Annotated in this window: 211 protein-coding genes, 4 pseudogenes and 1 riboswitch (1 of these 216 only partly in view); of the genes and pseudogenes, 105 read left to right on the top strand and 110 right to left on the bottom strand. The window is 72.5% G+C overall.

What is annotated here, in order from left to right; all coding sequences use genetic code 11:
• The 3 genes from ACZ514_RS07040 to ACZ514_RS07030 all read left to right on the top strand — a co-directional run.
• On the top strand, nt 1-1,012 hold the 3' portion of the coding sequence (locus ACZ514_RS07040) for a pyridoxal-phosphate dependent enzyme (protein ID WP_468701490.1). 128 nt of this gene lie to the left of the window's left edge; only the last 1,012 of its 1,140 coding nucleotides appear in the window; its start codon lies beyond the left edge, outside the window; it ends in the stop codon at nt 1,010-1,012.
• 106 nt (nt 1,013-1,118) lie between these two features.
• Complete coding sequence (locus tag ACZ514_RS07035) at nt 1,119-1,937, top strand: isocitrate lyase/PEP mutase family protein (protein ID WP_468169588.1); 819 nt, start codon at nt 1,119-1,121, stop codon at nt 1,935-1,937.
• A gap of 44 nt (nt 1,938-1,981) precedes the next feature.
• Nucleotides 1,982-2,926 carry an EamA family transporter gene (locus ACZ514_RS07030; protein ID WP_469124297.1) on the top strand — a complete coding sequence of 315 codons (945 nt, stop codon included), beginning with the start codon at nt 1,982-1,984 and terminating at the stop codon, nt 2,924-2,926.
• Between the two features lie 18 nt (nt 2,927-2,944).
• Here the strand turns inward: ACZ514_RS07030 and ACZ514_RS07025 are convergent, their stop codons facing one another.
• The 4 genes from ACZ514_RS07025 to ACZ514_RS07010 form a co-directional block, all read right to left on the bottom strand.
• Entirely contained in the window at nt 2,945-3,736 is a 792-nt protein-coding gene (locus ACZ514_RS07025; protein ID WP_468169594.1) for a trypsin-like serine peptidase, read from the bottom strand.
• Entirely contained in the window at nt 3,733-4,818 is a 1,086-nt protein-coding gene (locus ACZ514_RS07020) for an alpha/beta hydrolase (protein ID WP_469124296.1), read from the bottom strand. The genes ACZ514_RS07025 and ACZ514_RS07020 overlap by 4 nt, the downstream gene beginning before the upstream one ends.
• Nucleotides 4,819-5,135: 317 nt before the next feature.
• Nucleotides 5,136-6,263 (bottom strand): alpha/beta hydrolase, encoded by a 1,128-nt coding sequence (locus tag ACZ514_RS07015; protein WP_469124295.1) that lies wholly within the window; start codon nt 6,261-6,263, stop codon nt 5,136-5,138.
• Between the two features lie 137 nt (nt 6,264-6,400).
• Nucleotides 6,401-6,838, bottom strand: a complete 438-nt coding sequence (locus ACZ514_RS07010; protein ID WP_468169603.1) for a MarR family winged helix-turn-helix transcriptional regulator — start codon at nt 6,836-6,838, stop codon at nt 6,401-6,403.
• A 98-nt stretch (nt 6,839-6,936) separates the two neighbouring features.
• On the opposite strand from ACZ514_RS07010, the gene ACZ514_RS07005 reads away from it, so the two are divergent.
• The 6 genes from ACZ514_RS07005 (at nt 6,937) to ACZ514_RS06980 (ending at nt 15,146) form a co-directional block, all read left to right on the top strand.
• Entirely contained in the window at nt 6,937-7,887 is a 951-nt protein-coding gene (locus tag ACZ514_RS07005; protein ID WP_469124294.1) for an SMP-30/gluconolactonase/LRE family protein, read from the top strand.
• Between the two features lie 169 nt (nt 7,888-8,056).
• Nucleotides 8,057-9,010: an SMP-30/gluconolactonase/LRE family protein gene (locus ACZ514_RS07000; RefSeq protein WP_469124293.1), complete on the top strand. Its 954-nt coding sequence runs from the start codon at nt 8,057-8,059 to the stop codon at nt 9,008-9,010.
• A gap of 447 nt (nt 9,011-9,457) precedes the next feature.
• Nucleotides 9,458-10,711 (top strand): helix-turn-helix domain-containing protein, encoded by a 1,254-nt coding sequence (locus ACZ514_RS06995; RefSeq protein WP_469124292.1) that lies wholly within the window; start codon nt 9,458-9,460, stop codon nt 10,709-10,711.
• A 306-nt stretch (nt 10,712-11,017) separates the two neighbouring features.
• Nucleotides 11,018-11,812, top strand: coding sequence for a toll/interleukin-1 receptor domain-containing protein (locus ACZ514_RS06990; protein ID WP_469124291.1), 795 nt, complete (start codon nt 11,018-11,020; stop codon nt 11,810-11,812).
• Complete coding sequence (locus tag ACZ514_RS06985; RefSeq protein WP_469124290.1) at nt 11,809-13,809, top strand: hypothetical protein; 2,001 nt, start codon at nt 11,809-11,811, stop codon at nt 13,807-13,809. The genes ACZ514_RS06990 and ACZ514_RS06985 overlap by 4 nt, the downstream gene beginning before the upstream one ends.
• Nucleotides 13,810-13,862: 53 nt before the next feature.
• Nucleotides 13,863-15,146 carry a hypothetical protein gene (locus tag ACZ514_RS06980; RefSeq protein WP_469124289.1) on the top strand — a complete coding sequence of 428 codons (1,284 nt, stop codon included), beginning with the start codon at nt 13,863-13,865 and terminating at the stop codon, nt 15,144-15,146.
• A gap of 87 nt (nt 15,147-15,233) precedes the next feature.
• Here ACZ514_RS06980 and ACZ514_RS06975 read toward each other — a convergent pair whose 3' ends face one another.
• Nucleotides 15,234-15,836: a hypothetical protein gene (locus tag ACZ514_RS06975; protein ID WP_469124288.1), complete on the bottom strand. Its 603-nt coding sequence runs from the start codon at nt 15,834-15,836 to the stop codon at nt 15,234-15,236.
• A gap of 6 nt (nt 15,837-15,842) precedes the next feature.
• On the opposite strand from ACZ514_RS06975, the pseudogene ACZ514_RS06970 reads away from it, so the two are divergent.
• Both ACZ514_RS06970 and ACZ514_RS06965 read left to right on the top strand, forming a co-directional pair.
• Nucleotides 15,843-16,166 (top strand): annotated as a pseudogene (locus ACZ514_RS06970) (Uma2 family endonuclease); the annotation flags it as partial.
• A gap of 144 nt (nt 16,167-16,310) precedes the next feature.
• Entirely contained in the window at nt 16,311-17,216 is a 906-nt protein-coding gene (locus ACZ514_RS06965; RefSeq protein WP_469124287.1) for an AAA family ATPase, read from the top strand.
• A gap of 723 nt (nt 17,217-17,939) precedes the next feature.
• Here the strand turns inward: ACZ514_RS06965 and ACZ514_RS06960 are convergent.
• The 7 genes and pseudogenes from ACZ514_RS06960 to ychF all read right to left on the bottom strand — a co-directional run bounded on the left by ACZ514_RS06960 (nt 17,940) and on the right by ychF (nt 25,311).
• A complete protein-coding gene (locus tag ACZ514_RS06960) occupies nt 17,940-20,366 on the bottom strand; it encodes a DEAD/DEAH box helicase family protein (protein WP_469124478.1) in 2,427 nt (808 codons plus the stop codon).
• 47 nt (nt 20,367-20,413) lie between these two features.
• Nucleotides 20,414-22,387, bottom strand: coding sequence for a site-specific DNA-methyltransferase (locus ACZ514_RS06955; RefSeq protein WP_469124286.1), 1,974 nt, complete (start codon nt 22,385-22,387; stop codon nt 20,414-20,416).
• Nucleotides 22,384-22,509, bottom strand: a complete 126-nt coding sequence (locus tag ACZ514_RS06950) for a hypothetical protein (protein ID WP_469124488.1) — start codon at nt 22,507-22,509, stop codon at nt 22,384-22,386. The genes ACZ514_RS06955 and ACZ514_RS06950 overlap by 4 nt, the downstream gene beginning before the upstream one ends.
• Nucleotides 22,510-22,564: 55 nt before the next feature.
• Nucleotides 22,565-22,972 (bottom strand): annotated as a pseudogene (locus ACZ514_RS06945) (DUF5753 domain-containing protein); the annotation flags it as partial.
• Nucleotides 22,973-23,063: 91 nt separating this feature from the next.
• Nucleotides 23,064-23,186, bottom strand: a pseudogene (locus tag ACZ514_RS06940) (helix-turn-helix domain-containing protein); the annotation flags it as partial.
• Nucleotides 23,183-23,724, bottom strand: a pseudogene (locus tag ACZ514_RS06935) (DUF6879 family protein). The pseudogenes ACZ514_RS06940 and ACZ514_RS06935, both read right to left, overlap by 4 nt.
• A gap of 498 nt (nt 23,725-24,222) precedes the next feature.
• Nucleotides 24,223-25,311, bottom strand: a complete 1,089-nt coding sequence (ychF, locus tag ACZ514_RS06930; protein ID WP_468169661.1) for a redox-regulated ATPase YchF — start codon at nt 25,309-25,311, stop codon at nt 24,223-24,225.
• Nucleotides 25,312-25,461: 150 nt separating this feature from the next.
• Between ychF and ACZ514_RS06925 the strand changes: the two genes are divergently transcribed.
• Nucleotides 25,462-25,947, top strand: a complete 486-nt coding sequence (locus tag ACZ514_RS06925; protein WP_468701449.1) for a DUF6542 domain-containing protein — start codon at nt 25,462-25,464, stop codon at nt 25,945-25,947.
• A gap of 19 nt (nt 25,948-25,966) precedes the next feature.
• On the opposite strand, the gene ppgK is transcribed toward ACZ514_RS06925, so the two are convergent.
• Nucleotides 25,967-26,716, bottom strand: coding sequence for a polyphosphate--glucose phosphotransferase (ppgK, locus tag ACZ514_RS06920; RefSeq protein ID WP_468701447.1), 750 nt, complete (start codon nt 26,714-26,716; stop codon nt 25,967-25,969).
• Between the two features lie 21 nt (nt 26,717-26,737).
• Entirely contained in the window at nt 26,738-27,742 is a 1,005-nt protein-coding gene (locus tag ACZ514_RS06915; protein WP_468169669.1) for a 4-hydroxy-3-methylbut-2-enyl diphosphate reductase, read from the bottom strand.
• Between the two features lie 86 nt (nt 27,743-27,828).
• Between ACZ514_RS06915 and ACZ514_RS06910 the strand changes: the two genes are divergently transcribed.
• The 4 genes from ACZ514_RS06910 (at nt 27,829) to ACZ514_RS06895 (ending at nt 31,593) form a co-directional block, all read left to right on the top strand.
• Nucleotides 27,829-29,208: an APC family permease gene (locus tag ACZ514_RS06910; protein ID WP_468169671.1), complete on the top strand. Its 1,380-nt coding sequence runs from the start codon at nt 27,829-27,831 to the stop codon at nt 29,206-29,208.
• A gap of 33 nt (nt 29,209-29,241) precedes the next feature.
• Entirely contained in the window at nt 29,242-30,612 is a 1,371-nt protein-coding gene (gene xseA / locus ACZ514_RS06905) for an exodeoxyribonuclease VII large subunit (RefSeq protein WP_469124285.1), read from the top strand.
• Nucleotides 30,613-30,664: 52 nt separating this feature from the next.
• A complete protein-coding gene (locus ACZ514_RS06900) occupies nt 30,665-30,904 on the top strand; it encodes an exodeoxyribonuclease VII small subunit (RefSeq protein ID WP_468169676.1) in 240 nt (79 codons plus the stop codon).
• Nucleotides 30,905-31,002: 98 nt separating this feature from the next.
• Nucleotides 31,003-31,593: a malonic semialdehyde reductase gene (locus tag ACZ514_RS06895; RefSeq protein ID WP_468169679.1), complete on the top strand. Its 591-nt coding sequence runs from the start codon at nt 31,003-31,005 to the stop codon at nt 31,591-31,593.
• 154 nt (nt 31,594-31,747) lie between these two features.
• Here ACZ514_RS06895 and ACZ514_RS06890 read toward each other — a convergent pair whose 3' ends face one another.
• Nucleotides 31,748-32,275 carry a DUF4245 domain-containing protein gene (locus ACZ514_RS06890; RefSeq protein ID WP_468701502.1) on the bottom strand — a complete coding sequence of 176 codons (528 nt, stop codon included), beginning with the start codon at nt 32,273-32,275 and terminating at the stop codon, nt 31,748-31,750.
• Between the two features lie 225 nt (nt 32,276-32,500).
• Between ACZ514_RS06890 and glpX the strand changes: the two genes are divergently transcribed.
• Nucleotides 32,501-33,532 (top strand): class II fructose-bisphosphatase, encoded by a 1,032-nt coding sequence (gene glpX, locus ACZ514_RS06885; protein WP_468169682.1) that lies wholly within the window; start codon nt 32,501-32,503, stop codon nt 33,530-33,532.
• 142 nt (nt 33,533-33,674) lie between these two features.
• Here glpX and ACZ514_RS06880 read toward each other — a convergent pair whose 3' ends face one another.
• Nucleotides 33,675-34,076 carry a WhiB family transcriptional regulator gene (locus tag ACZ514_RS06880; RefSeq protein ID WP_388934188.1) on the bottom strand — a complete coding sequence of 134 codons (402 nt, stop codon included), beginning with the start codon at nt 34,074-34,076 and terminating at the stop codon, nt 33,675-33,677.
• Between the two features lie 131 nt (nt 34,077-34,207).
• The gene (locus ACZ514_RS06875) at nt 34,208-34,867 is read right to left on the bottom strand and encodes a DUF1707 SHOCT-like domain-containing protein (protein WP_469124284.1); all 660 of its coding nucleotides are present in this window, start codon (nt 34,865-34,867) and stop codon (nt 34,208-34,210) included.
• 149 nt (nt 34,868-35,016) lie between these two features.
• On the opposite strand from ACZ514_RS06875, the gene ACZ514_RS06870 reads away from it, so the two are divergent.
• The gene (locus ACZ514_RS06870) at nt 35,017-36,687 is read left to right on the top strand and encodes a fumarate hydratase (protein ID WP_468169688.1); all 1,671 of its coding nucleotides are present in this window, start codon (nt 35,017-35,019) and stop codon (nt 36,685-36,687) included.
• Between the two features lie 205 nt (nt 36,688-36,892).
• Nucleotides 36,893-37,666 carry a glycerophosphodiester phosphodiesterase gene (locus ACZ514_RS06865; RefSeq protein ID WP_469124283.1) on the top strand — a complete coding sequence of 258 codons (774 nt, stop codon included), beginning with the start codon at nt 36,893-36,895 and terminating at the stop codon, nt 37,664-37,666.
• 91 nt (nt 37,667-37,757) lie between these two features.
• On the opposite strand, the gene ACZ514_RS06860 is transcribed toward ACZ514_RS06865, so the two are convergent.
• Nucleotides 37,758-39,287, bottom strand: a complete 1,530-nt coding sequence (locus ACZ514_RS06860) for a ricin-type beta-trefoil lectin domain protein (RefSeq protein WP_469124282.1) — start codon at nt 39,285-39,287, stop codon at nt 37,758-37,760.
• 107 nt (nt 39,288-39,394) lie between these two features.
• On the opposite strand from ACZ514_RS06860, the gene ACZ514_RS06855 reads away from it, so the two are divergent.
• The 3 genes from ACZ514_RS06855 to ACZ514_RS06845 all read left to right on the top strand — a co-directional run bounded on the left by ACZ514_RS06855 (nt 39,395) and on the right by ACZ514_RS06845 (nt 43,996).
• Nucleotides 39,395-40,798 carry a class II fumarate hydratase gene (locus ACZ514_RS06855; RefSeq protein ID WP_468169697.1) on the top strand — a complete coding sequence of 468 codons (1,404 nt, stop codon included), beginning with the start codon at nt 39,395-39,397 and terminating at the stop codon, nt 40,796-40,798.
• A gap of 103 nt (nt 40,799-40,901) precedes the next feature.
• Nucleotides 40,902-41,621 carry a cytidylyl-2-hydroxypropylphosphonate hydrolase gene (gene fomD, locus ACZ514_RS06850; RefSeq protein ID WP_468169700.1) on the top strand — a complete coding sequence of 240 codons (720 nt, stop codon included), beginning with the start codon at nt 40,902-40,904 and terminating at the stop codon, nt 41,619-41,621.
• A 251-nt stretch (nt 41,622-41,872) separates the two neighbouring features.
• A complete protein-coding gene (locus tag ACZ514_RS06845) occupies nt 41,873-43,996 on the top strand; it encodes a SpoIIE family protein phosphatase (protein ID WP_468169702.1) in 2,124 nt (707 codons plus the stop codon).
• Between the two features lie 87 nt (nt 43,997-44,083).
• Here ACZ514_RS06845 and ACZ514_RS06840 read toward each other — a convergent pair whose 3' ends face one another.
• Complete coding sequence (locus tag ACZ514_RS06840; RefSeq protein ID WP_468169705.1) at nt 44,084-46,357, bottom strand: transglycosylase domain-containing protein; 2,274 nt, start codon at nt 46,355-46,357, stop codon at nt 44,084-44,086.
• A 244-nt stretch (nt 46,358-46,601) separates the two neighbouring features.
• On the opposite strand from ACZ514_RS06840, the gene ACZ514_RS06835 reads away from it, so the two are divergent.
• From ACZ514_RS06835 to ACZ514_RS06815, 5 genes are all read left to right on the top strand, one after another.
• Complete coding sequence (locus tag ACZ514_RS06835; protein ID WP_468169707.1) at nt 46,602-47,513, top strand: SPFH domain-containing protein; 912 nt, start codon at nt 46,602-46,604, stop codon at nt 47,511-47,513.
• Nucleotides 47,510-47,821, top strand: coding sequence for a type II toxin-antitoxin system antitoxin (locus ACZ514_RS06830; RefSeq protein WP_468169709.1), 312 nt, complete (start codon nt 47,510-47,512; stop codon nt 47,819-47,821). Before ACZ514_RS06835 ends, ACZ514_RS06830 begins: the two co-directional genes overlap by 4 nt.
• Before the next feature lie 192 nt (nt 47,822-48,013).
• Nucleotides 48,014-48,538 carry a PadR family transcriptional regulator gene (locus ACZ514_RS06825; RefSeq protein ID WP_468169712.1) on the top strand — a complete coding sequence of 175 codons (525 nt, stop codon included), beginning with the start codon at nt 48,014-48,016 and terminating at the stop codon, nt 48,536-48,538.
• Complete coding sequence (locus ACZ514_RS06820) at nt 48,535-49,221, top strand: ABC transporter ATP-binding protein (protein ID WP_468169715.1); 687 nt, start codon at nt 48,535-48,537, stop codon at nt 49,219-49,221. Before ACZ514_RS06825 ends, ACZ514_RS06820 begins: the two co-directional genes overlap by 4 nt.
• Nucleotides 49,218-51,572, top strand: coding sequence for an FtsX-like permease family protein (locus tag ACZ514_RS06815; RefSeq protein ID WP_469124281.1), 2,355 nt, complete (start codon nt 49,218-49,220; stop codon nt 51,570-51,572). The genes ACZ514_RS06820 and ACZ514_RS06815 overlap by 4 nt, the downstream gene beginning before the upstream one ends.
• 31 nt (nt 51,573-51,603) lie before the next feature.
• Here ACZ514_RS06815 and ACZ514_RS06810 read toward each other — a convergent pair whose 3' ends face one another.
• A complete protein-coding gene (locus ACZ514_RS06810) occupies nt 51,604-52,551 on the bottom strand; it encodes a hydrogen peroxide-inducible genes activator (RefSeq protein ID WP_468169721.1) in 948 nt (315 codons plus the stop codon).
• Between the two features lie 135 nt (nt 52,552-52,686).
• Between ACZ514_RS06810 and ACZ514_RS06805 the strand changes: the two genes are divergently transcribed.
• Entirely contained in the window at nt 52,687-53,241 is a 555-nt protein-coding gene (locus ACZ514_RS06805; protein ID WP_388934231.1) for a peroxiredoxin, read from the top strand.
• 3 nt (nt 53,242-53,244) lie between these two features.
• Nucleotides 53,245-53,784 carry an alkyl hydroperoxide reductase gene (locus ACZ514_RS06800; protein ID WP_388934233.1) on the top strand — a complete coding sequence of 180 codons (540 nt, stop codon included), beginning with the start codon at nt 53,245-53,247 and terminating at the stop codon, nt 53,782-53,784.
• 150 nt (nt 53,785-53,934) lie between these two features.
• On the opposite strand, the gene ACZ514_RS06795 is transcribed toward ACZ514_RS06800, so the two are convergent.
• The 4 genes from ACZ514_RS06795 to ACZ514_RS06780 all read right to left on the bottom strand — a co-directional run bounded on the left by ACZ514_RS06795 (nt 53,935) and on the right by ACZ514_RS06780 (nt 58,917).
• Nucleotides 53,935-55,275, bottom strand: a complete 1,341-nt coding sequence (locus ACZ514_RS06795) for an AI-2E family transporter (protein WP_468169724.1) — start codon at nt 55,273-55,275, stop codon at nt 53,935-53,937.
• Nucleotides 55,276-55,393: 118 nt separating this feature from the next.
• Entirely contained in the window at nt 55,394-56,113 is a 720-nt protein-coding gene (locus tag ACZ514_RS06790; protein ID WP_468169726.1) for an aggregation-promoting factor C-terminal-like domain-containing protein, read from the bottom strand.
• Nucleotides 56,114-56,521: 408 nt separating this feature from the next.
• Nucleotides 56,522-57,838: a PhoH family protein gene (locus ACZ514_RS06785; RefSeq protein WP_468169729.1), complete on the bottom strand. Its 1,317-nt coding sequence runs from the start codon at nt 57,836-57,838 to the stop codon at nt 56,522-56,524.
• Between the two features lie 317 nt (nt 57,839-58,155).
• Nucleotides 58,156-58,917, bottom strand: a complete 762-nt coding sequence (locus ACZ514_RS06780) for an isoprenyl transferase (RefSeq protein WP_388934243.1) — start codon at nt 58,915-58,917, stop codon at nt 58,156-58,158.
• A 127-nt stretch (nt 58,918-59,044) separates the two neighbouring features.
• On the opposite strand from ACZ514_RS06780, the gene mgrA reads away from it, so the two are divergent.
• Nucleotides 59,045-60,082: an L-glyceraldehyde 3-phosphate reductase gene (mgrA, locus tag ACZ514_RS06775; RefSeq protein WP_468169732.1), complete on the top strand. Its 1,038-nt coding sequence runs from the start codon at nt 59,045-59,047 to the stop codon at nt 60,080-60,082.
• A 131-nt stretch (nt 60,083-60,213) separates the two neighbouring features.
• Here the strand turns inward: mgrA and ACZ514_RS06770 are convergent, their stop codons facing one another.
• On the bottom strand, nt 60,214-60,918 hold the full coding sequence (locus ACZ514_RS06770; RefSeq protein ID WP_468701736.1) for a prepilin peptidase: 705 nt from the start codon (nt 60,916-60,918) through the stop codon (nt 60,214-60,216).
• Between the two features lie 80 nt (nt 60,919-60,998).
• Here ACZ514_RS06770 and ACZ514_RS06765 point away from each other — a divergent pair, with 80 nt between their 5' ends.
• From ACZ514_RS06765 to ACZ514_RS06755, 3 genes are all read left to right on the top strand, one after another.
• Nucleotides 60,999-61,355 (top strand): DUF192 domain-containing protein, encoded by a 357-nt coding sequence (locus ACZ514_RS06765; RefSeq protein WP_468701734.1) that lies wholly within the window; start codon nt 60,999-61,001, stop codon nt 61,353-61,355.
• A 55-nt stretch (nt 61,356-61,410) separates the two neighbouring features.
• Nucleotides 61,411-62,028 (top strand): SMI1/KNR4 family protein, encoded by a 618-nt coding sequence (locus tag ACZ514_RS06760; protein ID WP_468169741.1) that lies wholly within the window; start codon nt 61,411-61,413, stop codon nt 62,026-62,028.
• Between the two features lie 336 nt (nt 62,029-62,364).
• Entirely contained in the window at nt 62,365-63,663 is a 1,299-nt protein-coding gene (locus tag ACZ514_RS06755; protein ID WP_468170150.1) for an extracellular solute-binding protein, read from the top strand.
• A 157-nt stretch (nt 63,664-63,820) separates the two neighbouring features.
• On the opposite strand, the gene ACZ514_RS06750 is transcribed toward ACZ514_RS06755, so the two are convergent.
• Entirely contained in the window at nt 63,821-64,444 is a 624-nt protein-coding gene (locus ACZ514_RS06750) for a hypothetical protein (protein ID WP_468169744.1), read from the bottom strand.
• Nucleotides 64,445-64,628: 184 nt separating this feature from the next.
• Between ACZ514_RS06750 and ACZ514_RS06745 the strand changes: the two genes are divergently transcribed.
• Entirely contained in the window at nt 64,629-65,759 is a 1,131-nt protein-coding gene (locus ACZ514_RS06745; protein ID WP_469124280.1) for a serine hydrolase domain-containing protein, read from the top strand.
• 18 nt (nt 65,760-65,777) lie between these two features.
• On the opposite strand, the gene ACZ514_RS06740 is transcribed toward ACZ514_RS06745, so the two are convergent.
• Entirely contained in the window at nt 65,778-66,599 is an 822-nt protein-coding gene (locus ACZ514_RS06740) for a polysaccharide deacetylase family protein (protein ID WP_469124279.1), read from the bottom strand.
• A gap of 228 nt (nt 66,600-66,827) precedes the next feature.
• Nucleotides 66,828-68,408 (bottom strand): MDR family MFS transporter, encoded by a 1,581-nt coding sequence (locus tag ACZ514_RS06735; protein WP_468169753.1) that lies wholly within the window; start codon nt 68,406-68,408, stop codon nt 66,828-66,830.
• A gap of 120 nt (nt 68,409-68,528) precedes the next feature.
• Here ACZ514_RS06735 and ACZ514_RS06730 point away from each other — a divergent pair, with 120 nt between their 5' ends.
• Complete coding sequence (locus tag ACZ514_RS06730) at nt 68,529-69,113, top strand: TetR/AcrR family transcriptional regulator (RefSeq protein ID WP_468701724.1); 585 nt, start codon at nt 68,529-68,531, stop codon at nt 69,111-69,113.
• A gap of 24 nt (nt 69,114-69,137) precedes the next feature.
• Here ACZ514_RS06730 and ACZ514_RS06725 read toward each other — a convergent pair whose 3' ends face one another.
• Nucleotides 69,138-69,542 (bottom strand): nuclear transport factor 2 family protein, encoded by a 405-nt coding sequence (locus tag ACZ514_RS06725; RefSeq protein WP_469124278.1) that lies wholly within the window; start codon nt 69,540-69,542, stop codon nt 69,138-69,140.
• Nucleotides 69,543-69,639: 97 nt separating this feature from the next.
• On the opposite strand from ACZ514_RS06725, the gene ACZ514_RS06720 reads away from it, so the two are divergent.
• Both ACZ514_RS06720 and ACZ514_RS06715 read left to right on the top strand, forming a co-directional pair.
• Nucleotides 69,640-70,203 carry a TetR/AcrR family transcriptional regulator gene (locus ACZ514_RS06720; protein WP_469124277.1) on the top strand — a complete coding sequence of 188 codons (564 nt, stop codon included), beginning with the start codon at nt 69,640-69,642 and terminating at the stop codon, nt 70,201-70,203.
• Nucleotides 70,204-70,299: 96 nt separating this feature from the next.
• Nucleotides 70,300-71,427 carry a DNA polymerase III subunit beta family protein gene (locus tag ACZ514_RS06715; RefSeq protein WP_469124276.1) on the top strand — a complete coding sequence of 376 codons (1,128 nt, stop codon included), beginning with the start codon at nt 70,300-70,302 and terminating at the stop codon, nt 71,425-71,427.
• 65 nt (nt 71,428-71,492) lie between these two features.
• Here the strand turns inward: ACZ514_RS06715 and ACZ514_RS06710 are convergent, their stop codons facing one another.
• The 15 genes from ACZ514_RS06710 to ACZ514_RS06640 all read right to left on the bottom strand — a co-directional run bounded on the left by ACZ514_RS06710 (nt 71,493) and on the right by ACZ514_RS06640 (nt 83,111).
• Complete coding sequence (locus ACZ514_RS06710) at nt 71,493-72,062, bottom strand: hypothetical protein (RefSeq protein WP_469124275.1); 570 nt, start codon at nt 72,060-72,062, stop codon at nt 71,493-71,495.
• Nucleotides 72,063-72,227: 165 nt separating this feature from the next.
• Complete coding sequence (locus ACZ514_RS06705) at nt 72,228-72,875, bottom strand: OmpA family protein (protein ID WP_469124274.1); 648 nt, start codon at nt 72,873-72,875, stop codon at nt 72,228-72,230.
• Between the two features lie 4 nt (nt 72,876-72,879).
• Nucleotides 72,880-73,422, bottom strand: a complete 543-nt coding sequence (locus ACZ514_RS06700; RefSeq protein WP_468169774.1) for a hypothetical protein — start codon at nt 73,420-73,422, stop codon at nt 72,880-72,882.
• Nucleotides 73,423-73,496: 74 nt separating this feature from the next.
• The gene (locus ACZ514_RS06695) at nt 73,497-74,141 is read right to left on the bottom strand and encodes a pilus assembly protein TadG-related protein (RefSeq protein ID WP_468169776.1); all 645 of its coding nucleotides are present in this window, start codon (nt 74,139-74,141) and stop codon (nt 73,497-73,499) included.
• Nucleotides 74,138-74,386 (bottom strand): hypothetical protein, encoded by a 249-nt coding sequence (locus tag ACZ514_RS06690; RefSeq protein ID WP_468169779.1) that lies wholly within the window; start codon nt 74,384-74,386, stop codon nt 74,138-74,140. The genes ACZ514_RS06695 and ACZ514_RS06690 overlap by 4 nt, the downstream gene beginning before the upstream one ends.
• 110 nt (nt 74,387-74,496) lie before the next feature.
• Nucleotides 74,497-75,183, bottom strand: a complete 687-nt coding sequence (locus tag ACZ514_RS06685) for a response regulator (protein WP_468169782.1) — start codon at nt 75,181-75,183, stop codon at nt 74,497-74,499.
• Complete coding sequence (locus tag ACZ514_RS06680) at nt 75,180-76,274, bottom strand: sensor histidine kinase (protein ID WP_469124273.1); 1,095 nt, start codon at nt 76,272-76,274, stop codon at nt 75,180-75,182. The genes ACZ514_RS06685 and ACZ514_RS06680 overlap by 4 nt, the downstream gene beginning before the upstream one ends.
• 3 nt (nt 76,275-76,277) lie before the next feature.
• Complete coding sequence (locus ACZ514_RS06675) at nt 76,278-77,180, bottom strand: DUF5936 domain-containing protein (RefSeq protein ID WP_468169788.1); 903 nt, start codon at nt 77,178-77,180, stop codon at nt 76,278-76,280.
• 15 nt (nt 77,181-77,195) lie between these two features.
• Nucleotides 77,196-78,134, bottom strand: a complete 939-nt coding sequence (locus ACZ514_RS06670; RefSeq protein ID WP_469124272.1) for a type II secretion system F family protein — start codon at nt 78,132-78,134, stop codon at nt 77,196-77,198.
• A complete protein-coding gene (locus ACZ514_RS06665) occupies nt 78,131-79,474 on the bottom strand; it encodes a CpaF family protein (RefSeq protein WP_468169794.1) in 1,344 nt (447 codons plus the stop codon). The genes ACZ514_RS06670 and ACZ514_RS06665 overlap by 4 nt, the downstream gene beginning before the upstream one ends.
• Before the next feature lie 2 nt (nt 79,475-79,476).
• Nucleotides 79,477-79,842, bottom strand: coding sequence for a TadE/TadG family type IV pilus assembly protein (locus ACZ514_RS06660; RefSeq protein ID WP_468169797.1), 366 nt, complete (start codon nt 79,840-79,842; stop codon nt 79,477-79,479).
• A 1-nt stretch (nt 79,843) separates the two neighbouring features.
• Nucleotides 79,844-80,218, bottom strand: coding sequence for a TadE family protein (locus ACZ514_RS06655; protein ID WP_468701698.1), 375 nt, complete (start codon nt 80,216-80,218; stop codon nt 79,844-79,846).
• A 3-nt stretch (nt 80,219-80,221) separates the two neighbouring features.
• Entirely contained in the window at nt 80,222-81,493 is a 1,272-nt protein-coding gene (locus ACZ514_RS06650) for an AAA family ATPase (protein ID WP_469124271.1), read from the bottom strand.
• A gap of 7 nt (nt 81,494-81,500) precedes the next feature.
• Nucleotides 81,501-82,202, bottom strand: a complete 702-nt coding sequence (gene cpaB, locus ACZ514_RS06645) for a Flp pilus assembly protein CpaB (RefSeq protein ID WP_469124270.1) — start codon at nt 82,200-82,202, stop codon at nt 81,501-81,503.
• A gap of 39 nt (nt 82,203-82,241) precedes the next feature.
• Nucleotides 82,242-83,111, bottom strand: a complete 870-nt coding sequence (locus tag ACZ514_RS06640) for a hypothetical protein (protein WP_469124269.1) — start codon at nt 83,109-83,111, stop codon at nt 82,242-82,244.
• 371 nt (nt 83,112-83,482) lie between these two features.
• Here ACZ514_RS06640 and ACZ514_RS06635 point away from each other — a divergent pair, with 371 nt between their 5' ends.
• Both ACZ514_RS06635 and ACZ514_RS06630 read left to right on the top strand, forming a co-directional pair.
• The gene (locus ACZ514_RS06635) at nt 83,483-85,177 is read left to right on the top strand and encodes a chitinase (RefSeq protein WP_469124268.1); all 1,695 of its coding nucleotides are present in this window, start codon (nt 83,483-83,485) and stop codon (nt 85,175-85,177) included.
• A gap of 125 nt (nt 85,178-85,302) precedes the next feature.
• On the top strand, nt 85,303-86,637 hold the full coding sequence (locus ACZ514_RS06630) for a M14 family metallopeptidase (protein WP_468169815.1): 1,335 nt from the start codon (nt 85,303-85,305) through the stop codon (nt 86,635-86,637).
• Between the two features lie 55 nt (nt 86,638-86,692).
• Here ACZ514_RS06630 and ACZ514_RS06625 read toward each other — a convergent pair whose 3' ends face one another.
• Nucleotides 86,693-87,103, bottom strand: a complete 411-nt coding sequence (locus ACZ514_RS06625; protein ID WP_388934325.1) for a RidA family protein — start codon at nt 87,101-87,103, stop codon at nt 86,693-86,695.
• 249 nt (nt 87,104-87,352) lie between these two features.
• Between ACZ514_RS06625 and ACZ514_RS06620 the strand changes: the two genes are divergently transcribed.
• From ACZ514_RS06620 to ACZ514_RS06595, 6 genes are all read left to right on the top strand, one after another.
• Nucleotides 87,353-88,633: an alanine racemase gene (locus ACZ514_RS06620; protein WP_468701690.1), complete on the top strand. Its 1,281-nt coding sequence runs from the start codon at nt 87,353-87,355 to the stop codon at nt 88,631-88,633.
• Between the two features lie 2 nt (nt 88,634-88,635).
• Nucleotides 88,636-90,216: an N-acyl-D-amino-acid deacylase family protein gene (locus ACZ514_RS06615; RefSeq protein WP_469124267.1), complete on the top strand. Its 1,581-nt coding sequence runs from the start codon at nt 88,636-88,638 to the stop codon at nt 90,214-90,216.
• A 48-nt stretch (nt 90,217-90,264) separates the two neighbouring features.
• Nucleotides 90,265-91,287 (top strand): YdcF family protein, encoded by a 1,023-nt coding sequence (locus ACZ514_RS06610; RefSeq protein WP_468169823.1) that lies wholly within the window; start codon nt 90,265-90,267, stop codon nt 91,285-91,287.
• A gap of 114 nt (nt 91,288-91,401) precedes the next feature.
• The gene (locus ACZ514_RS06605; RefSeq protein WP_468169826.1) at nt 91,402-91,587 is read left to right on the top strand and encodes a hypothetical protein; all 186 of its coding nucleotides are present in this window, start codon (nt 91,402-91,404) and stop codon (nt 91,585-91,587) included.
• A 125-nt stretch (nt 91,588-91,712) separates the two neighbouring features.
• Nucleotides 91,713-92,213, top strand: a complete 501-nt coding sequence (locus tag ACZ514_RS06600; RefSeq protein WP_468169829.1) for a peptidylprolyl isomerase — start codon at nt 91,713-91,715, stop codon at nt 92,211-92,213.
• Nucleotides 92,214-92,343: 130 nt separating this feature from the next.
• On the top strand, nt 92,344-92,832 hold the full coding sequence (locus ACZ514_RS06595; protein ID WP_468169832.1) for a nitroreductase family deazaflavin-dependent oxidoreductase: 489 nt from the start codon (nt 92,344-92,346) through the stop codon (nt 92,830-92,832).
• Nucleotides 92,833-92,910: 78 nt separating this feature from the next.
• On the opposite strand, the gene ACZ514_RS06590 is transcribed toward ACZ514_RS06595, so the two are convergent.
• Nucleotides 92,911-93,594 carry a DUF4386 domain-containing protein gene (locus ACZ514_RS06590; RefSeq protein WP_469124266.1) on the bottom strand — a complete coding sequence of 228 codons (684 nt, stop codon included), beginning with the start codon at nt 93,592-93,594 and terminating at the stop codon, nt 92,911-92,913.
• 115 nt (nt 93,595-93,709) lie between these two features.
• Here ACZ514_RS06590 and ACZ514_RS06585 point away from each other — a divergent pair, with 115 nt between their 5' ends.
• The 3 genes from ACZ514_RS06585 to ACZ514_RS06575 all read left to right on the top strand — a co-directional run bounded on the left by ACZ514_RS06585 (nt 93,710) and on the right by ACZ514_RS06575 (nt 96,539).
• A complete protein-coding gene (locus tag ACZ514_RS06585; RefSeq protein ID WP_469124265.1) occupies nt 93,710-94,357 on the top strand; it encodes a TetR/AcrR family transcriptional regulator C-terminal domain-containing protein in 648 nt (215 codons plus the stop codon).
• 456 nt (nt 94,358-94,813) lie between these two features.
• Nucleotides 94,814-96,025, top strand: coding sequence for a pyridoxal phosphate-dependent aminotransferase (locus ACZ514_RS06580; RefSeq protein ID WP_468169842.1), 1,212 nt, complete (start codon nt 94,814-94,816; stop codon nt 96,023-96,025).
• A 103-nt stretch (nt 96,026-96,128) separates the two neighbouring features.
• A complete protein-coding gene (locus ACZ514_RS06575; RefSeq protein ID WP_468169845.1) occupies nt 96,129-96,539 on the top strand; it encodes an SCO4983 family protein in 411 nt (136 codons plus the stop codon).
• A 90-nt stretch (nt 96,540-96,629) separates the two neighbouring features.
• On the opposite strand, the gene ACZ514_RS06570 is transcribed toward ACZ514_RS06575, so the two are convergent.
• Nucleotides 96,630-97,061, bottom strand: coding sequence for a hypothetical protein (locus ACZ514_RS06570; protein ID WP_469124264.1), 432 nt, complete (start codon nt 97,059-97,061; stop codon nt 96,630-96,632).
• A 137-nt stretch (nt 97,062-97,198) separates the two neighbouring features.
• Here ACZ514_RS06570 and ACZ514_RS06565 point away from each other — a divergent pair, with 137 nt between their 5' ends.
• The 4 genes from ACZ514_RS06565 to ACZ514_RS06550 all read left to right on the top strand — a co-directional run bounded on the left by ACZ514_RS06565 (nt 97,199) and on the right by ACZ514_RS06550 (nt 101,763).
• Nucleotides 97,199-98,302 (top strand): hypothetical protein, encoded by a 1,104-nt coding sequence (locus ACZ514_RS06565; protein ID WP_468699033.1) that lies wholly within the window; start codon nt 97,199-97,201, stop codon nt 98,300-98,302.
• A 2-nt stretch (nt 98,303-98,304) separates the two neighbouring features.
• Nucleotides 98,305-99,486: a toxic anion resistance protein gene (locus ACZ514_RS06560; protein ID WP_469124477.1), complete on the top strand. Its 1,182-nt coding sequence runs from the start codon at nt 98,305-98,307 to the stop codon at nt 99,484-99,486.
• Nucleotides 99,487-99,578: 92 nt separating this feature from the next.
• Entirely contained in the window at nt 99,579-101,171 is a 1,593-nt protein-coding gene (locus ACZ514_RS06555; protein WP_469124476.1) for a substrate-binding and vWA domain-containing protein, read from the top strand.
• Complete coding sequence (locus tag ACZ514_RS06550; protein ID WP_469124263.1) at nt 101,158-101,763, top strand: hypothetical protein; 606 nt, start codon at nt 101,158-101,160, stop codon at nt 101,761-101,763. The genes ACZ514_RS06555 and ACZ514_RS06550 overlap by 14 nt, the downstream gene beginning before the upstream one ends.
• A gap of 199 nt (nt 101,764-101,962) precedes the next feature.
• Here ACZ514_RS06550 and ACZ514_RS06545 read toward each other — a convergent pair whose 3' ends face one another.
• Nucleotides 101,963-103,792: a phosphoenolpyruvate carboxykinase (GTP) gene (locus ACZ514_RS06545; protein WP_469124262.1), complete on the bottom strand. Its 1,830-nt coding sequence runs from the start codon at nt 103,790-103,792 to the stop codon at nt 101,963-101,965.
• Nucleotides 103,793-104,011: 219 nt separating this feature from the next.
• On the opposite strand from ACZ514_RS06545, the gene trhA reads away from it, so the two are divergent.
• Nucleotides 104,012-104,728 (top strand): PAQR family membrane homeostasis protein TrhA, encoded by a 717-nt coding sequence (gene trhA / locus ACZ514_RS06540; protein WP_468169860.1) that lies wholly within the window; start codon nt 104,012-104,014, stop codon nt 104,726-104,728.
• 120 nt (nt 104,729-104,848) lie between these two features.
• Here trhA and ACZ514_RS06535 read toward each other — a convergent pair whose 3' ends face one another.
• The 5 genes from ACZ514_RS06535 to ACZ514_RS06515 all read right to left on the bottom strand — a co-directional run bounded on the left by ACZ514_RS06535 (nt 104,849) and on the right by ACZ514_RS06515 (nt 113,808).
• The gene (locus ACZ514_RS06535) at nt 104,849-107,278 is read right to left on the bottom strand and encodes a galactose oxidase-like domain-containing protein (protein WP_469124261.1); all 2,430 of its coding nucleotides are present in this window, start codon (nt 107,276-107,278) and stop codon (nt 104,849-104,851) included.
• Between the two features lie 22 nt (nt 107,279-107,300).
• The gene (locus tag ACZ514_RS06530; RefSeq protein WP_468169866.1) at nt 107,301-108,485 is read right to left on the bottom strand and encodes a glycosyltransferase; all 1,185 of its coding nucleotides are present in this window, start codon (nt 108,483-108,485) and stop codon (nt 107,301-107,303) included.
• Between the two features lie 6 nt (nt 108,486-108,491).
• Entirely contained in the window at nt 108,492-110,042 is a 1,551-nt protein-coding gene (locus tag ACZ514_RS06525; RefSeq protein WP_469124475.1) for an ArnT family glycosyltransferase, read from the bottom strand.
• A 206-nt stretch (nt 110,043-110,248) separates the two neighbouring features.
• Nucleotides 110,249-111,520, bottom strand: a complete 1,272-nt coding sequence (locus tag ACZ514_RS06520) for a glycosyltransferase (RefSeq protein ID WP_469124260.1) — start codon at nt 111,518-111,520, stop codon at nt 110,249-110,251.
• 236 nt (nt 111,521-111,756) lie between these two features.
• Nucleotides 111,757-113,808, bottom strand: a complete 2,052-nt coding sequence (locus tag ACZ514_RS06515) for a thioredoxin domain-containing protein (protein WP_469124259.1) — start codon at nt 113,806-113,808, stop codon at nt 111,757-111,759.
• Between the two features lie 228 nt (nt 113,809-114,036).
• On the opposite strand from ACZ514_RS06515, the gene ACZ514_RS06510 reads away from it, so the two are divergent.
• Nucleotides 114,037-114,603, top strand: coding sequence for a Uma2 family endonuclease (locus ACZ514_RS06510; protein WP_469124258.1), 567 nt, complete (start codon nt 114,037-114,039; stop codon nt 114,601-114,603).
• A 54-nt stretch (nt 114,604-114,657) separates the two neighbouring features.
• Here the strand turns inward: ACZ514_RS06510 and ACZ514_RS06505 are convergent, their stop codons facing one another.
• Complete coding sequence (locus ACZ514_RS06505; RefSeq protein WP_469124257.1) at nt 114,658-115,377, bottom strand: DUF4344 domain-containing metallopeptidase; 720 nt, start codon at nt 115,375-115,377, stop codon at nt 114,658-114,660.
• A gap of 143 nt (nt 115,378-115,520) precedes the next feature.
• Between ACZ514_RS06505 and ACZ514_RS06500 the strand changes: the two genes are divergently transcribed.
• The gene (locus ACZ514_RS06500) at nt 115,521-118,760 is read left to right on the top strand and encodes a tetratricopeptide repeat protein (RefSeq protein WP_469124256.1); all 3,240 of its coding nucleotides are present in this window, start codon (nt 115,521-115,523) and stop codon (nt 118,758-118,760) included.
• A 165-nt stretch (nt 118,761-118,925) separates the two neighbouring features.
• Here the strand turns inward: ACZ514_RS06500 and ACZ514_RS06495 are convergent, their stop codons facing one another.
• Both ACZ514_RS06495 and mca read right to left on the bottom strand, forming a co-directional pair.
• Nucleotides 118,926-119,153, bottom strand: a complete 228-nt coding sequence (locus tag ACZ514_RS06495) for a hypothetical protein (protein ID WP_388934380.1) — start codon at nt 119,151-119,153, stop codon at nt 118,926-118,928.
• Nucleotides 119,150-120,037, bottom strand: a complete 888-nt coding sequence (mca, locus tag ACZ514_RS06490; RefSeq protein ID WP_468169882.1) for a mycothiol conjugate amidase Mca — start codon at nt 120,035-120,037, stop codon at nt 119,150-119,152. Before mca ends, ACZ514_RS06495 begins: the two co-directional genes overlap by 4 nt.
• 107 nt (nt 120,038-120,144) lie before the next feature.
• Between mca and ACZ514_RS06485 the strand changes: the two genes are divergently transcribed.
• The 4 genes from ACZ514_RS06485 to greA all read left to right on the top strand — a co-directional run bounded on the left by ACZ514_RS06485 (nt 120,145) and on the right by greA (nt 123,111).
• Nucleotides 120,145-120,549 carry a DUF4307 domain-containing protein gene (locus ACZ514_RS06485; RefSeq protein ID WP_469124255.1) on the top strand — a complete coding sequence of 135 codons (405 nt, stop codon included), beginning with the start codon at nt 120,145-120,147 and terminating at the stop codon, nt 120,547-120,549.
• Between the two features lie 134 nt (nt 120,550-120,683).
• Nucleotides 120,684-121,889 carry a hypothetical protein gene (locus tag ACZ514_RS06480; protein ID WP_469124254.1) on the top strand — a complete coding sequence of 402 codons (1,206 nt, stop codon included), beginning with the start codon at nt 120,684-120,686 and terminating at the stop codon, nt 121,887-121,889.
• Between the two features lie 105 nt (nt 121,890-121,994).
• Nucleotides 121,995-122,504, top strand: a complete 510-nt coding sequence (locus ACZ514_RS06475; protein WP_468169891.1) for a cupin domain-containing protein — start codon at nt 121,995-121,997, stop codon at nt 122,502-122,504.
• 109 nt (nt 122,505-122,613) lie between these two features.
• A complete protein-coding gene (gene greA / locus ACZ514_RS06470) occupies nt 122,614-123,111 on the top strand; it encodes a transcription elongation factor GreA (RefSeq protein WP_468169894.1) in 498 nt (165 codons plus the stop codon).
• Nucleotides 123,112-123,296: 185 nt separating this feature from the next.
• Here greA and ilvA read toward each other — a convergent pair whose 3' ends face one another.
• Nucleotides 123,297-124,529, bottom strand: coding sequence for a threonine ammonia-lyase (ilvA, locus tag ACZ514_RS06465; protein WP_468169898.1), 1,233 nt, complete (start codon nt 124,527-124,529; stop codon nt 123,297-123,299).
• 267 nt (nt 124,530-124,796) lie between these two features.
• Between ilvA and ACZ514_RS06460 the strand changes: the two genes are divergently transcribed.
• The 3 genes from ACZ514_RS06460 (at nt 124,797) to ACZ514_RS06450 (ending at nt 126,100) form a co-directional block, all read left to right on the top strand.
• Nucleotides 124,797-125,318 carry a MarR family winged helix-turn-helix transcriptional regulator gene (locus ACZ514_RS06460; RefSeq protein WP_388934404.1) on the top strand — a complete coding sequence of 174 codons (522 nt, stop codon included), beginning with the start codon at nt 124,797-124,799 and terminating at the stop codon, nt 125,316-125,318.
• Between the two features lie 78 nt (nt 125,319-125,396).
• Complete coding sequence (locus tag ACZ514_RS06455) at nt 125,397-125,852, top strand: RNA polymerase (protein ID WP_468169904.1); 456 nt, start codon at nt 125,397-125,399, stop codon at nt 125,850-125,852.
• The gene (locus ACZ514_RS06450; protein ID WP_469124253.1) at nt 125,849-126,100 is read left to right on the top strand and encodes a hypothetical protein; all 252 of its coding nucleotides are present in this window, start codon (nt 125,849-125,851) and stop codon (nt 126,098-126,100) included. The genes ACZ514_RS06455 and ACZ514_RS06450 overlap by 4 nt, the downstream gene beginning before the upstream one ends.
• Nucleotides 126,101-126,167: 67 nt before the next feature.
• Here ACZ514_RS06450 and ACZ514_RS06445 read toward each other — a convergent pair whose 3' ends face one another.
• A complete protein-coding gene (locus ACZ514_RS06445; RefSeq protein WP_468169910.1) occupies nt 126,168-127,325 on the bottom strand; it encodes a cystathionine gamma-synthase in 1,158 nt (385 codons plus the stop codon).
• Between the two features lie 118 nt (nt 127,326-127,443).
• On the opposite strand from ACZ514_RS06445, the gene ACZ514_RS06440 reads away from it, so the two are divergent.
• The 4 genes from ACZ514_RS06440 to msrA all read left to right on the top strand — a co-directional run bounded on the left by ACZ514_RS06440 (nt 127,444) and on the right by msrA (nt 132,245).
• Nucleotides 127,444-128,553, top strand: a complete 1,110-nt coding sequence (locus ACZ514_RS06440; RefSeq protein ID WP_468169913.1) for a hypothetical protein — start codon at nt 127,444-127,446, stop codon at nt 128,551-128,553.
• 175 nt (nt 128,554-128,728) lie between these two features.
• Entirely contained in the window at nt 128,729-130,327 is a 1,599-nt protein-coding gene (locus ACZ514_RS06435; protein ID WP_469124252.1) for a M48 family metalloprotease, read from the top strand.
• The gene (locus ACZ514_RS06430; RefSeq protein ID WP_469124251.1) at nt 130,324-131,466 is read left to right on the top strand and encodes a hypothetical protein; all 1,143 of its coding nucleotides are present in this window, start codon (nt 130,324-130,326) and stop codon (nt 131,464-131,466) included. The genes ACZ514_RS06435 and ACZ514_RS06430 overlap by 4 nt, the downstream gene beginning before the upstream one ends.
• A gap of 116 nt (nt 131,467-131,582) precedes the next feature.
• Nucleotides 131,583-132,245, top strand: coding sequence for a peptide-methionine (S)-S-oxide reductase MsrA (msrA, locus tag ACZ514_RS06425; RefSeq protein WP_468169922.1), 663 nt, complete (start codon nt 131,583-131,585; stop codon nt 132,243-132,245).
• A 27-nt stretch (nt 132,246-132,272) separates the two neighbouring features.
• On the opposite strand, the gene ACZ514_RS06420 is transcribed toward msrA, so the two are convergent.
• Entirely contained in the window at nt 132,273-133,319 is a 1,047-nt protein-coding gene (locus ACZ514_RS06420; RefSeq protein ID WP_468169925.1) for an NAD(P)-dependent alcohol dehydrogenase, read from the bottom strand.
• A 207-nt stretch (nt 133,320-133,526) separates the two neighbouring features.
• Here ACZ514_RS06420 and ACZ514_RS06415 point away from each other — a divergent pair, with 207 nt between their 5' ends.
• Nucleotides 133,527-134,411, top strand: a complete 885-nt coding sequence (locus ACZ514_RS06415; protein WP_468169928.1) for an MmyB family transcriptional regulator — start codon at nt 133,527-133,529, stop codon at nt 134,409-134,411.
• A gap of 54 nt (nt 134,412-134,465) precedes the next feature.
• Here ACZ514_RS06415 and ACZ514_RS06410 read toward each other — a convergent pair whose 3' ends face one another.
• The 3 genes from ACZ514_RS06410 to ACZ514_RS06400 all read right to left on the bottom strand — a co-directional run bounded on the left by ACZ514_RS06410 (nt 134,466) and on the right by ACZ514_RS06400 (nt 137,283).
• Nucleotides 134,466-135,437: a GNAT family N-acetyltransferase gene (locus ACZ514_RS06410; protein ID WP_468699002.1), complete on the bottom strand. Its 972-nt coding sequence runs from the start codon at nt 135,435-135,437 to the stop codon at nt 134,466-134,468.
• 149 nt (nt 135,438-135,586) lie between these two features.
• The gene (locus tag ACZ514_RS06405) at nt 135,587-136,831 is read right to left on the bottom strand and encodes a L,D-transpeptidase (protein ID WP_468169934.1); all 1,245 of its coding nucleotides are present in this window, start codon (nt 136,829-136,831) and stop codon (nt 135,587-135,589) included.
• A 158-nt stretch (nt 136,832-136,989) separates the two neighbouring features.
• On the bottom strand, nt 136,990-137,283 hold the full coding sequence (locus ACZ514_RS06400) for a hypothetical protein (protein ID WP_468169937.1): 294 nt from the start codon (nt 137,281-137,283) through the stop codon (nt 136,990-136,992).
• Nucleotides 137,284-137,438: 155 nt separating this feature from the next.
• Here ACZ514_RS06400 and ACZ514_RS06395 point away from each other — a divergent pair, with 155 nt between their 5' ends.
• On the top strand, nt 137,439-137,828 hold the full coding sequence (locus ACZ514_RS06395) for a hypothetical protein (protein ID WP_469124250.1): 390 nt from the start codon (nt 137,439-137,441) through the stop codon (nt 137,826-137,828).
• Between the two features lie 59 nt (nt 137,829-137,887).
• Here the strand turns inward: ACZ514_RS06395 and hutH are convergent, their stop codons facing one another.
• The 5 genes from hutH to ACZ514_RS06370 all read right to left on the bottom strand — a co-directional run bounded on the left by hutH (nt 137,888) and on the right by ACZ514_RS06370 (nt 144,010).
• Nucleotides 137,888-139,429: a histidine ammonia-lyase gene (hutH, locus tag ACZ514_RS06390; RefSeq protein WP_468699048.1), complete on the bottom strand. Its 1,542-nt coding sequence runs from the start codon at nt 139,427-139,429 to the stop codon at nt 137,888-137,890.
• A 263-nt stretch (nt 139,430-139,692) separates the two neighbouring features.
• The gene (locus tag ACZ514_RS06385) at nt 139,693-140,811 is read right to left on the bottom strand and encodes a GGDEF domain-containing protein (protein WP_468169943.1); all 1,119 of its coding nucleotides are present in this window, start codon (nt 140,809-140,811) and stop codon (nt 139,693-139,695) included.
• Nucleotides 140,812-140,927: 116 nt separating this feature from the next.
• Nucleotides 140,928-141,731, bottom strand: a complete 804-nt coding sequence (locus ACZ514_RS06380) for an enoyl-CoA hydratase/isomerase family protein (RefSeq protein ID WP_469124249.1) — start codon at nt 141,729-141,731, stop codon at nt 140,928-140,930.
• A 38-nt stretch (nt 141,732-141,769) separates the two neighbouring features.
• Nucleotides 141,770-142,927, bottom strand: coding sequence for an adenylate/guanylate cyclase domain-containing protein (locus ACZ514_RS06375; protein ID WP_388934448.1), 1,158 nt, complete (start codon nt 142,925-142,927; stop codon nt 141,770-141,772).
• 216 nt (nt 142,928-143,143) lie between these two features.
• A complete protein-coding gene (locus tag ACZ514_RS06370; RefSeq protein WP_468169949.1) occupies nt 143,144-144,010 on the bottom strand; it encodes a biotin--[acetyl-CoA-carboxylase] ligase in 867 nt (288 codons plus the stop codon).
• Nucleotides 144,011-144,141: 131 nt separating this feature from the next.
• On the opposite strand from ACZ514_RS06370, the gene ACZ514_RS06365 reads away from it, so the two are divergent.
• The 4 genes from ACZ514_RS06365 (at nt 144,142) to ACZ514_RS06350 (ending at nt 146,848) form a co-directional block, all read left to right on the top strand.
• Nucleotides 144,142-145,734 (top strand): acyl-CoA carboxylase subunit beta, encoded by a 1,593-nt coding sequence (locus ACZ514_RS06365; RefSeq protein ID WP_468698994.1) that lies wholly within the window; start codon nt 144,142-144,144, stop codon nt 145,732-145,734.
• Between the two features lie 21 nt (nt 145,735-145,755).
• A complete protein-coding gene (locus ACZ514_RS06360; protein WP_468170165.1) occupies nt 145,756-145,968 on the top strand; it encodes an acyl-CoA carboxylase epsilon subunit in 213 nt (70 codons plus the stop codon).
• A gap of 92 nt (nt 145,969-146,060) precedes the next feature.
• Entirely contained in the window at nt 146,061-146,195 is a 135-nt protein-coding gene (gene mmpB / locus ACZ514_RS06355) for a morphogenic membrane protein MmpB (protein ID WP_468169954.1), read from the top strand.
• Nucleotides 146,196-146,248: 53 nt separating this feature from the next.
• Entirely contained in the window at nt 146,249-146,848 is a 600-nt protein-coding gene (locus ACZ514_RS06350) for a Maf family protein (RefSeq protein WP_469124248.1), read from the top strand.
• Here ACZ514_RS06350 and ACZ514_RS06345 read toward each other — a convergent pair.
• Nucleotides 146,829-147,272 (bottom strand): hypothetical protein, encoded by a 444-nt coding sequence (locus ACZ514_RS06345; RefSeq protein ID WP_468169959.1) that lies wholly within the window; start codon nt 147,270-147,272, stop codon nt 146,829-146,831. The two genes, ACZ514_RS06350 and ACZ514_RS06345, sit on opposite strands and share 20 nt — an antisense overlap.
• Nucleotides 147,273-147,660: 388 nt before the next feature.
• Between ACZ514_RS06345 and ACZ514_RS06340 the strand changes: the two genes are divergently transcribed.
• Nucleotides 147,661-149,424 carry an acetyl/propionyl/methylcrotonyl-CoA carboxylase subunit alpha gene (locus ACZ514_RS06340; protein ID WP_467891529.1) on the top strand — a complete coding sequence of 588 codons (1,764 nt, stop codon included), beginning with the start codon at nt 147,661-147,663 and terminating at the stop codon, nt 149,422-149,424.
• 146 nt (nt 149,425-149,570) lie between these two features.
• Here ACZ514_RS06340 and ACZ514_RS06335 read toward each other — a convergent pair whose 3' ends face one another.
• Nucleotides 149,571-150,536 (bottom strand): DeoR/GlpR family DNA-binding transcription regulator, encoded by a 966-nt coding sequence (locus ACZ514_RS06335; RefSeq protein ID WP_388934466.1) that lies wholly within the window; start codon nt 150,534-150,536, stop codon nt 149,571-149,573.
• A gap of 199 nt (nt 150,537-150,735) precedes the next feature.
• A complete protein-coding gene (locus ACZ514_RS06330) occupies nt 150,736-152,175 on the bottom strand; it encodes an NAD(P)H-quinone dehydrogenase (protein WP_388934469.1) in 1,440 nt (479 codons plus the stop codon).
• Between the two features lie 162 nt (nt 152,176-152,337).
• Between ACZ514_RS06330 and ACZ514_RS06325 the strand changes: the two genes are divergently transcribed.
• From ACZ514_RS06325 to ACZ514_RS06315, 3 genes are all read left to right on the top strand, one after another.
• Complete coding sequence (locus ACZ514_RS06325; protein ID WP_125603982.1) at nt 152,338-152,775, top strand: gamma-glutamylcyclotransferase family protein; 438 nt, start codon at nt 152,338-152,340, stop codon at nt 152,773-152,775.
• A gap of 134 nt (nt 152,776-152,909) precedes the next feature.
• Nucleotides 152,910-153,716 carry a purine-nucleoside phosphorylase gene (locus ACZ514_RS06320; RefSeq protein WP_469124247.1) on the top strand — a complete coding sequence of 269 codons (807 nt, stop codon included), beginning with the start codon at nt 152,910-152,912 and terminating at the stop codon, nt 153,714-153,716.
• 50 nt (nt 153,717-153,766) lie between these two features.
• Nucleotides 153,767-155,413, top strand: a complete 1,647-nt coding sequence (locus tag ACZ514_RS06315; protein ID WP_468169962.1) for a phospho-sugar mutase — start codon at nt 153,767-153,769, stop codon at nt 155,411-155,413.
• Between the two features lie 1,375 nt (nt 155,414-156,788).
• On the opposite strand, the gene ACZ514_RS06310 is transcribed toward ACZ514_RS06315, so the two are convergent.
• Genes ACZ514_RS06310 through afsQ1 form a run of 3 tightly spaced genes read right to left on the bottom strand, consistent with a single transcriptional unit; the run spans nt 156,789 to nt 159,593 of the window.
• On the bottom strand, nt 156,789-157,448 hold the full coding sequence (locus ACZ514_RS06310) for a hypothetical protein (RefSeq protein ID WP_469124246.1): 660 nt from the start codon (nt 157,446-157,448) through the stop codon (nt 156,789-156,791).
• Entirely contained in the window at nt 157,429-158,919 is a 1,491-nt protein-coding gene (locus ACZ514_RS06305) for a sensor histidine kinase (RefSeq protein ID WP_469124245.1), read from the bottom strand. Before ACZ514_RS06305 ends, ACZ514_RS06310 begins: the two co-directional genes overlap by 20 nt.
• Nucleotides 158,916-159,593, bottom strand: coding sequence for a two-component system response regulator AfsQ1 (gene afsQ1, locus ACZ514_RS06300; protein WP_180291024.1), 678 nt, complete (start codon nt 159,591-159,593; stop codon nt 158,916-158,918). Before afsQ1 ends, ACZ514_RS06305 begins: the two co-directional genes overlap by 4 nt.
• A 188-nt stretch (nt 159,594-159,781) precedes the next feature.
• Between afsQ1 and ACZ514_RS06295 the strand changes: the two genes are divergently transcribed.
• Nucleotides 159,782-160,480 carry a SigE family RNA polymerase sigma factor gene (locus ACZ514_RS06295; RefSeq protein WP_469124244.1) on the top strand — a complete coding sequence of 233 codons (699 nt, stop codon included), beginning with the start codon at nt 159,782-159,784 and terminating at the stop codon, nt 160,478-160,480.
• Between the two features lie 136 nt (nt 160,481-160,616).
• Here ACZ514_RS06295 and ACZ514_RS06290 read toward each other — a convergent pair whose 3' ends face one another.
• A complete protein-coding gene (locus tag ACZ514_RS06290) occupies nt 160,617-161,249 on the bottom strand; it encodes a uridine kinase family protein (RefSeq protein ID WP_388934492.1) in 633 nt (210 codons plus the stop codon).
• A 143-nt stretch (nt 161,250-161,392) separates the two neighbouring features.
• Here ACZ514_RS06290 and ACZ514_RS06285 point away from each other — a divergent pair, with 143 nt between their 5' ends.
• The gene (locus tag ACZ514_RS06285; protein ID WP_469124243.1) at nt 161,393-161,764 is read left to right on the top strand and encodes a hypothetical protein; all 372 of its coding nucleotides are present in this window, start codon (nt 161,393-161,395) and stop codon (nt 161,762-161,764) included.
• Between the two features lie 63 nt (nt 161,765-161,827).
• Here the strand turns inward: ACZ514_RS06285 and ACZ514_RS06280 are convergent, their stop codons facing one another.
• The 3 genes from ACZ514_RS06280 to deoC are packed head-to-tail and all read right to left on the bottom strand — an operon-like array spanning nt 161,828 to nt 165,155.
• Nucleotides 161,828-162,730, bottom strand: a complete 903-nt coding sequence (locus ACZ514_RS06280; RefSeq protein ID WP_469124242.1) for an aldehyde dehydrogenase family protein — start codon at nt 162,728-162,730, stop codon at nt 161,828-161,830.
• Nucleotides 162,730-164,187, bottom strand: coding sequence for an aldehyde dehydrogenase family protein (locus tag ACZ514_RS06275; RefSeq protein ID WP_468169978.1), 1,458 nt, complete (start codon nt 164,185-164,187; stop codon nt 162,730-162,732). The genes ACZ514_RS06280 and ACZ514_RS06275 overlap by 1 nt, the downstream gene beginning before the upstream one ends.
• Before the next feature lie 5 nt (nt 164,188-164,192).
• Complete coding sequence (gene deoC / locus ACZ514_RS06270) at nt 164,193-165,155, bottom strand: deoxyribose-phosphate aldolase (protein ID WP_468170168.1); 963 nt, start codon at nt 165,153-165,155, stop codon at nt 164,193-164,195.
• Nucleotides 165,156-165,290: 135 nt separating this feature from the next.
• Between deoC and ACZ514_RS06265 the strand changes: the two genes are divergently transcribed.
• From ACZ514_RS06265 to ACZ514_RS06255, 3 genes are all read left to right on the top strand, one after another.
• Nucleotides 165,291-165,920 (top strand): PH domain-containing protein, encoded by a 630-nt coding sequence (locus ACZ514_RS06265; protein WP_468169981.1) that lies wholly within the window; start codon nt 165,291-165,293, stop codon nt 165,918-165,920.
• A gap of 86 nt (nt 165,921-166,006) precedes the next feature.
• Entirely contained in the window at nt 166,007-166,582 is a 576-nt protein-coding gene (locus ACZ514_RS06260) for a VanZ family protein (protein ID WP_468169984.1), read from the top strand.
• A gap of 52 nt (nt 166,583-166,634) precedes the next feature.
• On the top strand, nt 166,635-166,847 hold the full coding sequence (locus ACZ514_RS06255) for a PspC domain-containing protein (RefSeq protein ID WP_469124241.1): 213 nt from the start codon (nt 166,635-166,637) through the stop codon (nt 166,845-166,847).
• Between the two features lie 81 nt (nt 166,848-166,928).
• On the opposite strand, the gene ACZ514_RS06250 is transcribed toward ACZ514_RS06255, so the two are convergent.
• The 3 genes from ACZ514_RS06250 to ACZ514_RS06240 all read right to left on the bottom strand — a co-directional run bounded on the left by ACZ514_RS06250 (nt 166,929) and on the right by ACZ514_RS06240 (nt 169,375).
• Nucleotides 166,929-167,696: a hypothetical protein gene (locus ACZ514_RS06250; protein ID WP_469124240.1), complete on the bottom strand. Its 768-nt coding sequence runs from the start codon at nt 167,694-167,696 to the stop codon at nt 166,929-166,931.
• 129 nt (nt 167,697-167,825) lie between these two features.
• Nucleotides 167,826-168,086: a hypothetical protein gene (locus ACZ514_RS06245; RefSeq protein ID WP_388934510.1), complete on the bottom strand. Its 261-nt coding sequence runs from the start codon at nt 168,084-168,086 to the stop codon at nt 167,826-167,828.
• Between the two features lie 140 nt (nt 168,087-168,226).
• Nucleotides 168,227-169,375: an adenosine deaminase gene (locus ACZ514_RS06240; protein ID WP_388934513.1), complete on the bottom strand. Its 1,149-nt coding sequence runs from the start codon at nt 169,373-169,375 to the stop codon at nt 168,227-168,229.
• Nucleotides 169,376-169,487: 112 nt separating this feature from the next.
• On the opposite strand from ACZ514_RS06240, the gene ACZ514_RS06235 reads away from it, so the two are divergent.
• The 3 genes from ACZ514_RS06235 (at nt 169,488) to ACZ514_RS06225 (ending at nt 171,905) form a co-directional block, all read left to right on the top strand.
• On the top strand, nt 169,488-170,207 hold the full coding sequence (locus ACZ514_RS06235; protein ID WP_469124239.1) for an alpha/beta hydrolase: 720 nt from the start codon (nt 169,488-169,490) through the stop codon (nt 170,205-170,207).
• Nucleotides 170,208-170,258: 51 nt separating this feature from the next.
• Complete coding sequence (locus ACZ514_RS06230) at nt 170,259-170,624, top strand: cupin domain-containing protein (RefSeq protein WP_467895934.1); 366 nt, start codon at nt 170,259-170,261, stop codon at nt 170,622-170,624.
• 243 nt (nt 170,625-170,867) lie between these two features.
• Complete coding sequence (locus ACZ514_RS06225; protein WP_468169997.1) at nt 170,868-171,905, top strand: helix-turn-helix transcriptional regulator; 1,038 nt, start codon at nt 170,868-170,870, stop codon at nt 171,903-171,905.
• A 75-nt stretch (nt 171,906-171,980) separates the two neighbouring features.
• Here the strand turns inward: ACZ514_RS06225 and ACZ514_RS06220 are convergent, their stop codons facing one another.
• Complete coding sequence (locus ACZ514_RS06220; protein ID WP_468170000.1) at nt 171,981-172,919, bottom strand: LysR family transcriptional regulator; 939 nt, start codon at nt 172,917-172,919, stop codon at nt 171,981-171,983.
• Between the two features lie 98 nt (nt 172,920-173,017).
• Here ACZ514_RS06220 and ACZ514_RS06215 point away from each other — a divergent pair, with 98 nt between their 5' ends.
• From ACZ514_RS06215 to ACZ514_RS06205, 3 genes are all read left to right on the top strand, one after another.
• Nucleotides 173,018-174,328, top strand: a complete 1,311-nt coding sequence (locus ACZ514_RS06215) for an MFS transporter (RefSeq protein ID WP_468698959.1) — start codon at nt 173,018-173,020, stop codon at nt 174,326-174,328.
• Between the two features lie 183 nt (nt 174,329-174,511).
• On the top strand, nt 174,512-175,219 hold the full coding sequence (locus tag ACZ514_RS06210; protein WP_468170006.1) for a L,D-transpeptidase family protein: 708 nt from the start codon (nt 174,512-174,514) through the stop codon (nt 175,217-175,219).
• Between the two features lie 97 nt (nt 175,220-175,316).
• The gene (locus tag ACZ514_RS06205; protein WP_468170009.1) at nt 175,317-176,318 is read left to right on the top strand and encodes a sigma-70 family RNA polymerase sigma factor; all 1,002 of its coding nucleotides are present in this window, start codon (nt 175,317-175,319) and stop codon (nt 176,316-176,318) included.
• Here the strand turns inward: ACZ514_RS06205 and ACZ514_RS06200 are convergent.
• The 10 genes from ACZ514_RS06200 to ACZ514_RS06155 all read right to left on the bottom strand — a co-directional run bounded on the left by ACZ514_RS06200 (nt 176,214) and on the right by ACZ514_RS06155 (nt 187,811).
• Nucleotides 176,214-176,552, bottom strand: coding sequence for an STAS domain-containing protein (locus tag ACZ514_RS06200; RefSeq protein WP_468170012.1), 339 nt, complete (start codon nt 176,550-176,552; stop codon nt 176,214-176,216). The genes ACZ514_RS06205 and ACZ514_RS06200 overlap by 105 nt on opposite strands.
• A 148-nt stretch (nt 176,553-176,700) precedes the next feature.
• Nucleotides 176,701-177,978, bottom strand: coding sequence for a thymidine phosphorylase (locus ACZ514_RS06195; RefSeq protein WP_468170015.1), 1,278 nt, complete (start codon nt 177,976-177,978; stop codon nt 176,701-176,703).
• A gap of 117 nt (nt 177,979-178,095) precedes the next feature.
• Nucleotides 178,096-178,494, bottom strand: a complete 399-nt coding sequence (locus ACZ514_RS06190) for a cytidine deaminase (protein WP_468170018.1) — start codon at nt 178,492-178,494, stop codon at nt 178,096-178,098.
• Nucleotides 178,491-179,753, bottom strand: coding sequence for an ABC transporter permease (locus tag ACZ514_RS06185; protein ID WP_468170021.1), 1,263 nt, complete (start codon nt 179,751-179,753; stop codon nt 178,491-178,493). Before ACZ514_RS06185 ends, ACZ514_RS06190 begins: the two co-directional genes overlap by 4 nt.
• A complete protein-coding gene (locus ACZ514_RS06180; RefSeq protein WP_468170024.1) occupies nt 179,750-180,865 on the bottom strand; it encodes an ABC transporter permease in 1,116 nt (371 codons plus the stop codon). Before ACZ514_RS06180 ends, ACZ514_RS06185 begins: the two co-directional genes overlap by 4 nt.
• A complete protein-coding gene (locus tag ACZ514_RS06175) occupies nt 180,862-182,520 on the bottom strand; it encodes an ABC transporter ATP-binding protein (protein WP_468699044.1) in 1,659 nt (552 codons plus the stop codon). Before ACZ514_RS06175 ends, ACZ514_RS06180 begins: the two co-directional genes overlap by 4 nt.
• Before the next feature lie 264 nt (nt 182,521-182,784).
• A complete protein-coding gene (locus ACZ514_RS06170) occupies nt 182,785-183,846 on the bottom strand; it encodes a BMP family lipoprotein (protein ID WP_468170027.1) in 1,062 nt (353 codons plus the stop codon).
• 230 nt (nt 183,847-184,076) lie between these two features.
• Nucleotides 184,077-185,321: an amidohydrolase gene (locus ACZ514_RS06165; protein WP_468170175.1), complete on the bottom strand. Its 1,245-nt coding sequence runs from the start codon at nt 185,319-185,321 to the stop codon at nt 184,077-184,079.
• Nucleotides 185,322-185,531: 210 nt separating this feature from the next.
• On the bottom strand, nt 185,532-186,182 hold the full coding sequence (gene leuE, locus ACZ514_RS06160) for a leucine efflux protein LeuE (protein ID WP_468170030.1): 651 nt from the start codon (nt 186,180-186,182) through the stop codon (nt 185,532-185,534).
• Between the two features lie 45 nt (nt 186,183-186,227).
• The gene (locus ACZ514_RS06155; RefSeq protein ID WP_468170033.1) at nt 186,228-187,811 is read right to left on the bottom strand and encodes an acyl-CoA mutase large subunit family protein; all 1,584 of its coding nucleotides are present in this window, start codon (nt 187,809-187,811) and stop codon (nt 186,228-186,230) included.
• A gap of 389 nt (nt 187,812-188,200) precedes the next feature.
• On the opposite strand from ACZ514_RS06155, the gene ACZ514_RS06150 reads away from it, so the two are divergent.
• A complete protein-coding gene (locus tag ACZ514_RS06150) occupies nt 188,201-189,085 on the top strand; it encodes a L,D-transpeptidase family protein (protein ID WP_468170036.1) in 885 nt (294 codons plus the stop codon).
• A gap of 273 nt (nt 189,086-189,358) precedes the next feature.
• Here ACZ514_RS06150 and ACZ514_RS06145 read toward each other — a convergent pair whose 3' ends face one another.
• Complete coding sequence (locus ACZ514_RS06145) at nt 189,359-190,360, bottom strand: hypothetical protein (protein ID WP_468170039.1); 1,002 nt, start codon at nt 190,358-190,360, stop codon at nt 189,359-189,361.
• Entirely contained in the window at nt 190,360-191,100 is a 741-nt protein-coding gene (locus ACZ514_RS06140; RefSeq protein ID WP_468170178.1) for an RNA polymerase sigma factor, read from the bottom strand. Before ACZ514_RS06140 ends, ACZ514_RS06145 begins: the two co-directional genes overlap by 1 nt.
• 280 nt (nt 191,101-191,380) lie before the next feature.
• On the opposite strand from ACZ514_RS06140, the gene ACZ514_RS06135 reads away from it, so the two are divergent.
• From ACZ514_RS06135 to ACZ514_RS06095, 9 genes are all read left to right on the top strand, one after another.
• Nucleotides 191,381-192,046 carry a 2-oxo-4-hydroxy-4-carboxy-5-ureidoimidazoline decarboxylase gene (locus ACZ514_RS06135; RefSeq protein WP_468698942.1) on the top strand — a complete coding sequence of 222 codons (666 nt, stop codon included), beginning with the start codon at nt 191,381-191,383 and terminating at the stop codon, nt 192,044-192,046.
• A 152-nt stretch (nt 192,047-192,198) separates the two neighbouring features.
• The gene (sdhC, locus tag ACZ514_RS06130) at nt 192,199-192,579 is read left to right on the top strand and encodes a succinate dehydrogenase, cytochrome b556 subunit (protein ID WP_468698940.1); all 381 of its coding nucleotides are present in this window, start codon (nt 192,199-192,201) and stop codon (nt 192,577-192,579) included.
• Between the two features lie 5 nt (nt 192,580-192,584).
• Nucleotides 192,585-193,067, top strand: coding sequence for a succinate dehydrogenase hydrophobic membrane anchor subunit (locus tag ACZ514_RS06125; RefSeq protein WP_267033120.1), 483 nt, complete (start codon nt 192,585-192,587; stop codon nt 193,065-193,067).
• 24 nt (nt 193,068-193,091) lie between these two features.
• On the top strand, nt 193,092-194,846 hold the full coding sequence (sdhA, locus tag ACZ514_RS06120; protein ID WP_468170047.1) for a succinate dehydrogenase flavoprotein subunit: 1,755 nt from the start codon (nt 193,092-193,094) through the stop codon (nt 194,844-194,846).
• On the top strand, nt 194,846-195,604 hold the full coding sequence (locus tag ACZ514_RS06115; RefSeq protein ID WP_388934568.1) for a succinate dehydrogenase iron-sulfur subunit: 759 nt from the start codon (nt 194,846-194,848) through the stop codon (nt 195,602-195,604). Before sdhA ends, ACZ514_RS06115 begins: the two co-directional genes overlap by 1 nt.
• 172 nt (nt 195,605-195,776) lie before the next feature.
• Complete coding sequence (locus ACZ514_RS06110; protein WP_469124474.1) at nt 195,777-196,730, top strand: serine hydrolase domain-containing protein; 954 nt, start codon at nt 195,777-195,779, stop codon at nt 196,728-196,730.
• Nucleotides 196,731-196,820: 90 nt separating this feature from the next.
• Nucleotides 196,821-197,240, top strand: coding sequence for a hypothetical protein (locus ACZ514_RS06105; protein ID WP_469124238.1), 420 nt, complete (start codon nt 196,821-196,823; stop codon nt 197,238-197,240).
• Between the two features lie 3 nt (nt 197,241-197,243).
• Nucleotides 197,244-197,675, top strand: coding sequence for a thiol-disulfide oxidoreductase DCC family protein (locus ACZ514_RS06100; RefSeq protein ID WP_469124237.1), 432 nt, complete (start codon nt 197,244-197,246; stop codon nt 197,673-197,675).
• 11 nt (nt 197,676-197,686) lie between these two features.
• Nucleotides 197,687-198,430 carry a TetR/AcrR family transcriptional regulator gene (locus tag ACZ514_RS06095; protein ID WP_469124236.1) on the top strand — a complete coding sequence of 248 codons (744 nt, stop codon included), beginning with the start codon at nt 197,687-197,689 and terminating at the stop codon, nt 198,428-198,430.
• Between the two features lie 33 nt (nt 198,431-198,463).
• Here the strand turns inward: ACZ514_RS06095 and ACZ514_RS06090 are convergent, their stop codons facing one another.
• Both ACZ514_RS06090 and ACZ514_RS06085 read right to left on the bottom strand, forming a co-directional pair.
• Nucleotides 198,464-199,831 carry a metallophosphoesterase gene (locus tag ACZ514_RS06090; RefSeq protein WP_469124235.1) on the bottom strand — a complete coding sequence of 456 codons (1,368 nt, stop codon included), beginning with the start codon at nt 199,829-199,831 and terminating at the stop codon, nt 198,464-198,466.
• On the bottom strand, nt 199,828-200,070 hold the full coding sequence (locus ACZ514_RS06085) for an SCO4848 family membrane protein (RefSeq protein WP_468170062.1): 243 nt from the start codon (nt 200,068-200,070) through the stop codon (nt 199,828-199,830). Before ACZ514_RS06085 ends, ACZ514_RS06090 begins: the two co-directional genes overlap by 4 nt.
• Before the next feature lie 121 nt (nt 200,071-200,191).
• Between ACZ514_RS06085 and ACZ514_RS06080 the strand changes: the two genes are divergently transcribed.
• Nucleotides 200,192-201,469, top strand: a complete 1,278-nt coding sequence (locus ACZ514_RS06080; protein ID WP_469124234.1) for a D-alanyl-D-alanine carboxypeptidase family protein — start codon at nt 200,192-200,194, stop codon at nt 201,467-201,469.
• Here ACZ514_RS06080 and ACZ514_RS06075 read toward each other — a convergent pair.
• The 4 genes from ACZ514_RS06075 to ACZ514_RS06060 all read right to left on the bottom strand — a co-directional run bounded on the left by ACZ514_RS06075 (nt 201,466) and on the right by ACZ514_RS06060 (nt 205,708).
• Nucleotides 201,466-202,371: a YhjD/YihY/BrkB family envelope integrity protein gene (locus ACZ514_RS06075; protein ID WP_468170068.1), complete on the bottom strand. Its 906-nt coding sequence runs from the start codon at nt 202,369-202,371 to the stop codon at nt 201,466-201,468. The two genes, ACZ514_RS06080 and ACZ514_RS06075, sit on opposite strands and share 4 nt — an antisense overlap.
• A gap of 169 nt (nt 202,372-202,540) precedes the next feature.
• On the bottom strand, nt 202,541-203,125 hold the full coding sequence (locus tag ACZ514_RS06070) for a 2'-5' RNA ligase family protein (protein WP_468170071.1): 585 nt from the start codon (nt 203,123-203,125) through the stop codon (nt 202,541-202,543).
• Nucleotides 203,126-203,207: 82 nt separating this feature from the next.
• Complete coding sequence (trpS, locus tag ACZ514_RS06065) at nt 203,208-204,221, bottom strand: tryptophan--tRNA ligase (RefSeq protein ID WP_468698919.1); 1,014 nt, start codon at nt 204,219-204,221, stop codon at nt 203,208-203,210.
• A 218-nt stretch (nt 204,222-204,439) separates the two neighbouring features.
• Nucleotides 204,440-205,708 carry a serine hydroxymethyltransferase gene (locus ACZ514_RS06060; RefSeq protein ID WP_469124233.1) on the bottom strand — a complete coding sequence of 423 codons (1,269 nt, stop codon included), beginning with the start codon at nt 205,706-205,708 and terminating at the stop codon, nt 204,440-204,442.
• Between the two features lie 33 nt (nt 205,709-205,741).
• Nucleotides 205,742-205,832, bottom strand: a riboswitch (ZMP/ZTP riboswitch).
• 117 nt (nt 205,833-205,949) lie between these two features.
• Between ACZ514_RS06060 and rocD the strand changes: the two genes are divergently transcribed.
• A complete protein-coding gene (gene rocD, locus ACZ514_RS06055) occupies nt 205,950-207,155 on the top strand; it encodes an ornithine--oxo-acid transaminase (protein ID WP_469124232.1) in 1,206 nt (401 codons plus the stop codon).
• Nucleotides 207,156-207,323: 168 nt separating this feature from the next.
• Nucleotides 207,324-207,866 carry a hypothetical protein gene (locus ACZ514_RS06050; RefSeq protein WP_469124231.1) on the top strand — a complete coding sequence of 181 codons (543 nt, stop codon included), beginning with the start codon at nt 207,324-207,326 and terminating at the stop codon, nt 207,864-207,866.
• 21 nt (nt 207,867-207,887) lie between these two features.
• Here ACZ514_RS06050 and ACZ514_RS06045 read toward each other — a convergent pair whose 3' ends face one another.
• Together ACZ514_RS06045 and ACZ514_RS06040 are read right to left on the bottom strand one after the other, a co-directional pair.
• A complete protein-coding gene (locus ACZ514_RS06045; RefSeq protein WP_468698913.1) occupies nt 207,888-209,084 on the bottom strand; it encodes a glutathionylspermidine synthase family protein in 1,197 nt (398 codons plus the stop codon).
• A gap of 6 nt (nt 209,085-209,090) precedes the next feature.
• Complete coding sequence (locus ACZ514_RS06040) at nt 209,091-209,393, bottom strand: hypothetical protein (protein WP_468170090.1); 303 nt, start codon at nt 209,391-209,393, stop codon at nt 209,091-209,093.
• Between the two features lie 97 nt (nt 209,394-209,490).
• Between ACZ514_RS06040 and ACZ514_RS06035 the strand changes: the two genes are divergently transcribed.
• Nucleotides 209,491-210,327, top strand: coding sequence for a hypothetical protein (locus ACZ514_RS06035; RefSeq protein ID WP_469124473.1), 837 nt, complete (start codon nt 209,491-209,493; stop codon nt 210,325-210,327).
• 21 nt (nt 210,328-210,348) lie between these two features.
• Here ACZ514_RS06035 and pdxR read toward each other — a convergent pair whose 3' ends face one another.
• Nucleotides 210,349-211,770, bottom strand: coding sequence for a MocR-like pyridoxine biosynthesis transcription factor PdxR (pdxR, locus tag ACZ514_RS06030; RefSeq protein ID WP_468170093.1), 1,422 nt, complete (start codon nt 211,768-211,770; stop codon nt 210,349-210,351).
• A 46-nt stretch (nt 211,771-211,816) separates the two neighbouring features.
• On the opposite strand from pdxR, the gene ACZ514_RS06025 reads away from it, so the two are divergent.
• The gene (locus ACZ514_RS06025) at nt 211,817-212,344 is read left to right on the top strand and encodes a carboxymuconolactone decarboxylase family protein (RefSeq protein ID WP_469124230.1); all 528 of its coding nucleotides are present in this window, start codon (nt 211,817-211,819) and stop codon (nt 212,342-212,344) included.
• Nucleotides 212,345-212,370: 26 nt separating this feature from the next.
• Here the strand turns inward: ACZ514_RS06025 and ACZ514_RS06020 are convergent, their stop codons facing one another.
• The 5 genes from ACZ514_RS06020 to ACZ514_RS06000 form a co-directional block, all read right to left on the bottom strand.
• Nucleotides 212,371-213,081 carry a hypothetical protein gene (locus tag ACZ514_RS06020; protein WP_469124229.1) on the bottom strand — a complete coding sequence of 237 codons (711 nt, stop codon included), beginning with the start codon at nt 213,079-213,081 and terminating at the stop codon, nt 212,371-212,373.
• 246 nt (nt 213,082-213,327) lie between these two features.
• Nucleotides 213,328-213,600, bottom strand: coding sequence for a hypothetical protein (locus ACZ514_RS06015; protein ID WP_469124228.1), 273 nt, complete (start codon nt 213,598-213,600; stop codon nt 213,328-213,330).
• Nucleotides 213,601-214,077: 477 nt separating this feature from the next.
• Nucleotides 214,078-215,067 carry a malate dehydrogenase gene (locus ACZ514_RS06010; protein WP_468698898.1) on the bottom strand — a complete coding sequence of 330 codons (990 nt, stop codon included), beginning with the start codon at nt 215,065-215,067 and terminating at the stop codon, nt 214,078-214,080.
• Between the two features lie 320 nt (nt 215,068-215,387).
• Nucleotides 215,388-215,909, bottom strand: a complete 522-nt coding sequence (locus ACZ514_RS06005; protein ID WP_469124227.1) for a DUF3017 domain-containing protein — start codon at nt 215,907-215,909, stop codon at nt 215,388-215,390.
• Nucleotides 215,899-216,759, bottom strand: coding sequence for a bifunctional methylenetetrahydrofolate dehydrogenase/methenyltetrahydrofolate cyclohydrolase (locus ACZ514_RS06000; RefSeq protein ID WP_469124226.1), 861 nt, complete (start codon nt 216,757-216,759; stop codon nt 215,899-215,901). The genes ACZ514_RS06005 and ACZ514_RS06000 overlap by 11 nt, the downstream gene beginning before the upstream one ends.
• Before the next feature lie 253 nt (nt 216,760-217,012).
• On the opposite strand from ACZ514_RS06000, the gene ACZ514_RS05995 reads away from it, so the two are divergent.
• On the top strand, nt 217,013-217,747 hold the full coding sequence (locus tag ACZ514_RS05995; protein ID WP_468170114.1) for an RDD family protein: 735 nt from the start codon (nt 217,013-217,015) through the stop codon (nt 217,745-217,747).
• An 87-nt stretch (nt 217,748-217,834) separates the two neighbouring features.
• Here ACZ514_RS05995 and purH read toward each other — a convergent pair whose 3' ends face one another.
• Entirely contained in the window at nt 217,835-219,412 is a 1,578-nt protein-coding gene (purH, locus tag ACZ514_RS05990; protein ID WP_468170117.1) for a bifunctional phosphoribosylaminoimidazolecarboxamide formyltransferase/IMP cyclohydrolase, read from the bottom strand.
• Nucleotides 219,409-220,032, bottom strand: coding sequence for a phosphoribosylglycinamide formyltransferase (gene purN, locus ACZ514_RS05985; RefSeq protein WP_468698894.1), 624 nt, complete (start codon nt 220,030-220,032; stop codon nt 219,409-219,411). The genes purH and purN overlap by 4 nt, the downstream gene beginning before the upstream one ends.
• A gap of 247 nt (nt 220,033-220,279) precedes the next feature.
• Between purN and ACZ514_RS05980 the strand changes: the two genes are divergently transcribed.
• Complete coding sequence (locus ACZ514_RS05980) at nt 220,280-220,858, top strand: hypothetical protein (protein WP_468170123.1); 579 nt, start codon at nt 220,280-220,282, stop codon at nt 220,856-220,858.
• A 288-nt stretch (nt 220,859-221,146) separates the two neighbouring features.
• Here ACZ514_RS05980 and ACZ514_RS05975 read toward each other — a convergent pair whose 3' ends face one another.
• Nucleotides 221,147-222,700, bottom strand: coding sequence for a cell division protein PerM (locus ACZ514_RS05975; RefSeq protein ID WP_469124225.1), 1,554 nt, complete (start codon nt 222,698-222,700; stop codon nt 221,147-221,149).
• Between the two features lie 119 nt (nt 222,701-222,819).
• Between ACZ514_RS05975 and ACZ514_RS05970 the strand changes: the two genes are divergently transcribed.
• Entirely contained in the window at nt 222,820-224,367 is a 1,548-nt protein-coding gene (locus tag ACZ514_RS05970; RefSeq protein WP_469124224.1) for a helix-turn-helix domain-containing protein, read from the top strand.
• The last annotated feature ends 74 nt before the right edge of the window (nt 224,368-224,441 follow it).

Below are 224,441 nucleotides of genomic sequence, written 5' to 3'. Positions count from 1 at the left end.
CGCGCTCGAACCGGCCGCCGGACCGCACTCGTTGTGGCGGTACGCGCCCGTACTGCCGCTGCCGGGGGCGTTCTCGGTCTCGCTCTCGGAGGGGCACACCCCGCTGGTGCCGCTCGCGGAGAGGATTCACGCCAAACTCGACTTCCTGATGCCGACGCTGTCCTTCAAGGACCGCGGCGCGGTCATGCTCGCCGAACTGGCGCGGCGGCTGGCCCCGGAGCGGGTGATCGCCGACAGCAGCGGCAACGCGGGAACGTCCGTGGCCGCGTACTGCGCGCGGGCGGGGCTGAGTTGTGAAGTTTTCGTGCCGGAGGGCACCTCGGAGAAGAAGACCGGGCAGATGCGGGCCCACGGCGCGGCCGTACGCGTCGTCGCCGGCGGGCGCGAGGCCACGGCGGTGGCCGCGCGGGCCGCCGCCGACGAGCCGGGCGTCTTCTACGCGAGCCACGTCTTCAACCCGTACTTCCTGCACGGCACCAAGACGTACGCGTACGAGATCTGGGAGGCCCTCGGCGGGCGGCTCCCGGAGGCGCTGGTCGTACCGGTGGGCAACGGCACCCTGCTGCTGGGCGCCGCGCTGGCGGTGGAGGAACTGGCCCGGCGCGGGGTACGGCCGCCCGCGCTGATCGGGGTCCAGGCGGAAGCGGTGTCACCGCTCGCGGCGGCCTTCGCGGCGGGTGCCGAGGACGCCGCGGCGGTACCGCAGCTGCCGACCCTGGCGGAGGGCATCGCGATCCCGGCCCCGCCGCGGGCCCGGCAGATCCTGGCGGCGGTCCGCAAGTCCGGCGGCACCTTCCTCACGGTCCCGGACGACCGGCTGCGCGAGGCCCAGCAGGACCTGGCCCGGCGGGGCCTGTTCGTGGAACCGACGGCGGCGGCCTGCTGGGCCGCGGTGCGCCCCACCGCCCCCGGTGACCCCCTCCGCGGCCGCACGGCGGTCCTCCCGCTGTGCGGCGCGGGCGCCAAGGCGGGCCTGGCCGCCCCTCCTTCCCGAGCCGAGGCGGCACCGTGACGTGGGCGTCGGAAAGGCACCGTGACGTGGGCGTGGGAAAGCCTCCGTGACGTGGGCGTCGGAAATCCGCCAGCCGCGGGAGCCCCCGGTCTGATCAACTGGCCCCATGACCACCCTCTCTGACCACGCCGCCCGGGCCACCGCCTTCACCGCGCTGCACACCCCCGCCGCCCCCCTCGCCCTCGCCAACGCCTGGGACGTCGCCAGTGCCCGCCTCGTGGAGGCCGCCGGGGCACCGGCGGTGGCCACCACCAGCGCCGGCGTCGCCTGGTCGCTCGGGGCCCCCGACGGGGACGCGCTCGCGCGGGAGCGGGCGCTGGACCTGATCGCCCGGGTGGCCTCGGCCGTCTCCGTACCGGTCACCGCCGACATCGAGGGCGGCTTCGCGGCCGACGCGGCCGGGGTCGGCGAGACCGTCACCGGGGTGCTGGCCGCCGGCGCGGTCGGCATCAACATCGAGGACGGCCACCGCGCCCCGGCCGAGCAGGCGGAACGCCTGGCCGCGGCCCGTGCCGCCGCGGAGGCGGCCGGGGTGCCGCTGTACATCAACGCCCGCGTGGACACGTACCTGTTCGGCCTCGGCGAGAGCGCCGGCCGCCTCGACGAGACCCTCTCCCGCGCCGCGGCCTACCTCGCCGCCGGCGCCACCGGGGTCTTCGTGCCGGGGGTCACCGATCCCGCCACCGTCGCGGAACTCGCCAAGGGGATCGACGCCCCGCTCAACGTCCTCGTCGGCCCCGGCGCCCCGTCCGTCACCGAGCTCGGCGCCCTCGGCGTAGCCCGCGTCAGCCTCGGCTCCTGGGTGGCCGAAGCCGCGTACGCCGTCGCCCGCCGCGCCGCCGAGGAACTGCTGTCCGGCGGCACCTACGGCGCCCTCGCCGGCGCGCTGCCGTACGGGGAGCTGAACGCGCTGCTCAAGGGGTGAGATAACGGGAAGCCCGCGTGGGACGCCGTCCGTAGGATCCGGCCATGGGAACCTCGACTCCGATGGACGGCACGGGCGGCGCGACGACGGACACCCCGCGCCGCAGGACGACCGGGGCCGTGTGGTTCGCGCTGGCGCTCGTGTACGTGGTCTGGGGCTCGACCTACCTCGGCATCCGGATCGCCGTCGAGACCATGCCGCCCTTCCTCTCCGCCGGGGCCCGGTTCATCACCGCCGGCCTGGTGCTGGCCGGCATCGTCGCCTGGCGGTACGGGCCGGCCGCCCTCCGGGTCACGGCCGCGCAGGCCCGCTCGGCGGTCGTGGTCGGCCTGCTGCTCATCCTGGGCGGCAACGGGCTGGTGGTGCTGGCCGAGACCGCCATCCCCTCCGGGCTGGCCGCGCTGCTGGTGGCGGCGGTGCCGATGTGGGTGGTGGTGCTGCGGGCGGGCAGCGGGGACCGGCCGTCGCCGCGCACCGTGGCCGGGGTGCTGGTGGGGCTCGCCGGGCTGGGGGTGCTGACCAGCCCGGGGCTCAGCGGGGACGTCCGGCTGTGGGGAGTGCTGATGGTGGTGGCGGCCTCGGTGCTGTGGTCGCTGGGCTCGTTCTCGGCGTCGAAGCTGCCGATGCCGGCTAATCCCTTCTCGGGTTCCGCGTACCAGATGCTGGCGGGCGGGGTCGGCGGGGTGGTCGTCGGGCTGCTGCGCGGCGAGCAGCACGGCCTGGACGTGGGCGCCTTCTCCACCGCCTCGTGGGTGGCGCTGGCCTACCTCGTGCTGATCGGGTCGGTGGTCGGCTTCACGGCGTACGCGTGGCTGCTCCAGGCGGCGCCGCTGTCGCTCGTGGCCACGTACGCGTACGTCAATCCGGTGGTGGCCGTCGCGCTGGGCGCGCTCGTCCTGGACGAGCGGCTGACCCTGCCGATCGTGCTCGGCGGTGCGATCGTGGTGGCGGCGGTGGGCGTGATCGTGAGTACGGAGCGCCGCGCGTAGCCCGGCGCGCGGCCCGGTTCAGCCCCGGGACGCGCGCTCGTACAGGGCCTTGGCCCGCTCGTCGTACAGCGCGGCCGTGGAGTCCACGTCCGTCTCCCCGCCGCTGAGCACGCCGATCAGCCGGCCCGGCTGTCCCGTGCCCCCGCGGTCGGCGATCCAGGGGCTGCCGCTGGTGCCGGTCCAGAAGCCCGAGCAGCTGATGTACAGCAGGTCGGGGTCGTCGAGGTCGTGGCGCGTCTGGGTGGTGCAGGACACGGGCTTGTTCTGCGGGTTGTGCTCGGACTCCGGGTAGCCGACGACGGTGACCTCCCGCTCGTACCCGGAGGTCCAGTCGGGCGCGGGCGCCTCGCCCTTGCCGCCGACGGCCTCCTGGACGCTGCGGCCGTCCTCGTCGGGCTCGATGGTGAGGAAGGCGAAGTCGGCGGTGTCCTCGCCCCACTTCGTCCAGCGTTCGTCGACGTGGATCGAGCGCACCTTCCACACGCCGAGGGGCTGGGTGCCCGAGCCCTCCCCGGAGAAGGCGGGGGCGAAGGAGAGCTCGCCGATGGCGAGGCCGTCGTGGGCGACCTCGCCCGGCACGCCGTCCTCGCCCGCCGGGGCGACGCAGTGCGCGGCGGTCGCGACGACGTTGCCCCGGGGGCTGTCGACCACGCTCGCCGTGCACCAGTGCTCGCCGTTGGCCATGAGCACGCCGACGGTGGGGAAGGGGTGCACCGGGCGGTCGCCGGGCGCCTTGAGGAACGCGACGGCGCACACCATCGCGATCCCGGCGGCGGCGGCCGCGGTGGCGCCCTTCACCGCGGGGCTCATCGCACGGCGGGGTCGGGTGTCGGTCCTCGCATCACCTTGCTGATCCACTCCAGGGAGCCCTCCCTCATTCCGCGCACGTAGGACTTTCCGTTGTGCTCACCATCCTGGATCACCTGGAGACGAGTGTGCACGGGGCCCCTGCCGTACTCGCGCATGAACCGCTCGGCGAGGTCGCGGCCGCTCTCCTTCGTGCCGATCTGGAAGTTGATCCATACCTCCGGACCGCCCTCCTTGATCAGCTTCTCGGCGAGCTTCTCGGGGTTGTTCTCGTCCATGGCCTGCCGGTTCCCCCTCCACAGCGGGGAGTCGGGGACGAAGTCGACCCCGCTGGCGATGACCGCCTTGAAGCGTTCGGGGTACTTCAGCACGTGCTTGAAGGCGCCGAAACCCCCCGAGGAGGAGCCCATGAAGGCCCAGCCGTCGCGGGAGGTGAAGGTGCGGAAATTGGCCTTCGTGAAATCCGGGACGTCATCGGCCATCCAGGTGCCCATCTTCGGCTGTCCGGGGATGTCCGACCCGTCGAAGTGGTGCTTGGTGTCCGCGTTGATCACCGGCATGACGAGGATGAAGGGGAGGCTGGTGCCGGCCTTGACCCCGTCGATCACGGCTTGCTGGAGGCCGAGGCCGGGTCCGGTGCCCCAGTAGTTCTTGGGGTAGCCGCGGCCGCCGGGCAGGGAGATCAGCACGGGGAAGGCGCTCTTGGCGTACCTCGGGTCGTCGTACTCCTTGGGCACCCACACCCACACGTCACCGGTGAACCCGGACTTCCGGCCGGTCACGGTGGTCACCGCGATCTGCGTGCCGTCCGGCAGCCGGCTGGTGCGCGTGAACTCCGCCTTGGGGCCGGTCGGCATCAGCACCCCGGGGCGGATGTCCTCGGCGGCCGCCGACTCCTGGATCTTCCCGAAGGAGACCGGGTCCCCCATGTCCGAGAAGAGACCGGCCTCGTACGCGGCGCCTCCCCCGGCCGCGAGGGCGAGCGCGAGCCCGCCGCCGATCAGGATCTGGCGCCTGCGCCGGCGCGGGGGGCGACGGCCGCCCTTGGTCAGGGGGCCGCCGTCGCCTTGGTGGTCATACTGCACTGAATTGTTCCCGTTCCTTCTCCGGCGCCCTGGTTGGGCGCGGGTCGGACCGATTGGTCCCCCTTGACACCTGTACAGAGGTGTGAACGACCGTATGGGTTGCCTGGGACCGGGGCGACGTGGCGAGGGCCACGTGGCGGAGCCGGCGACGGGTCGGGCAGCGGTCTCCGGGCGACGGCTCGCGCAGCGGCGCGGGCGACGCGCCGGGCAGCGGTCCGGCCTGCGGGAACGGGGTGGGAGGGGGTGGGACGGGGGACGGGGAACGGGGGGCGGAAGGGGCGCGGGGCGGGGGCGCGGGTCCGGCGTACGGGCGCCGGTCAGCCGGCCTCGGGCTGGGGGCCCTTCAGCACCTTGCTGACCCACTCCAGCGAGCCTTCCTTCATGCCGCGCACGTAGTGCCAGCCGTTGTGCTCGCCGTTCTGGATGTCGCGGATGGTCGTCTTGACCGGGCCCTTGCCGTACTGCTGCACGAACTTCGTCATCCGGTCCTTGCCGGACTCCTTCGTGCCCACCTGGAAGTTGATGTAGACGTCCGGGCCGCCCCTCTCGATCAGCTTCTCGGCGAGCTTCTCGGGATTGTTGGCGTCCATCTCCGCCTGGTGGCCCTTCCAGAGCGGGGAGTCGGGGGTGATCTCGCCGCCGCTGGCGATCACGGCCTTGAACCTGTCGGGGTGCTGCAAGAGCGTCTTCATGCCGACGAAGGCGCCCGAGGAGGAGCCCATGAAGGCCCAGCCGTCGCGGGACGCGTACGTACGGAAGTTCGCGCGGGCGAAGTCCGGGACGTCCTCGGCGATCCAGGTGCCCATCTTCGGCTGACCGGGTATGTCGGCGCCGTCGTAGTAGTACTTGTTGTCCGGGTTGAGCACCGGCATGATCAGGACGAAGGGCAGGCTGGTACCGGCCCGGACGCCCTCGGAGACGGCCTTCTGGAGGCCGAGGCTGCGGTCGGCCCAGTAGTTCGTCGGGAAGCCGTTCCCGCCGGGGAGGGCTATGAGGACCGGGAAGGCGCTCTTGGCGTACTTCGGGTCGTCGTACTCCTTGGGGGCCCAGACCCAGACGTCGCCCTCGAAGCCCGACTTGGCGCCGGCCAGGCGGGTCTTGGCGATGACGGTGCCGTCGTCGAGCTTGGCGGTCTGCTTGAAGTCGGACTTCGGGCCGGACGGCATCCGCACGTCCGGGTCGCCGCTGGGGCGGGCCGGGGCCTGGGGCTCCGTCTTCTTCCCTCCGGCGCCGGCGTCCGTGGCGGCGGGCGCGGCGGGCTTGCCGAAGCTGACGGCCTCGCCGTTGCCGTCGAACCACTCGTTCTCGTAGGCGGCGAAGCCGCCCCCGCCGAGGAGCAGCGCACCGGCGACGCCGGCGGCGGTCCACATCGCGCGCCGCGACTTCCTGCGGCCCTGCCCCCGCTCGGGCTCACGGCCGGACGACTGCTGCGGGTACTCGTGCACGGACTTCGCTCCGAACGGTTCGGCCTGCCCCGGGCGGGACAGTGCGGCTGGACATCCCCCTAGTCCTGATGTGCGGGGCCCTCGAAAAGTTCCAAGCCCGCGTGAGGGGCCGCCCGGAACATCGGGTTCCCGGCGGCTCACGGCCGGCCGTCGAGCACCTCCGCGCACCGCCCGAGCAGGTCGATGAGCTGCGTGCGCTCCTGGGCCGTGAGGGCGGCGGCGAGGGCGGTCTCGACGCGGACGGCGCCGGCGTCGGCCAGCTCCATCGCGGCGCGGCCCTCCGGGGTGAGCCGGGTCTCCAGCACGTTGCGGTGCCACTCGTGGGGGGTGCGCTCGATGAGGCCGCGCTCGTGGAGGTTCTTCAGAACGGTGTTCATGGTGGGCGGTGTGACCCCGCAGAGCCGGGCGAGGGCGGCCGCGGAGATGCCCGGCTTCTCGGCGAGCCAGAGCAGGGCCGCGTACTGCGGAACCGTTACTGCGGCCGGCTTGCAGGCGGCGGTCTTCGCCGCGAGGAGCGCCTGCTCGGCGCGCTTGATGTGCGCGCCGATGCGTTCCTCGGGAGGCATGGAGGTCATTGCGGCATCCTACGACCCTTGCCAAACATTAGAGCCCTAACTATTCTGCGGACTCACTGATCAAGAAGGGTTCACCTGTGCGTACGTTCTCTCATGTCTTGCTCTCCGCCGCGGCCGTCGCCCTGACCGCGACCCTCACCACGGGCGCGGCGCCCGCCCCGTCCCCCGTGGGGACCGCGTTCACCCTCCCCGGCTCGAAGGTCTACCCGGAGGGGATAGCCGCGGACCCGCGCACGGGCACCGTGTACGTCGGCTCGTACGCGGACGGCACCGTGTACCGCGCCCGTCCGGGCGCCCGTACCGCCGAGGTGTTCCTCCCGTCCGGCACCGACGGGCGGCGCACGGCGAACGGCCTGCGGGTCGACGGCCGGGGCCGCCTGTGGGTCACCGACTCCACGGCCGGGGTGACGGTGTACGACACGGCGACGGGCACCCGCCTGGCGCGGTTCGAGGTCCCGGCGGACGCCCCGCACTTCGTCAACGACCTGACCGTCACCCCGGACGGCACCGCCTACCTGACGGACAGCGTCCGCGCGGTGATCTACCGCGTCACCCCCGACCAGCTGCGCGCCGGCTCCGGCCCGCTGACGGTGGCGTACGACCTGAGCGGGCACGTCACCCCGCCGCCGCCCGGGCACCTCACGCTCAACGGGATCACCTCGGACCGGGCCGGCCGCTACCTCCTGACGGTCGACATGACCGGGGGCGAGCTGCACCGCGTCGACCTGCGCACCGGCGCCCTGAGCCGGGTCGCCCTGACCGGAGGCGACCTGAAGGCCGCCGACGGCATCCAGCTCTCCCCCGCCGGCACCCTCCGCGCGGCGCACAACGTCACCAACACCCTGACCCGCTGGCAGCTCAGCCCGGACGGCACCCGCGCCCGCCTGACCCGCACCCTGACGGACGCCTCCCTCCAGATCCCCACCACCCTGGCCCACACCCCGGGCCGCACCCTGGTGGTCCGCTCGCAGTTCGACAAGGGCGGCCCCATGACCCCCTCGACCGGCACCCCGGTCACCTTCTCGGTGGCGGCGGTCCGGGAGCTGTGACGCCTGCGGGGGCGCGGCCGCCGGAGGCCCGGGCGGCGGCCGCGTCCCGCATGTGATCCACAACTCTCCATTCGGAATTCTCTTGCAGCTGCCATACCTCATCCTGCAATCTCCCCATCGAGCCGATCTCCATTCGGCGCATGATGTCCTGACGTGAGGAGCGGACCTGATGAGCAGCGAGCGCCCGGGGCTGTACGAGATGCTGGACGACCGGTTCCGTACCGGGCGGTGCATGAACGGTGACGAGGCCCTGGAAGTCCTGTACACCGGCTGCCGCTGGGCCGAGGGCCCGGTCTACGTGCCCGCCTGGCGCCAGCTGGTCTGGAGCGACATACCCAACGACCGGATGCTGCGCTGGGACGAGGAGACCGGCTCGGTCGCCGTCTTCCGCCGCTCCGCCGGACACACCAACGGCAACACCCTCGACCGCGAGGGCCGGCTGATCACCTGCGAGCAGGGCAACCGCCGGGTGACCCGTACCGAACACGACGGCACCGTCACGGTGCTGGCCGACCGGTGGCAGGGCAAGCGCCTGAACAGCCCGAACGACGCGGCCGTGAAGTCCGACGGCTCGATCTGGTTCTCCGACCCCGACTTCGGCATCACCAGCGACTACGAGGGCTACCGCGCGCAGAGCGAGATCGGCTCCAACAACGTGTACCGGATCGACCCGGCCACGGGAGAGGTACGCCTGGTCGCGGACTGCTTCGGCGCGCCGAACGGGCTGGTCTTCTCGGCCGACGAGCGGCAGCTGTTCGTCTCCGACACCCGGGCGGGCCACATCCGGGTCTTCGACGTGCGCGACGACGGCACCCTGTCGGACGGCGAGGTCTTCGCCGAGGCCGGAGCCCGGGAGAACGCCCGCTTCGACAACCTCCGCTTCGACGACGGCGGCCGACTGTGGGCGGCCGCGATGGCCGACGGCGTGCACTGCTACGACCCCGACGGCACCCTGATCGGCCGCCTCAACGTCCCCGAGGCGGTGGCCAACATCTCCTGGGGCGGAGCCAAGCGCAACCGCCTGTTCATCGCGGCGGAGACCAGCCTCTACTCGGTGGTCATGGCCGTCACCGGCACCCACCCCACGGGCCCGGGCCACCGCCCCTGGCCGACCTCCCACTGAGCCCCGGACCGGCAAACCACCCCCGAGCCCCCTGCGGAGCACTCCCCCCGCAGGGGGCTCCTCCAGCACGGCAGCCAGCAGTGGCATCGGGGGGCGACGAGGACGACGGCTGCTTGTGCGTCACCAGGCACTGAGGGCGTTCAGCCCGGCCGAGTACCGCGCGGCGCTACAGGCGCCACACCCATGGCGCCTACGGCTCCCTCCGGGCAGCGCCCTGGGCTGCGATCCCGACCGTTCCGCGTCCCGGAGAAAGAGGCAACGGGCAACACCACCGAACCCCGATTCTCGGGACGAGAGCCGTGCCAAACTCCCTTTCAGACGCGAAGCGAGACGACGCCACTACACCCCGTGTTCACCGTCGGGTTTCGCGTCGCCCGGTGATCGTCTAATGACGGCTCCCGTGAGGGCGGACGGCTCTCGCGGTCACTGTTCAAGGGGAGGTTGTTGATGAACACGGCTTTACGTTTCGGCCCGGAACTTCGCCGTTTACGCGTGGCAGCGGGGCTGACTCTTACCGAGTTCTCCGTTGCACTCAACTACGACAAGGGGCACCTCAGCAAGGTCGAGCGCGGAGAGCGTTCCGCGTCCCCAGAGCTGGCCCGGCGGTGTGACGCCTTCCTCGGCGCGGGCGGCGAGCTGCAGCGCCTGGTGGGCCGCCCCGACCCGGACTCGGACTCGGGCACCGCCGAATCCCCCGCCGGTCCGAGCCGCTGGCTCGTCGGGCGTCGGGCAGTCCTCTCGGCAGGCACGGGCGTGCTGGTCGACCTCGGCCTGAAGCTGGGCGGTCAGGCGTTGTCCTCCGCCGACGACCCCCTCCTCGGCTCCTACCGCACGCAGTTCGACCAGCTGCGGAAGCTCGGTCAGTCCACCGCTCCCAAGATCCTGCTGCCCCTGCTGGAGGCGCAGACGCGCATGGTCGCCGGGCTCGCCTACGGCGCCCGGTCAGCTTCCCGGGCCCCCGCGCTCCGGCTCGCCTCGCGGTTCGCGGAATTCACCGGCTGGATGGCCCAGGAAGCCGGCGACAGCGACGCGGCACTCGGCTGGACGGGCGAGGCCGTCGAACTGGCCGGCGCCGGGGGTGACCCGCACCTCGGTTCCTACGCACTGGTGCGGCGTGCTCTGGTCACCATGTACGGCGGTGACGCCGCTGGCACCGTCGACCTGGCCCGCCGCGCCCAGGGCAGCGAACTCCCCCCGCGGATCAGGGGACTCGCGGCCCAGCGAGAGGCCCAGGGCCACGCACTCGTCGGCAACGAAGCCGAATGCCTCCGCAGCCTCGACAGGGCGCGGGAGCTACTCGCCCACGATGACGCCCGCAACGGCGTCGAGCCCGTGATCGGCACCTCGCACGTGAGCGATCCGGCGGCGATGTCGACCGGCTGGTGCCTGTACGACCTCGGACGCCCCAAGGCCGCTGCCGAGGTACTCGACCGGGAGTACCTCCGCCTCCCGCCGCACGCGCTGCGTACCCGCGCCCGGTACGGTTTCCGCCGGTCGCTGGCCCACGCCGCCTCCGGGGAGGTCGAGCACGCGTGCGCGATCGCCGGGGATCTCCTGGGAATGATGCCGGCCGTGCCCTCGGCCACGGTGAACAGCGACGTCCGACGCCTCGCACGGGAACTGTCCCGCTTCCGGAGCAGCCGCGCCGTGCGTGCCCTGCAGCCCGCGCTGGCACGCGTACTCGCCCCCGCGCACGGCTGACGTCCGCTCCACGACCGGTACCCGGGCGCGTACCGCCCGGCTCATCCCATGGACCGGCCCCTCCGGCCTTCCGGATCCCGCGGGCCTCACTGATTCCCGCCCGACATGTCGCATCGAGCCCCGGCTTCTCCGGTGCCGCCCGCAGCCGGTGGCACCCAGGCGGTGCCCCTCCCTTCCCTCCGCGTCTCCTCCCGTGGACGTGCCATGCCGTCACTCGGCCGGGACCTCATGGCTCGGGCGACCCCGGAACGCCGGTCCACAGCCCCCTGCCCGTCCGTTCGTCTTTCTCTCCCGAAGGGAACCTTCATGCACGACGTTTTCGTCAACTACCGCACGGGCGACGAGGAATCCGCCGCCACCGTGATCGCCCGCGAACTCGCCCGGAGGTTCGGCGACGAGCGGATCTTCTTCGCCAGCAGCTCGATCGACCCCGGACGCCGCTTCCCGGTGGAATTGGCCAGGGCGGTGGAGGGGTGCCAGGCGCTGCTCGCCGTGATCGGTCCGCGCTGGGCGGAGGTGACGGGGGCCGACGGCCGCCCCGCGCTCGAAGCCGAACAGGACTGGACCCGTCGTGAGATCCGGACGGCACTCGACCGCGGGGCCCTGGTGATTCCCGTGCTCGTCGGAAAGGCCACGCGGATCGACCGCACCGTCCTTCCGGACGATCTGCTGGAACTGGCGGACTACCAGTACAGGCGGTTCGACCACCGCAACGCCCAGTCCGACCTGACGGTGCTCGGGGACACCCTCGCCCGGCTGCTGCCCGAGCTGGGCAGGGCGGACCGCGACGGCCGTGCGGCAAGGGAGCGGACGAAGGCGACGTCACGCGAGAAGTCGGCCCGGGACGCCGGGCACACCAGGATGCGTACGCGTGACGTCGAACAGCGCGTGCGCGGCGGCATCGGAAACCTCAACGGCGACCTGTCCGGAACCTTCGTCAACGAGCCGCAGGGGCCCGTGAACACCGGCCGGGGCCGCCAGTACAACGCGCCTCACTTCGAGGGCGACAACACCGGGGTCCAGTTCACGGCGGGCGACAACAGCGGTACGGTCCGCCAGCGCTTCGAGCGCGAGCGCCGGCGCTCGGACGACGGGCGATGACCGAGCGGGACCACATCACCGTCAATGATCCGCACGGCCCCGTGAACAGCGGCAACGGACACCAGTACAACATCTACGGCGCCGGCCCGGACTGGATGCGACGCAAAGGGGTCGAGTCCCTCCGGATCACCCGCGAGGACCGGGTGCGTCTGGCCGACCGGTTCGTTCCCCCCAGGAACTACCGCGTAGCAGCTGACCACTTGGAGAAACCGGGGTCGGTGGTGCTGCTGGAGGGGCCGCCCGGCAGCGGCCGCCGCGCCGCAGCGATCATGCTGCTGCACGGGTTCGGTGAGAACGGGAGCACCGACGAGGACGGGGTGCGGATCGAGGAGCTTCCCGCCACGGCCAAGGAGGACGACGGCGACGAGAAGTTACTCGCCCCTGGCCAAGGAGACCGCTTCCTTCTCGACCTCTCCGCGATCACCGACGAAGAGCAGTACACCGGGGCCCAGCGCCGTCTGGCCGTATACCGGTCCAAGGTCCAGGAGGCGGGGGCCCACATGGTCGCCGTCCTGCCGTCGGTCATGGAGCACCGCCACACGCCGGACTTCGGACCGCACACGGTGAAGCTGGAGCGCCCCCGGGGCGTCGCCGTCCTCACCAGGTACCTCCGCATGGACCGGATGCCCTTCCGGCCTGAGGACTTGAGCAGCGCAGACCTCCAGCCCCTGTGCGACCGCTCCCCCATGCGGGAACTGGCACGGATCGCGGTGCTGGTGAAGACCGCCCGCGACAGTGACCGGTTCGGCGCCGACTTCGCGGCATGGCTCGACCAGGCGATACACGCGGTGACCGACCGTGCTCGTGAGGTGGGCCGGCAGATGACCGAGGTCCGCACCGCGCCCGAGCGGGCCCTTCTGCTGGCGGCGGCAGTCCTCGAGGGAGCTCGCGCTGACACCGTCTACGAGGCATGGCAAGACCTGATGAAGAGGGTGGGCCACAAGGAGGAGGCGACCTCCGCGTTCGCGCAGACGGACTTCGGGGAGCGGTTGAAAGCCCTCGGGATCGAGCGGGCCCCTGACGGACGGCTCCGTTTCGAGCGGCTGGCCTACGCCGACGCGGTACGGACGTACTTCTGGACGAACTTCCCCGGGGCACGCGACGAGCTCAGGGACTGGATCGACCACGCCGCAGGGCTGGACGGTCTGACCACCGACAACCAGGTGGACGTCGTCGTCCGCTTCGGAGAGCGGTCCCTGGCCGCCGGGCGGCCCGACCACCTCTTCGGCCTCGCGGTGCGCTGGGCGACCCGCGTGAACAAGCCATCCGCGGAACCGCGAGCCGTAACGGCCCTCGAACTGGGGCTCCGGCACCAGGAATTCGGCGGGTGGTTCCGCAAGCGGATCTACGAGTGCGTGGCGAGGTCCGGATCCTTGCCCGACGGCCTGGCCCGCGCCCTGACGGCCGCCTGTCACCAGAGCCTCGGCGCGACGCACCCGGATCAGGCGATCGTGCGCCTTCACCACCTCGCCGCACGGAGGGGGGAGGCAGCGCACGGGGCGCGGGAAGCGCTTCTGGACCTCGCCGGCCGCGACCGCCGGCTCTACCGCGTGCTGATCGACCGGCTGCGGAACCCGGCGCGTCAGGAACCGTCCGAGACCAATCCCCATCTCCAGCTGCTCGCAGAGCTGGTGAGGAGCGACCGAGCACCGGACCCGCCCCGCTGGCCGGATTTGTTCCTGGGCTGGAAGACGGTGTTCTCCCAACCGCCGACGGAACTCTGGGAACCGCTGGTGAGCAGTTGGCTGGACACCGTGGCGGATGACCGTACGCAGGACATGGCGCTGGGCGTGATGGTCCGGGCGACGCACGGTCGCACCGCCGCTCTCCACCGCCTCTACGTCATCGCCTGCGACTGGGCACGGTCTGTGCGCCACCCGTCCCGGACAGCCGTCGCCACCCTTTTCTGGCAGCACATCGACCAGGCGCAGTACGCCCGCACGCAGAGTACGGAGCGTGCGGACGCCGAACCACGGACCACGGAAGAGGAACGATGAAACACCGCTTTCCCAGCCTGCTGTTCGTCGCTCTCTGCGGCCTCGCACCGGCTGTGCTCGGAAACCTTCTGGACTGGTCGGCGTTGTTGTCGGGTTTCATGTCCATGGTCACGGCCTCCGGATCCCTGCTGCTCGTGATGACGGTGTTCAGCGGGGGCCGCGCGTCCCCCGACCCGTACGAGTCCGCGGAGCCCGAGCCGCCGGCGGTGCCGACGGAACAGCCCTTCCAGGAGGCACGGGTGATCGACGCGGCGCTGCCGAGCGCGACGAACGGCTACGACTTCCTCTTCTCCGCCACCGTGTGGTGGAGGCCGGTCGCCGGCCACAACGGCCCGTCCGACAGCGCCTCCTCAGCCCTCGCCCTCTCCTCGGTCGTCAGTCGGGCCCTGAAGGTGGTCCGTCACGAGGAACCCGGTCGGGCGAGCTACGCGCGGTACCTCCTGGAGGGGGAGCTGGGCGTACTGCTCCCGGACCTGAGCGGACGGGTGACGGCCATGGCGGCCGATGTGACCCTGGCCCTCGCCCCCGCCGACCGCGAACGCCTGCGGAAGCTGAACGACCTTCGCAAGGACGAGGAGATCTGGGAGTACGAACGCCAGCACGAGCGCAACAAGCGGCGCTACCTCGGCGACGACGTGCTCAAGAGCCCGGGCAGCGCGGTGGTGTGGTGGCTCGCCCGCCACGAGGACGAAATCGAGAAGGCCGTCAACATGATCGGCCCGCTCGCTCAGGTGGCGGCGGCGGCCAACGACGAGGAAGTGCCCGAGCTCTTCCGCCACCTGCTCGTCCCGCCCGTGGGCGTACGGAACGAAGCGACCGTCGGGGGCCCACTGTGGGAGGGGAACGCCCACGGAGGAGGGCTCTTCGACCGCGAGGAGGAAGTGGGGGTCGCGGATCGGCTGCGCCTGCTGCTGACGGCGGCGGGCCTGAAACCGGACATGGACGGGTACACGGTGCTCGCGCACCGCTTCATGCGGTTCTTGAAAACGGAGGGGCTGGACGAGGCCGCCGACGAGATCAGGCGGGCCTTCGGGCTGGCTCCCGACGAGGACCCGGACGGCGAGCCTTCGGGTGAGGGCACCTCCACCAGTGCCTGGCCGCCCCACCCTCTGGCCCCCGAGGGCCCCCCGTTCACCGGCCCGGCCATGGCCTCCGACGCGAGCACGTTCACCCCGCGGGCGGCGGAAGACAGCCCGCACGCTGGAGGCCAGGGCCAGGACTGGTGGGAGAGGAGGGCGGACGACACTCCGTCTCCCCACTTCTGGGACCCGTCGCACACCCCGCACCGGCCCGCCGAACCCGGCCCCCGCGACGAGGACGACGAGAGCGCGGTCTGATTCCGTAGGCGGTCGGCTGCTCCGAGGCTCCCCTTCACCGTGCACCACGGCAGGGGAGCTCTTCCTGTCCGAAGCCGTGCAGGATCCTCATTCCGCGTCGCGTACCTCGCCCGGCGACGGCGGCCGGACTTCCAGGACCGTCGCCGTCCCGCCGGCCACCGCGGTCTCGTACAGCGTGATCCGGTCGCCGGGGGCGAGGTGCCTCCACCGTGCCGCGGTCAGGGGCAGGAGGCGCACCGGAGCCCGAGCGCCGGGCGCGAGCTCGTCGGCGAACTCGGCCCACAGCGCGGCGATGTCCCGTTCGGGCGCGCCGTCGTCCCTCCGGTGGCCGAGGTCCCACATCGGCCGCAGCTCCCCCGCTCCGGACATCGGCGTATGCCGGAAGATCTCACCGGCCGGCCGGAGCACGAGTTCGGCCCGGATGACGCCCACGCGCGCCTCGGCCTCCCGCCACCAGCACCACCGCCGGCTCCGCTCCAACCCCAGCATCCCGGCCACACGCCCGAGCTCCTCCCAGAAGCCCGACGGCGCCGACCACTCGCCGCCCAGCTCTTCCAGCAGGTGGAGCGCGACCTCCCACTCGTCGTGCGCGAGGTACTCCCAGATGTCGGACACCGTGACGTCGTTCTCGGCGGCCACCCCTTCGGGCACCAGCAGCGAGGCGGCCTCGAGCATCCTGACGACATCCACGCACTGATCACCCTCGCGCTCATGGAGCAGGTTCCGGCCGACAGCAGAGTCGGCCGTCAGATGACCATCAAACTCGACCTGCGCAGCCGTCCCGAACCGGACCTGGTGGTGACGACGGCCGATTTCGACGGGGACCACACCTGGTACGCCCCGGAGGACGTGAAACTCGTCGTGGAGGTCGTCTCCCCCGAGTCCGCCCATCGCGATCGCACGGTGAAACTCCGCAAGTACGCGGAGGCCGGCATCCCGCAACTACAACAACCACCGCGCCCTCGGCATCCCGTCGCGAAGGGTCGGCGGCAGCCTCCGCTTCCGTCTCTCCGAAGTTGACAGGTGGCTCGATCAGGAGTGCCCCGTCTCCGCCTGACGATCACCCGTCCTCTACCCCCGGCCTGCGAAAGGAGGTCGCATGACCCGCCGCCCGGCGGGAGTCACCGGCGCCTCAGCGCGCCACGCAGGGAAGGTCCACCCTCAGTGGGAGCCATCAAGGACAAGGGACGGCAGCTCCACCAGATCGCACGCGTGCCGTACGAGGAAGCGTTCCTCATCGGCGATCTCCTCACCACCAGCATCACGATGCTGTCCGGCGAACCGAAGGCCGGTAAGACCCTACTGAGCGCGGGTATGGGCACTGCTCTGCTGAACGGGCACAAGGAGTTCCTGGGACAGCCCGTCCTCCAGCGCCTCGACCACATCGTCTTCGGACTGACCGACGACGGCGCACCAGAAGAGCTCAAGGAGCGCCTGTACGGCGCCGTGCCGGACGGGTCGGTCACAGTCTTTCCCGTCGAAGACCCCGGCGATCCCGGCTACTGGCGGGGCATCCGTGACGACCTGGCAGAGCTGAAGCCCGGCCTCTTCGTCCTGGACAACATCATCGGGGCGCTCGCGCCGGGCGACGACATCTCTTCCCCCGCCGTTGCGCAGCGCCTCATGCGTGATCTCAAGCCGATCAGCGAAGCTGGCATCCCGACGCTCCTCGTCACGCGCACCCCCAAGGGGACCTCGGAGGGCATGAGCGTCGCTTCCTCACCTATCGGCGGACGCTCCTTCGCGGCCGGCGCCCGCGCGCTCAAGGAGGACCTCGACCTGAAGGTCACTGTCAGCCGCGCGTACGGAGACACCGAAGTGCCGGTATGGGAAAGGGCGGAGAGTGGGCCGAAGGTCGTCCACCTGCCGCGTCGCGATACGTCGTGGACCGAGGAACTCATCTCGCGGATCATGCGGGAGCAGCCGGAGGAGAGGTCGTACGCACCGCTGGCCGCGCGATACGCGGCGGAGGTGGGCAGGAGTGCCGAGACCGTACGGAAGCAACTCAAGGACTCCGTCGAACTCGTCGAAGGACGGTGGGTACGGCGGTCCTCTTCACGGGCGGCCTGAGCCGCATTGCTGGTGGTGATGAACCCGCGCCCTTGTAGAACGTGTCACCACCACCAGGCTACCTCGCTCCGCTCGGTAAGCCTCGCTCCGCACTCTCAGACGTGTAGGCGCTGGTCTACGCAGCGGCGTTGAAATGCATCACAACGAAGGGGCCGTTCCATGCCAAGGCGCCGAGCCAGCGGCGAAGAAGGCAACAGCGGAGCGGCCCCGTAGGGGCCGACCTAAGCTTTGTACAGATCAGCGGCGAAACGCAGCGGGCGCGTAGCGCCCGCATAGCGCAGCGGAGGCGCGAAACATCGGCGAACGAGGCGGCGGGGGGCCACCCACTTCGGAGGTTACTTCGAGGAAGCGGCCCCGGAAGGGGCCGATGAGATCGAAGCGCCTATGCGCCATCCTCGTCGCAGTCCGGCGGCTGCGCCGCCGCCAAACTTCCGTTCGCCACTGATCTCATAGTGGCCGCTGACGCGGCCCAACATCCCCGACCTCGCTGCGCACACGCTGTTGATTGAGGGTACGCGCCGCCGTTGGGGATGCTCCAGCTGCTCCATGAGGAGCCATAAGCGCCGCAGTTCGATCAACGCATCAGCACTGGACGACCATCGCGGCGTTTGCTGTCCCTTGACAGGCCATTGCCGCCACCATCGAGCATGAAATCGCCCGTCGATAGCCGCCACGGAGGAGCCCCCGTCTGAACGGCTGGGGCTCCTCTGCCATCTTCCATTTCTACCCTCGGGCACCAGTGACGGTCAGTAGGGCGTCCCAGCTGTTCGACTGACTCAGATGTTCCTCGGTGGCGAACAAATACTTCCAAGTCCCGAACTGCCCAAGTTGGGTCACTTCCTCCGCCCACGACACAGCGGCAGCCTTCTTCGCAAGGACCGATTCGCTGGAAGCCTCCGTGTTTGACTTGCCCTCAACGAGCCAGCGCACACCGTCTTTGTCTATGGCGATGAAGTCCGGGAAGTAGCGAGCGCCATTGTCGAGCTGGATGAAGGTGCCGCTCTGCGACTCAAGCCGCAGCCACCACTCGACCTTGGGGCTGACATCCATCAGCCTGGCCAGCTTGACTTCGGTGGACAGCGCGTCGAAATGGACGACCGGCAGAATCGAGCTATCCCAGCCCGTATAGCCCATGCCCCGGATCACCTTGTCGGTCATCTGCATCTGAGGCATCGTCTGCCCCGGCCACGGCTGGGCAGGAGGCGGGACAGTCACCTTCACGATCTCGTGCTCGACCGTTGCGAGCTTCTGCTTGAAGCTGGAGACCACAAGCCTCTCCAGCTGCGTCAGAGCCAGTTCCGCACGAGCCTCCTCCCAAGGCGTGCTGTCCTCTGCATCAACCTCGATCGCCGCGCCGAGGAACGTACGCACAAGCTCCTGCGCGGCCTCGACCTCGTCAGCCGTGAGCTTCAACTGCGGAAGATTGAGAATCCGCTCTTCAAGGTCATCCCTGACCTTCGAGATCGGCCAGCTACGCTGAGTCGCCACTGCGGACTTCTGGTCCTGCGCTTCCACGGTCACGGTGCCGTCAAGTCCACGCGATGCGTTCAGCGCCTTACGCTTCAGCTCCACCTCTATTTCGTGCTTGAACTGCTTCCCCTTCTCGGCCACAGCTTCGGAGTTGACGAAGGCCAAGCTGTAGGTGTCCGGCTTCTCCAACAGGCGCTTACTGGGGAACGTAATGGGCGGTGCCCCTTCCGCAGGCTTCATGATCTGCTGGGCCTTCTCCTTCTCCACCCCAGCTTCGGCAAGCCGATGTTCCATGTCGGCCATACCGAGGTAGACCGCCTCGGAGGCCTCGGTGCCGAACCCACCATCCCGGACAGGGGCCTCGGCGGTGAACGTCAGCATCCCTTGCATCTCGGTTTCATGGTAAGCGGGCAGAGAGCTTTCACCATCAGACTTGGCTGCGATGCTCGTGCCAGCACCCGAAGTCCCGCCTGTCTCTGCCCTCTGCGGAAGGGTGTGCTCCAGAAGGGCTTCCTTCGAGTCCAGAAGCCGCCGGTACGACTCGTGAGCAATGATGTCAACGCAGTCGACCATCGAGAACCCGACTCGCTCGCCGTAAGGAAGCCGAAGACCACGGCCAAGGATCTGCTCGGTGAGGGTCTGAGAGGCGAGAGCACGACGCGCAACGATCACGCTGATGTTTTTAACATCCCATCCCTCCTTCAACATATCGACGGAAACCACAGCCCGTACCGGAGAGTCGGGCTCCTCGATGCCGGCGAGAGCTTCAAGCGCGTCATCCTTGCTGCCGGAGGTGATCTGCAACACCGCGCCCGGTTCGTCGATGAATCCTGGGCCGGCCAGGATCGCGGCGCTCTCGGTGGCTTCCTCAATGCTCTGACAGACCACGAAGAGGACGGGGTTGACCATGGGCCGCCCATTCCTCTCAGCCCACTCCCGGGTGGTGTCCTCCTTCACCTTGCGCAGATGGCAAGCGTCGGCCAGTTGAGTGCGAACGTCGTTGTGTCCGTCTTCGCGGTAGACGATGACGGGAATCTTGACGAGTTGGTCTGCGATGGCCTCGGCAAGCGAGTATTGGAAGACGACCCTGCCAGGCACCTTGCGGTCTGTTTCGTCAGGAGTCGCCGTCAAGCCCACAAGCGCACGCGGCTGGAGATCGCGAACCGCCTCATGGAATTTCTTCGCATCGCTCCGGTACACGTGATGCTCATCGGCGATGATCACCAAGTCTTCAACCGAACGCAGGTGGTCGTACAGAGCGGTACCGATGAACTCATCAGTCTCGTATGTACTGCGTGAAGTCTTGACAGTTGGCTTGGTCAGGAGCTGAACGTTGAAAATGAAGACCTTCAACGCATCCGGATCACGCATTGCGTCGCCAACACGGCCGCCAGCATAATTCTCCGGCGTGATGACGATGGGCTCGTGGTCGGCGCCTGGCACGAACTTGGGGTGACCAGGGTCGAAGTTGGCAAGCGTCTTCCTCTGAATGGTCCGCCCTGGCGTGACAATCAGGATGTTGCGAACACCTTGATCCGCCAGGTAGTCGATGAGTCCCCGGCAGATGTACGTCTTACCGACGCCGGTTGCCAGGTCGCAGACGACCTCCCGCCCCTCCCCCGCCTGGATCTCCTCGACGACCTTGGCCACGGCGCGACGGTTGGGGTCCCGCAACTCCATACGAGTCGCCAGGTCCTCGATCGCAGCCTGGTCGTATGTGATCCAGCTCAACGCAGCACACGTCCCTTCATGTCCAACAGGTCCTGGGGAGCCTTCTTGATGCGCGAGCCGGGGCTGAGCTTCTCCAGGAGACTTGCCGCCTCGCGCAGGTAACTCTTGGCCACGATGAGAACGCTCTCGTTCTCACACAACGCCTCAACGATCGACTGGACTGTGCTCTCGGCAACAAGCCCATCGACGACCGCCAGACGCCGCCGGCCCTTTCGACCGACAAACGGCGACTCGGAGCCAGGCTCCAGTTCGAAGCCAGGGATCTGCGCACAGGCGGTCTCAGCGAAGGCGTCGCCGACCACCCACGGGGCGAGGAGTAGCCGATTACCCATGCGCTCATACATGGAGGGGGCAACTTCGAGATGACGGAAGCCTCCGCCCTTCTCCCAGCCGACCGTCTTCGAAATTCCGCCGGACTCCTCGCCGTTGACGATGGCGTCAAGCCGCGGACGAATGAATTCGTCGACTGTCCCCGACTCACGCTCGGTCAAGATCCAACGTCGACCCATCTTGTGCGCCACAGCGGCGGTCGTCCCGGAACCGCCGAAACAGTCGAGGACGACATCACCGGGCTGAGTCGCGATCTCGAGAATCTTTCGCAGCAATGACTCCGGCTTGGGTGTCTTGAAGAGTTCAGCTGTCGGTTTCCCCCGGAAAAGCCGTTTCAGCTCTGCCTTCGCCTTGCGGTTGCTTCCGGTTTCTTCGATGTCGGCCCAAAGCGTCGATGGCGGAAGACCGCCCTGCTCCAGTAGATACGTACGCCGTCGAATTCCTTTTCCATTCGGAGTGAACCGGATCTCCCCCGTGGCCATTTTCTCGTTCAGCGTCTCCCGCGCCCACCGCCAGCCGTTCGGGGGGCATTGGATCACATGCCCCTGCGGCGACACGATTTCGTACTGAAGGTTCTTTCGTGGGTTCGGTGAACCAAGCGGATTCCCGTCGAACCAGGGGCCGCGAGGGTCATTGTCCGGATTCGAATAATGTCCGGACTGATCCTCTCGTCGAGCAACCCGGTTCGTAAGCCAGCCCGGAGACTTCCCATACACGTGAATCACGTTATGGTCCACGGAGAACGTCTTCGCATCGTTATTACTGTTGTCCGTGGATCTCCAGATGACGGTTCCCGCGAAGCACGATCGCCCAAAAATCTCATCGAGAAGCACCCGTGCATAGGCTCCCTCGCTATCGTCGAGGTGGACCCAGATGCTCCCATCAGGCGCAAGCAGGTCTCGGATCAGGAGAATCCGGTCCCGCATCATCGTCAGCCAGACTGAGTGCTCGACGCCATCCTTGTAGTGGTCGAATGCCTGACCCGTATTGAAGGGGGGGTCGATATATGCCAGTTTCACCTTGCCGCGGTACTCGTCCGCGAATTCCGGGAGCCTGGTGAGCGCCCGCAGCGCTTCTCCGTTGTCCCCCTGGATCAGCAGATTGTCCGCAGCACGCTTGAGGTCGTCATGTACCTCCCCCACAGTCGCCACATCGCGGAGGAGGCGTGTCTCGGTCACCCGAAAGTCGTCCCGGTCGACCCACTCATAGCCGCCGTCCCGCGTGCTGATGAGCGACCTGTCTTTGTTGATCCAAGTCAGGCTGAGACGCCCCGAGGTGCCCATGTCTTTTCCTCCAACTGTGGTGACTAGAGAAGCGTACCGGGGCGCACTGACAGCGAAGGCGGGCTCGCTGCCCGACCGGAACAAACGCCTCAGCCGCGCGGTCTCATTCTCGACCCTCACCGGCACCGAGGGAACCGTCCCCACCCGCCGCAGAATCGGCCGCCGCGACCACCTCACCGATCGCGGCCGCGGCACTTCTCCTGCACAGTCCCCGGTTTCCGCGCTCGTGGGCACCGTCACTTCATCCGGCTGCGGGGCTGTCAGCGTCACGGAGACAGAGCGCGGTGGAGCCTCCGGTGTCGCCTCGAGCGGCACGGCCATCGTGTCGGCGACCTGGGGCTCGACCGTGACCGTCACCAACCCTCGACGTCAAGCTCAGACACGTCGAACGTCGGAACGGTGCCGGGCTGGCTGATCGCCACCATGTAGCTCGTGAACAGCGTCAGCGCTTCCACCAGGTCCTCTACCGGATCGGGCACGGTGCTCGGCCTCGACGGTGACCACACGGTCATCGCGGATGACGAACGAGTGGCCGGGGACGTCACGCTGAGGGGCATCAAGGGGGACCACTCTGACATCGACGTTCGGGAGCCGGGAGACCGAGACTTTGCGGTCCAGTTGGCCCGCCATCATCGCGGCCGGGAGGAGACGCCAGCGCCGGACGGGTTCCGTCAGGACGAAGCGCAGTGTCTTGCCGGTGTCGTACAGGACGCGTTGGCGCTCGATGCGGGCAGCGACCGTACGGGAGAGCTGTTCGTCCGTGAGGCCCTTCGGTTCCAGCACCGCGCGGATGTACTCCGGGGTCTGGAGCAGGCCGGGAACAAGGGACGGCTGGAAGAGGCGCAGGACTCGAGGACTCAAGTCCCCTGATCTGCTCCTGCTTCTCGCTGTAGCCCATGCGCCGGAACAGCCGCCATGCGGTCGCCTCGGTGGCCTGTGCACGGGCTACGGCGAGGTACTCGGCCTTGATCTCCGACGGCACCTCCAAGGCCGTAAGGATGCGTTCTACGTCCGCCGCCGCAGGGGCTACGCGCCCGTTCTCGATCTTCGACAGCTGGGCCGTCGACATGACGGCGCTGCGGGCAACGGCCTTGGCCCCCTTGCCGGATGCCTGCCGCAGGGCCCGCAGCGCTGCTCCCAGTTCCGTCCGGTTCACTCCCCGTACTTTGCCCACCACTCGGTGAACGGAACGGACGATGCCAGAGCCGTGCTCCGGTAGCCGGCGTACGGAGACTCTTCGGGGGTGAGGAACTCCCTCGAGGCCGCGAAAAACGTCGGGCCGGTGAAGGCGCCGTTGTCGTCGTAGTTGAGGACGACTGGTTCGCTGCGTCGAAGAGCCAAAAGTCCGGCACACCAAACAGGGGGTTCGGCCGGCCGGTAATGTCGAGAATGTGGAACTCCTCGCCCGCCGTCATGTTCGTCAGGTAGCCCCAGCTCAGTTTGTAGCGGAGGTACGGCGTGAGCGGGCGGGACAGGATGTGGACGCGCACCATGCGCTTGCCGCTCTCCGTCGCCTTGCTCACGGTCTCCAACCAGCCAGCGTTGTAGTCCGCGGGCTTGGGCTCTCCAGCGAGGAAGGAGCGGAAGGCGGCGGGGTTTCCGGAATTGCTGTAGTCGTCGAGGGTCTCCAGCCGGAACGCCTCCTCCTGGAAGGTGGAGAAGCGGGCGGCCAGGTCGTTAGATGCGCTGATCACGGATCGCCTTCCGGGTGAGGTCCATCCGGATTTCCACCAGGGCTTCCCCCTCTGGCAGGTCGAGGCCGTGTCCGGTCGGCACGCCCCCTTGCACGATCAGGGTTCCCCTGTCGGTCGCGTACAGGGTGGGACAGTCCCCCCGTTCTCACAGGTCGTGGCCAGCTTCGTCAGCCTCATACGGTTCCCCCTCGTTCCCGTGCTCGGGTGTCCCGTTCATCGTTCCCAGTCGACGGACCGTGTCACAAGGGCTTCGGGTTTCCGGAACGGGAAACCGCTCCCCTCGCCGGGCCGCTCCGTGGCTGCCCCCTCGCTCCCCGCTGGAGCCCCCGGTCAGGGCTTCCGTGAGCCGTCACGAGAGTAAGCACCAAGTCAGCACGCTCCCAGGAAAAGCCCGGAATCCAAAGGAGAAAACAGGAAGGGGCCAAATCCGAAGATCTGGCCCCTGACCTGGGGTTTCTTGCTCTTACCAGCCACTTCAACCGATCAAGGAATCAGGCGTCACACGTTGAAGCGGAACTCCACCACGTCGCCGTCCTGCATGACGTAGTCCTTGCCCTCCATGCGGGCCTTGCCCTTCGCGCGGGCCTCCGCCACCGAGCCGCATTCGACCAGGTCCGCGAAGGAGATGACCTCGGCCTTGATGAAGCCGCGCTGGAAGTCGGTGTGGATGACGCCGGCGGCCTCGGGGGCGGTGGCGCCCTGCTTGATGGTCCAGGCGCGGGTTTCCTTCGGGCCGGCCGTCAGGTAGGTCTGGAGGCCCAGGGTGGCGAAGCCGACGCGGCCGAGGGTGGCGAGGCCGGGCTCGTCCTGGCCGACCGACTGGAGGAGCTCGAGGGCTTCCTCGTCGTCCAGCTCCGCGAGGTCCGCCTCCAGCTTCGCGTTCAGGAAGATCGCCTCGGCCGGTGCGACCAGGGCGGACTGCTCCGCCTTGAAGGCCTCGTCCGTCAGCTCGTCCTCGTCCACGTTGAAGACGTACAGGAACGGCTTCGTGGTGAGGAGGTGGAGCTCGTGGAGGAGGTCGCCCTTCTCCGTGCCCTTGGTGATGCCCTTGGAGAAGAGGGTGTCGCCGGCTTCGAGGATCTTCTTGGCCTCGACGACCGCGGCCAGGACCGCGACCTTCTCCTTCTGGAGGCGGGACTCCTTCGTCAGGCGCGGCTCGGCCTTCTCGATGGACTGGAGGTCGGCGAGGATCAGCTCGGTGTTGATCGTCTCGATGTCGTCCTTGGGCGAGACCTTGCCGTCGACGTGGACGACGTTCTCGTCCTTGAAGGCGCGGATGACCTGGCAGATCGCGTCCGACTCGCGGATGTTCGCCAGGAACTTGTTGCCCAGGCCCTCGCCCTCCGAGGCGCCCCGCACGATGCCCGCGATGTCGACGAAGTCGACCGTGGCCGGGAGGATCTTCTGGGAGCTGAAGATCTCGGCCAGCTTGGCCAGGCGGGGGTCGGGGACGCCGACCACGCCGATGTTCGGCTCGATGGTGGCGAACGGGTAGTTGGCCGCCAGCACGTCGTTCTTGGTCAGGGCGTTGAACAGGGTCGACTTGCCGACATTCGGCAGGCCGACGATTCCGATCGTGAGCGACACGTTGGCGACTTCCCGTAGCTGGAGGGGGCGGCGGCCCGGAGGTGGGCCACCGGACAGTTTACTTTCCGCTGAGCGGCACTGGTTGTACGCGTGTCCGGACCGGGATCCGGGCGCCCTCCCGCCTAGTTTGGTGGGGTGGAGCAATACAGGATGCGTTCGGTACGTCACCCCCGGGGGCCCGCCCCGGTGCCCGCCCCCTCGCGGCGGCCCGCCGCGCCCCGGCGGCTGCCGCGGCCGATGCTGACGGGGCTCGGCGGCGGGCTGTTCGCCTGCGTGGCGATGCTGCTGGTGGCGGGGGTCTGCCGGCTGCTGTTCGGCTCCTCGCTCTTCGCGTACGGGCTGCTGTTCCTGCCCGTCGCCGCCGCGGTCGCCCTGTGGGTGCGGCCGGCGGACCTGGTCACCGCGCCGATCTCGGCCCCCATCGCGTTCGCCGCCGGGGTGTGGCCGGTCTCGGGCGGCTCCGGGGGCTTCGGCGGGCAGCTCATGGGGGTGGTGTCCGCGCTGTCCCTGCACGCCGGGTGGCTGTACGCGGGCACGCTGACCGCCGGGCTGATCGCGCTGGTGCGCCGGGCCGCGCTGAGCGGGCGCCGGCGGGCCGCCCGGCAGCAGCGCAGGACGTCCAGCGCCGCCTACTGACCGGCCCGCCGGCCGCCGCCTACCGTGCGGCCCGGTCGCGGGCGGCCATCGCCGCGCCGACGATCCCCGCGTTGTTCTGGAGCTTCGCCGGGACGATCTCCGCCCGGACGCCCTTGATCAGCGGCAGGAACTTCTCCGGCTTGCGGCTGACGCCGCCGCCCAGGATGAGCAGGTCCGGGGAGAAGAGCATCTCCACGTGGGCGAGGTACTTCTCCAGCCGGTGCGCCCAGCGCTCCCAGCTGAGGTCCCCGTCCTCCTTGGCCTTGACCGAGGCCCGCGTCTCCGCGTCGTGTCCCTTGAGTTCCAGGTGTCCCAGCTCCGTGTTCGGTACGAGCCTGCCGTCCACGAACAGCGCGCTGCCGATGCCCGTGCCCAGCGTCAGCAGGAGCACGGTGCCGGCCACCCCGCGGCCCGCGCCGTACGTCATCTCCGCGACGCCCGCGGCGTCGGCGTCGTTGAGGACCGTGACCGGCCTGCCGGCCAGCCGGTCCGACAGCAGGGCGGCCGCGTCGACGCCGACCCAGCCCTCGTCCATGTTGGCCGCCGTCCGGATCACGCCGCCCGTGACCACACCGGGGAAGGTGACGCCGACCGGGCCTTCCCAGGAGAAGGCGCCCACCACTTCCGCGACACAGCCGGCCACCCCCTCGGGGGTGGCCGGCTGTGGGGTCGCCACCTTGTGGCGCTCCTGCGCCAGTTCGCCGCGCTCCAAATCCACGGGAGCGCCCTTGATGCCGGAACCGCCGATGTCCACGCCGAAGATCTCCATGGACATACCGTACGAAAGGAGTTACTTGTCGGCGACCAGTTCGGCCGCTTCGGCGCGCAGGTCGCGGCGCAGTTCCTTGGGGAGGGAGAAGACGATCGACTCCTCGGCCGTCTTGACGATCTCCACGTCGGCGAAGCCGCGCTCCGCGAGCCACTCCAGCACCTGCTCGACGAGTACCTCCGGCACCGAGGCCCCCGAGGTCAGGCCGACCGTGGTGACGCCCTCCAGCCAGGCCTCGTCGATCTCGCTGGCGAAGTCGACGAGGTGGGCGGCGCGGGCGCCGGCGTCCAGGGCGACCTCGACCAGGCGGATGGAGTTCGAGGAGTTCTTGGAGCCGACGACGATGACCAGGTCGGAATCGGCGCCCATCGCCTTGACGGCGGCCTGCCGGTTCGAGGTGGCGTAGCAGATGTCGTCGCTGGGCGGGGAGACGAGCAGCGGGAACTTGGTCTTCAGCGCGTCGACGGTCTCCATGGTCTCGTCGACCGAGAGGGTGGTCTGGGAGAGCCAGACGACCTTGGACTCGTCGCGGACCTCGACCTTGGCCACGTCGTCCGGGCCGTCGACGATGGTGATGTGGTCCGGGGCCTCGCCGGAGGTGCCGATGACCTCCTCGTGGCCCTCGTGACCGATGAGGAGGATGTCGAAGTCCTCGTTGGCGTAGCGGATGGCTTCCTTGTGGACCTTGGTCACCAGCGGGCAGGTGGCGTCGATCGTCGCGAGCCGGCCGTTCGCCGCCTCCTCGTGCACCACCGGCGCCACCCCGTGCGCGGAGAACATCACGATGTTGCCCGGCGGGACCTCCTCCGTCCGCTCGACGAAGACGGCGCCCTTCTTCTCCAGCGTCTGGACGACGTACTTGTTGTGCACGATCTCGTGGCGGACGTAGACCGGAGCGCCGTACTGCTCGAGGGCCTTCTCGACAGCGATCACGGCACGGTCCACGCCCGCGCAGTAACCGCGCGGGGCGGCGAGCAGGACGCGGCGGGAGGCGGGAGCGGGGGCGGGAGCAGTCATGCGCTCCATCGTACGGGGGTCTCCAGCAGGCCGGCCGTCGCCCGTTCGGCACAGACTTGGCCGAACGTCCGTACCGACCCTCACCCGGAGGACCTATGGCATCCGCCACGGATTCCAGCACGGCGGCCCCCGCGGCACTGCGCCGGAGCCTGGGCTTCCGCGACCTGGTGGTCTACGGGCTGCTCTTCATCGCGCCCATGGCCCCGGTGGGGGTCTTCGGCACCCTCGACGCGAAGTCGCACGGTGCCGTGGCCCTCGTGTACCTGGTCGCGACCGTGGCGATGGCCTTCACGGCCCTCTCGTACGCGCAGATGGTGCGGGTGGCCCCGCAGGCCGGTTCGGTCTTCACGTACGCGCGCGAGGGGCTGGGCGAGGGGGCGGGGCTGATCGCCGGGTGGATGGCGATGCTGGACTACCTGCTGATCCCGGCGGTGGCGTACCTGTTCTCCGGGATCGCGATGCACGCGCTGGTCCCGGAGGTGTCCCGCTGGGTGTGGACGGCGCTGGCCGTGGTGGTCACCACCCTGCTGAACCTGTCGGGCGTACGGGTGGCCGCGCGGGTGGGCTTCGCCGTGCTGGCGGTGGAGATCGCGGTGCTGGTGGTGTTCCTGGTGGCGGCGGTGACCGTGCTGGCCGGGGGCGGGGCCCGGCGCGGCTGGCTCTCGCCGCTGACCGGCGACGGTTCGCTGGGTTTCTCGGCGGCGGCCGTGCTGGGGGCGGTGTCCGTGGCGGTCCTGTCGTACCTGGGCTTCGACGCCATCGCCTCCTTCGCCGAGGAGGTCACCGGGGGGAGCGCCCGGGTGGCCCGGGCGGTGCTGTTCTGCCTGGCGCTGACCGGGGTGCTGTTCGTCGCCCAGACCTATCTGGCGGCGCTGCTGGCCCCGGTGTCCTCGGCGGAGCTGGCGGCCGACCCGGCGCTTCAGGGGCCGGCCTTCTACGACGCGGTCGAGGCGTCCGTCGGGTCCTGGCTGCACGACCTGGTGGCGCTGAGCAAGGCGGTCGGGGCGGCCTTCGCGGCGCTGGCCGGGCAGGCCGCGGCGGGGCGGCTGCTGTTCGCGATGGCCCGGGAACGGCGGCTGCCGGCCGCGCTGGCGCGCACCTCGGGCGGTACGCCGAGGGCGGCGCTGCTGGTGGCGGCCTCGGTGACGCTGGTGGCGGCGGTGTGGGCGGCCCGGCGCGACGACGGCCTCGACCACCTGGTCTCCGTGGTGGACGTCGGGGCGCTGGTGGCCTTCACCCTGCTGCACGCCTCGGTGGTGGGGTGGTTCGTCGTCCGGCGGCGGGAGGGGGCCCCGGTCTGGTGGAAGCACCTGCTGGTGCCGGTGCTGGGGGCGGCGGTGACGGTCGCGGTGATCGTGGAGGCCTCCTGGACCGCTCAGCTGGTGGGGGCGGTGTGGCTGCTGGTGGGGCTGGGGGTGCTCCTCGTGCAGCGCGGGCGGGACCGCGCGGGCGCCGACACCCCGGGCGGCGCCTGAGACGCTGTCATCGGCGCCGGTTAGCCTGCGTGCATGGGTCTGCATACGTCGGCTGACGCGCCGCTGCCGGTCGGTCAGGTGTCCCGGCTGATCGGGGGCTGGATCGACCGCCTGGGCCAGGTGTGGGTGGAGGGGCAGATCACGCAGCTGTCCCGGCGGCCGGGGGCCGGGGTGGTGTTCCTGACGCTGCGGGACCCGTCGCACGACGTCTCGGTCAGCGTGACCTGTTTCCGCCAGGTCTGGGACGAGGTCGCGGACCTGGTCTCCGAGGGCGCGCGGGTCGTCGTACTGGCCAAGCCGGAGTGGTACGCCCCGCGCGGGCAGCTGTCCCTGCGGGTGAGCGAGATCCGCCCGGTGGGCATCGGGGAGCTGCTGGCGCGCCTGGAGCGGCTGAAGCGGTCGCTGGCCGCCGAGGGGCTGTTCGCGCTGGACCGCAAGAAGCCGCTGCCGTTCCTCCCGCAGCTGATCGGCCTGGTGGTGGGGCGGGCCTCGGCGGCCGAGCGGGACGTGCTGGAGAACGCGCGCCGCCGCTGGCCCGCGGTCCGCTTCGAGGTGCGCAACGTGGCCGTGCAGGGGGTGCACGCGGTGCCCCAGGTGGTGGAGGCGGTCAGGGAGCTGGACGCGCGGCCCGATGTGGACGTGATCATCGTGGCGCGGGGCGGCGGCAGCGTGGAGGACCTGCTGCCCTTCTCCGACGAGGAGGTCGTACGGACGGTCGCGGCCGCCCGCACCCCGGTGGTGTCGGCGATCGGGCACGAGCCGGACTCCCCGCTGCTGGACCTGGTCGCGGACCTCCGGGCGTCCACGCCAACGGACGCGGCCAAGAAGGTGGTCCCGGACGTCGGCGAAGAGCTGGAGCGGGTGCGCCAGCTCCAGGGCCGGGGGCTGCGTGCGCTGCGCGCCCTGCTCGACCGGGAGGAGCGGGGGCTGGAGCACTGCCTCGCGCGCCCGGTGTTCGTGCACCCGCAGCGGATGGTGGAGACCCGGGAGGCCGAGCTGGACGCGCTGCTGGCCCGCAGCCGGCGCACCCTCGGGCACCTGCTGGACCGGGCCGACTCGGAGCTGGAGCACACCCTCGCCCGGGTGGTGGCGTTGTCCCCGGCGGCCACCCTGGAGCGCGGGTACGCGGTGCTCCAGCGGGCGGACGGGCACGTGGTGCGGGCGGCCGCGGAGGTCGCGCCGGGCGAGGTGCTGCGGGCCCGGGTGGCGGCGGGCGCGTTCACGGTGGCGGTCGCGGAGTCCGGCGGCGAGGGGCCGGGAACGGACGCGGAGTCCGGCGGCGAGGGGCCGGGAACGGACGCGGGAACCGGCCCCGGAGCGGGCGCGGAAAGCCGCCCGGGGCAGGGCACGGAGGCGCCGGTGGAGCCGGGCTCGACCGGCGGTGCAGGGCCCCTTGAAGACTGACACGTTGCACCGCGACCCGGTGCACGGCACACCTACGATGGGATACCAAGGAATGACCGACACCGATACGGCGCTGGGGTACGAGCAGGCGCGCGACGAGCTCGTCGAGGTCGTCCGCAAGCTGGAGGCCGGCGGCACCTCCCTGGAGGAGTCACTGGCCCTCTGGGAGCGCGGTGAGGAGCTGGCGAAGGTCTGCCGGCACTGGCTCGAGGGGGCGCGCGCCCGGCTCGACTCGGCGCTGGCGGCCCGGGAGGCGGCGGCCGGCCGGGACGGCGGCGACCGCGAGGAGTGATCCGGCTCACCCCGCCGAGTTAGTTGAAATTTCACCTACTTTCGCCGTAGGGTCGGTGATACCGCTTCACTTCCGTACCCGACGAAGAAGGCTTACCGATGTCTCTCGTGCTCGATGCCGCTGCTCAGGACCTCCTCTTCCGCGAGGCCCGCACCGCCAACTCGTTCTCCGACGAGCCCGTGACCGAGGAGCAGGTCCAGGCCATCTACGACCTGGTGAAGTACGGCCCCACCGCCTTCAACCAGACCCCGCTGCGCATCACCCTCGTCCGCTCCGCCGAGGCCCGCGAGCGCCTCGTCAAGCACATGGCCGAGGGCAACCAGCCCAAGACCGCCGCGGCCCCGCTGGTCGCGATCCTCTCCGCGGACAACGAGTTCCACGAGGAGCTCCCCCAGCTGCTGCCGCACTTCCCGCAGGCCAAGGACGCCTTCTTCTCCGAGCGCCCGGTCCGCGAGCAGTCCGCGGTGCTGAACGCGGCCCTCCAGGCCGCCTACTTCATCATCGGCATCCGCGCCGCCGGCCTGGCCGCCGGCCCGATGACCGGCCTGGACTTCGCCGGCGTGCAGAAGGAGTTCCTGGACGCCGACCACACCCCGCTGATGGTCGTCAACATCGGCAAGCCGGGCGAGGACGCCTGGTTCCCGCGCTCCCCGCGCCTGGAGTTCGACCAGGTCGTCACCACCGTCTGAGCCGCCGGGCCGCCCGTGAGGGCAGCCGCGGGCACCGCGTACGGCGAGAGGCCGCCCGCCCCGGGATCCGGGGCGGGCGGCCTCTCGCGTCCGGTGTGCGTACGGGCCCCGCCGCGGCCGCCGCGCCACTACGGGGCTGCGGCCGCTACGGCCGCTACGGGGTCTGCGGCCCCTGCTTGAACTCCAGTGCCGCCGCCATCGCGCCCAGCCCCTCGAAGGAGGCCGTGCCCGTCACCACGGTCACGTAGCCCTGCTCCTGCCGGACCAGCGCGTCGTACTTCTCGCCGTCCCAGCGCTCCCACGCCCGGTCGCCGACCTGCTGGGTCTGCCCGGTCGCCTTCGCCTGCTGGGTGAGCTTGGCCACGTTCTTGGCGGTGGCGTCGGTGGACTGCTCCACGGCGACGTACTGCCGGTCCGGGTCCTGGAAGCCCAGGTGCCAGGCGTGCGCGTTCTTGCGCTCGAAGGTCACCGAGGTGGCCCTCCACTGCTCCGGAAGGCCCACCGGAGCCGCCACCGGGTACGGCGCCGCGCGCCGGGCCGTGAGGGTCTCCACCCGGTAGTCCACCGTGCGCGTCGGGTCGGCGTCCTCGTCGTGGGGGACGAATATGTAGATGCCCGCCACGACCACGCCGATCACCGCCAGCGACCGGACCATGTCCCAGACCGTCTGCTTGCCTTTCATACCTGCCACGGCACCATCGTCCCGCATCGTCCTGGGCGATCACCGCCGGGGTGGGCGTGGCGGCCGGGGCGGCCTCCGGGGCGGGGCGCCGCGGTGTCCGCTCAGCCGTACGGCCGCACCGATATTCCGCTCATACGTGACCCGGTCTGCTCAATATGTCGACCAACCGATAGAGTTCCAGCACCCTCACATCCCGGCCGTCGTCGTACAGAAAGGTGCGCTCCGATGACCGAGCACAACCTGCCGCCCCAGCTCGAAGTCGCTCCCGATTCGCCCGACCGCAACCTCGCCCTGGAACTCGTACGGGTCACCGAGGCCGCGGCCCTCGCCGCGGGCCGGTGGGTCGGCCGCGGCGACAAGATCGGCGCCGACGGCGCCGCGGTCAACGCGATGCGCACCCTGATCTCCACCGTCTCGATGAACGGCGTCGTCGTCATCGGCGAGGGCGAGAAGGACGAGGCGCCGATGCTCTTCAACGGCGAGCACGTCGGCGACGGCACCGGCGCCGAGGTCGACATCGCCGTGGACCCGATCGACGGCACCACGCTCAACGCCAAGGGCATGCCCAACGCCATCGCCGTCCTGGCCGCCGCCGACCGCGGCACCATGTTCGACCCATCCGCGGTCTTCTACATGGACAAGCTGGTCACCGGCCCGGAGGCCGCCGACTTCGTCGACATCAACGCCCCCGTCTCGGTGAACATCCGCCGCGTCGCCAAGGCCAAGAGCATCGCCCCCGAGGACGTCACGGTCGTCATCCTGGACCGCCCCCGTCACGAGGGCATCGTCAGGGAGATCCGCGAGACCGGCGCCCGGATCAAGTTCATCTCCGACGGCGACGTCGCCGGCTCGGTCATGGCGGTCCGCGAGGGCACCGGCGTCGACCTGCTCATGGGCATCGGCGGCACCCCCGAGGGCATCATCTCGGCCTGCGCCATAAAGTGCCTCGGCGGCGTCATCCAGGGCAAGCTGTGGCCCAAGGACGACGCGGAGCGCCAGAAGGCGATCGACGCGGGTCACGACCTTGACCGCGTTCTGACCACGAACGACCTGGTGTCCGGGGAGAACGTCTTCTTCGTCGCCACCGGCATCACGGACGGCGAGCTGCTGCGCGGCGTCCACTACCGCTCGGAGACCGCGACCACGTCCTCGCTGGTCATGCGCTCGAAGTCGGGCACGATCCGGCAGATCGACTCCACGCACCGCCTGTCGAAGCTGCGCGCCTACAGCGACATCGACTTCGACCGCGCCCAGTAGGAGCGGTCCGGCCGTCGACGGCACGGCGAAGGGGCGGTCCCTGTGCGGGGGACCGCCCCTTCGGCGTGTCCGCGGTGCGGCGCGGTGGCGGGGTGCGCGTGTCGAGGGAGGGGCCGGCTGGCGGCGCCGTGCTCCGCGCCGGTCAGCCCGCCGCGGCGACCTGGCCGGGAGCACCCGCGCCGGGGAGCAGCTCGGCGGCCCGGCGCCGCCTGCGCCCCAGCACCACGCGGCGCTCGGCGGCGGTGAGCCCGCCCCAGACCCCGTACGGCTCGGGCTGGAGCAGGGCGTGCTCGCGGCAGGCGACCATCACGGGGCAGCGGGCGCAGACCCTTTTGGCGGCCTCCTCGCGGGCGAGCCGGGCCGCGGTCGGCTCCTTGGACGGTGCGAAGAAGAGTCCCGCCTCATCCCTGCGGCAGACGGCCTCGGCGTGCCATGGGCCGTCCTCTTCCCTGGCCGGAACCCGCGGCTTCGGCACGGCGGCCGGACGCGTCTGAAGACTCTGGACGGCGGCTGCCTGCAGGGACTGATGCGGCGGATGCGGCACGGTCTACTCCTGACGACGTATACGCGAGCGAGAGACGATGCACCAGTCCCTACCCGCTGCGCGTGCCGCTAAGCCCCGGGTGACACCGGGGCGGACCGGTTCGTCCGAAACCGGACGCCATGCGGTCGGATTCAGTCCCGGCGGTCACGGAGCTTCGCGGCCAGGTCGACCAGGCGGGAGCCACGCCGGGGGCGGGCCTCGATGTTGCCGAGCAGGGCGAAGCCGCGGACGATCACCACGGGGGCCTGCGGGTCGGCGGCGTGGCCCTCGCCGCGCACGTCGAAGTTGCCGAGGACGCCGCTGCCGTGGCCGCGCAGGGTGACGTTCTCCGGGACGAGGACCTCGACGTTGCCGAGCACGCTGGTGACGGTGATCTCGTTGACCTGCTGCTCGAAGACGGCCTCGGTGAGGTCGATCGTGATGTCGCCCATGACCGAGACCGCGCGGGTGCGGGCGCCGGGACGCCAGCGGCCCCTGCGGGCCGAGCTGCTGCACACCGCGACCACCGTCTCGACGGGTCCGGCCGCCGGCGGGGGCGCGACGGCCGCCGCGAGGGCCGGCCGGTGGCCGGCGTCGGCCGCCGCCGGGAGGTCGCGTACGAGGACGTCCAGCTCCCCGACCGTCTTGACGGCGTACAGGGTGTCCAGGCGCTCGCTGTGCTCCTCGGAGGTGAGCCGGCCCTCCGCGAGGGCGTCCGAGAGGATCCGCGCGATCCGGTCCCGGTCGGCGTCGGAGGCGCGCAGTCCGGGGGATGCGGCGGCGGGGGCGGCGGAGTGCTTTTCCAGGTCCACGGCGCCAGCATAGCGACACACGATAGATCGCGATAGTGCTGGGTGAGCCTTACCTCACAGACACAGTCGGCGCGAGAGGTCCTACGCTGGACAGTCGCGCTGCCAATTGGTCGCCAGCGCTGTCCGCCGAGTGAGGAATGGCTACCCAAATGCCGGAGTTCGCGTACACCGACCTGCTACCCCTGGGCGAGGACACCACCCCCTACCGGCTGGTGACCTCCGAGGGCGTCTCGACGTTCGAGGCCGACGGCCGTACGTTCCTCAAGGTCGAGCCCGAGGCGCTGCGCACGCTCGCCGCGGAGGCCATCCACGACATCCAGCACTTCCTGCGCCCCGCGCACCTGGCGCAGCTCCGCCGGATCATCGACGACCCGGAGGCGAGCTCGAACGACAAGTTCGTCGCGCTCGACCTCCTGAAGAACGCGAACATCGCGGCGGCCGGGGTCCTGCCGATGTGCCAGGACACGGGCACGGCCATCGTCATGGGCAAGCGCGGCCAGAACGTGCTGACCGAGGGCGGCGACGAGGCGGCGCTCTCGCGCGGCATCTACGACGCGTACACGAAGCTGAACCTGCGCTACTCGCAGATGGCCCCGCTGACCATGTGGGAGGAGAAGAACACCGGCTCGAACCTGCCCGCGCAGATCGAGCTGTACGCGACCGACGGCGGCGCGTACAAGTTCCTCTTCATGGCCAAGGGCGGCGGCTCCGCCAACAAGTCCTTCCTCTACCAGGAGACGAAGGCGGTCCTCAACGAGGCCTCCATGATGAAGTTCCTGGAGGAGAAGATCCGCTCGCTCGGCACCGCGGCCTGCCCGCCGTACCACCTGGCGATCGTGGTCGGCGGCACCTCGGCCGAGCACGCCCTGAAGACCGCCAAGTACGCCTCCGCGCACTACCTGGACGAGCTGCCGACCGAGGGCTCGCCCCTGGGCCACGGCTTCCGCGACCTGGACCTGGAGCAGCAGGTCTTCGAACTGACCCAGAAGATCGGCATCGGCGCGCAGTTCGGCGGCAAGTACTTCTGCCACGACGTCCGCGTCGTGCGCCTCCCCCGCCACGGCGCCTCCCTGCCCGTGGCGATCGCGGTGTCCTGCTCGGCGGACCGCCAGGCGGTCGCGAAGATCACCGCCGAGGGCGTCTTCCTGGAGCAGCTGGAGACGGACCCGGCGCGGTTCCTGCCGGAGACCGAGGACTCCCACCTCGGCGAGTCCGCGGACGTGGTGCGGATCGACCTGAACCAGCCGATGGACGAGATCCTGGCGACCCTGACCCAGCACCCGGTCAAGACCCGGCTGTCCCTGACCGGACCGCTGGTCGTGGCCCGTGACATCGCGCACGCCAAGATCAAGGAGCGGCTGGACGCGGGCGAGGGCATGCCGCAGTACCTCAAGGACCACCCGGTGTACTACGCCGGCCCCGCGAAGACCCCCGAGGGCTACGCCTCCGGCTCCTTCGGCCCGACCACGGCCGGCCGCATGGACAGCTACGTCGAGCAGTTCCAGGCGGCGGGCGGCTCGAAGGTCATGCTGGCCAAGGGCAACCGCTCGCAGCAGGTGACGGACGCGTGCGGCGCGCACGGCGGCTTCTACCTCGGCTCGATCGGCGGTCCGGCGGCGCGCCTGGCGCAGGACTGCATCAAGAAGGTCGAGGTCCTGGAATACGAGGAGCTCGGCATGGAGGCGGTCTGGAAGATCGAGGTCGAGGACTTTCCGGCCTTCATCGTCGTCGACGACAAGGGCAACGACTTCTTCCAGAACCCGGCCCCGGAGCCGACGTTCACCCACATCCCGGTGCGCCAGGGGTCCCAGCTGTCGTAGCGGCCCTGCGCCCGGGCCCGTGGCCCGGGCCGGGACCGAGGGCCCCTCCCCCGCACGGGGAGGGGCCCTCGCGCGCGTCCGCCGCCGGACGGACGCCGCGCCGCGGGGCCCCGGCCCCGCGCCCGGCGCGTCACGGGGGTACCGGTTAACGTCGGGGTCACAGGCCCGCATCCGGCCGTTCACCCCGGTTCGCAAGGATCCCCGCATGGCACCGACGCTCTCGTCCCCCCGCACCGCCCGCGCCGTCCGGGTGGTCGCGCACCGCGGGGCCTCGCACGAGCACCCCGAGCACACCATCGAGGCCTACCGGAAGGCCATCGCCGACGGGGCCGACGCCCTGGAATGCGACGTGCGGCTCAGCGGCGACGGGCGGCTGGTGTGCGTGCACGACCGGCGGGTGGAGCGGACCTCCGACGGGCGGGGCGTGGTCTCCGCGATGACGTACGAGGAACTGTCGGCGTTCGACTTCGGCGGCTGGAAGGGCGAGGAGCACCGGGGCGCGCGGGTGCTGCTCTTCGAGGACCTGCTCGGGGAGGTCCTGGCGGCGGACCGGCCCGTGGGGCTGGCCGTGGAGACCAAGCACCCGACCCGGGCCGGCGGCCGGCTGGAGGCCGAGCTGGTGCGGGTCCTGAAGGAGCACGGGCTCGCCGACGGCTCCGACGGCCGCGTCGAGGTGATGAGCTTCTCCCGCGGCGCGCTGACGCGGATGCACCGGCTGGCGCCCGGTCTGCCCGCCGTGTACCTGATCGAGCGGAGCCTGCGGCCCCCGCGTCCGCCGTTCGCGGGGCACGCCGGTCCCGGTATCGACCTGGTGCGCAGGGACCCGGGGCTGGTGGGGCGACTGAGGGCGAAGGGGCTGCGGGTGCGGGTGTGGACCGTGGACGAGCCGGAGGACGTGGAGCTGTGCGTACGGCTCGGCGTGGAGACGATCATCACCAACCGCCCCCGTCTGGTCCGGGAGCAGCTGGAAACGCTGTGACGCCGCCGCGCCCCTCCCCTGACGCGGGAACACCCGGCCGGGTTCGGTCCGGCCGGGTGTGGGGGTCCGGTGGCGGTGAGGGGGACGGGGGTTACGCGAAGCGCTGGTTCGCCGAGCCGTCGCAGGGCTGGAGGCGCAGCTGCCCGTGGGCGGCGGGGACCGTCAGGCACATGCCGGTGGCGGCGGCGGGGCGCAGGGTGGCGCCGTCGCGGACGAACTGCTGGTTGGCGCCGCCGTGGCAGTTGTAGAGGATCAGGCCGGTGCCGGCGCCGTAGCCGGCTCCGGGGACGTCCAGGCAGCGGTCGTGGGTGAGCTCGACGTGGAGGGACTTCTTCGAGGAGTCGTACCACCAGCCCTGGTTGCGGCCGCCGTGGCAGTCCCAGCCCACCACCTTGGTGCCGTTGGCGCTGGAGCCGCCCGAGGAGTCCAGGCAGTTGCCGGTGGCCTCGTTCCTGAGGGGCCGGTAGAGGTCGTCCCAGGCCCCGGGCTGGAGGACGGGCGTGCCGGTGCTCGCGGGGTCGGCGCAGGAGGCCTCGCGCAGGCCGGAGGAGTAGAGCTGGGTCAGGCAGGACGCGAAGGCGCCGTGGCCGCGGTGGTTGGGGTGGAAGGACTGGCGGGCGGTGTTCTCGTCCCACGGGAAGTGGTCCCCGAGGTCCAGGTAGAGCCCGCGGGCCCAGGCGTCCTCCATGCAGACCTCGTGGCCGTGGAAGAGCCGGGAGTTGTCCAGGTAGACGGCGCCGGAGGCCAGGGCGGCGGCGCGCATGCCCTTCTCGAAGGCGGGGACGGCCTGGTTGCGGCCCCAGGTGGCGTCGGAGTCGTAGCCCGCGCAGCCGCCGGGGAGCTTGCCGGGGAAGGCGGGGTTGTCGTTGAAGTCGGGGCCGATGGGGCTGGGGTAGCCCATCAGGACCAGCTTGTAGTCGGAGTCGGCGTAGCCCGCGTCACGCATGACCGTCTTGAGGTCGGCGACGGTCGCCTCGACCTTGGGCCGCAGCCCGTCGACGCGCGCCTGCCAGCCGGGGGCGTACTTGGGCTCGCAGGTGCCCTGGCTGAGCACCCAGCGGGTGACGCAGTCGGTCATGACCGGGCCGAACTGGAGGTCGTCGTTGGCGCCGGCGACCAGCACCACCATCTTGATCCTGGTGTTGCGGGCCTTGATGGCGAGGCTGTCGCTCTGCACCAGCTCGTCGGCGTACTGCTTGCTGCCGCCGATGCGGATGTTGCCCGTGTAGCCGCCGGAGCAGGCGACGTTGAAGGTCAGGTCGGCGGGGATGCCGGTGCGGTGGATGGCCGCGTCGGGTGAGCGGTGGCACTGGTTGGACGAGGTGTTGGTGGCGGGGTCGTAGGTGCCGACGCCCTCGCCGGAGATCTCGCTGTCGCCCAGGGAGATGAGCCCGGTCTTGCGCTCGGCGAGCGGCCGGATCGCCGGGTCCCCGTAGATCCTGGTGGCCTCGGCGGCGCGGACGGCCTCCAGTTCCGGCGGGAGGGGGGTGATCGAGCCGGACGCCGCGGGGGCCGCCTGGGCCATGGGGGTGATGGCGGTGACGCCCCCGAGGGCGGCCGCGAACGCCGCGACGGCGGCGAAGGTAGATCTGAGCCTGGGTTTCGTGCGGGCACGTGCCATGAACGCCTCCCCGATATCGGTGTTACCACCGGTATTTACTGGCCGGTAGGGGAGATGGGAACAGTTCGAACAAGACAATTGCTCAAGTTTTTGAGGAGGCTACGAAGATGACTGACGATCAGCAGCCGCAGGACTTCCGGACCGAGCACGACTCCATGGGTGAGGTACGGGTCCCCGCGCACGCCAAGTGGCGCGCCCAGACCCAGCGCGCGGTGGAGAACTTCCCGCTCTCCGGACAGCGCCTCGAGCGCGCCCACATCGAGGCCCTCGCCCGGATCAAGGCCGCCGCGGCCCTCGTCAACGCCGGGCTCGGGGTGGTGGACGAGGACGTGGCGCGGGCGATCGGCTCCGCCGCCGCCGAGGTCGCCGCGGGACGCTGGGACGAGCACTTCCCGGTCGACGTGTTCCAGACCGGGTCGGGGACCTCGTCCAACATGAACGCCAACGAGGTGATCGCCACCCTGGCCACCGAACGGCTCGGGCGCGAGGTCCACCCCAACGACCACGTGAACGCCTCGCAGAGCTCCAACGACGTCTTCCCCTCGTCGATCCACATCGCCGCCACCGCCGCCGTCTCCCGCGAGCTGGTCCCGGCCCTGGAGCACCTGGCCGGGGCCCTGGAGGGCAAGGCCGAGGAGTTCGCCGGCGTGGTCAAGGCCGGGCGCACCCACCTGATGGACGCCACCCCGGTGACCCTGGGCCAGGAGTTCGGCGGGTACGCCGCCCAGGTCCGCTACGGCGTCGAACGGCTGCGGGCCTCCCTGCCGAGGCTTGCCGAACTGCCGCTGGGCGGTACGGCGGTGGGCACCGGCATCAACACCCCGCCCGGGTTCGCGGCCGCCGTGATCGCCGAGGTGGCCCGGGCCACGGGGCTGCCGCTGACCGAGGCCCGCAACCACTTCGAGGCCCAGGGGGCGCGGGACGCGCTGGTGGAGACCTCCGGGGTGCTCCGTACGATCGCCGTCTCGCTCACCAAGATCTGCAACGACCTGCGCTGGATGGCCTCCGGCCCGCGCACCGGATTGGCCGAAATCAATCTGCCGGATCTCCAGCCGGGGTCCTCGATCATGCCGGGGAAGGTCAATCCGGTCGTCCCCGAGGCCGTACTGATGATCGCCGCGCAGGTGATGGGCAACGACGCGACGGTCGCCGTGGCGGGCGCCGCCGGCAACTTCGAGCTCAACGTGATGCTCCCGGTCATGGCCCGGAACCTGCTGGAATCGGTGCGGCTGCTCGGCAACGGGAGCCGGCTGCTGGCGGACCGCACCGTGGCGGGGATCACCGCCAACGCCGAGCGGGCCAGGGAGTACGCAGAGTCCTCGCCCTCGGTGGTGACCCCGCTCAACCGGTACATCGGGTACGAGGAGGCCGCCAAGGTGGCCAAGCGGGCGCTCGCCGAGCGCAAGACGATCAGGGAGGTCGTCCTGGAGTCCGGCTACGTCGACCGGGGGGCGCTCACCCTGGCGCAGCTGGACGAGGCGCTCGACGTCCTGCGGATGACGCACCCTTGAGACCGGTTCCGGACAGGGGCCGAATCCGGTCGTTTCCCGTCCCCGGCCCCCTCCGTGACCTGCACCGCAGCATCCGGCGGGGCCGCCGACCTAAGATCTGCGCATGACAGGTACCTACGGGCCCGGGGGCGACGCGGCGGGTCCCGCCGCGCGTGGCGGGACGCGGGAGAAGCACTGGGCGCCCGGGGACCAGATCCTCTGGCGCTACCGCGACCACGCCCCGGGGCCGGGCGGCGGGTTCCACATCGCCCGCCCGGTGACGGTGGTGCGGGACACCGACGACCTGCTCGCCGTGTGGATGGCGCCCGGCACCGAATGCGTCCGGCCGGTACTGGCCGACGGCACTCCGGTGCACCGCGAGCCGCTCGCCACCCGCTACACCGCGCCGCGCACCACCGCGCGCTCGCGCTGGTTCGGCGGGGGCGTGCTCAAGCTGGCCCGGCCCGGGGAGCCGTGGTCGGTCTGGCTGTTCTGGGACGGCGGCTGGCAGCTGAAGAACTGGTACGTGAACCTCGAGGAGCCGCGCACCCGGTGGGCCGGCGGGGTCGACTCCGTGGACCACTTCCTCGACATCGCGGTCTACCCGGACCGCAGCTGGAAGTGGCTGGACGAGGACGAGTTCGCGCAGGCGCAGCGGATCGGCCTGATGGACCGGCGGCAGGCGCGCCGCGTGGTGGACGCGGGGCGCGCGGCGGTCGAGGTCGTCAAGGCCTGGGGGGCTCCGTACTGCGACGGATGGCAGGACTGGAGGCCCGATCCGGCCTGGGGCGTTCCGCTTCTGCCCGAGGACTGGGACCGCACCCCGGCGCATATGACCTCATGAGACCCTTGATGCGCCCCCGGGGTTCAAACGTAGGATCGTCCTCCGCCGGTCCCGCGCGGGGGGCCCGGCCGGTCCCGCACCCGTAAATGACCTGTGGCGACCGGGACTTGACCAGAGGTCGACGCGAGCGAAAGGTAACGAGCGGGACGCGGTACCCGGGGGTGGTGGTGCCCCCGCCGCTGAGCGGGTATACCGCGACTGACCGAGTTGAGTGCAGCGCACATCGAGCGCAAACGGACGGAATTCCACGCGTGACGGAGTACCCCACCTCCCAGGAGGGCCCGCAGCCCACCGTCGCCTCCGGCGGAGGTACGGATGAGCTCGGCCACGGCAAGGCCCCCATCGCGGCCGCCGAGGCCGTACGCACGCATGCCGACTTCCCGCGCCCGCGCGGCACCACCGGCGAGGGCGCCGGGCACGCCCCGGCGGACACCGCCCCGGCCGCCGCGCGCGACCGCGACGGCGCGGCCGCGCGCAACGCGGGCCGGCGCCCGCAGGCCGGCGGGCAGGCCGACGGGACCCCGGCCGACCCGGCCGCCGCCGCGGCGGCGGTACGGGTGCTCCCGGGCACCGGCCCCGCCACGGGCGCCGGATCCGGCCCGGGCGAGGCCGGCGTGGCACGGCGCGAGGGCGACCGGCTGCGCTTCGTCGGCGCCGCCACGCGCCGGATCGCTCGCGGCATCGACCTCGACGAGATCGTCCTCGGTCTGTGCCGGGCGACCGTGCCGACCTTCTCCGACGCCATCCTCGTCTACCTGCGCGACCCGCTGCCCGTCGGCGACGAACGGCCCGCCGGCCCGGTCGTCTTAAGGCTGCGCCGTACCGACCGGCTCCGGCCGATCGACGACCTGACCGAGGCCGCCGAGGGCGCGGGCGGCACCGGAACCGGTGGCGAACTCGACTTCAGCCAGCTCCCGTTGGTCGGCCCGCAGGGCGACCTGCCCGCGGCCGAGCTGTGCGAGATCCGCCCCGGCGGGGCCCTCGCCGAGGTCCTGCGCGGCGTACGGCCCGTCTTCGGGTCGGCCGCCGGGGCCAAGGACGCGCTCCCGGAGCTGCTGGGCGGCGACCATCCCGTCCCGCGCGGCCAGCGGGCCATCCTGGCCCCGCTGCGGGGCCGCCGGCGCGTGATCGGCGCGGCGGTCTTCCTGCGCACGCCCGAACGGGACGCCTTCGAGCAGAACGACCTGCTCGTCGCCGCCCAGCTGGCCACGCACACCGCGCTCGGCATCGACAAGGCCGTGCTCTACGGGCGCGAGGCGTACATCGCCGACGAGCTCCAGCGCACCATGCTGCCCGACGGCCTCCCCCAGCCCACCGGGGTGCGCCTGGCCTCCCGCTACCTGCCCGCCGCCGAGACGGCCCGGGTGGGCGGCGACTGGTACGACGCCATACCGCTGCCGGGCAGCCGGGTCGCGCTGGTCGTCGGTGACGTCATGGGCCACTCCATGACCTCCGCGGCGATCATGGGCCAGCTGCGCACCACCGCGCAGACGCTGGCCCAGCTGGACCTGCCCCCGGCCGAGGTGCTGCACCATCTGGACGAGCAGGCCCAGCGGCTGGGCTCCGACCGCATGGCCACCTGCCTGTACGCGGTGTACGACCCCGTCTCGCACCGCATCACCATCGCCAACGCCGGCCATCCCCCGCCGGTGCTGCTGCACCTGGGCGGCCGCGCCGAGGTGCTGCGCGTCCCGCCGGGCGCCCCCATCGGGGTCGGCGGCGTGGACTTCGAGGCCGTGGAGCTGGACGCCCCGGCCGGGGCCACCCTGCTGCTGTACACGGACGGGCTGGTGGAGTCCCGGCTGCGGGACGTGTGGACGGGCATCGAGCAGCTGCGCGAGCGCCTCGCCGCCACGGCGCAGCTGACCGGCCTGGACCACTCGCCTCCGCTGGAGGCCCTCTGCGACGACGTGCTGGACATGCTGGGCCCGGGCGACCGGGACGACGACATCGCGCTGCTGGCGGCCCGCTTCGAGGGGATCGCGCCCAGCGACGTGGCGTACTGGTTCCTCGACCCGGAGGAGACCGCCCCGGGCCGGGCCCGCCGGTTCGCCCGGCGGGCGCTGGCCCGCTGGGACCTGGAGGAGCTGAGCGATTCGCTGGAGCTGCTGGTCAGCGAGGTGGTCACCAATGCCGTCCGGTACGCCGAGCGGCCGGTGACGCTGCGCCTGCTGCGCACGGACGTGCTGCGCTGCGAGGTCGGGGACGACTCCCCGCAGCTGCCGCGCCAGCGGCGGGCCCGGGAGACCGACGAGGGCGGGCGCGGCCTGTTCCTGGTCAACCGCCTCGCCCGGCGGTGGGGTGCGACCCGGCTGAGCAGCGGGAAGGTGGTCTGGTTCGAGCTCCCGCTGCCGGGGGCGCACGAACGGGGCTGACGGTCAGCGGTACGCGGAAACGGCGCGGCCCCCGCAGCGTGATCGCTGCGGGGGCCGCGCCCGTACGTGCCCGGGACCGGAGACCGCCTAGCGGTCCAGCAGGATCGGCGGCGTCGGTTCCTTCGTCGGCGGCGTCGGCTTCTGCGTCGGCGGCGTCGGCTTCTGGGTGGGCGGCGTCGGGTTCTGCGTCGGCGGCGTCGGCTTGCCGGAGCTGGCCGACGGGTCCGGGGTGCCGGACGGGCGGACGCCCGAGCTGGTCGGCGACGGGGAGACCGAGCCGCTGGGGGTGGCCGTCGGGCTGGGGGTGCGGGCGGGCGGCGGGGTGCCCATCTTGGCGTCCGACAGGTCGAACTGGCCGGTGGTCTGGCCCTTGAGCGCGGCCGTGGTGTACGCCTGCCAGATCTGCGCGGGGAAGCTGGAGCCGCCCGCGCGGCCCTTGCCGGCGGTACCGGTCAGGGTGACCTGGTTGTGGGTGGTGGGGTCCTCGCCGAACATGGCGACGACGGTGACCAGCTCCGGGGTGTAGCCGGTGAACCAGGCGGCCACGTTCTTCTCGGTGGTGCCGGTCTTGCCCGCGGCCTCGTAGGCGGAGCTGCGCACGGCCTTGCCGGAGCCCTCCTCGACGACGCCGGTGAGGACCTTGGTGACGGTGTCGGCGGTGGTGCTGGTGAGGACCTGGGAGCCGATGGGGCTGACGGGCTTGAACTCGCCGTCCTTGTGCTCGGCCTTCTTGATGATGGTCGGGGTGACCTTCTTGCCGTGGCTGTCGAGCGTGGCGTAGACGGCGGCCATCTCGACGGTGTTGGCGCTCATCGTGCCGAGCGACATGGCGGGCTTGTCGGCGAGCCAGCCCTCGCGGTCGACCATGCCGAGGGAGAGGGCCGTCTTCTTCACGTTCGCCGGCTTGGCGTCGACGATCAGCTGGGCGTAGACGGAGTTCACCGAGGAGTTGGTGGCCTCCTGGAGCGTGATCATCGGGTCGCCGTAGTTGATGTCGTCCTGGTTCTCCGGGGCGAACGGGGTGTCACTGCCGACCACGGGACGCTTGCTGGTGCCGTCGTAGAGGGCGTTCGGGGTGATCGGACGCCCGTCCTGGGTCTTCGCCCCGTTCTCCAGGGCGGAGGCCAGCACGATCGGCTTGAAGGTGGAGCCCGGCTGGTAGTCGGTGCGCAGCGCGTTGCTCGCGGACTTCTCGGTCAGGCCGACGCCGCCGTACATCGCGACGATGTAGCCGGTCTTGGCGTCCACCGAGGTGGCTCCCGCCTGGACGGACTGGTCCTGGGGCCGGTCCTTGGTGTTCTTGCGCTCGAGCTTGGACTCCAGCTCGTCCTGGACGGCCTTCTCCAGGGCGGCCTGCTTCTTCTTGTCGATGGCGAGGGTGATCGTCCAGCCGCCGGCGGCTATCTCGGAGTCCTTGATCCCCTGCCGGTTCATCTCGACCTCGGCGGCCTGGATGAGGTAGCCCTTCTGCCCGTCCATGCCCGGACGCGGCTTGGGCTTGATCGGCTCCTGGAACTTCAGGGTCTCGCGCTTGGCCTTGTCCAGCTTGCCCATCTCGACCATGTTGTCGAGGACGGCGTTGAAGCGGATCATGACCAGCCGCTTGCCGTTGGGGCCCGCGGTGGCCCAGTCGTACTGGCTGGGCGCCTGGATGACGGCGGCGAGGTAGGCGCCCTGCTCCAGGGTCAGCTTGTCGGAGTCGACCCCGTAGTAGGCCTGGGCGGCGGCCTGGATGCCGTAGGCGTTGCGGCCGTAGAAGTTGGTGTTCAGGTAACCGGCGAGGATGTCGTCCTTCTCCATGCGCTGGTCGACCTTGAGGGAGATGATCAGCTCGCGCAGCTTGCGGGTCGGCGACTGGTCCTGGGTCAGGTAGTAGTTCTTGACGTACTGCTGGGTGATCGTCGAACCACCGGCCGTGCCCTTGCCCCGGACCGTGTTGACCAGGCCCCGGGCCACGCCCATCACGTCGACGCCGCGGTCCTGGTAGAAGGTCTTGTTCTCGATGGCGATGAACGCCGTCCGGACGTCCTCCGGCACCTTGTCGAGGGGGACGATCTCGCGGTTCATGTCGCCGGTGCGGGCCATGATCGAGCCGTCGGCGTACTTGTACGTGTTGCTCTGGAGCGTCGCGGTCTTGTTCGGGTCGGTCGGCTCGTCCACCAGGAAGTAGAGGACGATCGCCGCGATCACCAGCAGGAGTATGCCGCCGAGGAAAGTCCCGAGGAGCGTCTTCCAGTTGAGGAAGCGGCGTATGCCGCTGCGCTTCCCGGTCGCCTTGCCCGTGCGCCCGCCGGCGCGCCCGCTCGGCGCTTTCCGCGCACCGCGTTGCTGCTGCGCCCGTCGCGCATCTGCTCGGCCCATCGCTCCCGCTCCGCTCGATTACCCCCCCGACGTCAGCTCAGAAAACTAACACCGCAGGCTGTGACAAAGTTTGATCAATCCAGATCAATACCGGTCAATTCGGACGTGAGAATCAGCACCCACTCCGATGGAACCGACGCCCACGATGCCGGAAGGGTTGCGGTGTCCGCAAAAAGTGATATCACTTTGATAGGGCACCACGGTCGACGACGACCGGACCTAACAGAACAATCGGGGGCATTCCATGACGATCGCAGCAGAGACGCGACCGGCTGAGGTACGGGAGTTCACGGCGCGCAGCGTCGGCGGCGGACCGGCCCTGCTGTCCGGGCTGGTGGGGGTGGCCGGCGGAGCGGCCCTGCTCGCGGTCGCCGCGGCGTCGGAGGCGACGGCCGTCAAGGCGGCCCTGATCCCGCTGGGGTTTCTGCTCTTCCTCGGCTCCCTCTTCGCGATGACCGGGCTGAACACCGTGGCCCCGGGCGAGGCCCGGGTGGTCCAGCTGTTCGGCCGCTACCGGGGCACGATCCGCACGGACGGGCTGCGCTGGGTCAACCCGCTGACCTCGCGCCAGAAGATCTCCACCCGCGTGCGCAACCACGAGACGGCCGTCCTGAAGGTCAACGACGCCTACGGCAACCCGATCGAGCTGGCGTCGGTCGTGGTGTGGAAGGTCGCCGACACCGCGCGGGCCGTCTTCGAGGTCGAGGACTTCACCGAGTTCGTCGAGACGCAGACCGAGGCGGCGGTCCGGCACATCGCCATCGAGTACCCCTACGACTCCCACGACGAGGGCGGCCTGTCGCTGCGCGGCAACGCCGAGGAGATCACCGAGAAGCTCGCGGTCGAGCTGGCGACCCGGGTCGAGGCGGCGGGCGTGCAGATCATCGAGTCCCGCTTCACGCATCTCGCGTACGCTCCGGAGATCGCCTCCGCGATGCTCCAGCGCCAGCAGGCCGGCGCGGTCGTGGCGGCCCGCAAGCAGATCGTCGAGGGCGCGGTGGGCATGGTGGAGCTCGCCCTGACCCGGCTGGCCGAGGAGGAGATCGTGGACCTGGACCCGGAGCGCAAGGCCTCCATGGTCTCGAACCTGATGGTGGTGCTCTGCGGCGACCGCGCGGCCACGCCGGTCATCAACGCGGGCACCCTCTACCAGTGAGCCCCGCCGCCTCCCGCCCCGGCGGCCCCCAGGGCCAGGGGGCCGGCTCCGGCGCGGACGCCGGCGCCCCGGCCGGGGACGGGGCCAGGGCGGGCCGGGCGGCGCGGCAGGCGCGCAAGCAGGTGCTCCTGCGGCTCGACCCGCAGGTCTACGACGCCCTCGCGCGCTGGGCCGGGGAGGAGCTGCGCAGCGCCAACGCGCAGATCGAGTTCCTGCTGCGCCGGGCCCTGTCCGAGTCGGGCCGCCTCCCGGGCGGCGCCGCCCCGATCCCCCCGCGCGGCCGGCCCCGCAACGCACCGGATTCCTGACCCGCCCCGCGGGCCCGGACGCGCGCACCCGCGCCGCGGCCTGCCCCGGGGGCCTGCGCCCGCACGCACGAGAAGGCCCGTCGGCCCCGCCGGCGGGCCTTCCGGCGCGTCAGGCGGCGCGAACCGCATCCGCCCGGAGCCACCGCCGCCGGTCTATACACCGTGCGTATACACCCCATGTATAGTCGCGGCATGTCCATCGGCCACACCCTGCTCGGCCTCCTGGAGGCCGGCCCCCGCCACGGCTACGACCTCAAGCGCGCCTTCGACGAGACCTTCGGCCACGACCGCCCCCTCGCCTACGGGCAGGTCTACTCGACCATGTCCCGGCTCCTGAGGAACGGCCTCGTCGAGGTCGAGGGCATCGAGAGCGGCGGCGGTCCCGACCGCAAGCGGTACGCCATCACCGACGCCGGCATCACCGACGTCGAGCACTGGCTCTCCCAGCCCGAGAAACCCGAGCCGTACCTCCAGTCGACCCTCTACACGAAGGTGGTCCTGGCCCTGCTCACCCACCGCAGCGCCGACGGCCTGCTGGACACCCAGCGCGCCGAGCACCTGCGGCTCATGCGCATCCTGACCCAGCGCAAGCGCAAGGGCGACATCGCCGACCAGCTGGTCTGCGACCACGCCCTGTTCCACCTGGAGGCCGACCTGCGCTGGCTGGAGCTCACCGCCGCCCGCCTCGACCAGCTCGCCCGCGAGGTGCGCCGATGACCCCCGCCGGAACCCTGCTCGCCGGCGCCGCCCTGCACAAGGCGTACGGGCCCACCAAGGCCCTCGACGGCGCGGAGTTCTCCATCCACCCCGGCGAGGTCGTCGCCGTCATGGGGCCCTCCGGCTCCGGCAAGTCGACCCTGCTGCACTGCCTCGCCGGGATCGTCACCCCCGACTCCGGCAGCGTCACCTACGCCGGCCGCGAGCTGTCCTCGATGAACGACGCCGAACGCAGCGCCCTGCGCCGCGGCGAGTTCGGCTTCGTCTTCCAGTTCGGCCGGCTGGTGCCCGAGCTGACCTGCGTCGAGAACGTGGCGCTCCCGCTGCGCCTGGCCGGGACCCGGCGCAAGGACGCGGAGCGGACCGCCCTGCGCTGGATGGAGCGGCTCCAGGTCGAGGACCTCGGGGCCAAGCGCCCCGGGGAGATCAGCGGCGGGCAGGGCCAACGGGTGGCCGTGGCACGGGCCCTCGTCGGCGGCCCCCGGGTGATCTTCGCGGACGAGCCCACGGGCGCCCTGGACTCCCTCAACGGCGAACTGGTGATGCAGCTGCTCACCGAGGCCGCCCGGTCCGCGAACACCGCCGTCGTCCTCGTCACGCACGAGACCCGCGTGGCCGCGTACTCGGACCGCGAGATCGTCATGCGCGACGGCCGCTCCCGCGACATGGAGCGGATCGTATGAGCGCTCCCGGCACGGCCTGGGCCTGGTCCCGGGACCTCGCCATGGGCGCCCGCTTCGCCCTCGGCGGCGGCCGCGAGGGGTGGCTGCGCACCCTGTTCACCGCCGTGGGCGTCGGACTGGGCGTGGCGCTGCTGCTCCTCAGTACGGCGGTCCCCGGCGCGCTCGCCGCCCGCGAGGAGCGCGGCGACGCCCGGTCCACCCGGTCGGCCCCCGGAGCAGCGGCGCCCGGCGGGGACACCCTGCTGGTCGGCACTGCCGACATGAGCTACCGCGGCCGGGACATCGAGGGCCGGCTGCTCCGGCCGGAGGGCCCCCGGGCTCCGCTGCCGCCCGGCCTGAAGGCCTTCCCGGCCCCCGGTGAGCTGGCCGTCTCGCCCGCCCTGGACGCGTTGCTGCGCTCCCCCGGCGGTGCGCTGCTGCGTGAACGCCTCGACGGGCGGATCAGCGCGGTCATCGGCGACGCCGGGCTGACCGGCCCGGCCGAACTCGCCTTCTACCAGGGCGCCGACCGGCTCCCGGCGCCGGAGCCGGGCGAGTTGCGCGTCCAGCGCGTCACCGGCTTCGCCGGCCTGCGGGGGACCAAGCCGCTCAGTCCCGTGCTGATGCTCATCGTCGTGCTGACCTTCGTGGCCCTGCTGACGCCGGTCGCCGTGTTCATCGCGGCCGCCGTCCGCTCCGGCGGCGAGCGGCGCGACCAGCGGCTCGCCGCCCTGCGGCTGGTCGGCGCCGACGGCCGCACGGTCCGCCGGATCGCGGCCGGCGAGGCGCTGGCCGGAGCCGTGGCCGGGCTGGTGCTGGGCTCCGGCTTCTTCCTGATCGGCCGTCGGCTGGCCGGCTCCCTCTCCATCGGCGGCCGCAGCGTCTTCCCGGCCGACCTCGACCCGTCGCCGCAGTTGGTGGCCCTGGTCGTGCTCGCCGTCCCCCTCGCGGCGGTGGCCGTCACCCTGTTCACGCTGCGCGGGGTCGTCATCGAGCCGCTGGGCGTCCTGCGCACCGCCGCACCGGGCCGGCGCCGCGTCTGGTGGCGGCTGTTGCTGCCGCTGGGCGGGCTCGGCCTGCTCGCGCCGCTGGCGGGCCGCGGCGAGGACCACGGCCGGTTCAACGAGTGGCAGGTCACCGGTGGCGTGGCACTGCTGCTGGTGGGGGTCACCGCCCTGCTGCCGTGGCTGCTGGAACGGTTCGTCGGCCGGCTGCGCGGCGGGCCCGTCTCCTGGCAGCTGGCCGTGCGCCGCCTCCAGGTCTCCAGCGGCCCCTCCGTCCGTCTCGTCAACGGCATCGCGGTGGCGGTCGCCGGGGCCATCGCCCTCCAGATGCTCTTCGCGGGCACCGAGGACGAGTTCACCACGCAGACCGGGCACGACCCGTCCCGGGCGTCGGTGGCGATCCTGCTGCACAGCGGCACCGAGTCCGGGCTCGAGGCCCTCGGCCGGCGGATCTCCGCGACCCCGGGCGTCACCCGGGCCGTACCGCTGGGCCGTGTCAGCGCGGCGCCCAAGGGGTCCGCGCCCGGCACCCCGGCGGTCCCCGTGACCGTCGGCAGCTGCGAGGCGCTCGCCGAGGTCGCCGAGCTCGGCTCCTGCCAGGACGGCGACGCCTTCGTCCTGGCGGGCGGCCCCCTCGAAGCGCCCGTGCGCCCCGGTGACCGGGTCCTCGCCGGGGACGTCACGCTCTCCGCCGAGGAGTCGGCCGCGCTGGGCGGGAAGACGGCCGAGTGGACCTTCCCGGCCGGTGCCCGTACCGTTCCGGCCCGCGAGGACCCCGTCGGCGTGCTCCGCGACGGCCTGCTGGTCACCCACGCCGCCGCCCCCGAGGACCTGGGGCGCGCCCGGTCCGCGGAGGTCTACGTCCAGCTGGACGACTCCGACCCGGACGCCCTGGAGCGGGTCCGGACGGCCGCCTTCAAGGCGGACCCGTTCGCCACGGCGATGACGCTGCGCTCCACGCAGGAGGACGCCGGCTACGCCCGCATCCGCGTCGGGCTCTTCTTCGGCGCGACGGGGGTGCTGGTCCTGATCGGCACCAGCCTGCTGGTCTCCCAGCTGGAGCAGCTCCGCGAGCGGCGCAGGCTCCTCTCGGCGCTGGTCGCCTTCGGGACCAGGCGCTCCACGCTGGCCCTGTCGGTGCTGTGGCAGTCGGCCCTGCCCGTCGCCCTCGGCCTGGTCCTGGCGGCGGCCGTCGGCGTCGGGCTGGGCGCGGTCCTGAGCCGGATGGCCGCCGTCCCGGTCCGCGTCGACTGGACCTCGGTGCTCGCCCTCACCGGCGCGGGGGCCGGCGTGGTCGCCGCGGTCGCCCTGCTGTCGCTGCCGCCGCTGCTGCGCCTGATGCGCCCGGACGGGCTGCGTACGGAGTAGCCGGCGCGGCCCGCCGCCGGTGCGGCCCGCCTCAGTCGGTGGGCCACACCGGCAGCGGGCGGACCGCCTCGCGCAGCGCCGCCGCGATGGCCCGGAACTCCTCCTGCCGGGCCGTGCCGCTCCGCATGGCCAGCGCGATCCGCCGCGAGGGGGCCGGCTCGGCGAAGTACCCCGTCGCCAGGTGCTCGTTGCGGGCCGTCTCCAGCCGCAGCGCGGTGCGCGGCAGCAGGGTCACCCCGAGTCCGCCCGCGACGAGCTGGACGAGCGTGGACAGCCCCGCCGCGGTGGTGGTGACGTCCGCTCCGGCGCCGCGTCCCGCCTCGCGGCAGATGTCCAGGGCCTGGTCGCGCAGACAGTGCCCCTCGTCGAGCAACAGCAGCTGGAGGCCGCGCAGTTCCTCGCGCGGGATGTCGCGCCGCCCGGCCAGCGGGTGCTCGCGGGGCGCCAGCAGCACGAAGTCCTCGTCGAAGACCGGCAGTTCGGTGACTCCGGGCACGCCCAGGGGCACGGCGAGCAGCAGCAGGTCCAGCCGCCCGCCGGCCAGCCCCTCCAGCAGCGACGCCGTCTGCTCCTCGTGCACCTGGAGGTCCATCCCGCGGTAGCTGCGGTGGAAGAGCCCGAGCACGGTCGGCAGCAGGTACGGGGCCACCGTCGGGATCACCCCGAGCCGCAGCACCCCGGTGAAGGGGGCCCGTACCGCGTCGGCCTCCTCCAGCAGCCCGCCGAGCGCGTCGAGCACGCCGCGGGCCCGCACGGCGATCCGCTCTCCCGCCGGGGAGAGCAGCACCTTGCGGGTGGTGCGTTCCAGCAGCCGCACCCCGAGGGCCTCCTCCAGCGCGGACACCGCTCCGGAGAGCGCGGGCTGGCTCATTCCGATGGCCGCGGCGGCGTCGCGGAAGTGCAGGTGCTCCGCGACCGCTGCGAAGGCGCGCAGCTGCGCCAGCGTCGGCTGCTTCGGTCCTCTACTACTGACAGCCACTGATAGGTACCTCCGATCACCCGCCACAAGAGTAGCTATTTCCGTAATCAATGCTGCTGTGCCAGCATGTGAGATCCGTCCAACCCCTTCGGAAAGCCCCCAAAAGGGTCACTTTCCATTCCGCAAGGAGTGAGTGTGCTCACTGTCGGTGACAAGTTCCCCGCCTACGATCTGACCGCCTGCGTCTCCCTCGAGGCCGACAAGCAGTTCGCCCAGATCGACCACAAGTCCTACGAGGGCAAGTGGCGCGTGGTGTTTTTCTGGCCTGCCGACTTCACCTTCGTCTGCCCGACCGAGATCGCCGCGTTCGGCAAGCTGAACGACGAGTTCGCCGACCGCGACGCCCAGGTCCTCGGCGTCTCCGGCGACTCCGAGTACGTCCACCACGCCTGGCGCAAGGACCACGCCGACCTGCGCGACCTGCCCTTCCCGATGCTGGCCGACGTCAAGCACGAGCTGATGCAGGCCTGCGGCGTCGAGGGCGAGGACGGCTTCGCCAAGCGCGCCGTCTTCATCGTGGACCCGAACAACGAGATCCAGTTCGCCATGGTGACCGCCGGTTCCGTGGGCCGTAACCCCAAGGAGGTCCTGCGGGTCCTCGACGCCCTGCAGACCGACGAGCTGTGCCCCTGCAACTGGAACAAGGGCGACAGCACCCTGGACGCCGGCGCCCTGCTGGCCGGTGAGTGACGGATGTCCCTCGACACCCTGAAGTCGGCCATACCGGACTTCGCCAAGGACCTGAAGCTGAACCTGGGTTCGGTCATCGGGAACCAGGACACCCTCACCCAGCAGCAGCTGTGGGGCACCGTCCTGTCCTGCGCGATCGCCGCCCGCTCCCCGCGGGTCCTGCGTGAGCTGGAGCCCGAGGCCAAGGCCGCGCTGTCCCCGGAGGCGTACACCGCCGCCAAGTCCGCCGCGGCGGTCATGGCGATGAACAACGTCTTCTACCGGACGCGCCACCTGCTCTCCGACCCGGAGTACGGCACGCTGCGCGCGGGCCTGCGGATGAACGTCATCGGCAACCCGGGCGTGGAGAAGGTCGACTTCGAACTGTGGTCGCTCGCGGTCTCCGCGATCAACGGCTGCGGCCAGTGCCTGGACTCGCACGAGCAGGTCCTGCGCAAGGCGGGCGTCGGCCGGGAGACGGTCCAGGAGGCCTTCAAGATCGCCTCGGTGATCCAGGCCGTCGCCGTCACCCTCGACGCCGAAGCGGCCCTGGCCGCCGAGTAGTCACCCGTACGGGTATTCCTGTGCGTGACCGTGCCCCCCGCCGCCCCTGAGGGCGGCGGGGGGCACGGCGTTTCCCCGGCCGGGTCACTACACACGCGGCCGGGCCATCGGGGCCCTTCCGGTGGGTGGTCGGGCCGGTTCCCTCCGGGCTCAGGCTCGCTGATCGTCTCCGGCCTCCGGGGCGGCGGCGTCCACAGCCGTGGCCCCGTGCGGGCCGGGGCCGGTGGAGACGGCCCCGAGGTGCCGTTCGCGGGAATAGGCCCTCAGGTAGACCACCACCGTGTTGGTGACGGCCACCAGCGGCACCGCGACGACCGCCCCGCCGATGCCCGCGATCATCCCGCCGGCCGCCACCGCGAGCACCACCGCGAGCGGGTGGACCCGTACGGCCCGGCCGAGGATGAAGGGCTGCAGCACGTGCCCCTCGATCTGCTGGACCGCCAGCACCACGCCCAGCACCGCCAGGGCGATCACCGGCCCCTGGGTCACCAGCGCCACGACCACCGCGAGGGCGCCCGAGATCACGGCGCCGACGAGCGGGATGAAGGCGAACAGGAAGATGAACACGGCCAGCGGCACGGCCATCGTGACGTCGAGGAAGTACAGGCCGAGGCCGATGAACACGGCGTCGATCAGCGCGACGAGCACCGTGCCCCGCACGTACGCGGTCAGCGTGCGCCAGGCGCGCGGACCCGCCCCCGCGACCCCGGGACGGGCGGCGGCCGGGACGAGGCCCAGCACCCAGGTCCAGATGTTCTTGCCGTCGTAGAGCAGGAAGAGCGTCGAGAACATCGCGAGCAGCATGCCCGTCATCACCTCGACGAGCACCGTCACGCCCTGGAGGCCGGCGGAGGTGATCTCCTCGGTGTTGGTGCCGATGGTCTCGCTGAGGTTCTTCGCGATGTCGTTGATCTGCTTCTCGGTCACGTGGAACGGGCTGTCCAGTGCCCACGTCTTGAGCTCGTTGATGCCCTCGCGGAGGCGGTTGGAGAGGTCGTCGAGGTTCTCCATGACCTGCCAGACCACGAACCAGCCGACGAGCCCGATGACGACGAAGCCGAGGATGGCGGTGACGGCCGTGGCGAGCCCGCGCGGCAGCCCGAGCCGGCGCAGCCGCACCACGAACGGCTGGAGCAGCGCGGTGACCAGCAGGGCGGCCGCGAACGCGAGGACGACCAGGCGGACTTCGCTGATCACCCGCATCAGCACCCAGACCATCCCCGCGAGCAGCAGCAGCCGCCAGCTCGCCTCGGCGGCGACCCGCACGCCCCACGGGATGACGGTCACCGGCTCGGGCCGCTGGGGCGGCGGGACCGCCCCGGGCGCGCCGGGTGCCGCGACGTCCGGGGCCGGCGCGGCCACGGCGGAGGCGGGCAGCGGTGCTTCACCGGCGGCCTCGGCCTCGACCTCGGCCCGCCGTTCGTGGAGGGCCGCCTCCATCCGGCTCAGCCTGCTGCCGAGCCGGCCGAGCCAGCCTGCCCTCTTCGCCATGTCGTTCCCTTCCCCCCGCCGAGCGCTGACACCTCGCACGACCGTACACGCGCGGAACCCCGCACCGTCGGACGGTGCGGGGTTCCCCGAGGTCGTGCGCGGGCCCTGTGCCGAAGCTCTAGTACCAGCCGTTGGCCTGGTGGAAGCTCCAGGCGCTGCACGGGCTGCCGTAGCGCTCGTTCATGTAGCCCAGGCCCCACTTGATCTGGGTGGCCGGGTTGGTGCGCCAGTCGGAGCCGGCCGAGGCCATCTTCGAACCGGGGAGCGCCTGGACCAGACCGTAGGCCCCCGAGGAGGAGTTGACGGCCTTGTAGTTCCAGGTGGATTCCTGGTTGATGATGTTGGAGAAGCACTGGAACTGGCCCGAGGGGACCAGCTGCCGGGCGATCTCCTTGACCTGGGCGACCGTGTAGGAGCCCTGGACCGGGAAGTCGCCGGCGTCGCGGGCGGCGGAGCGGCTGGCGATCTCGCCCTGCTCCTCGCGCTGCTCCTTGAGCTTGGCGTCGGCCTCCGCCTTCTTCGCCTGCTCGGCCTTCTCGGCGTCCGCCTTCTTGGACTTGGCGTCCTCGGCGGCCTGGATGCGGGCGGCTTCCTCCGCCGAACGCTTGGCGTCGGTGTCGGCGGCGTGGGCGATGCTGTCGGCCTGCTGCGCCAGGGTGCCGCTCTGGACCTGGGCCTGCTCGCCGACGGGGATGTCAGCGAGGAGAGTCGCGCCGGAAGCGGTCGTCTCGAGGTCGTTCGAGGCGGCATCGCCAGTGGCGACGCCCACGACTGCGCCGACGGTGGTGACCGCGGTGGCCGAAGCCACTGCGAACCCCCGGACCGAGATCCGGCTCACACGGTGTCCTTCCAGCAGCGTCCGCAGTGACCGCGCGGTCGCAAGAGTGCCCCCTCGACACTGGTCTCCGGGGTGATGAGGTCACTGGAGACACGGGCCCGTGGGCAACTCCCTCACGGAGGCTGCCTGCTGTACCGGGCGGCATACGGACATCGGCTGTGGAGTTGTGGTGCGCATCCCAACGGGGGATACAGGTGTGCCGTATGCGGGGCCTGACGGAAAACAGACTCTGCCGGACCTCGACGCCGCAGGGCAATTCCGCGTTGCGTGGGAAAGGTCACACCTGCGATGTTCCCGTTGTTTTCGGAAAACACCTGTGCAGCGGGGCGCCGCCCGGCTAGGCTCCTCCGCCTTGGCCGGACGGCGCCAACAGACCGTCCCGCTATGGGGGTTTTAGCCCCTTCCCTCCTAGAGGTTCTCCAGCATCTCCGTCACCAGGGCGGCGATCGGGGAGCGCTCGGAGCGGGTCAGCGTCACGTGGGCGAAGAGCGGATGCCCCTTCAGCTTCTCAACGACGGCGACCACTCCGTCGTACCGGCCGACCCGCAGGTTGTCGCGCTGGGCCACGTCATGGGTCAGGACGACCCTCGAATCGGCCCCGATCCGCGACAGGACGGTCAACAGGACGTTGCGCTCCAGGGACTGGGCCTCGTCCACGATGACGAACGCGTCGTGCAGCGAGCGGCCCCGGATGTGCGTGAGCGGCAGGACCTCCAGCATCCCGCGCCCCAGCACCTCCTCGATGACCTCCCGCCCGGCGACCGCCGAGAGGGTGTCGAAGACCGCCTGCGCCCACGGGCTCATCTTCTCGGTCTGGTCGCCCGGCAGGTAGCCGAGCTCCTGCCCGCCCACCGCGTACAGCGGGCGGAAGACCATGACCTTCTGATGCTGCCTCCGCTCCAGCACGGCCTCCAGGCCCGCGCACAGCGCCAGCGCCGACTTCCCGGTGCCGGCCCGGCCGCCCATCGAGATGATCCCGATCTCCGGGTCGAGCAGCAGGTCCAGGGCGATGCGCTGCTCGGCGCTGCGGCCGTGCAGCCCGAAGGCCTCGCGGTCGCCGCGTACGAGCTTCACGTTGCCGTCGGCCGTGACCCGGCCCAGGGCCTTGCCGCGCTCGGACTGGAGGATCAGCCCGGTGTGCACGGGCAGGTCCGCGGCCTCCGGTACGTGGAGCCGCTCCTCGGAGTAGAGGAGGTCCACCTGCTCCCCGGAGAGGGCGAGCTCGCTCATGCCGGTCCAGCCGGCATCGGTGATCGCGAGTTCCGCGCGGTACTCCTCGGCGAGCAGGCCCACGGAGGAGGCCTTGATGCGCAGCGGGAGATCCTTCGAGACGACCGTGACGTCGTAGCCCTCGGCCTGGAGGTTGCGGGCGACCGCGAGGATCCGCGAGTCGTTGTCCCCGAGCCGGAAGCCGGCCGGCAGGACGCCGGGGTCGGAGTGGTTGAGCTCGACGCGCAGGCTGCCGCCCAGATCGCCCAGCGGGATGGGGGCGTCGAGGCGACCGTAGCGGACCCGGAAGTCGTCGAGCAGGCGCAGCGCCTGACGGGCGAAGTAGCCGAGTTCGGGATGGTGCCTCTTGGCCTCCAACTCGGTGATCACCACGATCGGGAGCACGACCTCGTGCTCGTCGAACCGGGAGATCGCGTTGGGGTCTGCCAGCAGGACGCTGGTGTCGAGGACGTAGGTCCGCCTGTCGGGCAGGCGGCGCTTTGTGCTGGTCACCACGGAAGGACGTACCCCCTCGGAAGAGGTCGGGCCATGAAGACCGGACCGGTCATCGGCGCCAGTGCCAGGGCCGAGTTCCGGCCCTCCAATCCGTCCGTGCGAACCGCACGCGCGTCCTGGTGCAAAGGGCCTCCCGGGCGGACGGCCCTGTGCCGTCCGCTGAGACTCGACACCCGTGGATCGGGCGTCGACCTGCCTGGGTTATGCCCTCGAACGAGCGCCGCCATGCCATGGCATATGACGGACGCTCGGTGAATCCCAGGTGAAGGGTTCGCGCGCGGGACGGACGGGGCCGAGGGGGCGTCAGCCGCTTCCCGTCAGGTGCCGTACCGCCGGTGGCGGGCGGCGTAGTCGCGCAGGGCGCGCAGGAAGTCGACCTTGCGGAAGGCCGGCCAGAAGACCTCGCAGAAGTAGTACTCCGAGTGCGCGCTCTGCCACAGCATGAATCCGGACAGCCGCTGCTCGCCGCTGGTGCGGATCACCAGGTCGGGGTCGGGCTGGCCGCGGGTGTAGAGGTGCTCCGCGATGTGGTCGATGTCCAGGACCTCGGCCAGCTCCTCGAAGGAGGTGCCCTTCTCGGCGTGCTCCAGCAGGAGCGAACGGACCGCGTCGGCGATCTCCTGGCGGCCGCCGTAGCCCACCGCGACGTTGACCAGTATCCCGTCGACGTCGTGGGTGGCCTGCTCGGCCTCCTTCAGCACCGTCTGGGTGCGCGCGGGCAGGATGTCGAGGTTGCCCACGTGGTGGACGCGCCAGCGGCCGTCCTCGGCGAGGCCCCGGACCGTGTTCTCGATGATGTTGAGCAGGGGCCGGAGCTCGACCTCCGGCCGGTCCAGGTTGTCCGTGGAGAGCATCCACAGGGTGACGACCTCGACGTCCGTCTCGGTGCACCAGCCGAGCATCTCGGAGATCTTGTCGGCGCCGGCCTGGTGGCCCTGCACCGTCGTGCCTCCGGACGCCTTGGCCCAGCGCCTGTTCCCGTCCAGGATGACGCCGATGTGCTTGGGCGACGCGTCATGGTCGAGGCGGCCTTCCACCCGGCGTGCATAGAGCCTGTACACCAGGTCGCGCAGCTTCACGATCTTCGAGCCCCTCCGTGCAATGCCCCCGTGCCAATTGCGGTCTCCCCCGAGTCCGCCACATTACTGCGCGCCGGGATCGGGTACCCAACTCGGTCGGTCAGACGTACGTGATAGCAAGGACATCGTGACTGATAACAATCCCTATCGGGCAGAGCCTTCGCGCTACGACTCCATGCAGTACCGGCGCACGGGCCGCAGCGGCCTCAAGCTCCCCGCGATCTCCCTCGGCCTCTGGCACAACTTCGGTGACGACCGGGCCCTGGAGTCCCAGCGGGCCATCCTGCGCCGCGCCTTCGACCTCGGCGTGACCCACTTCGACCTGGCCAACAACTACGGCCCGCCGCCCGGTTCGGCCGAGCTGAACTTCGGGAAGATCTTCGCCGGGGACTTCGCGCGGTACCGCGAGGAGCTGGTGCTCTCCACCAAGGCCGGCTACCTCATGCACCCCGGCCCGTACGGCGAATGGGGCAGCCGCAAGTACCTGCTGGGCTCGCTGGACGCCTCGCTGAAGCGGATGGGCGTGGACTACGTCGACGTCTTCTACTCGCACCGCTTCGACCCGCACACCCCGCTGGAGGAGACCATGGGCGCCCTCGCGTCCGCGGTCCAGCAGGGCAAGGCGCTGTACGTGGGCGTGTCCTCGTACACGGCGGAGCAGACGGCTCGGGCCGCGCGGATCCTGACGGACATGGGCGTGCGCCCGCTGATCCACCAGCCCTCGTACTCCATGATCAACCGCTGGACGGAGGAGGACGGGCTGCTGGACACCCTGGAGGAGGCCGGCATGGGCTGCATCTCCTTCGCGCCGCTCGCCCAGGGCCTGCTGACCGGCAAGTACCTCCAGGGCATCCCGGAGGGCTCGCGCGCCAGCCAGGGCAAGTCGCTGAACCCGTCGCTGCTCTCGCAGGACGTTGTCCGCCGGCTCACGGGGCTGAACGAGATCGCGGCCCGGCGCGGCCAGTCGCTGGCCCAGCTCGCGCTGACGTGGGTGCTGCGCGACGACCGGATGACCTCCGCGCTGATCGGCGCGTCGAGCGTGGGGCAGCTGGAGGAGAACGTCGCCGCGCTGGCCGGAGCGCCGCTCACGGAGGAGGAGCTGAAGGAGATCGACTCCTTCGCGGTGTCCACCCCCGGCACCAACATCTGGGCCCAGCGCGGCTGACCTGCGCTTTCGGCCCGAGGGGGCGGAGAACGGAAAACGGGCCGGTCCGTGGGGGGGATACGGACCGGCCCGAGGGGGGGGTTCCACCATAACCCTTCGTAAAGCGTCCTGCGTGCATCGGCGCGGGATGATTACGCTCCGAATCCGCCCAGCAGCACTCCGGTGAGGGATCCGGCGGCCATGAAGGGGCCGAAGGCGAACCCCTGGTCACGGCCGGCGCGGCCGCTCAGCACGAGGCCCAGCCCGTACAGGGCCCCGTAGAGCAGCCCCAGGAAGGCCCCCGCCGCCCATACCCCCCACCCGTACCACCCAAGAGCGACCCCCAGGGCGAGCGCCAGCTTGACGTCGCCCAGGCCCATGCCCGCCGGGTTGATCAGGAACAGCAGCAGGTACGAGGCCCCGAGCGCGAGCCCGCCCAGCAGCGCGAGCCGCCACGACCCGGCGGCGCCCGGCAGCCGCGCGGCGGCGCCGAGCAGCGCGGCGCAGGCGGCGGCCAGGGGCAGGGTCAGCACGTCGGGCAGCCGGTGCACCGCGAGGTCGACCAGGGCCAGCAGCACCAGCACCGGCGCGAGTGCGACGAACACCGCCGCCTCGGGCCGGGCCCCCACGGCCGCCCCGAGCGCGGCGCACACCCCGCCGGTGAGGACGGCGAGACGGCCCGCGCGGGGCCCGTACCCGGGGGCGGGGCCCAGCCAGCCGGCCAGCGGCCGCCCCCGCGGGCAGTGACCCCGCCAGGGCTCCCCCGGCCGCACCGACAGCCGGTACGCGGCGCGCGGCAGCGCCAGGCCGGCGGCCGCGCCGTACGCCGCCGCGGGGATGATCACGAGTGCGCCCATCCAGCCGACGGTAGGCCGCCGCACGGCGGCACGGATGGGCCCCAGGACCCCATCGGGGGACGGGCCTTAGGGTGGCCCGCATGGCGCACTGGCAGGACGGCCCCGGCACCCTCCGCATCGGCACCGTGGTGGTCCCCCTGGAGGTCGCCGCCTCCTACCGGGCCCGCACCCGCGGGCTGCTCGGCCGCGACGGCGTCGACGGGGCGCTGCTGCTGACCCCGGCGGGGAGCGTGCACACCTTCGGGATGCGGTTCGCGATCGACGTCGCGTACCTCGACCGCCGGATGCGCGTCATCGCGCTGACCACCATGCCCCCCGGCCGCCTGGGCCTGCCGCGCCCGCGCTCCCGGCACGTGCTGGAGGCCGGGGCGGGGGCCATGTCGGGCTGGGGCCTGGCCGTGGGGAGCGTGGTGGCCGTCTCGGCCGGGACTGGGTGAGGCGCCGCGCGGGCGGTAGGTTGGGGCGGTTGAGCTGGGGTCTCAGGGGAGCGGCATGACGGAGAACGCGCGGATCAAGGCGCTTGAGCAGATCATGCCGGCGACGCACGGCGCCGACGAGGACATCGACTGGCAGGCGGCCGAGGCCGTGTGGGGGACGCGGTTCCCGTCGGACTACGTCGCCTTCATGGGGCGCTTCGGCGCCGGTTCCATCAACGGCGAGGCCGGCATCCTGCTGCCGCTGCCCAAGCCGGGACTGCAGTGGGACCCGGCGGAGATGGCCGAGGAGACCGCCAACGCCCGGCAGGCGTGGGAGGCGGGGGGCGGCCGGGCCGCCTTCGACGTGGACCCGGAGTCGATCCTCGCCTGGGGGGTCACCGCGGGTGCCGACATCCTGTGCTGGCTCACCACCGACCCCGACCCCGACCGGTGGCCGGTGCTGGTCGTGGGCCGGCACACCGCCGACGCCTTCGCCGTCCACCCGTACGGCATGGCCGAATTCCTGCTGCGGCTGTGCTCGGACGAGTTCGACGTGAGCCCCGTCAGCATCACCTTCTGGGACGGCGGCCACCTCAGCTTCGTGCACTGGCGCAAGGCCCAGCGCCGCTGGCAGGAGGGCCGCAACCCCGAGACGGGCGAGCCCGACCCCTACGCCGGCGACTTCGCCGGCTAGCCGGCCGGTCGGCCCCCGCCGGCCCCCGTCCGCCACCGCGCCCGCCCGCGCCCGCCCGCGCCGCCGGAAAGCGTCCCAGCCCGTTTCCCTCCCGGAAACGGGCTTTTCCGTTGTCTACGCGCGTCCGACAGACCCCCCGCATATCGGAAAACACAAATCCGAAAAGACGCCGTTGGAGCAACCGCCACAACTGCCGACCCGATGGAATCGAGTCCGCCGCCCTCAGGAGAGAATTCCGGCCAGACGGGCCACGGCGGGACACCCCAGCCCGGAGCAACTCATAAGTAATAACCGGACTCAAAAGAAAATCAGGGGTATCCACCCGTGCGAAGAAGAATGTTCGGCGCGGTCGCGTCAGCAGCCGTGTTCGGCCTGCTGACACCGCTGTCCGGCTGCGGAAGTTCCTCCGGCGACGGTGACGGCGGCGACGCGCTGCGCCTGGTCGCCGCCGAATACGGCAACACCTCCGCCAACAGTTCCAAGGCTTTCTGGGACAAGGTGACGGCCGATTTCACCAAGGCGAACCCCGGCATCAGGGTCGAGGTGAAGCTCATCCCGTGGGCCGACATCGACCGCGAGGTCTCCCGTATGGTCGACGCCGGCAAGGCGCCCGACATGGCCCTCATGGGCTCCTACTCGGACTTCGCCGCCCAGGGCAAGCTGTATTCCGCGGAGGAACTGCTCTCGGTCACCGCCGAGGCGAACTTCCTCCAGCCGCTGGCCGAGGCCGGGTCCGTCGGCAACACCCTCTACGGCCTGCCCTTCGTGGCGAGCAGCCGGCTGCTCTTCTACAACACCAAGCTGTTCGCCGACGCGGGCATCGTCCCGAAGGACGGCTCGGCCTCCTGGCAGCCCAAGACCTGGACCGACCTGAAGGCGGCGGCGACGGCGCTCAAGGCGAAGGGCGTGCGGTACCCGTACGCCCTGCCCCTGGGCCCCGAGGAGGCGCACGCGGAGGCGATGATCTGGGAGCTGGGCAACGGCGGCGGCTACGCCGACAGCAGCGGCAACTACAGCCTCGCCTCGGACCAGAACATCCAGACCTTCAAGTGGCTGAAGGAGCAGCTGGTGGGCCCCGGGCTGACCGGCCCGGTCCCGCCCTCGCAGCTGAACCGCGCCGACGCCTTCGCCGCGTTCCTGCGCGGGGAGGTCGGCATGCTCAACGGCTACCCGTCGCTCACCCACGAGGCGCGTGCCAAGGGCATCACCGTCGGCACCGTGGCCATGCCGGTCTCGGAGTACCTGGGCACCGGCGAGACCCCGCCGGCCGTGGGCGTGGCCGACTGGATGATGGCCTTCAAGCAGAACGGCAAGCGCGAGGAGATCGGCAGGTTCCTGGACTTCGTCTACCAGGACAAGAACCTGGCGGACTTCGCGGGCCGCTACCACCTGCTGCCCTCGACGGTCACGGCCTCCCGCACCCCCGCGGGCGGCGGCCTCGACAAGAACGACGAGCAGTTCCTGACCGCCCTGCGCGGCGCGCAGCTCTACCCGGTCAACGACCCGGCGTGGGTGACGGTCAGCGACACCATCAAGCGCAGCATCGGGCGGGCCGTGGAGCCGGGCGGCGACCCGAAGGCCGTCCTCGAGGACATCTCCGCCCGGGCGAGCGCCGCCTCGAAAAAGAAGCGCTGAAGGTCCCCCGTCCACTGGGGCCTCCGCCTCCCTGCCGCACCCCATCCCGTACGGCAGAATGGCCGACGGCACTTGATCCAAGGCCGTGGCCCGGTCGCCCGCCGAGCACCCACAAGGTGCGCGGGGCGACAGGCCTCCTCCTCTTCTCCCGCCGGTGCTACGCCGGGCCGTTCTTCCCGGAGAACGCCGTGCGGTAGCGCTCGCAGCCGGAGTCCCAGCGCAGCGTGCCCGTCAGCGTCCCGTAGTGGGTGCGCGTGACCGACCACTCCACCGTGTACCGACCGGTGTCGCACGCGATGCGCTCGCCGCCCGCGACCTTCTGACGCCCCGTCGCCGGCTGCCCCGTCAGCTTCCGCTCGACCTGAGCCCGCGCGGTCCCGCGCGCGTCGCGCAGTACGGCGCGCAGGACGATCGGGTGCGTGCCGTTCTTCGTGGTCAGGCCCTTGTTCACCAGCACGTCGGACACGGCCCAGGCGAACTCGTACGAGGGCGCCCAGGACAGCGTGTCCGGGTCGGCGACCTGCCGCTCGTCCCGCGGGTCGCCGGGGAGCGAGGGCCGGGAGACCGTCTCGTACTGGATCCCGGGGTGGAAGCGGACCTGGCCCTCCAGCTTGTGCTTCTGGTCCTTGGTCCACAGGGACTTCATCTCGTGCTCGCCGCCGGCCGGGTCCTGGAGGTAGCCGGTGCCCGGAGCGGCGGTGGCGGACGCCTGGCCGAGGGCGGGGGCGACGGCCGCGGCGGCCGCGGCGAGGGCGAGTGCGGCGGTGCGAGTGCGCTTCATGCCCGGACCAACGGGCCCCCGCGGCGGGCCGGAACGATGCCGCGCGCGCGTTCACCCGTACGGGAACGGCCGACGCGCGCACAGGTGACAGATTGCCCCGCCGGACCGGAATGCCGTCCGCGCGGCTCTGGTTGTCTGTGCACGACGGGCGGACGGACGGTCCGCGAACGGTACGGGGGACGGCATGGGTGTGACGGTGAACGGGACGGCCGCGGCGGGCTGGGAGACGGTCCGGGAGGCGTTCGAGGCCTTCGTGGCGCTGGAGCCCCACCCGCCGGAGGCCCAGCTGGCGGTCCGCCACCACGGGCGCACCGTGGTCGACCTGTGGGGCGGCGAGGACACCGACGGCGACACCCTCAGCGGGGTCTTCTCGATCACCAAGGGCGCCGCGCACCTGGTCGTGGCGCTGCTGGCGCAGGAGGGCGTACTGGACCTTGAGCGCCCGGTGTCGGCGTACTGGCCGGAGTTCACCGGGCACGGCAAGGAGCGGCTGACGGTGCGGCAGCTGGTCGCGCACGGCTCCGGGCTGATCGGCTCCGACGAGGGCTTCTCGTACGAACAGGTCGCGGACGACGCGTTCGTCGCGGCCCGGCTGGCCCGGCAGGAGCCCTTCTGGGAGCCGGGCACGGCGTACGGCTACCACGCCTTCGTGATCGGCGCGCTGACGGGCGAGGTGGTGCGGCGGGCCACGGGCCGCTCCCTCCAGGAGGTCTACGAGGAGCGGGTGCGGGCGCCGTACGGGCTGGACCTGTACATGGGGCTGCCGGAGGGGCTCGCGGGCCGCTGGAAGCCGGTGCTGGAGATGCTGCCGACGCCCGCGCAGGCGGAGGTGCTCGCGGCCGGAACGATGCCCACGATGATGCGGATCGCCTTCAACCAGCACCACGAGCCGCCGATGGACGTGGTCGCCTACGCCAACCACCCGAAGGTGAAGGCCCTCGGCCCCGCCTCGGCCGGCGGCGTCGGCACGGCGCGCGGCGTGGCGGCCCTGTACGCGGCGGCGATCGGCGGGCTCGACGGTCTTCCGGCGCTGCTGACCCCGGCGACCCTGGCCGACGTGGCGCGGCCGCACACCCCGGGCACGGACGCGGTCACGGCGGAGACCGACCACTTCGGGCTGGGCTTCGAGCGGCAGCACGCCGTGGGCCCGGAGGCCTTCGGGCACTGCGGCGCGGCGGGCGGGCTGGGCTTCGCCGACCCGGTCACGGGGATCGCCTACGGGTACACGCGCCGCCGGTTCGGCTTCCCGGGCGGCACGGCTCCGGAGAACGGCCCGCTGGCGGCGGCGGTGCTGAAGGTGGCGCGGGCGCTGTAGGGCCCGGCGGCCGGCGCGTCAGGAGGGGTCGGGGGCGGTGCGTACCGGGAAGCCGGTGGGGCGGCCCTGCTCCTTCAGCCAGGCCAGGACCTGGTCGAGGGCGGCGACGGTCTGCCGGCGGTCGCCGCCCCCGTCGTGGAAGAGGACGGTGGGGCCGTTGCCGATGCCGCGCTTGACGGCGTCGACGATGGCGGGGGTCCCGGGCCTGCCGAAGTCCTTGGTGTCGACGTTCCAGCCGAGCGGGCGCATGCCGTGTGCGGCGGCGATGCGCCGGCTGTCGGGGGTGAAGGCGCCGCCCGGCGCCCGGTAGTACTGGACCTCGGCTCCGCCGGCCGCTTCCTCGATCAGCTTCTTCGCGTCGAGGATCTGCGCCTGCTGGTGGGCGGCGGGCTTCCTGTCCATGGACGTGTCGTGGTCCATGGAGTGGTCGCAGAGCCGGTGGCCGGCCGCGGCCACCTTCTTGACCAGGTCGGGCCGGGCCTCGGCCTGCGGGCCGATCATGCAGAACACGGCCTTCGCGTCGTACCGGGCCAGTACCTCCAGGACCTGCGGGGTCCAGCGGGGGTCGGGGCCGTCGTCGATGGTGATGTTGACGGCGTCACCGCCGGCCTCGGAGGCGTGGGCGATGCCCTCGGGCAGCCGGGCCGGCGCGGCACCCGGCCCGCCGGCGCCCCCCGGGCCGTCGGCGGCGCTCCCGCCCGCGGCCTGCCCGGGCCGGGGGGCGGGGCCGCCGTCGGGGGCGACGAGGGCACCGGCGGCCCAGAGGGTGGCGGCCACGGCGACGGCCGAGGCTCCGACTGCTATCCGGCCGCCGAGGCCGTGCTTGTGCGTACGCGTCATGTCCACTCCCCGTCCGGCCTTGAAAGGGTCCTGTGGGTCAGACGTCGGAACGCCTGGCGGAGTTCCCCTGAATTGCCCCACGAGTTCCGGGTAATCGTGGATTTGAGTCCGAATACCCGAGTCTTCCCGTCAGTTGGGGCTGACGGGAGGGCCGGCGGCGGGTACGGAAAAGGCGGGTGCGGTCCGGGACCTCCCGGACCGCACCCGCCTCACCGGCAGACAGGGGGCTCAGTGCGCGAAGGAGTCCTGCGGGGCCTGCGCGGCCTTGGCGGACCCGCCGTCGGCCGGGGCCGGGCCGGCGCCCCGCAGCGGGACCTCCTTGACGAACCAGGCGAGCGCGAAGCCCAGTACGGCGATCGCCGCGCCCAGCAGGAACGCCGAGTGCGTACCGGCGGCCACCGCGTGCTGGTAGGCGTCGCGCACCGCCTCGGGGAGCCTGGCCAGGCCGGCCGCGTCCAGCTGGGCGGAGCCGGCGGCCTCGGCCGCCTGCGGGCCGAGCCGCTCGGACATGGTGTCCGTGACCCGCGAGGTGAACAGGGAACCCATCAGCGCCACGCCGAAGGAGCCTCCCAGGGTGCGGAAGAGGGTCGCCGAGGAAGAGGCGACGCCCATGTCCTTCATGTCGACGCTGTTCTGCGCGACCAGCATGGTGATCTGCATCAGGAAGCCGAGACCGGCGCCGAGGACGGCCATGTAGAGGCCGGAGACCAGGCGGGAGGTATCCGTGTCCATGGTGGCGAGCAGGAACAGGCCGACGACCATCAGGGCGCCGCCGGCGATCGGGAAGACCTTGTACTTTCCGCTGCTGGTCGTGACACGGCCCGCGACGAGCGAGACGGCCATCATCGAGAGCAGCAGGGGCAGGAGCAGCAGGCCCGAGTTGGTGGCGGAGGCGCCCTGGACGGACTGCTGGAAGAGCGGGAGGTAGACCACGGCGCCGAACATGGCGAAGCCGACGAGGAAGCCGATCACCGACATCAGGGTGAAGTTGCGGCTGCGGAAGATGTGCAGCGGCATGACCGGCTCGGCGGCCTTGGTCTCGGCGTACAGGAACGCGGCGGTCGACACGACTCCGACCGCGATCAGGCCGATGATCTCGGCGGAGCCCCAGGCGTACTCCGTGCCGCCCCAGGTCGTGACGAGGACGGCCGAGGTGATGGCGAGGGTCAGCAGGGCCGCGCCGAGGTAGTCGATCTTGCCCTGCGCCTTCTTCTTGGGCAGGTGCAGCACCGCGCTGACCATCGCGAGCGCGACGGCGCCGAGCGGCAGGTTGATGTAGAAGGACCAGCGCCAGCCCATGTGGTCGGTGATGGTGCCGCCGACCAGCGGGCCGCCGATCATGGCGAGGGCCATCACGCCGGCCATCATGCCCTGGTACTTGCCGCGCTCACGGGGCGGGATCAGGTCGCCGATGATCGCCATGACCCCGACCATCAGGCCGCCGGCGCCCAGGCCCTGGACGGCGCGGAAGCCGATCAGCTGGCCCATGTCCTGGGCCATGCCGCTGAGCACGGAGCCGATGAGGAAGATGATGATCGAGGTGAGGAAGGAGCCCTTCCGCCCGTACATGTCGCCGAGCTTGCCCCAGATCGGCGTGGAGGCGGCCGTGGCCAGGGTGTAGGCCGTGACCACCCAGGAGAGGTGTTCGAGGCCGCCGAGCTCGCCCACGATGGTCGGCATCGCCGTACCGATGATCATGTTGTCGAGCATGGCGAGCAACATTGCGATCATGAGGGCCATCAGGACGACGCGTACGCTGCGCGGCTTCACCTCCCCGGTGCCCGCTGCCTCTGCGATGTTCTCCGCCATGTCCACTCCCCGCTCACACGCAACCGCACCGGGCACTTACTTGCCGCCCGGCTAGTTCACTACAATGGGGCAAGGTAGACCCGTCACTAGCCGGGCGTCAAGTAAGTACTCGGGAGAGCCATGTCCAGCACCGGTCCGCAGCAGCCGCGCCGTGGCAACACGCGCCAGCGCATCCAGGACGTCGCACTGGAGCTCTTCGCCGAGCAGGGGTACGAGAAGACCTCGCTGCGGGAGATCGCGGAGCGGCTGGAGGTCACCAAGGCGGCGCTCTACTACCACTTCAAGACCAAGGAAGACATCATCATCAGCGTCTTCGAGGACCTGACGCGTCCGATCGACGAGCTGATCGAGTGGGCGCAGGGGCAGCCGCCGACGCTGGAGACCAAGCGGGAAGTCCTGCGCCGCTACAGCGAGGCCATGGCGGCGGGCGCGCCGCTGTACCGCTTCATGCAGGAGAACCAGGCCACCATGCGCGAACTGAGCATCGGGGAGACGGTCAAGCGCCGGCTGTTCACCCTGGTGGAGCTGCTGCGCAACGAGGAGGGCCCGCTCACGGACCAGGTGCGGTGCGTGAGCGCCCTGTTCACCCTGCACGCGGGGATGATGTTCCTCCAGCACGTGGAGGGGGACCGGGAGGAGACCCGGCTCGCGGCCCTGGAGGTCGCGACGGACCTGATCACCCGGGCCCACCACGGCGAACCGTAGTCACGGGCGGCGGGCCCGGGCCCCTCAGGGGCGGAGCCGCCGTTCGGACTCCTCGATGGGGACGTCGTTGATGCTGGCCTCGCGGCGGCGCATCAGGCCGTCGTCGTCGAACTCCCACTGCTCGTTGCCGTGGCTGCGCCACCACTGGCCGTCCGCGTCGTGCCACTCGTACTCGAAGCGGACGGAAATGCGGTTGCCGGTGTACGCCCAGAGCTCCTTGCGCAGGCGGTAGTCGAGTTCGCGTTCCCACTTCTCGGCGAGGAACGCGCGGATCTCGGCGCGGCCGGTGAGGAAGCGGTCGCGGTTGCGCCAGACGGAGCCCTCGGAGTAGGCGAGCGCGACCCGGTCGGGGTCGCGGGTGTTCCAGGCCTCCTCGGCGGCCCGCACCTTGGCGCGGGCGGTCTCCTCGGTGAACGGCGGTGTGAGCATGGGCGGTTCCTCCCGGAGGGCAACTCGGAGAACGTTCGTTCTCAAAGTAGAGAACGAGCGTTCTCGTGGCAAGCGGTCCTGAACTACCCTTCACCCCATGGACGATGAAGAGGCCCGTACCCGGCTGCTCGACGCCGCCGAGGCGCTGTTCTACGCCGAGGGCGTCCAGGCCGTCGGCATGGACCGGATACGCGCGGAGTCGGGCGTACCGCTCAAGCGGCTCTACCGGGTCTTCCCCTCGAAGGAGGCCCTGGTCTCCGCCTACCTGGAGCGGCGCAACGCCCGCTGGATTGCCAGCCTGCGGGAGGCGGTGACGGCCGCCGCCGAACCGGTGCCGGCCGTCTTCGACTGGCTGGCGCGGTGGTTCTCGGAGCCGGACTTCCGGGGCTGCGCCTTCCTCAACGCGTACGGGGAACTGGGCGCGGGCCCCGCCGCGGTCCTGGACGTCGTACGCCGCCACAAGACGGGGCTGCGGTCCCTGCTGGGGACCCTCACCGACTCCCCCGTCCTCGCGGACCAGCTCCTGATCCTGGCCGAGGGCGCCACGGTGGTGGCCGCCCTGAACCCCGGCCCGGAACCGGCCCTGCGGGCGCGCGAGGCGGCCCTGCGGCTGCTGGAGGCGCCGCGGGGCCGGGGCGACGGTGACGCCCCGGGCCGGTGACCGCCTCCGCCCGGCCCGGCCGCCGGCCCGCCGCTCCCGGGGGGCGGGCGGGAGGGGCTTGACCCTCGACCTGGTGGAGGGACCAGAGTGCCGGTCGTGGGGAACGAGATGCGCAGTATCGGCGAGATGGCACGGGACAGCGGACTGGGCGTGAGCGCGCTGCGGTTCTACGACGGCGCCGGGGTGCTGGTACCGGACCGGGTGGATCCGGTGAGCGGGTACCGCTGGTACGGGCCCGGGCAGCTGGACGAGGCGCGCCTGCTGGCCCGTCTGCGGCGGGCCGGGATGCCGCTGGCCGACATCCGGCTGGTGACCGCCGGCTGGGCCGGGGGCGACAGCGCGCTGGTGCTGAAGCTGCTCCGGGAACACCTGCTCCGGCTGGAGCGGGGCCTCTCCGGTGCGCGCGCCGAGTTCTCCGCGGTCCGTGCCCTTCTCGATTCCAGGGAGAACACCATGAGTCCGGCCTCCGCCGACACCCGCACCGTCCGCCTGACCCTGTCCGGCCCCGCACTGGCCGCCGCGCTGGACGCGGTCCGGTTCGCGGCGAGTACCGATCCGGAACTGCCGATGCTCGGCGGGGTCCTCTTCGACATCGAGGGCCGGACGCTGCGGGTGGTGGCGACCGACCGCTACCGGCTGGCCGTCTCGGCGGCCGGGATCACCGGTTCCGCGGAGTACGACGGCTCCCGCGTCCAGGCCGTCGTCCCCTCCCCGCTGGCCGACGCGATGCGGGCGCTGCTCGGTGACGACGGACCCGCGGAGCTGGTGCTCGAGGGGGACAGGGTGGTCCTGGAGACCGGGGAGCGGCAGGCGGGCGGGCGGTGCGCCGGGGAGGGCTTCCCCGACTACCGGAGGCTCGTACGGCTGCCCGCCGGGCGCCGGGCCGTGGTGGACGCGGCCGCGTTCCGGGAGGCCCTGCGCGGCGGGCCCGCGCGGAGGCAGGTGCGGGAGCAGGACGGCGCGGCGTACGACGTGAGCGTGCTGGAGGTGACGGACGGGGGCACGGTGACGGTATGCGGGCAGGTCTCGCCGGAGGACCGGGCCGGGGACGGGGCCGGAGAGCGGGTCGGGGTGAACCGCGCGTTCCTGCTGGAGGCCCTGGCGGCCGGGGACCGGGACCGCCTGGTCCTGGAGGCCGGTACGGGCACCACACCGCTGGCGGTCCGCCGGAGCGACGACGACGAGACGTACTCGCTGCTCATGCCGGTGCGCGTGGAGGACTGAGCCCGGCCGGTCCGGTGGGGTCCGGTGGGGCCCGGTGGGGTCCGGTGGGGTCCGGTGGCTGTCTCCTAGGCCGCCCGGAGGGCCGCGGCAAGGGCGGCGAGGGAGTCGGCCGAGGCGTACACGGTCCTGGCGTCGACCACCCCGGCGGCGCCGAGGTCGAGACGTACGGGCGGGTCCAGGTGCACGGCGACCTCCAGGGAGTCGCCCACCGAGCAGGCCACCGCCTCCGGCTCACCCGGCACGGGACGCGGCCCCCGGCCGGCCACCGTACGGATCACCGGCGACACGGACCGGACCGCCGAGCGCGGCAGGGTCACGTCACCGAGGAACCCGGTCCGCAGGACCAGCCGCTCCGCGTCCACCTCGTGCGGGTGCCGGAGCAGCGCGGCCACCAGGGCGAGGCCGGCCAGCACCAGCAGCACCTCCGCCGCCGCGTGCACGGGCCGGGCCGGGGGCGGCAGCATCGAGGACAGCAGGAACGCGGTGACGGCCTCCATCACGACCAGGGTCAGCACCAGCTGCCGCACTCCGGCCGAATGCCGCACCCCCTGCGCGGCCGGCCGCCGCAGCAGTACGTCCGCCAGCGACCGGCCCCACACCCGCACGATCCCGCCCCTGGTCGGCCGTGCGGTCACCGCCCCCGTCACCGTCTCCCTGCCCGCCATCTGGAACCCCCGCTTCACCGTCGACCGGGTCAACTGCTCCCACTGTCGGGTGGGTTCCGCGGGGACGAAAGTGACAAATGTCAGCGCCGGGGTAGGCGTCGCGGGTGGGGCCGGTACCGGCGCGGTTGCGGTGGCCTAGCCGGCCGAGCCGGCCGAGCCGCGGGGGAAGGTGATCTCGACGCGGCGGTTCTTCTTGCGGCCCTCTTCGGTGCTGTTGTCGGCGATCGGGTAGTCCTCGCTGTAGCCGCGGACGTCGTAGGTCACGCCGGGGCTGGTGACGGTCTTGGCCAGTTCGGCCTGGACGGCGTCGGCGCGCTGCTTGGAGAGTTCCTTGCCGTGCTCGTAGCTGCCCTGGTCGTCGGTGAAACCGAAGACGCGGATGCGGGTGGCCTTCTGGGTGTTGATCTCCTGCGCGATGGCCTGGATGCGGGAGGCGGCCTGGGCGTTGAAGACGGCACTGTTCTCGGGGAAGAGGACCTCGGACTGCAGGGCCATCATGACGTTCTGGTTGGTCTCCTGACGGCGCTGCTCACCGCCGAGGTCTTCGACGACCTCGGCGATGTCGAGCACCTTGATGGGCGCGAGGGTGCCGCCCTGGGGGATCTTGAGGCCGGGAGCGTTCGGGTCGACCTGCACGGGCGCGGCGGCCGATGGCTCCGTGCCGGGGGGGACGGAGGGCTTGGGGTCGTCGGCGTGGGCGCTCGTCGCGCCGATGAGGTGGGTCCCGGCGATGACGAGAGCGGCGACGGCTGCGGCCGCGGGTACGCGGTGGCGTTTGGTCATGGGGTCACCCGGAGATTTTGACGGTGGCCGAGGCGAAGGTGGGTAGGTTGAAGTCCACCTCTGTGACCGAAGCGGGGGGCGTCGGGAACTGCGCAAAGAACGGCACGCTCTGACCTGCATTAATGACGGTCAGTCCTGTCGTGCACAGGCACCGGCCATCAGTGTCACGGAGCACGTAGTACCGCTTCTTCCCTGCCTTGTCGACCACTGTGACGCCGGCAACGGAGGCACCGCTGGCCTTGAGTTCGTTACCACGCCAAGCCGCAGTGCTGGTAAAGGGTTGGGTGCTGTTGTTCTTAAGCTGGCCGCTAATCGTAAGAAAACCCCCGGTGTCGCGCACGGCCGAGTTGACAATCAAGTTCATGCCGCCCTCGCCGTTGACCGAGGCGAGAATCTCAGTCGGAGCAGGCTTGGGTTCGCCACTCTGCACCTGAGGCTTGGGGGAATCCCCCTGCGACTTCGTCGACGACGGATCTTGCGAGGCCTTGGTTTTACCATCCCCCCCGCCGCAACCCGCCATCGTGATCGCCAGAGCGACTGCAGCCACGGCAGCCACTCCCCCGCGAATCTTCGCCGAGTGCCGAGTGCTCATCTTTGCAGCTTCCTTTTCTCGCATACTTGTCAATCGACCAGTCGAACCGTGAAGAGCGCCTTTGCTAGCTTGCCGAGCGAGCCCGGCTTCGCCAGGTCCAAAGAAAGCACCTCCCCATCACAGAGGAACGTGACGTTTCCCGGTCCCGGCGTTGAGCTGGGACTTGGGCTCAGGCTCGGACCCGGCGTCAGGGGAGGGGAGGGGGTTGAGGGTGCTGCCCGAAGAGAGCATCGGGGTTGGACACGGGCCTTGGCAGTGGCCTTGCCGTGGACGCTCTCAGTGCCCGGTACAACCGATTTCCCGACGGTCCCATTCGTGGTCACCCTGACGGTGATCACGGGGATGGCTGCTTCACACTCCGCAGCGGCACCGTTCAGAGTGGCGAATTCGAGTCCCCGCGCACAAGCTCCTCGCCCTGAAAGCAGGTCCCCATTGACGAGTTTGGCCCAGTCGGCAGGGTTCAGGTTGACCAAGTCGATGCCTGAAAAAACGTTGTCCCTGACCTCCCCGGCAGCTGCAAGGGCGGCCGCATCTGCAGCACCCTGAGCATTGCTGCGCGTGACGCCAGCCCGCCCCACCACGAAGAAGACCAGGGCGGCGAAGAGCAGGCCTACCACGACCACGATGTAGATAGGAAACGCCTGCCCTCTCTGCCCGTCACCTCCCAGGATCAACTGCCAGCGGTGACAGCTGCCACCGCTGCGGCGATCCTGTTCGTAATGGCCTGCCCAATGCCAGTACCGACGATGGCTCCGATGATCACTACGACCACCAGGATGATGCCCAGGTACTCGAACGCGGTCTGTCCCCGGTCGGGGTTCGCGTAGCGCTTGCGGATCCGCTTCACCGTCGTGTCCGTCCAGGCGCTGACGCGGACCTTCGCCTCGACGGAGACCTTCAGCAGCGTGTTGTTCGACATGGGGGATCCCTCCCGGTCCGGTTCCGCAGTCGATTCGCGGACCGTACGGGGAGTGACGGGCGATAACCAAGGGTCCCGGGGCCCAAATACGGTCCCATTGCGCACGGTGTCTACCCATGGCCAGTCACTCCCGGACGGGCGGTTCCCAGCCAGCGGGCTATCGCCTCGCTGCGGCTGGTGCTCTGGAGCTTCGCGAAGATGCGGTTGATGTGGTTCTTGACCGTCTTCTCGCTGATGAAGCAGGCGCCGGCGATCTGCTGGTTGTTCATGCCGGACGCGATCAAGTCCATGATCTCCGCCTCCCGCGAACTCAGGCCGAACACAACGGAGTTGTGCATGCGCTCCGTCGACTGTGCCACGGAAGGTTGCGTTTGCGAAGAGGCCCGGAGTTCCGCGAGGACGGCCGTGGCTGCCGTCGGGGTGAAGTGGGCGCGGCCGGCGCGGATGTCGCGGACCGCGCGTACCAGGTCGTCGGCGGTGAACTCGCCGTGGATCAGGTAGCCGCCCGCGCCCAGGAGGAGGGCTTCGCGGACGACCTCCGCCTCCTGGCTGTACGTCAGCATCAGGACCGGCGCCAGGCACACCAGGTGCGGCAGGGCCGAGATGCCGTCCACCCCCGGCATCCGGACGTCCAGCAGGATCACGTCCGGGGCGTGGATCCGGGTCAGGTGCAGGGCCTCGCGGCCGTCGCGGGCCTGGGCCACCACGCGGAGGTCCCCCGCCGTGGCCAGGAGCGCGCTCAGGCCCGCCCGTACCACCGGGTTGTCGTCGGCGATCAGGACGTCGATCGGGGTCATCGGATGCCCTCCAGCGGGAGCGAGAGACGGACGCGGGTGCCGGGGCGGCCCGCCGGGCGGGGGCCGAGCGACAGGGCGGCTCCGATCGCCGCCGCGCGTTCCCGCATGCCGAGGACGCCGAAGTGGCCCCCGGAGGGCAGCCGCGCCGGCAGGCCGCGGCCGTCGTCCTCCACCGAGACGGTGAGGTGCGTGCCGGTCACCGACACCGTCAGCAGGGTTTCGGTGGCCCCCGCGTGGCGGCGTACGTTCTCCACCGCCTCCGCGGCCACCGACAGGACGTGCCCCGCCACGTGCGCGGGGAGCGCGGGCAGTTCCCCCGACACCCGGACCTCCGCGTCCAGCGCGCGCAGCGCCGGCAGCAGGGGGACCTCCTCGGCGTCCCGCAAGCCGCGCCGCAGGTCCGTGAGCAGGGCACGGGACTCGGAGGCCGCGCGGCGGGCCGCCGCGGCCACCAATTCGGCCTGGTGGCGCAGGGCGGCGGGGTCCGTCGTGCGGGACAGGGCGTCGGCGCTGAGCGCGAGGCCGTGCAGGGTCTTGGACACCGAGTCGTGCATCTCCCGCGCCAGCCGTTCCCGCTCCTCCCGGACCGCCTCGGCCGCGGCCAGCCGCGCCCGGGTCCGCGACAGGCGGAAGAGGAAGTCGCGTACGGAGGAGCCGGCCGCGCCCGACAGGACGCACAGGAGGGAGAGGGCCAGGCCGCCGCCCAGGGCCGCCACCACCACCGTCTGCGCCGCCGCGAACACCGCGGAGCCCCGCCAGCCGTAGGCCAGCCCGGCGAGCAGCGGCGTCCCGAGGGCGACGAGCCCCAGCGGGGAGGAGGGGGTGGCGGTGATCAGCAGCAGGGCGCCCACCGCCATGTCCGCCGCCAGCGGCCAGCGGTGGCGCAGCAGGAGCGGTCCGAAGCGCTCCCAGTCCCGGTAGAGGGCGTAGGAGAGGGTGAAGGTGCCCACCACCGCGCCCGCCACCAGGCAGGTCGGGACGCCCGGCGCCGTACGGCCCAGGGCCAGGGGGGCGCCGAGGGGGATCATCACCAGCCGTACCGCGAACACCTGGCGGCACAGGGCCTGGAGGGCGTTGGCTTCCAGGCGCATGGTTCAGCCGCCTCCCAGCAGGGCGCCGAAGTCGACGTTGGCGCCGTAGACGAAGCCGCAGACCAGCAGGATCAGGGTGCCCGGCAGCATGAACATCGTCACCGCGAAGGTGGCCTTGGGGACGGCCCGGGCGGCACGCCGGCGGGCGTTCTGGGCGTCGGTGCGCCGCATGTCCTCGGCGATGGCGATCAGGGTGTCCACGATGGGCGAGCCGAGTTCCTCGCCCTGCTGCAGCGCCGTGACGAACTGGGCGACCTGTTCGCTGTCGTTGCGGCGGCGCAGTTCGTCGAAGGCCTGGCGGCGGCTGACGCCCATGTCCAGCTGCTGGAGGGTGATGCGGACCTCGTCCGCCCAGGGGCCCTCGTACTTGCCCGCGACGCGTTCGAGGGCCTGGCGGAAGCCGAGGCCCGCGCTGACGACGACCGCGAGGACGTCGAGGAAGTCCGGCAGGGTGCGCTCGATGTTGTCGCGCCGGATCCGGATGGCCGACCACAGCCCGGCCTCGATCCAGAACAGTCCGAAGGCCACCATGAGCAGGGCCGGGACGAGTTTGCCGTTGAGCAGCATCGCGAAGGCGCCGAGGCCGCCCAGGAAGCCGTAGACCGCGCGCCGGGCGGCGTACCGGTCGATGGTGAGGCCGGCCGGGTTGCCGGCCATGTCGATCTGGCGGCGTTTGCGGGCCACCCGCTTGGGTCCCATCAGCCGCAGCACCAGGGGTGCCCAGCGGATGCCGAGCCGGTCGACGGCCGAGCCGACGGCGGTGGTGCGGGTGGCGCCGACCTCCAGGGCGAGGGCGAGGTCGGTCGGGAGTTCCACGTCGGCGCGGTAGAGCCGGACGCCGTGGAGGATCCCGAAGACGGAGAGGGCGGCGGCCAGGGCCAGGAGGAAGGGGAGGTAGGTGTGCATCGCGTGGCCGGCCCCTCAGACGTCGATCTTCGAAAGGCGGCGGATGAGGACGAAGCCGAGCGTGAAGAGGCCGAGCGCCACCAGCACCGCGGTCTGCCCGATCAGGGCGCCCGTCATCCGGTCCAGCGCGCCCGGCATCATCAGGTCGACCAGCAGCAGCGAGCCGAGGCCGATGGCGGGCACCAGGTACGCGGTCACCGTCACCTGCGAGAGCTGCGTACGGATCTCCCTGCGCGTCTCCTTGCGCTGCTCCAGGGTCACGGTCAGGTTCCGCAGGCTGCCGACGATGGCGCCGCCCGCCCGCGCCGACAGGACGAGGGTGGAGACGAGGACGACCAGCTCCCGCGACGGCAGCCGCTCGACGATCTCCCCGAGCGCCTCCTCGATGGAGTGGCCGACCGCGAGCCGGTCCGTGACCCGGGACAGTTCCTCCCCGGCCGGGGCCTCCAGTTCCTCGGCGGCGATCCCGATGGCGGTGCGGAGGGCGAGCCCGGCCTGGGTGGCGTTGGCGAGGATGCGGGCCAGCTCGGGCAGCTGGTTGATGAACCGCTCCGTGCGCCGGGCGCGCTGCCAGTTGAGGAAGGCGTTGGCGGCCCACAGCCCGGTCAGGCCGGCCACGGGGCCGAAGAACGGCGCGAGGAGGGAGGCGGAGACGAGCCAGGTCCCGGCGACCGCCGTCAGCATGTAGACGAAGAACTCGCCGGGGGTGACGTCCAGGCCGGTGGTCGCGAGCTTCAGCTCGATGCGCCGGCCCGGCCCGGTCCCGCGCAGGCGCCGGTCGACGCCCTGGAAGCGGCGTCTGCGGCCGGCGGCCTCGGGGGCGCCCTCCGCGGAGAGCCGGTCGACGAGGGCGGCGCGCTGGGCGAGGCCGGCCGCGTACGCGTGCGCCCCGAGGGACACGAGGAGGCCGGCCAGCAGGGTGGCGCCGAGGGTGAGGAGGACGAGGTGGGTCACAGCACGGTCCGGGAGGTCAGCGGGTCGGGGTAGTCCTCCGGCGCTACCCCGAAGGCCTGGGGGATGGGCTGGTTGCTCATGTAGAGGCGCTCCGCGATCCGCCGGGGCAGCGGGGCGTAGGCGAAGTAGCCGTGCACGCGCCCGTCGGCCCCCATGGGCTGGGCGATGTAGCGGCACACGGTGGTGATCCGGAACGGCTCGCGGCCGTGGGAGTCGAGGATGGAGATCTCCGTGACGCGGCGCGAGCCGTCGCCGAAGCGGGTGAGCTGGACGATGACGTTGACGGCGCTGTTGATCTGGTCCTGGAGCGCCTCGAAGGGGATCTCGACCTCGGACATGGAGGCGAGGGTCTGGAGGCGCATCAGCGCGTCCTGCGAGCTGTTGGCGTGGACGGTGGCGAGGGAGCCGTCGTGGCCGGTGGACATCGCCTGGAGCATGTCGAGGGTCTCGCCGCCGCGGACCTCGCCGACGATGATGCGGTCGGGGCGCATGCGCAGGGAGTTGCGTACGAGGTCGCGGATGGTGATCTGCCCCTTGCCCTCGACGTTCGCCGGGCGGGATTCGAGGCGGATGACGTGGGCCTGCTGGAGCTGGAGTTCGGCGGAGTCCTCGATGGTGATGACGCGTTCGCCCTCGGGGATCAGTCCGGAGAGGGCGTTGAGGAGGGTGGTCTTGCCGGTGCCGGTGGCGCCGGAGACGATCAGGTTCATCTTCGCCTGGACCAGCCCGGAGAGCAGGAGCAGCATCTGTTCGTCGAGGGAGCCGAGGGCGATCATCTCGTGCAGGGTGAAGGCGCGCGGGAAGCGGCGGATCGTGAGCGTCGCGCCGGTGAGGGAGAGCGGCGGGATGATGACGTTGACGCGTTCCCCGCTGGGCAGGCGCGCGTCGACCATCGGGTTGGCCTCGTCGACGCGGCGGTTGACGGTGGAGACGATGCGCTCGATGGTCTGCATCAGCTGCTCGTGGGAGGCGAAGCGGATCGGGAGCTGCTCGACCCGCCCGGACCGCTCGACGAAGATCTGGTCGGGCCCGTTGACCATGATCTCGGAGATGGAGGCGTCCTCGAGGAGGGGTTCGAGCACGCCGAGGCCGAGTGCCTCGTCGACGACGCGGCGGATCAGCTGGGCGCGTTCGGCGGTGGAGAGGACGGGCCCCTCGCGGCTGATGATGTGCCCCAGGACGCGCTCCAGGCGCGCCCGGCGCTCGGCGGGCGCGAGCGCGGACATCTCGGCGAGGTCGATCTCCTCCAGCAGCTTGGCGCGGTAGGAGGAGACGAGCCGGCCGTCCTCGCGGGGGCCGTGGCGGTCGTCGGGGGTGCTGACCCGGGAACGCAGGCTCATGGTCACGGTCCCTTCGGGTCGTCGTTGGGCATGACGGCGGTGGCGGTGGCGTCCGGGACGTCCAGTCCGGGCACGATGGTGTTGACCTTGATCGTCACGGTGGCGGTGACCGCGTCGGCTCCGGGGGTCACGCTGACGACCGCCGGGAGTCCCTCGCGGATCGCGGCGTGTCCGGCCGCCTCGCCCCGGCCCCGGTGCTGGGCCTCCACGCGGGCCGCCGTACGGGCGGCGGTGTCCGCCTGTTCGTGGACGTACGCGATCCAGCCCAGCTGGATCCCGCACAGTGCGACGAAGAGCAGGATCGGCACGAAGCCGATGTACTCCAGGGCCACCTGCCCCCGGTCGGAGCGGACGTTCCGTCGTCTCATGTCACTCCTCCCGCTCCATCGCCGCGCCGCCCTTGCCGTCGATCCGGCCGAAGTCGAGGCCGGGGAAGAGCACGGGGATGCCGAGGGTGACCTTCGCGGTGTAGACGTCCCCGGCCGGGCCGCACTCGGCCTCCGGTCCCCATGCGGCACCGATGTGCTCGACGGCGGCCGCCTCGCACGCCGCGTCGCCCTTGACCGCCCCCGCCCGGGCCGCCTCGTCGGCCGCGTTCCCGGCCAGGGAGAAGGCGTAGCCGATCAGTACGCACTCCCACACCGCCGCCACGAGCAGCAGGATCAGCGGCACCACGCCGACGAACTCCACGGCCACCTGGCCCCGGTCCCGCTCCCGCTCCCGCGCGCCCCGCCACCGCCGCACCGGTCAGTCCCCCCGCCCGCGCCGCAGGCGGGCCACCGGTCCGGCCGCGCGGACCGCCAGGACGGATCCGGCGCCCGTCCGGGCCGGCGCGGCGGCCGGTTCCGGGGCGGACAGCAGGCCCAGTTCCCCCGCCACCGCCCACAGCGCCTGCTTGACCGTCGAGCGGTTGTCGAGGTCCTGTACCCGTCCGGCGTCCACCACGGCCTGGAGTTCCTTGAAGGCGGCGGGGACCGGCGTGCGCACCGGCCGGGTCTTGGTGATCTTCTCGATCAGCGAGGGCTGGATCTCGGTGTGCTTGCTCCAGCGGTTGACCACCACGGCGGTGTCCTCCGCCTTGCGCACCTGGAGCCGCTCCCACATCCGGACCATCCGCTTGACCGCCCGTACGGAGACCACGTCCGGGGTGGTGACGAGCACGGCGACGTCCGCCTGTTCCACGGCGGCCGCGTTGGCTCCGGTGACCTGGGTGCCGCAGTCGATGACGACGAGCTCGTAGCGGGCGCGCAGGGCGCTGATCACCTGGCGGGCGGCCCGTTCGTCGACCTCCTCGCCCCGCTCCCCCTCCGCCGGGGCCAGCAGCAGCGCGAGGCCGGTGCGGTCCTCGTACACGGCGTCCTGGAGGACCCGGGGGGAGATGTCTTGGATGCCGGCCAGGTCGGCGATGGAGCGGCGGAACTGCACGTCGAGGTAGGAGCCGACGTCCCCGGACTGGAGGTCGAGGTCGACCAGGGCGGTACGCCGACCGGAGGCGGCGGCCGCCAGCGCGAACTGGACGGCGGTGAAGGTGGTGCCGACGCCGCCCTTGGCCCCGGTGACGGTGACGACCCGGCCGCCCGGGCCGGTGAACGCGTCCGCGCCCCCGCCCAGGTGGCGGCGTACGCCGGCGGCCCACAGGGCGGCGGCCTGGACGCGGGCGGAGAGTTCCTCGTACGAGAGGGGCAGGGCGACCAGGCCGCGCGCCCCGGAGTCCATGGCGGCGGAGAAGAGGCCGGGTCCGGTGTCGGAGGAGAGCAGGACCACGCCCACGGCCGGGAAGCGCAGGGCGACTTCACGGATGAGCTCCAGGGCGGGGACGGGACCGATCCGCTCGTGGACGAGGACGACCTCGGGCAGTTCGTCGACGGACTCGGCGGCCAGGCGGCCCAGCACGTCGAGGAGGGAGGTGGAGTCGGGTACGGGCGGGGAGGGCTCGGCGTCCGGCAGCTGGCCGAGCAGGGCCGCGAGGGCGCGGGCGGCGTCCGGGTCGCCGGCCGCGGGGAGGATTCGAGTGGTCATCCGCGCCTCACTTGTCCCCGTCGAGGGTGTACGTGCGCTCGGCCGGGCTGGGTGCCGAGTCGGTGCCGGGGGCCACCAGGGCCAGCCGGACGTGCTCCGCGAAGGACTCGGCGTAGGCGACGCGCTGGGTGTCCTTGGTGTTCAGGGCGAAGGTGATGGGGACCGCCTCGGCGGGGCCCTTGCGGTCGCTGTCCTTGTCGAGGGCGGTGAGTTTGCCGACGCCCAGGACGCGGGCGTTGGCGACGATGATCACCGAGCGGGAGGGGTCGGTCTCCTTGGCGCCCTTGAAGGTGGCGATGATGTTGACCTTCGCGCCCGAGGTGATCTTGCCGGCCACGCCGGTGGCCGCGTCGATCATGATGGCGATCTCCTGCTCCCCGGCCTGGAGCTGCGGCCTGTCGACGAACATGTCGCTCTGGAGCAGCGAGCCCTTCTTCAGGGTGGTCAGCGCGATCTTGCCCTGGAGCGCGCCGAGATCGCCGACGGCGGTGTCGGACAGCCACCGCTTGGGGATCTTGACCTCTTCGAACTGGCCGGCCGAGAGGGCGCTGTACGGTGCGATGTCTCCCTTGACGCGGTACGCGACGACCTCGGACCCGACCTTGGAGTTGACGTCGCCGATGACGACGAGGACCCCGGCGAAGGCGGCGAGGGCGCACAGGACCGACAGCAGGAGCAGGATGACGCCGCGGCGCTGGCGTGAGTTCATGGGCCGTACTACCTCGCCGTTCTTCGTTCGTTCGGGCGGTCAGGATCCGGATCGGGAGCGGGCGGCGGGCACCTCCGGCGGGGGTGCGGCCAGGGGGGCGGCGCAGAAGCCGCAGCGGTCGCCGATCAGTTCGAAGCCGCACCAGCCGCACTCCTCGCGGCGGACCGAGGCGACCAGCTGGCGGAGCACGGACACGTCGGGGATGGCGGCGGCGAACTCGACGAGTTTCGGGGTGGCCCACCAGCGGGCGGAGTCGGCGGGCAGCGGGTTCTCCATGACGCCCCGCACCTGCCAGGCGGGGGCCAGTTCGGCCGCCACCCAGTCGGAGGACAGCTGGCCGCGCGCGAAGGTGAGGTGGGTGGCGAAGGCGGGCCCGGGCGGCAGCGCTCCCGCCGTGGCGGTGCCGAGCCGGGCGAGGTGCGGGGCCGGGTGGGCGAGTACGGCGAACTGGGCGCCGGGGGACCAGGAGCGGGCGTGCGCCTTGAGGCCGACCGGGATCCGGTCGAGCTTGGCGACGGAGCCCAGCAGGGCGCCCGCGTGGATGTAGTGGGACAGCAGCCGGGCGGCCGAGGCGATCACTCCGGGGCTGAAGTCGCAGACGGTGAGCTGGCGCAGCTGACGCACCAGCACGGCGGTGGCCAGCGGCGGCAGATCGACCTCGAGGAGCGCGATCCGGTCGGTCTCCAGGACGGCCCGCACGGTGCGCAGCCGGCGGGCGGTGGCCGGAGTCAGCCAGGACGGTACGACGGCGACGAGATGGCCGTGCCGCTCCAGCAGGTCGGTGGTCTCGGCGAGGGAGGACTCGAGGCCGGCTCCGTCCGGCGGGCGCAGTACGGCGGCGCCCGGGGTGTGCCGGTCGGGGGCCGGCAGCACCAGATCGGCACTGGTGACAGCGATGGCGGTCGGCACGCGAATCCCCCCGTTCACCCTCTGCACGGCGCGTGTCCGTCCGGCCGTCCGCCGGACTTCGCGTACGCGCGCATGCTGCGCGACCGCAAACGATCGTCGCCCTTCCCCCTTGCCCGAGCACCATATCCGCGACGCCCCTGACAGGGCAGGGGCTTGAGGATTCCTGTGCCGGAAGCACAGGTCACAGGAGGCGGGAAACCCGGACAACAGGGATCGGGGCTCCGCGCATTTCAAGCCACATTGCAAACACTCTTGACACGGGGATTGGTCTGGACCAACTTGGCTGGCGCCAGCTCTCGGTCCCGGGGACCCCACTCCCCCGCACTGCTCCCCCCTCCCGCTCCTCCCCTTCCTCCCCCCACGGAGCCCACGTGAACCGCATACGCTCCCTCGCCCTGCCGCTCGCCGCCGCGCTCGCCGCCGGCGGACTGACCGCCCTCTCGGCGGGTCCCGCCCGGGCGGCCGACGTCAACGTCGTCCGCAACGGCGGCTTCGAGTCCGGCCTCGCCAACTGGTCCTGTTCGAACGGCAGCGGCGCCTCCGTCCCCTCCCCCGTCTACGCCGGGGCGGGCGCCCTGAGGGCCACCCCGGCGGGCTCGGACAACGCCCGGTGCAGCCAGACCGTCACGGTCAAGCCGAATTCCACCTACACGCTCAGCGCCCAGGTGCAGGGCTCGTACGTCTACCTTGGGGCGACCGGCACCGGCACCCAGGACGTCTCCACCTGGACCCCCGGCACGGGCGGCGGCTGGCAGAAGCTGGCGACCACCTTCACCACCGGGCCGAACACCACCCAGGTCACCGTCCACACCCACGGCTGGTACGGCCAGCCCGCCTACGCCGCCGACGAGTTCAGCGTCCTCGGCCCGGACGGCGGCGGCCCGACCGATCCCGGACCGGGTCTGCCGGGCGCGCCGGCGGGGGCCGCCGTTTCCGGCCAGAGCCAGAACGGGCTCACCCTTTCGTGGAACGCGGTCAGCGGCGCGAGCGGCTACCACGTCTACCAGGACGGGGTCCGCGTCCAGACGGTGACGGGCACCTCCACCCCCGTCACCGGGCTCGCGGCCGGAACCTCGTACTCCTTCCAGGTGAGCGCGTACAACGCGGCCGGGGAGGGCCCCAGGTCGGCCCCGGTCACCGGCACCACCACCGGGGGCGGCGGCCCGAACCCGAACCCCTCGGTGCCGCGGCACGCGCTGACCGGCTACTGGCAGAACTTCGACAACGGCGCGACCGTCCAGCGGCTCTCCGACGTCTCCGCGCAGTACGACATCATCGCCGTCTCCTTCGCCGACGCCACGGCCACGCCCGGCGCCATCGCCTTCACCCTCGACTCCGCGGGCCTCGGCGGCTACACGGTGGCCCAGTTCAAGGCGGACGTCGCCGCGAAGAAGGCCACCGGCAAGTCGGTCGTCCTTTCCATCGGCGGCGAGAAGGGCACGATCTCGGTCAACGACTCCGCCTCCGCCGCCAACCTGGCGAACTCCGCCTGGGCGCTGATGCAGGAGTACGGCTTCAGCGGGATCGACATCGACCTGGAGAACGGCCTCAACCCGACCTACATGACGCAGGCGCTGCGCGCCCTGTCGGCGAAGGCCGGCCCCTCGCTGGTCCTGACCATGGCACCGCAGACCATCGACATGCAGTCCCCGCAGAACGGCTACTTCAAGACCGCGCTGGCCGTGAAGGACATCCTGACGGTCGTGAACATGCAGTACTACAACAGCGGCGCGATGAACGGCTGCGACGGCAAGGTCTACGCGCAGGGCTCGGTGGACTTCCTGACGGCGCTGGCCTGCATCCAGCTGGAGGGCGGCCTCGACCCCTCCCAGGTGGGCATCGGCGTCCCGGCCTCACCGAGCGGCGCGGGCAGCGGGTACGTCTCCCCGACCGTCGTCAACAACGCCCTGGACTGCCTGACCAGGGGCACGGGCTGCGGTTCCTTCAAGCCGTCGAAGACCTACCCCTCGCTGCGCGGGGCGATGACCTGGTCCACCAACTGGGACGCCAAGGCGGGTGGCACCTGGTCCAACGCGGTGGGTCCGAAGGTGCACGCACTGCCGTAGGCGGTAGAGGTGTGGGGTGGCTGATTCGACCCGGTGGGCCCCCCGGGTTCTTGACCGGAACATGCCATGAGAGCACGCTGTGCGCGTCCGCACGGCTACCCCACACTCCCCACCCAGGAGAACGCATGCGGCTCCACCACCGCCGGAGGGCCGCCGTCACGGCGGCCCTGCTGGCGCTCGCGCTCGGCGCACCCGCCTACGGCATGAGCGCGACGGCAGCGCCCCCGCCCACCCCCTCCACCGCCACCCAGGACGAAGCGATCGTCCAGTACGAGATCCACGGCCCGTCCACGGCCGCCGAACGCACGGCCCTGCTGCGCACCGGCGCCTCGATCGACGAGGTGGACGCCCACTCGGTCGTGGTCAGCGCCGACCCCATGCAGGCCCGCGCCCTGCGCGCGCTGGGCCACGAGCTCACCGCGCTGCCCGGACCGCCGGACCGCAGCGAGCGGGGCGTGGCGGCCTCCCCGATGGACTTCCCGTCGGCGGACTCCAGGTACCACAACTACGCCGAGGCCAGTGCGGAGATCGACCAGCGCATCGCCCAGTACCCCGGGATCATGAGCAAGCAGGTCATCGGGAAGTCGTACCAGGGGCGGGACCTCGTCGCGATCAAGATCAGTGACAACGTCGGCACGGACGAGGCCGAACCCGAGGTGCTCTTCACGGCCCACCAGCACGCCCGCGAGCACCTGACCGTGGAAATGGCCCTCTACCTGCTCAAGGAACTCGGCTCCAAGTACGGCACCGAGAGCCGCGTCACGAACATGGTCAACCAGCGCGAGATCTGGATCATCCCGGACCTCAACCCCGACGGCGGCGAGTACGACATCGCCACCGGCTCCTACCGCTCCTGGCGCAAGAACCGCCAGCCCAACAGCGGCTCCTCGTACGTCGGCACGGACGAGAACCGCAACTGGAACTACAAGTGGGGCTGCTGCGGCGGCTCCAGCGGCAGCAAGAGCTCCGAGACCTACCGCGGGCCGGCCGCCGAGTCCGCGCCCGAGGTCAAGGTGGTCTCCGACTTCGTCCGCGGCCGGGTGGTCGGCGGCAAGCAGCAGATCAAGGCCGCGATCGACTTCCACACGTACAGCGAACTGGTGCTGTGGCCCTTCGGCTACACCTACAACGACACCGCGACGGGCCTGACCGCCGACGACCTCGCCGTCTACAAGAAGATCGGCACGAGCATGGCCGCCAGCAACGGCTACACGCCCGAGCAGTCGAGCGACCTGTACATCACCGACGGCACGATCGACGACTGGCTGTGGGGCGACCAGAAGATCTTCAGCTACACCTTCGAGATGTACCCGTCGAGCGGCGGCGGCGGTTTCTACCCGCCCGACGAGGTGATCGACCGCGAGACGGCGCGCAACAAGGAAGCCGTGCTCCAGCTGCTGGAGAACGCGGACTGCATGTACCGCTCGATCGGCAAGGAAGCCCAGTACTGCACCGCGTGACGCGAACGGACCGGACCGGGGCGCCCCTCCGCCAGGGGGGCGCCCCCTCCCCGCGTCAGCCCAGTACCGCCAGGGCGTCGATCTCGATCAGCAGCCCGGCCGGGAGGCCCACGTACACCGTGGTGCGGGCGGCCGGGGCCTCCTTGAGGCCCTGCTCCTCGAAGTAGGCGTTGTAGATCTCGTTCATCTCGGCGAAGTGCCCGGTGTCGGTCAGGTAGACGCGGATCATCATCACGTCGTCCCAGTTCGCCCCGCCCGCCTCCAGCACGGAACGGACGTTCTCCAGCGTCTGGAGGGTCTGCTCGCGCAGCGTCGGCCCGGCCGTCGTGGGCGGCCGCCCCTCGGCGTGCGGCAGGTAGCCGACCTGGCCGGCGACCTGGAGGACGTTGCCCTTGCGGACGCCGTGCGAGAACTTCGCGGGCGGGGCGGGGTGGGACTCGGGGGTGACGGCGGTCTTCTCGCTCACGAGGGTCCTCTGCGTTCGTATCGGTGCGGGGTGTTTCCCCCCGCTGATGGTCTCAGCGGGGGACGGTCCCCGGGGTGCCCGTTCGACCGGTTCGCGAGGACGGGCTACCGCCGCCCCGGGACCGGCTCCCGCCGCGCGGCGGCCCGCCCCCGCCCGGCGGAACCGGCACGGCGTTGACCCTCGTCCCCCCGGGTGTTAGACCACAGGCACCACGCGCAGCACACCCGCACCACCCCCAGGAGGCCCCCCATGAGCAGCGACGCAGTCCGGCGGCTCGCCGGCGAACCGGTCGACCACCGGTTCAAGGGCCTCCCGCCGGACGCGCAGGCGGCGGGCCTCACCGTCGGGGAACTCGCCGCGCAGGGCCGCGACCTGTACGGCGGCGGGTTCACCACTCCCGTCCTCACCCTCGACGCCGACGCGCTCGCGCACAACCTCACCGTGCTCGGCGAGTACTCCGCCCGCCACGGGCTCGCGTTCGCGCCCCACGGCAAGACCTGCATGGCCCCCCAGCTCTTCGAGCGCCAGCTCGCCCACGGCGCCTGGGGCATCACCGCCGCCGTCCCCCACCAGGCCCGCGTCTACCGCGCCTTCGGGATCCAGCGCGTCTTCCTCGCCAACGAACTCGTCGACCCCGCCGCCCTGCACTGGGTCGCCGCCGAACTCGTCGCCGACCCCGGTTTCCGGTTCGTCTGCTACGTCGACTCCGTGCGCGGGGTCCAGCTCATGGACCGGGCCCTTCAGGGGCGGGGCGCCGTACTGGACGTGGTCGTCGAGCTCGGTGCCGGCGAGGGGGCGCGCACGGGGGCCCGTACCGACGAGGACTGCCGGGCCGTCGCCGACGCCGTCGCCGCCGCCGGCACCCTGCGCCTCGTCGGCGTCGCCGGGTACGAGGCCGAGGTGCCCGGCGCCGACGCGGACGGCGTGCACGCCTGGCTGCGCCGGCTCACCGGCCTGGCCGTCGAGTTCGACGAGGCCGGGCGGTTCGGCCCGGACGTCGAGGAGATCGTCGTCAGCGCGGGCGGGTCGGCGTGGTTCGACGCCGTCGCCGACGTGTTCGCCGGGCTGCCCGCGCTCTCCCGGCCCGTCCTGAAGCTGCTGCGTTCCGGCGCGTACGTCTCCCACGACCACGGCTGGTACGGCCGCCTGACCCCCTTCAACCGGGTTCCCCAGGAGGGCGGACTGCGCCCCGCCTTCCGGCTGTGGACCCAGGTCGTCTCGCGCCCCTCCCCCACCCAGGCCTTCGTCAACGCCGGCAAGCGCGACATCGCCTACGACCTCGGGCTGCCCGAGGCCGAGCTGGTCCGCGACGCCCTCGACGGCACCGAGCGGCCCGCGACCGGCGTCCGCGTGGTCAAGCTGTCCGACCAGCACGCCTGGCTGGAGACCGACTCCGCCGACGACGTGCGGGTCGGGGACTGGGTGGCGCTCGGGATGTCGCACCCCTGCACCATCTTCGAGAAGTGGCCGCTGATCCCGGTCGTGGAGGCCGACGGCCGGGTCACCGACTACGTGCGCACCTTCTTCTAGCCGTGGACCTCCTCGTCCGGGGCGCCCGTGTCGTCGACGGCACGGGCGGGCCCTCGTACACCGCCGACGTGGCCGTGCACGAGGGCCGGATCGCCGCGATCGGCAGGATCCCGGGCGGCGGACGGCGCACCCTCGACGCCCACGGGCTCGTCCTGGCCCCCGGGTTCACCGACATGCACGCCCACAGCGACCTGGCCCTGCTGCGCGACCCCGACCACAGCGCCAAGGCCGCGCAGGGCGTCACCCTCGAAGTCCTCGGGCAGGACGGCCTGTCGTACGCGCCCGCCGACGAACGGACCCTGGCCGGCGTGCGGACCGCCATCGCGGGCTGGAACGGCCCCGGTGACGACGTCGACTTCGACTGGCGGACCGTCGGGGAGTACCTCGGCCGGCTGGACCGGGCCCACGGCGGACAGGGCATCGCGGTGAACGCCGCCTACCTCGTGCCCCAGGGCACCGTGCGGGCGTACGCCGTCGGCTGGGACGACCGCCCCGCCACCGCCGCCGAGCTCGACCGGATGCGCGGGCTCGTCGCCGAGGGCCTGGAGCAGGGCGCCTTCGGCATGTCCTCCGGGCTCACCTACACCCCCGGCATGTACGCCACCGGCGCGGAACTCACCGAACTGTGCGCCGTGGTGGCCCGGTACGGCGGCTACTACTGCCCGCACCACCGCTCGTACGGGCGGGGCGCGCTGGCCGCCTACGCCGAGATGCTGGCGCTGAGCCGGGAGGCCGGCTGCGCGCTGCACCTGGCGCACGCCACCATGAACTTCCCGGAGAACGAGGGCCGTGCCCCCGACCTGCTGGCCCTGCTCGACGCGGCCCTCGCCGACGGCGCCGACGTCACCCTCGACAGCTACCCGTACACCCCCGGCTGCACCACCCTCGCCGCGCTGCTGCCCGGCTGGGCGCACGAGGGCGGCCCGGAGGCGCTGCTGGCGCGGCTGCGCGACGAGGACACCGCCGGGCGGATCCGGCACGCCCTGGAGGTGACGGGCTCCGACGGCTGCCACGGGGTGCCGGTGGACTGGGCTTCCGTGGAGGTCTCCGGGACGAACGACCCCGCGTACCGGGGGCACGTCGGCACCCGCCTCGACGGCTGGGAGACCGCGCGGCGGCTGCTGCTCGGGGACCGGCTCGGACCGACCGTGCTCCAGCACGTCGGCCACGAGGAGAACGTCCGGGCCATCATGCGCCACCCCGTCCACACGGGCGGCTCCGACGGGATCCTGCACGGTGCGAAGCCGCACCCCCGCGCGTACGGCACCTTCCCGCACTACCTGGGGCACTACGTGCGCGAGCTGGGCGTGCTGTCCCTGGAGGAGTGCGTGGCCCACCTGTCGGGCCGCCCGGCGGCGCGGCTGCGGCTGCCCGACCGGGGGCTGGTCCGCGAGGGGTTCCGCGCCGACCTGGTCCTCTTCGACCCGGAGACGGTCGCGGCCGGGTCCACGTATGAGCGGCCGCGCGCGCCGCCCACGGGGATCCCGTACGTCCTGGTCGACGGACGGTTCGTCATGCGGGACGGGACCAGGACCGGCGTGCTGGCCGGGCGGGCGGTCCGCCGAACCCCCGCCGGCCCGTAGGACTTCGGTCCCGGAGGGCGTATGCGCCCGGCACATACGATGAGCGGCATGGCCGCCTTCCTGCTCCCCGCGCTCCTCTTCCTCGCCCTCTGCATAAGCGCCTTCAAGGACCGCCGCCGCTTCAGCAACGCGGTGCTGTTCGGCCTGACCTCCCTGACGCTGGCGGCCGCGCTGCTCTTCCAGGTGACGGCCCTGCCGCGGTGGGCGGCCCTGACGATCATCGCGATCGCCCTCACGGCGCCCACCCTGGGCACCATGGCGATCGGCGGCTTCCTGATCGCCAACGGCGTGACGATGATCCGCAAGGAGGGCCGCCGTCCGGCCAACCTGCTGTCGATGCTCGCGGGGCTCGGGATCTTCGGGATGATCGCGCTGCTGGTCGTCGTCCCGATGTTCCGCTCCACCGTCCTGAACGGCATGGCCGCGACCCTGACCCTGGTGGTGGCGTACGTGTCCTTCCTCTTCCTGTGCTTCCTCGGGTACGCCTTCCTGTACGGCCGGATCAAGGTGCGCGGGGACGTCGACCACGTGGTGATGCTGGGCTCCGGCCTGGTCGGCGGGGAGCGGGTACCGCCGCTGCTGGCCTCGCGGCTGCGCAAGGGGCGGCGGATCTACGACGCCCAGCTGGCCCGCGGCTCGCGCCCGCCGGTCCTGCTGGTCTCGGGCGGCAAGGGGTCCGACGAGCGGGTGTCCGAGGCGCGGGCGATGGCCGACTGGCTGATCGCGGAGGGGGTTCCGGCGGAGCACGTGGTGCTGGAGGAGAACTCCCGTACGACCGAGGAGAACATGCTCTTCTCGAAGGGGATCATGCTGGCGGCGGACCCGGGCTACCGGTGCGTGGTCGTCACCAACAACTTCCACGCCTTCCGGGCCGCGATGCTGGCCCGCAAGACGGGCGTCAACGGGCAGGTGGTGGGCTCGCCGACGGCCCGCTACTTCCTGCCGAGCGCCACCCTGCGCGAGTTCGTGGCGGTGTTCTGGGAGCACCGGACGGTCAACCTGTCCATCTGCGGGACGCTGGTCGCGGTCGGCGCGCTGGCGACGCTGACGGCCGTCGTCTCCCCTTCCTGACGCCCGCCCCGCCGGGAGGCGGCGCCCCCGGCCGGGCCCCTTCGGGGCCCGACGTGCGTTCATGGGGCCGGAGCCGGAGTATGGGGGCCTGGGGGGCACCGCAGGAGGTATCCGATGGACAGTGAAACCAACGAGCAGCCCACCCGGTCGGACCGGCTCTTCACGGGCGGGGAGCGCGCGTACGACCCCGAGGACCTGGTGATGGCGACCGGCCACGACCCGACTCCGGAGCGGGTCGAGAAGGCCCGGAAGCTGATCGAGAAGGAGGGTCCGCAGGTCATCGAACGCTTCCTCCCGTAGGGGCGGAACCGGCCGGATGACGCTGCCCGGTCCCACGGCCCGGGGCCGCACCCCGGGCCGTGGCCTCACGGTGACCCTCTGCGAAGCTGTGAGGCACGTTCCAGCTCGGGAAGGGACCGACCCGCATGCCCCAGGTGAAGCTGACCACCAGCCTCGGCACGATCCTCATCGACCTCCACGAGGAGGAGGCGCCGGCCACGGTCGCCAACTTCCTCGGCTACGTGGAGAGCGGCCACTACGACGGCACGGTCTTCCACCGGGTGATCCCCGGATTCATGAACCAGGGCGGCGGCTTCACGGCCGACATGCGGCAGAAACCCGTTCGCGAGCCGGTGCGCAACGAGGCGGACAACGGCCTGCGCAACACCCGGTACGCGGTGGCGATGGCCCGCACGAGCGTCCCGCACTCGGCGACGTCCCAGTTCTTCGTCAACACCGCCGACAACCCGGCCCTGGACCACACCGCCCCGACGCCGGACGGCTGGGGGTACGCGGTCTTCGGCACGGTCAGCGGGGGCCGGGACGTGGTGGACGCCATCGCCGCCGTCCGTACCGGGCGCGCGGGCGGGCACGGCGACGTCCCGCTGGTGCCGGTGGTGATCGAGAAGGCGGAAGCGGTCGGCTGAGCGGCGGCGCGCCGGCTCCGGCGGCCCGGGCCGCATCCGGGCGCGGCGGCGGGCGTGCGGCCCGGGTCCGGCGCATCCAGAATCGGTGGAGGCTCGTTAGCGCTCCGGGGGGACGCCCTACGGAGGTCACATGAACAGCGTTGCCGTCCCGGTCACTCCGGTCCTGCCGGTCTCCCCGGTCCCGCCGGTCGACTGGGACCACCCGACGGATCCGCATCCCGGGCCGCGGCTCGACCACGTGCGCGCCTACGTGTCGAGCGGGGGCACCGACGGTCACCTGTGGCGCGGCATCCCGGTCCTGCTCCTGACGACACTGGACCGTGCCACCGGCCGGCCGGCGCGCACGCCGCTGATCTACGCCGAGGACGAGGGCCGGTACCTGGTCGTCGCCGCCGGCTCCGGCGGGCGCCGCCTCCCCTCCTGGTACGGGAACCTCACCGCGCACCCGGAGGTCCGCCTCCAGGTGGGCACCCGCACGTTCGCGGCGTGGGCGCGCACGGCGGACGCGGTGGAGCGGGAGACGTACTGGGAGGCGCTGACCGCGCTGTGGCCGCTCTACGACGACTACCAGGAGCGCGCGCGGCCCCGCGAGCTGCCGCTGGTGATCCTGGAGGGGTGACGGCCGGCCCCGTCCCGCCGAGGCGAATCGATACGCCGGCGCCGTGGACGGGGCGCCCGCCCGACGGCACGTGCCGGATCAGCCGGCGGTCCGCGCGTCCCGGAACCCCTTGACGACGAGGTGTGCGGCGAGGGCCACCTCCCACGCGAACACCGGGAGCGCGGCCAGCGAGCCCGGCACGGAGAGCTGCGCGTAGAGCCCGAACATCACGGCGACGGCGGAGGCGCAGATCAGCGGGCCCCCGACCAGGCCGAGCACGGCGAGGGGCCGGGGCACGAGCCGCGAGCGGTACATCAGCCGGGCCAGCAGGGCGGTGTTCAGGCCGAGGGCGACGTTGGGGCCGAGCAGGAACGTCCAGTCGTGGACGGCCACCAGTACCGCGTCGGCGGCGCCCGGCTCCGCCGCCTCCCGGCGCAGGGTCGTCAGGGTGAGCACGGCGACGACGCCGAGGAGGATCACGACCGCCTCCACGAGGCGGGCGCAGACGTACCCGAGCGCGAGGCCCTCGCCCCACCGCCTGACCACCGGGTACAGCGCCACGCCGGTGCCGGCCACGGCAGCGACGAGCACCAGCTCGCAGAGCGCGCCGAACAGCGCCCGGTCCGCGGCCCCTTGTCCGGCCCCCGCCCCGCCGGCGAGCAGCGGGCGGTAGAGGACGGCCCCCGCGATGGCGGCGGCCTCGGTGACCAGGAACAGCACCCCCGCGACGACCGCCGTACGCCTGTCCGCTCCATCCGCTGCGTCTGTTCTGTCCGCGTTCACGCGCGACCCCTCCCCTGCGAAGGTGTACGGCGTACACCTTTCCGCTTGCTGGGAACCCTAGGTGTACGGCGTACACTCGTCAAGCGGAGGTGCCGGGGAGGAAGGGAAGGGCCGGATGACACGGCTGAACCGGGAGCGGGTCCTGCGGGCCGCCGTCGCGCTCGCCGACGGGGGCGGGATCGAATCGCTCAGCATGCGCAGGCTGGCGCAGGAGCTCGACGTCGTACCGATGGCGCTCTACAAGCACGTGGCCAACAAGGAGCAGCTGCTCGACGGCATGCTGGACCTGGTCGTCGCCGGGATCGACCCCCCGGAGCCCGGACCCGACTGGCGCCACGTCGTGCGGCGGCGGATCCTCTCCGCCCGCCGGGTGCTGCTGCGCCACCGCTGGGCGTACCGGGTGCTCGAGTCGCGCGGCGTCCCGACGCCGGCGGTGCTGGAGTACCTGGACTCGATGATCGGGGCCTTCCGGGACGGCGGCTTCTCGACCGACCTCACGCACCACGTGATGCACGCGATGGGCAGCCGGCTGCTGGGCTTCAGCCAGGAGCTCTTCGACGACTCGCGGCCCGCCGGCCCCCCGGACCCCGCACTGGCGCAGCGCTACCCGCGCATCGCGGAACTGGCCGCGGCGGCCGTGCACGACGGGGATTCCGTGGTGGGCGGGGGCTGCGACGACCAGTTCGAGTTCGAGTTCGCGCTGGACCTGCTCCTCGACGGCTTCGAGCGGCTCCGCGAACGCGGCTGGAGCTCCGCCCGCTGAGCCGGCCCGCCCGGACCGCCCACCGCCGCGGGGCGGGACGCCGCCTCACGCGCGGTCGTACACCGTCACCGCCACGTCCCGCGCGCAGAGCGCCCCGGTGACGACCGGCCCGATACGGGACCACTCGCCGCCGGCGAGCCCGCAGCCGATGCGCGGCATGTGCACGCTCGCGCCCAGCTCCAGCGCGTGACCGGCCGGTACGCCGGGGCAGCGCTCGACGGCGTCATAGCGGATGGGCGGGCCGGCGCGGGCGGTGTCCGGGGTGACGAGCGCAACACCGGGGCCGGGGCGTGCGGCCGGGGTTCCTCATTCCGCAGGCCGGACGGCGGACGGGCCGCCGTTTCAAAGGGCGGACGGCGCCTCCGCCCTCCCATCGCGCGAAGTGGGACATTTCCCTCGGTGGAATTCCCCCGGAACGTTCGAGCGGGCGGGCGGCGGGGCCCGTAAGCTCCCGTCATGCAGGTGATCCAGTCAACGAAACTCGCCAATGTCTGCTACGAGATCCGCGGACCCGTCCTCGAAGAGGCGATGCGGCTCGAAGCGGCAGGTCATCGCATCCTCAAGCTGAACACCGGCAACCCCGCGGCCTTCGGCTTCGAGTGCCCGCCGGAGATCCTCGAGGACATGCTCCGCAACCTGGGCAACGCCCACGGGTACGGGGACGCGAAGGGCCTGCTGTCGGCGCGGCGAGCGGTCATGCAGCACTACCAGACCAAGGGCATCCACCTGGACGTCGAGGACATCTACCTCGGCAACGGCGTCTCCGAGCTGATCCAGATGTCGATGCAGGCGCTGCTGGACGACGGCGACGAGGTCCTCGTGCCCGCCCCCGACTACCCGCTGTGGACGGCTTCCGTCTCGCTGGCCGGCGGCACCGCCGTGCACTACCGCTGCGACGAACAGTCCGACTGGATGCCCGACCTCGCCGACATCGAGCGCAAGATCACCGACCGCACCCGCGCGATCGTGATCATCAACCCGAACAACCCGACCGGCGCCGTCTACGACGACGAGATGCTGCGGGGCCTGACGGACATCGCCCGCCGGCACGGCCTGGTGGTGTGCTCCGACGAGATCTACGACCGGATCCTCTACGACGGCGCCACGCACACGAACACCGCCGCGATCGCGCCCGACCTGCTGACCCTGACCTTCAACGGGCTGTCCAAGAACTACCGCGTGGCCGGCTACCGCGCGGGCTGGATGGCGGTCTGCGGGCCCAAGAAGAACGCCGCCTCGTACATCGAGGGCCTGACGATCCTGGCGAACATGCGCCTGTGCGCGAACATGCCCTCGCAGCACGCCGTGGCCACCGCCCTGGGCGGGCGCCAGTCGATCGTCGACCTGGTGCTGCCGGGCGGCCGGCTGCTGGAGCAGCGCGACACGGCGTACGACCTGCTGACGCGGATCCCCGGCATCACCTGCGTGAAGCCCAAGGGCGCGCTGTACCTGTTCCCGAAGCTGGACCCGGCGGTCTACAAGATCAAGGACGACCGGCAGATGGTCCTCGACCTGCTGCGGGCCGAGAAGATCATGGTCGTGCACGGCACGGGCTTCAACTGGCCCGAACCCGACCACTTCCGCATCGTGACGCTGCCCAGCACCAAGGACCTGGCGGACGCCGTCACCCGCATCGGCCGCTTCCTGGACGGTTACGCGCAGCCGTAGCCGCCGCCGGGCCCGCGCTCCAGCGGCACCCAGCCAGGATTCGACTCAACCTTAGACCGGTTCCAATGTAGGATGGCCTCCTGACCCCGCAGGAGGCCTCCTCATGTACGAGCCGATCCGCCCCAAGTCGGTCGTCCACCGAGTGGACGGCAACCACACCGACGCCCACTACCCGCAGAGCAGCCGGGGCGAAGCCCTCGACATCCAGCTCGCCGGGCACCTCTCCGCGCTGCTGGCCGTCACCGACGAGCTCGGCCTCGACGACGACGGCGCCGTCCGCATCGCCGCCCAGGTCACCCGCCTGCGCGGCTCCCACCCCGTGCGCGTCGCCTACCCCGCGCTGGCCGACGGGGCCGACAGCCGCACCCTGCACCGCCGCGCCCGCGACCTCGCCGCGCGCGCCCTGCTCGTCGCCGCGTCCCGCGCCGACACCGCCGCGGCGATCCTCGCGGCGCAGCGCATGGACGTCCACACCGCCGCCCTCGACACCCCGGACCGGGCCGGCGCCCACTGACGGCCCCGGTCCGGGGCCGCGCAGGCTCCGGACCGGGCGCCCTCCCGTCACGGCAGGGGCGGAGCAGCACGCCCGCCCCGCCGCGGCCCTCTAGGGCTCACCGGGTTCCCCGACGTCCGTCACCCCGCACCACACGCGGGCCCCCGCCGCCCACACCGGGCCGACGGCCTCCGCGCGGGCCGGCGGGGCGTCGGCGGCCAGCCCCCGGAGGGGGACCAGGGCGCCGGCCTCCCGGGCGTCCGGCAGCGTGGGCGGTCCGTCGCGGAACTCGACCGTGGCGACGTACGAACCCTCACCGCGGGCCTCCACCACCGCCACCGCGCGCCGGCTCGGCGGATCGATCCGGCAGTCGGTGATCCGTACGTCCGGCGGTGCCGCCGCCGGGGCCGGGGAGCCGCCGGCCCAGACGTACAGTCCCAGCGGGGCGAACACCAGCAGGCAGGACAGCCCCGCCAGACCCACCACCCACCCCTGCCACTTCAACGCACCCGCACCCGCACCCGCGCCCACGTTCACGCCCATCTCCCGATCCTCCCGCCGCCCGCCGTCGCCCACCAGCACCCACCGCCCCGGACAACATTTCGAAGCGGGACCGTCTGGACACCCGGCGTTCACCCGATCAGGCAAGGAATGTGGGCTTCCGTGAGCAGGCTGCACCCGTGAGACGCATCCTTGGAATCGCTCTGGCGGTCCTCCTGATCGGCGGCGTGATCGCCGTCATCGTCCTCGGGAGGACCGGAACACCGGAGGGCACGGCAACGAAGACCGTGCGGGGCGTCATCGGGTCGGAGAAGTCCGAGTTCTTCCGCGACCCCGATGTCGTCAAGGCCCTTGCGGCCAGGGGCTACACCGTGAAGACGGAGACCTCGGGCTCCTGGGCCATGGACCGACTGGCCCTCGAAGACTACGACTTCGCCTTCCCCGGCAGCAGCGAGCCCGCCGACGAGATCGCCGCGAAGGCCGGGCTGAAGGGCGCGCAGAGCGCGAAGCCCTTCTTCTCCCCCCTCGTGGTCATCGCCCGCGCCCACGCGGCGAAGGTCCTCGCCGACAACGGCCTCGTGAAGCAGAACGGCAAGAACACCGGCACCCTCCTCATGGACCCGTTCCTCAAGGCCGCCGGCGAGGACCGCACCTGGCAGCAGCTGCCCGGCTCGGCCGCGCACGCCGACCTGACCGGCACGGTCTTCATCAAGACCTCCGACCCCGCCACCTCCAACTCCGGCGCCCTGTTCGTCGGAGCGGCCTCCAACGTGGCCAACGACAAGACGGTCGTCTCCGACGACGCGGGCATCGAGCGCACCGCGCCCCTGCTCCGGAAGCTGATCTCCGTCCAGGGCTCCCTGGAGCCCAGCACCGACGGCCCCTTCCGTTCCTTCGTCAGCGGCAGCGGCGAGCCGCTGGTCCTGGCGTACGAGGCCCAGGTCGCCGCGCTGCTGCTCCAGAAGGAGGCCACCGGGGAGGCCGCGAGCATGGTCGTGCTGTACCCGGACACCACCGTCAACTCCCCGCACACCTTCGTACCGCTCGGCGAGAAGGCCGAGGACCTCGGCACGCTCCTCGCCACCGACGAGAAGCTGCGCGGACTCGCCGTGCGGCACGGCTTCCGCCCGCAGGAGGGCACCGCCGAGTTCTCGGCGGCCACCGCCCGCCACGCCGGGTACCTCAATGCGCAGCTGACCGGCATCCGCCAGGTCAGCGCACCGACCGTGAAGGTCCTGGCGGCGCTCGCCGGCCGCGCCAAGGGACAGGGGGGCACACCGTGACACTGACACCGCCCGAGGACGGGCCGCTCCTGCTGACCGCGCCGGAGCCCGTCCCCGCCGTCGAACGCGGGCAGGCCTCCGGCCTCGTACCGCTCCAGGACGGGGTCCGGGAGGAGATGGCCCGCCGGGCCCGGGAGTACGTCGCCCAGCTCGCCGGCATCGACGCGCACTCCCCGGAGTTCGCCACCCGCCTCGGCGACATCGCCGCCCTCGGCTCCGCCGACATGCGCGCCGCCGCCCAGCAGTCCAACCGGATGCTGGAGCGGGCCGTGCGCTCCCTCGGCGCGGACGGCGGCGGCGACGCCCAGGCCCGCGTCGCGGGCTCGCTCGTCGAGCTGCGCCGCACCGTCGAGGACCTCGACCCGCGGGACTCCCCCGCCAAGGGGGCCCGCAGGCTGCTGGCGAGGCTTCCGGGCGGCAACCGGTTCCGCGACCACATCGCCAAGTACGCCTCCTCCCAGGCCACCCTGAACCGGATCGTGGGCGCGCTGCGCGGCGGCCAGGACGAGCTGCGCCGCGACAACGCGGCCCTGCACACCGAGCGGACCCGGCTCTGGGAGACGATGGGCAGGCTCCAGGAGCACGCGGTGCTCACCGAGGCCCTGGACGCGGCCGTCGAGCAGCGGATCGCCGAAGCCGCGCGCACCGACCCCGGCCAGGCGGACGCCCTCCGCTCCGACGTGCTCTTCCCCGTACGCCAGAAGCACCAGGACCTGCTGACGCAGCTGGCCGTGTGCGCGCAGGGCTACCTGGCGATGGACGTGGTCCGGCGCACCAACGAGGAGCTCGTCAAGGGCGTCGACCGGGCCGCGACGACCACCGTCTCGGCACTGCGCATCGCGGTGATGCTGGCCTCGGCCCTGGACCACCAGCGCGCGGTCGTCGAGCAGGTCAACGCCCTCAAGGGCACCACCGAGGAGCTGATCCGGGGCAACGCGGAGATGCTGGCCACCCAGGCCGGGGACGTCCAGCGGATCGCCGCGGACCCGGCGGTCGGGGCGGAAACGCTCCGCACGGCCTTCGCTCAGATCTACAAGACCCTCGACGCGATCGACACCTTCAAGGTCCGGGCCACCGAGAACATGGCGGCGACGGTGGAGTCCCTGACGGGCGAGCTCCAGGCGGCCTCGGCCCACCTGAGCCGCTCCCGCACCGCGAGCGCCCTGGAAGGCGGGGACCGGTGAGGCGGCCCGCCGCGAGGACGACGGCGTACGCGACGACGCCCGCCACGGCGCGTACGAGGACGGCCCGGCCCCGCGGACGCCTGGCCGCGGCGGTGGTCCTGGCCGCGGCCCTGCTGGGCGCCGCGGCCTGTACGTCAGGCGGGCCCGCCACCAGCACGGGCGGCGGCTCCGCGGGCGGCACCGGGAAGCAGGGGTACAAGGAGGGCCGGCTGCGCGTGCTGGCCTCCAGCGAACTCGCCGACATGACGCAGGTCCTCAAGGACGCCGAGGCCGCCACCGGGGTCTCCGTCGACTTCACCTGGTCGGGCACGCTGGACGCGGCCGACCGGGTCGCCTCCGGCAGGGCGGACGGCACGTACGACGCCGTCTGGCTGTCCTCCAACGACTACCTGCGGCTGCGCCCGGAGGCCGCCGCCAAGCTCGCCAACGAGACCCCCGTGATGTCCTCGCCGGTCGCCGTCGGTGTGAAGCCGGAGGCGCTGGCCCGGCTCGGCTGGAAGCCGGAGGAGGTGACCTGGTCGGCGGTCGAGGAGGCGGTGGCGGCCGGGAAGCTGACGTACGGGATGACGGACCCGGTGCGCTCCAACTCCGGGTTCTCCGCCCTCGTCTCGGTGGCCTCGGGCCTGTCGGGCGCGCAGTCGGCGCTGACCGACGCGGACGTGCGGAAGGCCCGGCCCCGGCTGAAGGAGTTCTTCCAGGGGCAGAAGCTGACCTCCGGCTCCTCGGGCTGGCTCGTGACGGCGTACGCCAAGCGGGACGACGTGGACGCGCTGGTCAACTACGAGTCGGTGCTGCTGTCGATGAACGACCGGGCCAAGACCCCGCTGAAGGTGATCCGCCCCAAGGACGGGGTGGTCACCGCGCACTACCCGCTGACGCTGCTCACGTCGGCCCCGGCCGGGGCGCGGGAGTCGGGCCGGCTGCTGACGGAGTACCTGCGGGGCGACACGGCGCAGCGGGCGATCACGCGGAAGACCTTCCGGCGGCCGGTGGCGGCCGGGGTGGCTCCGGCGGCCGGGCTGGACACCTCGGTGCGGCGCGAACTGCCGTTCCCGGGTGCCCGGTCGGTGGCGGACGGGCTGCTGGCCTCGTACGAGAACGAGCTGCGCCGGCCCTCGCGGACGGTGTACGTGCTGGACACCTCGGGTTCGATGGCGGAGGGCGACCGGATCGGGCGGCTGCGTACGGCGCTCACCGACCTGACCGGGACGGGGACTTCGGGGACGGGCCGGCGGTTCAGGGACCGCGAGGAGGTGACGCTGCTGCCCTTCGGCGACAAGGTGAAGGAGGTGCTCACGCACGTCGTCGAGCCGGGGGATCCGGGGCGGGCCCTGGACGCCATCCGGGGTGACGTCGCGTCGCTGCGCCCGGAGGGGGGCACGGCCGTCTACGCCAGCCTGAAGGCCGCCTACCAGCACCTGGGGCAGGGCGGCGGCGACGCGTTCACCTCGATCGTGCTGATGACGGACGGGCGGAGCGGGGACAAGGTGAAGGATTTCGACGCCTTCTACGCCGGGCTGCCGCAGGCGCAGAGGCGCACGCCGGTCTTCGCGGTGCTGTTCGGGGATTCGGACCGCGCGGAGCTGACGCACATCACGGAGCTGACCGGTGGCCGGCTCTTCGACGCCACCGACGGGACCGGCTCCCTGGACGGGGCCTTCGAGGAGATCCGTGGCTACCAGTAGGGCGCTCGCGTACCTGGAGTCGAAGAAGAACCTGTGGGGCAGCGCCTGCGGACTCGCCGGACTGGGTCTGGCCCTGGCCGGTGCGGCGGGGACGTACTGGCCGGCGGTGATCGCGGCCCTGTACGGGGCGGGCGCGCTGCTCGCCCCGCCGGACCGGACGCCGCCGCCGCTGTTCCCCGGCGCCGCCGAGCAGCTGGACCTCGTACGGGAGGACCTGGGCCGGCTGCGCGCGTACGTGGCGGAGGTGGAGCTGCCGGCGGCGGCGCGAGGGCGGCTGGGCGAACTGCTGGACCTGTACGCGGCCCTGCTGGATCCGGGCTGGGTGGCGCAGGTGCTGGCGGCGGAGCCGGAGGCGGTGCACGCGCTGGCGCGGGCGGTGCGGACGGACGTTCCGGAGTGCGTGGACGCCTACCACCGGACGCGCTGGTGGAACCGGGCGGCACCGGGCGGGGAGGGACCGGAACGGCACCTGGAGCGGCAGCTGTCGGTGCTGTCGCGGGAGGCGCAACGCCTGACGGCGGACCTCCAGGACAGGGAGGTCCGCCGTCAGCAGACGCACACGGCCTATCTGGAGGAGCGCGGACGCTCCTGAGGCGGGCGGCGGCCGGGACAGTGGCGCCGGCCCGTCGGCCAGTCAGGCGTGTGCTGCGATGGGAAAGCCTTGGTCGGGGATTCCCACAGCGGTGGGAGCACCTTGGTCGGGGACTCCCACGTTCGTGTGCCCTGTCGTGTCAGGGCTGCCCTGTCGTGTCAGGGCGGGGCGGCCGGCCGGGGAACGGCCGGCCGGGTGCTCAGCCGAGGCGCTCGACCAGCGCGTGGTACTGGTCCCACAGCTCCTTCGGGGTGTGGTCGCCGTAGGTGTTGAGGTGCTCGGGGACCAGGGCGGCCTCCTCGCGCCAGACCTCCTTGTCGACGGTGAGGAGGAAGTCGAGGTCCTCGTCCGCGATGTCGAGGCCGTCGAGGTCCAGGGCGTCCTTGGTCGGCAGGATCCCGATGGGGGTCTCGACACCCTCGGCCGTGCCGTCGAGGCGGCCGACGATCCACTTCAGGACGCGGCTGTTCTCACCGAAGCCGGGCCACACGAACGTGCCCGCGTCGTTCTTGCGGAACCAGTTCACGTAGTAGATCTTCGGCAGCTTGGACTGGTCCTTGCCGGCCGCGACCTTGACCCAGTGGGCCATGTAGTCGCCCATGTTGTAGCCGCAGAAGGGCAGCATCGCGAAGGGGTCGCGGCGCAGTTCGCCGACCTTGCCCTCGGCGGCGGCGGTCTTCTCGGAGGCGATGTTCGAGCCGATGAAGACGCCGTGGTTCCAGTCGTAGGACTCGGTGACCAGCGGGACGGCGGAGGCGCGGCGGCCGCCGAAGAGGATCGCGGAGATCGGGACGCCCTTGGGGTCCTCCCACTCGGGGGCGATCGTCGGGCACTGCGAGGCCGGGACGGCGAAGCGGGCGTTGGGGTGGGCCGCCGGGGTGCCGCTCTCCGGGGTCCAGTCGTTGCCCTTCCAGTCGATGAGGTGGGCGGGCGCCTCTTCGGTCATGCCCTCCCACCACACGTCGCCGTCGTCGGTGAGCGCGACGTTGGTGAAGACGGTGTTGGCGTACATGGTCTTCATGGCGTTGGCGTTGGTGTGCTCGCCGGTGCCCGGGGCAACGCCGAAGAAGCCGGCCTCCGGGTTGATCGCGTAGAGGCGGCCGTCCTCGCCGAAACGCATCCAGGCGATGTCGTCGCCGATGGTCTCGACGGTCCAGCCGGGGATCGTGGGCTCCAGCATGGCCAGGTTGGTCTTGCCGCAGGCGCTCGGGAACGCGGCGGCGACGTACTTCGCCTCGCCCTCGCCGGCCGGCGGGGTGAGCTTGAGGATGAGCATGTGCTCGGCGAGCCAGCCCTCGTCGCGGGCCATGACCGAGGCGATGCGCAGCGCGTAGCACTTCTTGCCGAGCAGGGCGTTGCCGCCGTAGCCGGAGCCGAAGGACCAGATCTCGCGGGTCTCGGGGAAGTGCGAGATGTACTTGGTGGTGTTGCAGGGCCACGGCACGTCGTCCTGGCCCTCGGCGAGCGGAGCGCCGAGGGTGTGGACGGCCTTGACGAAGAAGCCGTCGGTGCCGAGCTCGTCGAGGACGGCCTTGCCCATGCGGGTCATGGTGCGCATGGCGACCGCGACGTAGGCGGAGTCGGTGATCTCGACGCCGATCGCGGAGAGGTCGGAGCCGAGGGGGCCCATGCAGAAGGGGACGACGTACATCGTCCGGCCCTTCATGGAGCCGCGGAAGATGCCCTTCTCGCCCGCGAAGATCTCTTTCATCTCCGCCGGGGCCTTCCAGTGGTTGGTCGGGCCCGCGTCCTCCTCCTTCTCGGAGCAGATGAAGGTGCGGTCCTCGACGCGCGCGACGTCGGAGGGGTCGGAGGCGGCGTAGTACGAGTTCGGGCGCTTGGTCTCGTCGAGCTTCTTGAACGTGCCCTTGGCGACGAGCTCCTCGCACAGGCGCTCGTACTCGGCCTCGGAGCCGTCGCACCAGACGACGCGGTCCGGCTGGGTCAGGGCTGCGATCTCCTCCACCCAGGAGACGAGCTCCCGGTGGTTCGTCGGGACGGAAGTGGGAGCCGCGTTGTCGCGCGCCACGATTGCTCCTTGTTGAGGGGTTGTTTGGTGTATGCCCCGTGGGGGCTGCGACCCGGACGCTTCGCGCTCCGCTCATCCGGTGCCGACCGCACTCATCTGATCATCCGGTGGATGTGCGCATATGTCCAGGGGGCCTCTCACGTGAGCATCGCCACGTCCGTCAATCTTCCGTAAAGAGGACTAACAGAAACCTACGGACCCGTAGGTAGCATGTGGACCATGACTTCAGACGCCGCCGCCGCGCCGGCCGCCCAGGCCTCCCCGGTCGTTCAGGCCCTGGAGGCGGCCGAGACCGCCCTGGAGGAGAAGCCGCTGATGCGCGGCTGGCTGCACCTCGGCATGTTCCCCGCCGTGGTGATCGCCGGCCTGGTGCTGATGGCCTTCACCGACTCGACCGAGGCCCGCGTCGCCTGCGGGGTGTACGTCCTGACCGCCTGCCTGCTCTTCGGCGTCAGCGCCGTCTACCACCGCGGCACGTGGGGGCCGCGCGGCGAGGCCGTCCTACGGCGGCTCGACCACGCGAACATCTTCCTGATCATCGCGGGCACCTACACCCCGCTCACGGTCCTGCTGCTGCCCGGCTCCACCGGCAGGACCCTGCTGTGGGCGGTGTGGATGGCGGCCGCCGCCGGGATCGCCTTCCGGGTCTTCTGGGTGGGCGCGCCGCGCTGGCTCTACACCCCGTGCTACATCGCGATGGGGTGGGCGGCCGTCTTCTTCCTGCCCGACTTCATGCGGACCGGCGGCGTCGCCGTCCTGGTCCTGGTGATCGTCGGCGGCCTGCTCTACAGCGCGGGCGGGGTCATCTACGGGATGAAGCGTCCCAACCCCTCCCCCCGGTTCTTCGGCTTCCACGAGGTCTTCCACTCCCTGACGCTCGCGGCCTTCGTGGCCCACTACATCGGCATCTCGCTGGCCGCCTACCAGCACGCGTAGACCGGCCCGCCGGCGGTACGCGGCCGCGTCGCCGGCCCAGCGCTCAGCGTAGGAGGACGGCCCGCCTCCCCCAGGGGGTGACGGGCCGTCAAACGGGTGCAATCGGCGCGCGGGGCGGCGTCAGCAGGTGCGGCCGTCGCCGTCCGCGTCCAGGCGCAGCGGGTCGCCGCCGTTCACCTTCATCCGCTGCGGGAACCGGTGGTCGGCCAGCCACGCGCAGCGGGCCGCGGTCGTCTTCCCCACCTCCGCCGGGAAGGTGCCCGGTACGCACACGCTCGCCGTTCCGTAGTGCCGGTCGCAGCCGGCCACGGTGGGCGCGACCGGGGCCGCGTCCCGCCGCGCGGGGTGGGGCTTGGGCGCCGCGAGCGCGTCGGCGAACGCGTGCGCGTGCGGTGCGGGGGGCCGCTGCCCGGCCGGGGCCGCCGCCGCGAGCGCGGGTGCTCCGCCCAGGTGGACCCAGGTCGCGACCGACGGGACGCCGTTCGCGTCGACCCCGAAGAGCATGTACCAGCCGGGCGGGGCCAGGTTGGGGTTGCTGGTGACGTTGAGGTCGACGGTGGTGCCGTTGACGACCGTCATCGGCAGGTCGACGAACCGCTGGTTGGGGTCGGAGGAGTGGGTGACCGCCGCCGGGCGGATCAGTTCCGCCTTGACGATCGGCCGGTCGACGGTGATCCGCTGCGTGTCCCCGTACACCCACTCGGTGTCGATCACCGAGGTGAGCCTCGGCCGCGGCCCCTTGAACAGGTAGGGCGGGCTGTAGACGGACACCGCGTGGTTGTAGGTGCCGTTGCCCGGGTTGTCGCCGACCGACATGACCCGGCCGTCGGGGAGCAGGAACGCCCCCGAGTGGTAGGTGCGCGGGATCGGGTCGGCGGCGAGGCCCGCCTGGTAGGTGTTGGCGGCGGGGTCGAAGAAGGAGGCCTCGAAGACCGGGTCGGCGCGGTCGTGGAGGCCGCCGCCGGTCTCCAGCACCTTCCCGTCGGGCAGCAGCACGGCGGAGACGTACATCTTGCCCTCGGCGCCGGTCTGCGGGCGCTTGCCGGTGCCGGTGTCGACCAGGCCCTGGGGGAGGTCGGGGCCCGCGGTGTAGGCGGGGCTCGGCTTCTTCAGGTCGATGATGTCCGTGAGCCGGTTGGCGGCCGGGTTGGTCTCGTTGTTGCCGCCGCCGACGGTCAGGACCCGCTGGTCCTGGGCCGGGGGGAGCAGGACGCTCGCCGACTCGTCGCGCTGGTCCTTGTTCCGCAGTCCGGGCACGTCGGTGATGGTGTTGGCGTCGTAGTCGTAGACCGAGGCGCCGGAGCCGGGCGTGCCGTTGCCGAAGGTGTGGCTGCCGGAGTAGAAGAGCCGGCCGTCCTGCATCAGGATCATCGACGGGTACAGGCCCCAGTACGACCAGGTCTGGTTGACCTCGTTCACCGGCAGCCACCTGCCCTGCGCCGCCGAGAACCTCTCCGCGGTGACGTTGCCCGTGGAGTCCTCCTTCAGCCCGCCGAAGGAGATCACGTCGCCGTTGCCGAGGATAGTGGCGGACGGGTACCAGTGGCCGCCGTTCATGTCGTTGGTCCTCGTGTACCGCTCGGTGGCCGGGTCGAAGACGTACGAGTCCTTCAGGCCCTGGTAGCCGATCGTGCCGTCGGCGGACGGGTAGCCCTTGTTGCCGCTCATCACCAGCACCCGGCCGTCGGCCAGCTGCACGTGCCCGGAGCAGAACATGTCCACGGGCGTCGGGATCGTCCTGACCCCGCCGGTGACCGGGTCGTAGACGGCGGAGGTGAAGGTACCGGCGTCGAACTGGGAGATGTCGTTGCCGGAGCCGGCGATCAGCAGCACCTTCCCGTTCCTCAGGACGACCGCGTGCATGGAACGCACCGGGTTCCGGGCCGCCATCACCTGCCACTCGCCCTTGGCGCACTGCTCGGCCGTACCCGTGCAGACGGGCTGCGGCAGGGGGGCCGCCACCTCCTCCAGCGCGTAGTCGTCGGAGGTGAGGGTGCCCACCCCGTAGACGGACAGGCCCCACGCGATCGTGTCGGTGTTCGGCGGGACGGCGGGCGTACGGACCTCCGTACGCGCCCACGCGGCGCTGACCGGCGGGTTCTGCAGGTCGGTCCAGTACTGCCAGCCCGCGGCGGTGTCGTGGCGGAACACCGTCACCGACACGTCGGGGGTGTCCGACTTGTACCAGGCGGACAGGTCGTACTGCCTGCCCGGCACCACGGCCGGGGCGCAGGCGGTGTTCTCGGTGACGAGGGCCTTGCGGTCACCGCCGGCGCGGCGGGTGAGCGAGACCCTCATGGCCTTGGTGCCGCTGTGGGCGTCGGCGACGGTGGCGAAGGTGAAGTCGTTGTCGCCCCAGCCCGACTTCGACCAGCAGGACGGCATGTCGGAGCCGGCCGCGCCGGCGGTCTCGAAGCCGGGGTTGGTGAGCAGGTTGGGCGGCCCGGCCGTGGCCTGCTGGGGTGCGGTCAGGAGGAGGCAGGCGGTCATCGCGCCGACGGCGAGGAGGGCGGCCCGGCGCCCCGCCCTCCGTCGGATCTTCCTACGCATACGCGGTTCCTTTCGGTACGGCTCAACTCCCGGCGGTACGCGCCGCGCGCGGCCCGCGCGGCAGGTAGACGAGCGCTTCGGTGGCGGCGAAGCGCAGGACGAAGGTGGTGGCCAGCGCGAGGGCGGTCGCGGGCAGCACGTCCATGCCGAAGCGGCCCGCGAACAGCGCGATGAGCGGGATGCGCAGCAGCAGGTCGGCGTTGGCGAGGAGCGCGAAGCGGCCCAGGCGGTCCGCCCAGTGGCGGTGCCGGCGCCGGTCACGGAAGAGCAGGGTCTCGATGAGGAGGAAGTTCCACAGGACGCCGGCCTGGTTGGCGACGGCCTCCGCGGCGAGGTACTGCATCCCGGCGCGGGTGAGCAGCCAGAGCGCCACCAGGTTGGGGACGAAACCGGAGAGCCCGACCAGCCCGAAGCCCGCCATCCGGGCGAGCCGGTTCGCGGAGCGCAGGGCCGCGAGGTGCGTCAGGAAGCGCAGCCCTTCGCGGGCGGTGGACTTCGACTCCCCGGCGAAGCGCTCCTCGAAGACGAACGGGACCTCGGCGCGCCGCCCGGGGCGGCAGCGGACGGTGAGCTCCAGCAGGATCTTGTAGCCGAGCGGCTGGAGCGCTGCGCTCGTGACGGCCGTGCGCCGCACCGCGAAGAAGCCGCTCATCGGGTCGCTGATGCCGCGCAGGGCGCGCGGGAAGAGCCCCTTGGCCAGCCAGGTCGCAGCGCGCGAGACGGCGACGCGGTAGCCGCCGGCGAGCCCGGCCCGGCTGCCGCCGGGCAGGTAGCGGGAGGCGACGACGAGGTCGGCACCCGTGCGTTCGCCCTCGCCGACGAGTGCGGGAACCAGGTGGGGCGGGTGCTGGAGGTCGGCGTCCATGACCACGATCCAGTCGGACCCGGCCCGTTCGATCCCGGCGACGACGGCCCCGCCGAGGCCGCCGTCCGGGCTCTCGCGGTGCAGGACGGACACCGGGAAGGGGCAGTCGGCGGCGGCCTTCTCGATCACGGCGGGGGTGTCGTCGGTGGAGTCGTCGACGAACAGCACCTCGAAGGCCGGCCGGCCGGGGACGGCCGCCGCCAGCCGGCCGAGCAACTCCCGGACGTTCCCGGACTCGTTCCGGGTCGGGACGACCAGGGTGACGCCGCCGCCGGCCGCCACCGGCGGAGCGTCGACTTCCGGATCACTCAGGACGTGCGGGGGCCACGGGTCCTCGCTCATGGTGGTTCAGCTCCCACTCTCGCGGTCGGTGCGGCGGATCTCGATGCGGTCCTCGCCCGTACCGAAGACGGCGACCGCGGTCGAATGCTCGAGAGCAGCCTTCACGTTGGGCAGGTCCGCCGCGTCGCGACGCACGGTGGGCGAGGAGACCACGTAGTCGATGTCGCGCCAGCCGCGCGGCAGGGTCCTGGTGACGGCCGGGTCGAGGTCCGCCTTGTAGAACCAGATGGCCCCCTCCCCCGGGGTGAAACCGTGGTGGACGGCGTCCAGCCAGAGCGCGTCGTCGACGAGGACGCGGGTGTTCGCCGGGTCGGCGACCTCCCGGCCCAGCCAGGCGGCGGCCTGCCGGTAGGGGCCGTTGGCGTCGACGGTCAGGGCGGTGCGGTCGCCCTCGTACCAGCGCGGCAGCACGTACGCGGCGGCCGCCACGGCGAGGACGCCGACCAGCGTCCGGCGCGCGTACACCACGCCCCCGCGCTCCCCCGGCGTACGGCGGCGGCGCAGCACGGCGTGCGTGACGCTGGCCGCGCCCCCGGCGAGGACCAGGGCGAGGAACGGCAGGGCCTGGATCACGTACATCGCCGGGAGGTAACCGGAGGGACGCATCGCGACCACGGCCAGGATCACCGCGGCCAGGGCGGGCCCGGCGAGCGCGCGGGCGGTCACCGACCACCGGTGCGTCGCCAGCAGCAGCACGGCGCCGGCCAGCCCGCCGAGCGGCAGGACGGTGTCGTAGTACAGCCAGGACCGGAAGACCCCGTTCGAGCCGGAGCCGGGGTCGAGGATGAAACCGGAGCCGGGACGGCTCATCTGGTAGGTGATGCCGTCGATCAGCGAGACGTGCCCGTCGCCGGGCAGCAGCTCGTTGTTGAGCAGGGCGTACAGCGGGTACGAGAGCCCGATCAGCGTGCAGGCGGTGATCGCCCCGGTTACGGCGAACTTGCGGGTGTCGCGGTGGCTGTGGCGCCACATCGTCACCAGCAGCGCCGGGAGCACCACCAGCATCGTCTCCTTGGTCAGGACGGCGGTGGCCGCCGCCAGCCCCGAGCCGAAGTGGTGCCAGAGGTGGCGCCGGGGGGACGCGGCGAGGCAGAAGGCCAGCAGCATCCACATCACGGCGAGGTTGTCGAGGAAGATCTCCCGCTGGAGGACCACCGACAGCGGGGACAGCCCGAAGAGCCCCGTCGCCAGCCCCGCCGCCCAGCGCGGCAGCCACAGCCGGCGCGCCAGGACGTACATCAGCACCGAACTCGCGGCGGACACGGCGAGCATCGAGAAGCGCATCGGCGCGACCGTCATCCAGTCGGGCACGACGAGGGAGGGCAGGTACGTCAGTGCCGCGATCTGGATCCAGCCGAGCGGCGGGTGGTCGTACCAGTACGTGTAGTGGGCCAGCCCCTCGCCCTGCTGGACGGCCCACGCCTGCGCCAGGTAGGTGCCCTCGTCGTCGCTGAGCGTCGGGAAGCCCGTGATGTTCCAGCCCTGGACGAGGACGATCACGAGCAGGACCGCCCCGCAGAGCAGCAGGTCCGGGCGGGAGGAGCGGAAGCGCACCATCGGGCGCGCGGGAGCCGCGGGACGCGCGCCGGAGCCGGCGCGGGAAGGGAAACCCGGATCGGAACCGGAGCCGGAGCCGGAACCGGAGCCGGTGCCGGAACCGGTGCCGGTGCCGGAGCCGGGCGGCCGGCGGACGGGCAGCAGCTGGGCGGTGGCCGTGGCGTCACCCGCCGGCTCGGGACCAGTGGCCGTGGGCAGCGTGGCGGTCACCGGGGGCCGTCCTCTCGGATCGCGGTGGCGGAGGTCAGATGGGCGCCGGTGTGACTGGTCAGCTCCCACTCGTTGCGGCCGCGCTGCTCGCGCCAGACCGCACGGATCGCGGCGCCCGCCAGCATCACCTGGTAGAAGGGGCCGCCCACGATGAGCTTGAGGTAGTGCGCGAAGCGCACCCGCAGCCCGTACTGGCGGCCGAAGTCGTGCAGGCCGACGATCTCGAAGACGAAGGTCACCATCGCCGTGATCATGGGGAGGAAGGTGATGACCGCGACGCCGACCGGCATGTCGAGGAAGACCGCCACGGCGAAGTTGACCGGGATGATCACCCCGGAGGCCGCCTGCATGAAAGGGGTCATCAAGGTGTAGCGGGCCAGCCAGCGCTGGCCGCGGCCGGGCATCTGCCGCCAGTCCTTCTTGCGGTAGACCTGGAGGAAGCCCTGGTTCCAGCGGGTGCGCTGCTTCAGCAGGCTCATCAGCGAGCCCGGGGTCTCCTCACGGGTGACCATGTCGGAGTCGTACGCGACCACCACCTTCTTGCCCGCCGAGGACAGCCGCACCCCCAGGTCGCAGTCCTCGGCCAGGCAGTTCTGGTCCCAGCCGCCGACCTCGCGCAGCACCCCGGTGCGCACGAAGACGGTGTTGCCGCCCAGCGGGATGAAGCCCTTCTCGGCGTGCAGGTGCAGACGGGAACGGAACCAGAAGAAGTACTCCAGGCAGTTGCGCAGGCTGTACCAGCTGGAGTGGAAGTTGATCAGCTGCACCCCGCCCTGGACCACGTCCGCGCCCGTGGCGCGGAAGGCGTGGTCGACGTGGGTGAGCAGCTCGGGGTGGACCTGGTCCTCGGCGTCGAAGACCCCGACGATGTCGCCCCGGCAGTGCGGGAGGGCCGTGTTGAGGGCCTTCGGCTTGTTCTTGGCCGCGTGGTGGTCGACGACGACCCGTACGCGCTCGGGCGCGCCGGCCTCGGCGCGGGCGGCCACGGCGGCCGTCTCCGGGTCGTCGTGGCCGACGATGACGATGATCTCGTAATCGGTGTGGCTCGATTCGAGCAGCCGCTCGATGGTGTGCTCCAGCACGGCCTGCTCGTGACGGGCGGGCAGCAGCAGCGAGAAGGAGAGCCGGCCCCCGCCGTCGGGACTGTCGAAGCGGGTCGAGGCGAGCGTCTCGGGCGTACGCCAGGCGTGCATCTGCCACCACAGCGTGAACGCGGCCATCCAGAAGAGCGCCAGAGAAATGGCAGAAACCAAGACAGAGGTGAGCAAACCGTCCCCCCACAGACGCGCCGCAACCCCAGGCGGCGACCGACACCCGGAGGACGGCCCGGCCCCCCGGCCCGCCGCCTCCGCTTCCCCCACGCGCGCACCCCCCAGTGCGCGTCTCGGTTACTCCCGGAGACCCGAGACTAGGCAGCGGAGAGGAAGGTCAGGCGCCGCACCGATAAAAACCACCTCTCCACGCGGTCCCCGCGCAACCGGAATTGACGCCACCCCCGCCACAATCAGGGACGTACCACACCCAACTGCTCGGCCAACTCGACCGGTTCGGTCGTAGGCCGCGCGCAGACGAAGTGCCGGCACACGTACGCCGTCGGAAGGTCGCGCACCAGTGTGCGCTCGGCCAGAAGGGGGAACTCCCCGCCGCTGCCGTCGGCCATGCGCGGCGGCCCGACCGCCACCACGGCCCCCGGGGCCGTCCCCAGCAACGCCGTCCGGTGCAGCGCGGCCGTCGCCGGATCCTCCGGATGCCCCACCACCGCCACCTCGCGCGGCCCGTCGACGAGCGCCTCCGCGACCGCCAGCCCGTGCCCGATGAAACGCGGGGCGCGCGGCCCGAGCGCGTGCACCACCCCGAGCGCCCGCTCCGCCGCCTCCCGGTGCGGCCGCGACCCCGTGTGCGCGGCGTACGACAGCAGCGCACCGGCGGCCGCGGTCCAGCCCGACGGGGCGGCCGTGTCGGTGGGGTCCTGCGGCCGGCGGATCAGCTGCTCGGCGTCGTGCGCGGTGTCGTACAGCGACCCGTCCTCGCCGGTGAACCGCGCCATCACCAGGTCGACGAGGAACCCGGCGAACTCCAGCCACACCCCCTCGCCCGTGACGGACGCCAGCGTGAGGAACCCCTCGGCGACGTCCCCGTAGTCCTCCAGCACCCCCGCGTTCGCGCCGGCCCGCCCGTCCTTGCTGGTCCGCGCGAGCCGGGCCCGGCTGTCCATGTGCACCCGCACCAGCAGGTCGGCGGCCTCGATGGCCCGCTCCACCAGATCGGGCCGCTCGAAGAAGGCCCCGCACTCGGCGAGCGCCGCGACGGCCAGCCCGTTCCACGCGGCGACGACCTTGTCGTCCCGCCCCGGCGCGGGCCGCAGCGCGCGGGCCGCCAGCAGCCGCTCCCTGACTGAGGCGATCCGCCCGGCCTCCACCGCCGGCCCGTCCAGCGGCAGTTGCAGCACCGACTTGCCGTGCTCGAAGGTCCCCTCCTCGGTGACCCCGAAGTACGCGGCGGCGAGCGCCCCGTCCTCCTCCCCGAGCACCTCGGCCAGCTGCGCGGGCGTCCAGGCGTAGTACGCCCCCTCGACGTGCCCGCCGGTCAGCGGATCCTCGCTGTCGGCATCGAGCGCCGACGCGAACCCGCCCTGCTCGGTGCGCAGTTCACGCACCATGAAGTCGGCCGTCTCCAGCGCGACGCGGCGCGCCAGATCGGACCCGGTGGCCCGCCACAGGTGCGCGTACACCCGGCACAGCAGCGCGTTGTCGTACAGCATCTTCTCGAAGTGCGGCACCACCCACTCCCGGTCCACGGAGTACCGCGCGAACCCGCCGCCGAGCTGGTCGTAGATCCCGCCCCGCGCCATCGCCTCACAGGTGTCGGCGGCCATCTGCAGGGCACCCTCGGACCCGGTCCGGGCGTGGTGGCGCAGCAGGAACTCCAGCACCATGGACGGCGGGAACTTCGGCGCCCCGCCGAATCCGCCGCGCACGGCGTCGTACTCCCGCGTCAGCCCGAGCAGCGCCTGCCCGAGTTCCTCCGGCCCCGGCAGCCCGGCCTTCCCGTAGTCCAGCTGCCGCCCGGCCAGGTCCCGCACGATCCGCTGCGCGACCTCGGCGACCTCCTCCCGCCGCCCGTCCCAGGCGGCCCGCACCCCTTCGAGCACCTGCCTGAAGGAGGGCATCCCGTGCCGGGGCTCGGGCGGGAAGTAGGTGCCGAAGTAGAAGGGCTCGGCCTCGGCCGTGAGGAACACGGTCATGGGCCACCCGCCCTGCCCGGTCGCCGCCTGCACGGCCTCCATGTAGACGGCGTCGATGTCCGGGCGTTCCTCGCGGTCGACCTTGATGTTGACGAAGTGCTCGTTCATGTAGGCGGCCGCTGCCTCGTCCTCGAAGGATTCGCCGGCCATGACATGGCACCAGTGGCACGCGGAGTAACCGACCGACAGCAGAACGGGCACATCGCGCTGCCGCGCCTCCGCGAACGCCTCGGGTCCCCACGGCCACCAATCGACCGGGTTGTCGGCGTGCTGAAGCAGATAAGGCGAGGTCGTACCAGCCAACCGGTTCATACGATCCAGCCTCTCACAGCACCCGACACGACCGGCCGAACCCTCACGCGCCTGCCTCGCCTGGCCGACCCGCGCCGGTGCGCCGTCCCGTGGTGGGCGACCCCTTCCCTCGGGTCGGTGCCGCGCTCTTCCCGGCGTTCGTCCGAGCCGGGCGGTCCGACACCTCGGAACAGTAGGCTGGGGCGCAGCAGCGCCGGACCTGTCGAGGCTCCTCGAAGGAGGTACACCATGACCGCCGAGATGGTGGCGCCCGCGTGGATGCACGCACAGATCAGCGCGGAACAGTACGACTCCTGGTCCGAGGAGCAGTGCGCCGGCATCGAGGTCGTGGACGGGATGGCCGTCGTGAGTCCGAGCGCCTCCAAGCGGCACAGCCGGCTGGCCCGGGTCCTGGCCAACGCCCTGGACGCCGCCGCGGGCCCGGACTGGAACGCGGACACGGACTTCGACGTCCGCCTCCAGGACGTTCCACTCACCAACCGCCGTCCGGACGTCATCGTCTACCGGGCGGAGACGATCGACCTCACGCCTACCCGCCCCGAGCACGTGCTCCTGGTCGTCGAGGTCGTGTTGCCCGGTTCGGAGACCACGGACCGGATCGTGAAGGTGGACCAGTACGCCAAGGGCGGCATCCCCTTCTACTGGCGGGTCGAGCAGGCCGCGACCGGGGTTCCGATCGTTTACACCTACATCCTCGACCCCGCCACCAAGGCGTACAGGGACGGGGAGACGTACACCGGCACGGTGAAGGCCACCGCACCCTTCTCCGTCACGGTCGACCTCGGGGACCTGTAAAAGTCGTCGTTCGCCGGCGATTGCACCTGCCCCACCACCCGCTCTCCCGGCGCCTCAGGGGTCCCGGAGTACGGGGGCGAGGGCTCGGGTCCAGGTGTCGCGGACCGTGGGCCAGGTGGGGGTGCAGCCGTGGGCGTGGGGGGCCGGGTCCGGGTGGCGGTCGGGGGCCGCGCCGTGCAGCAGGCAGAGGTGGGCGGCCGCGCGGGCGGCGGGCGGGGCGTGCTCGTCCGGCCCGGGACCGGCGGGCGGCGACAGCCGGTACGCCTCGGCGGCGGCCCGCAGGGCACGCTCTCCCGGCGGGCCCTCGCGGATCAGCATGAACGCGGCGAAGCCGTCGGCGGCGTCCTCCTCCGCCCGGTCCGAGGCGACGGGCAGGCCGAGGAGGTCGATGAGGGCGTGGCCCGCCTCGTGGTGGACCGTCTCGGTGGTGACGTCGGCGGCGGCCCCGTCGTCGCCCAGGAGGGCCCGCTCCTCCGCGAGGTCGTCGTAGCAGAGCTCGATGCGGCGGGTCCGCGGGTCGTAGCCGCTGCCCTCGCCGGCGCAGGAGCGGGCGAGGACGGTGACCCGGACCGGGAGGCGGAGGTGGGCGTTGAGGGCGTCGACGGCCCGTTCGGCGGGTGCGCGGGAGCGCAGCAGGGCGGCGTGGTCCTCGTCGGGCCCGTCGGGGTCCTCGTACCGGATGACGAACCCGGGGGCCGGCGGCTCGTTCCCGCAGCCGGACGCGGCGGCGAGGAGGGCCGCGCACAGGGCCAGGGCCGTCCAGCGCGGGGTCATGCGTCCAGCCTAGGCGTACATGTATGCGCGCGGATGTCCGTGGAGGCTCCAACTCCCTCTGAAATAGCTCAGATTCCTCGCGCCGCGCCCTGCCCCGCAGGACACTTGGCGCACGTTTCCGGAGCTCTCCGAGGAGGATGCCGATGCGGAACAGCCATCGTGTCGAGGCCGAACGGGTGCTGGCCCGGGCCGTCGAGGAGGAGGTCCGGCGGGCGGGGGCGGGGGACCGCGAGGCGTTGCTGGCACGGGGGCGGGAGGCGCTGGACGGGATCGCGGCGGCCGCCGGGGAGGAGTACGCGGCGTACGTGGCCGCCCTGGACGAGGCCGCCGCGGGCGAGCGGTCGCTCGGGGAGGCCTTCCGGCGGGGCGGCACCGGGGCGTCACTGTTCGCGTCGGGGGTCGCCGCGGCCGCCGCCGTGGGGGCGGACCTGGCGTTCGGGGTGGCGGCGGGGACGGCGGTCAGCGCGGGCGTCGTCGTGGGCGTCGCGGGGGCGGCGGCGACGGTGGCCACGGTGACCGCCCTGCACGTGCCCGCGGCGAACCGCCGGGCCGGGGCCGCGGGCCGCCCGGGCGGGCCGGAGCAGCTGCGGTTGCAGTGGCTGACGGCGCTGGAGGTGCGCGGGATCCGGCCGTTCCTGGAGCAGGAGCGGTTGGTGGCGGCGGCCGCGGTGCGGGGGCCGTCGCGGTCCCGGGCCGCCGGCGGCGGGGCCGTCAACGGCGGCGGCGGTGCGGCGCCGCTGCTGCGCGGGGGTGACCGCAGCGCGGAGGCCCGGCGGCGCGGCATGCTGGAGCAGTCGTTCGGGCAGCTCCCGGACGCCGGCGCGCTGTTCACGGGGCGGCGCGCGGAGCTGGCCCGGATCGCGCAGTGGGTGGGCGCGGCGCGGGCCGGCACGGAGACCCGGCCGGTGGTGGTGGTGCTGCACGGCGAGCCGGGGGTGGGGCGTACGGCGCTGGCGCTGCGGGCGGCGCACGCGCTGCGGGACCAGTTCCGCGGGGCGTGCGTGGTGGATCTGCGGGGCGGGTCCACCGGTGCGGGCGAGGCGCCACTGTCGACGCGGGAGGCGTTGCTGCACCTGCTGAACCGGCTGGGGGCGCCGCGGGAGCAGCTGCTGTTCCGTGAGGGTGCGTCGGCGGAGTCGCAGGTGCGGCGGCTGACGGAGCTGTACCACCGCCACCTCCGGAACGCGCCGGTGACGGTGGTGCTGGACGACGCGGTGGATCCGGAGCAGGTGCGGGCGCTCGTGCCGGAGCGCTCGGAGAGCCTGGTGCTGGTCACGGCCAGGGAGCCGCTGGAGCTGCCGGGGGACCTGGCGGCGTGGACGCACCGGCTGCCGGTGGTGCGGCTGGCGCGGGAGGAGGCGGCCGGGGTGCTGCGCGCGGGGGCGCGTGCGGCGGGTGAGGCGGCGCCGGAGGGGGCCGCGCTGTCGGGGCTGCTGGAGCTGGGGGCGGGGCTGCCGCTGGCGCTGCGGGTGCTGGCTCCGCTGGGGTCGGCGCGGGCCTCGGACGGGGGTGGGGGCGGGGGTCTGGAGCACGCCCTGGAGCTGGCGTACGTACGGCTGCCGGAGGAGCGGCGGCGGCTGTTGCGGCGGCTGACGCTGGCGGGACGGGCTTCGCTGGGGGCGGCCGCGGCGGCGGCGCTGGCGGGTGCGGAGCGGGTGGAGGCCGGGCGGCTGCTGGGGGAGCTGGCGCGGGCGGGCCTGCTGGACCTGGTGCGCGGGGAGCGGTACCGGATGCACGACGCGGTGCGCGCGTACGCGGCGGCGCGGCTGGCGGCGGACGAGGACCGGGCGGAGGCGGCGGCCGCGCACGAGCGGCTGGTACGGGACTACGCGCGGCTCGCGGACTCGGTGATCCGGATGGTCGACGGGAAGATGTCGACGCGGTCGAACGCGGTGGCGGGGTCGGACGCGGTCGGGGGGCACGGTTTCGCCTCGCTGGACGCGGCGCTGCGCTGGCTGGACGACGAGTCGAGCTTCATCACGGCGGCGCTGCGGGATTCGGAGGGGGTGGACCAGCAGGCGGTGCTGGATCTGCTGGGGGCGTTGTGCGATTTCTGTCTGCTGCGCGGGGACCTGTACCGGCTCGGGGAGATCAACGAGCTGACGCGGGCGGTGGACGGGGGGCGGCTGAACCGTTCGGTGCAGTGGCGCACGGGGATCGCGGCGCGTCAGCTGGGCGAGCTGGACAAGTCGCGGACGACGCTGACCTCGCTGGTGGACGAGTACCGGGAGGCCCGGCAGGAGGCGGGTGCGGGCATGGCGCTGGTGTCGCTCGGGATCACGCTGCACCACCAGGGCAACCTGCCGGAGGCGGCGGCGCGGATCCGGGAGGCGCTGGCGTTGCAGGAGCCGGAGGAGCTGGCGGGTGACCGGGCGTGGGCGCTGCACGCGCTGGGGGCGGTGGAGCGGGACCGGGGGCGGCTGGCGGAGGCGCTGGAGCTGCTGGAGCGGTCGCTGGGGCTGCACCGGCAGAGCGAGAGCGTGCACGGTGAGGCGTGGGCGCACTTCCAGCTGGGGCAGGTGTTCCTGCGGACGGGTGGGGTGGCGCGGGCGGAGCGGGAGCTGCGGCTGGCGCTGGAGCTGTACGGGCGGACGCGGGACGACCGGGGTGAGGCGTGGGCGCTGACGCAGCTGGGGCGGGCCCGGGTGGTGGACGGGGATCCGGAGGGGGCGCTGGAGCGGCTGCGGGAGGCGTTGGCGCGGCACCGGGTGGCGGAGGACGCGCGGGGTGAGGCGTGGACGCTGTACTACCTGGGGCAGGCGCTGGAGGAGGGCGGTGAGCGGGACCGGGCGGTGCGGGAGCTGGAGCGGGCCCGGACGATGTTCTCGCGGATGCGGGACGCGTACGGGCTGGCGTACGCCCGCTACCAGTCGGGGCGGGTGACGCGGGACGAGCGGGCGGCGCGGACGGGGAACCTGCGGAACTCGGGTTTCGCGCGGCAGCTGCTGGTGGACGCGCGGGCCGATTTCCGGCGGATCGGGCTGGCGCACGGGGAGGCGTGGACGTGCGCGGAGCTGGCGGTGATCGACGCGGGGAACGGGCGGGCGGCGCAGGCGGTGGGGCTGTGCGAGGACGCGGTGCGGTTGTTCGTGTCGTACGGGGACCGGCGCGGGGAGGACTGGGCGCGGTTCCTGCGCTGCACGGCGCTGCCGTACGCGGGTGGGGGTGACGCGGTGGTGGAGGAGGCGCGGGCCGAGCTGGCCCGGCTGGCGGCGGCGCCGCACGCGCTGCGTGACGGGCGGCTGGAGGACTGCCTGGAGACGTACGGGGTGGTGCTGGCGCGGGGGGTGGACCCGGCGGAGGGCTGGCAGGCGTGGCGTCTGGGCCTGGTGCCGGGGCTGCGGGCGCGGGAGGTGATGGGGGTGGCGGTGCCGGGGGCGTAGGGCGCGCGGAGGCGCCGGTCCGGCCGCCGCCCCGCCGGGGCGCGCGCGGGGCGCCGCCGGGGCGCGCGGCAAGCACCGTCCCCGCCGGGGCGTACGGGCGCGCGCCGGGGCGCCGTCCCGCTCGCGTGTGGGGCGGGACGGCGCTGCCGCGCCGGGTGCGGGGTCCTACGCCTTGGGGGCGTCGGCGGCCGGGGTGGCGGCGGCCGGCTCGGGGGCTTCCTGGAAGTCGACGCGCCCCATGTGCTTGCTCATCGACTTCATCAGGCCCCACACGCCGAGGGCGAGGGCGGCGAACACGACGAACCCCAGGAGTCCGGGGGTCACCTTGTTCTTGTCGAAGGTGTCGGCGGCCAGCGGAAGGAGCTGGGTGACTGCGGCCTGCGTAGCGCTCATGGCTGGACATTCTCCCGGATGCCCGCGAAGAGGTCGGACTCGGGGAGGGAGGTGTTGACGAGCGACTTGGCGAGCTCGTACTCCTCGGTGGGCCAGACCTCCTTCTGGATCTCCATCGGGACGCGGAACCAGCCGCCGTCCGGGTCGATCTGCGTGGCGTGCGCGATGAGGGCCTTGTCGCGGATCTCGAAGAAGTCGGAGCAGGGGACGTGGGTGGTGAGGGTGCGCTCGGTGCGCTCGAACTCCTTCCAGCGCTCGAGCCACTCGCCGTAGGGGGATTCCAGGCCGCGCGCGAGGAGCGCCTCGTGGAGGGCGAGGGTGCGCGGCTTGTTGAAGCCCTGGTTGTAGTAGAGCTTCTGCGGCTGGTACGGGGCGCCGTACTCGGCCTCGGGGTACTTCTCGGTGTCGGCCGCGCCGTCGAAGGCCACCATCGTGATCTTGTGGGTCATGATGTGGTCGGGGTGCGGGTAGCCGCCGTTCTCGTCGTAGGTGGTGATGACCTGCGGCTTGAACGCGCGGATCTTCTTCACCAGCTCGCCCGCGGCCTCGTCCACGTCCGCGAGGGCGAAGCAGCCTTCGGGCAGCGGCGGCAGCGGGTCGCCCTCGGGCAGGCCGGAGTCGACGTAACCGAGCCATTCCTGCTGGACGCCGAGGATCTCGCGGGCCTCGTCCATCTCCCTGGCGCGCACCTCGTGGATGTTCTCCTCGATGTACTTGTCGCCCTGGAGCTTGGGGTTCAGCACGGAGCCGCGCTCGCCGCCGGTGCAGGTGACCACGAGCACCGGCACTCCCTCGGATACGTACTTGGCCATCGTGGCCGCGCCCTTGCTCGACTCGTCGTCGGGGTGGGCATGGACGGCCATCAGTCGAAGCTGCTCGGTCAAGACAGGATCCTCTGCGATTCGGCGCGACGGTCAGCCTCTATATTGACCGAATCGGGGGAGGGAAAATTCCTGGGTGTGCCACCCCTTCCCGACGAGAGGATTCGATCATGAGCGCGGTGCGCGAAGGGCTTCCCGAGGGCCGGTACGGACGGTCGGCGGACGAGCGCGCGGACCGGAAGCTGAAGATCGTCGGGTCGGCGCTCGGGATCGGGCTGCTGGCCGTGGTCGGGTGGATCGGCTGGGACTACGTCGGCGGGCAGAGCGTGAGCGCCGAGGTGATCAAGTTCCAGATCGTGTCCGACCGGGAGGTCCAGGTGCACCTGGAGATCCGCAAGGAGGCCTCGGTCACGGGTGTGTGCACCCTCAGTTCCCAGGACGAGGAGCACGGCGAGGTGGGCCGTGCCGACTTCACGTTCGGGCAGGCGGCGGAGCGGGTGGACGAGGTGGTCACCCTGAAGACCACGGGCCGCGCCACGATGGTGGAGCTCGTGGGCTGCCAGCCGGCGGGCTGAGCCGACGGGCCGGGCCGACGGGGCGGCCGGTCCGCGGGTCCCCGGGACCGTTGCGCCCTTTTGATCTTGCCGATCGTCGCTGCCTAGCATGTGCACGCCAATCCCGTGCCAGGTCCAGCCGACGGAAGACACCCATGCGCCTCCAGCGGATACTCGCCGCCACCGCAGCCCTCGCCTCGCTCACGGTCCTCGCCACCGCCTGCGAGGACCCCGCCGAGCCGCCAAAGCCGGGGGCGCGCCCGGCCGCTGCCGTCACGGCCTCCGCCGCCCCGGCCTCCCCGGCGGCCGGCTCCGCGCCCGCCACACTGGCCGGGGCCCGGGCGCACGTGCAGAAGTACACGTCCTGCGAGGACCTGAGCACCGACCCCAAGGACACCCGGGTTCCGCTGAGCGGCTTCATCGGCGTCGGCGACTGGTCCGTCACGGAGCGCGGCGTCTGCACGGACAAGAGGGCGCGGGGCGAGATCGTCCTCTTCCTGACCCCGGACATGAAGGCCTTCCAGCAGGCCGCCAAGGACCACGCCGCCAAGCTGCTCGCCGAGGGCCGCGAGGACCACGACCTCGCCAGCCGCACCGTCGTGGGCAAGACCTTCGCGCTGACCGCGCTCAAGACCGCCACCGCCGTGTCCCTGGTCGACCCCGCCGGCTCCGACCTGCGGATCCTGAGCTGCAACCCCGGCGTCTACGTGCCCGAGGGCTTCAAGAAGGAGAAGGCCCTGGTCGAGGGGTGCGTCCTCACCGACTACGTCGACAGTGCCGACGGGCAGGGCAGCCCCTTCCGCGGGCCGGTCCGCGACCCCGCCACCGAGCGGACCGCGGAGGCCGGCGAGCCGGGCCGGCCGGCCACCGGAAGCCTGGGCCTGCCGAACGCCGGCGGCATCGAGGAGCTGCGCGCGCTCGTCGGCCGGGGCGGGGTCGACTGCACCCGCATGACCGTGACCGACGAGCACGTCGAGTCGATCGACTACCAGCCGGTCGTCGACGGCGACCCCCGCTCCTGGGGGATCGCCGAGCGGGCCGTCTGCGGCCGGCTCGGCGGGGAGCAGCGCGCGCACGACCTGAACTGGCTGAACACCGTCTCCGACATGAAGACGCTCCAGACCAAGGCGAAGGCGGCGCAGCTGGCCGACCTGCGGGCGGGCCGGCCGCGGGCCACCAAGAGCAAGCTGCTGGTCGGTACGGACATCGCCGTGGAGACCAACAGCGCGAGCCTGCGCCACGGGCTCTACCAGCTCCAGTTCCTCTCCCTGAACTGCGAGGCCGGCTTCACCGCGCCGGCCGGGTACCGGCTGGAGAAGGCCCAGGTCGAGGGCTGTGTCCTGACCAACTTCGAACGCTGACGCCCGGGCGCCGGCCGAGGTGACGGACGGCGGCCCGGGGCGTGCGCGGCACGTCCCGGGCGGGGTGGACTGGGACGTTCCGTCATCCGAGCACCAGGAGCCGCCATGTCACTCTTCATCCCGGACTTCGACGACGCCGTGGTCGTACGCGCCGCCGACGCCGAGGAGATCCGGTTCGGACCCGACTCCGCCGTCCGGCTCCTGGCCGACAGCTCGGCCGCCGGCGGGGCCCTGTCCAGCATGCGCGTGACGCTGGGCGAGGGTGCGGACGGCGCCCGCCCGCACCGCCACGGCCGGTCCGCCGAGATGTTCTACGTGCTCGACGGGACGGCCCAGCTGCTGGCCGGCGACAGGGTGGTCACGGCCGGGGCCGGGGACGTCGTCATCGTGCCGCCGGGGCAGCAGCACGCCTTCGCCGCCGCGCCCGGGGAGACCGCCGAGATGCTGGTGGTCATCACCCCGGGGGTGGAGCGGTTCGAGTACTTCCGCCACCTGGAGCGCATCCGGTCCGGGACGGTACCGCCGGAGAGCCTGCTGGAGGTCCAGGAGCTGTACGACTCGTACTTCGGGACCAGTACCGTCTGGGAGGCCGCGCGCGCTCCCCGGCTCCGATGACACACTTCATACACAGGGTGTCCTCCCCCTTTTCTTCCCGAATTGTTAGGCTCGTGGTTTCGCCCGCCGCTGGCGGCCAAGTAGTCCCCTGTACCGACGAGGAGCACCCGTGACCCAGACGAGCGAGAGCGTCACCTGGCTGACCCAGGCGGCGTACGACCAGCTGAAGGCCGAGCTGGACTACCTCTCTGGTCCCGCCCGCACGGAGATCGCCATGAAGATCGCGGCTGCCCGCGAGGAAGGCGACCTGCGCGAGAACGGCGGTTACCACGCGGCCAAGGAGGAGCAGGGCAAGCAGGAACTGCGAGTGCGCCAGCTCACGCAGCTCCTGGAGAACGCCAAGGTCGGCACGGCCCCCGCCTCCGACGGCGAGGTCGCGCCGGGCACCCTCGTCACGATCGCCTTCGACGGCGACGAGGACGACACCCTGGAGTTCCTGCTGGCCTCCCGTGAATACGCGTCCGACGACTTCGAGACGTACTCGCCGCAGTCCCCGCTGGGCGCCGGCGTGAACGGCAAGAAGGTCGGCGACGACGCCCAGTACGAGCTGCCGAACGGCAAGAAGGCCACGGTCAAGATCCTGGCCGTCAAGCCCTTCACCGGCTGATCACCCCGTGACCCGTACGCGTACGGGCCCCCGCCGGACCCGGTCCGGCGGGGGCCCGTGTGCGAGGTGCGCGTCCCGGGTCCTCAGGCGGTCGCCGACGCGTTCGAGACGAAGTCGGCGGGAACAGCCGGATCAGCCCGCCGGAGGTGGCCGCCTCCGGGGTGCGCACCCCGGCCGTGCCGGGGTCAGGACATGACCCGGTATCCCGCGCCGTGCAGGGTGCGGGCGACCTCCGCACAGTGCTCGGGGCCCTTCGTCTCCAGGTGCAGCTCCACCTCGACCTCGGTCAGCCCGAGCCGGGGGTCCGTGCGCACGTGGCTGACGTCCTGCACGTTGGCGTCCACCGTCGACAGCACCGCCAGCAGCCCCGCCAGCGCCCCCGGCCGGTCGGCGACCCGCAGCCGCAGCGACAGGTAACGGCCCGCCGCCGCCATGCCGTGCCGCAGGATCCGCTGGAGCAGCAGCGGGTCGACGTTGCCGCCGGACAGGACGGCGACCACCGGTCCGCTCCCGTACAGCTCCGGCTCGCTCAGCAGGGCCGCCACGGTGCTGCACCCGGCGGGCTCCACCACCAGCTTGGCCCGCTCCAGGCACAGCAGCAGGGCGCTGGACAGGGCGTCCTCGGAGACGGTCCGTACGTCGTCCAGCAGCTCCCCGATGATCGCGAAGGGGACGTCCCCGGGGCGGCCGACCTTGATGCCGTCCGCCATCGTGTTCGGGTCCTCGATCGACACCGGATGCCCGACCCGCAGGGACGGCGGGTAGGCGGCGGCCCCTTCCGCCTGTACGCCGACCACCTTCACGTCCGGGCGCAGCGCCTTGACCGCGACGGCGATGCCGGCGGCGAGCCCGCCGCCGCCGATGCCGACGAGGATCGTGCGCACCTCGGGGCACTGCTCCAGGATCTCCAGGCCCACCGTGCCCTGCCCGGCGATGATGTCGCGGTGGTCGAAGGGGTGGATGAACACCGCCCCGGTGCGGTCGGCGTGCTCCTGGGCGGCGGCCAGGGTCTCGTCGACGACCTGGCCGTGCAGGCGCACCTCGGCGCCGTACTCCTGGGTGGCGGCCACCTTGGGCAGCGGGGCCCCGACCGGCATGAACACGGTGGAACGGACCCCGAGCAGGGAGGAGGCCAGCGCCACGCCCTGGGCGTGGTTGCCCGCGCTGGCCGCGACGACCCCGGCGGCGCGCTGCTCGGGGCGCAGACCGGCGATGCGCACGTACGCTCCGCGCAGCTTGAAGGAGCCGGTGCGCTGGAGGTTCTCGCACTTGAAGTGGACGGGGGAGCCCGTGAGGGCCGACAGGTGCCGGCTGCCCTCCATCGGCGTCACCCTGGACACGCCCGACAGCATCTTCTGGGCCCCCCGGACGTCGTCGAGGATGACCTGCGGGACGGGCACGGGCACGCGGTAGTTCATGCGGCCAGTCTCGCAGCCCGCGGGGGCCCCGGCTCAGGGACGGACGCGGCCCCCGGGCGCGGGGGGACGCCGCGCCCGGACCGTGCCGGGGCGGCGGTGCGAGTGCACAAGGGCCGCACGGGGGACGGAATCCGGCCATGCGGGACACTCCCCCCCCGGCCGCGGCCGGGGGCCGTATCAGTTGTCAAACGCGGCGTACGAGCCGACGCGGGGCCGCGTACTCTGTCCCCCATCCCTGTCGGCCCCATGCGAAGAGAGCCCACGGCCATGCCCTCGATCCCGGCCAGTTCCGACCTGCCCGCGGCGGCCGAAGCGCCCGCCGGAGCGGGACTCCTCGACGCGCTCCAGCACCAGGTGGCCGTCTTCGCCCGCCGGGCCGAGCAGACCCGCCTGGGCGGTGTCGGCCAGGCCCGCAACTCGATGGACCGCGCCGCGTACCTGCTGCTGAACCGGCTCGACCTGGAAGGCCCGATGGGGGTGAAGGCCCTCGCGGGCGGGATGGGCATCGACTCGTCCACCGTCACCCGCCAGGTCGCCCCGCTCGTCGACAGCGGCCTGGTCAAGCGCACCTCGCACCCCGAGGACGGCCGGGCCGTGGTGCTGGCGCTGTCCCCGCGCGGTCTGGCCCGCCTGGAGGAGGTCCGCTCCTCGCGGCGCGAGCTGATGGCCCGGGTGACGGAGGGCTGGTCCCAGGAGGAGCGCGAAGTGTTCACCGCGCTGCTGACCCGCTTCAACGGCTCGCTGTCGGAGCTGATGTCCGCCGTCTCCGAGGGCGGCCCGGCCTCCTGACCCGGCCGGTGCCCGCGCCGCTGCCGCTGACAACGCCGTGTCCGACCCCTTGACCGGGGTGGTGGCACCGGCCGCACCATGGGTGCCGTGGACGGGCGCTCGGGGCGGGATGCGGAGTTCGAGGCCTTCGTCGCGGGCGCGGCGGGGCGGCTGCTGCACGTCGCCGCCCTGCTGACGGCCGAACCCCCGGACGCGGCGCCCGCCGCCCGGCGGATCCTCGCGGGCGCGCTGGCCCGTACGTACGCGCACTGGGCCCGGCTGCGCGACGACGACCCGTACGACCGCACCCGTGCCGAGCTGTGCGCCGCGTACGCCCGCACCGCCCGCCGGCTGCCGCGCGGCGGCGGGGTCCTCGCGCCGCTGGCCCCGGTGGAGCGGCTGGTGCTGGTGATGCGGATCTACGAGGGTGTCGCGGAGGAGGTCACGGCCGCGCAGCTGGGGCTGCCGCCGGAGCGGGTCGAGGCCGTGTGCAACCGGGCGGTGGCCATGCTGCGCTCGGCGGCCGCCACCTCGGCCGCCGCGGAGGCGGCATGAGCCCCCTCGACCGGAAGGAGACCCAGGTCAGGCGCCTGCTCGAGGGCCCGCATCCGGCGGTGCCGGCCGGTCTGGCGACGGCGGCCCGGGCGCACGGCAGGCGACTGCTGCGCCGCCGGCGGGCGCTGCGCCGGTTCGGGTGGGCGCTGCTGTGGGCGGCGGCGGTGGCCTTCACGGTGTGGGCGGCGCTGACGCGGCCCTGGGCCGTCCCGCCCAGCGAGGTCTCGCCGCCCCTGGAGGGCTGGTGACCTCCAGGGGCGGGGCGCCGCCGGGGAGCCGTGACGGCCGGTGCCCGTCGAGGACCTGGCCGAGGACCTAGCCGAGGGCCTGGGTGAGGTCCGCGACGAGGTCGTCGGCGTTCTCGATGCCGACGGAGACGCGGATCAGGTCCGCGGGGACCTCCAGCGCCGAGCCGGCCACCGAGGCGTGCGTCATCCGGCCCGGGTGCTCGATGAGGGACTCGACGCCGCCGAGGGACTCGGCCAGCGTGAAGATCCTGGTGCGGCCGCAGACCGCGACGGCCTCCTCCTCGCCGCCGGCGACCTGGAAGGAGACCATGCCGCCGAAGTTGCGCATCTGCTTGGCGGCGATCTCGTGGCCCGGGTGCTCGGGCAGGCCCGGGTAGAGGACCTTGGTGACCTTCGGGTGGCGCTTGAGCGCCTCCACGACCTTCGCCGCGTTCTCCGCGTGCCGGTCCATCCGCACGGCCAGCGTCTTGATGCCGCGCAGCACGACCCACGAGTCGAAGGGTCCGGCGACGGCGCCCATCGCGTTCTGGTGGTAGGCCAGTTCCTCGCCGAGGGCCTCGTCGGCCGTGACGAGGGCACCGCCGACGACGTCGGAGTGGCCGCCCATGTACTTGGTCAGCGAGTGCACGACCACGTCGGCGCCGAGCGCCAGCGGCTGCTGGAGGTAGGGGGAGGCGAAGGTGTTGTCCACGACCAGCCGGGCCCCGGCCTCCCGCGCGATCTGGGCGACCATCGCGATGTCGGTGATGCCCAGCAGCGGGTTCGACGGGGTCTCGACCCAGATGACCTTGGTCTTCGGGGTCAGGGCGGCCCGCACCGACTCCGCGTCGGAGGTGTCGGCCACCGACCACTCCACGCCCCAGCGGGAGACGACCTTCGCGAAGAGGCGGAACGTGCCGCCGTAGGCGTCGTTCGGGATGACGACGTGGTCGCCCGGGGAGAGCAGCGTACGCAGCAGGCAGTCCTCGGCGGCGAGCCCGGACGCGAAGGCGAGGCCGCGCCGGCCGCCCTCCAGCGCCGCGAGGTTCTCCTCCAGGGCGGTCCGGGTCGGATTGGCGCTGCGGCTGTACTCGTAGCCGCCGCGCAGTCCGCCCACGCCGTCCTGCTTGTAGGTGGACACCTGGTAGATGGGCGGTACGACCGCGCCGGTCTGCGGGTCCGCCGTGTTGCCCGCGTGGATCGCGCGGGTCTCGAAGCTCTGGTGCTCGTGGCTGTCGTCGCTCATGAGGCAGATGCTATGCCCCGTCAGCGCCGGGGTCCTCTCCTGGACCGGCCCCGCACTGGCCGGGTGCGCGGCACCCGCCGTTGGCCATCCGGCCGCCCGGTCTGGTTCGCTTGGCGGTATGGAGATTATCTCGGTCCTGATGGGGCTCGCCCTGGTCGCCCTCTTGGTCTGGTCGTTCACCCGGGCCCGGCGCGACGGGGGGCTGCGCCTGGTCGCCCCCGGCAGCCCCGATGCCGCCGACCCCGCGGACTACGGGTTCGTACGCCAGGAGGAGCTGGACGTCCGGGTGCCCGGTCCCGACCAGGACCTGATGGACGCTCTGGAGAACGTCCAGCGCACCGGCCACTGGCAGGCCGCGTCCGCCCTGCTCGCCGGCACCCCCAAGGACGGCGAGCGGCGCTGGCAGCGCGTGCAGGCCTTCGGCGGCGCGGCGGCACTGGAGCTGGCGCAGCGGCCCGGGGCCGGCGCGCCGTGGCTGAAGGCCTGGCGGCTGGAGGCGGAGAAGGACGCGGGCGGCGCCCAGGTCCACGCGGAGCTGCTGGTGCAGCAGGCGTGGCGGTCCTCCGGCGGGGTGGGCTCGCACGATCACCGGATCATCCTGGAGGAGGCGCGCGAGGCCTGCCGCAAGGCGTCGCTGCTGTCGCCCGGCGACCCGGTCCCCGTCATCACGGAGCTCGCCGTCGCCCGTGGCCTGGGCTACTCGGAGGCGGAGTTCGACGCGCTGTGGGCCCGGGTGATCGACGTGGCCCCGGCGCACATGGGCGCCCACCTGGCCGCCCTGCACTACTGGTGCGAGAAGTGGCACGGCTCGCGGGAGAAGGCCGACGCCTTCGCGCGGGCGGCCGCCGCCCGCGCGCCGCGGGGCTCGCTGCTGGCGGCGCTGCCGCTGTTCTCGGTGTACGAGAACATGCCCGACACGGTCCTGGTCAGCGACTTCGGCCGCACCGCGGTCGTCTCGCGGGCGCTGGAGGGGGCCCTGTACGCGGTGCACCAGGCGCGGGCGGACGACCCGATGCTGGCGCACGTACGGCACCTGCTGCTGTGGTTCCTGGTGGGCACGGGCCGCTGGGCGGAGGCCATGGAGCAGGTCCGCCACGTCGACGGCTACGTGGGCGCCCTGCCCTGGTCGGCCTCGGAGGACCCGGCGGCCGCGTACGCGGTGGCCCGGGCGATGGCGGTGGCCGGCTACGAGGCCAACGGCGGCTCCCCGGCGACGCTTCCGCACTGACCCGCGGCACTGAGCACCGACCCTCGGCCGGGGGCGGGCGGCCGCGTCCGCCCCGGGCCGCTCCCCCATCGGCACCCCCGCTCGCGGGCCGGCGGCGCCGGGCCATAGGGTGCGCGTGAACATTGCATCATGTGCGCGTCAATAAAGCGCACCCTTCCTGGGGGACCCCATCCACATGGGCGCTTCGCTGCGCGCTCTGCGCGCCCTCGTCCTGCTCGCCGGCTTCTATCTGCTCGGCGTCATCCTGCTCGCCCTGCTCGCACTCGCCGACTGGGCCACTTTCACCTGGCTGCACGGCCCCGTCGCGGGGAAGATCGTCATCGTGTCGGTGGTCCTCGCCGTACCCGTCGTGCGCGGCATGTTCATGCTCCGCACCCCCGAGGAGGACCCGCTCCCCGGCGTCCCCGTCACCGAGGAACGGGAACCCGCCCTGTGGCGGACGGTCCGCGACGTCGCCGAACAGGTCGGCACCCGCGCCCCCGACGAGATCGTCCTGATCGACGAGGTCAACGCGGCCGTCGCCGAGGACGCCCGGCTGCTCGGCCTGCGGCCCGGCACCCGCCGCCTCTACCTGGGCCTGCCCCTGATGACGGGTCTGGACGAGATGCAGCTGCGCGCCGTACTCGCCCACGAGATGGGCCACTACGCCAACCTCGACACCCGCCTCACCCCGCTGATCGCCCGCGGCCGCGCCCAGCTGATCCGCACGATCGGCCACTTCCACGACCGCGCCGCCGGCACGGAGGCCAAGGAGCGCGCCAGGCAGGAGAAGCGCGCCGGGAAGCGGCTCGCCAAGGGCAAGAAGGCCAAGGAGATCGACACCGCCGGCGCGGGCGTCACCTACCGCACCATGGCGAAGATCTACACCGCCTACGCGACGTTCTACATGCGCGCCACCCTCTCCTCCGCCCGCCGCCAGGAACTGGCCGCCGACCTCGCCTCCGTCCGCGTCGCGGGCCGCGACGCCGCCGCCGCCGCGCTGCGCGAACTGAACGCCATCGGCTCCGCGCACGACTTCTACATGCGCTCGTACGCCACCCTCGGCGTCGGCGCCGGCCTGCTGCCGCGCCCCGGCCAGGTCTTCGGCGGGCTCCGGCAGCTCCTCGACGCCCGCTCCGCCGAGCTGGAGGACCTGCGCCGCGAGCTGTCCACCGAGCCCGCCTCCCCGTACGACTCCCACCCCGCGCTCGCCGAACGCGTGGCCCGCATCGAGGCCCTGCCCGACGACGGCCGCGCCGGCCAGGCGGCCCGCCCGGCCCTGGAGCTGCTGTCCTCCCCGCAGGAGGCGCTGGCCGCGCTGGAGCAGGCGGTCCTCACGCCCGAGGCCCTCGCGCTCACCCGCCTGGACTGGGAGGACCTCGTCCACCAGTCGATGACCGCGTACGCCGGCCGGAACGCGGAGGAGGTCGGCGAGGCCTTCGCCGCCGAGGGCGCGGGCCCCGGCCTCGCCGCCTTCCTCGACGCGGTCGACGCCGACCCGGCCGTGCGCTGGCGGATCGCCGACCGCTTCCCGAAGTCGGAGGAGGCGCAGGCCGCGACCGGCCGCACGGCCCGCGAGTTCGCCCGGCCCGTGGTCCGGCGCGCCCTCGGCCGGCTGGTCACCGTCGAACTGCTCGCCCGCGGCGCCGCCCGCTGGCAGCTGTCCTGGTCGGACCCGGCCGTCCTCTCCTACCCCGTTCCCGGTTTCGAGGACGAGCTCGGCCCCGCCCTGGACGCGGCCGTTGCCGACCGGCCCGACACCGAACTCCTGCGGAAGCTGGTGCTCGCCCCGTGACCGTCGTACTGATCGCCCTCGCCGCCCTGCTGCTGGCCGTCGCCTGCTGGGTCCTGCGCGGGATGTACCTCATCCGCAAGGCCAAGCGCCTGGAGGCCGAGATCGGCGCCCTCGACGCGCGGGCCGAGGCCGGCGAAGCCGAGGAGGCGGCCCGCAAGGCGGCCGCCGTCGTCGCGCTGGGCTTCGTCGCGGAAGCCGACCTCGACACCGACCACCCGGCGCCCGTCCCGGCCGAGCGCCTCGCCGTCCTCGAGGCCGTCCGGTCGGGCGACTGGGAGACGGCGGCCGCCTACGTCGAGGCCGCCGGGAAGGACTGGCAGGAGCGCCTGGAGCGGGTGCGCCCGCTGGCCGAGACGGCCGCCGAGGACGACGCGTGGCTGCTGGCCTGGCGCGCCGCCCGGCCCGGCGACCCCACGGCGGCGCTCGTCAACGCCGACACCAGCGTGATGGTGGCCTGGAACGTACGCGGCAGCCAGTCCGGCAGCCGCACCACGCAGGAACAGTTCCGGCTCTTCCACCAGCTGCTGACCAAGGCGCAGGCCGACGCGCACGAGGCGCAGCAGCTGGCCGACCCCGCGGACCCCACCCCGTACGTCGTCGAGCAGGCCATCGGCATGGGCCTGGGCTACTCGCACGAGCGCTACCGCGAGCTGTGGGAGCGGATCACCGAGCGCGCCCCGAGGCTGCTGTGGGCGCACGTCACGGGCCTGCAGTACTGGTGCGCGAAGTGGCAGGGCTCGCACCGGCTGGCCATGGACTTCGCCCGTGCCTCGGCGGCCGCCGGCGAGCCGGGCGACCTGCTCACGCTGCTCCCCCTCATGGCCTACTTCGAGCAGGAGACGTACGAGGACGACCTGCTGCCGGAGACGTACTACAAGGAGCCGGAGATCGTCGCCGCGGTGGACGCGGCGCTCGCCGACCTGGCCGCCGCCGGCAACGAGCACCCCGGGACCCCGCGGATCCGCCACATGCTGGCCCACCTGCTGTTCTGGCAGGACCGGGACGCGGAGGCGGTCGAGCAGTTCCGCCACGTCGACGGGTACATCGGCGCCGCGCCGTGGACGTACGCCGGGTCCCCGAAGCGGCGCTACCTGTACGCCCGCGACTGGGCGGTGGGCGTGACCACGCCCGAGCGGTAACGCGCCGGAGCGGTAACGCGCCGGAGCGGTCGGCGCCGCGCCGGCGGTACGGGAGGGGCGGGCCGGGGAATCCCCGCCCGCCCCCGGCCGTTGTCCCTCCCACAAGGAGGGAATCCATGTTCTCGTACCGCCGCACGCCCGAACTCCCCACCCGCGAGGAAGCCATCGTGGGCCGCGCCGAAGCACCGTTCTCGCTGCCCGAGCGCCACACCGTCCTCGGCAACCCGCTGTCCGGCCCCTACCCGGAAGGCCTGGAGGTCGCCGACTTCGGCCTGGGCTGCTTCTGGGGCGCCGAGCGCACGTTCTGGCAGACCCCCGGGGTGTGGACCACCCTGGCCGGCTACCAGGGCGGCTACACCGAGAACCCGCTGTACGAGGAGGTGTGCTCCGGCGGGACCGGCCACACCGAGGTCGTCCGCGTGGTCTTCGACCCGGCCAAGGTCTCGTACGAGGCCCTGCTGAAGCTGTTCTGGGAGTCGCACGACCCCACCCAGGGCTTCCGCCAGGGCAACGACGTCGGCACCCAGTACCGCTCGGCCGTCTACACCCACTCCCCCGCCCACCAGGCGGCCGCCGAGGCCTCCCGGGCGGCGTACCAGAAGGTCCTCACGGCCTCCGGCCACGGCGAGATCACCACGGCCGTCCTCCCGGCGGCGGACCGCCCCTTCTGGCCGGCGGAGCCGTACCACCAGCAGTACCTCGACAAGAACCCCGGCGGCTACTGCGGCATCGGCGGCACGGGCGTCTCCTGCCCGATCGGCGTGGCCCCGGCGGGGTGACCCCCCGGGCGCCGGCCGGGCCGGGGCTCAGATGGTCGAGGCGTCGATCACGAAGCGGTAGCGCACGTCGCTGGCCAGGACGCGTTCGTACGCCTCGTTGACCTCCTCGGCGCGGATCACCTCGACCTCCGAGCCCAGGCCGTGCCGCGCGCAGAAGTCCAGCATCTCCTGGGTCTCGGCGATGCCGCCGATCATCGACCCGGCGAGGGTCTTGTTCCCGCCGATGACGGAGAACAGGTTCAACTCCACCGGTTCCTCGGGGGCGCCCACGTTCACCAGGGCGCCGCCCACCCGCAGCAGCGACAGGTAGCGGTCCAGGCCGAGCGGCGCCGAGACCGTGGACAGGATCAGGTCGAAGCTGCCCTTCAGCTCCTCGAAGGTGGCCCCGTCGCTCGTGGCGTAGTAGTGGGAGGCGCCCAGCTTCAGGCCGTCCTCCTTCTTGCGCAGCGACTGGGACAGGACGGTCACCTCCGCGCCGAGCGCGGCGGCGATCTTCACGCCCATGTGGCCGAGCCCGCCGAGGCCGACGACCGCGACCTTCTTGCCCGGGCCCGCCTGCCAGTGCCGCAGCGGCGCGTACAGGGTGATGCCGGCGCACAGCAGCGGCGCGGCGACGTCGAGGGAGAGGCCCTCGGGGATGCGGACGGCGTAGTTCTCGTCGACGACGAGGTGCGTGGAGTAACCGCCGTAGGTGGGCTCGCCGTTGCGGTCGAGGGCGTTGTACGTGCCGGTCGCGCCCTCCACGCAGTGCTGCTCCTGTCCGGCCAGGCAGTACTCGCACTTCCGGCAGGAGTCGACCATGCAGCCCACGCCCACCCGGTCGCCGGCCGCGAACCTGGTGACGCCCGGGCCGACTTCGGTGACGACACCGGCGACCTCGTGGCCCGGGACCATCGGGAAGATGCCCTCGCCCCAGCCGTCGCGCGCCTGGTGGATGTCGGAGTGGCAGATGCCGGCGTACTTGACCTCGATGAGTACGTCGTGCTCGCCGACCGGGCGGCGCGGGATCGTGGTGCGCTCCAGCGGGGCCTTGGGGGCGGGGGCGGCGTAGGCGGCTGCCTGGGTGACGGACATGGGGTGCTCTCCTCGGACGAGGACGCCCGGGGGCCGCCGCGTGGTGCGGGCGGCGCCTGCCGTGACGTCCGTTCTGCGATGGCCCCCACGATGCCCCGGTCCGCGCGGCGCACCCAGCCCCCTGCTGTGCCTATGACTGCCGGACCTACCCCTGGCGGGGTCAGGATGAGCTCCGTTCCCGGCGCTCCCGACGGGGATACTTGCGGTATGGACCAGCTTGATCAGCGAGCCGAACTCGGGGACTTCCTGCGCAGCTGCCGCGCGCGGCTGCGCCCCGCCGACGTGGGCCTGCCGGACCACGGCCGGCGCCGCCGGGTGCCCGGTCTGCGGCGCGAGGAGCTGGCGCAGCTGGCCGGGGTGTCGGTCGCGTACTACACGCGGCTGGAGCAGGGGCACGGGCAGAACGTGTCGGCGGAGGTGCTCGACGCCCTCGCGCGGGCGCTGCGCCTGAGCGGTACCGAGTCGGCGCACCTGAACCACCTGGCGAGCCCCCGTACCCGCCGGCGCGGCCGCTCCGCCCGCCCGCAGCAGGTCCGGCCGGAGCTGCGCACGCTGCTGGCCGCGATGGAGGGCGTACCGGCGTACCTGGTGGGGCGGCGGCAGGACGTGATCGGCTGGAACCAGCTGGCGGCGGCGGTCTTCGGGGATTTCGGGGCGTTGCCGGTGGCGGAGCGGAACCTGGTGCGGCTGGTGTTCCTGGACGAGGCGACGGCCGAGCTGTACGCGGACTGGGAGTGCCGGGCGTGCGAGGTGGTCAGCAACCTGCGCCTGTACGCGGGCCAGCACCCGGACGACGAGCGGCTGTCGGCGCTGGTCGGGGAACTGTCGGTGAAGAACGAGGAGTTCCGCCGGCTGTGGGCGGCGCACACGGTGGCGGACAAGACGCACGGGGTGAAGCGGCTGCGGCATCCGATCGTGGGCGAGCTGGAGCTGTCCTTCGAGACGCTGACGCTGCCCGACGACCCGGCGCAGTTCCTGGTGACGTACCACGCCGAGCCGGGCTCGCCGTCGGCGGACGCGCTGCGGCTGCTGTCGTCCTGGACGGCTCCGTCGCCGCTGTCGCCCCCACGGCCCGCCGAGGAGCGGGCGTAGGCCCCGGCCGGTCCGGGGCCGGGCCCCGGACCGGGGGCGGCGCCGGGGCCGGGGTCAGAGCTTGAGCTGGAAGAGGCCCGCGTCGCGTTCGCGGTGGTAGCCGAGGGATTCGTTCACGGTCCGCATCGGGGTGTTCTCGTCCGCCACGGTGGTGCCGATCCGGCGCAGCCCGGGCAGGTGCTCGGCGGCGTACGCCTCCATGCGCAGCTTGACCGCGCGGCCCAGGCCGTGGCCCCGGTGGGCGGGGACGACGACGGTGTCGTACTGGAGGGCGCGCGGGCCCCGGGGGTCCGGGAGCACCAGGACGGTGTACGCGGCCACCTCTCCGGCGGGGGTGACGGCCGCGACCACGATGATCTCCCCGCCCCGGTCGAGGACCAGCCGCTGGGCGGCGTGGACCCGTTCGGCGGTCCAGGGCTGGAAGGTCTCGTCGCTGTCGCCGCTCGGGGCGTCCTCCATGGCCCCGTGGGCGACGGCGGTGGCCTGCACCCAGGCGTCGGGCACCAGGCCGGGCCAGACGTGCAGTGCGTAGCCGGGAGTGGCGGGGAGCGGCGGGGGGCCGTCCTGGCCGAGTTCGCGCACGTACCAGCCCATGGTGAGGACGTTCTCGAAGCCGAGGGACTCCGCGAAGGCCTGGCCGGGGCCGCCGAGGTCGGTGACGGTGGCGACGGAGGTGCGGCCCTGGTCGAGGAGTTCGCGGTGGACCCGCTGCCACAGGGCGGTGCCGATGCCGCGCCGGCGGGCGTCGGGCCGTACGGTCAGCTCGTCGAGGAAGGCGGTGTGGGTGTTGCCGCGTTCGGTGAACAGGAGCAGGGCGGCCTGCCCCTCGCCGTCGCCGGCAGCCCAGTGCGCGAGGCGGCCGCGCCCCGGCGGAACCCCGAGCCGTCCGGCGGCTTCGAGGCGGGTGGGGGCGGGCAGTGCGGGCAGGGCGGCTGCGTCGGTGGCGTGGGCGGCGGTCTGGACCGCCCACCAGGTGTCGACCTCGGCGTCGGTGGGGGGAACGGACAGCGAGCTGATCTTCGTCATGCCAGGACCCTAAGCGCTTCCCGGCCACACCGGACCGGGCTTTTCCGGCGGCGGGGGCGGCGGTTCCCGCCCCCCGTGACGCCGGACGGCGGGGAGCCCTTCCGGGCTCCCCGCCGTCCGTCACGTCTGCCGTGCCGTGGCGCGTCGGATCAGGCCGACGGGCCGGCCTTCCACTCGGCCCAGGACATGTTCCAGCCGTTGAGGCCGTTGTCCGGCTTGATGGTCTTGTCCGGGGAGTTCATCACGGTGACGACGTCGCCGATGAGCGAGTTGTCGAAGAACCACGCGCCGGGCTGGTTCGGGTCGTTGGCGCCCTTGGCGTCGTTCAGGCCGACACAGCCGTGGCTGGTGTTGACCTTGCCGAAGATCGAGTCGGCGCCCCAGTAGTTGCCGTGGATGAAGGTGCCGGACGTGGACAGCCGCATCGCGTGCGGGACGTCCTTGATGTCGTACTCGCCCTTGCCCTCCTTGTTCGTGAAGCCGACGGTGGACCCGTCCATGCGGGTCTCCTTGAACTTCTCGGAGATCACCATCTGGCCGTTGTAGGTCGGGTTCTCGGGGGAACCGGCCGAGATGGGGATGGTCTTGAGGACCTGTCCGTCACGGGTGACCGTCATCGTCTTGGCCTTCACGTCGACGGTGGAGACCTGGCTCCGGCCGACCTTGAAGGTGACGGTCTTGTTCTGCGCGCCGACGATGCCGGGCGCGCCCTGGACGCCCTGGAGGGCGAGCTTCAGGGTGACGGTGGAGTTCGCCTGCCAGTACTGCTCGGGCCGGAAGTCGAGCCGCTGGTTGCCGAACCAGTGGCCGACGACCTCCTGGCCGCTGCTGGAGGTGACGCTGATGGCGGCCTGGACGGCCTTCTGGTCCTTGATCGGCTTGTTGAAGGTGATCGAGACCGGCATGCCCACGCCGACCGTCTCGCCGTCGTCCGGGACGAAGGAGCCGATGAAGCTGTTCTCCGGGGAGAGGGTGGTGAAGGAGGCGTTCTCGTGCGCCTCGCGCCCGGCCGCGTCCTTGGCGGTCGCCGTCAGGGCGTACTTCGTCGAGCGCTTCAGCGCGGCGTCCGGCTTCCAGCTCTTGCCGTCGCCGGAGATCTTGCCGGCGACGGGGGTGCCGTCCGAGCTCTTCAGCTCGACCTTGGTGAGCGTGCCCTCGCTGACGGCGACGTTCGTCCCGTCGTTCAGCGGGACGTTGGCGGAACCGTCCTTGGGCGTGATGGCTATTCGGGCCTTGGACGCGTCCTTGGCGGCTGCCGCGTCGACCTCCGCCTGTGACTTGCCCGCCTCGGCGCTGCCCTGCGGCTTGTCGGCACCCCCGTCGTTGCAGGCCGAAAGCATCAGTACGCCACCGAGCACGGCGGACACGGCCACCAGGGACCTTCTCCGTCGCATGCTGTACGTCCTCACACGTCACTCCATCGTTGCCGGAAACCCCGGGCTGCTCTCCCGGGGTCGGGCCGGGCAGGGGGCGTCACCCCCTGCTCGTCCTGACAACGCGTTAACGACGCGGTTCGGTTCCACATTCCGTTCGAATGTGCGCAACCCCACGGTCAGGCGTTGTCGGCCCCTTCCTCGAAGTCCCCATCTTCCTCGTCGAGGTCCCACTCCAGGGAGTCGGGGTCGTATTCGACCGGTTCGCTGCTCCAGGAGGCCTGGGCCAGTTCGACGCCGGTCAGTTCCGCCACCAGGTCGGTGGGGTCGACGAGGTAGGCCAGCGCCTCCGCCTCGTCCTCCATGACGGCCGACTCGGCGTGCGCGCGCTCCTCGTCCGGCATGAACTCGTCGGCCTTGATGTGGGCGAGGGCCGCGCCGGTGAGGGCGTCGGAGTCCGAGACCTCGAGCACCAAATCCACTCGAAGCCGTACGTATCGTGATGCATCAGAAGGGTTCATACGACGGAGAGTAAGCCCGCGACAGCCTCGACTTTCCCGCGACCCGCCCCTTTCACTAGCATCTGCGCACACGGCCAATTCGCTGCTTCCGCAAGGGGGATCGCACCGTGTCCGCACGTCGGCCTCTGCTCACCGCTCTCGGAGCGACCACCCTCCTCGCCGCCCTCTGGTTCGTCCCGTCGGCGAACGCCACCGCCCCCGGCCTGCCGGAGGGCGCTTCGGACGGCGTACCCGTCGCCGCCAACACCGGAACCGTCTCGGGCACCAGGAACGACCCGGGCGCGGGTCCGCGCGCGGGTACGGGAACCATCGCCGGTGTCCCCGGCGTCACCGGTGTCTCCGGCGTCGCCGACGGGCGGCCCGCCGGTGTCACCGTCCTGTCGCTGGCCGACACCGGCAGCGTGGACACCACCCCGTACGTACTGGGCGGCACCCTCTGCCTGGGACTCGGGGCGGGCTTCGTGACCTTCTCCGTACGCCGCTCCCGCGGCCTGTAGACACGGCGAAGGGCCGCACCCCCGGCGGGGTGCGGCCCTTGCGCTCCGGCGCCGGCCCGTCAGGCCAGCGGACCCGTCACCGGCTCCACGGCCGCCACGAGGCCGCCCGCGCGGACGAAGGCGTCCGCGGCGGCCAGGTCGGGCGCGAGGAAGCGGTCGGGGCCCGGGCCCTGCACGCCCGCCGCCCGCACCGCCGCGATGGCAGCCTGGCTGGCCGGCGCGGGGGTGAGCCCGTGGCGCAGCTCGATGGCGCGGGTGGCCGCGTACAGCTCGATGGCGATGATCCGGGTCAGGTTGTCGACCGCGGTACGCAGCTTGCGCGCCGCCGACCAGCCCATGGAGACGTGGTCCTCCTGCATGGCGGAGGAGGGGATGGAGTCGGCGGAGGCCGGCACGGCGAGCCGCTTCATCTCGCTGACCAGGGCGGCCTGCGTGTACTGGGCGATCATCAGACCGGAGTCGACGCCGGCGTCGTCCGCGAGGAACGGCGGCAGGCCGTGCGAGCGGTTCTTGTCGAGCAGGCGGTCGGTGCGCCGCTCGGCGATGGAGCCGAGGTCCGCGGCGGCGATGGCCAGGAAGTCCAGTACGTAGGCCACGGGCGCCCCGTGGAAGTTGCCGTTGGACTCCACGCGGCCGTCGGGCAGCACCACCGGGTTGTCGACGGCGGCGGCCAGCTCGCGGGAGGCGACGAGGGCGGCGTGCGCCATGGTGTCGCGGCCGGCGCCGGCCACCTGCGGGGCGCAGCGCACGGAGTAGGCGTCCTGCACCCGCGGGGCGGACTCCTCCTGGAAGTGCCCGGTCAGCCCGGAGCCCTTCAGCACGGCGGCCATGTTGGCGGCGGAGGCGCCCTGGCCCGGGTGCGGGCGGATGGCGTGCAGCTCGGGTGCGAGCACCTTCTCGGTGCCGAGCAGCGCCTCCAGGGTGAGCGCGGCGGTGATGTCGGCGGAGGTGTAGAGCGTCCGCAGGTCGGCGAGCGCCATCACCAGCATGCCCAGCATGCCGTCGGTGCCGTTGAGGAGGGCGAGGCCCTCCTTCTCGCGGAGTTCCACGGGCTCGATGCCGTGCTCGGCGAGCAGCTCCCCGGCGGGGCGGACGGTGCCGTCGGGGCCCTCGGCGTCACCCTCGCCCATGAGCGCGAGGGCGCAGTGGGAGAGCGGCGCGAGGTCGCCGGAGCAGCCGAGGGAGCCGTACTCGTGGACGACGGGGGTGATCCCGGCGTTGAGCACGTCGGCCATGGTCTGGGCGACCGAGGGGCGCACGCCGGTGTGCCCGGAGGCCACGGTCTTCAGGCGCAGGAACATCAGGGCGCGGACGACCTCCCGCTCGACGCGCGGGCCCATGCCGGCGGCGTGCGAACGGACGATGTTGCGCTGGAGCTGCGCGCGCAGCTCGGGGCTGATGTGCCGGGAGGCGAGCGCCCCGAAGCCGGTGGAGACCCCGTAGACGGGCTCGGGCTTGGCGGCGAGCGCGTCGACGATCTCACGAGCGCGGCCGAGCGCTTCCAGCGCCTCGGCGGACAGCTCGACGCGCGCGTTGCCGCGGGCGACGGCGATGACGTCCTCGGCGGTGGTCCCGGACGTCCCCACCACGACAGTGTGCATATCCATATTCAGCACCCTACGGACTGAATCCCTTCATGTCACCCCTCTGATGCGCAGCGCCCGAGGCGGCCACCGGGCCCGTCGGCGTTCGTGGCGCGGGGGTCCGGCCCGCGCAGCGGCACCTCCGGCCCGGCAGGCCCGGCCGCGGGCACCTCCGGCCCGGCCCCCGGCACCTCCGGCCCCGGCACGCCCCGGCCGCCGGCCCGGGGCCGGGCACGCCGCCCCGCCGCCCCGCCGCCGGACGGGCGGCCGGCACCCGCGCCTCACCGCCGCCCGCGGAACCGCCTGCGCTCCCCCGGCCGCTCCCGCGCGGCAGCCGCGTCGGCCATCCGGACCACCGCCGTGTCGCGCCCCGCGACCACCGGCCCCGCCGACCTCGCCCGCTTCGCCTTGTACTGCGCGGCGTCCGCCAGCCGGAACAGCCGCCGCGAGGACTTCACCGGCCCGATCGGGTCCCCCGTGGAGGCGACCCCGCACGCCACGCCCTCCCCCAGCTCCAGCTCGGCGGCCCGCCGGCACACCTCCCCGGTGACCCGTACCACCTCGTCCGCCGACGGCCCCACGCTGACCAGGCAGAACTCGTCCCCGCCCAGCCGCGCGACCAGCGCCCCCGCCAGCATCGCCCCGCACAGGCTCAGCACCGACCCGAACCGCTCGAGCAGCTGGTCGCCCGTCGCGTGCCCGAGGGTGTCGTTGACCCGCTTGAGGCCGTTCAGGTCGCACACGACCAGGCTCACCACCGCCCCCGTGCGCCGGTGCTCCTCCAGGGCCTCGTCGAGCCGCATGTCCACGGCCCGGCGGTTGGCCAGGCCCGTCAGCGGATCGGTGAAGGCCAGCCGCCGGGCCTCCTCCAGGCGCTCGTTCTGCGCCAGCCCGGCGGCCACCACCGCCGCCAGCACCGCCGCGAAGTCGGCGTCGTCCTCGTCGAAGTCCGGCAGGCCCTCGTCCCGGGCCACGTACAGCTCGCCCCAGGCCCGGCCGCTGAGGACGATCGGGGCGACCACGCACGTACCGCGCCCGCGCCGGCGCAGGGCCTCGCCGCGCCGCCCGGGCCGGTCGCCGGCGGCGCTCTCCACCCAGGGGTGCGGGCCGCCGCCGCCCGCCCAGCGGGCGTGCAGGAACTCGGCGATCTCGGGGAAGTCGTGCACCGGGTAGGACTCGTCCTCGGGGAACTCCTGCTCCCCGGGGCGCAGCTCGCCCTCGTTGACCAGGACCCTCAGCCGCCCCCGCTCGCGTTCCCAGGCGGAGATCGCGGCGAACGAGCCGTCCATCGCCAGCCGGGCGCTCCGGGCGGCGGCCCGGACGCTGTCCCGCGGCGCGCAGGCCGCCGCCATGGCCTGAGCGAGGCCTACGACGGCCCGCAGCCGCCCGTCAACTCCCATCACCCCACATTAGGGACTTTTATCCGATTCAGTGATGATGGACGCCCCTCCGGGTGACGCTGGACCGCATCCGGTGGCCGGGGCCGCCCGCGGCCCGCCGCCCGCCGGCCCGCGCCCTACTGCCCCGGCCAGTTCGGCTTCCGCTTCTCGTTGAACGCCGCCACGCCCTCCGCCCGGTCCCCCGAGAAGGCCACCGTCCGCCAGGCCGCGTCCTCGATCTCCAGCCCGGCCGCCAGGTCCATCCCGTGCCCGAGCCGCAGCGCCCGCTTGGCCGCGCGCAGTCCCACGGGGGAGTTCGCGGCCATCGTCAGCGCCAGCTCCAGGGCCCGCGCCCGGTCCTCGCCCGCCGGGGCCACCTCGTCGACGAGCCCCAGCGACAGCGCCTCGGCGGCCTCCACCCGGCGGGCCGTGAAGATGAGTTCCGCCGCCCGCGCCGCGCCGACCCGCCGCGGCAGCAGCTGCGTACCGCCGCCGCCCGGGATGACGCCCACCGACACCTCGGGCAGTCCGACCACGGCCGTCTCGTCGCCCACGATCACGTCGCAGGCCAGCGCCAGCTCGAAGCCGCCGCCCAGGGCGAAGCCGTGCACCGCCGCGACCGTCGGCATCGGCAGCTCCAGCACGCCCCCGTACGCCCCCCGGGTGGTGGGCCGCTGCCGCACCAGCTCGGCGTCGGAGAGGGAGTTGCGCTCCTTGAGGTCCGCGCCCACGCAGAAGGCCCGCTCGTGGGTGGAGGTCAGTACGACGACGCGTACGCCGGGGTCCGCGGCGAGCGCGTCGCACGCGGCGGAGACCGAGCGGGCCATCTCCGTCGAGACGGCGTTCATCGCCTTGGGGCGGTCCAGCACCAGCTCCGCGACCACCCCGCCGTCGCCGTGCCGCCGTACCGCCACGAACTCCCCGAAACGGCTCTCGCTCACGCCCACGGCGCACTCTCCCCGCAAATGGTTAACGAACGTTACCCGGGGATCCTAGGTGTCCGCCGCGTCAGCGACCAGGGCTCCACGACGCCCAGTCCGCGCACCGGCCGCTGCCACATCGGCTGGAGCGCGAAGCGGTAGGCGCCGCCGCCCTCCTCGGTCTCGGCGTCCTTCTCGGACTTCGGCGCGGCCCCCGTCCGGCTCAGCTCCTCGGCCATCGCCCCGTCCACCAGTACGGCGTCCTTGGGGGCTATGGAGGTCAGCCGGCTGGCCAGGTTCACCGTGGTCCCGAAGACATCGCCCATGCGGGTCGTCACCGTCCCGAAGGCGATGCCCACCCGCAGCTCGGGCATCTGCGGGTCCGCCTCCATCGTCTCGATCAGCCGCAGCGCGATCTCCGCCGCCGTCGCCGCGTCGTCGGCGCAGTACAGCACCTCGTCGCCCAGCGTCTTGATCAGCCGGCCGCCGTGCGCGGCCACCAGGTCCGCCGCCGTCGTCTCGAAGGCCTCGACGAGCTCGCCGAGCTCCTCCTCCTCCAGCCGGCGCGTGAGCCGGGTGAAGCCGACCAGGTCCGCGAAGCCGACCGCGAGGCGCCGGTCGACCATCTCCTCGTCGTCCGCGACCTGCACCACCCGGCCGGTCGCGGCGGCCAGCTGGCGCCGCCACACGTAGACGAGGAACTCCTCCAGCTCCGGCAGCAGCAGCTCGACCAGCGGGTACGTGACCTCCGTGCGGGTCATGCCCGGCTCCGGCGGCTCGGTCAGCCCCTCCAGGAAGGAATCGATCTGCCATTCGGCCAGCCGGGCGGTGGTCTGCCCGGTGGACCGCGCCACCTGCACCGCCATCGGCTCGCTCAGCAGCCCCGCCTCCACCAGACCGGCCAGCCGCCGCAGCGCCAGCACGTCCGCCTCGGTCAGGGCCTTCGCCTGCCCGATGTCGGCGAAGCCCATGGCCCGCCAGAAACGGGAGGCCAGCTCCATCGACACCCCGGCGCTGCGGGCCGCCTGGAACGGCGTGTACCGCCGCTCGGCGCCCAGGATCAGCTGCTCCAGGCGGATGGCGAGCGGGTCGGCCGTCGGCTGGGCCGCGTGGTCGACCTCGTGGAACGGGGCGTGCCGGTCCCGCCCGATCGGGGTACCCGGACCGCCGGCCGGACCGGACCCGGACGGGCTGGACGCAGAGTCGTCGACGGTCAAGGGCCGCCTCCTGTCCATTCCGTGCGCGCTGCCGAACCGGGTGATCACCGGCAGGACCGGGATCGCCTAAACCATACGGCAGGTGTGCCGTAGCTCACTCCCCCAGTTCCGGCCCCGGCTCCGTTCGCGCCACCCCGGCCCCGCCGGCGGCCGGCGGGAGGCCCGGGGGGCGGAGTCCGGGCCGCGGCGGCACCCGGACCCCGCGCCGCCGGGGACCTAACGCACCGACCTCAGGTGGACCACGTCCCCGGCCCCGACCGCCTCCCGCGCGTCGTCGGCCGTGCGGATCACCAGCCGCCCGTCCGCGTCCACCGCTTCGGCCGTTCCGGTGAGCTCGCGCCCGCCCGGCAGGTCCGCCCGGACATGGCGGCCCAGCGTCGCGCAGCCGGCCGCGTACGCCTCCTGGAGCCCGCTGTCCGCCGGGTCGCCGGCGGCGTCGCGCCAGCGCCCGTACCACTCCTCCAGCGAGCGCAGCACGGCCTTCAGCAGCGGCTCCCGGTCGGTCACCGCCGCCTTGGCCAGGGCCAGCGACCCGGCGCCCGGTACGGGGAGCTCGTCCTCCGTGAGGGTGACGTTGAGGCCGATCCCGAGGACGACCCCGCCCTCGACCCGCTCGGCGAGGATGCCGCCGGCCTTGCGTTCCTCCCCCTCCACGCTCACCAGCAGGTCGTTCGGCCACTTCAGCGCGGTGTCCACCCCGGCGCCCCGGGCGAGCCCGGCCGCCGTGGCCACCCCGGCCAGCAGCGGCAGCCAGCCCCACCGCTCCTGCGGTACGTCGGCGCCCGGCTTGAGCAGCACGGAGAAGAACAGCCCCGACCGCGGCGGAGCCACCCAGCTGCGGTCGAGCCGGCCCCGCCCGGCGGTCTGCTCCTCGGCGACCAGCACGGCCCCCTCGGGCAGTTCCGCGGCCCGCGCCGCGAGATCGGTGTTGGTGGACCCGGTGGCGGCGACGACCTCCAGGGAGGTCCACAGGCCGTCGGGGGTGACGAGCGCCCGCGTGAGGGCGGTGGCGTTCAGCGGGGGGCGCTCCAGGCTCGACCAGCGTCCCGGACCCGCTCCGGCTGAAGCATCTTGTGGAGTCATGCAAGCAAATGTAGGTGTGTCAAACGCCGCACTGCCGAGCGCCATGCCCGCCGATACGCTACGCACCAGTAGCCAGCAGCAGTCAATCAATTGACCAGGCAGTTGACACCACACAGGGAGCCGCGACCCCGATGTCCCAACCCTCAGAGCCGATCGACATGCACACGACCGCGGGTAAGCTCGCGGACCTGCGGCGCCGCGTCGAGGAAGCCACGCACGCCGGTTCCGAGCGCGCCGTCGAGAAGCAGCACGCCAAGGGCAAGCTGACGGCGCGTGAGCGCGTGGCGTTGCTGCTGGACGAGGGGTCCTTCGTAGAGCTGGACGAGTTCGCCCGGCACCGGTCGACCAACTTCGGACTGGAGAAGACCCGCCCGTACGGCGACGGCGTCGTGACCGGCTACGGCACGGTGGACGGCCGGCCGGTGGCCGTGTTCTCGCAGGACTTCACCGTCTTCGGCGGCGCCCTCGGCGAGGTGTACGGGCAGAAGATCATCAAGGTGATGGACTTCGCCCTCAAGACCGGCTGCCCGGTCGTCGGCATCAACGACTCCGGCGGCGCCCGCATCCAGGAGGGCGTCAGCGCGCTCGGCATGTACGGCGAGATCTTCCGCCGCAACGTGCACGCCTCGGGCGTGATCCCGCAGATCAGCCTGGTCGTGGGGCCCTGCGCGGGCGGCGCCGTGTACTCGCCGGCCATCACCGACTTCACGGTCATGGTCGACCAGACCTCGCACATGTTCATCACCGGCCCGGACGTCATCAAGACGGTCACCGGCGAGGACGTCGGCTTCGAGGAGCTGGGCGGGGCGCGCACCCACAACGCCACCTCGGGCGTCGCCCACCACATGGCCGGGGACGAGAAGGACGCGATCGAGTACGTCAAGTCGCTGCTGTCGTACCTGCCGTCGAACAACCTCTCCGAGCCGCCCGCCTTCCCGGAGGAGGCGGACACGGAGGTCTCGGACGCCGACCTGGAACTGGACGTCCTGATCCCGGACAGTGCGAACCAGCCGTACGACATGCACACTGTCATTGAGCACGTGCTGGACGACGCGGAGTTCCTGGAGACGCAGTCCCTGTTCGCCCCGAACATCCTGACCGGCTTCGGCCGGGTCGAGGGGCACCCGGTGGGCGTGGTCGCCAACCAGCCGATGCAGTTCGCCGGCTGCCTGGACATCGACGCCTCCGAGAAGGCCGCGCGGTTCGTCCGGACGTGCGACGCCTTCAACATCCCGGTGCTGACGTTCGTCGACGTCCCGGGCTTCCTGCCCGGCACCGACCAGGAGTACAACGGAATCATCCGGCGCGGCGCGAAGCTGATCTACGCCTACGCCGAGGCCACCGTCCCCCTCATCACCGTCATCACGCGCAAGGCCTTCGGCGGCGCCTACGACGTCATGGGCTCCAAGCACCTCGGCGCGGACCTGAACCTGGCCTGGCCGACGGCCCAGATCGCCGTCATGGGCGCGCAGGGCGCGGTGAACATCCTGCACCGGCGCACCCTCGCGGAGGCCGCCCCCGAGGAGGTGGAGGAGACCCGGGCACGGCTCATCACCGAGTACGAGGACACCCTGCTCAACCCGTACACGGCCGCCGAGCGCGGTTACATCGACGCGGTGACCATGCCGTCCGAGACCCGCGCCCACGTGGTGAAGGGGCTGCGCCAGCTGCGCACGAAGCGGGAGTCGCTCCCCCCGAAGAAGCACGGCAACATCCCCCTCTAGGCCCTCCAGGAGGACTCTGTGGTGATCAAGGTCGTCAAGGGCAACCCGACCCCCGAGGAGCTGGCCGCCGCACTGGCGGTGGTCCGGGCGCGCGCCGCGGCGCTGGCCTCGGCCCCGTCGGGCGCGCCCCGGGTCCCGGACGAGTGGGCCTCCCCGGGCCGGGTGGCCCGCCGGCAGCAGATGCTGCCGGGGCCGCGCGCGTGGGGCCGTACGTACTGGCCCGGACGGGGCTGAGCCGCACGCGCCGGAAGATGGCGCGAACGGACGGTGGCGCCTGAGTACCCGTACTCAGGCGCCACCGGCGCTCCGCGGGCCAGGATCGGGGCATGCTCTGGTCAGACCCCGAGGACGAGCCCCCGAAGGACATGCGCGACGCCCAGGCGATGCTCCGGCGGATGCTCGTGGTCCTCGTACTCGCGATGGTGATCGCGGTGTACGTCCTCGGCGTACCCCCCTTCTAGGGGCTTCCAGGGGCCGTCCGCGCAGGCCTGCGGACCCGCCCTACGATGGCCCCATGACCGTACGCACGCTCGTCCTCGCCTCCGCCTCGCCCGCCCGGCTGAACCTGCTGCGGCAGGCCGGGCTCGCCCCCCACGTGATCGTCAGCGGCTTCGACGAGGACACGCTCGACCACGACGAGCCGGCCGCCCTGGCGCTGGCCCTGGCCGAGGCCAAGGCGGGCGTGGTGGCGGGTCTGGAGGAGGCCGCGGGCGCCCTGGTGATCGGCTGCGACTCGGTGCTGGAGCTGGACGGCGAGGCGCTCGGCAAGCCGGTGGACGCGGCCGACGCCACGGCCCGCTGGAAGTCGATGCGCGGGCGGGCCGGGGTGCTGCGCACGGGCCACTGCGTGATCGACACGGCCACCGGCCGTCAGGTCTCGGCGACGGCCTCGACGACGGTCCGCTTCGGCGAGCCGACGGACGCGGAGGTGGAGGCGTACGTGGCGAGCGGCGAGCCGCTGCACGTGGCGGGGGCGTTCACCCTGGACGGGCTGTCGGCGCCGTTCATCGACGGCATCGACGGGTGCCCCGGCAACGTCATCGGCCTGTCCATGCCGCTGCTGCGTTCCCTGCTGGGCGAGCTGGACGTCTCCCTCACGGACCTGTGGGCCTGAGGCTCCCCGCCGGCTCCGCGCCGGGGCCCCCGGCCGGAGCCGCGTAGAGCATCAGGGTCAGGACGAGCAGGCACAGGATCAGCGAGGTGACCGCGAAGGCGCCCCAGCCGACGAGTCCCACGGCGAGGGCGCCGAGCACCCCGTGGGTGACGGCCGCGACGACGAGCACGAGGCGGGCGGCGCGGCCCGGCGGGCGGTCGCGCAGGGCGGCGAGGGCGGCCAGGACCGCGCACAGCAGCAGGAAGGCGGCCATGGCGGCACCCATCCCGTAGGTTGCCGTGACCATGACATCCGGATCCATGCCGGCGATCGACATCGACTGCGCCCCGGTGGCCCGGCCCAGCACGACGTGGACCAGCGCGAGCACGACGGCCTCCGCGACGAGCATGATCGCGGCCAGCCCCGCCACGAGTCTGCGCAGCACGACGCCCCCATCCGTCCCACGCCACAAGCGTGTTCGACGCCAGGAGGCTACTAACGAGTAAACCCGGGGACAAGAGCAGGGGCCCGCTTCGTTACGGGAAACCGCGACACGGACGGGCGTGACGGCTCTCACTCAAAGAATGCATAGGCCGTTCGTAGGGACTGAACAAAGAATCAGCAGGGTCCGCTGACCCGCCGAACAGAGACCCCGCCCTCGCAACAGGGTTACTGTGCAGTCGGGGATCTCCCTGACCTGGGGCGACACAAGGGCAATCGCACTCAAGGGGCACTCGAATCACGCTCCGTGTGGGCAAGCTCACCACCGGGGAAGGGTCGTAAGGCCGTGTCGGCAGTCCCTAAACTCAGCTTGTTTCAAGGAGGGAGCCATCGTGCGCAAGGTGCTCATCGCCAACCGTGGCGAAATCGCTGTCCGCGTTGCTCGGGCCTGCCGGGATGCCGGAATCGCGAGCGTAGCCGTCTACGCCGATCCGGACCGGGACGCCCTGCACGTCCGCGCGGCAGACGAAGCTTTCGCGTTGGGCGGTGACACCCCGGCGGCCAGCTACCTCGACATCGCGAAGGTCCTGCAGGCCGCCGCGGACTCCGGAGCGGACGCCATCCACCCCGGATACGGCTTCCTCTCCGAGAACGCCGACTTCGCCCAGGCCGTCCTCGACGCCGGCCTGACCTGGATCGGCCCGCCGCCGCAGGCCATCCGCGACCTCGGTGACAAGGTGGCCGCCCGCCACATCGCCCAGCGCGCCGGGGCCCCCCTCGTCGCGGGCACCCCGGACCCGGTCTCCGGGGCCGACGAGGTCGTCGCCTTCGCCCGGGAGCACGGGCTGCCCATCGCCATCAAGGCCGCCTTCGGCGGTGGCGGCCGCGGCCTCAAGGTCGCCCGCACCCTCGAAGAGGTGCCGGAGCTGTACGACTCCGCCGTGCGCGAGGCCGTGGCCGCCTTCGGCCGCGGCGAGTGCTTCGTCGAGCGCTACCTCGACCGGCCCCGCCACGTCGAGACCCAGTGCCTCGCGGACTCGCACGGCAACGTGGTCGTCGTCTCCACCCGCGACTGCTCCCTCCAGCGCCGCCACCAGAAGCTCGTCGAGGAGGCCCCGGCCCCCTTCCTGACGGAAGCCCAGAACGCCGAGCTCTACGCCGCGTCCAAGGCCATCCTCAAGGAGGCCGGCTACGTCGGCGCGGGCACCGTCGAGTTCCTCGTCGGCACCGACGGCACCATCTCCTTCCTCGAGGTCAACACGCGCCTCCAGGTCGAGCACCCGGTGACCGAGGAGGTCGCCGGCATCGACCTGGTGCGCGAGATGTTCCGCATCGCCGACGGCGAGGAGCTCGGCTACGGCGACCCGGAGCTGCGCGGCCACTCCTTCGAGTTCCGCATCAACGGCGAGGACCCGGGCCGGGGCTTCCTGCCCGCCCCGGGCACCGTCACCCTCTTCGCCCCGCCGACCGGCCCCGGCGTGCGCCTGGACGCGGGCGTGGAGACCGGCTCGGTCATCGGCCCCGCCTGGGACTCGCTGCTCGCCAAGCTGATCGTCACCGGCGCCACCCGCGAGCAGGCCCTCCAGCGCGCCGCCCGCGCCCTGGCCGAGTTCAACGTGGAGGGCATGGCCACCGCCATCCCCTTCCACCGCGCGGTCGTCGCCGACCCGGCCTTCGCCCCCACCGACGGCACCCCGTTCAAGGTCCACACCCGCTGGATCGAGACGGAGTTCGTCAACGAGATCAAGCCCTTCTCCGCCCCCGCGGCCGAGGAGACCGAGGACGAGCCCGGTCGCGAGACGGTCGTCGTCGAGGTCGGCGGCAAGCGCCTGGAGGTCTCCCTCCCGTCCTCGCTGGGCATGACCCTGGCCCGCACGGCCGCCGCCGGCGGCGCCAAGCCCAAGCGCCGTGCCGCCAAGAAGTCCGGCCCGGCCGCGTCCGGCGACACCCTCGCCTCCCCGATGCAGGGCACGATCGTCAAGGTCGCCGTCGAGGAGGGCCAGCAGGTCAACGAGGGCGACCTGGTCGTCGTACTCGAGGCGATGAAGATGGAGCAGCCGCTGAACGCGCACCGCTCCGGCACCGTCGTCGGCCTGACCGCCGAGGTCGGCGCCTCCCTGACCTCCGGCGCCACGATCTGCGAGATCAAGGACTGACGTCCCCACCGCCGGCCGTACGAAGGCCCCGCCCGGTTCCCCGGGCGGGGCCTTCGGCCGTGCGCGCGGCGGACGGTCCGCGCCGGGCCGCCCTGGCGGGAGCGGCCCGGCGGACACCGCCCGTGGCGGGCCGGCGGTCCCGGCGCTCAGCGGCGGCGCATGTCCGCCACCCGGGCCCGTTCCCCGGCCTGCTGCTCCAGCAGCGACGCCGGAGCACTGCGCAGCTGGGCGGTGGGGCCGCCGCGCCGCTGGACCGGCAGGGGGGCGTCGCGGCGGGGCCTGCGCCCCTGCATGCCCTCCCCGGCGCCGCCGTGGCCGCCGGCCGCCGGGGCCGGTCCGGCCACGGTGATCTGCACGCCCTGGTCGGCCAGCGCCTGGAGTTCGGTGGCGGCCCGCTCGTCGTGCTGCGGGGGCTCGTCCGTCACCAGCCGGGTCATCACGTCCGTCGGCACGGTCTGGAACATGGTGTCCGTGCCGAGCTTCGTGTGGTCGGCCAGTACGACGACCTCCGCCGCGGCCTGCACCAGCGCCCGGTCCACGCTCGCGGAGAGCATGTTGGACGTGGACAGCCCGCGCTCGGCGGTCAGGCCGCTCCCGGACAGGAAGGCGCGGGAGACCCGCAGCCCCTGGAGGGACTGTTCGGCGCCGCTGCCGACGAGGGCGTAGTTCGAGCCGCGGAGCGTACCGCCGGTCATCACCACCTCCACCCGGTTGGCGTGCGCGAGCGCCTGGGCGACGAGCAGCGAGTTGGTGACGACGGTCAGACCGGGCACCCGGGCGAGCCGGCGGGCCAGCTCCTGGGTCGTGGTACCCGCGCCGACGACGACGGCCTCGCCTTCTTCGACGAGGCCGGCGGCGACATCGGCGATGGCGGTCTTCTCCGCCGTCGCGAGATGGGATTTTTGCGGAAAGCCGGACTCCCGCGTGAAACCGCCCGGCAAGACCGCACCGCCGTGCCGGCGGTCGAGGAGTCCTTCTGCCTCCAGTGCCCGCACGTCCCGCCGTACGGTCACTTCGGAGGTCTGGACGACACGGGCGAGCTCACGGAGCGATACCGCACCGTTGGCCCGCACCATTTCGAGGATCAATTGGCGACGTTCAGCAGCGAACACGAAACTGACAGTAACCCCAACGACCGTCTGCTTTCAGCTCCTTGCGCCGGAATACCGAAGTTGTCCATACATCGGCCCGACTAGTGGTATACGGGCTCGGCGCGCTTTCCGCGGCTGCGGCCGCACGCCCCCGCCCCACCTCGGCGTCCGCCCCAACCCCCGCGGGGAACGGGGCGGTTGAGCCTCCGGCGGAGCGCCCCTACGCCTCGCTGCCCGTCTTGCGGGTGTGCAACTGGCGCGCCACTTCGGCGATCGAACCGGACAGGGAGGGGTACACGGTGAACGCGTTTGCGATCTGCTCGACGGTCAGGTTGTTGTCGACGGCGATCGAGATGGGGTGGATCAGCTCGCTCGCGCGCGGCGAGACGACCACGCCGCCCACCACGATCCCGGTGCCCGGGCGGCAGAACAGCTTCACGAAGCCGTCCCGGATGCCCTGCATCTTCGCGCGCGGGTTGCGCAGCAGCGGCAGCTTCACCACGCGGGCGTCGATCTTGCCGGCGTCCACGTCGGCCTGGGTGTAGCCGACGGTGGCGATCTCCGGGTCGGTGAAGACGTTCGAGGAGACCGTCTTCAGGTTCAGCGGGGCCACCGCGTCACCGAGGAAGTGGTACATCGCGATGCGCCCCTGCATGGCGGCGACGGACGCCAGCGCGAAGATCCCCGTCACGTCACCGGCGGCGTACACGCCCGGCGAGGACGTGCGCGACACCTTGTCGGTCCAGATGTGGCCCGACTCCTTGAGCCGGACCCCGGACTCCTCCAGGTTCATGTCCTTGGTGTTCGGGATCGCGCCGACCGCCATCAGGCAGTGGGTGCCCGTGATCACGCGGCCGTCGGAGAGGGTGACCTCGACCCGGTCGCCCACCCGCTTGGCGGACTCGGCGCGCGAACGGCCGATGACGTTCATGCCGCGGCGGCGGAAGACGTCCTCCAGGACGGCCGCCGCGTCCGGGTCCTCACCCGGCAGCACGCGGTCGCGGGAGGACACCAGGGTCACCCGGGAGCCCAGCGCCTGGTACGCGCCGGCGAACTCGGCACCGGTCACACCGGAGCCGACCACGATGAGCTCCTCGGGGAGCTCCTCCAGGTCGTAGACCTGGGTCCAGTTCAGGATCCGCTCCCCGTCGGGCATCGCGTCCGGGATCTCGCGCGGGGTGCCGCCGGTGGCGATCAGCACGGCGTCGGCGGTGAGGATCGTCTCCGTGCCGTCGGCGGCGGTGACGATCACGTCCCGGGTGCCGTCGATGCCCTGCGGGCCGCCGAGCTTGCCGCGGCCGCGCATGACGCGGGCTCCGGCCCGGGTCACGGAGGCGGTGATGTCGTGGGACTGCGCCAGCGCGAGGCGCTTGACGCGCCGGTTCACCTTGCCGAGGTCCACGCCGACGACACGCGCGGCCTGCTCGATGTGCGGGGTGTCGTCCGCGACGACGATCCCCAGCTCCTCGTACGACGAGTCGAAGGTCGTCATGACCTCTGCGGTCGCGATGAGGGTCTTCGAGGGCACGCAGTCGGTCAGGACCGACGCCCCGCCCAGACCGTCGCAGTCGACGACGGTCACCTCCGCGCCGAGCTGCGCCCCCACCAGGGCTGCCTCATACCCGCCGGGTCCACCGCCGATGATCACGATCCGGGTCACGAAAAGTCCGCCTCACGTCTACCCGGCCGGCTGCCGCCCCGGCCGGTGTTCCGGGGGGTCTCCCCGGGGGATCCATTCCGTGCCCCATTGTCCCGCACGCATCAAGGTGCTCGCACCATCCGGACACCCCGGCCGGGGCGACCCTCCCGTACCCTCGACCTCATGTCGCTCTACGCCGCGTACGCCGGCAACCTCGACCCGCGGCTGATGACGCGCCGCGCTCCCCATTCACCGCTGCGCGGCACGGGCTGGATCAACGATTGGCGGCTGACCTTCGGCGGCGAGCAGATGGGCTGGGAAGGCGCCCTCGCCACCGTCGTGGAGGCCCCGCGCCAGCAGGTCTTCGTCGCGCTGTACGACATCGCCCCGCTGGACGAGGACTCCATGGACCGCTGGGAGGGCGTCGGGCTGGACATCTACCGCCGCATGCGGATCCGCGTCCACACCCTGGACGGCGAGGAGGCGGCGTGGTGCTACGTGCTGAACGGGTACGAGGGCGGCCTCCCCTCGGCGCGCTACCTGGGTGAGATCGCCGACGCCGCCGAATCGGCCGGCGCGCCGCACGACTACGTGATGGAACTCCGCAAGCGCCCCTGCTAGCGGCCGCCGGCCCGGGCCGGCCCCGCCGCACACGGGCCGCAGGGACGATTCGGCGGAAACGACAAGGCAACGATCCGAACACCGTGAGCTGCGCCATCTACGCGCGTAGGCGATAAGCGGCTACGCTCGTCCGCGTGAACGCATCTGTTACCGACCCCTTCACCGCCGCCGACGCCGCCGCCGCCCGCCTCCGCGAGCTCACCGGCGTCGAATCCCACGATGTCGCCCTCGTCATGGGCTCCGGCTGGGCCCCCGCCGCAGAGGCGCTCGGCGCCCCCGAGTCCGAGTTCCTCGTCACCGAGCTGCCCGGCTTCCCGCCCGCCGCCGTCGAGGGCCACGGCGGCAAGATCCGCTCGTACAAGATCGGCGACAAGCGCGCCCTGGTCTTCCTCGGCCGGACCCACTTCTACGAGGGCCGCGGCGTCGCCGCCGTCGCCCACGGCGTGCGCACCGCCGTCGCCGCCGGCTGCAAGACCATCGTCCTCACCAACGGCTGCGGTGGCCTGCGCGAGGGCATGGCGCCCGGCCAGCCCGTCCTGATCAGCGACCACCTCAACCTGACGGCCACCTCGCCGATCGTCGGCGCGAACTTCGTCGACCTCACCGACCTGTACTCGCCGCGCCTGCGCGCGATGTGCAAGGAGATCGACGAGACCCTCGAAGAGGGCGTCTACGTCCAGTTCCCCGGCCCGCACTACGAGACCCCGGCCGAGATCAACATGATCCGCGTCATGGGCGCGGACCTGGTCGGCATGTCCACCGTGCTGGAGGCCATCGCCGCCCGTGAGGCCGGCGCCGAGGTGCTCGGCATCTCCCTGGTCACCAACCTGGCCGCCGGCCTGTCCGGCGAGCCGCTGAACCACGAAGAGGTCCTCCAGGCCGGCCGCGACTCCGCCGCCCGCATGGGCACGCTGCTGACGCAGGTCCTCGCCCGCATCTGATCGGCACCCCCGACGATCGACGACGACGTACGAGAGGAAAGGCGGAAGCAGTGCAGGAACAGGACGACCTCCTCACCCGGGCCCGGGCCTGGCTCGCCGAGGACCCGGACCCGCAGACGGCGGCCGAGCTCGCGGCCCTGATCGACGCGGACGACACGGCCGAGCTCGCGGACCGCTTCTCCGGCACGCTCCAGTTCGGCACCGCCGGGCTGCGCGGCGAGATCGGCGCCGGTCCGATGCGGATGAACCGTTCCGTGGTCATCCGCGCCGCGGCCGGCCTCGCGGCCTACCTGAAGGACCAGGGCCACGACGGCGGCCTGGTCGTCGTCGGCTACGACGCCCGCTACAAGTCGGCCGACTTCGCCCGCGACACCGCCGCCGTGATGACCGGCGCCGGACTGCGCGCGGCCGTCCTCCCCCGGCCCCTGCCGACGCCCGTCCTCGCGTACGCCATAAGGCACCTGGGCGCCGTCGCCGGCGTCGAGGTGACCGCCAGCCACAACCCGCCCCGGGACAACGGCTACAAGGTCTACCTCGGCGACGGCTCGCAGATCGTGTCCCCCGCGGACACCGAGATCGCGGCGCGCATCGCGGCCGTCGGCGCGCTGGCCGACGTACCGCGCCCCTCCGACGGCTGGCTCCAGCTCGACGAGGAGGTCCTCGAGGCCTACCTGACCCGGACGGACGCCGTCCTCACCCCCGGGTCGCCCCGAGGCGTACGGACCGTCTACACGGCCATGCACGGCGTCGGCAAGGACGTCGTCATGGCGGCCTTCGCCCGGCACGGCTTCCCCACGCCGGTGCTCGTCGCCGAGCAGGCGGAGCCCGACCCGGCCTTCCCCACGGTCGCGTTCCCGAACCCGGAGGAGCCGGGCGCGATGGACCTGGCCTTCGCGAAGGCCGCCGAGGTCCAGCCCGACATCGTGATCGCCAACGACCCGGACGCCGACCGCTGCGCGGTCGCGGTCCCGGACAACGGCGGCTGGCGCATGCTGCGCGGCGACGAGGTCGGCGCGCTGCTGGCGGCCCACCTGGTCCACAAGGGCGCCCAGGGCGTCTTCGCCGAGTCGATCGTCTCCTCCAGCCTCCTGGGCCGGATCGCGGAAGCGGCCGGCGTCGGCTACGAGGAGACCCTCACCGGCTTCAAGTGGATCGCCCGGGTCAAGGGCCTGCGCTACGGCTACGAGGAGGCGCTCGGCTACTGCGTGGACCCCGAGGGCGTCCGCGACAAGGACGGCATCACCGCCGCCCTCCTGGTCGCCGAGCTCGCCTCGGAGCTCAAGGAGCAGGGCCGCACCCTGACCGACCTGCTGGACGACCTGGCCATGGCCCACGGCCTCCACCACACCGACCAGCTCTCGGTCCGCGTCTCCGACCTGTCGGTCATCGCCAACGCGATGGCACGGCTGCGCGCGGAGCCCCCGACGGCCCTGGCGGGCCTGCGGGTGGCCTCGGCGGAGGACCTGTCGGTCGGCTCGGCGGCACTCCCGCCCACGGACGGCCTGCGCTACTACCTCGAGGGCGACTACAAGGCCCGCGTCATCTGCCGCCCGTCCGGCACGGAGCCCAAGCTGAAGTGCTACCTGGAGGTCGTGGTCCCGGTGGCCGAAGCCTCCGACCTCGCGAGCGCCCGCACCCGCGGCCAGGAGGTCCTGGACGGCATCAAGAAGGACCTCGCGTCGGCCATGGGCCTCTGACCCGGCCCCGCCCCGCACACGACGACGGCCCCGCAGCCCAGCTGCGGGGCCGTCGTCGTGGGGTGGCCCGGCGAGGGGGGACGTAAGCGGCTTGCGGCACGGACCGGCCATCTCCCCCCGCGAGGGGCCGGGGGCAGGCACCCCCTTGGGCCGCCTCACAGCTGGTTTGGGGGTTTCCCGTCAGTCCCATCGTCCTTCCGTGTCGGGCCGGTCCCTCAAGGGCGCTCCTTCGTCGCGTCGCTACGCGATGGCCTTCGGCCACCCTTGACCGACCGACCCGCCCCGGAAAGACAAGGACTGCCGAGAACCCCCCAAAGAAACGGGACGGTCCAGAAGAGAAGCACTCCCGTATCAGCGATGAGACGAGGGGTCGGGCCCTGCCCGTGTCCCGCATGCGGGCCCCCAAAGACCCCCGGCCATCCACCCGGACGCGTCAGATCGCTACGCGCTCCCCATGGCTTAGCGTCCGACGACCGTCCGGGGCTGATACCTGCACCACATGTCGATCAGAGCCCCTTTCGGGGGCGGTGGACGCGTCTAATCGCTACGCGCTCCTCCTGGCTTAGCGTCCGGCCGCCGTCCTGGGCTGATACCCGCACGGAATGTCGATCCCAGCCCCATCGGGGAGCGGTGGGCGCGTCAGATCGCTACACGCTTCCGTCTGGGAGGCGTCTGCGGCCCTCCTGTGGTCATGCGGTCCACCAGGGAGGGGAATCACCCCTTTTGCCCTCATTTGGCGACCATGGATGAGACCTGAAAGGTCTCTGGCGGAGTCTGCCGTTGAAGAAGACAACGCCACACTCCGACAGACGGTCGAAGGCCCGTGAAAGGCCTCCGGAGAGCCGCATTTCTCCCTCAGAGCACCCCCGGGCCGCCGTCCGGATGTCTCTCAGCCGCAGACGGCCATCAGCCGCCGAGAAATGAGGAGCACGTAGCGATCTCACGCGCCCACCACCCCCTGGTGGCGCTCTGATCGTCATTTCGTGCAGGGATCGGCCCCGGACGGTCGTCGGACGCTATGCCGGGAGGAGCGCGTAGCGATCTGGCGCGTGGGGGTGGACCGCCGGGCGTCTCCGGGGGCCCGAATGCCGGGCGGGCCGACGCCCGCCTACCCCGCCTCATCGCTGATACGGGAGTCCTTCCCCTCTGGACCGTCCCGTTTCTTTGGGGGGTTCTCGGCAGTCCTTGTCTTTCCGGGGCGGGACGGTCGGTCAAGGGTGGCCGAAGGCCATCGCGCAGCGACGCGACGAAGGAGCGCCCTTGAGGGACCGTCCCGACACGGAAGGACGATGGGACTGACGGGAAACCCCCAAACCCGCCCTGATGCCGCCCAGGGAAGTGCCGCTCCCCGGCCCCCGGCCCCCGGCCCCCGGCCCTACAACGCCGTCGCCGACGCCGTCGCCGACGCCGATGCCGACGCCGATGCCGACGGCGACGCCAGGTCGCCCAGGGTCGGGGCCGACTCCGGGCGGGAGCGGACCGCGTCCGTGCACTCCCACGCGCGCGGCGGGTCCGCGTCCGGGCCGCCCAGGACCACCGGGCCTGGGCCCGCCGAGAGGGCGTCGCTCGCCGACAGGGTGCAGACGATCTGCGCCAGCGCCACCGGCGGGAGGTCCTCCGGCTTGCGGCTCAGCCGCAGCGTGCCCGCCGGGTCGCCCGCCCGTGCGGGGGCCGCCGACAGGCCGTCGGGGACGCTGGTGGTGAAGCCCGCGTCCCGTTCCTCCCCGGACGGCCTGCGTTCCAGTTCCTCCAGCAGGGCCTGCGCGACCAGCACCATGGGGTCCCGCGAGGCCCGCTTCTCCGGTACGGGGACCACCCGTTCCACGCCGACCAGCTGCGATCCGCACACCAGCTCCACCGTCGCGCGGAAGCCCTGGACCCCGCCGGCCCCCGCCGGCTGTCCGGCCGTCTCGCAGGACACCCGGGACGGCGCCGGGCCCACGTCGACGGGCACCGTCGTGGACCGGATCCCGCACCCGGACAGGGCGAGTGCCGCCATGGCCAGCGCCGCGGCCCTACCCCTCCGTGCCGCCACCGGCGATCACCTTCCCCACGTCCACCGGCAGCCGCAGCGTGAACACCGCTCCGCCCTCCGGTCCGTTCTCGGCCGTGATGTCACCGCCGTGGATGTGCGCGTTCTCCATCGCGATCGACAGGCCGAGCCCGCTGCCGTCCGACTTGGGCCGCGACGCGCTCGCCTTGTAGAAGCGGTCGAAGACGTGCGGCAGCACTTCCTCGGGGATGCCCGGCCCGTTGTCCTTGACCGCGATGACCAGCCACTCCCCCTCCACCCGCACCGACACCCGTACCGGCGAGCCGCCGTGCTTGAGCGCGTTGCCGATGAGGTTGGCCAGGATGACGTCCAGCCGGCGCGGGTCCAGCCGGGCCACGATCCCGCGTCCGGCGTCGAGTTCGACGGCGTCCAGCCAGGCCCGCGCGTCGATGCACGCCGTGACCTGGTCGGCGACGTTCACGTCGTCCAGCACCAGCCGGGCCGTGCCCGCGTCGAAGCGGGTGACCTCCATCAGGTTCTCCACGAGGTCGTTGAGCCGCCGCGTCTCGCTGACGACGAGCCCGACCGCCGGGGCGATCATCGGGTCGAGGTATTCGACCTCCTCCTCCAGCACCTCGGCGACCGCCGTCAGCGCGGTGAGCGGCGTGCGCAGTTCGTGCGACATGTCCGCCACGAACCGCCGGCTCGCCTCCTCGCGGGCGCTCATGTCGGCGACCTTCTTCTCCAGCGCCTCCGCCGTCCGGTTGAACGTCCGCGACAAGTCCGCGAGTTCGTCGGTCCCCGAGACGTCGAGCCGGTGGTCCAGCTCGCCCTCGCCGAGCCGCCGGGCCGCGTCCCCGAGCCGCTGTACGGGCTTCAGCACGGTCCGTGCCGCGCCCTGTGCGAGGAGCGCGGAACCGAGCAGCGCCAGTCCGGTCGCGATGGTCAGCGACCAGCCCAGCGCGTTGAGGTCGTCCCGTTCCGTGGCGAGGGACTTGTACATGTAGCCGGTGGGCCCGCCGCCCACGATCCGCGTGCCGCCGACCAGGTACGGGTTGCCCTGAGGCTTCGTCCGCTGCCAGTACATGTGGTACTCGGAGTCGTTGGCGGCGGTGGTCTTCTGCCGGTCGTTGACGGCGTGCTGGAGGGACGCCGGTACGTCGCCGAGACCGAAGGGGACCGCGCCCGCGGCGCCGGTCACCTTGCGCCCGTCCTTGCGTTCGTGGACGAGCAGCACGCTGTACCCGGGGCTGCTCCCCGCCATCAGTTCGGCGGTGTGCTGTATCTCCTCGGCCGTGGGCTCGGCGGGCAGTGCCGCGGCCCGGATCTGCATCTCCTGGCGGAAGTCGCCGAGGGCCGCGTCCTGGGTACGGGTGAGCACCGCCTCCCGGTTGAGCCAGTACGCGATGCCGGACGCGGACACCGCGGCCGTCAGCGCGACCAGCGCGAACACCACCAGCAGGCGCAGCCGCAGGCTCGTCCAGCGCCGGCCCGCGAACAGGGCCTTGGTCACTGCGGGGAGTCCAGCCGGTAGCCGACACCCCGGACGGTACGGATCAGCGTGGGCGAGGAGGGCACTTCCTCGACCTTGGCGCGCAGCCGCTGCACGCAGGCGTCGACGAGCCGCGAGTCACCGAGGTAGTCGTGCTCCCACACCAGCCGCAGCAGCTGCTGGCGGGAGAGCGCCTGGCCGGGGCGGCGGCTGAGTTCCAGCAGCAGCCGCAGTTCGGTCGGGGTCAGCTGGAGGTCCTCGCCGTTCTTCGTGACCGTCATGGCGGCCCGGTCGATGACCAGGGACCCGAAGACGGCGGAGTCGCTGGCCTCGCGCTCGCCCCGGCGCAGCACGGCGCGGATGCGGGCGTCGAGCACGCGGCCCTGCACGGGCTTGACCACGTAGTCGTCGGCTCCGGACTCCAGGCCCACGACGACATCGATGTCGTCACTGCGCGCGGTGAGCAGGATGATCGGCAGCTGGTCGGTGCGGCGGATCCGCCGGCACACCTCGAAGCCGTCGATCCCGGGCAGCATCACGTCCAGCACGATCAGGTCCGGCCGCTGCTCCCGGAGCAGTTTCAGGCCGTCCTCGCCCGTCGCCGCGGTGGCCACTCGGTGGCCCTGGCGTGACAGGGAGAGTTCGAGGGCCGTGCGGATGGCGTCGTCGTCCTCGATCAGCAACAGGAAAGGCACGGGCTCATTCTGTCCCATCGGCCGTCCGCAGTTCGACCGTCCGGAGGGGTGCAATCGCGCCACGCGCCGGCGTACCGGTGGCTGTGACAGGCCTGTGACAGTCGGCGGACACCCTGGTCATACCCGGCGGGCAGTCTTTTCTCATCGACACGACGGACCGAAGCAGACTCCACGACGGGGGGCGCGAGATGAACACGCTGCACAGCACCACGACCAGCGCGGTCGTCACGCGGCTGCACGATGTGAACCGCCGGGCGGGTGTCCGTACGGTGACGGTCGCCCGTCAGCGGCCGGCACACGTCACAGCCATTGACGCGAACCAGTACCAGGCGGTTCCCGCGCAGCGCGGCACGCCGTCCGCCACCTCGGAGGCCGAGTTCACCGCGTACGTCCAGGAGCGGCGGGCGGCGCTGTACGCGACGGCCTTCCACCTCACCGGCGACCGCCACGAGGCCGAGGACCTGTTGCAGAGCGCGCTGTTCTCCACGTACCGCGCCTGGGACCGGATCAGCGACAAGGCGGCGGTCGGCGGGTACCTGCGCCGCACGATGACGAACCTGCACATCAGCGCCTGGCGCCGGCGGAAGCTGAACGAGTACCCGACCGAGGAGCTGCCGGAGACGGCCTCCGACACGGACGCCATGCGGGGTACGGAGCTGCGCGCGGTGCTGTGGCAGGCGCTGGCCCGCATTCCGGAGCCGCAGCGCACGATGCTGGTGCTGCGCTACTACGAGGGCCGTACGGACCCGGAGATCGCGGAGATCCTGGGCATCAGCGTCGGCACCGTGAAGTCGAGCATCTGGCGCTCGCTGCGCCGGCTGCGGGAGGACGAGGTGCTGAGCTTCGGACGTGACGAGGCGGAGTCCTTCGGGGAGCTCGTCGCGTAACCAGAGACCATGGGGCCGGGGGGCCCGTCCTACGGGGGTGGGGCGGGGGCCGCAGGGGGAGAAGAGGCGGGATCAAGCGGCCGGGGGTCCGCGTGATCCCGCCTTTTCGCTTGTCCGGCGGGTTCGCCGCGCGTGTTCAGAGGGCGGTGGGGGTGCGGTGGCGGCCCGCCGCGGCGGCGGTGAGCCGGCCGAGGGCCTCGTCTCGGCCGCAGGCGTGGGCGCCGAGGGCCACGTGCCGGGCGACGATGCCGCGTTCGGCGCGCATCAGGCGGTAGCCGCGGCGCAGCAGGAACGGCAGGGACTTGCGGCCTTCGCGCAGGTCGCGGGCGAGGCGGCGGCGGAAGGTGGTGGAGGGCCGGCCGCGCAGGCAGATGGCGTCGGCGAGCAGGCCCAGTTCCCGGCAGCGGGCCGCGATGTCGGCGGCGAATATGCCCTCCGCGATGAACAGCGGGGTGCGGTCGATGTCGAGGGTCTCCGTGCCGGTCCGGGAGGACGTGGCGATGGAGTAGACGGGGACGTCCGTACGGCCCGTGGCGCAGAGTTCGGCGATGGCGGCGACGGCGGTGTCCGCGTCCCAGGACAGCGGGGAGTCCCAGTCGATGTCGGAGCTGCCCTCGACCAGCGGGAGGGTCGGGTCCGCCGCTTCCTTGTAGAAGTCGTCCAGACGCAGGACGGGGAGGCCCGAGCGGGCCGCGAGCCTGGACTTGCCGGAGCCCGAGGGGCCCGTCAGCAGGACGACGCGCGTGGGAAGGGAAGATGAACGGCTCACGGGAGACCAGTGTGAGGCATGACCGGAGGTATCGGGGCACCGGTGACGTCTCCTGCGACGGGCCTCACACACGCGGTTGGAATCCGGGATCCCGCCTCCACTACTGTGTGTGCGCACGCGACTACGACCACAGGCAGGAACCCATGGCACGTCACGCAGCATCCGAACCGTCTTCCCAGCGGCTCCGCGCAGCCGGCCTGAGCCTGTCCATGGCCGGGGCGGCCCTGGCCATGGCGGCCGGCGGGGCCCAGGCGGCCGAGACCCGCCTCCAGTCCGCGGAGACCGACCTCAAGGCGGCGGTGGCCGGGGTCGCCGACCCGATCGGGAACCTCAAGGTGAATCCGCTGGCCAGGACCGGGGTGGACCCCCTCGACAACGGGGTGGCGACGAAGGTCGCGGACTTCCCGGCCGTGGGGACCACGATGGTCACGGGGGTCCTGACGCAGGGTCCGTCGGTCAAGGAGCTGCCGACGGCGGCGGTGACCTCGCTGCTCGGGCCGGTCCTGCCCGGCTAGCGGGCGCGCGAAGGCCCTGGCGGCACGGGGGTCGCCGCCAGGGCCGGTCTCGCGCGGGCCGTTCTAGTAGGAGGAACCGCCGGAGCCCAGCGAACCCGTCGGGTGCCAGACCGTCTTGGTCTCCAGGAAGGCCGTCAGGCGGTGGGTGCCCGGGTCGACGGTCCAGTCGTCCACAGGCTGTGGACGCAGGACGCGCTTGAGGTTGTCCGCCGCCGCGATCTCCAGCTCCTTGGCGAGGGCCTCGTCGGCGCCCGCCAGGTCGATGGCGTTGACGTCCTGGTGGGCCGCCAGGTGGGGGCCCATCTCGGCGGCCTTGCCGGAGAGGATGTTGACCACGCCGCCGGGCAGGTCGGAGGTGGCCAGTACCTCGCCCAGGGAGAGCGCGGGGAGCGGGGACCGCTCGCTCGCGATGACGACCGCCGTGTTGCCGGTCGCGATGACCGGGGCGATCACCGAGACGAGGCCGAGGAAGGACGACTCCTGCGGGGCGACGACGGTGACGACACCGGTCGGCTCCGGGGTGGAGAGGTTGAAGAACGGGCCCGCGACGGGGTTGGCCCCGCCCGCGATCTGACCGATCTTGTCGGTCCAGCCCGCGTACCAGACCCAGCGGTCGATCGCCGCGTCCACGACGGCGGCGGCCTTCGACTTCGACAGTCCCTCGGCCTCGCCGACCTCCCGGACGAACTGCTCGCGGCGGCCCTCCAGCATCTCGGCGACGCGGTAGAGGACCTGGCCGCGGTTGTAGGCGGTGGCGCCGGCCCAGCCGCCGAAGGCCTTGCGGGCCGCGACGACCGCGTCACGGGCGTCCTTGCGGGAGGACAGGGGGGCGTTGGCCAGCCACTTGCCCTTCGAGTCCGTCACTTCGTACACCCGGCCGCTCTCGGAGCGGGGGAACTTGCCCCCGACGTACAGCTTGTAGGTCTTGAAGACGTTCAGACGCGTCGAAGTCTCGACGGCACTCATCAGCGCTCCCCCTTCGGGGTCGAGGGGGCGAGGTAGCCCTCCAGGCCGTGCCGGCCGCCTTCGCGGCCGTAGCCCGACTCCTTGTAGCCGCCGAAGGGCGACGTCGGGTCGAACTTGTTGAACGTGTTGGCCCACACCACACCCGCGCGGAGCTTGCCGGCGACCGCGAGGATGCGGGAGCCCTTCTCCGTCCAGATGCCGGCGGACAGGCCGTACTGGCTGTTGTTGGCCTTGGCGACGGCCTCGTCCGGGGTGCGGAACGTCAGCACGGACAGGACGGGACCGAAGATCTCGTCACGGGCGACGGTGTGCGCCTGGGTGACGTTCGTGAAGAGCGTCGGGGCGAACCAGTAGCCGGCGGACGGCAGTTCGCAGGCCGGGGACCAGCGCTCGGCGCCCTCGGCCTCGCCGGTCTCCGCGAGCGCGGTGATCCGGGCGAGCTGCTCGGCGGAGTTGATCGCGCCGATGTCGGTGTTCTTGTCGAGGGGGTCGCCCAGGCGCAGCGTGGACAGGCGGCGCTTGAGGGAGTCGAGCAGCTCGTCGTGGATCGACTCCTGCACCAGCAGGCGCGAGCCCGCGCAGCAGACCTGGCCCTGGTTGAAGAAGATGCCGGTGACGATGCCCTCGACGGCCTGGTCGACGGGGGCGTCGTCGAAGACGATGTTGGCGCCCTTGCCGCCCAGTTCCAGGGTGACCTTCTTGTCGGTGCCGGCGACCTGGCGGGCGATGGCCTTGCCGACCGCGGTGGAGCCGGTGAAGGCGACCTTGTTGACGTCCGGGTGCGCGACGAGCTCGGCGCCCGCGTCCCCGTAGCCGGGGATGATGTTGACGACGCCCTTGGGCAGACCGGCCTGGCGGCAGATGTCCGCGAAGAACAGGGCCGACAGCGGCGTGGTCTCGGCGGGCTTCAGGACGACGGTGTTGCCGGTGGCGAGCGCCGGGGCGATCTTCCACGCGAGCATCAGCAGCGGGAAGTTCCACGGGATGACCTGGCCGGCCACACCGAGCGGGCGCGGGTTCGCGCCGTAGCCGGCGTGGTCGAGCTTGTCGGCCCAGCCCGCGTAGTAGAAGAAGTGCGCGGCGACCAGCGGGAGGTCCGCGTCGCGGGTCTCCTTGATCGGCTTGCCGTTGTCCAGGGTCTCCAGGACGGCCAGCTCGCGGCTGCGCTCCTGGATGATCCGGGCGATGCGGAAGAGGTACTTGGCGCGCTCGGAGCCGGGCAGCGCGGACCACTTCTCGAAGGCCTTGCGGGCGGCCCTGACGGCGCGGTCGACGTCGGCGGCACCGGCCTGGGCGACCTCGGCCAGCACCTCCTCGCTGGAGGGGCTGACGGTCTTGAAGACCTTGCCGTCGGCGGCGTCGGTGAACTCGCCGTCGATGAAGAGCCCGTAGGAGGGGGCGATGTCGACGACCGAGCGGGACTCGGGGGCCGGTGCGTACTCGAAGAGGGATGCCATGGTGATCAGTCCACCGTCACGTAGTCGGGACCGGAGTAGCGCCCGGTGCTCAGCTTCTGGCGCTGCATGAGCAGGTCGTTCAGCAGGCTGGAGGCGCCGAACCGGAACCACTCGTTGGTCAGCCAGTCCTCGCCCGCCGTCTCGTTGACGAGGACCAGGAACTTGATGGCGTCCTTGGTGGTGCGGATGCCGCCGGCCGGCTTCACACCGATCTGGATTCCAGTCTGCGCCCGGAAGTCGCGTACGGCTTCGAGCATGAGCAGGGTGTTGGCGGGGGTGGCGTTGACGCCGACCTTGCCGGTGGAGGTCTTGATGAAGTCGGCCCCCGCGAGCATGCCGATCCAGGAGGCGCGGCGGATGTTGTCGTACGTCGACAGCTCGCCGGTCTCGAAGATGACCTTGAGGCGGGCGGCGGTCCCGTCGGGGCGTACGCAGGCCTCCTTGACGGCCCTGATCAGCTCGTACGTCTCCAGGTACCGGCCGGCGAGGAAGGCGCCACGGTCGATGACCATGTCGATCTCGTCGGCGCCGGCGGCGACGGCGTCACGGGTGTCGGCCAGCTTGACCGGCAGCGCGGCGCGCCCGGCGGGGAAGGCCGTGGCGACGGAGGCGACCTTGACGTCGGCGCCGTTCAGCGCCGCCTTGGCGGTGGCCACCATGTCGGGGTAGACGCAGACCGCGGCGGTCATGGGCGTGCCGCGGTCGGTCGGGTCGGGGTGGACGGCCTTGGCGGAGAGCGCCCGGACCTTGCCCGGGGTGTCCGCACCCTCGAGCGTCGTCAGGTCGATCATCGAGATGGCCAGGTCGATGGCGTACGCCTTGGCCGTCGTCTTGACCGAGCGGGTGCCGAGCGAGGCCGCGCGGGCCTCCAGGCCGACTGCGTCTACGCCGGGCAGCCCGTGCAGGAAGCGGCGCAGCGCGCTGTCGGACGCCGTCACGTCAGCGAATGCGGAGAGGGTGGTGGGCATGGTCACCAGATGAGCATATCTACGCGCGTAGCGCCTGTCACCCCCCTCGGTGCGCACAGGAGCGTGACGTCCGCCATCGGAGCCCCCGGGCCGCGCGCCCGCACCTCCGGCGGACCCATGCGGCACAATCGGCGCATGACTACGCCCTCCCCCCACGAGCCGGTCTACGCCGACCGCGTCTACCGCTCCCCCATGGCCGTCGTCACCGGGGTGCTGCTGCTCGCGCTCGTCGCGTGGCTGTGCGGGGACGCCGCCGTACGCGGCGGGGGGAGCACGCGGTGGACCGGCATCGCCGTCGCCCTGCTCGCCGTCCCGCTGATCGTGGCGTTCACCCTGCGGCCGGCCGTCTTCGCCAACGACGACCGGATGCGGATCCGCAACCCCTTCCGGAACATCGAGCTGCCCTGGGCCGCCGTCGACGCGGTCCGCGCCGGGTACTCGGCGGAGGTGCTGGCCCAGGGGTCGAAGTACCAGCTGTGGTCGGTGCCGGTGTCGCTGCGCGAGCGCAAGAAGGCCGGACGGCAGTTCAGCCGCCGGGACGCGCTGACCGGCAAGGGGCTGACGGCCCAGGACAAGGGGGCCGAACCGGCCGCGCCGCAGCGGGCCACCGCCGACCGGGCGGTGGACGAGCTGCGCGAGCTCGCCGAGCGCGGGGCGGGCCGGCCCGGTGCGCAGGGGGGCGTCACCGTGCGCTGGGCGTACGAGATCATCGTGCCCGCCGTGGCCGGCGCCGTGCTGCTGGCCGTGCTCCTGGCCACGGGCTGAGCGGGCCGTCGCCGCGCCGCCGTAACCGCCGTGTAACGGCCGCGGCCACCGGAACCGGTGCCGCCGGGGGGTGCGTCCTCGCAGGTGTGCACCGTCATGAGGGCAGCGGCAGCGCCGCCACCGCCACACAGCTCCCGGTCCGGTCCCGGCTCCTGAGCGGGGCCCTGCTGGCCGCGCACCTGCTGGTCGTCGGATGGCTGACCCTGAGCCCCCTGGACGTCCCGTGGGCGGCCGCCGCGAACCTGACGCCGCTGGACGGGATCCGGGCGGACCTCGCCCACGGACCGCTGGAGGCCGCCCGGCGGATCGGCGAGGGGCTGGCGCTGCTGGCCCCGCTGGGAGTGCTGCTGCCGCTGACCGGCGGGCGGCTGACGCCCGGGCCGCTGGCCGCCTGGTCCTCGCTGGCACGGACGGCGGCCGCGGCCGTACTGATCTCCCTCGGCATCGAGATGCTGCAGACCGCGGTACCGGGCCGGGTGCTGGACGTGGACGCGCTGCTGCTGAACACCGCCGGAGCGGTGATGGTCCACGTGGCCGTCGTACCGGTACTGCGCGCCCGGCTGCGCCGCACCCACGCGTCTCAGGGGCCCACCCCGAGAATTTCCAGGGTCGGCATCGGACCCTGGACCGAGGTCCTTTCGGCGGTGCCGCGCGAGTATTGAGGCATCGCGGAAGGGAAGATCCCGGAGCGCGATTCCTACGAAGGAGAAGAAGATGAGCGCGATTACCCGCCCCCGTGACGGACGGATGATCGGCGGCGTCTGCGCCGGGCTCGCACGGCGTTTGGGCATCAAGGCCCGCACGATGCGGATCGTTTTCGTGGCCTCGTGCCTGCTGCCCGGACCGCAGGTCCTCGTCTACCTCGCCCTGTGGCTGCTGCTGCCGAACGAGAAGACCGGCGCGGGCACGCCGCGGACCGCCTGGTAATCCCCGGTCCGCGGGCCCCGGCCCCGGTCCGCGGGACGTCGGCCCCGGGACACCGGGGCGCGACCGGTGCTCCGGCGGGACTCAGCCCGCCTTCCGGACCTTCTCGAGCTGCTTGTCGGCCACTTCCTGCGGGACCAGCGCCTTCCGGTCCGCGGCGGCCACGTTCAGGGCCATGAGCCGCACGACCCGGTCGCCCTCGCGCACGACGACCACGTGGACCGCCGCCGAGGCGCCCTCGGCGGCGGCGGTGGTGGTCCAGCTGACCGTCTCGTCGCCCGCCGTCCGGTACGGGATGGCCTTCACGTCCCGGTAGCGGCCGGTCTGCTTCTGGACGGTGGCGGTGAAGCCCGTACCGCAGGCCGCGACGGCCTCGCGCAGCCGGGACACGACCCGCTTGGCCTCGCTCTCCCCGTAGGAGCTGACGGAGGCGGAGACCGCGAGTCCGACCTGCTTCTGGGAGCCGATGCCGCGGTTGACGGTCTCGCGGGCCGCCGGGTCGGGCTTGTCGCCCATGATGTCGGCGAGCGGCTGGCAGGCCTTCTTGTCGGCCTGCGGCTGGCCGTCGGGGGCGTTCGGGTTCTTGCCCTGCGCGGAGATCTGGTAGCCGGCCAGGTCGCCCTGGACGAGGGCGGCCCGCTCCAGGCTCGCGTCCTTCGCCTTGGGCGCGGCGGGGGCCGGCGGCGCGCCGGGCGCGCCCGAGGGGCTGACGGCCGCGGAGCCCCTGGGGTCGGGGCTCTTCCCGGGCGCGGGGGCCTGCGTACCGCTGCCGCACGCGGCCGCTCCGAGGAGCAGGGCGGGGAGCAGCGCGAGCCTCGTCGCGGGTGCCGCAAATCGTGCCGTGATGCGCATGACCGAACCTCATACCCCGGGAGTCGGCGGGCAGTTGGTGGTGATCGTGGCACACCGCGCAACGCGGCGCACACCTCTTCGAAGGGGCGTGCGCCGCGTGCGCGTGCGTGCGATTTACCGGCGCTCGGGTCAGCCGCCGATGCCGCCGGGCAGCGGGGGCAGTCCGCCGAGCAGGCTGGTGACCGGGGCGGCGGCGTCGGTGGCCTCGCCCTCCTGGGCCGCCTGCTGCGTCTGGTCGGTGAGGGAGCTGGTGGCGCTGGTGAGGGAGCCGAGGGTGTCCGTCAGGCTGGCGGCGGGGAGCGCCGAGGCGGAGGCGGTACCGGCGGCGCCCGCGGCGAGGGCGGCACCAATCACAGCGACACCGAGGGACTTGGCAGCAGACTGCTTCATGAAAAATCGTCCTTGCGACGGGGAAACTGAGCGGCTCCGCAACCTAGCCACTTCAAACCCGCTCCCGCAAACATCCTTAAATACGAGAAAGCGTCCGGGAATTGTGATTCCCGGACGCTTTCCTTGGGTGAGGCCGTGGCCTAGGCCGAGACGGTTCCGCTGGTGGAAGCGGTCTGCCGGAACAGCCATTCGGACTTCAGCTCCGCATAACCCGGCTTGATCACGTCGTTGATCATGGCCAGTCGTTCATCGAAAGGAATGAACGCGGACTTCATCGCATTGACGGTGAACCACTGCATGTCGTCGAGCGAGTAGCCGAAGGTGTCGACCAGGTGCTCGAACTCGCGGCTCATGCTGGTGCCGCTCATCAGGCGGTTGTCGGTGTTCACCGTCAGCCGGAAGTGCAGCTTGCGCAGCAGGCCGATCGGGTGCTCGGCGTACGAGACGGCCGCTCCGGTCTGCAGGTTCGAGGTGGGGCACATCTCCAGGGGGATGCGCTTGTCCCGGACGTACGAGGCGAGGCGGCCCAGGGTGACCGAGCCGTCCTCGGCGACCTCGATGTCGTCGATGATCTTCACGCCGTGACCGAGGCGGTCGGCGCCGCACCACTGCAGGGCCTGCCAGATCGACGGGAGGCCGAAGGCCTCGCCCGCGTGGATGGTGAAGTGGTTGTTCTCGCGCTTGAGGTACTCGAAGGCGTCGAGGTGGCGGGTGGGGGGGAACCCGGCCTCGGCGCCGGCGATGTCGAAGCCGACCACGCCGTTGTCGCGGTAGCGGTTGGCCAGCTCGGCGATCTCCAACGCGCGGGCCGCGTGGCGCATGGCGGTCAGCAGGGCGCCGACGCGGATGCGGTGGCCGTTGGCCTTGGCGCGGCGCTCGCCCTCGCGGAAGCCGTCGTTCACGGCCTCGACGACCTCTTCGAGGGTCAGACCGGCTTCCAGGTGCTGCTCGGGGGCGTAGCGGATCTCCGCGTACACGACGCCGTCCTCGGCGAGGTCCTCGGCGCACTCGGCGGCGACCCGGAAGAGGGCCTCCTTCGTCTGCATGACGGCGCAGGTGTGCGCGAACGTCTCCAGGTAGCGCGGGAGGGAGCCGGAGTCCGCGGCGTCACGGAACCAGACGCCCAGCTTGTCGGCGTCCGTCTCGGGCAGCTTGTCGTAACCGGCCTCGGCGGCCAGCTCGATGATGGTGCCGGGGCGCAGTCCACCGTCGAGGTGGTCGTGCAGGAGCACCTTCGGGGAGCGGCGGATCTGGTCCGGGGTGGGCAGGTTGGGGGTCTCGCTCGTCATCCCGGCACTCTACTCCTACGCGCGTAGAGCAGCGCGTCGACGGCGGGGTCGATATGTAACAGAGACCGTACGGACGGGTCGCGTACACCCGCCGGTCTGAGACTGTTCCGCCATGGCACAGCATGCGCCGCCGGCGCGCGGGGCCCGCCTGGGGCGGGCGGCCGGCGCGAACGGCTCGGTCTCGACGGTCAGTGGTGTGGTGCTCCTGCTTCCGGGAGCGTCCCGATTCCCCTCCGGTCCGGTACGTCCGCTCGCGCGGGCGCTGGTCCGGGCGGGCGGGGCGCGGGGGCTGGTGGCGCACACCGTGGTGCACGGGGCCGCGCCCCGGGAGGAGGCCGCCGGGTGGGCGGCGGACGAGGTGGTCCGGCGGTACGGGGACGTACCGGTGTGCCTGGCCGGCTTCGGCGCGGGCGGCCGGGCCGCGCTGCGGGCGGCCGGGCACGGGGCCGTGAACGCGGTGGTGGCGCTGGCCCCTTGCTTACCGGAGGGCGAGGACGCCGGCACCGCCGAGCCGGTGAAGCAGCTCGCGGGCCGGCAGGTGCTGATCGTGCACGGCACGAACGACGCGCGCAGCGACCCGGAGTCCTCGTTCCGGCTGGCGGCGCGGGCCAAGAAGGCGAATCGTTCTACCTGCCGGTTCGAGGTGCACTCCGACGGGCACGGGCTGCGGGAGCACCGGTCGGAAGTGGTGGCGCTGGCGGTGGACTTCGTCCTCGGCGCCGTGTTCGCCGGCCGGTACTCGCGTCCGGTCGTGGACGCGCTGTCGGCTCCCCCGCCGCTGGGCCTGCGGATGCCGCTGGCCTCCGGCTTCGGGCGGTCCCTGCGGGGCTGAGCGTAGAGTGGGAGTGGACTCGGGGTGGTTCTCTCCTGGAGGCGGTCCGCCATGGCCGGGATGGTGCGCAAGAGCTTCGACAGCGCGGACGAGACGCGCCCGTTCACCGATGGCAAGGGCAGGCTGGACGTGCTCATGACGGACGGCGGCGCCGTCGGGCGCGCGGTCTTCGAGCCGGGCTGGAAGTGGTCCGAACACATCAAGCCGCTGGCCGGTACGGACAGCTGCCAGTCGGCGCACACGGGGTACGTCGTCAGCGGCCGCATGCAGGTCGTGATGGACGACGGCGAGGGCACCGAGTACGGCCCCGGGGACTTCATGCAGCTCGCCCCCGGGCACGACGCGTGGGTCGTGGGCGACGAGCCGTGCATGGTCGTGGACTGGACGGGCTTCGACAACTACGCCAAGCCCGCCTGACCGGTCCGGCCGGCCCCGGCCCGGGCCCGGCGCGGCACGGGCCGCGGGCCGCGGGCCGCGCCGGCGGTCGGGGCCGGCCGCTCCGTCCCCTCTCGGTCGGATGGCCCCGGCGGCGCGGCCTCGCGTCGTGGGACCACTGTGCCGGTTCGGCATAGGCCGGAAGCCTCCGTTCAGGCGTCGGCTTGCCGCCTTGCGGGAACCCGAGGGGTTTACGAACGGGCACAGACCGGGACGAATGTGCCTATGCCAGCCGATGCCGAAGACCCCCAGGACCTGAGCCCCGCGGCACGGCGCCTGTACGCGTACGCCGTCGAGCGGCACGCCTTCACCGCGGCCGAGGCCACCGCCGCCCTGGGGGCCCGCGCCGGGGCGGCGGTCACGGAGCTGGCCGCGGCGCACCTGCTGCAACGGGCCCCGGGAGACGGGCCGGAGCGGTGGAGCGCGGTGGCGCCCCGCGCGGCGGCGGCCCGGGCACTGGCCCCGCTGGCGTTGCTCGTACGGGAGACCCACGACGAGATGGACCGGCTGCGCGGGCGGCTGGAGGCGCTGGTGCCCGCGTACGAGGCGGGGGCCGCGCACCGGGACCTGAGCGGGTCGGGGCGGCTGGAGCTGGTCACCGACCTCGGCGCGGTGCGCGGGCTGATCACCGAACTGGCGGCGGGCTGCGAGCGGGAGCTGCTGACCTCCCAGCCGGGCGGGGGCCGGCCGCAGGAGACCCTGGAGGAGGCGGTGGGGCGGGACGAGTCGCTGCTGGCGCGCGGGGTCCGGATGCGGACGCTCTACCACCACACGGCGCGCTACTCCCGCCCCACGGCCGCGTACGTGGAGCGGATCACGGCGCTCGGGGCGCAGGTGCGCACGCTCGGCGACGGCCTGATGCGGATGCTGGTCTTCGACGCGCACACCGGGGTGATGGCGGTGCCGGGCCGTCAGGGCGCGGCGCTGGTGGTGCGGGAACCCGGCGTCGTGCACTTCATGACGGCGGCGTTCGAACGGTCCTGGCCGGGCGCGCGGCCGTTCCCCACCACCGTGAGCCCGGAGGCGGCCCGGGCGGTCTCGGAGGAGCTGCGGCGGACGATCGTGCTGCTGCTGTCGGAGGGCCTGGAGGACAAGGTGATCGCGCGCCGGCTCGGCATGTCGGAACGCACCTGCCAGCGCCACATCGCGGAGATCATGCGCGCGATCGGCGCCAAGTCCCGCTTCCAGGCCGGGTACCTGCTCTCGCACGCGACCACACCCCGCCCGCCCGAGCCCCCCGGGCCCGACGGGCCGGTCAGCTGAGGTGCCGCCGACCGCCCGGCGGGCCGGTGGACGGGGTCCGGCGCCGGGCCGCGCGGGCGGCGCGCGGAGGGGGCGTCAGCCCTGGGTTTCCAGTTCCGGGATCAGGCGGCCCCTGCGGGACAGCAGGAAGCGCTTGAACGCGGCCACCGGCGGGGTGTCCGGGTGGCCGTCCAGCCAGGCCACGCCGATCTCGCGCACCGCGCGCGGCGCCGTCACCGTCAGCTCCACCACCCCCGGGCGTGGCACCGCCGGCGGGGGCAGCAGGGCGACGCCCAGGCCCGCCGCCACGAGGCCGCGCAGGGTCTCGGCCTCCTCGCCCTCGAAGGCGACCCTGGGCGTGAACCCGGCCTCCGCGCACAGGTCGTCGGTGATCCGGCGCAGGCCGTAGCCGGCCTCCAGGGTGACGAAGGTTTCCTCCGCGGCCTCCGCCAGCCGGATCCGCTTGCGCACCGCGAGGCGGTGGTCGTCCGGGACCACCAGGCGCAGCCGCTGCTCGTCCAGGCGGCGGGCCACCAGGTCGGGGGCGTCGGGCACCGGCGAGGTCAGGCAGAGGTCGAGTTCCCCGGCGCGGAGCTTCTCCAGCATGGCCTCGCCGTAGTTCTGGACGAGGGAGAACCGTACGCGCGGGTGGTCGGCCCGGAAGGCGCGGATCAGGCCGGGCACGGTCTCGGGGCCCAGGGTGTGCAGGAAGCCGAACGCGACCTTGCCGGAGGACGGGTCGGCGTCGTGCTGGACGGATCCGGCGGCGCGGGCGATCCCGTCGAGGGCCTGCTCGGCGGAGGCGAGGAAGGTGCGGCCCGCCGTGGTGAGGGCGACGGTACGGCCCTTGCGGGCGAACAGCGAGACGCCGAGGTCCTGTTCGAGGCGGACCATGGCCCGCGACAGGGTGGACTGCGGTACGCCCAGCTCGTGGGCGGCGCGGGTGACGTGCTCGTGCCGGGCGACCGCGACGAACTGGGCGAGCCGGGGGGCCAGCTGGTGTGTCACGGACATGTCTTCTTCGTAACGGTCCATCGATATCCGAACCCGTGAGCTGTGCTGATGCGTGAGTGGATCGATTATCCCGGATTCGTGCATTGGACGCATGAAAAAGGGACACCTACCTTCGACGTATGCCTCCCGCTCATACCGGGGCACCCTTCCTCACGGGTGCCTCCACTCCGTCGTTCCCGTCGCCCCCGGCGCCCCTGGCCGAACCCCGCTCCCCCGGCCGTCCCGGCTACCGCCGGATGAGCCTCGCGCTCTTCGCCGCGGGCCTCGCGACCTTCGCCCTCCTCTACTCCACCCAGGCCCTGCTGCCCGCGCTCTCCGCCGGTTTCGGCGTGACGGCCGGCCGGGCCAGCTGGACGGTCTCCGCGGCCACCGGCGCGCTCGCCCTGTCCGTCCTGCCGCTCAGCGCGCTGTCCGAGCGGTTCGGCCGGACCCGGATGATGACCTGCTCGATGGTGGTGGCCGTCGGCATCGGCCTGCTGGTGCCGTTCGCGCCGAGCCTGGAGTGGCTGGTGGCGCTCCGCGCGGTGCAGGGCGCGGCCATCGCCGGCATCCCCGCCTCCGCGATGGCGTACCTGGCGGAGGAAGTCCGGCCGAAGGCGCTGGTCGGGGCGATCGGCCTGTTCGTGGCGGGCAACTCCATCGGCGGCATGAGCGGCCGGATCGTCACCGGCTGGGGCGCGCAGCTGTGGGGCTGGCGCGGCGGGCTGCTGGCCGTCGGCGTGATGGCGCTGGTCTGCGCGGTGGCCTTCCTGGTGCTGCTGCCCCGGGCCCGGTTCTTCCGGCCGGCTTCGCTGGACCCGCGCGCGGTGGGGCGTACCGTCGCCGGTCACCTGCGCGATCCGCTGCTGCTGCGGCTGTACGGGATCGGCGCGCTGTTCATGACCGTCTTCGGCGCCGTCTACACCGTCATCGGGTACCGGCTGGTGGAGGCGCCGTTCTCGCTGGGGCAGGGCGTGGTCGGGTCGGTCTTCCTGGTGTACCTGGTGGGTACGGCCTCCTCGGCGGCGGCCGGGCAGCTGGTGGCCCGGGCGGGCCGGCGCGGGGCGCTGTACCTGGCGGTGACCACGACGGCCCTGGGGCTGCTGCTGTCGCTCGGGGACTCGCTGCTGCTGGTCCTGCCGGGGCTGGTGCTGATCACGGCCGGCTTCTTCGCGGGGCACGCGGTGGCCTCCGCCGCGGTGAGCCGTACGGCGAGGACGGGCCGGGCGCAGGCCTCGGCGCTCTACCAGTCGGCGTACTACCTCGGCTCCAGCGCGGGCGGCACCCTGGGCGCGCTGGCGTACCACGCCTCGGGGTGGGCGGCCACCGTCGGCATCGCGCTGCTCGCGGTGCTGGGCGTCGTGGCGATCACCCTGTACGGGTCCCACGCGGCCCGCGCCGAGCGGCGTCGGCCGCTCGCCCCGGGCGGTCGGGCGGCGGCGGCCCGCTGAGGCGCCGGATCCGGGGCTCCGGGGGTGCTCGGGGCACACTTCGGCCTCGGAAACGGTCGCCCTGCGCTCCGCCGGCGGCCCGCAGCGGCCAAGTCCGTTCAAAGTCTGTGCGGCGTGCGCAACTCGCTCTAGCGTGGAGGGCATTGGCGCCCCCAGGGTGCGGGCGCGGCAGGGGAGGACCGGATGGCGGCGATACGCGTGCGCGCGCGGCGGCGGGCTGCGGTGGTGTTCGGCGGGGCTCTGGCGCTGGCGGCGCCCCTGGTGGTCCTGGGGGGCGGTACGGCGCAGGCCGCCGCCTGCAACGTGACCACCGGGCCCTACCAGCGGCAGGTCGAGCAGTTCCTGGGGCGGCCGGTGGACGGGGTGCAGTCGGCGGCCGACTGCACGGCCATACAGTCCTTCCAGGCCACCCACGGGATCACCCCGACCATGGGGTACGCCGGGCCGCTGACCTGGCAGACGATGAGCACGATGCTGGCGCAGCGGGCGGCCGGCACCAACCCGAACGCCGACCGCAAGTGCCCGACCGACCTGGGGCGGATCGCGTGCGTCGACCTGACCCGCCAGCTCAGCTGGATCCAGGACGGGGCCACGCTGAAGTACGGTCCGGTGCCGGTGCGCACCGGCAAGGCGGAGACGCCGACGCGGACCGGCCTGAAGAAGATCTACTACCGGAGCATCAACCACTGGTCGACGATCTACAACGTCCCGATGCCGTACTCGCAGTTCTTCGACGGGGGGATCGCCTTCCACTCGGTCACCAAGAGCATGTGGAACCCGCCGGGCTCCGGGGGCTGCGTGAACATGACGACGACGGACGCCAAGGCGTACTGGAACATGCTGGGCAACGGCGAGGACGTCTACGTGTACGGGCGCAAGCCCGGAACCTGACGAGCCCGGAATCTGGCGTTCCGCCCGCCCGGGCTGCCGTTGTCGGACCCCTCGGGTAGTTTCCGAAGGGACGGAAACCACCTGGGGGACGGCAGCCATGAGTGACCTCGCGACCTCGTCAACGGAACTCGACGCGGCGATGGACCGCTACCGCGTCGAGCTGACCGGCTACTGCTACCGGATGCTCGGCTCGTCCTTCGACGCCGAGGACGCGGTGCAGGACACGTACGTCCGCGCCTGGCGGGCGTACGAGAGGTTCGAGGGGCGCGCGTCGCTGCGGTCGTGGCTGTACCGGATCGCCACCAACGTCTGCCTCGACCTGCTGAAGGCGGGGAACAGGCGGGCGCGGCCGATGGACCTGTCCGCCCCGCAGCACCAGGCCTCCGCCGTGCTCAGCGAGCGGCCCGAGGTGACCTGGCTGGAGCCGGTGCCCGACGGGCGGGTGCTGCCGCAGACCGCCGACCCGGCGGAGATGGCGCTGGCCAAGGAGTCCGTCCGGCTGGCCTTCGTCGCGGCCCTCCAGCACCTCCCGGCGAAGCAGCGGGCCGTGCTGATCCTGCGCGAGGTGCTGGCCTGGAAGGCGGACGAGGTCGCCGAGCTGCTGGAGACCTCGGTGGCGGCGGTGAACAGCGCGCTCCAGCGGGCCCGGGCGACCCTCGCGGGGCAGGCGCTGCGCCCGGGTGACCCGGCGGACCCGCTGGACGCGGACCAGGCGAAGCTGCTGGAGCAGTACCTGTCCGCCTTCGAGGCCTACGACATCTCGCGGCTCACCGCGCTGCTGCACGAGGACGCGGTGCTGTCGATGCCCCCGTACGACCTGTGGCTGCGGGGCCCCGAGGACATCGCCGCGTGGCACCTCAACCAGGGCATCGGCTGCAAGGGCTCGCGCCTGGTCCCGACGACGGCGAACGGCCTGCCGGCCTTCGGGCAGTACCGCCCCCGCGAGGACGGCCAGCCCGGGCACGTGCCGTGGGCGCTCCAGGTACTGGAGGTATCAGACGGCCGGATCGTCGGCCTCAACGCCTTCCTGGACACCGCCCGCTGGTTCCCCCTGTTCGGCCTGCCCGAGCAGCTCGACGAGACCGACGAGGCGCAGTAGGGCCAGCAGGGCCGGGCCGGCGCCGGTGAGCCGCAGCCGGGTGCCGTGGCGGCGGGCGGCGAGCGCCAGGCGCGCGAGCGCGTCGACGGTGGCGAGGGTGGGGGCCGTGACGGCGCGCACGTCGCAGGTCACCGGACGGCCCGGGCCGTCCCGGCACAGCTCGCCGAGGCGTGCGCACAGCGCGGGGACGTCCGGCTGGGGCCCTTCGTCCAGGGCCAGGGTTCTGATCTCCACGGGTGGATGACCGTCACCGGCCCCGGGACTCATCGGCGTCGCCCGGGCGGCCCCCCGGGGGAACGGGCCGGGGCGTGCCGGGGGCGGGCACCCGTGCGGCGCTGCCCCCGGCCCTCGCCCCGGCCTTGGCCTCGGCCTCGGCCCGGACCTACGCGATGCGGTCCAGGACGATCGGCGTGGCGGAGTACGCGGTGCCGGCCGGGGCGATGTCGTAGCAGCCCTCGAGGGAGGCCAGGGCGTACTCGAACTTCTCCGGGGTGTCCGTGTGCAGGGTCATCAGCGGCCGGCCCGCGGTGACGGTGTCGCCCGGCTTCGCGTGCAGCTCGATGCCCGCGCCCGCCTGGACCGGGTCCTCCTTGCGGGCACGGCCCGCGCCCAGGCGCCAGGCGCCGACGCCGACCGCGTACGCGTCGAGGCGGGTCAGGACGCCCGAGGCGGAGGCGGTGACCACGTGCTGCTCGCGGGCCACCGGCAGGGCCGCGTCCGGGTCGCCGCCCTGGGCGGAGATCATCCGGCGCCACACGTCCATGGCGGAGCCGTCGGCGAGGGCCTTCGCGGGGTCGGCGTCCTTGATGCCCGCCGCGTCCAGCATCTCCCTGGCCAGGGCGATGGTCAGCTCGACCACGTCGGCCGGACCGCCGCCGGCGAGGACCTCGACGGACTCGCGGACCTCCAGCGCGTTGCCGGCGGTCAGGCCGAGCGGGGTGGACATGTCGGTGAGCAGGGCGATGGTCCGGACGCCGCTGTCGGTGCCCAGGGCCACCATGGTGGAGGCCAGTTCGCGGGCGTCCTCGATGTTCTTCATGAAGGCGCCGGAGCCGACCTTCACGTCCAGGACGAGCGAGCCCGTCCCCTCGGCGATCTTCTTCGACATGATCGAGGAGGCGATCAGCGGAATGGCCTCGACCGTGCCCGTGACGTCGCGCAGCGCGTAGAGCTTCTTGTCCGCCGGGGCCAGGCCGTCGCCCGCGGCGCAGATGACGGCACCGGTGGTGTCGAGCACGTGCAGCATCTCCTCGTTGGAGAGCAGGGCCCGCCAGCCGGGGATCGACTCCAGCTTGTCCAGGGTGCCGCCGGTGTGGCCGAGGCCCCGGCCCGAGAGCTGCGGCACGGCCGCGCCGCAGGCGGCGACGAGCGGGGCCAGCGGGAGGGTGATCTTGTCGCCGACGCCGCCGGTGGAGTGCTTGTCGGCGGTCGGGCGGGAGAGGGAGTCGAAGTTCATCCGCTCGCCGGAGGCGATCATCGCGGCGGTCCAGCGGGCGATCTCGGCCCGGTTCATGCCGTTGAGCAGGATGGCCATCGCGAGCGCCGACATCTGCTCGTCGGCGACGACCCCGCGGGTGTATGCGTCGATGACCCAGTCGATCTGCTCGGGGCTCAGTTCACCGCGGTCCCGCTTGGTCCGGATGACGGAGATGACGTCCATGAGGTGACTTCCTTCTACGCGCATAGAGATGAGGGAGGGAGGTTCGAGGGGTTTTCGAGGAGGGGGCGGGAGCGGCGACGGCCCTCCGCCCGGCAGGGCGGAGGGCCGTCGGTGCGGCTATCTCAGGTGGTCGGGCCCGAAGGCCTGCGGCAGCATCGCGCTCAGCGGCAGGATCCCGTCCGGTGTCTCCACCAGCAGCTCCGGGCCGCCGAACTCGTAGAGCAGCTGGCGGCAGCGGCCGCAGGGCACGAGGATCTCGCCCTTGCCGTCCACGCACGTGAAGTGGGTGAGCCGGCCGCCGCCGGTGGCCTGGAGGGAGGAGACCAGGCCGCACTCGGCGCACAGGCCGAGGCCGTAGCTGGCGTTCTCCACGTTGCAGCCGGTGACCACCCGGCCGTCGTCCACCAGGGCGGCGACCCCGACCGGGAAGCCCGAGTAAGGGGCGTACGCCCGGGTCATCGCCGCCCGGGCGGCCGTCCGCAGGGCCTCCCAGTCCACCGCCCGGTCCGCGGTCACTTGCCCTGGCCCTTGCGGTACGGCATGCCGTCCGCCTTCGGCATCCGCAGGCGCTGCGCCGACAGCGCGAGCACCAGCAGCGTCGTCACGTACGGGGCGGCGTCCACGAACTGGCTGGGCACCTGGTCGGTGGCCAGGTACCAGGCGAAGAGCCCGGCGGCGCAGACGGCGGCGATACCGGCCTGGAGGTACTTCTTCTTGTACAGCTGCCAGCCGAGGGCCAGCACCAGCAGGATGGCGATCAGCAGCAGCATCGCGTGGACGTTCTCGGCGCCGCCGCGCAGCTTGAGGCTGTCGGTGAAGCCGAACAGGCCCGCGCCCAGCGCCATGCCGCCCGGCATCCAGTTGCCGAAGATCATCGCGGCGAGACCGATGTAACCGCGGCCGCCGGTCTGGCCCTCCTGGTAGATGCCGGTGGAGACGATCGCGAGGAACGCGCCGCCGAGGCCGGCCAGGCCGCCGGAGACGATCACGGCGATGTACTTGTACTTGTAGACGTTGACGCCGAGGGACTCCGCCGCGACCGGGTTCTCGCCGCAGGAGCGCAGGCGCAGGCCGAACGCGGTGCGCCACAGCACCCACCAGGTGGCGGGGATCAGCAGCACGGCGACGATGGTCAGCAGCGACAGGTGGGTGACCAGGCCGCCGAGGACGCCCGCGACGTCCGAGACCAGGAACCAGTGCTTGGCCTGGAGGCCGTCCAGCCCGCTGGAGAGTCCCGGGACGGTGATCTCGGTGATGGACTCGATGCGCGGGGACTGCTTGGAGGAGCCGCCCTCGGCCTTGTCGAAGGTGAAGTTCGACAGGTACTGGGTGAAGCCCGTCGCCAGGATGGTGACCGCCACACCGGAGACGATGTGGTTGACGTTGAAGGTGACGGTGATGATCGCGTGCAGCAGGCCGCCGATGGCGCCGCCGACGATGCCCAGCAGGACGCCCGACCAGGGGCCCCACTGGTAGCCGGCCCAGGCGCCGAACCAGGTGCCGAGGATCATCATGCCCTCGAGGCCGATGTTGACCACGCCGGCCCGCTCGGCCCACAGGCCGCCGAGGCCCGCGAGGCCGATCGGCACGGCGAGCTGGAGGGCCCCGGAGACCTGGCCCACGGAGGTCAGGTCGTTCGCGCCGGAGATGACCCGGACCAGCGAGACCAGCGCGAGGCCACCCGCGATGATCAGCAGGATCCAGGGCAGGGTGAGCTTGCGGCGGCCGCCCGGCACGGGCGCGGCTTTCGTCGTGGAAACGGTGCTGGCGCTCACGCCGCGACCTCCTTCTCGGTCTTGATGGCGTGGCCGGCGGCCAGCTCCTCGCCGACCTTCTGCTGCTGCCGGCGGATGCCGTAGCGGCGGACGAGCTCGTAGCTGACGACCACGGCGACCACGATCAGGCCCTTCATGATCGTGCCGATTTCCTTGGCGAAGCCGGCCGTGTCGAGGCCGGCCGAGGCCTTGTCGATGAAGGCGATCAGCAGCGCGGCGAAGAAGATGCCGACCGGGTTGTTGCGGCCGAGCAGCGCGATGGTGATGCCGGTGAAGCCGATGCCCGCCGGGAAGGACAGGTTGTACGTGTGGGACTCGCCCAGCAGCAGCGGCATGCTGACCAGACCGGCGACGGCGCCCGAGATGAGCATCGAGGTCATGATCATCTTCTTGGCGTCCACGCCGGAGGCCTGGGCGGCGGACTCGCTGGCGCCGGTGGCGCGCAGGTCGAAGCCGAAGCGGGTGCGGTTGAGCACGAACCAGTAGACGACGCCCAGCGCGAAGGCGATGAAGGTGAAGCCGTAGATCTCCAGGCCGTCGCTGAGCTCCACGCCCGGGAACCAGCCGGACTCCGGGATGTCACCGGTGGTCAGGTCGTTGGAGCCGACCGGCTGCACGCCGAGGTTCTTGGGGAGGATCAGCCAGGCGATCAGCGAGGTCGCGATGGCGTTGAGCATGATCGTCGAGACGACCTCGCTCACGCCGCGCTTGGCCTTGAGGACGCCCGCGATGCCGGACCAGAAGGCGCCGACGAGCATCGCGACGAGCACGATCACCAGGATGTGCAGCGGGCCGGGCAGCGTGACGGCCGCGCCGACCAGGGCGCTGACCATCGCGGCGAGGCGGTACTGGCCGTCCACACCGATGTTGAAGAGGTTCATCCGGAAGCCGATGGCGACGGCCAGGGCTGCCAGGTAGTACGTGCCGGCCTGGTTCAGGATGAGGACCTGGACGTCCTCGTAGCCGGACTGTTCGATCATGATGCGCAGCGGCTCGATCGGGTCCACGCCCGAAGCGGCCAGCACGATCATGCTGAGTACGAAGGCGCTGACCAGTGCCAGCGCGGGTCCGGCGAAGCCGAGAAGCAGCCGGTCCTTGTCGAATTTCTTCATCGGGCCTCGTCCTCCGTCGTGTCGCCGTCGACCCCGGCGGAGTGGTCGTCAGTGGCTTCCAGGTGCCCGGTGGCGGCGCCCGTCATGGCGGTGCCGAGCTCCTCGGGGGTGATCGTCGCCGGGTCGGCGTCCGCGACCAGGCGGCCGCGGTAGATGACGCGGAGCGTGTCGGACAGGCCGATCAGCTCGTCCAGGTCGGCGGAGATCAGCAGCACGGCGAGGCCCTCGCGGCGGGCCTCGCGGATCGCGTCCCAGATCTGCGCCTGCGCGCCGACGTCCACACCGCGCGTGGGGTGGGCGGCGATCAGGAACTTGGGGTTGTGGCTCATCTCGCGGCCGACGATCAGCTTCTGCTGGTTGCCGCCGGAGAGCGAGGCCGCGGTGACGTCGATGCCCGGGGTGCGGACGTCGTACTCGCGCACGATCCGCTCGGTGTCCTTGCGCGCGGCCTTCGGGTCGAGGATGCCGCGCCGGGAGTTGGGCGCCTCGGTGACGTGGCCGAGGATGCGGTTCTCCCACAGCGGGGACTCCAGCAGCAGGCCGTGGCGGTGGCGGTCCTCGGGGATGTAGCCGATGCCGCCCTCGCGACGCTTGCGCACCGGGGTCCTGGTGATGTCGTCGCCGTCGAGGGTGATGACGCCCGCGTCGGGGGTGATCATGCCCATGAGGGCCTCGATCAGCTCCGTCTGGCCGTTGCCCTCGACACCGGCGATGCCGAGGACCTCGCCCTTGTGGATGGTGAAGCTGATCCCGTCGAGCAGCAGGCGGCCGGCCACCGGGGTCTCGCGGATACCGGTGCCGGGGTCGCCGGGGGCGCTCGTGGAGGTCTCGGGGGCGATGACCACGCCCGCGTCGGCGACGGTCAGGCCGTCGACCTTCAGCATGGGCGTCGTGGTCACCGTGGACTCGCGGGTCTCCGGCGAGGGCAGCTCGCTGCCGACCATCAGCTCGGCGAGCTGCTTGGTCGTGGCGGTCTTGGGGTCGGCGGTGCCGACGGTGGTGCCGCGGCGGATGACGGTGATGTCGTCGGCGACCTTCAGGACCTCGCCCAGCTTGTGCGAGATGAAGATGACCGTGAGGCCCTCCGCCTTGAGCTCGCGCAGGTTGTCGAAGAGCGCGTCCACTTCCTGCGGCACGAGCACGGCGGTCGGCTCGTCGAGGATGAGGGTCTTGGCGCCGCGGTAGAGGACCTTGAGGATCTCCACCCGCTGGCGGTCGGCCACACCGAGGTCCTCGACCAGGGCGTCGGGGCGCACGCCGAGACCGTACGCGTCCGAGATCTCCTTGATCTTCTTGCGGGCCTTGGCGCCGATGCCGTAGAGCTTCTCGCCGCCGAGGACGACGTTCTCCAGGACGGTGAGGTTGTCGGCCAGCATGAAGTGCTGGTGCACCATGCCGATGCCGCGGGCGATGGCCTCGCCGGGGTTGTTGAAGGAGACCTGCTCCCCGTCGATGGCGATGGTGCCCTCGTCCGGCTTCTGCATGCCGTAGAGGATCTTCATCAGGGTCGACTTGCCGGCACCGTTCTCACCGATGAGGGCGTGGACCGTGCCCTTGCGGACGGAGATGGCGATGTCCTTGTTGGCGACGACGCCGGGGAAACGCTTGGTGATGCCGTGCAGTTCTACGGCGAGAGGGGGGCTGGACGCGTTGATGACGCACTCTCCTTGGCGCGGAAGGAGCTGGAAAAGCCGAGTGGGCAGGGGGACAGGGCGGAGATCGGCCGGGCGGGTGGGCGGGAGTCGGACGGTATCGCGTCCACCATGCCTCTACGCGCGTAGCACTGTCGGAAGTGAAAACTTGCGGCCAACTGGCCACAAGTGGTCACCGACTCAGGGGGGAGACGCGGTGCGGGGTCCGGGAGCGGTTGAGACCGCTTCCCGGACCCCGGTGACCGCGACGGGACGTCAGACGGGCCGTTACGGCGTGGTCTTGACGGTGATCTTCTTCGCGATGATGTCGGCCTTCGCCTTGTCCACCGCGGCGATCAGGTCGGTCATGTTCTTGTACTCGGGGTTGGAGTCGGCCAGGCCGACGCCGTCCTTGTCCAGGCCGTAGCGGACCTCACCGGACTGCGGGCTGCCGTCCTTGACCGACTTGATCAGGTTGTAGACCGCGTCGGAGACGTCCTTGGTGACCGAGGTCAGGATCTTGTCCTTGTACTTCGACAGACCGGCCTGGTTGTACTGGTCGGAGTCGACACCGATGGCCCACTTGCCGGAAGTCGCGGCGGCCTCGATGGCGCCCGAGCCGGCGAGGCCGGCAGCGGCGTAGATCACGTCGGCGCCGCCGTCGATCTGGCCCTTGGCCGCGGCCTTGCCCAGGTCGGGCTTGGCGAAGCCACCGAAGTCCGGCGGCTGGGAGAGGTACTTGGTCAGTACCTTCGCGTTGGGGTTGGTGTCCTTGACGCCCTGGGCGAAGCCCGCCTCGAACTTCTTGATCAGCGGGACCTCGACACCGCCGATGAAGCCGACCGTGCCGCTCTTCGACGCCTTGGCGGCGGCGACGCCGGCCAGGTAGGAGCCCTGCTCCTCGTTGAAGACCAGGTTGGCGATGTTCTTCTCGGTCACCGAGGTGTCGTCGATGATGCCGAACGTGGTGTTCGGGAACTTCGCCGCGACCTTCTTGATGGCCGGCGCGTACGCGAAGCCGACGCCGATGACCGGGTTGTTGCCCTTGCGGGCCAGCTCGGTGAGGCGCTGGACCTTGTCGGCCTCGCTCTCGCCCTCGGTGGGCTCCGCCTCGGCGCCCTTGACCTTCAGGTCCTTCTCGGCCTTCTCGAGGCCCGCGTAGGCGGCGTCGTTGAACGACTGGTCGCCACGGCCGCCGATGTCGTACGCGATGGCCGCGCCCGCGGAGGAGGAGGCGCTGCCGTCGGCAGACGGGCTGTCCGAGGACTTCTTTCCGCCACAGGCGGTGGCCGAGAGGGCCAGCGCCGCGGACGCGAGGCCCACGGTGGCGATCCTGGTGATCCGGCGCAAGGGGAGGCTCCTTCAAAACCTGACCGAAGCGCCACGACCGGCGCTGGTTTCGCGGCGATCGTAACGCGCGTAGATGTCAGTTAAAGGCCCGTTCATGAGTCGTTATCGGATCGACGCGAACCGGACAGTGACCGATCGGTAACAGGACAGGCGTCCGGCCCTTGTGTACCAAGGGCTGGACGCCGCCGACGGCCGGCCCGCCGGTGCTGTAAAGAGCTTTGCCCGATCTTTTATCCGAGGGGCCCGCCGCGGCGTCCGTCGAGCAGCGCGGCGGCCGTGAAGAACTCCACTCCGTAGCCGATCGCGGACTCGTCGACGTCGAAGTCGCCCCGGTGCAGGTCCCGCTTGGCGGTGTCACCCGGCCGGCGGACGCCGAGGCGGGCCATGGCGCCGGGGACGTGCTCGAGGTACCAGGAGAAGTCCTCGCCGCCGAGGCTCTGCTCGGTGTCCTCGACCGCCCCGGGGCCGCAGCGGGCGCCCATGGCCTCCCGGAGCAGTTCGGTGACCACCGGGTCGTTGACCACGGGGGGCACCCCGCGCACGTGGTTGATCTCGAACTTGGCCCCGTGCATGGTGGCGACCTCGTCGATCGCCGCGTGGATCATGTCCGGGGCCTCGTACCAGGCGTTGAGGTCCAGGCAGCGGACCGTGCCGGACAGCTCGGCGTGCATCGGGATGACGTTGCACGCGTGCCCGGACTCGATCCGGCCCCAGGTCACGGACATGCCCGAGCGGGCGTCCATGCGGCGGGCCAGCAGGGCCGGGACGTCGACGGCGACCCGCGCGGCGGCCGTCACCATGTCGGTGGTCAGGTGCGGGCGGGCGGTGTGGCCGCCCGGGCCGGCCAGGGTGACCTCCAGGCGGTCGCAGGCCGAGGTGATGGGGCCGGGCCGCAGCCCGATCATGCCGGCGTCGACGCGGGGGTCGCAGTGCACCGCGATGATCCTGCCGACGCCGTCCAGCACCCCGGACTCGATGGCCTCGGTCGCGCCGCCCGGCAGCACCTCCTCGGCCGGCTGGAACAGCAGCCGCACCGGGCGGGGCAGCAGGCCCTGGCGGTCGAGCTCGGCGAGGACCAGGCCGGCGCCGAGGACGACTGCGGTGTGGACGTCGTGGCCGCAGGCGTGGGCGCGGTCCGGGTAGGTGGAGCGGTACGCGACGTGCGTCTTGGCGTCCGGGATGGGCAGGGCGTCGATGTCCGCGCGGAGGGCCAGCATCGGCCGTTCCCCGTCCCAGGTGCCGACGTCACAGATGAGTCCGGTACCGGACTTCAGGACGCGTGGTCGCAGGCCGGCCTGCTCCAGCCGGGCCTTGATCGCCGCGGTGGTACGGAACTCCTGGTGTCCTAGCTCGGGGTGCATGTGCAGGTCCCGGCGGAAAGCGATCAGTTCGGCGCGGAGCCGGTCCGGCAGCTTGCCGGGCAGCTCGGGCCGGGCAGGCTTGCCGGGCAGGGCGGTCTGGGGCTCGCGGGACATCAACTGGTTCACCCGTTGAAGGGTAGGCGCACGGATGGGTCAACTGTCCGGAGATCACCAAAAGTTCATGCCCTTAGGGGAAAGAAAAGGGGCCTCTGGACGCATGACCGGTGGCGGCGGGGGGTAAACTCCCGCGCCCGTCCGGCCGCCGGGGCGTCCCGTGGCGGGGCCCAAGCCGCCGCCGCACGGTCCCCGCCCCCGGCGGGGCGGTCAGCTGACGGCGAGCTTCGCGGCGAAGCCGAGGAAGACCACGCCCGCCGCCGAGGTCGCGCCGGCCGACAGCCGCCTGCGGCGGCGGAAGGCGGTGGACAGCCGGGTGCCCGCGAATATCAGGGTGGACAGGTAGAGGAAGCTGATCAGCTGCGAGACCGCCCCGAGGAGCAGGAACGACAGCGCCGGATAGGCGTAGCCGGGGTCGACGAACTGCACGAAGAAGGAGAGCAGGAACAGGATCGCCTTCGGGTTGAGCAGGCTCACCACCAGCGCCCGCCGGTAGGGCCGCTCGGCCGTGCCGGCGGCCGGCTCCTCCACGGCCCGCTCCCCGTCCCGGCCCCCGCGGCCGCGCCACATGCCCCGGGCGGCGCGCAGCATGCCGACGGCCAGCCAGCCGAGGTAGCCGGCACCGAGGACCTTGACCACCGTGAACAGCACCGGGCTGGTCTGGAGCAGCGCGCCCGCCCCGGCCGCCGCGAGCACCATGAGCACGGTGTCCCCGCTGAACACCCCGCAGGCGGCCTTGTACCCCTCCTTGACCCCGCGCCGGGAGGCGACGGAGAGCACGTAGAGCGAGTTCGGCCCCGGCAGCAGCACGATCAGCACGACGGCGGCGAGATAGGTAGGAAGGTCTGTCACACCCAGCATGGGCAGGAGTGTCCCATGAGGACACACCTGTCGCGCCAGTCGATTTCAGTGGGCGGGACCGGACGGTTCGTAGCTCCCCCAGACCTCCCGCAGCACCCCGCACACCTCCCCCACCGTGGCCCGTGCCCGCAGGGCCTCCTTCATCGGGGGCAGTACGTTGTCCCGGGTGCCGGCCGCCGCCTCCCGCAGGGCGGCCAGCGCCCGCCCCACCGCCCGTCCGTCCCGCGCCGCCCTGAGCCGCTCCAGGGCGGCGCACTGCCGGGCCTCGATCGCCGGGTCCACCCGCAGGGGCTCGTACGGCTCCTCCCGCTCCAGCGCGAAGCGGTTGACGCCGACCACGATCCGCTCGCCGCTCTCCTGCTCGCGGGCGATGCGGTAGGCGTTGGCCTCGATCTCCTCCTTCTGGAAGCCGGCCTCGATCGCCGCGACCGCCCCGCCCAGGTCCTCGATCCGCCGCATCAGGGCGAGCGCGGCCGCCTCCACCTCGTCCGTCATCCGCTCCACCGCGTACGACCCGGCGAAGGGATCGACCGTCAGCGGCACGTCCGTCTCGTACGCCAGCACCTGCTGGGTGCGCAGGGCGAGGCGGGCCGCCTTCTCCGTCGGCAGCGCGATGGCCTCGTCGAAGGAGTTGGTGTGCAGGGACTGGGTGCCGCCGAGTACGGCGGCCAGCGCCTGCACGCCCACGCGTACGAGGTTCAGCTCGGGCTGCTGCGCCGTCAGCTGCACCCCGGCCGTCTGGGTGTGGAAGCGCAGCATCAGGGACTTCGGGTCGCGGGCCCCGAACTCCTCGCGCATCACGCGGGCCCAGATCCGCCGCGCCGCACGGAACTTGGCCACCTCCTCCAGGAGGGTGGTGCGGGCGACGAAGAAGAACGACAGCCGGGGCGCGAACTCGTCGACCGCCATCCCGGCGTCGAGCGCGGTACGGACGTACGCGATCGCGTCGGCGAGGGTGAAGGCGATCTCCTGCACGGGCGAGGCCCCCGCTTCGGCCATGTGGTAGCCGGAGACGGAGATGGTGTTCCACCGGGGGATCTCCTCGCGGCAGTACCGGAAGACGTCGGCCGTCAGCCGCAGGGAGGGGCCGGGCGGGAAGATGTACGTCCCGCGGGCGATGTACTCCTTGAGGACGTCGTTCTGCACGGTGCCCGTCAGCCGCCCGCCCGGGATGCCCTGTTCCTCGGCGACCAGCTGGTACATCAGGAGCAGCAGGGCGGCGGGGGCGTTGATGGTCATCGAGGTCGACACCCGGTCGAGGGGGATGCCTTCGAGGAGCGCCCGCATGTCCTCGACCGAGTCGACGGCGACGCCGACCTTGCCGACCTCCCCGTGCGCGAGGGGGGCGTCGGAGTCGTGCCCCATCTGGGTGGGCAGGTCGAAGGCCACGGACAGGCCGGTCCCGCCGCCCTCGATGAGCGCCCGGTAGCGGGCGTTGGATTCGGCGGCCGTGCCGAACCCGGCGTACTGGCGCATCGTCCAGGGCCGCGCGGTGTACATCGTGGGGTGGATGCCGCGGGTGTAGGGGTACTCCCCGGGGCTGCCGAGCCGGACCCGCGGGTCCCAGCCGGTCAGGTCGGCCGGGCCGTAGACGGGTTCGAGGGGGATTCCGCTCTCGGTGCGTGCCATCGACGTGCCTCCGTGGGGTCCTGTCCCGGGCGGGACCGGTGAGCTCCCTGCCTACCGCGCGGGGACGGGCCCGGGGCGGCTGACGCGCCTGACGGCTGTCCTCCCGGCCGCCCGGACGCCGCGCGCCGCCACTCGTTCGAGTGTGGTGGGGGGCCCGGCGGGAGAGGGAGCGGCCCCGGGCCCCGCCGTGGCGCGAGGACCTCACGGGGGAGCCGGGAACCGCCGGGCGGCAGGTCCGGGGCACCTGCCGCCCGGCGTGCCCGGCCCCTTCGGCGCCGCTGTCCGGGTGGGACCGGAGCCCTCTTGGCGACACCGCGCGGCCGCGTGCAACTTTCCGCGCCTTCGAGGCGTCACCCTGATACACGACCTTGAATCCGGGGGACCCCACCATGCAGCGACAGAGAGCCATCGTCCGTACGCTCGGCCTGGCCGCCGCCGCCGCGCTCGCCGCGACCGCGTGCGCACCCCAGGGCGGCGGTGCCGGTCCGGCCGCGCCCTCCTCACCGGCGGCGTCCCCCACGGCCTCCCCCTCCCAGCGGGACGACAAGCCGGGCGGGGCCTCGCCCTCCGCGTCGTCCTCCCCGACGTCCGCGCCGTCGCCCTCGTCGCCCTCGTCCTCACCGTCGTCGGCCGCCCCCGGCCCGAAGGCGCTCATGGCCAACGGCGACGAGAGCGAGCAGGTCCGGGAGCTCCAGGCCCGGCTGCGCCAGCTCAAGCTGGTGTCGACGGCGCCCACCGGTTTCTACGGCTCGAAGACGACCGCCGCGGTCAGGACCTTCCAGTCGCGGCACGGGCTGCCCGCGACCGGGTCGGTGGACGAGGCCACCTGGCAGAAGGTGCAGGCCCTCAGCACGAAGCCGACGGAGCAGGAGCTGCGTCCGCCGACCACCAACGAGGTGGACGCCCCGGACCCGCGCTGCATGCAGGGGCGGGTGATGTGCATCAGCAAGGAGAGCCGCACCCTGGCCTGGATGATCGACGGCAAGGTCGTCTCCACGATGGACGTGCGCTTCGGTTCGGAGAACACGCCGACCCGCGAGGGCCTGTTCCAGGTGGAGTGGAAGGCGAAGGAGTGGACGTCGACGATCTACCACACGTCGATGCCGTACTCGATGTTCTTCAGCCAGGGCCAGGCGGTGCACTACTCGTCCGACTTCGCGGCCCGCGGCTACGACGGCGCCTCGCACGGCTGTGTGAACGTCCGGGACAAGAAGAAGCTGTCGGAGCTTTTCGACCAGGTGAAGGTGGGCGACAAGGTCGTCGTCTACTGGTGACCGGGCCCCGGTGGTCCGGGGGGCGGCGACCCGGGCCCGGTGACCCGGGGGCCGGCTGCGGTCGTGAGGAGGAGAGGGGGCGCGGGCAGGGCCGGGGGAACGTGCCCCACCCGCGCCGGGTGCGCCGAGCCCAGGGGTACGGGGGGAACCCCGGCTCGTGCGCGGCCGATGACCAGTCGGCTCGATACGTACTGCGCCGGCGGTTCGAAAAGTGTTACTGCCCCGGCCGGAGGGTCTGCGGAAACGATTCCGCCGACGGTCGCGGCGGGCGTTTCAGCGGCTGCGGAAGCCCAGTCCGCCGCTCGTCAGGGAGGACGGCGAGGGCAGCGGAACGCCGCCCTGGTCCGCACCGCTCTGCGGGACGCCGCCCCGGGGCGCTCCGTCCAGCAGGGTCGCGCAGAAGCGCTGGACCTTCGCGGCCCCGCCCGCGAGCTTGGCGAGGTACTCGCGCCGGTCGTCGCTGAGGTTCTTCGCCTTGTTCGCCCGGCACAGGTCCTCGGGCCGGGGCTTTTCGGTGCCGCTGTGGCCACCGCCGCCGTCTGCGCCGCCGGCGCCGCTGTCGATGAACCTGTCAGGCGTGCCGTCGGTGCCGGCCGTGCCCCCGCCGCCCGTGGCGGCCGTGCCGGGCGGCACGGACGGGCTGGGGGCGGCGCCGGGGGACGTACGCGTGTCCGTGCCCGGGATCCGCGAGGCGTCCGGGCCGTACGTGAAGCCGCCGCCGCCCGGGGACGGGGTCGGCCGCAGCTGCGGCGCGACGGGGCTGGGGCCCGCGGTGTCCCCGGCCGGCGCCGGGTCCGAGTCGGCGGTGACGGAGACGGCCGGGGCGGGGCCCGCCGTCAGGTGCGCGGCGCGGTCCAGCAGGCCGGTCCCGGCGACGGCCGCGATCCCGCCGACGGCGACGCCGGCCAGCGCGGCGGCCAGCCCGAACCGGGCGGCTGCGTGGCGCCGCTGCGCGGGGATGCGTACGGGGGGTATCGGGGCCAGGTCGACCAGGGGTTCACGGTCGCCGCCGGCCGGGGCGGCGGTCCCTGCGGGCTCCGGCGGGGGCGCCGTCACGGGCACCGTGGCGCGGGCCGCGCGGAAGGCGGCCAGGGCGGCTTCCTCGCCGGGCAGCCCGCCCCCGGCGGTCCGGGGCGTCAGGGCGTCGAGGGCGGCGCGCATCCGGGCGGCCTCCGCCCGGGCGCGGGGGTCGGCGCCGACCGGGTCGGGGGTACCTCCGCGCAGCAGTTCGTCCGCCGCGGCCCCGTCCAGCCACGCGTTGTGCTCGTCGGCCATCACATGTCCTTCTGCGTCCGCCAACGTGAATGCGTCACACCGGTTTGCTCCACCAGGTCCCCCGCCCGCGCGCGCTGTGCGGGTACCGCGTCGAGATCGCGCTCCCGTGCCTGGTCCCCGGCATTATGGCCGACCAGGGCGCGGGACTCCGCTTCGTTTTCCGTCCCGCCCGCCCCGCCGGCGGGGCCGGACTCCGCGCTCAGCAGTTCCGCGAGCTTCTTCAGCCCCCGGTGGGCGGCCGTGCGGACCGCCCCGGGGCGCTTGCCGAGGGTCTCGGCCGCGCTCTTGGCGTCCAGCCCGACGACCACCCGCAGGACGACGGCCTCCGCCTGGTCCTGCGGGAGCTGGGCGATCAGCTTCATGGTCTGCCCGGTGGACAGGGCCTCCATGGCCTCGCCGTAGGTGTCGGAGTCCGCGGCCCGGCCGGTCAGCTCGGTCTCGTCGCCGCCGATGGCGGGGCGGCGGCCGCGCATGCGGATGTGGTCCAGGGCCCGGTTGCGGGCGATGCGGGCGGCCCAGCCGCGGAAGCGGTCGGCGTCGCCGGTGAAGGATCCGAGGTCGCGGGCGATCTGCAGCCAGGCTTCGGAGGTCACGTCCTCGGCGTCGCCGTCACCGACGAGCGTGCGTACGTATCCGAGCAGGCGCGGGTGCACGGCGCGGTACACAGTCCGGAACGCGCTTTCGTCGCCGTCCTGTGCCGCGAGCACCGCGGCGGTCAGCTCCGCGTCGTCCCCCAGCAAAGTCCCCAACCCGTTCGACGTCCTGTACGTGTGGCGCAAATCCGCACGTTACGGCTTTCAAGTACCTCTCGTCCACGAGTTCTACAACCAGCGACCGAGCCTGCGCGGAGCGGGGTGTGACAGAAAACGCACTCCATACGCTGACATGGATACGGGCTTGTCGCACGAGTCCGTGACGGATGGCGACCGGGGCCTCTCCTGTGGGGGGTGGCGGCCTCGGTCGTCTTCCCCTCTCCGGCGGGTCAAACCTCCCCGCCTCATCCTTTCGGCTCACTTCCGGGTGAAATCCCCGCACGGGCAGGGCGCCGCCCCTCCGAGATCGCTAGCGTGGCGGCACACCCGCGCCACGCCCCGAGGAGAACCGCTGTCCAGCCAGCTTCCGGCACAGGTCCGCGGTCCGGCCTCCGCCCCCGGCGCCGGACTGGCGCGCTTCAACGCCCTGCCCCCCGAGACCGCGCGCGCCGTCCTGCTGCGCTGCTGCGGCAGCGGGCGCTGGGCCCACCGGGTGACGGCCCACCGCCCGTACCCCGACACCGCCTCCCTGCTGGCGGCCGGGGACGAGGCCGCGTACGACCTCTCCCAGGGCGACCTGTCCGAAGCGCTGTCCCTGGAGACCTCTGCGGAGCTGGGCCAGGGCGCCCCGTACGCCGCGCTCCTCGCCCTCGACGCGGCGCGGGCGGAGTACGAGCGGACCTTCGGGCACGCCTTCGTGATCTGCCTGGACGGGCACCCGCCGGAGGAGCAGGTGGACCAGCTGCTGGCCGCGATCCGCCGGAGGATGGCTCACGAGATCGACGAGGAGCGCTCGATCGCCGCCGACGAACTGCGCCTGCTGGCCCGCTCCCGGATGGTCCGCCTGCTGGACCGACTCGCCGGAGCGCACCGCCCCGACCCCGATGACGGTCTGTCTGCTGCCGATTTCGGACTATTTGCCCCTGCGGGGTAGCCCGTCCGTGCCTGTTTGATCACACCGACGGACCCCGGGCGAGGGAACCGACAAAGCGTCGCTACGATGTCCGGGGCCGGTGGACCGTACCCGGCCGGGCCCGACCGACAAAGAAGCCGGCTGGCCCCCGCCCCGCTTCCGGAGGGTTTTCCGTGCCGGCTGGAACGTTGTACCGCGGCCGGGAAGGAATGTGGTCCTGGGTGGCTCATCGAGTCACCGGCGTCCTCATCTTCTTCTTCCTGTTCGTACACGTCCTCGACACCGCTCTCGTCCGCGTCTCCCCCGAGGCGTACGACGATGTCGTGGCTACCTACAAGACCCCGATCGTCGCGCTGCTGGAGTACGGCCTCGTGGCCGCCATCCTCTTCCACGCGCTCAACGGTCTCCGTGTCATCGCCGTGGACTTCTGGTCCAAGGGCCCCCGCTACCAGAAGCAGATGCTCTGGTCCGTCGTGGGCGTCTGGATCGTGCTGATGGCCTTCGCCGTCCTCCCGGTCCTCGGCCACGCCTACCGCGTTCTGTTCGGGGAGTGACACGCATGTCTTCCGACACTTCTTCCGCCAAGGCGATCGGCGACGTGGAGGGCGTTTCCCTCTACGACACCGACAACCCGGCGCCCTACATCGAGGCGCCGCGCAAGCGCACGGGCAAGACCCCGCGCTCGACCCGCGGCAACTTCGAGATGGCCGCCTGGCTCTTCATGCGCCTCTCGGGCATCGTGCTCGTCGTCCTGGTCATCGGTCACCTGCTGATCCAGCTGGTGCTGGACGGCGGCGTCTCCAAGATCGGCTTCGCCTTCGTGGCCGGCCGCTGGGCGTCCCCGTTCTGGCAGGTCTGGGACCTGCTGATGCTGTGGCTGGCCATGCTGCACGGCGCCAACGGTCTGCGTACCGTCATCAACGACTACGCGGAGCGCGCCAACACGCGGCTGTGGCTGAAGGGCCTGCTCTACACCGCCACGGTGTTCACCATCCTTCTGGGCACGCTGGTGATCTTCACCTTCGACCCGAACATCCGCTAGGCACGGGCTGAGGCGAATCGACTCATGAAGATCCACAAGTACGACACCGTCATCGTCGGCGCCGGTGGCGCGGGCATGCGCGCCGCCATCGAGGCGACGAAGCGCAGCCGCACCGCGGTGCTGACGAAGCTCTACCCCACCCGCTCCCACACGGGTGCCGCGCAGGGCGGCATGGCCGCCGCGCTGGCCAACGTGGAGGACGACAACTGGGAGTGGCACACCTTCGACACGGTCAAGGGCGGTGACTACCTGGTCGACCAGGACGCCGCCGAGATCCTGGCGAAGGAGGCCATCGACGCGGTCCTCGACCTCGAGAAGATGGGCCTGCCGTTCAACCGCACCCCGGACGGCACGATCGACCAGCGCCGCTTCGGCGGCCACTCGCGCAACCACGGCGAGGCCCCGGTCCGCCGGTCCTGCTACGCCGCGGACCGCACCGGCCACATGATCCTCCAGACGCTGTACCAGAACTGCGTCAAGGAGGGCGTGGAGTTCTTCAACGAGTTCTACGTCCTGGACCAGCTCCTGGTCGAGGAGGACGGCGTCAAGAAGTCGGCCGGTGTGGTCGCGTACGAGCTCGCCACCGGCGAGATCCACGTGTTCCAGGCGAAGGCCGTCATCTACGCCTCCGGCGGCACCGGCAAGTTCTTCAAGGTGACCTCCAACGCGCACACCCTCACGGGTGACGGCCAGGCGGCCTGCTACCGCCGCGGCCTGCCGCTGGAGGACATGGAGTTCTTCCAGTTCCACCCGACGGGCATCTGGCGCATGGGCATCCTGCTGACGGAGGGCGCCCGCGGTGAGGGCGGCATCCTCCGCAACAAGGACGGCGAGCGCTTCATGGAGAAGTACGCGCCGGTCATGAAGGACCTCGCGTCCCGTGACGTCGTCTCGCGCTCCATCTACACGGAGATCCGCGAGGGCCGCGGCTGCGGTCCCGCCGGCGACCACGTGTACCTGGACCTGACGCACCTGCCGCCGGAGCAGCTCGACGCGAAGCTCCCGGACATCACCGAGTTCGCGCGCACCTACCTGGGCATCGAGCCGTACACGGACCCGATCCCGATCCAGCCCACCGCGCACTACGCCATGGGCGGCATCCCGACCAACGTCGAGGGTGAGGTCCTGGCGGACAACACCACCGTCGTCCCCGGCCTGTACGCGGCCGGCGAGGTCGCGTGCGTGTCGGTGCACGGCGCCAACCGCCTGGGCACCAACTCGCTGCTGGACATCAACGTCTTCGGCAAGCGCTCCGGCATCGCGGCGGCCAAGTACGCGGCCGAGAACGACTACGTCGAGCTGCCGGAGAACCCGGCGCAGCAGGTGGCCGACCTCGTCGAGCACCTGCGCAACTCCACGGGCAAGGAGCGGGTCGCCGATCTGCGCCTGGAGCTCCAGGAGACGATGGACGCGAACGTGATGGTCTTCCGTACGGAGCAGACCATCAAGACCGCGGTCGAGAAGATCGCGGAGCTGCGCGAGCGCTACAAGAACGTGTCCGTCCAGGACAAGGGCAAGCGTTTCAACACGGACCTGCTGGAGGCCATCGAGCTGGGCAACCTGCTCGACCTGGCCGAGGTCATGGCCGTGTCCGCCCTGGCGCGCAAGGAGTCCCGCGGCGGTCACTACCGCGAGGACTACCCGAACCGCGACGACGTCAACTTCATGCGCCACACCATGGCGTACCGCGAGGTCGGCGCCGACGGCCAGGACTCCGTGCGCCTGGACTACAAGCCCGTCGTCGTCACCCGCTACCAGCCGATGGAGCGTAAGTACTGATGGCCACCCCGACCCTGGACAAGATGGAGGCGGCGGCCGCCGCCTCGCCGTACATCACGGTCACCTTCCGGATCCGCCGCTTCAACCCCGAGGTCTCCGACCAGGCGGAGTGGCAGGACTTCCAGATCGAGATCGACCCGAAGGAGCGCGTGCTCGACGGTCTCCACAAGATCAAGTGGGACCTCGACGGCACGCTGACCTTCCGCCGCTCGTGCGCGCACGGCATCTGCGGCTCCGACGCGATGCGGATCAACGGCAAGAACAGGCTCGCCTGCAAGACGCTGATCAAGGACATCAACCCGGAGAAGCCGATCACCGTCGAGGCCATCAAGGGCCTCACGGTGATGAAGGACCTCGTGGTCGACATGGAGCCCTTCTTCCAGGCGTACCGCGACGTCATGCCGTTCCTGGTCACCAAGGGCAACGAGCCGACGCGCGAGCGCCTGCAGTCCGCCGAGGACCGCGAGCGCTTCGACGACACCACCAAGTGCATCCTGTGCGCCGCGTGCACCTCCTCGTGCCCGGTGTTCTGGAACGACGGCCAGTACTTCGGCCCGGCGGCGATCGTCAACGCGCACCGCTTCATCTTCGACTCGCGTGACGAGGCCGGCGAGCAGCGGCTGGAGATCCTGAACGACAAGGACGGCGTGTGGCGCTGCCGCACGACCTTCAACTGCACCGACGCGTGCCCGCGCGGCATCGAGGTCACGAAGGCGATCCAGGAAGTCAAGCGGGCGCTGATCACCCGCCGCTTCTGATCCTTCCGAGGCGCCGCCCGCGGCGCCGGGCAGGACCCCGCCCGCCGGTCCCGGCCCCGGCCGGCACCGGCGGGCACAGGGCCCCGCCCCCGGACATCCTCCGGGGGCGGGGCCCTTACGCGTACCCGGGAGCCCGTCAGGGACGGGTCAGGGGCGGCCCGGTGGTCCGGGGATCTTCCTCCCGACAGGCTCACGGCATGACGAACGCCCCGCACTCCGCCCCCCGCCACGCCCGCCTTGCCCGGACGGCCCTGATCGCCGCCGGTGTGGCCCTGGCCGTCCTCGGCGCGGGCACCCCGCCCGCGGCGGCCGCCGCCGCGCGGCCCGCCGCCGCCCCGGTCACGGGGTCCTGCCGGGCACCCTCCCCGCCGAGTGGGCCCCGATCACCGTCGGGCAGCTGCTCAGCCACACCAGCGACCTGCCCAAGCCGGTCCCGCCCTCCCCCGGCACCACCCCGGCGTCGGCGGTCTCCGACGCGGTACGGGCGGCCGCGGAGGCCGGCGCGCCGCGGCCCGTGCCGGGCTCGCGGCAGCAGTACAACGGCCTGAACCACTTCCTGCTCGGCATGGTGATCGAGAGGACGGCCGGCCGTACGTACGCCGAGGAAGTGCGGCACCGGATCGCGCGGCCCCTGGGACTGCGCCGCACGTACGTCCCCGCCGCGGACGACTGGTCGCTCCCGGCCCCGCACACCCGTGCCCTGTGGGACGCCTCCGGCGACGGCACCGGGGAGCTGGTGGACAACTCCCGGCAGAGTCCCTGGGCCTGGGCCGAGGGCGGGATGGTCTCCAACGCCCCGGAACTCGACCGGTTCTTCACGGCCCTGCTGCACGGCCGGCTGCTGCCGCCCGCGCAGCGGCGGCTCCTGACGGAGGCGGTCCCCGGCTTCGAGGGGCACGGCACCTTCAGCCGGGGCGGCCTCCAGCACGTACGGCTCGGCCCGGACCGCTGGGTGTGGGGCAAGACGGGCTCGTACAACGGCTACACCAGCGGGGTCTTCGCCGGCGAAGGGGGCGGCCGGGTACTGGTGTACTCCCTCAACCCGACGAACCGCCGGCCGCGGGAGGAGTCGGACGGCCCGACCGAGCTGGGCCGCATCCTGAAGATCGCCGGTGCGGCCTTCTGACGGCGGCGACAGAAGGCTTGAACCTGTTCAAAAAAAGGTCTACAGTCAGGCCTGCCAGAGAGTTGAACACGTTCAAGGGGGGCTGGGGCAATGGACCTCACCGTGGCCGCGTACGTCATCTACCTGTTCGTCAGCATCGGACTGACCGTCTGGGTCGCCCGTACGCTCAGCCGCAACGGCCGCGTCTTCATCGCCGACGTCCTCCAGGGGAACGAGAAGCTCGCGGACGCCGTCAACCACCTGCTGGTGGTCGGCTTCTACCTCGTCAACATCGGCTTCGTGACCCTGTACCTGCGCTCGGGCGAGACGGTACTCGAAGCCCGGGGGCTCTTCGAGGCCCTGTCGGTCAAGCTCGGCGTCGTCCTGCTGGTCCTCGGCGTCATGCACCTCGGCAACGTGTGGGTGCTGAGCCGGATGCGCCGCCGGGGGATCACGGAGCGGCAGGCCGCGCAGCGGCCGCCGATGCCGCCGCTGCCCCCGCAGGGGTGGACCGTGCCGGCCGGGGCCTGACCCGTGGCGCGGGCCGTGCGGGCCGACGGCGTCCGGTCCCTGACCGTCCTGTACGACGCCGACTGCCCCGTGTGCGTCCACATCCGGAACTGGCTGGGCCGGCAGCGGCAGCTGGTGCCGCTGCGGCTGGTGCCGGCCGCCTCCGCCGAGGCGTGGCGGCGGTTCCCGGGGCTGGCGCACGCCGAGACGCTCCGCGAGATCACCGTCGTCGGCGACGCGGGACAGCTGTGGCGCGGGACGGACGCCTTCGTCGTCTGCCTGTGGGCCCTGGCCGAGCACCGCGCGAAGGCCGAATGGCTCGCCACCCCGGCGGGCCGTCCCTTCGCCAGGGCCGCCATGCACACGGCCGCCGCCGTACGGCACGCCGTACGTTCCAAGTCCGAAGCGGAGCCCGGGGGACCGGCCTGTGACGAGCAGTGCTCGGCACCCCGATAAAGTCGGACACCGTGACAGATCAGAAGGCTCCCAAAAGCGAGCAGACCCGCACGCTCATTCTCGAAACCGCGCTCCGGCTCTTCCAGGAACGCGGTTTCGACAAGACGACCATGCGGGGCATCGCCAAGGAGGCGGGGGTCTCGGTCGGCAACGCGTACTACTACTTCGAGTCGAAGGAACACCTCGTCCAGGGCTTCTACGACCGGATCGGCGCGGCCCACCAGGCTGCGGTCCGGCCCATCCTGGACCAGGAGAGCGATCTCCAGAAGCGGCTCGCCGGCGTACTGACGAGCTGGCTCGAAATCGCGGAGCCGTACCACGAGTTCGCCTCGCAGTTCTTCAAGAACGCGGCGGACCCCGAGAGTCCGCTCAGCCCGTTCTCCGCGGAATCGGAACCGGCGCGCAAGGCGGCCATCGACATCCACCGCGAGGTGCTGGCCGGCGCGAAGACCAAGGTGCCCGCCGAACTGGCCGACGCCCTGCCGGAACTGATGTGGCTCTCCCAGATGGGCCTGGTCCTGTACTGGGTCTTCGACCGCTCGCCCGGCAGCGAGAAGACCCGCCGGCTCGCCGAGCGCGGGGCGCAGCTGACCACGCGCGGCATCGTGCTGGCCCGGTTCCGGGTGCTGCGGCCGCTGGTGCGCGAGGTGCACGAACTCTTCGCGGACTTCCTGCCGGGCATGGCGCAGACGGCGGCCTCGCGCGCCGGGACGCGGACCGCGGACCCCCACTCCGCCCGCTCCGGGGAGGAGTGAGGGTCCCGGGCGGCCGGCCGGGAGGCCGCGGGGTCAGGCCTGGTACGAGGCCAGTTCGACGACGGTGATGTCGGACGGCGCGCCGACCCGGACCGGAGGCCCCCAGGCACCCGCGCCCCGCGACACGTACAGCTGGGTGTCGCCGTAGCGTTCCAGGCCCGCGACGGTCGGGTTCGCCAGCTCGGCCAGGTACTTGCCGGGCCACAGCTGGCCGCCGTGGGTGTGCCCGGAGAGCTGGAGGTCCACGCCGTGGCGCACGGCCTCGTCGATCACGACCGGCTGGTGGGCGAGGAGCACGGAGGCCCGCGCGCGGTCCCGGTCCCCGAGGGCCGCGCGGAAGTCGGGGCCCTTGCCCTCCTTCTCGCCCTGGACGTCGTTGACCCCGGCGAGGTCGAAGTGGGGCAGCTCCCGGCGGGCGTTCTCGAGGGGGACGAGACCCAGTTCGCGGACGTGGTCGATCCACTGCTGGGCGCCGGAGAAGTACTCGTGGTTGCCGGTGACGAAGTAGCTCCCGAGGCGGGCGCTCAGCTCGCGCAGCGGTTCGGCGGCGGGCCCGAGGTCACGGACGTCGCCGTCCACGAGGTCGCCGACGATGGCGATGAGGTCGGGCTGGGTGCGGTTGACGGTGTCGACGATGCGGCGGGTGTGGGCGCGGCCGAGGACCGGGCCGAGGTGGACGTCGCTGACGACGGCGATCCGGAACCCGTGCGCGGCGCGGGGCAGCCGGGCCAGCGGCACCTGTACGCGCTTCACGCGGGGCCCGCGCAGCACGCCGTGGGTGCCGTTCCCGACGGTCACCCCGGCCGCGGCGACGGCGGCCCCGCCGAGCACCCGCGCGACGAACACCCGCCGGCCGACCGCGCCGGGAGCCGGGCCGGAGGCCGTGCCGGAGGCCGTGCCCGGGGTCGGGTCTGCGGCCTGCCCGGGGGTCGGGGCGGCGGCCTGGCCGGGGGTCGGGTCGGCGGGCCGGCCCGGAGCCGGGTCGGGGGCGGCGCCGGGAGCCGGCTGGGCCGTCCCCCCGGCCGGGCCGCCCGCGGCGGAGGCCAGTTCGAGCCCCTCCGGCGCCCGGGCGGCCGGGCCCGCCGGAACCCGGCGGAGCCACAGGCGGCGGACCGGTTCCGCCACCGCCATCGCCATCGTCAGGTAGAGCAGCACCGCCAGCCACATGTACCCCGGCCACGCCACCAGCCGCTCGAGCCAGAACGGCGCACCCGCCCGCCCGGCGGTCAGTGCCGCCAGTGCCAGCAGCGGCAGCGCGAAGGCCAGGACGGTGCCCGCCTTCCGGGCCGGGCCGCCCGCGCGGGTGGTGTCGCGCACCAGCCGGACCCACAGCCAGCGGTGGACCGCCGCGAGCAGCGCCAGTACCGCGACCACCGCCACGGTCGCCACGACCACGGTCATCGCGATTCCCGTCGCAGGGCCAGGACGCTCCGCAGCCCGATCACACCAACGGCCGTCCCCAGGAGAAACGACGTCACCGCCAGGAGAAGGTGGACCCAGAAGTAGGCCGTGGGCCTGCCGTCGTCGAAAGCCAGACCGCTGGCGTCGTGGAAGAGGTTCTTGACGAACGTGGACCAGATCACCCAGGACCAGGCTCCGAACGCTGCGAGGAACCAGGACGCGGTACGGCTGAGTTTCATGCCCCCAGTATGGGTTTCGTCCCCAGGACGGACGCGCCGGGGTGGGCCGTACCGGGTGTGGTTCAGCCCGGTTGGCCGTCCCCGGGCGCCCGGCAGTCCATCGGGATGTACGTTCACCTGCGTGTCTGCCAAGAAGACCGCGCTGACGGTCCTTTCCGCCGCACTGCTGGTTCCAGCGGTCCTCGTGGCACCCGCGAGCGCGCCCGCGCTCGCCGCGCCGGCGCCGCCCCCCTCGGCCGACGGGAAGGGGCGGCCCCGCAAGGCACCGCGCGCCCCGGCGCCGCCCCCCGCGATGTCCACCGTCGGCGGCGCCCGCCTCGGGCTGCCGGGCACCCAGGTCAATCCGCTGCCCGGGGCGCCCTCCCTGCCGGCCAACCTCAGCGGCCGGTCCTGGATCGTGGCGGACGCCGAGACCGGCGAGGTCCTCGCGGCGCACAACGCCCACTGGCGGCTGCCGCCGGCCTCCACCCTGAAGATGCTCTTCGCCGACACGGTGCTGCCGGGCCTCCCCAAGGACCGGGTGCACCGGGTCACCGACGAGGACATGGAGGGGGTCGGCCCCGGCAGCAGCCTGGTGGGCGTCAAGGAGGACCACGAGTACAGCGTCCACGACCTGTGGCTCGGCGTGTTCCTGCGCTCCGGGAACGACGCGGTGCACGTCCTGTCGGCCATGAACGGCGGCGTCGAGAAGACCGTCAAGGACATGCAGGCGCACGCCGAGGAACTCCAGGCCCTGGACACCCACGTGGTGTCCCCCGACGGCTACGACGCCCCCGAACAGGTGTCGAGTGCGTACGACCTCACGCTCATCGCCCGCTCCGGACTCCAGAAGCAGGACTTCCGCGAGTACTGCGGCACGGTCGAGGCGAAGTTCCCCGGCAGGCAGGAGGAGGGCAGGCCGCGCGAGTACTTCGAGATCCAGAACACCAACCGGCTGATGACCGGCGCGGGCGGCATCAGCCCGTACAAGGGCATCGCCGGGGTGAAGAACGGCACCACCACCATGGCCGGCTCGACCTTCACGGGCGCCGCCCAGCGCGGGAACAAGAAGCTGCTGGTGACGGTGATGAACCCGGACAACGGCGGGCTGAACGGGGTGTACGAGGAGACCGCCCAGCTCTTCGACTGGGGCTTCGAGGCCGCCGGGAAGGTCAAGCCGGTGGGCGAGCTGGTGCCGCCGAAGAGCGCGGACACCTCCCCGCACGGTTCTCCGGCCCAGTCCCACGAGAGGGGCGGCCCGTCGGCGGGCGGCGGCGCCTCCGGCAGCGGCGGCCTCGGCACGGCGCTCGGCATCACGGGCGGGGCGCTGGCCGCCCTGGCGGGCGGGGCCTTCGCGGTCAACCGCCGCTGGCCGCGCGGCCGCCGCGGCCCGGGGGGCGGTGCCGGCAGCGGCGGCTAGGCCGGATCCGCTTCGGCGTCGCCCGCGTCCTCGGCGTCGCCCGCGTCCGCGTCCTCGTCGGGGGTCGCCGTCCAGGCCGCGCAGAACAGGAGCAGCCGCGCCGTGAAGCTGATCCACAGCAGCAGGGCGATCGGGACGCCGAAGGCGCCGTACATGCTCTTGGCCGCGACCTCCCTCATGTAGCCGCTGAGCAGCAGCTTCAGCAGCTCGAAGCCCGCCGCGCCGATCAGGGCCGCCTGGATCAGCCGGGCGCGCGGCGGCTCCACGCCGGGCAGCAGGGTGAGCAGGTAGAGCAGCAGCAGGAAGGCCGCCAGTACGCCGACGAGGAAGGCCGCGGCGCGCAGCAGTGCCCCGCCGGCGCCCTCGCGCGGGATGCCGAGGACCTCGGCGGACTTGCCGACCGCGCTGGCTCCCACGATCGACGCGGCCGCCGAGGCCAGGGCCGCGCCGCCGAGGCCGAGGAGGACGAGGGCGTCCTTGCCCTTGCGCAGGAAGGGGTTGCCCTCGTCCTCGTCGTCCTTCTCCCAGACGGCGCGCAGGCAGTCGCGCATGGAGCCGATCCAGCCGATGCCGGTGAAGAGGAGGAGGGCGCCGGCGACGAGGCCGACGGTGCCGGCGTTGGCGACGAGCGCCTCCAGGTCGAGCTGGTCGGAGATGCCGGGGACCTGTTCGGCGAGGCTGCGCTGGAGCCGGTCCAGCTGGTCCTGGCTGAGCAGCCCGGCGCCGACGGCGGCGGCGACCGTGATCAGCGGGAACAGGGCGAGGAAGCTGATGAAGGTGATCGCGGCGGCGAGCCGGGTCCAGTGCACCCGGTCGAGGCGCTCGTACGAACGCCAGGCGTGGGTCCGCATGGCGGCGGACGCCGCCGGGCCGATCACCGGGAGTTTCTTCAGCCAGTCCATGGGGCCACCGTAAATGAGCTGCTGGAAATAGCCGGGATTGTCGCTTTCGGGCACTACGGTCGTCGATTGTGACTTTTCGCCCTACGGATCGTCCCCCGGCCCGCCCGTTCCACACCCTGCTGCTGCGGAGCCTGCGCTTCCGCGCGTACCGGGCCCTGCGTCCCCTGCGTCAGGAGCGCGGCACGGCCGTGTCGCCCACCGGAGCGGGCTGCGCCGGGACGCCGGGGGCGCCCGCGCCGAAGGGGTACTCGCGCAGCTTGCGCCAGACCCCGTCCGAGCCCTGCTCGTAGAGCGCGAAGCCCTCGCACAGCCAGCCGGCGGCGTAGTCGGCCAGCTCGGCGTGGGCCCGGTCCATCGCCTCCTCGGAGATCCCGTGGGCGACCGTGACGTGCGGGTGGTACGGGAAGGCCAGCTCGCGGGCGAGCGGCCCGCGGGGGTCGCGCACCTGCCCCTGGAGGCGGGTGCACTCGGGGGTGCCCTCGGCGAGCCGGACGAAGACGACCGGCGAGAGGGGGCGGAAGGTTCCCGTCCCCTCCAGGCGCATCGGGAAGGCCCGGAAGGCCCGCGCGACCTCCGTCAGGTGGGCGCGGACCGCGGGCAGCCGGTCCGCCTCCACCTCGGTGGGCGGTACGAGGGTGACGTGCGTGGGGATGCCGTGCGCGGCGGCGTCCCCGAAGCCGGCGCGCAGCTGCTGGAGCTGGCGGCCGTACGGCTCCGGGACCGCGATCGAAACGCCGAGCGTTACGGTCCCCACGTATGTCTCCTTGGTGTGTGTGCGAGGTGCTGCCGCTCAGTGTGGCGCCAGCACGCCCTCGGCCGCCAGGGGCGTCGGTCCGTCAGTGCTTGGCGGGCAGGAAACCGAGGCGGTCGTAGGCCTGCGCCAGGGTCTCCGCGGCGACCGCCCGGGCCTTCTCCGCACCCTTGGCCAGCAGGGAGTCCAGGGTCTCCGGGTCGTCCAGGTACTGCTGGGTGCGCTGCTTGAAGGGTGTGACGAAATCGACCATCACACCGGCGAGGTCGGTCTTGAGCGCCCCGTAGCCCTTCCCCTCGTACTGGGCCTCCAGGGCCGGGATCGACTCGCCCGTGAGGGTGGCGTAGATCGTGAGCAGGTTGCTGACGCCCGGCTTGTTCTCGGTGTCGAAGCGGATCTCGGACCCGGTGTCGGTGACCGCGCTCTTGATCTTCTTCTCGGTGACCTTGGGCTCGTCGAGGAGGTTGATCAGGCCCTTGGGGGAGGACGCGGACTTCGACATCTTGATCGCCGGGTCCTGGAGGTCGTAGATCTTCGCGACCTCCTTGACGATGTGCGCGGCGGGGAGGGTGAAGGTCCGGCCGAAGCGCTGGTTGAAGCGCTCCGCCAGGTCGCGGGTCAGCTCGATGTGCTGGCGCTGGTCCTCGCCGACCGGGACGGCGTTCGCCTGGTAGAGGAGGATGTCGGCGACCTGGAGGATCGGGTAGGTGAACAGGCCGACGCTGGCGCTGTTGACCCCGCCCTTGGCGGACTTGTCCTTGAACTGGGTCATCCGGCTGGCCTCGCCGAAGCCGGTGATGCAGTTCATGACCCAGCCCAGCTGCGCGTGCTCTGGGACATGGCTCTGGACGAAGAGCGTGCACCGTTCGGGGTCCAGGCCGGCGGCGAGGAGCTGCGCGGCGGACAGGCGGGTGTTCGCGCGGAGGTCCTTCGGGTCCTGCGGCATGGTGATCGCGTGCAGGTCGACGACCATGTAGAAGGCGTCGTGCGTCTCCTGGAGGGCGACGTACTGGCGGATCGCTCCGAGGTAGTTCCCGAGGTGGAACGAGCCGGAGGTGGGCTGGATACCGGAGAGCGCGCGGGGACGGTCAGAAGCCATGCCCTCATTCTCTCAGGTGCGGGGCCGCTCTCCGGCCGCACACCGGCCGGAACCCACCGGTGCGGTGCGGGGCCGGGGCCGGGGGGCGGCACCGGACGGCCCGCGCGGACGGGTGCCCGGTGGCCGGATCCCGCCCCCGGCCGGCCGGCCCGCCAGGCCCCGGGGAGCGGGGCGCGGGGGCGCGGGCGGGGGACGCGGCCCCCGCCCCGCCCTCCCGGTCAGGCGAGCGGCAGGCCGGGGGCCGGGAAGGCGGCCATCAGGTCCGCGACCTCGGAGCGGATCCCGGCCAGGGCCGGCTCGTCGCCCTTCGCGGCGGCGTCGACCGCACGGGAGATCCAGCCCGCCACCAGCGGCATGTGCTCCGCCCCCAGGCCCCGCGACGTCAGCGACGGCGTGCCGATGCGGATGCCCGACGGGTCGAACGGCTTGCGCGGGTCGAACGGCACCGTGTTGTAGTTGACGACGATCCCCGCCCGGTCCAGCGCCTTCGCCGCGACCTTGCCCGGCACGTCCCGCGAGGTCAGGTCCATCAGGATCAGGTGGTTGTCCGTACCGCCCGAGACGAGGTCGAAGCCGCGCTCCAGCAGGGCGGAGGCCAGCGCCTTCGCGTTGGCGACGACCGCGTGCGCGTACGAGACGAAGGACGGCTGCGCGGCCTCGTGCAGGGCCACCGCGATGCCCGCCGTCGTCTGGTTGTGCGGGCCGCCCTGGAGGCCCGGGAAGACCGCCTTGTCGATCGCCTTCGCGTGCTCCTCGCGGCACATCAGCATCGCGCCGCGCGGCCCGCGCAGGGTCTTGTGGGTGGTCGTGGAGATCACGTCCACGTGCCCCGCCGGGGAGGGGTGGGCGCCGCCCGCGATCAGGCCGGCGATGTGGGCCACGTCCGCGACCAGCACCGACCCCGCCTCCTCCGCGATCGAGGCGAAGGCCGCGAAGTCGATGGTCCGCGGGAGGGCCGTACCACCACAGAAGATGATCTTCGGGCGTTCCGCCAGGGCCAGCTCCCGGACCGCGTCGTAGTCGATGAGCCCGGTGTCGGGCCGCACGCCGTACTGGACGCCGCGGAACCAGGAGCCCGTCGCCGAGACGCCCCAGCCGTGCGTCAGGTGGCCGCCCATCGGCAGGGCCATGCCCATCACCGTGTCGCCGGGCTTCGCGAAGGCCAGGTAGACGGCCAGGTTCGCCGGGGAGCCGGAGTAGGGCTGGACGTTCGCGTGGTCCACCCCGAACAGGCCCTTGGCCCGCTCGACGGCGAGGGCCTCGACCCGGTCGATGTTCTGCTGGCCCTCGTAGTAGCGGCGGCCCGGGTAGCCCTCGCTGTACTTGTTCTGCAGGATGGTGCCGGAGGCCTCCAGCACGGCCGCGGAGACGTAGTTCTCGCTGGGGATCAGCCGCAGGGTCTCCGCCTGGAGCGTCTCCTCGGCGGTGACGAGCGAGGCGAGTTCGGGGTCGGTCGCGTACAGGGCGGGCTGGCGGTGCGCGGTCATCGCGGATCCTCCGGGGTCGATGTCGGTTCGTCCCCGCGAGGCCCAGGCGAGCGGCCCTGTGTGCGGTCGTGCGCGCACGACTCCCCCGGAGTTCGTTCTCCGTGCGCCAGTCGCCGTGCGTACCGGACACCTTAGCTGGCGCGGCACCGGGGATGTTTCCGGCCCCGCGATCCGAGCGACGATACAAAGGACGTCACCCACGTCACCCGCGCCACCAGCCAGACGGACGATCGGAGACCCCGTGTCGAGAACTGCTGATGCCATCCGCTCCGCCGACGAACACAGCGCGCACAACTACCACCCCCTGCCGATCGTCGTCGCGTCGGCGGACGGCGCGTGGATGACCGACGTGGAGGGCCGCCGGTACCTCGACATGCTCGCCGGGTACTCGGCGCTCAACTTCGGCCACGGGAACCGCAGGCTGATCGACGCCGCCCGCGCCCAGCTGGAGCGGGTCACCCTCACCTCCCGCGCCTTCCACCACGACCGCTTCGCCGACTTCTGCGCCGAACTGGCCGCGCTCTGCGGCAAGGAGATGGTGCTGCCCATGAACACGGGCGCGGAGGCGGTGGAGACCGCGGTGAAGACGGCCCGCAAATGGGGGTACGAGGTCAAGGGCGTCCCCGACGGCCAGGCCAAGATCGTCGTGGCCGCGAACAACTTCCACGGCCGTACGACGACCATCGTCTCCTTCTCCACCGACCACGAGGCCCGCGACCACTACGGCCCCTACACGCCCGGCTTCGAGATCGTCCCGTACGGGGACCTGACCGCCCTCGACGCCGCCGTCACCGCCAACACCGTGGCCGTGCTGCTCGAGCCGATCCAGGGCGAGGCGGGGGTCCTCGTCCCGCCCGCCGGATACCTGGCGGACGTACGGGAACTGACGCGCCGGCGGAACGTCCTGTTCATGGCGGACGAGATCCAGTCGGGCCTGGGCCGCACCGGCCGGACCTTCGCGTGCGAGCACGAGGGCGTCGTGCCCGACGTGTACGTCCTGGGCAAGGCGCTCGGCGGCGGGGTCGTGCCCGTGTCCGCCGTGGTCGCCGACCGGGACGTGCTCGGGGTGTTCCGCCCCGGCGAGCACGGGTCCACCTTCGGCGGGAACCCGCTGGCCTGCGCCGTCGCGCTGGAGGTGATCGCGATGCTGCGCACCGGCGAGTACCAGGAGCGCGCCGCCGAACTCGGCGACCACCTGCACCGGGAGCTGAACCTGCTGGTCGGCGGGGGCGCGGTGACCGCCGTGCGCGGGCGCGGGCTGTGGGCCGGCGTGGACGTCGACCCGTCGCGCGGGACGGGCCGCGAGGTCTCCGAGAAGCTGATGGAACTCGGGGTGCTGGTGAAGGACACCCACGGGTCGACGATCCGGATCGCGCCGCCGCTGGTGATCACCAAGGAGGACCTGGACTGGGGTCTGGACCGGCTGCGGTCGGTGCTCTCCGCCTGACGGCGCCGCGGCGGCGGGCGCGGCCGGACCTCGCGGTCCCGGCGGTGCCCGTCGCCGCTCGCGGCCCTGCGGTGGACACCGGGAGCGGTCCGCCGGACGATGGGAGGACCCCGTACGGGTGCGCGCCCCAGCCGATCCCGGGCCCGACCCTCCGATGGGAGCATCCCCATGCACCGACGCAACCGACACGCCCTGCTCCGCGGCGTCCTGGCGTCCTCCGTCGTCCTCGGCGGCGCCGCCGCCCTCGCCGCACCGGCCGCCGCCGCCCCGGCCGCGGTACCCGCCGCCAGCTGCACGGTCACCCCCGACCCGCAAGGGCGGTTCGTCGTGATCACCGGCGAGGGGTTCACTCCCCCGCGCGAACTCAACGACGGCGAGACCACCGAACCGCTGAACGTCGACGCCGACGGCAACTTCCGGGTCCAGCGGTTCCAGAAGAACGTCGACTACACGGTGCTCGCGGTCAACGAGGACCAGGACTTCGTCTTCGTGAACTGCAAGGTCGTGGGGGCCACGCCCTCCGCCGGGGACTCGAGGGAGTTCCAGAAGGGCTACTCGGACGGCCACACGGCCGGCATGAAGGCCGCGTCCCGGTCGAACTGCGACGTCCCGGCCCAGCCCGACACGAGCCAGAACCACTCCGAGTCCTACTGGCGCGGCTGGAAGTCGGGGGCCGAGACCTCCTTCGACAGCTACTGCGGCGACGACTGAGGCCCTGACGGCCCTGGCGCCCTACAGGATGACGTGGGGCAGGAAGCGGGCGTACTCGTCCGTGACGGGCCCCGCCGACTCCCGGATGCCGAGCCCCGCCGCCTCCTCCTCGACGACCCACGCGCCGAGCACGACGCGGTTGCCGTCGAAGTCGGGCAGCGGGGCCAGCGCCTGGAAGACGTACGTCTCCCCCTCGGCCGGGACGAAGGGCTCGCCGCCCCCGCCCGCCTCGTGCAGCGTCACCCCGGCACCCTCGCGCCCCAGCAGCGGCTTGGCCGCGTACCCGCAGGTCTCGGCCAGCTCGCGCGGGCCGTCGAGGTAGGCGGGCAGCAGGTTCGGGTGGTCGGGGAAGAGTTCCCAGAGGATCGCCAGCAGCGCCTTGTTGGCGAGCAGCATCTTCCACAGCGGCTCTATCCAGGCGGTGGTGCCGGAACCGCCGCCGTGGTCGTAGGTGCCCAGCACCTGCGGCCCGAACTCGTCGGTGACCAGCCACTCCCACGGGTAGAGCTTGAAGCAGCTGCGGATGAAGCGGAGCCGGTCGTCCACGAACCGGCCCGAGAGGCTGTCCCAGCCGATCGTCTCCACCGAGAGCGCGTGCGTCTCCAGGCCGGCCTGTCCGGCGGTCTCCTGGAGGTAGGCGACCGTCATCAGGTCCTCGCCGAGCTCGTCGGTCTCGGAGTGCGCGAAGTGCACCGGACCGGGCGGCAGCAGCTCGGCCTGGTGCCGCCACGCCTCGACGAGGCGCTCGTGGAGGGAGTTCCACTGGTCGGCGCCGGGAAAGCGCTCCTCCATCCAGAACCACTGCGGGCTCGCCGCCTCCACCAGGGAGGTGGGGGTGTCGGCGTTGTACTCCAGCAGCTTGGCGGGCTCGCCGGCGCCGTCGTAGCGCAGGTCGAACCGGCCGTACAGGGACGGCTGTTCGGCGCGACGCCGCCAGGACTCGGCGATCCGCGCCGCCAGCTCCGGATCGGTGATGCCGAGGTCCGCGAAACGGTCGTGCTCGACGATGTGCGCGGCCGCGGCCAGGCACATGGCGTGCAGTTCCTCGACGACCTCCTCCAGGGCCTCGACCTCCGGCAGCGAGAAGGAGTAGTACGCGCTCTCGTCCCAGTAGGGCCGCAGGGAGTCGTCGGGGTAGCGGGTGAGGGGGTAGATCAGTCCCTGTTCCTCGACGGTCTTCTGCCAGCCGGGACGCGGTTCGATGGTGTGCCGCTGCATCTGCGCTCAGCCGCCGGAGGAGCCGGAGCTGCTGTGGCCGCCGATGCCGCCGCGGGTGACGGCGGACTTGTCGAAGCTGCCGCCGGTCACCTTGCCGTTGCGGACGGAGCCGCCGTAGTAGTACGAGCCGGTGCCGCCGCTCCTGCACTCCTTCGAGTTCAGGTGGTCCAGCGTCGAGCGGGAGGCGCAGCGCTTGTCGGGCTCGTCGTTGCTCCCGCAGGCCACGAGGGTGGCGGCGAGCAGGCCCATGCCGCCGAGGGCGACCGCGCCGGAGCGCATGCGTCGTCTGGTGGTGTTGCCGGTATCCATGGCCTGCACCCTAGAGCGGGGGCGCGGGGGTATGGAATCCGGCCGCCGTCACACCCTTGTCACGATGGTGACCTAGAGTCGGTTCGTGCTGCTTGGGATGGTTTGCGCACTGGGTGCGGCGGTCTGTTTCGGTACGGCGTCCGTGCTCCAGGCGGTGGCAGCCCGGGCGGCGGCCCGGCCGGGGGCGGCCGCCGGCGTCGACGCGGCGCTGTTCCTGCGGGCGGTGCGGCAGTGGCGGTACGTGGCGGGGCTCGGGCTGGACGCGGTCGGCTTCGTGCTCCAGATCATCGCCCTGCGGCACGTTCCGATCTACGCGGTGGGGGCCGCTCTGGCCGCCAGCCTGGCGGTGACGGCCGTGGTCGCGGCCCGGCTGCTGCGGGTGCGGCTGTCCCGGCTGGAACGGGGTGCGGTGGGGGTGGTGTGCGCGGGGCTGCTGATGCTCGGGCTGGCCTCCGGCGGGGAGGGCTCCGGCAGCGGGACCCCCGCGCTGGAACTGGGGCTGCTGGGCGCTGCCGTGCTGGTGCCGGCGGTCGGCACGGTGGCGGGCCGGCTGCCGGACGGGCCGCGCGCGCTGGTGCTGGGCCTGGCCGCGGGGACGGGCTTCGGGGTGGTGGAGGTGGCGGTCCGGCTCATCGGCTCCGTCTCGCCGCGGGTGCTGCGCGACCCCGCGCTGTACGCGCTGCTGCTGGGCGGGGCGGCCGCGTTCCTGCTGCTCACCTCCGCCCTGCAGCGCGGCTCGGTGACGGCGGCGACGGCGGGCCTGGTGCTGGGCGAGACGGTCGGCCCGGCGGCCGTGGGCGTGGCCTGGCTCGGGGACCGCACCCGCGAGGGGCTGACCTGGCTCGCGGTGGCCGGCTTCGCGGTGGCGGTGGCCGGTTCCCTGGCCCTGTCCCGCTTCGGCGAACCGGAACCGGAACCGGTACCCGAACCGTAGCCGGGCGGTGCGGGCGCGGCCTCAGGCGGCCGGGGGCAGGGCGGCGGACAGGGCCGTCAGGGCGGGGGTCCAGGCGCTGGTGGAGGGGGTGCCGTAGCCGACGACCAGGGCCTCGCGCGGCGGCATCGCCGAGTCGGGATGGCGGAACCGCGCCAGGCCCTCCAGGGCCAGGTCCTGCCAGGCGGCGGCCTGGACGACGGACCGCTCCGTGCCCGGCGGGAGGTCCAGCACCGCGTGCAGCCCGGCCGCGATGCCCGAGACGGGCACCCTCCCCGCCACTGCGGCCACCAGCTCGTCCCGGCGGCGCCGGTAGCGCAGGCGCATGCCGCGCACGTGGCGGTCGTACGCCCCGCAGGTGAGGAACTCCGCCAGGGTCAGCTGGTCCAGCGCGCTGCACGTCCAGTCGACCGGGCCCTTCGCCGCCAGCACCTCCTCCAGCAGGCCCGGCGGGACCACCATCCACCCCATCCGCAGCGCGGGGGCCAGGGACTTGCTCGCGGTGCCCAGGTACACCACCCGGTCCGGGTCCAGGCCCTGGAGCGCGCCGACGGGCTGGCGGTCGTAGCGGAACTCCCCGTCGTAGTCGTCCTCCAGGATCACCCCGCCCGTGGTCCGCGCCCAGTCCACGGCCGCCGCCCTGCGCGCGGGGGTGAGGGCCGCGCCGGTCGGGAACTGGTGCGCCGGGGTCAGCAGCACCGCGCCCGTGCGGGGGCCGGCGCCGGCCAGGTCCGGGGTGCGGGCGCCGGCCTCGTCCACCCACAGCGGCCGGGTCGCCAGCCCGGCCCCGGCCAGCAGTTCCCGGTGCACGTCGAGGCTGTACCCCTCCACGGCCACCTCGCGCACCCGGCGCGCCCTCAGCACCCGGCCCAGCAGCGTCAGGGCGTGCGCGAAGCCGGCGCACAGCACGATCCGGTCCGGGTCGGCGTACACCCCGCGCGCCCGCGCCAGGTACCCGGCGAGCGCCTCCCGCAGCTCCACCCGGCCGCGCGCGTCGGCGGCGTACCCGAAGGCGTCGTTCGGGGCGTCGGTCAGGGCCCGCCGGGCCGCCGCCAGCCACGCGGCCCGCGGGAAGCCGCCCAGGTCCGGGGAGCCGGGGACCAGGCTGTACGCGGGCCCCCGCCGCGCGGGGCGGCGTACCCGCGGGGAGCCGGCGGCCCGGCGGACCCTGGCCCGCTCGGCGACGCGGGTGCCGGAGCCCTGGCGGGCGGTCAGCCAGCCCTCGGCGACGAGTTCCGCGTACGCCTCGGCGACGGTGTTGCGGGCGATCCCCAGGTCGGCGGCGAAGGAACGGGACGACGGCAGCCGTGTCCCGGGTGCGAGCCGCCCGCTGCGCGCCGCCTCCCGCAGCGCCTCCGTCAGCGCGGCCCGCAGGCCCCGGCCGCCCGGCGCGGCGGCGAGGTCGAGGTGCAGGTCGGCACCGGAAGTGGCCCATGATCCGGTCATGGACATGGACCATATAGGCGGGCCGCCTCCTCCGTACGGTGGAGCCATGAGCAACCAGGACAGCAGCCAGGACGGCAACCACGCCCGCACCACCGGGCACGCCCCCGAGCACACCCTCCGCATGCAGTTCGCGAAGGCCGCCCCCGAGGTCTACAAGGCCGTCATCGGCCTGGAGATCGCGGCGAAGAAGGGCCTCGACCCGAGCCTCGTCGAACTCGTCAAGATCCGTGCCTCGCAGATCAACCACTGTGCCTTCTGCCTGGACATGCACGGCAAGGACGCGCTCGCCGCGGGCGAGAGCATCGAGCGCGTCCTGCTGCTCGGCGCCTGGGAGGAGTCGCGGCACTTCTACACCGAGAAGGAGCTGGCCGCGATCGAGCTGACCGAGGCCGTCACCGTCCTGACGGACGGCTTCGTACCGGACGAGGTGTACGCGCGGGCGGAGAAGCACTTCGAGGAGGCCGAGCTGGCCCAGCTGATCGCCGTCATCGCGACGATCAACGTCTGGAACCGGATCGGCGTCACCACCCGCATGACTCCGGGGCACTACACCCCGGCGGTGAAGAAGGCCTGACCCGGCCCGCACCGGGGGAGGCCGGGTCAGCCGGTCCGGAACGACTCCAGGGCCGCCGTCAGGTGCGCGCGCGTCGTCGCGCTGTCGGCGGCCGGGCCGGCCGCCAGCAGTGCCCACCGCAGGCCGTCGGGGGCGGTGAGGATCCGCTCCACGCCCCGGCGGCGGCCGTTCGACTCCACGCTGTCGTACTCGTAGACCAGTTCGCAGCCGGCCCCGGCCGTCGGTTCGACGGACACCTGCCGGTAGCCGGACGTCCCGGCGCGCAGTTGGTCCGAGGACGTGCGCAGCAGGTCGCAGGAGCTGATGGCGCCGCTCTCCGTGACCCGGAAGATCTGGAGCAGGGCGCTGCGCTCTCCGGGCCGGCGGTAGAAGGACCCGCTGCCCGTCTCGTCCGTGCTGATCTCCCAGCCGGTGGGGACGGCCACCGAGAAGCCGTTCGCGTCGCGCACCACGGTGTGGCCGGCGCCGCCGCCCGTGGCGGGGCCGGTGGCCGGCGGTGCGCTCGTGGCCGGTGACGGGCTCGCGGGCGCGTCGCCGGGCCGGGATCCGGTGGCGGTCGGCGGTGCCGACAGGGAGGCCGGCGGCCGCGCGGACGCCTCGGAGCCGTCCTTGCCGCCGAGCGCCGTCCACGCCGCCACCGCGGCGCCGCCCGCGACCGCCGCCGCCAGTCCGACCAGCACCGGGGTGCGCCACCGCTGCCCGCCGCCCGGGGGCGGGGGCGGCGGGGGGACGGGCACGGCCGGCAGCGGGGGCCACGGCTCGTGGTAACCCGGCGCGGTGAGCGGGGGCAACGGCGGCAGCGGGGGCAGCGGGGACGGGGTGCCGGGCCGTACGGGGCGTGGCGAAGCGGGAGCGGGAGCCGGGCCGGGAAGGGGGGCCGGGCCGGAATCCGGGCCGGGGGCCGGGCCGGAATCCGGGGCGGGGCCCCACTCCCACCGCTGCGACTGCGGATCCCACCGGGCGCCGTCGGACGAGGACACCGGTCAGCCTCCCAGCGGGGCGAGCAGCCCGCCCAGCGCGGTGGCCGCGCTCAGCGTCTCCACCAGCGGGGCCCACCGCTCCAGCGCCCCGCGCAGCCGTGCGGGCGTCCCGGGCCGGAACTCCTCGGCCTCCAGCAGCTCCGCGGCGCCGGGCGCGCGGTCCCGCGTACCGCCGTCGTGGTGGACGACGTCGGTGTTGTCGCTGCCGCCGATGCTGAAGGCGCTGCCGTTGACGTCGCCGATGCGGATCGCGCGCTCCTCGCCGTTACCTGCCACCGCTGCTCCCCTTGCCGCTCGTGCCGCTGGTATGGGTGCCGTTGCCGCCGAAGCCGGAGGCGCCGTCGTCCATCGACTGGATGTGGACGCCCCCCTCGGCGACGCGGACCGCGCGCCGCGTGAACTCCCCGGGGTGCCGGCCGGCTTCGTGCGGGGCGACGGTGATCCCGCCGACGACACGGTCCCTGAATGGTTCTCAGATAGCGCGCCGGGTCCATGCGGTGCAAGAGCGAGCCGTCGTCCATGTCGGGACCGGAGGCCGGGCCGGCGTAGCGGCGCGGCGCAAAGCCCCGGCCGACGATGCGGGCCCCGTACCCGCGCTGGACGCCGACCAGCGTGACGACGGCCGCGCACAGGAGGCGGCCGGGACAGGAGCACGCACGCCAAAGCGCCCCGGCCTGGTTCGGCCGGGGCGCGAGGGCGTTCGCGACGATCACGCGATCGGGTGAACCCGAGGGGCGACCGCCGTCAGGGTGATCAGATCAGGCCGAGCTCGCGCACCGCGTCGCGCTCCTCGACGAGCTCCGCCACGGACGCGTCGATGCGCGCACGGGAGAACTCGTTGATGTCCAGGCCCTGGACGATCTCGTACTTGCCGTCGGCGCAGGTGACGGGGAAGGAGGAGATGATGCCCCGCGGGACGCCGTAGGAGCCGTCCGACGGGATGCCCATCGAGGTCCAGTCGCCCGCGGCGGTGCCGTTGACCCAGGTGTGCACGTGGTCGATGGCCGCGTTGGCGGCGGAGGCGGCCGAGGAGGCGCCACGGGCCTCGATGATCGCGGCGCCGCGCTTGGCGACGGTCGGGATGAACTCGTCGGCGAGCCAGGCCTCGTCGTTGACGACCTCGGCGGCGTTCTTGCCGGCGATCTCCGCGTGGAAGACGTCCGGGTACTGGGTCGCCGAGTGGTTGCCCCAGATGGTGAGGCGCTTGATGTCGGTGACGTCCGCGCCGGTCTTCTTCGCGAGCTGCGAGATGGCGCGGTTGTGGTCCAGGCGGGTCATCGCGGTGAAGCGCTCGGCCGGTACGTCCGGGGCGGCGGCCTGCGCGATGAGCGCGTTGGTGTTGGCCGGGTTGCCCACGACCAGGACCTTGATGTCGTCCGCGGCGTGCGCGTTGATCGCGGCGCCCTGCGGCTTGAAGATGCCGCCGTTGGCGGAGAGCAGGTCACCGCGCTCCATGCCCTTGGTGCGCGGGCGGGCGCCGACGAGCAGCGCGACGTTGGCACCGTCGAAGCCCTGGTTCGGGTCGTCGAAGATGTCGATGCCCTTGAGCAGCGGGAAGGCGCAGTCGTCGAGCTCCATGGCGGTGCCCTCGGCGGCCTTCATGCCCTGGGGGATCTCCAGGAGGCGGAGCTTGACCGGCACGTCCGCGCCGAGCAGGTGGCCGGACGCGATGCGGAAGAGCAGCGCGTAGCCGATCTGGCCGGCGGCGCCGGTGACAGTGACATTCACGGGAGTGCGGGTCATGGCCTTCTCCGTTAGACAGCTGGCGGTGGGGCGTCCCCGCCCCATGTGCTGGACCCCCCTGAAGGGGGAGGACGCCGCTTCCCTGTCCTGTAAATCTTGACGTGAAGAGACATCCGCGGTCAGGCTATCCGACCCGCGGGGCCCCCAACCCCCCGGTCCCTGTGGTCCGCGGCACACGGGCCCCGGATCGGGAGGTTTCGAAGGTCCGGACGGCCGTATGCCCTTGCTCCCCGCCTTCACTCCAGGCCGTCGCCCCGCCCGGAAGGCCCCCGCCGTCCGGCGCGGGTCCGCCGCCGGTACGCGGACCCGCCCGGCGGCGGCTACCGCACCGTGAAGCGGACCGCGCTCTCCAGGAACGGGATCTTCAGCCAGGGTTGCGGTTCCATGACCAGCGCGAGCAGGGTGATGGCCACGCCCAGCACCCCGTACGTGATCATGTCGGTGAACCGGGAGCGCACCGCGAGCATGCCCACCGAGGGCAGGACGCGCCGCATCACCGCCGCGGCGATCAGCGCGACGCCGATCACCAGGCAGCCGATCCGCGGCTGCCCCACGGCCGTGGTCAGCAGCCCCACCGCGGTGGCGGCGAGGACGCTGAGCATCGGCCACTGCCGGGCGGGCGCGGACACCGCTCCGGGGATGGCGCGGCCGCTGCCCTCGGGGCGGGCCGTGTCCTGGGTGACGGTGGGGAAGCGCCGGGACCGCGCGGCGGCCGCCGCGGCCTTCGCCGCGTCCGGCGCGCGCCCCGCCCCCGGGGCGGATCCGGGCTCGGCCCCGCGCTCCGCGCCGCCCTCCGCGCCGGAGGTGCCGCCCGTCCCGCTCACCTCGTGCTCAGCCCGCACTGGGGACCCGTTCCGCCGCCTCGACGACGTTCACCAGCAGCTGCGCCCGCGTCATCGGGCCGACACCGCCCGGGTTCGGGGAGAGCCAGCCCGCCACCTCGGCGACGCCCGGGTGGACGTCCCCGACGATCTTGCCGCTCTCGTCGCGGCTCACGCCGACGTCGAGCACGGCCGCGCCCGGCTTCACGTCCTCCGGCTTCACCAGGTGCGGGACGCCCGCCGCCGCGACGATGATGTCCGCCTGGCGCAGCAGCCCCGGCAGGTCGCGCGTACCGGTGTGGCACAGCGTCACGGTGGCGTTCTCGGACTTGCGGGTGAGCAGCAGCCCGATGGAGCGGCCGACGGTGATGCCCCGGCCGAGCACGACGACGTGCGCGCCGTTGATCTCGACGCCGTGGTGGCGCAGCAGCTCGACGATCCCGTACGGAGTACAGGGCAGCGGGCCCTGGACGCCCAGCACCAGGCGGCCCAGTGACGTCGGGTGCAGCCCGTCGGCGTCCTTGGCCGGATCCATCAGCTCCAGGACGCGGTTGGTGTCGATGCCCTTGGGGAGCGGCAGTTGGACGATGTAGCCCGTGCAGGCCGGGTCGGCGTTCAGCTCCCGCACGATCGCCTCGATGTCCTCCTGAGAGGCCGTCGCGGGCAGTTCGCGCTGGATGGAGGCGATGCCGACCTCGGCGCAGTCCTTGTGCTTGCCGTTGACGTACCAGCGGCTGCCCGGGTCGTCGCCGACCAGCAGGGTGCCCAGGCCGGGGGTGACGCCCCGGGCCTTCAGCTGCTCCACGCGGGCCTTCAGTTCGGATTTGATCGCGGCCGCGGTGGCCTTGCCATCGAGAATCTGGGCGGTCATGGGGGCATCCTCCCGGATGGGGCGGCCCGGCTTCCAATCGGGAGGCGGCCGGATCGCGCTCTTGATTGCACTTGCACAACAAGTCTGACCCGCTCCGGCAACCAACTGGACAAGCCCGGTGCGGGCCCACCACGATGACGGGCAGCAAGACGATCGGAAAGAGTGCCGCGGGCAGTGCCGGGGGGCGTACCGCAGAAGCAAGTGTCCTCCAGGTGTGCCGTGCGTCCCCGCACTTCACGGAGGAAAGACCCAGATGAGCTTCGGCGACCCGAACAACCCTTACGGGCAGCAGCAGCCGCCGCAGGGCCAGCCCGGCTACGGCTACCCGCAGCAGGCCCCGCAGGGCGTCCCGCCGCAGGGCCAGCCCGGTTACGGCTACCCGCAGCAGGGCCAGCAGCCGTACGGCGTCCCGCCGCAGGTGCCGGGAACCCTCCAGGCCAACAACGGCTACATCAACGTCGCCGGTCTCGGCACCGTCCAGGTCGCCTCGATGGGCCGCCGCTTCGGCGCGCGCCTGATCGACGGTCTGGCCATCACCGTCATCGTGTGGATCCTCTTCGCGATCGGCGCCGCGGGCCTGGTGGGCCTCGCGGACTCGGTCCAGGACTGCACCGGCCTCGACTACTCGTCGCCCGCGTACCAGGAGTGCGTCAACGACCAGGCCGAGGCGGCCGGCGGCATCATCGCCGCGCTGTTCGGCACGCTCGCCCTCGTCGGTCTCGCCACCATGCTGTACGAGTGGCTGATGATCTCCTTCGTCGGCGCCACCCTCGGCAAGATGGCCCTGGGCCTGAAGGTCGTCAAGGAGACCACCGGCCAGAACCCGGGCCTGGGCAGCGGCTTCATCCGCTGGATCATCCCGATCGTCGGCGCCTTCCTCTGCTACATCGGCGCCATCCTGGTCTACCTCTCCCCGTTCTTCGACAACTCGGGCAAGCTCCAGGGCTGGCACGACCGTGCCGCCGGCACGCTCGTCATCAAGAAGTAACCGCTCACACGGCGAAGGCCGCCACCCGCTGGTGCGGGTGGCGGCCTTCGCCGTGTCCGGGTCCGGGTCCGTGGCTGGGTCCGTGGCTCAGTGGAAGAAGTGGCGGGTGCCGGTGAAGTACATCGTCACGCCCGCCTTCTTCGCCGCCTCGACGACCTGCTCGTCGCGGACCGAACCGCCCGGCTGGACCACGGCCTTGATGCCGGCCGCGGTCAGGATCTCCAGCCCGTCCGGGAAGGGGAAGAACGCGTCCGAGGCGGCGTACGAACCCCGCGCGCGCTCCGCGCCGGCCCGCTCGACGGCGAGCTTCGCCGAGTCGACGCGGTTGACCTGGCCCATGCCGACGCCGACCGAGGCACCGTCCTTGGCGAGCAGGATCGCGTTGGACTTGACGGCGCGGCAGGCCTTCCACGCGAAGGCGAGATCGGCCAGCTCGTCCGCGGACAGCGCGTCACCGGTGGCGAGGGTCCAGTTGGCCGGGTCGTCGCCCTCGGCCTGGAAGACGTCCGACTGCTGGAGCAGCGTGCCGCCCGAGATCGGCTTGAGGTCGCCCGGCTGGTGCGGGGTGCCGTCCACCTTCAGGACGCGGATGTTCTTCTTCTTGGCCAGGACCTCCAGCGCGCCGTCCTCGTAGCCGGGGGCGGCGATGACCTCGGTGAAGATCTCCGCGACCTGCTCGGCGAGCTCGACGGTCACCGGGCGGTTGACGGCGATGACACCGCCGAAGGCCGACAGCGGGTCGCAGGCGTGCGCCTTGCGGTGCGCGGCGGCCACGTCCTGGCCCACGGCGATGCCGCACGGGTTGGCGTGCTTGATGATCGCGACGCAGGGCTCTTCGTGGTCGTAGGCGGCCCGGCGGGCGGCCTCGGTGTCCACGTAGTTGTTGAAGGACATCTCCTTGCCGTGCAGCTGCTCGGCGTTGGCGAGCCCGCCCGGGCGGCCGTCGGTGTAGAGCGCGGCGGCCTGGTGCGGGTTCTCGCCGTAGCGCAGGGTCGCCTTGCGCTCCCAGGCGCCGGCCAGGAACTCGGGCAGGTCGCCCTCCCCGCCCTCCGGGGCGTACGCGTTGGTGAACCAGGAGGCGACGGCCACGTCGTAGGCCGCGGTGTGCTGGAAGGCCTCGGCCGCGAGCCGCTTGCGGGCGGTCAGGTCGAAGCCGCCGCCCCGGACGGCCGCGAGGACGTCGGCGTAGCGGGCGGGGCTGGTGACGACCGCGACCGAGGGGTGGTTCTTGGCGGCGGCGCGGACCATCGAGGGGCCGCCGATGTCGATCTGCTCGACGCACTCGTCGGGGGTGGCGCCGGAGGCGACGGTCTCCCGGAACGGGTACAGGTTGACGATCACCAGGTCGAAGGGCTCCACGCCCAGCTCGGCGAGCTGGCTCCGGTGGTCCTCCAGCCGCAGGTCGGCGAGGATCCCGGCGTGCACGCGGGGGTGGAGGGTCTTGACGCGGCCGTCGAGGCACTCGGGGAAGCCGGTGAGCTCCTCGACCTTGGTGACCGGCACCCCGGCCGCGGCGATCCGCGAGGCGGTGGAGCCCGTGGAGACGAGCGCGACGCCCGCCTCGTGGAGGCCGCGGGCCAGCTCTTCCAGTCCCGTCTTGTCGTAGACACTCACGAGCGCGCGGCGGATCGGCCGCTGAGTCGTCGTCGTTTCGTTGGCGGTCACTGGATTGTTACCTTTCGTCCCTCAATGCGGTAGCCGTGCCGGGCCAGGCGCCCCACGACGTCGACGAGCAGCTGGCGCTCGACTTCCTTGATGCGCTCATGGAGCGCGGCTTCGTCCTCCCCGTCCCGGATCTCGACGACACCCTGGGCGATGATCGGACCGGTGTCCACGCCGCTGTCCACGAAGTGGACCGTGCAGCCGGTGACCTTCGCCCCGTACGCGAGGGCGTCGCGCACCCCGTGCGCGCCGGGGAAGGCCGGGAGGAGGGCGGGGTGGGTGTTGATGAACCGGCCGCCGAAGCGGTCGATGAAGCTCTTTCCGACGATCTTCATGAACCCGGCGGAGACGACGAGGTCCGGCGCGTGGGCGTCGGTCGCCGCGGTGAGGGCGGCGTCCCACTCCTCACGGCTCCCGTAGGCCTTCACCGGACACACGAAGGTGGGGATCCCCGCCCTCTCCGCCCGTTCGAGGCCCGCGATGTTCTCGCGGTCGGCCCCTACGGCGACGACCTCGGCCCCGAACCCCTCGGCTCCGCCGGGGTGGGCGTCGATGGCGTCGAGCAGGGCCTGGAGGTTGGTGCCGGAGCCGGAAACCAGCACGACCAGGCGGGAGGCGGCCATGGGAGGCCCTTTCTCACAGGATTTGGGTCGTTCGTCTTGTGTGGTCGTACGAAACTTCGGGGTACCGATATACGGGGAACCATACGAAGCCACCGACCGCCTGCAACGATACCGGCACACCGGACCGCCCCCGAGGGACGGGGGGACGGGCGGGCGGTAGCGTCTGGCGTACACGCCGCGAACGACGCGGAACGCGCCACCGCACGGGGCGCGCGCCGCCCACGACACAGGGGAAGTTACGCACTCGATGCCGGACCGCCGTCAGCCCGACCCCTCGACCGAAGACAACCCCTTCGCGGCGCCCCCCGAGGGCCGGCCCGACCAGCCGTGGCAGCCCCGGCAACCGCAGCGGCCGCAGGACGGCGGCGACGGTCCGGGCGGTGACCCGACGGACCCCGCCCCCGGGGGCCCGGCCCGGTGGGACCCGACGGACCCGGTCCAGCGGCGCGCGCGGTACGCGCTGCTCTCGGGCATGTGGGGGTTCTTCTTCGGGATCTTCGGGATCCCCTCGGTGGGGCTGCTGCTGGGCGCGCTGGCCATGTACTGGGGCATCAGCGCCCTGCGCGGCCGCCCGGCGACCGAGGCGGACCCCGGCGGCCTGGCCGCCCTGGGCCCGGCCGCCCGCCCGCAGCGCGCGGCGGCGGTGAGCGGCCTGGTCACGGCTTCGCTGGCACTGCTGCTGGCGGCCGGCTCGTACGGGCTGCAACTGGCGTACAAGGACTTCTACGTCTGCCGCGACGACGCCTTGACCCGCACGGCGGAACTGGAATGCAACACCCTCCTCCCGGACAACGCCATCGGCAAGATCCTCAAAGTCCAACGCTGACCCACCGCACCACTGCCCGGGCCCCCACGAACGCCGCTGACGCCCGGACCTCTCCAGCCCCGCCGGCGGCTGGGCTCCTCCGTCCCGCCGACGCCCGGGCACCTTCAGCGCCGCCGACGTTGGAGGCGCGGGGGTCCGGGGGCGGAGCCCCCCGGCAGACGGCCCGCCCCGCCACCCACCAGCCCCGCCGGCGTTCGAGGCGCGGGGTCCGGGGCAGCGCCCCGGGGAACGGGCGAAGGGCGGGTAGGGGACCGCTCCGCGCAGCGGCACCCCCGGCCCCGCCCGGGCTCAGCCTCCCGGACGCCGCCGCGCCAGCACCCGCGCCCCGACCACCGCCGCCGGCAGCAACGGTTCCGCCGGACCCGGGACCGGCACGGCCACCGGCACCATCGGCGGAGCAACCGGCGGAGCAACCGGCGGAACCACCGAAGCCACCGGAACCACCGGCGGAACCACCGGCGGAGCCACCGGCGCCACCAACGGCTCCGCCGCCCTCCGCAACGCCTCCCACCGAAGCTCCCGCACCCCCGAGTCGTGCCACGGGTCCCCGCCCGTCCCCGCACCCTCCGCACCACGCACCGGCCGCGTCCGCCACGCCTGCACCCCCACCGCCAACGGTACGGACAGCACCAGCGTCCACCCCGCCGCCGCGCCCCCGGCTGCCCACCACACCGGCCCCACGCCCGCCAGCACCCGCGACCCCAGCGGCCCCGCCGAAGCCGCCGCCAGGCCGGCCGTGGCCAGACCGCACACCACCGAGCCCAGTGCCGCCGTCAGCGCGGTCTCCCCGTACGAGACCTCCCGCGCCCGCCGCACCGCGAACCACCCCACCGCCAGCCCCGCCGCCACCGGCACCGCCATCGCCGCCCACGTGACGGGCGTCCCGGGCCCCGGCGACGGCAGCGCCGCCAGCAGCGGGAACCTCGGCAGTGCCGGCGCCCCTTCCATCCCGAACGGGGTCGCCACCGCCCCCGCACCGAGCGCGAACCCGGGCCCCAGCCCGTACGCCGCGCCCCACACCATCGCGTTCGGCAGCAGCGCCAGCGCGAGCAGCAGCACCGCGAACCGCCCCGACCACACCCCGGTCAGCGCCAGGAAGGAGTTCCGCGCCTCCGCCCCGTGCCACACCAGCGAGGTCCCGACGAGCAGGGCCCCGCCGCCCAGCAGGACGAGCACCCCCGCCCCGCCGGAGCGCAGCGCCAGCGCGTACCGGGGGCGGGCCACGGCGCGGCGTACGGTCCCCGGAACCCACGGCGGCAAGGGCCCCGGCGGTTTGCCCCTGGCCGCCCACACCCCGCCGGCGGCGGCGAGGACCGCCACCAGCGGCACGTGCCAGGCGGCGCTGAGCGGGTCCGCCGGCATCGGTCCGCCGGCCGCGTACACGGTGGCGAGCGCGCCGACGGTCAGGTAGCCGCAGGTGACGGCGGAGAACACGGCGGCGGCCGGCAGCACCTCGTCCCCCTCCGCCCCGGCGGCGTCCCCCGAGGCACTGCCGAGCCGGGCCGCGCGCCGCATGAGCAGCGCGGGCAGCGCCACGAGCAGCAGGGGGACCAGGCCGACGGGCGCCGGTACCCCGGAGAGGGTCTCGTAGCGGACGAGTTCCGTGCCGTGGGCCATCAGCCACAGCCCGGCGGCGAGGTGCAGGGCGCCGCCGGGGCCGCTGTCGGGGTAGGGGGAGCTGATCCACAGCACGATCACGAGCACGGCGAGGAAGCCGAGCCCCAGTCCGGCGGCCACGGCACCGCCCAGCACGCAGGCGGCGGCCGCCGGTGAACGGCGCCGCGCGGTGGCGGCCCGCGGGGCCGTCGGCAACGGGGTCCCGCGTTCGGTCACTTGGGTCACCCCGCCATGGTGCCCTCGACACGCGCTATGTCCGGGTAACAACCGATTGACCGTTGTGTCGCTCAATATACGTTTATGTACTTTTTCGCCCAGAGCAGCCGTGTCGCGGGGAGAGTGGCATGACACAAGACGTCGAAACGTCCTCCGGCTCGGAGCTGGGCCTCCCGTCCCCCAAGGAGCGCCGGTGGCTGCGAGAGTCGGGCGGGCTGACGTACGAGGAGGTCGCGGCCGAGGCCGGTGTCACCGCGGCCACCGTCCGCTCCTGGGAGTGCGGCCGCACCGAGCCTCGCGGGCGCACGCGCGAGGCGTACGCGGCGCTCCTGGACCGGCTCGCCGCCGCCGGGGCCGCCCCGGCGCGGCCGGTGGCGGCGGGCCCGCCGGCCCGGCGGCCCCGAAGCGCCGCCCGACACGCCGCACAGTCGTCGGCGGGGCCGCGGCGGACGGCGCAGACGGCCCGGGAGGGCCGGGAGCCCCGGTCACCACAACCGGCCCAGCCGACCCCGACGGCCCACACCGCACAGACACCCCAGACGCCCCACACCACCCAGACGGCTCACACCATCCAGCCGCCGCAGGATCCGCTCCCGGCCCGGGAGGCGTACCCCGCCCGCCCGGCCCCGGCGGCCCAGGCGGCCCCGGCCCTCCAGGGCGCCCCCGCCCCGGCACCCACCGCCTCCGCGGCCCCAGGGACCCCCGCCGACCCGGCCGCGGTGCCACCCGCCCCTGAGGAACCGTTTCACCAGGCGGGCCCCGGCCCCACCGGAGCGGAACCCGACTCCCCGCAGGGGCTCCCGGCCGCCCCGGCGGCCGTCACCCCGCCGGCGCGGCCGTACGGCCCCCGGCCGAAACCCCCCGAGGATCCCGTCGAGGCCTTCGACGCCCTCTACGACCACGCCGCCGCCGCACTCGTCCGCCAGGCCTACCTGCTCACCGGCCGCCGCGCCCTCGCCCTGCACTCCGTCGAGGTGGCGTTCCGGCAGGCCTGGGGGCGCTGGCCCGAGGTCGCCACCGACCCCGACCCCGTGGGGTGGGTCCGCGCGGCCGCGTACGAATACGCCCTCTCCCCCTGGCACCGGTTCCGCCGGGCCCACCGCCACCCCGACCGGCTCCCGGCCGACCCCGCCGACCGGATCCTGCTGGACGCCCTCCTCGCCCTGCCGCCCGTGCACCGCCGGACCGTGCTGCTCTACGACGGCGTCGGCCTCGACCTGCCCGACACCGCCGCGGAGACCGAGGCCAGCACCCCGGCCGCCGGGCACCGCCTGCTGCGCGCGCACGCCGAACTCGCCCGCCGGATCCCCGGGCTGGCCGGCCTGCCCGCCGAGCAGCGGTCGGCCCTGCTGCGCGAGCGGCTCGGCGCGGTGCGGCCCGCCGTGTCCCTGGAGCCGCGCCCGGCGGCCACCGTCCGGACGGTCAGCGAGCACCGGGCCCGGCGGCTGGCGCGGGCCGCGCTCGTCCTGACCGCCGTGATCGCCGCGTCGACGGGATACACCACCGTCACCGCTCCGGACCACTACGAGCCGCCGATCGCCCCCGGCGCGAGCGTCTCGGGGGTGCCGCCGCTCAGCGGCCCCCCGCGGCTCACCGAGACCGGCCGGGTCCTCCAGGACAAGCTGCGGGCCGACCCGGCCGCCGGGCCCCACCGGCTCGCCCCGCGGCCCGAATGAGGAACGGGCGTGGGGCGCGCACCGAGGGGGGTGGGGTAAGCCCGCGCTTTCTTCCCGGCTCCTCCCCCCTGGCT

Source organism: Streptomyces sp. NPDC034086 (genome assembly GCF_055575515.1).
Note: the sequence above shows the minus strand (reverse complement) of the source record. Positions and strands in the feature narration are given on the sequence as shown.

Coding starts and splice junctions, on each gene's coding strand:
- ACZ514_RS06690 (WP_468169779.1), bottom strand. CDS start 74,386: ATGTCGAACAACACGCTGCTGAAGGTCTCCGTCGAGGCGAAGGTCCGC.
- ACZ514_RS06680 (WP_469124273.1), bottom strand. CDS start 76,274: ATGCGCCTGGAAGCCAACGCCCTCCAGGCCCTGTGCCGCCAGGTGTTC.
- ACZ514_RS06665 (WP_468169794.1), bottom strand. CDS start 79,474: ATGAGCCTGCGTTCCCGGGTCAGCACCCCCGACGACCGCCACGGCCCC.
- ACZ514_RS06860 (WP_469124282.1), bottom strand. CDS start 39,287: ATGGCACGTGCCCGCACGAAACCCAGGCTCAGATCTACCTTCGCCGCC.
- ACZ514_RS06210 (WP_468170006.1), top strand. CDS start 174,512: ATGGCGGCGATACGCGTGCGCGCGCGGCGGCGGGCTGCGGTGGTGTTC.
- ACZ514_RS06250 (WP_469124240.1), bottom strand. CDS start 167,696: ATGCGCATCACGGCACGATTTGCGGCACCCGCGACGAGGCTCGCGCTG.
- ACZ514_RS06735 (WP_468169753.1), bottom strand. CDS start 68,408: ATGGCGGAGAACATCGCAGAGGCAGCGGGCACCGGGGAGGTGAAGCCG.
- ACZ514_RS06235 (WP_469124239.1), top strand. CDS start 169,488: ATGGCACAGCATGCGCCGCCGGCGCGCGGGGCCCGCCTGGGGCGGGCG.
- ACZ514_RS06475 (WP_468169891.1), top strand. CDS start 121,995: ATGTCACTCTTCATCCCGGACTTCGACGACGCCGTGGTCGTACGCGCC.
- ACZ514_RS06085 (WP_468170062.1), bottom strand. CDS start 200,070: ATGAAACTCAGCCGTACCGCGTCCTGGTTCCTCGCAGCGTTCGGAGCC.
- ACZ514_RS06230 (WP_467895934.1), top strand. CDS start 170,259: ATGGCCGGGATGGTGCGCAAGAGCTTCGACAGCGCGGACGAGACGCGC.
- ACZ514_RS07025 (WP_468169594.1), bottom strand. CDS start 3,736: ATGAGCCCCGCGGTGAAGGGCGCCACCGCGGCCGCCGCCGCCGGGATC.
- ACZ514_RS06040 (WP_468170090.1), bottom strand. CDS start 209,393: ATGGATACCGGCAACACCACCAGACGACGCATGCGCTCCGGCGCGGTC.
- ppgK (WP_468701447.1), bottom strand. CDS start 26,716: ATGGAGATCTTCGGCGTGGACATCGGCGGTTCCGGCATCAAGGGCGCT.
- ACZ514_RS07035 (WP_468169588.1), top strand. CDS start 1,119: ATGACCACCCTCTCTGACCACGCCGCCCGGGCCACCGCCTTCACCGCG.
- sdhA (WP_468170047.1), top strand. CDS start 193,092: ATGAAGATCCACAAGTACGACACCGTCATCGTCGGCGCCGGTGGCGCG.
- ACZ514_RS06990 (WP_469124291.1), top strand. CDS start 11,018: ATGCACGACGTTTTCGTCAACTACCGCACGGGCGACGAGGAATCCGCC.
- ACZ514_RS06420 (WP_468169925.1), bottom strand. CDS start 133,319: ATGTCCGTCACCCAGGCAGCCGCCTACGCCGCCCCCGCCCCCAAGGCC.
- ACZ514_RS06455 (WP_468169904.1), top strand. CDS start 125,397: ATGGGTGCCGTGGACGGGCGCTCGGGGCGGGATGCGGAGTTCGAGGCC.
- ACZ514_RS06595 (WP_468169832.1), top strand. CDS start 92,344: ATGAACAGCGTTGCCGTCCCGGTCACTCCGGTCCTGCCGGTCTCCCCG.
- trhA (WP_468169860.1), top strand. CDS start 104,012: ATGACTTCAGACGCCGCCGCCGCGCCGGCCGCCCAGGCCTCCCCGGTC.
- ACZ514_RS06515 (WP_469124259.1), bottom strand. CDS start 113,808: ATGAACCGGTTGGCTGGTACGACCTCGCCTTATCTGCTTCAGCACGCC.
- mmpB (WP_468169954.1), top strand. CDS start 146,061: ATGCTCTGGTCAGACCCCGAGGACGAGCCCCCGAAGGACATGCGCGAC.
- ACZ514_RS06855 (WP_468169697.1), top strand. CDS start 39,395: ATGACTGACGATCAGCAGCCGCAGGACTTCCGGACCGAGCACGACTCC.
- ACZ514_RS06365 (WP_468698994.1), top strand. CDS start 144,142: ATGTCCCAACCCTCAGAGCCGATCGACATGCACACGACCGCGGGTAAG.
- pdxR (WP_468170093.1), bottom strand. CDS start 211,770: ATGACCGGATCATGGGCCACTTCCGGTGCCGACCTGCACCTCGACCTC.
- ilvA (WP_468169898.1), bottom strand. CDS start 124,529: ATGAACTACCGCGTGCCCGTGCCCGTCCCGCAGGTCATCCTCGACGAC.
- ACZ514_RS06115 (WP_388934568.1), top strand. CDS start 194,846: ATGGCCACCCCGACCCTGGACAAGATGGAGGCGGCGGCCGCCGCCTCG.
- ACZ514_RS06445 (WP_468169910.1), bottom strand. CDS start 127,325: ATGAGCGACGACAGCCACGAGCACCAGAGCTTCGAGACCCGCGCGATC.
- ACZ514_RS06870 (WP_468169688.1), top strand. CDS start 35,017: ATGCCGGAGTTCGCGTACACCGACCTGCTACCCCTGGGCGAGGACACC.
- ACZ514_RS06035 (WP_469124473.1), top strand. CDS start 209,491: ATGGTTTGCGCACTGGGTGCGGCGGTCTGTTTCGGTACGGCGTCCGTG.
- ACZ514_RS06720 (WP_469124277.1), top strand. CDS start 69,640: ATGGACGATGAAGAGGCCCGTACCCGGCTGCTCGACGCCGCCGAGGCG.
- ACZ514_RS06600 (WP_468169829.1), top strand. CDS start 91,713: ATGCCCCAGGTGAAGCTGACCACCAGCCTCGGCACGATCCTCATCGAC.
- ACZ514_RS06165 (WP_468170175.1), bottom strand. CDS start 185,321: ATGTCCCGCGAGCCCCAGACCGCCCTGCCCGGCAAGCCTGCCCGGCCC.
- ACZ514_RS06155 (WP_468170033.1), bottom strand. CDS start 187,811: ATGGCACGCACCGAGAGCGGAATCCCCCTCGAACCCGTCTACGGCCCG.
- ACZ514_RS06770 (WP_468701736.1), bottom strand. CDS start 60,918: ATGGGCGCACTCGTGATCATCCCCGCGGCGGCGTACGGCGCGGCCGCC.
- ACZ514_RS06570 (WP_469124264.1), bottom strand. CDS start 97,061: ATGGGCGTGAACGTGGGCGCGGGTGCGGGTGCGGGTGCGTTGAAGTGG.
- leuE (WP_468170030.1), bottom strand. CDS start 186,182: ATGCTGGGTGTGACAGACCTTCCTACCTATCTCGCCGCCGTCGTGCTG.
- ACZ514_RS06060 (WP_469124233.1), bottom strand. CDS start 205,708: ATGACCGCGCACCGCCAGCCCGCCCTGTACGCGACCGACCCCGAACTC.
- ACZ514_RS06180 (WP_468170024.1), bottom strand. CDS start 180,865: ATGAAGAAATTCGACAAGGACCGGCTGCTTCTCGGCTTCGCCGGACCC.
- ACZ514_RS06090 (WP_469124235.1), bottom strand. CDS start 199,831: ATGACCGTGGTCGTGGCGACCGTGGCGGTGGTCGCGGTACTGGCGCTG.
- ACZ514_RS06650 (WP_469124271.1), bottom strand. CDS start 81,493: ATGACCACTCGAATCCTCCCCGCGGCCGGCGACCCGGACGCCGCCCGC.
- ACZ514_RS06500 (WP_469124256.1), top strand. CDS start 115,521: ATGCGGAACAGCCATCGTGTCGAGGCCGAACGGGTGCTGGCCCGGGCC.
- ACZ514_RS06795 (WP_468169724.1), bottom strand. CDS start 55,275: ATGGCGAAGAGGGCAGGCTGGCTCGGCCGGCTCGGCAGCAGGCTGAGC.
- ACZ514_RS06510 (WP_469124258.1), top strand. CDS start 114,037: ATGACCGCCGAGATGGTGGCGCCCGCGTGGATGCACGCACAGATCAGC.
- ACZ514_RS06730 (WP_468701724.1), top strand. CDS start 68,529: ATGTCCAGCACCGGTCCGCAGCAGCCGCGCCGTGGCAACACGCGCCAG.
- ACZ514_RS06220 (WP_468170000.1), bottom strand. CDS start 172,919: ATGGACCGTTACGAAGAAGACATGTCCGTGACACACCAGCTGGCCCCC.
- ACZ514_RS06750 (WP_468169744.1), bottom strand. CDS start 64,444: ATGAAGCGCACTCGCACCGCCGCACTCGCCCTCGCCGCGGCCGCCGCG.
- ACZ514_RS06385 (WP_468169943.1), bottom strand. CDS start 140,811: ATGGGAGTTGACGGGCGGCTGCGGGCCGTCGTAGGCCTCGCTCAGGCC.
- ACZ514_RS06895 (WP_468169679.1), top strand. CDS start 31,003: ATGTCTCTCGTGCTCGATGCCGCTGCTCAGGACCTCCTCTTCCGCGAG.
- cpaB (WP_469124270.1), bottom strand. CDS start 82,202: ATGAACTCACGCCAGCGCCGCGGCGTCATCCTGCTCCTGCTGTCGGTC.
- ACZ514_RS06585 (WP_469124265.1), top strand. CDS start 93,710: ATGACACGGCTGAACCGGGAGCGGGTCCTGCGGGCCGCCGTCGCGCTC.
- ACZ514_RS06740 (WP_469124279.1), bottom strand. CDS start 66,599: ATGACGCGTACGCACAAGCACGGCCTCGGCGGCCGGATAGCAGTCGGA.
- ACZ514_RS06480 (WP_469124254.1), top strand. CDS start 120,684: ATGCGCCTCCAGCGGATACTCGCCGCCACCGCAGCCCTCGCCTCGCTC.
- ACZ514_RS06605 (WP_468169826.1), top strand. CDS start 91,402: ATGGACAGTGAAACCAACGAGCAGCCCACCCGGTCGGACCGGCTCTTC.
- ACZ514_RS06440 (WP_468169913.1), top strand. CDS start 127,444: ATGGAGATTATCTCGGTCCTGATGGGGCTCGCCCTGGTCGCCCTCTTG.
- ACZ514_RS06915 (WP_468169669.1), bottom strand. CDS start 27,742: ATGGAGCGCATGACTGCTCCCGCCCCCGCTCCCGCCTCCCGCCGCGTC.
- purN (WP_468698894.1), bottom strand. CDS start 220,032: ATGGCCGCCTCCCGCCTGGTCGTGCTGGTTTCCGGCTCCGGCACCAAC.
- ACZ514_RS06505 (WP_469124257.1), bottom strand. CDS start 115,377: ATGACCCCGCGCTGGACGGCCCTGGCCCTGTGCGCGGCCCTCCTCGCC.
- ACZ514_RS06630 (WP_468169815.1), top strand. CDS start 85,303: ATGCGGCTCCACCACCGCCGGAGGGCCGCCGTCACGGCGGCCCTGCTG.
- ACZ514_RS06495 (WP_388934380.1), bottom strand. CDS start 119,153: ATGAGCGCTACGCAGGCCGCAGTCACCCAGCTCCTTCCGCTGGCCGCC.
- ACZ514_RS06280 (WP_469124242.1), bottom strand. CDS start 162,730: ATGAGTGCCGTCGAGACTTCGACGCGTCTGAACGTCTTCAAGACCTAC.
- ACZ514_RS06240 (WP_388934513.1), bottom strand. CDS start 169,375: ATGACGAGCGAGACCCCCAACCTGCCCACCCCGGACCAGATCCGCCGC.
- ACZ514_RS06960 (WP_469124478.1), bottom strand. CDS start 20,366: ATGGAGTTGCGGGACCCCAACCGTCGCGCCGTGGCCAAGGTCGTCGAG.
- ACZ514_RS06835 (WP_468169707.1), top strand. CDS start 46,602: ATGACGATCGCAGCAGAGACGCGACCGGCTGAGGTACGGGAGTTCACG.
- ACZ514_RS06660 (WP_468169797.1), bottom strand. CDS start 79,842: ATGAGACGACGGAACGTCCGCTCCGACCGGGGGCAGGTGGCCCTGGAG.
- ACZ514_RS06610 (WP_468169823.1), top strand. CDS start 90,265: ATGGCCGCCTTCCTGCTCCCCGCGCTCCTCTTCCTCGCCCTCTGCATA.
- ACZ514_RS06325 (WP_125603982.1), top strand. CDS start 152,338: ATGTCGCTCTACGCCGCGTACGCCGGCAACCTCGACCCGCGGCTGATG.
- ACZ514_RS06580 (WP_468169842.1), top strand. CDS start 94,814: ATGCAGGTGATCCAGTCAACGAAACTCGCCAATGTCTGCTACGAGATC.
- ACZ514_RS06760 (WP_468169741.1), top strand. CDS start 61,411: ATGACGGAGAACGCGCGGATCAAGGCGCTTGAGCAGATCATGCCGGCG.
- ACZ514_RS06485 (WP_469124255.1), top strand. CDS start 120,145: ATGAGCGCGGTGCGCGAAGGGCTTCCCGAGGGCCGGTACGGACGGTCG.
- ACZ514_RS06105 (WP_469124238.1), top strand. CDS start 196,821: ATGGACCTCACCGTGGCCGCGTACGTCATCTACCTGTTCGTCAGCATC.
- ACZ514_RS06125 (WP_267033120.1), top strand. CDS start 192,585: ATGTCTTCCGACACTTCTTCCGCCAAGGCGATCGGCGACGTGGAGGGC.
- ACZ514_RS06925 (WP_468701449.1), top strand. CDS start 25,462: ATGCGTTCGGTACGTCACCCCCGGGGGCCCGCCCCGGTGCCCGCCCCC.
- ACZ514_RS06985 (WP_469124290.1), top strand. CDS start 11,809: ATGACCGAGCGGGACCACATCACCGTCAATGATCCGCACGGCCCCGTG.
- ACZ514_RS06745 (WP_469124280.1), top strand. CDS start 64,629: ATGGGTGTGACGGTGAACGGGACGGCCGCGGCGGGCTGGGAGACGGTC.
- ACZ514_RS06010 (WP_468698898.1), bottom strand. CDS start 215,067: ATGACCCGCACTCCCGTGAATGTCACTGTCACCGGCGCCGCCGGCCAG.
- ACZ514_RS06675 (WP_468169788.1), bottom strand. CDS start 77,180: ATGCACACCTACCTCCCCTTCCTCCTGGCCCTGGCCGCCGCCCTCTCC.
- ACZ514_RS06370 (WP_468169949.1), bottom strand. CDS start 144,010: ATGACTCCACAAGATGCTTCAGCCGGAGCGGGTCCGGGACGCTGGTCG.
- ACZ514_RS06000 (WP_469124226.1), bottom strand. CDS start 216,759: ATGACCGCCCAGATTCTCGATGGCAAGGCCACCGCGGCCGCGATCAAA.
- glpX (WP_468169682.1), top strand. CDS start 32,501: ATGACCGAGCACAACCTGCCGCCCCAGCTCGAAGTCGCTCCCGATTCG.
- ACZ514_RS06075 (WP_468170068.1), bottom strand. CDS start 202,371: ATGGACTGGCTGAAGAAACTCCCGGTGATCGGCCCGGCGGCGTCCGCC.
- ACZ514_RS06045 (WP_468698913.1), bottom strand. CDS start 209,084: ATGCAGCGGCACACCATCGAACCGCGTCCCGGCTGGCAGAAGACCGTC.
- ACZ514_RS06025 (WP_469124230.1), top strand. CDS start 211,817: ATGAGCAACCAGGACAGCAGCCAGGACGGCAACCACGCCCGCACCACC.
- ACZ514_RS05970 (WP_469124224.1), top strand. CDS start 222,820: ATGACACAAGACGTCGAAACGTCCTCCGGCTCGGAGCTGGGCCTCCCG.
- ACZ514_RS06245 (WP_388934510.1), bottom strand. CDS start 168,086: ATGAAGCAGTCTGCTGCCAAGTCCCTCGGTGTCGCTGTGATTGGTGCC.
- ACZ514_RS06295 (WP_469124244.1), top strand. CDS start 159,782: ATGAACACGCTGCACAGCACCACGACCAGCGCGGTCGTCACGCGGCTG.
- ACZ514_RS07010 (WP_468169603.1), bottom strand. CDS start 6,838: ATGACCTCCATGCCTCCCGAGGAACGCATCGGCGCGCACATCAAGCGC.
- ACZ514_RS07030 (WP_469124297.1), top strand. CDS start 1,982: ATGGGAACCTCGACTCCGATGGACGGCACGGGCGGCGCGACGACGGAC.
- ACZ514_RS07000 (WP_469124293.1), top strand. CDS start 8,057: ATGAGCAGCGAGCGCCCGGGGCTGTACGAGATGCTGGACGACCGGTTC.
- ACZ514_RS06435 (WP_469124252.1), top strand. CDS start 128,729: ATGGGCGCTTCGCTGCGCGCTCTGCGCGCCCTCGTCCTGCTCGCCGGC.
- ACZ514_RS06410 (WP_468699002.1), bottom strand. CDS start 135,437: ATGACGAAGATCAGCTCGCTGTCCGTTCCCCCCACCGACGCCGAGGTC.
- ACZ514_RS06890 (WP_468701502.1), bottom strand. CDS start 32,275: ATGAAAGGCAAGCAGACGGTCTGGGACATGGTCCGGTCGCTGGCGGTG.
- ACZ514_RS06205 (WP_468170009.1), top strand. CDS start 175,317: ATGAGTGACCTCGCGACCTCGTCAACGGAACTCGACGCGGCGATGGAC.
- ACZ514_RS06995 (WP_469124292.1), top strand. CDS start 9,458: ATGAACACGGCTTTACGTTTCGGCCCGGAACTTCGCCGTTTACGCGTG.
- ACZ514_RS06150 (WP_468170036.1), top strand. CDS start 188,201: ATGCAGCGACAGAGAGCCATCGTCCGTACGCTCGGCCTGGCCGCCGCC.
- ACZ514_RS06575 (WP_468169845.1), top strand. CDS start 96,129: ATGTACGAGCCGATCCGCCCCAAGTCGGTCGTCCACCGAGTGGACGGC.
- ACZ514_RS06900 (WP_468169676.1), top strand. CDS start 30,665: ATGACCGACACCGATACGGCGCTGGGGTACGAGCAGGCGCGCGACGAG.
- ACZ514_RS06525 (WP_469124475.1), bottom strand. CDS start 110,042: ATGGTGCGCTTCCGCTCCTCCCGCCCGGACCTGCTGCTCTGCGGGGCG.
- ACZ514_RS06450 (WP_469124253.1), top strand. CDS start 125,849: ATGAGCCCCCTCGACCGGAAGGAGACCCAGGTCAGGCGCCTGCTCGAG.
- ACZ514_RS06215 (WP_468698959.1), top strand. CDS start 173,018: ATGCCTCCCGCTCATACCGGGGCACCCTTCCTCACGGGTGCCTCCACT.
- ACZ514_RS06685 (WP_468169782.1), bottom strand. CDS start 75,183: ATGACCCCGATCGACGTCCTGATCGCCGACGACAACCCGGTGGTACGG.
- deoC (WP_468170168.1), bottom strand. CDS start 165,155: ATGCCCACCACCCTCTCCGCATTCGCTGACGTGACGGCGTCCGACAGC.
- hutH (WP_468699048.1), bottom strand. CDS start 139,429: ATGCACACTGTCGTGGTGGGGACGTCCGGGACCACCGCCGAGGACGTC.
- ACZ514_RS06275 (WP_468169978.1), bottom strand. CDS start 164,187: ATGGCATCCCTCTTCGAGTACGCACCGGCCCCCGAGTCCCGCTCGGTC.
- ACZ514_RS06145 (WP_468170039.1), bottom strand. CDS start 190,360: ATGGCCGACGAGCACAACGCGTGGCTGGACGGGGCCGCGGCGGACGAA.
- ACZ514_RS06910 (WP_468169671.1), top strand. CDS start 27,829: ATGGCATCCGCCACGGATTCCAGCACGGCGGCCCCCGCGGCACTGCGC.
- fomD (WP_468169700.1), top strand. CDS start 40,902: ATGACAGGTACCTACGGGCCCGGGGGCGACGCGGCGGGTCCCGCCGCG.
- ACZ514_RS06460 (WP_388934404.1), top strand. CDS start 124,797: ATGCCCTCGATCCCGGCCAGTTCCGACCTGCCCGCGGCGGCCGAAGCG.
- trpS (WP_468698919.1), bottom strand. CDS start 204,221: ATGGCTTCTGACCGTCCCCGCGCGCTCTCCGGTATCCAGCCCACCTCC.
- ACZ514_RS06225 (WP_468169997.1), top strand. CDS start 170,868: ATGCCAGCCGATGCCGAAGACCCCCAGGACCTGAGCCCCGCGGCACGG.
- ACZ514_RS06050 (WP_469124231.1), top strand. CDS start 207,324: ATGCACCGACGCAACCGACACGCCCTGCTCCGCGGCGTCCTGGCGTCC.
- xseA (WP_469124285.1), top strand. CDS start 29,242: ATGGGTCTGCATACGTCGGCTGACGCGCCGCTGCCGGTCGGTCAGGTG.
- ACZ514_RS06265 (WP_468169981.1), top strand. CDS start 165,291: ATGACTACGCCCTCCCCCCACGAGCCGGTCTACGCCGACCGCGTCTAC.
- ACZ514_RS06840 (WP_468169705.1), bottom strand. CDS start 46,357: ATGGGCCGAGCAGATGCGCGACGGGCGCAGCAGCAACGCGGTGCGCGG.
- ACZ514_RS06195 (WP_468170015.1), bottom strand. CDS start 177,978: ATGGACGTCATCTCCGTCATCCGGACCAAGCGGGACCGCGGTGAACTG.
- ACZ514_RS06285 (WP_469124243.1), top strand. CDS start 161,393: ATGGCACGTCACGCAGCATCCGAACCGTCTTCCCAGCGGCTCCGCGCA.
- ACZ514_RS06620 (WP_468701690.1), top strand. CDS start 87,353: ATGAGCAGCGACGCAGTCCGGCGGCTCGCCGGCGAACCGGTCGACCAC.
- ACZ514_RS06815 (WP_469124281.1), top strand. CDS start 49,218: ATGAGCGCTCCCGGCACGGCCTGGGCCTGGTCCCGGGACCTCGCCATG.
- ACZ514_RS06705 (WP_469124274.1), bottom strand. CDS start 72,875: ATGACCAAACGCCACCGCGTACCCGCGGCCGCAGCCGTCGCCGCTCTC.
- ACZ514_RS05995 (WP_468170114.1), top strand. CDS start 217,013: ATGAGCTTCGGCGACCCGAACAACCCTTACGGGCAGCAGCAGCCGCCG.
- ACZ514_RS06755 (WP_468170150.1), top strand. CDS start 62,365: ATGTTCGGCGCGGTCGCGTCAGCAGCCGTGTTCGGCCTGCTGACACCG.
- ACZ514_RS06820 (WP_468169715.1), top strand. CDS start 48,535: ATGACCCCCGCCGGAACCCTGCTCGCCGGCGCCGCCCTGCACAAGGCG.
- ACZ514_RS06865 (WP_469124283.1), top strand. CDS start 36,893: ATGGCACCGACGCTCTCGTCCCCCCGCACCGCCCGCGCCGTCCGGGTG.
- ACZ514_RS06765 (WP_468701734.1), top strand. CDS start 60,999: ATGGCGCACTGGCAGGACGGCCCCGGCACCCTCCGCATCGGCACCGTG.
- ACZ514_RS06415 (WP_468169928.1), top strand. CDS start 133,527: ATGGACCAGCTTGATCAGCGAGCCGAACTCGGGGACTTCCTGCGCAGC.
- ACZ514_RS06350 (WP_469124248.1), top strand. CDS start 146,249: ATGACCGTACGCACGCTCGTCCTCGCCTCCGCCTCGCCCGCCCGGCTG.
- ACZ514_RS06825 (WP_468169712.1), top strand. CDS start 48,014: ATGTCCATCGGCCACACCCTGCTCGGCCTCCTGGAGGCCGGCCCCCGC.
- ACZ514_RS06405 (WP_468169934.1), bottom strand. CDS start 136,831: ATGCGACGGAGAAGGTCCCTGGTGGCCGTGTCCGCCGTGCTCGGTGGC.
- ACZ514_RS05980 (WP_468170123.1), top strand. CDS start 220,280: ATGCCGGACCGCCGTCAGCCCGACCCCTCGACCGAAGACAACCCCTTC.
- ACZ514_RS06800 (WP_388934233.1), top strand. CDS start 53,245: ATGTCCCTCGACACCCTGAAGTCGGCCATACCGGACTTCGCCAAGGAC.
- ACZ514_RS06535 (WP_469124261.1), bottom strand. CDS start 107,278: ATGCGTAGGAAGATCCGACGGAGGGCGGGGCGCCGGGCCGCCCTCCTC.
- ACZ514_RS06530 (WP_468169866.1), bottom strand. CDS start 108,485: ATGAGCGAGGACCCGTGGCCCCCGCACGTCCTGAGTGATCCGGAAGTC.
- msrA (WP_468169922.1), top strand. CDS start 131,583: ATGTTCTCGTACCGCCGCACGCCCGAACTCCCCACCCGCGAGGAAGCC.
- ACZ514_RS06255 (WP_469124241.1), top strand. CDS start 166,635: ATGAGCGCGATTACCCGCCCCCGTGACGGACGGATGATCGGCGGCGTC.
- ACZ514_RS06725 (WP_469124278.1), bottom strand. CDS start 69,542: ATGCTCACACCGCCGTTCACCGAGGAGACCGCCCGCGCCAAGGTGCGG.